A 230,686-nucleotide genomic window follows, 5' to 3' on the forward strand; every position below is an offset into this window, starting at 1 on the left:
ATGGACGAGACCGCTCGCCGCCGTCAAATTCAGATGGCTTATAATGAAGAACATGGTATTGTACCGCAAACAATCCAGAAAGAAATTCGTGACCTAATCAGTGTAACCAAATCTGTCCTGCCAGACAAAGAAGAAATTGTCGAAATCGAAAGCCTCAACAAGCAAGAGCGCAAGGATATGATCAAGAAACTAGAAGGTCAGATGCAAGAAGCTGCAGGACTTCTCGACTTCGAACTGGCGGCACAAATCCGCGATATGATTTTGGAGATTAAGGCAGTGGATTAGAAAGACAAACAAAGCAAGAAGGGAAGAAGAATGCGTTATATTCTCTTACTTCGCGGCATCAATGTCGGCGGAAAAAAACAAGGTTATCATGTCTGATTTGAAGGCCGATTTGGTGGAGCTGGGCTTTGAGAACCCTATCTCCTACATCAACAGTGGCAATCTCTTTTTTGACAGTCAGGAGCACGAGGAAAAGATTAGGCCGATTTTGACGGCTTATTTCAGTCAATCCTATGACTTTCCAATCCCTTTTGTCCTTCAGCTCTGCTATTCTCTAAGAAGAAGTGGCAAAACTGTCTACTTGGTGGCAGGATGAGGCAGCCTATCGGCGCGATGTCCTCTTTTACCTGCTGGAAGCCAGTCGCGAGCAGATAGAGGAGGCGGGGAGCTGGGAAAATGACAGGGAGTTGCTGCATTTCGGTCAGATAGCCTTCTTTTACAGAAATAGCGATCAGGCTGACTATCTCAAGTCCAACTACCACAAGAAGCTACTCAAATCTAGCTTTTACAAGTCTTTGACTATTCGCAATGGGAAAACCTTTCAGAAAATTTTGGAGTTGGCAGATACTAGTTAAAGAGGCATTATTTTGTTTTTTTGGAAAACTAATGATAAATTGTTAATGAATATATATGTTTGAATAAAGAAAAAGAGTTTTTACTTTTATTTTCATCATGCTGAAAACATTCAGTAGATAGGAGAATTTATGATTGAATTTAAGGATGTTACAAAAGTGTACGATGACAAGATAGCGTTGAATCATCTGAATTTAACGCTTCAGAGTGGAGAAATTGTAGGTTTAATTGGACACAATGGTGCGGGAAAATCAACAACGATTAAATCATTGGTTAGTGTAATTAATCCAACGCATGGTCAGATTTTTGTGGATGGCAAGGAGTTAGCAGCTAATCGGTTGGAAATCAAGAAGAAAATCGGTTATGTGGCGGATTCGCCGGATTTATTCTTACGCCTGACAGCAAATGAATTCTGGGAATTGGTTGGAACTTCTTATGATATGAGTCCTTCAGATTATGAGAAACGTTTAACGGAGCTACTAGAATTATTTGATTTTACAGCTCATCGCTATGAAGTCATTGAATCGTTTTCGCATGGAATGCGGCAAAAAGTATTTGTCATTGGTGCTCTTTTGTCTGATCCAGATATCTGGGTGTTGGATGAGCCTTTAACTGGTTTGGATCCTCAGGCGGCTTTTGACCTTAAACAAATGATGCGAGAGCATGCAGATAAAGGAAATACTGTTTTGTTCTCAACCCATGTTTTAGAAGTGGCAGAGCAATTGTGTGACCGTATTGCCATTCTCAAAAAGGGAGAATTGTTGTTTTATGGTACGATTGAAGAATTGAAAGGTCAACATCCTGAAAAATCCTTAGAAAGTATTTACCTCAGTTTGGCAGGTCGTAGAGAAGAGGTGAGTCCTGATGCGTCTTAAAGCGATTCGCTCCCTCATTCATGCAAATATCATTTATACGACACAATCAACTAGGCTTTCTAGTTATCGTAAAAAACAGCAAAAAAATCCAAATAAAAAAGGAAATGTTGCTAGAAATCTAGTGATGAACTATCTCTATGCTGGAATTTTGTATGCTTGTATATTTGGTGTACAAGGGGCTTTTTTACCACTTGCTCAGAATCCAGGGCTGTTTTCGAATTTTGTCAGCGTCTTTTATTTATTCATCTTTGCACAGGGATTTCTTTCCTTTTACAATGTTTTTTATGAAAGTAAAGACTTGCAAGCTTACCGACCTTATGCCTTTAGTGAGAGCGAAATTATGGTTGGGAAAGGATTTTCTGTTCTTTTAACTACTTTAATGGGAGTGTTTCCGATTGTTATTTACTTTATTAGTTTGCAAATGCAATCAGGTCAACCAATCTGGCTTGCAATCCCTATTCTGCTTATTTCGTTAGGAGTACTGTTTTCGACACTTATTTTCCTTCTTTTGGTTGGTGTTCATTTTATTACGAAAACAACTATTTTTAGGAAATATAAAAAGCTTGCCTCTAATATTTTACTGGCTCTTGCTACAATAATGGCTTTTGGTGCGATTTTATTGGTGAATTTGCAAAATAACTCTAACGTTAAAAACGCAATATTGCAAGATCAACCTGCTTATTTTCCGCCAATGACTATTTTTCATGCTTTCAGTATGCAACCTTTTGCTTTGAATTCGTTGCTTGGAATGGGAACATGGATAGTCGTAGCTGTTATATTATTTATAATTGTTAAGCGAAAGGTTTTACCAGAATTTTATGAAGCTGCAATGACCACAACAGCAACGGTCAATAGACAAAAACGAACGAAAATTTTCAAGATGAATGGACTTAGGAACTTTCCGCAGTTTGTGTTGCGCTATCAATTAAACCTAATCAGTGATGGCTCCGTCTTATTACAAACTCTTTTGATGCCTAGTGTGTTACCTTATTTTATTTTAATTCCGTTAATGGCTAGTTTTATGCAGTATCGTGAAATGATTTCTCCTTATTTGACAACAAGATTTGCTTTTCCATTGATGTTAATAGCAACATTTGTAGCAAGTTTAAATACAGGTGGAGCAAATTTAACAGGAATTGGCATTTCACTTGAACGTGAAAATTATGATTATTTGAAAGTATTACCTTTTGATATGGCACGTTATCTTAAACTTAAGTTTTGGAATTTATTTGTCATTCAATCCATTTTACCATTCATTTTATTGACAATTTTTTCCTTTGTTGTCGGCGTGCAACCAGTTGCTATTGTCTTGATGATTGTAGCTTGGACATTGACCTGTTTAGCATGGAGTGCATGGGGATATCATCGTGATAAACGCCTACAAGTGACCAATTGGTCAAATGTGACGGAATTATTTAATCGTGAAAATAATTCACTAAAGATGATTTTAGGAATTGTTGCTATGATTATTTACATAATCATTATTGCAATAAGCGCTTATTTCATTCTTGTATCACCAGATTTAGTGGGCTATTTGTTAGCAGGTACTTTTCTGATTGCTCTTGCAATGATGGCATTTTTACTGACAAATTATTATTTGAAAAAAGTTCAAACTGAAGTAGAAAATTAAGCTGAAAATTTTTGAATATTTACTATGTTTTTATTGCTTAGCAAGAATATATTGATAAGAGATCTATGTATTTTAGTGTGTGCTTTGAAACATCTATATACTAAATTTATGCTATAATAAATGCTATGTATACCAAACCAACTTCTGCCTATGTACACATTCCGTTTTGTACTCAAATTTGTTATTATTGTGATTTTTCTAAGGTCTTTATCAAAAATCAGCCAGTTGACGCCTACTTAGAGCACTTGCTTCAAGAATATACTTCTTATGATATAAAGCATTTACAGACGCTTTATATCGGTGGTGGGACACCGACGGCTCTTTCAGCGAAGCAGCTGGAGTTTTTATTGGCAGAGCTGACGAAAAAGCTGGATTTGTCATTGTTAGAGGAACTGACTATTGAAGCCAATCCAGGAGATTTGGATCCGGATAAGATTGCTGTTTTAAAGGTTTCGCCTGTGAACAGGATATCTTTAGGTGTTCAGACTTTTGACGATCGCATGCTCAAGCAAATTGGCCGAAGTCATTTAGAAAAAGATATTTATGAAAACATCGCCAATCTGAAGTTGGCTGGTTTTGACAATATCTCGATTGATTTGATCTATGCACTACCCAAGCAGACCATGGACAACGTGCGGGAAAATGTGGCCAAGGCCATTGCACTAGACATCCCTCACATGAGTCTTTATAGCTTAATTCTAGAAAATCACACGGTTTTTATGAACCGGATGCGGCGTGGAAAGCTGCCTTTACCGAAGGAGGACTTGGAAGCAGAGATGTTTGAGTATATCATTGAGGAGTTGGAAAAAGCTGGGTTTGAACACTATGAGATTTCTAACTTTTCTAAGCCAGGTTTTGAGAGTCAACACAATCTCATGTACTGGGACAATGCGGAATATTTTGGTATTGGAGCCGGAGCATCTGGCTATGTCAATGGGGTTCGCTACAAAAATCATGGTCCCATCCGTCATTACTTAGAGGCGGTCGAAAAAGGTAATGCCCGTGTGAGTGAGGAACACCTTAGCAAGCAAGAGATGATGGAAGAAGAAATGTTTCTGGGCTTGCGCAAAAAGTCAGGTGTTTCTAAAAAGCGTTTTGAAGAAAAATTTGGTGTTTCTTTTGATCGGCAGTATGGTCAAGTTGTAACAGAATTGACTGAGCAAGGACTCTTAGTACCTGACAAAGAAATCGTTCGTATGACTAAAAAGGGTCTATTTTTGGGTGATACGGTCGCAGAGAAATTTATATTGGAGTAAATTATGGGTTTAACTTATCAAATGAAAATGAAAATTCCGTTTGACATGGCGGATATGAATGGTCATATCAAGTTGCCTGATGTCATTTTGCTGTCCTTACAGGTATCAGGTTTGCAGTCCATTGATTTGGGGATTAGTGACAAGGATATGCTGGAGAAATACAATCTGGTCTGGATTATTACTGACTATGATATCGATGTGGTACGGCTGCCTAAATTTGGTGAAGAAATGACGATTGAAACAGAAGCACTTTCCTATAATCGTCTCTTTTGTTATCGTCGTTTTACCGTTTTTGATGAAAATGATGTTGCTGTGATTGAAATGATGGCTACCTTTGTCCTTATGGACAGAGACAGTAGAAAAGTGCACGCTGTAGAGCCAAAGATTGTTGCGCCTTACGAGGCAGAATTTTCTAAAAAGTTGATTCGTGGACCAAAATATCCAGAACTGAAAGATTCGACCAGTAAAGATTATCATGTTCGGTTTTATGATTTAGACATGAATGGTCATGTCAACAACAGCAAGTATCTGGACTGGATTTTTGAAGTTATGGGTGCTGATTTTCTCATGAAACACGTTCCCAAAAAAGTTCACCTCAAGTATGTCAAGGAAGTGCGACCTGGTGGGCAGATTACCTCTAGCTATGATTTGAATGGATTAGAGAGCAATCATCAGATTTCCAGCGATGGTGATACCAATGCACAAGCTATGGTAACTTGGCAAGAAATCTCATAAGAGAAACAATAGAAAGAGAAGTATGACCTACAAAGGATATTTAATTGATTTAGACGGAACGATTTATAAAGGAAAAGACCGAATCCCAGCGGGAGAAGCTTTTGTCCATGAATTACAGCGTCGCAACCTTCCATATTTATTTGTGACAAATAATACGACACGTACTCCTGAGACTGTTCAAGCTATGTTGGCTGAACAATTTAATGTTGAAACGCCGATTGAAACGATTTATACAGCAACCTTAGCAACAGTTGACTACTTAAATGATAAAAATTTAGGCAAGAAAGTCTACGTTATCGGTGATGTAGGACTTAAGCAAGCCATTGCAGAAGCTGGTTATGTTGAAGATACGGATAATCCAGATTATGTAGTCGTGGGATTGGATTGGGAAGTGGACTATGAAAAATTGTCAATTGCTACGTTAGCTATTCAAAAGGGAGCTCATTTCGTAGGAACCAATCCAGATCTTAATATTCCAACGGAGCGCGGTCTCATGCCTGGAGCAGGATCGATTATTACTCTCATTGAAGTAGCAACTCGTGTGAAACCTGTTTATATCGGGAAGCCAAATGCAATTATCATGGAAAAGGCGGTTGAGCATCTAGGACTACCGCGGCAAGAAGTGATAATGGTTGGGGATAATTACCTGACGGACATTCGGGCTGGGATTGACAATGGTATCCCTACGCTTCTGGTGACAACTGGCTTTACGAAACCAGAAGAAGTGCCAGGCTTGCCAATCCAACCAGATTATGTACTTTCTAGCCTAGCGGAGTGGGATTTCGATGCGCATTAAACTGACCTTTTGGCTGAGTATGCTCTGCTTTTTAGCAGTAGCTATTTTGTTGACCATTTATCTGACTTGGCTGTTTTATCCTTTGGAAATTTCTTGGTTGCATTTAGAAAATCAAGTTTACCTCAAATCTGCAACCATTCAGCACAATTTCAATATTTTGATGAATTACCTAACCAATCCATTTCAGCAAAAGCTCTCCATGCCTGATTTTCGCTCATCAGCAGCAGGTCTGCACCATTTTCAAGTCGTGAAATATCTTTTTCATCTGGCGCAAGTCGCTTTTCTAGCAACCTTACCAGCGGTTTGTTTGTTTGCAAAAAACATTATAAAAAAAAGATACCTATCTGTCTTTTCCAAAGCGATTTTAGCTATTATTTGGTTGCCTATTGTAATTGCTGGTGTGGCGCTGGGGATTGGCTTTGATGCGTTTTTCACTCTCTTTCATCAGATTTTATTTGCTGGGGATAATACTTGGTTATTTGACCCTGCTAAAGATCCTGTTATTTGGATATTGCCAGAAGAATTTTTCCTCCACGCCTTTCTTTTGTTTTTTGTTCTTTATGAAGGTTTTGCTGTGGGGCTATACCTGTGGAGTCGAAAAAGCTATTTGAAGAAGGAGGGAAACTGATGCTAGTCAATCAGCAAGTACGAAAAGATGTTAGTTTATTTTCTGCTTTGTGTCTGCTTTATGTCTTCGTCATGACAATGATTAGCTTGATTTATCAAACGATTGTAACCTTGTTTCAAGCGATTCGTTATCCCGGAAACCTTGAGAAAATCCAAAAAGCAACGGAAAACTTTATGTCACGCGATGGTAGTTATTATCTAATTGCTGTCTGTGCAGGAGTTTTTATCTTTTGGTTGTATCGGGATGGTAAATTATTTAAGTCTGATTTACGAACGCAGAAAAGAGTCATGACTCCAAAAACGTTTGGAATAGTTTTATCTTTTTACTTCTGGGTCAATTAGGTTTTGTACTCTTCAATCAAATATTTGAAGTAGTGTTGAATATCTTTGGATTTAGCTTATTTAAAGCTATTGAATCAGCTTCGGCAGGTTCAGATAGTGTTTCTATGTTTTTGTATGCAAGCTTTTTTGGTCCTGTTTCAGAAGAGTTGATTTTTCGCGGGGCGGGCTTACGAACATTTGAAAAATATGGAAAAGTCTTTGCAATTCTGATGTCTTCCCTCATATTTGGTTTATTTCATGGGAATATCCCGCAGTTCTTTTTTGCAGCTTTTGTTGGAATTGTCTTCTCTTATGTGACCTTGGAGTATTCAATTCTCTGGGCAATGGTTTTCCACGTTTTTAATAACTTGGTCATCGGAGATGGTTTAACTTATTTGTATTCGTTTTTGCCGGACGATATAGGTGGTCTCTTACACTTATTTATCCTGCTAGTCGGTGCAAGTGTCGCAGTAATTTTCCTGATTAAAAACAAAGCAGACATAAAAATGTATGTACAAGAAAATCGTTCATTTCCAGGGGCCTATAGGCAAGCTTTTCGTTCTGTTTGGTTCTGGATTTTTACAATCTTCATGTTTTTAACATCTTTGACCTTGATAAGTCATTTGTGAAAGAAGATTTTTGAAAGGACTTTCAACTTTCTTTCATTTATGATAAAATAAAGGTAACAAAAGAGGAGCGTGTCAATCATGGAACAAACATTTTTTATTATAAAACCAGACGGCGTAAAACGTGGCTTGGTTGGAGAAGTACTGAAGCGCGTAGAACAACGTGGTTATAAAATCGAACGTTTGGAAATGAGAACCAATATTTCAAATGAGTTAATTGATCAGCATTATGAAGCCCTATTAACGAAAGATTTTTATCCTTCAATCCGTGATTATATGACAAGCGGACCTGTGATTATCGGTGTTTTATCGGGAAGCCAAGTGATTTCAGGTTGGCGTCACATGATGGGCGCTACTCGTCCGGAAGAAGCTCTACCGGGAACTATTCGCGGAGATTTTGCACAAGCAGCTGAAGCTGGTGAAACGATTCGAAATGTTGTTCATGGTTCAGATTCTGAAGAGTCTGCCAAACGGGAAATTGCGCTTTGGTTTGGTAATCATTAAAACATAGTAGTATAAATTCGAGAGAGTACAGATAGTGATTGCTTTTGTTCTCTCTTTTTTACTATCCGAATTGTACTGGGTGTGTTATAATAAAAAGGAATTGGAAATGTTTTAATATGCTGGAAATTGATTGTTTTATCAAGGAGGAAATATGTCAGACAAACAAATTCATTTGGTTATCGTGACGGGAATGAGTGGAGCGGGAAAGACCGTGGCCATCCAGTCTTTTGAAGATTTGGGCTATTTTACGATTGATAATATGCCCCCCACGCTGGTTCCTAAATTTTTGCAGTTAATCGAAACAACGCAAGACAACGACAAGATTGCTATGGTTGTAGATATGCGTAGTCGTTCCTTCTTTTCTGAGATTCAGAAAGTTCTAGATGAGATTGAAAGTAACGCTGGACTTGATTTTAAGATTTTGTTTTTAGATGCGGCAGATACAGAATTAGTTGCACGTTACAAGGAAACGCGGCGTAGCCACCCCTTAGCAGCAGACGGTCGTATTTTAGACGGGATTAAGTTGGAGCGGGAATTACTTGCGCCGCTGAAAAATATGAGTCAAAATGTAGTAGACACGACCGAATTAACACCGCGCGGGTTGCGTAAAACCATTTCTGAACATTTTTCAGATCCAACGAAACTCCAATCGTTTCGCATTGAAGTGGTGAGTTTTGGCTTTAAATATGGTATTCCGCTAGATGCCGACCTTGTTTTTGATGTACGTTTTTTACCAAATCCATATTACCAACCAGAACTTCGCAATCAAACAGGACTTGATAAACCAGTTTATGATTATGTGATGAATCATACGGAGTCAGAAGAATTTTATCAGCACTTAGTGGCTCTTATCAAACCGATTTTACCCGGCTATAAAAAAGAGGGGAAATCTGTTTTAACAATTGCGGTTGGTTGTACAGGCGGTCAACACAGAAGTGTGGCTTTTGCACAACGTCTAGCAGATGATTTGGCAAGCGAATGGACCGTTCATTCATCACATCGAGACAAAGACCGCAGAAAGGAAACGGTGAATCGTTCATGAGGAGACCGAAGATTGCTGTTATTGGTGGTGGAACCGGAATTTCGGTCATTTTGGACAGTTTACGTAAGAAAGATGTAGACATTGCTGCTATTGTGACGGTCGCTGATGACGGAGGAAGTTCGGGGGAATTGCGAAAAAACATTCAACAATTAACACCACCTGGTGATTTGCGAAATGTTTTGGTAGCTTTATCGGACATGCCGCGCTTTTATGAAAAAGTTTTTCAATATCGCTTTGCAGAAGAAGATGGTGCTTTAGCTGGACATCCACTTGGGAACTTGATTATTGCAGGTATTTCAGAAATGCAAGGGTCGACTTACAATGCTATGCAGCTACTGACTAAGTTTTTCCACACGACTGGCAAAATTTATCCGTCTTGTGATACACCTTTAACGCTTCATGCTGTTTTTGCAGACGGAAGTGAGGTCGCTGGAGAAAGTCATCTTGCAGAACACCAAGGTATGATTGAGCGGGTTTATGTGACCAATACCTATAATGACCAAAAACCAACTGCTAGTCGCAAAGTGGTAGAGACGATTTTAGAAAGTGATATGGTTGTTTTGGGACCAGGGTCATTGTTTACCTCTATCTTACCCAATATGATGATTGAAGAAATTGGACAAGCTCTTTTAGAAACCAAGGCGGAGATTGCCTATGTCTGCAATATTATGACCCAGCGTGGTGAAACTGAGCATTTCACAGATAGTGACCACGTGGCTGTTTTGCATCGACATTTAGGAAAACGATTTATTGATACTGTTTTGGTGAATATTGAGGAAGTTCCTCAAAAGTATATGAATTCTAATAAATTTGATGAGTATTTGGTGCAGGTTGAGCATGATTTTAAAGGTTTGAAAAAACAAGTTCCTCGTGTCATTTCGTCTAATTTTCTTCGCTTGGAAAATGGCGGAGCCTTTCATGATGGTGAATCAGTCGTAGATGAACTTATGCAGATTATACAGGTGCGCAAATGAGTTTTACCATTAAAGTGAAAGAAGAACTGCTTGGCCTAGGCAAAAAAGATAAAACGGAATTATCGGCTATCATTAAGATGTCAGGCAGTTTAGGAATTTCTAGTCAAGGCTTAACATTATCTGTTACGACAGAAAATGCAAAAATCGCTCGTCACATTTATGAATTGTTGGCAGCTTTTTATCAAGTCAAATCGGATATTCGTCATCATCAAAAAGCGAATCTTCGGAAAAATCGTGTTTATACTGTTTTTTTAGACGAAGGTGTGGAACAAATTTTAGCTGATTTACACTTGGCAGGCTCCTTTTTTGGGATTGAAGCAGGCATTGACCAAGCTATTTTATCAGATGATGAAGCGAGCCGATCGTATTTACGAGGAGCATTTTTATCAACGGGCAGTATGCGTGATCCAGATTCTGGGAAATATCAGCTGGAAATCTTGTCGGTCTATTCTGACCATGCGGAAGATTTAGCAGCCTTGATGCGAAAATTTTTATTGGATGCCAAGACAATTGAGCGCAAAAAAGGCTCAGTGACCTATCTGCAGCGAGCTGAGGACATTATGGACTTTTTGATTGTGATTGGGGCTATGGAAGCGATGACCGAGTTTGAGTCGGTCAAGCTTTTGCGGGAGGCTAGAAATGATCTGAATCGGACAAACAATGCAGAAACGGCTAATATCGCTCGAACAGTGACGGCTAGTATGAGGACCATTCACAATATTGGCAAGATTATTGATACAGTTGGTTTAGAAAGTTTGCCTGTTGATTTACAAGAAGTTGCTTATCTGCGCGTTAATCATCCTGATTATTCTATTCAGCAGTTGGCAGAAAGTCTTAGTAAGCCTTTGACGAAAAGCGGTGTCAATCATCGCTTGAGGAAAATCAATAAAATCGCAAATGAGTTGTAGAAAATGCAAAGAAATGGGGCTTATATATTATAGGCGGGATCAATTTGAAAATTTCCATTAAAACTTTACGGTTTTCTCTTGAAGATTTTCAAAAAGTGTGATATAGTAATAAAAATTAAATAATCCTTTAAATCTGTCCCGTGAGGCAGACAAGGAGTCAAAGTATAAGATGGTATAGTACAGTGAGGCTGTTAGCAGTTTCTCTATGCTTACCTAGATTTTCTGAAGTCTCCTTGTGAAGGAGACTTTTTCTTTTAACTTTTTATACAGGAGGTTTTCCATGAAAACAAAAGAAGTTGTTGATGGTTTGACAATGAAACGTGCCATTACACGGATCACTTATGAAATCATTGAGCGCAACAAAGAGCTGGACAAGATTGTCTTGATTGGTATAAAAACACGGGGTGTTTACATTGCACAGCGGATTCAAGAACGATTAGCGCAACTTGAAAAGATTGATGTACCTATCGGTGAGTTGGATACCAAACCATTCCGCGATGATTTTAAAGTGGAAGAAGATACAACACATGTTCCTGTTGATATTACAGACCGCGAAGTCATCTTGGTAGATGATGTCCTCTATACAGGACGCACCATTCGTGCTGCTATTGATAATCTAGTTAGCTTGGGACGTCCATCACGCGTGAGCTTGGCTGTTTTAGTAGACCGTGGGCATCGTGAGTTGCCGATTCGAGCAGATTATGTGGGCAAAAACATTCCAACTAGTCGAACAGAAGAGATTATTGTAGAAATGGTAGAACAGGATGGTCAAGACCGTGTCTTGATTGCGGAGGAGTTATAAGAAAATGAGTCAAGATGTGAAATATGATGTACACGATATGCCAAAACCTGGTTTGCTTGTAGGATTGTCCTTTCAGCATTTGTTTGCCATGTTTGGAGCAACGGTTCTTGTTCCAATTCTGGTTGGAATCGACCCAGCAGTTGCCTTGTTTTCAAGCGGTCTAGGAACCTTGGCACACTTAACAGTTACCAAGTACAAAGTGCCAGCTTATATGGGGTCTAGTTTCGCTTATATTGCAGCTATGCAAATGTTGATGAAAACAGACGGTATCGCAGCAGTCGCTCAAGGTGCCATTACAGGTGGTTTGGTTTACTTCATTGTAGCTCTTATTGTGAAGTTCGCTGGGAATGCTTGGATTGATAAGATTTTGCCGCCAGTTGTGGTAGGACCAATCATTATGGTCATCGGACTAAGCCTAGCAAGCACAGCTGTAAATGATGTCATGCTAAAAGACGGTAAATACAATTTAACTTATTTCATCATTGGAATTGTCACTCTCTTTGCAGTCATCCTCTTTAATATCTATGGTAAAAAGATTGTTGGAATTATTCCAGTGCTGTTAGGCTTGATTGTCGGATATGTCTTCGCGCTCATTCTTGGAGCGGTAACAGGAGAAGAAATTATTTCCTTTGCAAAAGTCTCTCAAGCTTCATGGTTCCATGTCCCACCTATGCATCTTCCTTTCTTAGACTATAATGTAAAATTTTATCCAAGCGCGATTTTAACAATGGCTCCAATTGCTTTTGTGACGATGACAGAGCACTTTGGCCATGTTATGGTATTGAATAGCTTGACCGAAAAAGATTTCTTTAAAGACCCAGGATTGGATAAAACTCTTGCCGGAGATGGTCTTGCACAAGTTATCGCTGGGATTTTCGGTGCGCCACCAGTAACGAGTTACGGTGAAAATATCGGTGTGATGGCTCTGAACAAAATCTATAGCGTCTATGTGATTGCAGGAGCAGCAGTGCTTGCGATTGTGATGAGTTTTGTTGGGAAAGTTTCTGCCCTCTTGCAATCCATTCCAAGTCCCGTTCTTGGAGGAATTTCCATTGCACTCTTTGGAGTGATTGCTTCTAGTGGATTGAAAATTTTGATTGAAAAACAAACAGACTTTGATAATAAGAAAAATCTGTTGATTGCTAGTGTGATCTTAGTCGCTGGGATTGGCGGCTTAACGCTTCAACTTTCAGGTCTGCAAATTTCAGGGGTTGCCTTGTCAACGGTTCTTGGAATTGTGCTCTATCTTATCTTGCCAGAACCTAAAAATTAGTTTGAATTCTTAACTTTATTGAAAGAAACGCCGTATCTAATAAAAGGAGAAATACACCATGTCATCTAATCAAATCGCTCTTAAAAATGTTGTCTCTATGGAAACTCTTACCAATGAGGAAGTCTTAAGTTTAATCAAACGTGGCATTGAATTTAAAAATGGGGCGAAAGCTCATTATGATGAACAACATATTATCGCTAATCTCTTCTTTGAGCCCTCTACGCGAACACATAAAGCCTTTGAAGTAGCGGAATTAAAACTAGGTTGTGACCTATTGGATTTTGATTCAAAGACTAGCTCCATCAACAAAGGAGAGACCTTATATGATACGATTTTAACCATGTCAGCGCTCGGAGTGGATGTCTGTGTCATTCGTCATCCAGAAGTGGACTATTACAAGGAATTAGTTGAAAGTCCAACGATTACAACTTCAATTGTGAATGGTGGTGATGGCTCTGGACAACATCCGAGTCAAAGTTTGCTAGATTTGATGACCATTTATCAAGAGTTTGGGCATTTTGATGGCTTGAAGATTGCGATTGCAGGCGACTTAGATCATTCACGAGTGGCGAAGTCAAATATGCAAATCTTGAAGCGTCTGGGTGCAGAACTTTATTTTGCAGGTCCAGAGGTATGGAGAAGTGAAGAATTTGCAGATTATGGGCAATTTGTCACACTTGATGAAGTCGTTGACCAAGTGGATGTCTTAATGCTTTTGCGCGTGCAGCACGAGCGTCATGATGACGATTCACTCTTTTCAAAAGAAAATTATCATAGATTGCACGGCTTAACTCAGGAACGATATGACAGACTGAAAGATACAGCCATCATCATGCATCCAGCTCCAGTCAATCGTGATGTTGAAATTGCAGATCATCTGGTAGAAGCTCCAAAATCGCGAATTGTAGAGCAAATGACAAATGGTGTATTTGTCCGTATGGCAATTATTGAGTCTGTTTTAAATGGACGAAAAGAGCAATAGACGCTAAGGTATTGCTGTAAGAACAAACGGAGGGGAAAATGGAAAAACGCTTGTTAATTCTGGAAGATGGTACAGTATTTGAAGGAGAGGCATTCGGGGCTGATATAGATGTGACTGGAGAAATCGTCTTTAATACAGGTATGACTGGCTACCAAGAATCCATTACGGATCAGTCTTACAATGGGCAAATCTTGACTTTCACTTATCCGTTAATCGGAAATTATGGAATCAACCGCGACGACTATGAATCGATCACTCCCACTTGCAAGGGAGTGGTCGTTTATGAGTGGGCACGCCGAGCGAGCAATTGGCGCAATCAGATGACCCTAGACGAGTTTTTAAAGGTCAAGAAAATTCCAGGAATTGCTGGTATAGATACACGGGCATTGACGAAAATCATTCGGCAGCATGGAACGATGAAAGCAACGATAGCCAATGTAGGCGACCAAATGGTGCATCTGCAAGATCAGTTGAAAGCAACTGTTTTGCCGACTGATAATATCAAACAAGTCTCAACGAAAACGCCATATCCAGCACCGGGTTCAGGTCCTAGTATTGTGTTAGTTGATTTTGGATTGAAACATTCGATTCTTCGTGAATTGGCGGCACGCAATTGTAATGTGACGGTTGTGCCTTATGACACAAGTGCAGCAGATATTCTCCACCTTCACCCTGACGGTGTCATGTTATCCAACGGTCCAGGTAATCCAGATGATGTACCGCAAGTGCTAGACATGATTCGAGGGATTCAAGGTAAAATTCCTCTTTTTGGTATCTGCATGGGACATCAACTTTTTAGTAAGGCAAATGGAGCGCAGACCTATAAAATGAAATTCGGTCACCGTGGTTTCAATCATGCTGTCAGAGAGATTGCGACAGGGCGAATTGATTTTACCAGCCAAAATCATGGTTATGCTGTTAGTCGGGAAAATTTTCCGAGCGAGTTGTTGATTACACATGAGGAAATCAACGATAAATCTATTGAAGGTGTGCGACATCGGTTTTTCCCTGCTTTTTCAGTGCAGTTTCATCCTGATGCTGCACCAGGACCACATGATGCCAGTTATCTCTTTGATGAGTTTATGGAAATGATTGATGCTTTTAAACAACAGCATAGTTCATTGTAATCAATGGATTAGGAATAGGAGAAAAACATGCCAAAACGTACAGATATTCAGAAAATTATGGTGATTGGCTCTGGTCCCATTGTCATTGGACAGGCTGCTGAGTTTGATTATGCAGGAACGCAGGCTTGCTTGTCTTTGAAAGAAGAAGGCTACACAGTCGTTTTAGTTAATTCCAATCCTGCAACGATTATGACAGACAAGGAAATTGCTGACAAGGTTTATATTGAACCAATCACGCTGGAATTTGTCACTAGAATCTTACGGAAAGAGCGACCAGATGCACTTCTGCCGACATTGGGTGGGCAAACAGGACTCAATATGGCAATGGAATTATCCAAAAAAGGTATCTTGGATGAGCTAGGTGTCGAACTTTTAGGAACTAAGCTGTCGGCTATTGATCAAGCTGAGGATCGTGATTTGTTTAAGCAGCTCATGGAAGAGTTGGAACAGCCTATTCCAGAATCCGAAATTGTAAATACAGTCGAAGAAGCGGTAGACTTTGCAGCAAAAATAGGCTACCCAGTCATTGTTCGCCCAGCCTTTACCTTAGGGGGAACTGGCGGCGGAATGTGTGCCAATGAGGAAGAATTGCGAGAGATTGCTGAAAATGGTCTGAAATTATCTCCGGTGACTCAGTGTTTGATTGAGCGCTCTATTGCTGGTTTCAAAGAAATTGAGTACGAAGTTATGCGCGATGCAGCTGACAATGCTTTGGTGGTCTGCAATATGGAAAACTTTGATCCAGTCGGTGTACACACAGGTGATTCCATTGTCTTTGCGCCAACGCAAACTATTTCGGATTATGAAAATCAAATGTTGCGGGATGCTAGCTTGAAAATTATCCGTGCTCTAAAAATCGAAGGAGGCTGTAATGTGCAGTTGGCATTGGATCCACATAGCTTTAATTACTATGTCATTGAAGTCAATCCGCGCGTGTCTCGTTCATCTGCCTTAGCTTCTAAAGCAACGGGTTATCCTATTGCTAAATTGGCTGCAAAAATCGCCATTGGCTTGACACTAGATGAAGTTATTAATCCGGTCACAGGCACAACTTATGCCATGTTTGAACCGGCTCTGGATTATGTTGTAGCTAAAATTCCACGTTTTCCTTTTGATAAATTTGAACATGGAGAACGTCATCTGGGAACGCAGATGAAAGCTACCGGTGAGGCCATGGCTATTGGGCGTAATATCGAAGAAAGCTTGCTCAAAGCCTGTCGTTCTCTGGAAATTGGTGTTGATCATAATGAAATGCCAGAACTAAATCAAGTGGCAGATGATGATTTACTAGAAAAAGTCGTCAAAGCGCAAGATGATCGTCTTTTCTATATATCTGAAGCCATTCGCCGTGGCTATGATATCGAAGAAATTGCAAAACTAACCAAGATTGATTTGTTCTTTCTGGATAAATTGCTTCACATTTATGAATTAGAGCAGGAGTTAATCACTCATGTCGGAGATGCAAATCTGCTTAGACAGGCTAAGCAAAACGGCTTTGCAGATACTAAGTTAGCTCGGCTTTGGGAAATGACGGCAGAAGAAGTACGTCAATTTCGTAAAGAAGAGCGGATTCTTCCAGTTTATAAAATGGTTGATACCTGTGCAGCCGAGTTTGAATCAAGCACGCCATATTTTTATTCTACTTATGCTTTTGAAAATGAATCAGTCAAGTCAGAAAAAGAGTCTGTTCTAGTGTTGGGCTCTGGACCTATTCGAATTGGTCAAGGAGTAGAATTTGACTATGCTACTGTGCATTCTGTCAAGGCCATTCAAGCAGCTGGCTATGAAGCAATCATTATGAATAGTAATCCTGAAACGGTCTCAACAGATTTTTCGGTTTCTGACAAGCTTTACTTTGAACCCTTGACTTTTGAAGATGTCATGAATGTCATTGAACTGGAGCAGCCAAAGGGAGTCATCGTCCAATTTGGTGGACAAACCGCTATCAATCTAGCTGAGCCATTGTCAAAAGCTGGCGTGAAAATTTTAGGTACTCAGGTAGCTGACCTTGACCGTGCAGAAGACCGTGATTTGTTTGAACAGGCTCTTAAGGATTTGAATATTCCGCAGCCACCAGGTCAGACAGCGACGAATGAAGAAGAAGCGGTGGCAGCAGCCAGCAAGATTGGCTTCCCAGTCTTGGTGCGTCCTTCTTATGTTCTGGGCGGTCGGGCTATGGAGATTGTCGAGAATGAAGCAGATCTTCGTTCTTATATGCGAACTGCTGTCAAGGCTAGCCCTGATCATCCGGTGTTGGTGGACTCTTACATTGTCGGTAAGGAATGTGAGGTAGATGCTATTTCAGACGGTCGTCAGGTCTTGATTCCAGGGATTATGGAGCATATTGAACGGGCTGGAGTTCACTCAGGTGATTCTATGGCTGTTTATCCTCCGCAAACCTTATCTGCTCAAGTGCAGCAGACTATCGCCGATTATACTAAGAAATTGGCTATCGGACTTCACTGTATCGGTATGATGAACATTCAGTTTGTCATCAAAGATGAGAAGGTTTATGTCATTGAGGTCAATCCTCGTGCTAGCCGGACGGTGCCATTCTTGTCTAAAGTGACGGATATCCCTATGGCACAGGTGGCAACTAGGCTAATTTTAGGTCAAACTTTAGCGGAGCTAGGGTATGAAGATGGTCTTTATCCAGAAAGTCAAAATGTACATGTTAAAGCACCGGTCTTTTCCTTCACCAAGTTGGCCAAGGTAGATAGCCTTCTTGGTCCTGAAATGAAATCGACAGGTGAGGTTATGGGAACAGATGCAACTCTTGAAAAAGCTTTATACAAGGCTTTTGAAGCCTCTGATCTACATCTTCCAAACTTTGGCAATGTTGTCTTTACGATTGCGGATGAAAATAAGGAAGAAGCCCTCGCATTAGCGAAGCGTTTTGCAGCGATTGGATATAGTATTTTAGCAACACAGGGCACAGCGAAATTCTTTAAAGAAAATGGTGTTTCGACACAATTGGTTGAAAAAATTGGTACAGCCGATAACAATGACATTCCTGCCTTTGTTCGCAAAGGCAAGGTTCAGGCGATTATCAATACAGTCGGAACGAAGCGAACGGCTGATAAGCACGGTCAGGCTATCCGTCAATCAGCCATTGAGCATGGAGTTCCGCTATTTACAGCACTTGATACAGCTGATGCCATACTAAAGGTCTTAGAAAGTCGTAGCTTTATGACAGAAGCAATTTAGAGCAGTATTCTTTTTGTCATGATATTAAGTTCTTTTTTTAAAATCTCTTGACAAATCTATTTATCTATCTTATACTTAATACAATTAAATACAACTTTAATCATGTCCCGTGAGGCATAAAAGTAATCGTTAAAATGGATTAGTGCGCTAATCTACTATTTTACTGTAAACTTTTGGCTCAGGACTTCCTGAGCTTTTTGATTTTTAGGCTGTATTCAATTAATAAATGTAGTCTGTGAGCTACGATTAAGGAGAATGTGCATGTCTTTAGACAAAAATAATAAGCGAGCATTAGTTGCTGCAATTGTTGCATCAGGAACAGACGACTTAAATGTCATGTTCTTAGCTTTTTCAATGTCGTCTATCATTTCAGAATTGGGCGTTACAGGAGCCCAAGGGGGCTGGATTGCGACGATTACCAATTTAGGAATGTTGGTTGGAGGTTTGCTTTTTGGCATACTGGCTGATCGCTATCACAAGTTCAAAGTCTTTAAATGGACGATTGTTATTTTTTCATTAGCGACAGGGTTGATTTACTTTACACAAAATATTTATTATCTCTATCTCATGCGTTTCATTGCTGGGATAGGTGTTGGTGGAGAGTATGGAGTTGCCATTGCGATCATGGCAGGGATTGTCCCTGTTGGAAAAATGGGGCGCATTTCATCTCTGAATGGAATTGCAGGGCAAATCGGTTCTATTACTTCAGCACTTTTAGCAGGTTGGTTAGCGCCGGCACTTGGCTGGAAAGGGCTTTTCCTCTTTGGACTTGCGCCTATTGCCTTGGTTTTGTGGATGATGTTAGCGATTGACGATGACCATATTCGAGATAATGGCAATGTGAAATCAACAGCAAAAGAACGCCAGTCCGTTAAAATGAGTGAATTGTTTAAAACACCAGCTCTAACGGCTCAGACGGTAGCACTGATGGTTATGACGACGGTACAAATTGCTGGGTATTTTGGGATGATGAACTGGCTTCCAACCATTATCCAAACAAGCCTGCATATTTCTGTAAAAGATTCCTCACTTTGGATGGTTTCAACGATTTTGGGAATGTGTCTGGGAATGCTCACCTTCGGTCAAATCCTCGATAAATGGGGACCAAGATTTGTTTATTCAATCTTTCTTTTAGCTTCTTCTATGTGTGTTTACCTCTTCCAATTTGCCAATTCAATGCCAGCCATGATTATCGGCGGTGCGATTGTCGGTTTCTTTGTAAATGGTATGTTTGCGGGTTATGGCGCGATGATTACGAGATTGTATCCAGCTCACATTCGCTCCACAGCTAATAATGTCATCTTAAATGTCGGGCGAGCAATTGGAGGCTTTTCATCTGTGATTATTGGGAAAATTTTAGATGTTTCAAGTGTCTCAATGGTCATGATTTTCCTAGCAAGCCTTTATTTGATTAGCTTTGCTGCCTTGTGGACGATTAGGAACTTAAAAGCAGAACGTTACTCACAATTAGGAGAAGAATTAGTCGCAAAAGAAGCGTAGTGTATTAAGTTTTAATGAAAGTCTGTTCATTTGAATGACAGGCTTTTTGTATTTCATGATATAATGAAATCAGGCAAGTATAGGAGGAAATGGGATGAATTTTAAACAGCTGTCGTATTTTCAGGATATTGTTCGTACAGGGAGTTTTACAGAAGCAGCAGAAGAAAATTTTATTTCGCAATCGGCCATGTCCCAACAGATGAAGTCGCTGGAAGAGGAGCTTGGTGTGACCCTTTTTGAACGAAAAAATCGCGGATTTCATTTAACGAGAGCTGGGAAATTTTTTTATCAAAAAAGTCAACGGTTGCTAGAAGATTATAACGGTTTGGTAGCTGATACACAAGTTTTGACAGGGACACAACCAGTTTCCATGCGGATAGGTCTATTGTGGGGGATGACAGAGAGCGTACTGCCCCAGATTTTAGCTGAATTCGAAGAGCGTTTTCCAAGTGTTCAGTTGGAAATCACGGTAGGAAGTCACGAAGAAATTGGCACAGCACTGCGCCAGCAAAAGTTGGATATGACCATTAGCGACCAGCGAAAAGCATTTTCTGGCAATTATGCGAATATTTGCTTAACTTCTTTCCCGCTTTATATCAGAATTGGACATACTCATCCTTTATCCCAATCAAAATCTATTCAGATGAAAGACATGCAGGCTTATCCCGCTTTGTTATTAGCCGTGAAAGGACAGTAAAAGATAGAATCTGATTATTATCGAGACAATCTTGGTTTTCAGTCGGAATTTAATTTTGCTTATTCTCCAGAAGAAGTAGCATTGCAACTCATGGTTTCTACTGCTTATTTTCCATTTGAAAAAATGACTACTAAAGCAACTTCAAACCTTTATCACGAATTTCCTCTTTTGCAGAATCAACAACCAATAGAGCGAGACTATTTTCTTTTTTATCATTTGGAGCATGCTCATCCTTACACAGAAGATTTTTTAGAAATTGCTAAACGTTATTTCAGATAAGTTTTTCTTATCTGATTTTTCTTGCAATTCAAATTGATTTGTCAAAAGCAAAGCGGTACAATACTAAATATAAAGAAGAAAGTGAGGAAATATCATGGATATTGATAATAAAGTCTCTTTTCCGGATTTGCTAGGCTTATCTGAAACGGATCCAGAATTTGTTGCACTCTTTAAACAATTCGCTTTTCAGGAAGTGCCGAAAGACCTCCCCTTCTCATTAGATGAAAGAAGATATTACCTAGCCACTTTAGCTGTTTTAGTTGGCAGTCAAGGGCTTGAAGCTTATAAAGAGATTCTTCCCGTTGCTTTGGATAATGGAGTAAAAGCCATGGAAGTCAAAGAATTGCTGTATCAAGCAGTTGCTTATTTAGGACTTAGTCGTGTTTATGCCTTTTTCGCACCGACGAATACGATTTTTACCAATCAAGGAATTTCTCTTCCTTTGGCTAGTCAAAAAAATACGACAAATCAAACTCGTTTAGAAGCTGGTGAGGAAGCTCAGAATGCAATTTTTGGCGACCAGATGAAGGGTTTTGCGACAAAGGGAGAGCCGGATGTACGCCATATTAACAAATGGTTGGTAGATAATTGTTTTGGTGATTATTATACTCGCTCTAGCCTTGATTATGCTGAGCGTGAATTGCTGACATTTTGCTATCTTTATTCTCAAGGGGGCTGTGAACCGCAGCTAAAAGGGCACATTGCAGCCAATCTTCGCTTAGGAAATGATAAAACGTTGTTAATTGCAGTCATCTCTGCTTGTATCCCTTATATCGGTTATCCGCGTACTCTAAATGCACTTAGTTGTATCAACGAAGTTGTAAATGCACAATAGTAAATTTATCATAAAGGAAGTAGAAAAATGAAATATCAAACAAAAGAAGCCTTTGATAAGGCAAATCATTTCGGACTTGGTGCATCAAATGATGCTTATGCTCAATACTTTATCGGTCAATCGTATCTAAATGCTCTCAGTGCAACAAAGGATGGTGTGATTGCCCTTCATAATGTTACTTTTGAGCCTGGCTGTCGAAATAATTGGCATATTCACCACGCTAGCAAGGGCGGTGGACAAATTTTGATTTGTACAGCTGGTGAAGGTTGGTATCAAGAAGAAGGTAAAGAAGCAGTCAGCTTATCTGAAGGTTCTGTAGTGATTATCCCTGCGAATGTAAAGCACTGGCACGGTGCGAAAAAAGATTCTTGGTTCAGCCATATAGCGTTTGGTGTTCCTGGGGAAGATTTGTCAAACGAATGGTGTGAAGCTGTTTCAGACGAGGAATATAATCAATTAAAAGATTAGAAGAAACAATCATCTCAAGAGCAAGTATTGCGGATTTGATTGTTTGTATCATAAAAGAACCGTCTTTATACAACTATGCTAGTCTAGGTATTTCAAAGTCAGGAACAGACGGCGACAGACCTATGTATTAAAGAAAACAGCACAAACCTATCGTAAGAAAGTTTATGCTGTTTTTAATTGCATAATTTTATTCTATTTTAAATGATAGGATAACAGTTTCTCGCTACACATAAAAATGAAAATGCTAGAAAAAACTCCCAACGCGATACAATAAAGGTATTCAAGCCTATTGTAAAGCGATGGGAGAAAATATAGCATAAAAATTTCGTTGTTTATCACACATAAGATGATTATGGTTTACTTATCAAATTGAACTTCTTCTAACAAGTATTCAATGAATTTATCACCCATTTTAGACAAGCTAGCTTTTTCATGTTTAATATAAACCAGCTCAATAGGGTCATCAATATCTAGCGGAATGGAAACAATATTGTCACCGTTGAGGTTGCTGTTGAGAATACCAGTTGCGATAGTGTAACCGTCAAGACCAATCAAAAGATTGAAAAGGGTTGCTCGGTCACTGACAACGATGGATTTTTTATGGTGTTCTTGGGATAGGATTTCTTCTGAAAAGTAGAAAGAGTTGTGAGTTCCTTGGTCATAGCTCAGATAAGGAAAATCTTCTAGATCAGCTAGTTGAACCAGTTTTTTCTTTGCTAGAGGATTGCTCTTGCTGACAAAGATATGGGGCTGTGCGGTAAAGAGATGAGTGGCAAGCAAGTGATTGTCATCTAGCATTTTGGAGAGGACATCGCGGTTATAGCTGTTGAGAAACAGAACACCAATTTCACTACGGAAATTTTTGACGTCATCAATGATTTCCCAAGTTCGGGTTTCCCGCAGGAAGAGCTCGTACTTTTCCATGTCACTCTTTTTGAGCAGAGATACGAAAGCATTGACTACAAAGGCGTAGTGTTGGGAGGAAACGCTGAAAAGTTCTCGGTTAGCAACGGGATTTTTATAACGTTCTTCCAGCAGCTGGGTTTGCTCCACCACCTGACGAGCATAGGAGAGGAATTCCATCCCGTCCTTGGTCAGGGTAATGCCCTTGGGGTTGCGGATGAAAATCTCGATGCCCATCTCATTTTCCAGGTCACGGACGGCATTGGACAGGCTGGGCTGGGTGATAAACAACTGTTTGGCAGCTTCGTTCATACTGCCAGTTTCGACGATTTTGATAATATAATGTAATTGCTGAATTCTCATGAATCTATTTTATCACATTAGCATTGACAAAACACTTGTTAAGTTGTAAAATATATTAAATTTAACCTTTAAGAAAGTCCAGCGAGGCTTCCAAGGTTTTAGGTGAAAGAAGAGTGAGAAAATCTGCTCTCCATTTTCGTGAAGCCTTGCGTGTATATGCAGGGTCTTTTTTAATAAAGAAATGAGGTAGAAATGGTAAATAGCTCGTGTAAGGCAAGATTTGGAAAAATCATGTTGGAGAAGATGAGCATTGTGCATCAAGAGGAAATTGCTCCGCGAATTTTTTCTATGGATTTACAAGGGCAAATGGTTAGCCAGATGAAGGCTGGTCAGTTTCTACATATTCGAGTCCCAGATGATACGAAGCTTCTACGGCGACCTATTTCAATTTCAGAGATTGACAGAGAACAGAAAATCTGTCGGATTATTTACAGGATAGAAGGAGCGGGCACGGAGATTTTCTCTCAGCTGCAAAAAGGTTTTCAGTTGGATGTCATGGGTCCTCAAGGAAATGGGTTTGATTTATCTGGTTTGGGCATTGAAGATACAGCCTTAATCATAGGAGGCGGTATTGGTGTTCCGCCCTTGCTGCAAGTAGCAAAAGAATTACATATCAAAGGGGTCAAGGTCACTTCAGTTCTTGGATTTGCAACAAAAGCCACCGTTATTTTGGAAGAAGAGATGAAAAAATACGGTCGTGTCATCGTAACAACAGATGACGGTTCTTATGGTCGCAAAGGCTACGTTTCTTCTGTTGTGAATGAATTGCCAGAAAGTTTTACAGCGGTTTATGCTTGCGGAGCTCCCGGCATGCTCAAATATGTTGATGAAACATTTCGTAGTCATCCGCGAGCTTACATTTCTATGGAGTCACGAATGGCTTGTGGAATGGGGGCTTGCTATGCTTGCGTACTTCATGTGATTGGTGAGGATCAATCAGTCAATAAGCGTGTCTGTGAAGACGGTCCAGTTTTTGAGACTGGTACAGTTTTGGTGTAGGAGGTGAACATGTCGAAAAATCGTTTAGCAGTTTCTCTTCCGGGATTGGAACTGAAAAATCCAATTATTCCAGCTTCGGGTTGTTTTGGTTTTGGTCAGGAATATGCCAAATATTATGATCTGGATGTGCTTGGCTCAATCATGATTAAAGCAAGCACGCAGAATCCTCGTTTTGGCAATCCGACACCGCGTGTGGCGGAAACACCAGCTGGTATGCTCAATGCTATTGGTTTGCAAAATCCTGGTGTAGATGTGGTGTTAGCAGAAAAGCTTCCTTGGCTGAATCAACATTATCCTAATCTGCCGATTATTGCTAATGTTGCTGGATTTTCCAATGAAGAATATGCTTTTGTCGCAGGAAAAATTTCTCAAGCACCAAACGTTAAAGCAATTGAACTCAATATTTCCTGTCCTAATGTGGATCATGGCAATGGAGGATTATTGATTGGGCAGGTGCCAGATTTGGCTTACAATGCCACGAAAGCAGCAGTTGAAGCTTCTAGTGTGCCGGTATATGTCAAATTAACGCCAAGTGTAGCAGACATTACCGAAATTTCTAAAGCTGTAGAAGCTGCAGGAGCAACAGGATTTACCATGATTAACACCTTAGTTGGTATGCGATTTGATTTGAAAAGTAGAAAATCGATTCTCGCAAATGGAACGGGCGGTATGTCAGGTCCTGCTGTTTTTCCCGTTGCCTTGAAGTTAATTCGTCAGGTAGCCCAATCCAGCAGTTTGCCAATCATTGGTATGGGTGGAGTAGATTCAGCAGAAGCAGCCATTGAAATGTTTATTGCGGGAGCATCAGCTATTGGTGTTGGTACGGCAAATTTCACAGACCCTCATGCTTGTCCTATTATCATTGAGAACCTACCTAAAGTTATGGATAAGTATGGCATTGAAAGTTTGGAAAGTCTGCGAGCAGAAGTCAAGGAAAATTTACTTGCTTAATTGATATTTTACTTGACAAGAGATAAAGTAAATTATAAAATAATTGAAATAAAACCTTTAAAGAAGTCCAGAGAGGCTCCAAGGTACATACGGTTTAAAATGGCAATAAAATGCTGATTTTCGTGTAACCTTGCTCTCAGGCAAGGTTTTTCTTTATGATTATTACCAGTAAAAATAAGGAGATTATCCCCCATGCGTGAAGAACGTCCTATTATTGCCCTTGATTTTCCGTCATTTGATGATGTCAAGGAGTTTTTGGAGCATTTTCCAGAAGACGAAAAGCTCTATGTCAAAATCGGTATGGAATTTTTCTATGCCATTGGTCCGGAAATTGTGCATTATCTAAAAGGTTTGGGACACAGCATTTTCCTAGATTTGAAATTGCACGACATTCCAAATACAGTGCGCTCTGCCATGTCAGTTTTGAGAACCTTTGGGATTGATATGGTGACGGTTCATGCGGCAGGTGGCGTGGAAATGATGCGAGAAGCCAAGAAGGTTTTAGGTGATCAGGCAAAGCTCGTAGCAGTGACCCAGCTGACTTCTACCAGTGAGGAAGATATGCGGGATTGCCAAAATATCCAAACAACTGTTTCAGAATCTGTTGTCAACTATGCCTGCAAAGCTAAGGAAGCTGGACTGGACGGAGTTGTTTGTTCGGCTCAGGAGGTTAAGCTGATTAAAGCCGCAACATCAGAAGATTTTCTGTGCGTCACTCCAGGTATTCGACCAGCTGGTTCTGAAATCGGGGATCAAAAACGGGTTATGACGCCGCAAGAAGCACATCAAATTGGTAGTGATTACATTGTGGTTGGACGTCCCATCACACGAGCAACTGATCCAGTAGCTGCTTACCGAGCTATAAAGGCGGAATGGGTGAATGGCTAGAAAAATTTATCGAGCAATCATTGATAGACCCATCGGTTATCAAGATAGTTTTGGAAATCGTTATCCTATCAACTATGGTTATATTCCGGATTTATTTGCTGGAGACGGCGAAGAACAAGATGTTTATATCATTTCGGAAAAAATACGAGAACCTTTGGAATCTTTTGAAGGAGAATTGATTGCTGTTATTCACCGACAAGATGATGTGGAGGATAAGTGGGTACTGACCTCTACAAATGAGAATATTACCATAGAAGATATTAAAGAAAAGACATATTTTTTGGAACAATATTTTGTTTCCACTATTGAATTATTGTAAAGGAGAAATCATGACTTTAGCAAAAGATATTGCCCGTGACTTACTGAAAATTGAGGCCGTTTACTTGAAACCGGAAGAGCCTTTCACTTGGGCGAGCGGTATTAAGTCTCCAATCTACACAGACAATCGTGTGACCTTAGCCTATCCGGAAACGCGAACCTTGATTGAAAATGGTTTTGTAGAGAAAATCAAGACTGAATTTCCAGAAGTAGAAGTCATTGCTGGAACAGCGACAGCAGGTATTCCTCACGGTGCAATTATTGCAGATAAGATGAACTTACCGTTTGCCTATATCCGTAGCAAACCAAAAGACCACGGTGCTGGAAATCAGATTGAAGGTCGGGTAAAATCAGGTCAAAAAATGGTTGTGGTTGAGGATTTAATTTCAACTGGTGGTTCCGTTTTGGATGCCGTTGCAGCAGCGAAGCGAGAAGGTGCAGACGTCATTGGAGTAGTGGCTATTTTCACTTACGAATTGCCTCGGGCAGAAAAGAATTTTTCAGATGCAGGTGTGAAACTAGTGACCTTATCTAACTATACTGAATTGATCAATCTGGCGGAACAAGAAGGCTATGTTTCAGCAGAAGGATTGGCACTACTTGAGAAATTTAAGCATGATCAAGAAAATTGGCAGGGATAAGAAAGATGAATCTAATAGAACTAAGTAGGAAGTATCCTCAGGCAGAAGTTTGGGCACATCCAGATAAATTTAATGAAGAAAACGGACGTAGCAAGTAATTAGACGTTAAGCAGCAATCTGACGATTGTTGTTTTTTTAAATAGCGAAACACTTTAGATTTTGTTATAATATCCCTATGCTAAAAATGTATTCTTTTTTCTTTTCGGCTTTGCAAAAAATTATGTTACTGATTGGCTTGCACTGGTTTTTTACTGCGATTATTCATCTAGGGACAATTTCTAGTCTGGCTTTGATTGGAGTGACGATACTAGCGTTTCTGGCTTATCGTTATCTAGAAAATTTTAAAAAATGTTACCACTACCTGATGAAGCACAAAGTTGCTATTATGATAGCGGTGATTATATTTCAGTTAGCAATGCTTTTGTCTGCTCAATTGTTGATTCGGCGAGATGCAGCAGTTGTTTTTAACGGCGCTTTTAAGTACTTAAAAGAATCTTCTATTTCCAGCTATTTGACACGCAATCCGAATAATCTGTTTCTCTTTTTGTATGAGCGCTTTTTTTATAATATCTTTGGAAGTTCAGCTTTATGGATTTTGCAAGGGTTAAATATATTTTATGCCGATATAACGGCTCTCATTTTGTACAAGGGAATGAAAAAATATGTGAGCAAGCCCGCTGCTGATGTGACATTTAGTTTGTATGTCTTGCTAGTTGGTTTTTCACCTTATTTTTATTCGATGTACACGGATATATGGCCTCTTCCGCTCATCGCTTTACAAATATTCTTACTTTTTGATTTATTTGGGCTTCAATGGCAGGATAAAAGGGTACTCTTCATAAAGACAATCGGATTAGGCTTGACAAGTGGTCTTGCAGTTCTGATTCGACCAACTGCGTTGATTGTCATTATGGCAGGATTTATGTTGCTGTTTTTCAAAAAGGAATGGAAGAAATTTATCCTAATCTTTTTCACCTTTCTTTTATCATTTAGTATGGTTTCCCTTGGTGGAAGCTATCTCAAAGCGCATCAAACAGAAGTGACATTGATACAAGGGAAAGGATTGGCAAAAAGTCCTCTGCTCTTTATCGACTTAGGGTTGACTTTTATTGGACACGATCAAGAAGACGTGAAAGAGGGCTTGCTTCAATATATTGATGTTGATGAGCGAGATCGGTACAATAATGGAATGTTCAAGCAAGAAAATGTCAAAAAAGAAATCAAGCGGCGTTTAAAAGAATATTCGTTTTTAGGATTTCTCAGTCATCTTTACTATAAGCATTCATTAACTATTTCAGAAGGAACTCTGGGTTGGTTATATCGAGATGTGGAATATGAGAAAACGCCCTATATTTCCCCTCTTTATCCTTATACAAAACAGAATCCTGTGGCGCAGTTTATCAGAACCTATTTTCTGAGTGTGGATAAGAGTGAGTATCGGTATTATGAGATTGTGAAGCAAGTTGTTTGGAGTGTGGTGAGTCTGGGGCTTGTTTTTGCCTTGTGGAAATATCGTGCAGATGATAAACTCAATATGCTCAGTCTTGCAGTCTTTGGTGGTTTGTTGTTTTTGCTCATTTTTGAAGGTGGAAAGACGCGGTATTTGATTCAATTTTTACCCCAAATCATCATATTGTCTGCATTAGGGTTGACTAAATATTTACCGGATTGGTTAAAAAGTAAGAAAGGAGAAAAGATAGAATGAGAAAATCGTTTTACACTTGGTTGATGACGGAGCGAAATCCTAAAAGCAAAGCGCCTAAGGCGATACTCGCCGATTTAGTTTTTCATGAACCGACTTTTCCTAAGCATACGGATGATTTTGATGAAGTTAGCCGCTATTTAGAAGAGCATGCTGACTTTTCCTTTAATCTTAGCGATTTTGATGCGATTTGGGAAGAATATCAGGATCATTAGTTCAGAGAAGTGATAGAATTTTCCGAGTTACTTTGCTATAATAATAGTAAATAATATGAAGAAAGAGGTTCTTTATTTGCAAGAACATTCAGTAGAAATTACCTTACAGCATCCGGATGATGCTTTTCATCTTTTTGGTTCCAATGAACGTCACTTGCGTTTAATGGAACAGGAGTTACAGGTAACCATTCATGCAAGGACGGAGGTTGTCCAGATTATTGGTAGCGAAGCAGCTTGTGAGGAGACTCGCCAGGTGCTTCAAGCTCTGCTAGTTTTGGTGAATCGCGGGATGACGATTGGGACGCCAGATGTAGTGACGGCTATTACCATGGTTAAAAATGGTGAAATTGATAAGTTTGTGGCTCTGTATGAGGAAGAAATTATCAAAGATTCTTATGGCAAGCCCATTCGTGTCAAGACCCTAGGGCAGAAAGTGTATGTCGATAGCATTAAGAATCATGATGTTGTCTTTGGGATTGGACCAGCAGGGACAGGGAAGACCTTTCTTGCGGTGACCTTGGCGGTGACAGCTCTCAAACGCGGTCAGGTCAAGCGGATTATTTTGACTCGTCCGGCGGTTGAAGCAGGGGAAAGTCTTGGTTTCTTGCCAGGAGATCTAAAAGAAAAAGTAGATCCTTATCTGAGACCCGTTTACGATGCACTCTTCCAAATTCTTGGGAAAGAACAGACTACGCGCCTTATGGAGCGAGAAATTATAGAGATAGCCCCCTTGGCATACATGCGTGGACGAACATTAGATGACGCTTTTGTCATCTTAGATGAAGCGCAAAATACGACCATTATGCAGATGAAGATGTTTTTGACCCGACTTGGTTTTAATTCTAAGATGATTGTCAATGGGGATATTAGTCAGATTGACTTGCCGAAGAACAGTAAATCAGGTCTCATTGATGCGACAGAGAAATTGAAAAATATCAAGCAAATTGATTTCGTTTACTTATCAGCCAAGGACGTTGTGCGTCATCCTGTGGTTGCAGAGATTATCCAAGCTTATGAACATTCTACTGAAATGGCGCATCATCATTTTTCTAAAGAAGAAAATTCAAGTTTAGCTAGCCACGAAATCGTCGGCGAGCCAGTCAAGGAGTCGGAAGATGATGAAGGGCTATCTCTTGACTAATCTGAACAAGTTGTACACGACTGATTTTGAGGAAGTACGCTTGCAAAAGAATCTGCTATGTGGCTGATGACTATCAATGCATCTTCCTATGTCATAATCACAGGGCACAAGAAAGTAGGAATTTGAAAAGATGATTGACCAACTATCTAAGCATTACAGCTGTAGAATACTAACTGAAAAGGATATTCCAAGTATTTTATCTTTATATGAAAGCAATCCTCTATATTTTCAGTATTGTCCACCAAAGCCAAATTTGGCAAGTGTAAAAGAGGACATGCTTCGTCTACCTGAAGGTAAAGCTAAGGCTGATAAGTTTTATGTTGGCTTTTGGGATAGCTCTAACCTTGTAGCTGTTATGGATTTTGTCTATGCCTATCCTGATGAGGAGACAGTTTTTATTGGTCTATTTATGGTTAATCAGACCTATCAAGGGAAAGGTATTGGCAGCCAGATTGTGACAGAAGCGCTAACCTATTTTGCTAAAAACTTTCGAAAAGCACGTTTGGCTTATATCAAGGGGAATCCACAATCTCAGCATTTTTGGAAAAAGCAGGGCTTCAAACCAATTGGAAGTGAGGTCAAGCAAGAACTCTATACGGGTGTTATCGTTGAACAGAGCTTAAGAGGTTAGAAATGGCATCAAGTAAAAACTATTTGGAATTTGTTTTGGAGCAATTATCGGGATTAGATGATGTGGCTTACCGTTCTATGATGGGAGAGTATATTCTTTACTTCCGTGGTAAGATTATTGGTGGTATTTATGATAATCGCTTTTTAGTTAAACCTGTGCAAGCAGTCTTAGATAAGATTGACCAACCTTCGTTTGAGTTTCCATACGAAGGTGCCAAAGAAATGATTTTAGTGGAAGACCTTGAAAATCAGGTGTTTCTAGAAGATTTAATTTTAGCCATGTATGATCAATTGCCGCTACCTAAACCTAAAAAGAAAAAGCAAATGTGAACAAAGCGACAAAGAAGCCTGCTAAGGGCTTTTTTGTTATGGCTAAAAAGGCAGTCAATTTACCAGATATAGCTCCGAATTTAAATGATAGGTGGTGGAAGATTACCCCAGTGGATAAAACGTGGAAATGCATTTTTTATCTTATCAAAGTTTCAAAAGCTAAAAACATTTCGCTTGATGACTTTGAAGAGGTTGTTGCTAGTCTCTAGCTTAGCGTTGGGGTATGGGAGTTCAAGAACGATGTTAGTATTGTTTTGGCCTTTCAGAAAGTTCATAATCTCCAGTGGACTTACTCGTTGTATGAATTTTATAGCACTTTTATTGTTGTGTTTCGTGAAATAGTCTTAATTACTTTATTCTTATCATAATAAAAATAAATCAAAGGGTGACAATCTGTCAAGAAAACTTCCTTAAAAGATATGTTTTTTTTAACTGATTTGAAGTATAATAGTAATTGTAGTACAATATTGATATTATGCTATTAACTTATAAAAAATTAGAAAAAGGAGAAATTTATTATGAAGACAAAGAAGTGGATAATTTTCTTTTTATCTTTATTCACGGTCTTTACTGTTATAGGTTTCTGGAACGTCCAGCGGGTTTCTGCTGCCGACGTTACCGATAAGGCTAAAATCGAGGACTTGAAGATTACTATCGCATCTACAGGAAGCGAGACTGAAGGAATTCATGGTTCAAATGATACTTCGATGAAATTGAAATATTCAGGTAAATTCTCATTTCCCAATGTGGCAGCTAATGAAATCAAGAATGGTGATTACTTTATCGTAAAGGCTCCAGATAACTTGAGTTTGACAGATAGTAGTCTGGATCTCATCGATAAAAATTCAAATACAAAGATGGGAACTGTGAAGGTAGAAAGTGCCAACCATCGGCTAGTATTTACCTTCAATGACAAGGTGAAGGACAAGCAAAATATCCGTGGGGACTTTGTTGCAGAAGCAACTGAAACGCTCAAAAAAGAGGGGAAAACGGTTACCTATGTTTTACCAGATGGTAAAAAACAGACCATCACGTATAAAGTGAATAAATATCAACAGACTGAAGTGATTGGAGAAACTATTACAAAGTACGGTTATAACGATAACAATAAGGCGAGGGCACATTTTCAAATGAAAATTAATCGCGCTAAGAAAGATATGACTGGACATGTGGTAAAAATTACGGATGATGTTTCAAAGGGAGCCTTCGCTAACTATGTGGAAGATACTTTCTATATGTATGAAGCAGAATTTGAGACGACGAATACGAATTCATCTGCTCTTAAACATATAGGTGATAAATACGAAATCACAACCGATCCGGAGGCATACAAGGCTGACTCAGATAAAAAGGCTTTGTTGACCTTTGTCAATGGGAAACGAGGATTTGAGTTGCTCATGCCGACCAATATGGGAACAAAGAGCTTTTTCTTAACGTATGATACGTCCTCACCAGCAGATACTTCAACGATAAGTAACTCAGCGCAGTACTTGATTGATAACCAACCACAACTTATTTGGGAAAAATACGGAGGTAGTACTGGAACCAAAACAGAAGCAACGTTTAATTTAAAGACGGTTAAATCTGTAGGTGCAACTGTTACTGCTGATATTGCTGGAAAGATCAAAATTACTAAATTCGATGAAGCTGATGCAGATGTTAAGTTGAAAGATGTTAAATTTGACATTATTGATAAAGCGACTAATAAAGTAGTTGATACAGTGGTAACGGATGAAAACGGTATTGCTCTTTCAAAGGCTCTCAATGATGGGAAGTATATTGTCAAAGAAAAGAAAACGAAGTCGGGTTACATTGTTAATAGTCAAGAGTTTGAAGTAGAATTGAAAGAAGGAAAAGGTGTTCCGCTCAACATCTCTAATAAACGTGTGACAGTTGATTTTAAAGCAACCAAGACTTGGGTAGGCGGAAAGAAAACTGACTACAAAGAAGTCAAACTTGGCTTGTATGTCCACAAGAAAGGACAAACTGTTGCAGATTCAAAACCTGTCTCAGGGAACTATACTCCTGAGGTAACTGAGTCCAATGGTGTTTATACTTACGAGTGGAAAAATCAACTACCTAAGTATGATGTAGATGGAACCACAGAGTTAGTCTACTCTGTTCGCGAACTTCAAGATGAGACAGCTTTGCCTTTGGAAGGAAATGAAAAAGTCGAAATAGGTAGCCACAACTACGTTGTCTCTTACAATGACGAGATGACCAAAATCACCAATACTTATCTTCCTCCACAGACAAATGTGACTGCTAAGAAAGTATGGTCTGGTGGTAAGGCTGATGCCCGTCCAAAATTCTATTTCAAACTGTATCGTACATTAGAAGGTGGAACTGAGGAAGCTGTAGCTGATGCTGAGAAGAAAGAAGTTCCAAAGACAGATGGAACTGTTGAATGGACCAATCTTCCTGCGACAGATGCAAATGCTACGAAGTACACTTATAGTGTTAAAGAAGTAGATGCTCAGGAAAAACCAGTCACTACCGTAGGCGGCTACACAGCCAATCAAACAGATGCTACGACTGTCACAAATACATATAAATTATTACCAACTAAAACTGATATCTTCGTTGATAAAGAATTGACTGGTAATCGTCCGACTCCTCTTCAAGCAGATGAATTTGAATTCATCTTGAAAGATGAGAAAGGAACCGAAGTTCAACGCGCTAAAAATGATGCCAATGGTCATGTTGTCTTCAAGGATATTCCTTTCGACAAGGAAGGACAGTACAAATTCACTATTGTTGAAGCTCATGCTGGTCAAACGATTAACGGTGTGACTCACGATTCAAGAAGTGTTCACGTCACCGTTTCTGTGTATGATCCTGGACAAGGTAAACTTGTTGCAACACCTCTTTATAACCAGATTTCTGCTTTAATGGCTCCTTTTGCGAATTTCGCAAGTTCTGACTCATTGCTTCCTCCTGGAGCCATTTCTGTCATTGATAATGGTGGAATTCAGAAATTCGTAAATACTTATAAAGCAACTAAAGTGAAAGTTCCTGTTGCTGCAACGAAAACGTTGATCAATAAGAACACAAATGAACCGATTCAGCTTCAAGGTGATGAGTTTGAATTCACTTTGACTGACTCAAACGGTGTGGTTCAAGATACTAAGAAGAATGACAAGGACGGAAAAGTTAAGTTTAAAGAGTTGACCTTCAATGAAGCAGGCACTTATACTTATAAGATTGCTGAGAAAGCGGGTAATGCTACAGGTATCAAGTACGATACTAAAACCATCACAGCCACAGTGACTGTAGTGGACAATGGTAAAGGTGTCCTTAAAGCAACTGTTGCTTACGACGATGAAAAAGCATTCGAGAATACCTACACTCCAGCAGGTACTACATCAGTTACTCTTGGAGCGAAGAAAGTTCTAAAAGATAAAGCGCTAGAAGCAGGTAAGTATAGTTTTGTTCTAAAAGAAGGTGACAAAGTCCTTCAAACAGTCACTAATGAAGCAAATGGCGATATCTCATTTGCCCCATTGACTTACGACGAAAATCAAGTTGGTACACATAAGTACACCGTTTCAGAAGTTTCTGGAAATGAAGCGGGAGTAACTTATGATTCAACGGTTTACGAAGTAGAAGTCAAGGTTGAAAAAGTCAGTGCTACTGAATTAAAAGCAACCGTTTCTAAACAAGCCAGTAACCTTGTCTTCACGAACAAATACACGCCAGCTAAAACACAAATTCCAGTGAAAAAAGTCTGGAATGATGCCGACAACCAAGATGGCAAACGCCCAGCTTCTATCACAGTAAAACTCCTCGCAGATGGCACGGATACTGGAAAAACACTTGAATTGTCAGAAGCTAATGGCTGGGCAGGTAGCTTCACAGATTTAGATGCAGATAAAGGCGGAACTTCGATTGATTATAAAGTAGTTGAAGTTAGCTCAGTAGCTGGTTATACAAGTGAAATCAGCGGAGATGCAGCAACTGGCTTTACAATCACGAACAAATATACTCCAGAAACGATTGACATTAAAGCCACAAAGAACTGGGATGATGCCAATAACCAAGATGGCAAACGTCCGAAATCGATTACGGTCAACCTCTTGGCTGACGGTGAAAAAGTAGCTTCCAAAGAAGTGAAAGCGGCAGCTGACGGCGCTTGGTCTACAGTCTTTACAAAACTTCCTAAATTCAAAGCAGGCAAGGTGATTAAATATAGCCTGACCGAAGAAGTCGTTTCTGAATATACTAGCGAAATCAATGATTTCAATATTACCAACAAATACACACCAAAAATGATTGATTATCAAGTGACGAAGACTTGGAATGATAATAATAACCAAGATGGCAAACGTCCAGATCATATCACGGTTCACTTGATGAAGACAGTTGGCGGTGTAACTACCGAAGTTGAGAAATATGATATCAAAGTCGCTGAAGCAGACCCAGCAAATGGCAATGTTTGGAAACATACCTTTACTAATCTTCCAAAATACGAAGCAGGTCAAGAAATTGTCTATTCTGTCAAGGAAGATGCTGTAGCAGGATATGAAACATCTATCAAGGGTCAAGAAATCACAAACACCCATGAACCAGAAACAATCGTCATTTCTGGTAAGAAAGTCTGGGAAGATGGAAACAACCAAGACGGCAAGCGAACCAAAACAGTCAAGGTTCAAATTCTGAAAGGCGGCACAATCGTTGATGAAGTTGAAACTTCAGAAGAAAAAGGTTGGGCATTTGAATCCAAACCATTACCGAAGTATGAAAACGGTAAAGAAATTGTCTATAAGGTTCAAGAAGTTGCCGTAGAATCTTACAAATCAGAAGTTGAACCATCTGGAAACAATCAATACACAATTACCAATAAGCATACTCCAGAAAAGGTAAACTTGACAGGTCAAAAGACTTGGAATGACAGTAATAACCAAGACAGAAAACGTCCTACTGAAATCAAAGTTCGTTTATTGGCAGATGGCAAAGACACAGGTAAAGTAGCGACAGCGAGCGAAGCAACTGATTGGAAATACAGCTTTGAAGGTTTGGATCGTTACAAGGATGGGAAAGAAATTGTTTACTCTGTTAAGGAAGCAGATGTACCAAAAGGCTATACCTCTAAAGCAAATGGCATGAATCTTGTCAACAGCTACATTCCAGCTACTACTTCAGTTAGCGGTCAAAAGACTTGGGAAGATGACAATGACAAAGACGGTCTTCGTCCAAAAGAGATTCAAGTAAGATTGCTTGCAAATGGCAAAGATACAGGCAAAGTAGCAACAGCAAGCGCAGCAACTGGATGGAAATATAATTTTGAACAACTTGCCAAATATGAAGCAGGTAAGGAAATCACTTATACGGTGGAAGAAGTTGCGGTACCGAAAGGTTACACACCGAAGGTAGATGGTATGAATATCACGAATCGTCATACACCAGAGAAGCCACAAATTCCACAAACCCCACCAAGTACACCAGAGAAGTCGAAGAAGAAAATTCTCCCTTCAACAGGTAGTCAAAATTCATTCTTTGCATTACTTGCAGGTCTGTTCACCTTAAGTGGAGCTGCTTACTTGTTAAAGAAGAAGGCGTAATTCTATCATCAGATAGAACAATGAAAGTCCATTAGAGAAATCTAGTGGGCTTTTTCAGGCTCATTGTCAACTGTAGTGGGTGACTAGACCTAAGATCGAGAGAGGGACGAAGTTCTCTCTTTTTGCTTGTTTTCACTCTGAAGCGACAGGGAGGCTACCAAGAGGGGCAGAAGGGAGCCAATAAAAGAAAGAATAGCGATTAGCAGTCCAAAGCTTCTTCGTTCATGATACTCTAAAGAGGTAAGAACAAGGAAGGAGAAGGAAATGGAGTTCAAGGAGTTGTATGGGAAGGTAAGGGGGATTGTTATAATAATGCTTTGTGTGAAAATTTCCTCTCACACTTCAAAAGTGAGTCCTTGTGGTTACATCCACCGTTAGACAGAGAGGAACTTCTCACCCAAATTAAAAGTTAGACTGGTATAATAATGATAGACCATAAGAAAGATTAAAAGATATGACTCCTAGGGAATATCAGGAGTCATATCTTTTAACAGTTACTTTTTTTACCTGTCCATTTTAGATGGGGATTGACACCAAGAGTTTTTTATTATACAGACTCAATTTTTATATAAAAAGAGTCTAAGACACTATTTTTCTCAGACTCAAATTGTTCTTATAATAAAAGCAATAATAGGTGATTATACAAAGCATTACTTTGAGGTGGTGGGTAGGACTTGGCGAAGCCATCCTTTTCGAAATTTATACTAATAAATCATTGATATCGGTGTAGTCACGATTAAGCCCTTCTGCGACAGGTCGGTTAGTAATATATCCTTTATAAGTAGTAACTCCTTGTTGTAGACTCAAATCATCTGCAATAGCTTGTTCAAACCCTTTGTCCGCCAAAGCTTCAATGTAAGGAAGTGTTACATTTGTTAAAGCAAGAGTTGATGTGCGAGCAACAGCACCAGGTATGTTGGCAACTGCATAATGAAGCACGCCATGTTTTTCATAGACAGGTTCATCGTGAGTGGTTACACGATCAGCAGTTGCAACAACTCCACCTTGGTCAACGGCTACATCCACAATAACAGATCCAGGTCGCATTTTACTGACCATTTCATCAGTAACGAGCTTGGGAGCTTTGGCACCAGGGATTAATACTGCTCCAATCACTACATCAGCGTCTTTGACACTTTCGGCAATATTGAAAGAATTAGACATAAGGGTCTGGATTTGGTGGCCAAAAAGGTCTTCGAGTTCGGACAGGCGTTTAGCGCTGATATCAAGAATAGTGACCTGCGCTCCCAGTCCTAAAGCGATGCGAGCTGCGTGTGTTCCAACAACGCCCCCTCCAATGATAGTGACTTTTCCTTTAGGAACACCTGGAACACCGCCCAGTAGTACACCAGAACCACCTTCTTGTTTGGTTAGAAAGTGAGCTCCAATCTGTACAGCCATACGTCCTGCCACTTCACTCATGGGCACAAGCAAGGGGAGATGCCCCTCTTGGTCACGAACGGTTTCGTAAGCAATTCCTATTGTCTTGCTAATCGTCATAGCATCAGCTAATTCAGGTGCAGCAGCCATGTGCAGATAAGTGAAAAGCAAGAGATCGTCACGTAAGAAAACATATTCAGCAGCTAAGGGTTCTTTTACTTTGACAACTAGATTAGCCGCCCAAGCTTCGGCTGCAGTTTCAACAATTGTTGCTCCCTGTGCTTTATAGTCAGCATCTGTAAATCCAGAACCAAGACCAGCTTTGGTTTCAACCAAAACCTGATGACCTTTTTGGACGAGACTGTGAACGCCAGCTGGTGTTAAAGCAACACGATTCTCATTGTTTTTAATTTCTTTTGGAATACCGATTAACATAGATTTACTCCTTTTTTTGAGATGTTTTTATTGTATATGAAAACGTTTTAAAAATCAAGATAAAATTAGAAACATTGATTTCAGTGAGTATTTATGTTATGCTATGAGGCAACATAGGAGGTTCGTGCAAAATGGAAAGTATTTATCTAAAGCTAGCTGAAAACCGAACTTTGGAAACAGAGCGCCTGCTCCTACGACCTGTGACCTTAGATGACGCTGAGGCTATGTTTGAATATTCTTCTGATGAAGAAAATACTCGCTATACTTTTTTACCTAATAAAGATTTGGAAGAAACTAAAAATATTATTGCTCGTTTGTTTATGGGTCGACCACTTGGAAATTGGGGGATTGAGCTGAAGGAAAGTGGTAAACTAATTGGCAGCATTGACCTACACAAGCTGGATCCGATCCTCAAAAAGGCAGCTATCGGCTATGTGATTCATAAGAATTACTGGAATCAGGGCTTGGCAACGGAAGCATTGAAAGAAATAATTCGACTGGCTTTTGAACGTTTGGATATGAATATGTTGTTGGCTCTCCATGATGTTGAAAATCCAGCTTCAGGACGAGTTATGGAAAAGGCAGGTATGAACTTTTCTCACATAGATCCGTATGCAGCCTTGGATTTACATAAAGAAGGTCGAATTTCTCAGAGAGCATATTATCGTTTGACAAAGGAAGATTATTTTGAAAAACACTGATGTGAACGTGATATTTATAGGAAATTTTAATGGTGATTAGGTTCTTTTTGGAACGTTTTAGCAAAAAGTTCTTTCTCTTATGATGAAAACATTTTTCAAATCTATTGACAAGAATCTGTCTGCATGATATAGTAGATAGGTACTGCTGATTTAGCTCAGTTGGCAGAGCGCATCCATGGTAAGGATGAGGTCGCCGGTTCGATCCCGGCAATTAGCATGATGAACAGGAAAAAGCCCAATTTTAATGGGCTTTTTTGCATTAATATTATCTAATTTCTTTTGTATTTCTGTAGGTCACTCCTTGATTAGCTATTTCGTAATTTTTGTAACTAGTTGTGGAAATATACCTGTAACATATCTAAATTAGATTTTCACACTGACCATACCAACTATCTCCCCTCTTTTTGAGAGATATGATTGATGGACTGCTTGCGCAAATTAGTAACGGAAAAGATCGTCAGGTTCAATTTCTGCAATTAGCTAGATTTTACATACTTGCTGTATTCTTGGGAGACGTCTTGATTTACTTAGAGGATCGACTTTTAACACATTGCAGCAACAAAATAGCAGAACATTTGAAAAATGAAGCATATTAAGTTGTACAAAAAAGATTGAGTCACATTTGAACATGTGAGCTTTGCGTATGAGAAAGGCAAGACTATTCTGCATGATATTAGCTTTAAGGCAAAGCAAGGGGAGACGATTGCTTTGGTGGGACATACCGGCTCTGGAAAATCTTCTATCATGAACCTACTTTGTCGTTTCTACGATCCTCAAAAAGGGAAAATATATATTGATCAACAAGACATCCAACAATATTCTCGGGAAAGTCTTCGTAGTCACATGGGAATTGTCTTGCAAGATCCTTATCTATTCACGGGAACGCTAGCAAGCAATGTAGCGATGACTCATTCAGGCATCAATCGTGAAAAAGTCCTGGAAGCTTTAGAAAAGGTCGGTGCAGGGGACTTGCTGGCTCGTTGTAAAAAAGGAATTGATGAACCTGTAAGGGATAAAGGGGCAGCATTTTCGAGCGGTGAACGGCAATTGATTTCATTTGCTCGAACTCTCTACGCTAATCCCAAAATTTTAATATTGGACGAAGCAACTTCTCATATTGATACAGAAACCGAAGAAATGATTCAAAAAGCAATGGCTGTGGTAAAGGAGGGGAGGACAACTTTTATCATTGCTCACCGTTTGTCCACCATTCAAGATGCAGACCAAATTTTGGTTATTTCTGAAGGAAAGATTGTGGAGCGAGGGCAACATGATACATTGGTAAAACAAAATGGCATTTATGCTCAAATGAGCCGTCTCCAGCAACAAGTATAAGTTTTGAAAGAAAAAAATGTGAAGTAAAGAGCAGAACGAAATAGTAAATGATTAATAAATCAGGCACCCCTATCTGAAATATGGTATAATGAAGTGATACTAATAAAGTAGGTGTAATATGTATATAGAAATGGTCGACGAGACAGGGCAAGTTTCAGAAGAAATCATCAAGCAAACACATGATATACTGGAATTTGCTGCTAAAAAGATTGGCAAAGAAGAAAAAGAAATGGCAGTGACATTTGTTACCAACGAGCGCAGCCATGAGCTGAATTTGGAATATCGAAATACAGATTGTCCGACAGATGTTATCAGTTTGGAGTATAAGCCTGAGCTGGACATTGCCATTGACGAGGAGGATTTACTAGAAAATCCTGAGCTGGCGGAAATGTTAGAGGATTTTAATGCCTATATCGGAGAACTCTTTATTTCCATAGATAAGGCGCGTGAACAAGCAGAAGAATATGGTCACAGCTTTGAGCGGGAAATGGGCTTTCTTGCAGTACATGGTTTTCTGCATATCAATGGATACGATCACTATACGCCAGAAGAAGAGGCGGAAATGTTTGGCTTACAGGAAGAAATTTTGACTGCTTATGGACTTACAAGACAATAATACAAACAAACGCAAATGGAAAAATCGAGATGTGATTTCGAGTTTAGAATTTGCTCTGACAGGGATTTTTACGGCAATCAAAGAAGAACGTAATATGCGCAATCATGCTGTTTCAGCAGTTGTAGTGGTCCTTGCAGGGTTGATTTTTCAGGTATCTGCGATAGAGTGGCTCTTTCTCTTTTTGAGTATTTTTCTAGTCATTTCTTTTGAGATTATGAATTCAGCTATTGAAAATGTGGTGGATTTAGCTAGTGATTATCACTTTTCCATGCGAGCTAAAAATGCCAAGGATATGGCAGCTGGAGCTGTTTTGGTTGTTTCCGGTTTTGCGGTTATAACAGGAGTGATTATTTTCGTTCCGAAAATTTGGAATTTGCTTTTTTAACATGAAAATCGGAGAATCCTTTCCGATTTTCTTATATTAGACTAATAAGGAATAAACGAGGTGAAAAATGACCTTTAAATCAGGATTTGTTGCTATTTTAGGACGTCCAAATGTTGGAAAGTCTACTTTCTTAAATCACGTTATGGGGCAAAAGATTGCTATTATGAGTGATAAGGCTCAGACGACTCGTAACAAGATTATGGGGATTTACACGACAGATCAGGAGCAGATTGTCTTTATTGATACACCGGGAATTCATAAGCCTAAGACTGCCTTGGGCGACTTTATGGTGGAATCCGCTTACAGTACGTTGCGTGAAGTGGATACAGTTCTTTTTATGGTTTCTGCCGATGAAAAACGCGGTAAGGGTGATGATATGATTATGGAGCGTTTAAAAGTGGCTAAAGTTCCTGTTATTTTGGTCATCAATAAAATTGATAAAGTACACCCGGATCAGCTGCTGAGTCAGATTGATGATTACCGCAAGCAGATGGACTTTAAGGAAGTTGTGCCAATTTCTGCTCTTCAAGGCAATAATGTTTCGCATCTAGTTGATATTTTAAGTGAAAACTTAGAGGAAGGTTTCCAATATTTTCCAGCTGACCAGATTACCGACCACCCTGAGCGTTTTTTGGTTTCTGAGATGATTCGGGAAAAGGTTTTATTGCTGACACGTGAAGAAATTCCGCATTCGGTGGCGGTAGTCATTGACAGTATGAAGCGGGATGAGGAGACTGATAAAGTGCATATCCGTGCTACCATTATGGTGGAAAGAGACAGTCAAAAGGGCATTATCATCGGCAAAGGCGGCTCTATGCTTAAGAAAATCGGCTCTTTGGCACGCCGCGACATTGAACTCATGCTGGGTGATAAAGTCTTTCTTGAAACTTGGGTTAAAGTCAAGAAAAACTGGCGGGACAAAAAGCTAGACTTGGCAGATTTTGGGTATAATGAGAAGGAGTATTGAGGACGATTTTTAGGGACAGAGAATCTAACGTAGGAGAGGGAGAAGAAAATGGTTTATTCAATTTGTTTTACTACTTTAGATAAGGAAATAAAGAACAGCTTGCTTTGTAATCGTTATAAAGAGGATGAAGTAAGGTCTATCTACCATCAGTACTTAGAATTGAAAGAGCAACGGTACAAGGGATTCAAGACAGCTGGCGTGACATTAGTAGTTGTTCTTGTCTTAATGCCGTTGCTGGCGATATTTAGTGGTAGAGCAAATTTAATTTTCCTCATAGTACAATTATTTTTGTTGCCAATATTCGCTTTATTATGTCTTGGTCTGGCTTATTATTTTATGTTTGGGATGTTTAGCCAGCAATTAAGGAAAGCTATGAAAGTCCATTATGCTCATATTATAGAAGAAATGGATAATAAGAAATAGACAAAGCAATCAGAAATTGAAGTTGGTTATCTCTTTATGATTAAAAGTTCCTATATGAAGTTATTGGGAGAATTAGGAAAGTAAGAATATGCAGGAAAATAAAAGAAATACTTTTTTAGGTTTGGTGGGTCTGCTACTAATTTTAGGCGGGCTGTATTTTGCTTTCAATTGGTTTTTGAAGTTATTCTCTATTCTAAAAACATATGATGCAGTTATAGTTGTTGCGATTATTACAGGATTTGTCACCATTGCTACGACTACATTTAAAGTAATTTTTGATATCAAGCAGACTCGGTTACAATATTTAACGCAAAAACGTGAAACCGCCTATTATCATTTTGTTGAAATGATATATAAAATAAATCAATCTGATAAAGAAAATTCGCCCTATCCATCTGAGGAACAAATTGTAGATTTGATAAAATTTAGTAAAGAAATAACATTATGGGGTTCTAGAAAAGTTGTCGAAAAATGGATGGAGTTCCGAAAAGTTGCTACTTCTGATTCGGATGGTAAAAAATTACTCAAAATCTCGGAACAACTAATGAATGAAATGAGAAATGACTTAGGTGTATCAAGGGTTAAAGAAAAGGCCTTGCTATCATTTTTTATTAATGATATTGAAAATTTAGATTAGAAAGTATTAAACATGATTCAAGATTACATTTCCTATATCCGATCAAAGGTTGGGCATGACAAGGTTATTCTGACCTTTTCTGGCGGTATTTTAGCAGATGACGAGGGACGCGTGCTGTTACAACTACGCGGTGATAAGAAAACATGGGCTATTCCAGGCGGAGCAATGGAACTTGGTGAGTCCACTCTTGATACTGCTAAGCGTGAGTTTTTTGAAGAAACAGGCATTGAGGTAGAAGCTACTCGTTTTCTAAATGTTTACAGTAATTTCGAGGAAGTTTATCCGAATGGTGATGCGGTGCAGACGGTTGTTTTTATCTATGAGCTGACGGCTGTTTCGCCAGTGAATATTGCAGATTTTCACAATGAAGAAACTCTACGCCTGCGTTTCTTTTCTAAGGAAGAAATTGAGAAATTAGAATCTGTGAGTAGTAAGCATCGCCTGATGTTAGCTGAGTATTTTGATGACAACTTTGCGATGGGACATTGAGTTGAGATTGACATAATCAGTGCTTGATTTATTTTTTAAGGAGGTAGAGCAATGGAATTTGTAAATCTTTTAGTAGAAAACGTGGAACGAGTCGAGGAGCGTTTTTTATCGGTGCTGGATAATTTATCTGTGGAAGAAGTAAATGCTTTTCCGGTTGCAAATACAGTTCCGTCCATTAAGTCTGTGACTTGGTTGACTTGGCATACGGCGCGGGAGCTGGATTTTCAGATTGCTGATTTAGCTAAGACCGAGCCAGTCTGGTTCTCTAAAGGTTGGAAGAAAAAGTTTGCCTTGGATTTGCCAGATGATACGGAAGATTGGCACCATACTCCTCAAGAAGCGCATAAAGTTGTGGTGACAGATATTGAGTTGCTCAAAGGCTATCTGTCTGATGCGGTTGCGGCAACAATTGCTTATTTATCAGAGGTGAATGAAGACAGTTTGGACGATGTTGTTGATGAGAATTGGACTCCAGCAGTTAAGCGTGGGAATCGCTTAGTATCGATCATCGACGATGCTGCTATGCATTCAGGTCAGGCAATCTATGCTCGCCGCTTGTTAGAAAGAGAAGATTGAAAAAGGTAATGGTAGGGGAAATTCGAGCGGTCGAAAAATCTCATCTAGCTGATTGGGCTTACTTTGCTCATTTAGTTTGGAAAACAGAGAAAAAGAAATTACTAGCAGCATTTTCTGAAGGAAAATTTCCTAATGAATTTTTGTACTACATAGAAGGAGAAGCCGTTGCTTGGGTCAGCTTATCTATGCGTTCGGAGTATGTGGAAGGAGCAGAGCAACTTCCTATCGCATATATTGAAGGCATAGCGGTAGCACCTGTTTTTCAAAGACATGGTATAGCTACTCAGCTTCTTGACTTTGCTCAGTCGTGGGCGACAGAAAAAGGAGCATCTCAGCTAGCTTCAGATTGTGATATAGACAATGCAGTCAGTCAAGCTTTTCACAAGAGTGCGGGATTTGAAGAAATAAGTCGAACGGTGCATTACATGTTACATTTGGATAAGAAAGGATAAAGATTTCATGCCCGAACTACCAGAAGTAGAAACGGTACGCCGTGGTTTAGAGCGGCTGGTTAAAGGAAAAGAGATTGAAAAGGTAGATGTTCGTTATGCCAAGATGATTGGAACAGGGGCAGATGCTTTTGTCTTGGATTTACCGGGACAAAGCATCGATGCTGTTGGGCGTCGGGGCAAGTATCTGATTTTTTATTTGACGAATTGGGTGCTGATTTCGCATTTGCGCATGGAAGGAAAGTATCTTTTCTATCCTGAAGAGGTCCAGTTGACGAAGCATTCTCATGTAATTTTTCATTTTACAGATGGCAGCAACCTCGTTTATCAGGATGTTCGGAAATTTGGCACGATGGAGTTGTTGAGAAAAGAACAAATAACATCCTATTTTACTGAGCGAAAGCTAGGACCAGAACCGACTGAATCAGATTTTCATTTACTGCCATTTGAAACCGCTCTGAAAAAATCTAAGAAATTGATTAAACCTTACCTGTTGGATCAAACTTTAGTCGCGGGTCTTGGCAATATCTATGTAGATGAAGTATTATGGCGGGCGCAGATTCATCCGGCAAGAGCAGCTCAAAGTTTGACTGCTGAAGAAGCAGAGGAATTACACAAGCAGATTATTGCAGTCTTGCAGTTAGGTATTGAAAAAGGCGGTTCAACCATTCGCACCTACCGCAATGCTTTGGGAGAAGACGGAACCATGCAGGATTTCCTGCAAGTCTATGGAAAAACAGGCCAACCTTGTACTAGATGCGGTCACGAAATTGAAAAAATCAAACTAGCTGGTCGTGGAACTCACCTTTGTCCACATTGTCAAAAAATGAGGTAGGACATGGCAAAAATAATCGGAATTACAGGCGGTATTGCTTCTGGCAAATCGACAGTCACAAATTATCTTAGGCAAAAGGGCTATCAGGTCATTGATGCGGATCAGGTGGTCCATGAATTGCAGAAACCGGGAGGTCGACTTTATCAAGTTCTGTTGTCAGAATTTGGAACAGAAATTTTATTGGCAGACGGTCAATTGGATCGAAAAAAGCTAGGAGCTCTTCTCTTTAGTCGTCCCAATTTACTAGAGAAGTCCAGTCGCTTACAAAATAATATTATTCGAGAAGAATTAGCTTTAAAACGTGAGCAATTGGCAGCAACAGAAGAGCTTTTCTTTATGGATATTCCACTCTTATTTGAACAGGAGTATGAAGATTGGTTTGACCAAGTTTGGCTAGTAGATGTGAGTAAAGATACTCAATTAGAACGTTTAATGACTCGAAATAATCTTAGTCAAGAAGAGGCTCAACGACGCATAGCAGCCCAACTTTCTTTGGCAGAAAAAAGACAAAGAGCTGAAATTGTGATTGACAATAATGGTGCGCTTTCGGCTACTTTAAAGCAGGTGCAGGCATTTTTAGACAAAGAAAGAAGATGATTTTATTAAGAATCAAGTGAATTGGAAACGGAATTTATGGATTGCTTGGCTGGGGAACTTTTTTATAGGTGCTAGCCTGTCACTAGTTGTTCCCTTTATGTCTTTGTATGTGGAAGAATTAGGTGCTAGAGGCTCCATGGTTGAATTTTATTCAGGTTTGGCGGTTTCGAGCACAGCTTTGACAGCCGCTCTTTTATCTCCTGTATGGGGAAGTTTAGCTGATAAATATGGCCGCAAGCCCATGATGATTCGAGCTGCTTTTGCAATGACTTTTACCATGGGAGGCTTGGCGTTTGTGCCAAATGTATTTTGGCTCATTGTATTGAGACTGTTAAATGGGGTGTTTTCTGGTTATGTACCAAATAGCACGGCATTGATTGCTAGTCAAGCGCCTAAAAAGCACTCTGGATATGCTTTGGGAACATTGTCAACAGGTGTCGTAACGGGGACGCTGATGGGACCTCTTTTAGGAGGAATGATTGCTCAGAGTTTGGGAATGAGAAATGTCTTCCTTTTGGTTGGATTTTTCTTGTTTGTTGTTACTTTGTGGACCATTTTTGGGATAAAAGAAGATTTTCATCCTGTTTCTAAGGAAAAAGAAGTTTCGACCAAGCAACTATTTCAACGAATTCCTCAAAAATCAATCCTTTTTGGTTTGTTCATTACTAGCATGGTGATTCAGATGATTGGGCAGTCCATTTCCCCTATTTTGACACTTTATATTCGCTCTTTAGGGCAAAAAGAAAATCTGCTGCTAGTATCTGGTGCAATCGTTTCAGCTATGGGAGTTTCAAGTATATTTTCTTCTAGTTGGCTGGGAAAACTAGGAGATAAAATGGGAAATCACCGTTTGCTCTTGCTGGCTCTCTTATATAGTTTTGTAATTTATATTTTCTGTGCGAGGGCTGGTACGCCGCTTGAATTGGGAATTTATCGTTTCCTGTTTGGTCTGGGAACGGGGGCGCTTTTGCCTGGAGTTAGCTCTCTGCTAAATAAAATCACTCCCAAAGAAGGTATTTCCAGAATTTTTAGTTACAATCAAACCTTCTTTTATATTGGTGGCGTTATTGGACCGTTAATGGGGTCAGCTATTTCTGTCCATTTTGGCTATCATTGGGTTTTCTATAGTACAGCAGGCTTAGCATTATTGAATTTTTTCTTTTTATTATTTAGTTTTAGAAAGTATTTAGGAGTGAGAGAAATCAGTGCGGGTAAAGATTAATTTAAAATGTTCAAGTTGTGGCAGTCAGAATTATTTAACAAGCAAAAATATGAAGACTCATCCAGAGAAAGTTGAAGTCTTAAAGTATTGCCCTAAAGAGAGAAAAGTGACCCTACATCTTGAATCAAAATAAATTTTATGATAAAATAGATGAGATTTTAAGGAGTTTGATATGTATAATTTATTATTAACCATTTTATTGATTTTATCAGTATTTATTTTAATCGCAATTTTTATGCAACCTACAAAAAATCAATCAAGTAATGTATTTGACGCAAGTGCAGGAGATTTGTTTGAACGACCAAAAGCAAGAGGCTTTGAAGCAGTTATGCAGCGTTTGACGGGAGTGATGGTTTTCTTTTGGTTGTTGATTGCACTAATGCTGACAATCTTATCTAGTAAATAAAATGGGCTCTGACTTTGTCTTTGCCTATTTTTTCTGTAGTAGATGAGAAAAGGCAACTTAAAGTTTAGAAAACATAAGAGAAAAGGAAAGAATGAAAGAAGAAATTTTAAGCTATTTAAGAGAGAAAAAAGAAGCTAGCATAGATGAACTGGCGCAGGGATTAGGGAAAGAAAAGGCAAAAGACTTTAGAAACCTAGTTAAAACGATTTCTGAAATGGAGCGAAAACGTCAGTTGAGCTTTAGCAATGCAGGCAAAATCCAGCTTCACAAAGAAAAGCAAATGCTTACTTTGAAAGGGACCTTTCACGCCCATAAAAATGGCTTTGGTTTTGTTACCTTAAATGAAGAAGAGGATGATCTTTTTATTGGTCGCAATGATGTCAACTATGCGATTGATGGTGATACGGTAGAAGTTGCAATCACTAAGGTTGCAGATCGCAGCAAGGGAACATCTGCTGAAGCGAAGGTTATTGATGTTTTGGAACACAGCTTGAAAACAGCAGTGGGTCAGCTTATCTTAGACGAAGAGAAGCCTAAGTATGCTGGCTATATTCGATCAAAAAATCAGAAAATCAGTCAACCTATTTATATCAAGAAGCCTGCTTTGGTTTTGGATGGAACAGAGATTTTAAAAGTAGAGATTGATAAATATCCAACTAGAAAGCATGACTATTTTGTAGCTACTGTTTTAGATGTGGTCGGTCATAAGGATGATCCAGGGATTGATGTTCTGGAAGTTTTGGAGTCCATGGACATTGTGTCTGAGTTTCCAGAGAGAGTGTTGAAGGAAGCATCAACGATTCCAGAGGCGTTGTCTGAAAAGGACTTTGAAGGACGTTTAGATCTACGTAATGAAATTACCTTTACCATTGACGGGGCGGATGCGAAAGATTTGGACGATGCAGTTCATATCAAGAAGCTATCAAATGGACATTTTAAACTGGGAGTTCATATTGCAGATGTTTCTTACTATGTTCAAGAAGGTTCTGAATTAGATAAGGAAGCGCTCAATCGAGCAACATCTGTTTATGTGACGGATCGAGTAGTACCTATGCTGCCTGAACGCCTATCAAATGGCATCTGCTCGCTCAATCCTAATGTAGATCGACTGACGCAATCGGCTATCATGGAGATTGACCAAAAAGGTCGAGTTATCAAGCATACTATTACTCAAACAATCATTAAAACTACTTTTCGTATGACCTATAGCGATGTGAATGACATGATTGCAGGAGATAAGAAAAAACGAGCAGCTTTTAAAGCAATTTTACCGAGTGTTGAAGCAATGGCGGAACTTCATGCAATTCTTGAGCGGATGCGATACAAGCGCGGAGCTCTTAATTTTGATACGAAAGAAGCTAAAATTTTGGTCAATAAGACTGGGCGTCCAGTAGATATTGTTTTGCGGCAGCGTGGACTTTCGGAGCGTATGATTGAGTCCTTTATGCTAGTCGCCAATGAAACAGTGGCGGAGCATTTTGCTACGTTAAACCTGCCCTTTATTTATCGGATCCACGAAGAACCTAAGGCTGAAAAAGTACAAAAGTTTATTGACTATGCTTCTACTTTTGGCGTTCGGGTTTACGGAACTGCTAATTCTATGAGCCAATCTGCCCTTCAGGATATTATGAAAGCAGTCCACGGTCAGCCTTATGAGGAAGTGCTGTCTATGATGCTTTTGCGCTCCATGCAGCAGGCTCGTTACTCAGAGCACAACCACGGTCATTATGGTTTGGCAGCCGAGTTTTATACTCACTTTACTAGTCCGATTCGCCGTTATCCAGACCTTTTGGTTCACCGTATGGTGCGCGATTACGGGCGTTCTAAGAAAATAGCAGAGCATTTTGAGCAAGTCATTCCAGACATTGCCAGTCAGTCTTCCAGCAGGGAACGGCGAGCTATTGAAGCAGAGCGAGAAGTAGAAGCTATGAAAAAGGCTGAGTTTATGGAAGAATTTGTGGGAGAAGAATTTGATGGTATTGTGTCAAGCGTTGTTAAATTCGGTCTTTTTGTTGAACTTCCAAACACAGTTGAAGGTTTGATTCATGTAACCAAGCTGCCAGAATTTTTCCACTACAATGAACGCAATCTAACTTTACAGGGTGAAAAGTCAGGTGTTGTTTTCCGTGTCGGTCAACAGATTCACATTAAGCTAGTTCGGGCTGATAAGGCTACGGGAGAGATTGACTTTGAATACCTACCTAGTGAATATGACGTGATTGAAAAGAGAAAGCAATCCAATCGTGATAGGCGTCAACAGTCGCATCAAGATAACAGAGGACGAAGAGACAAATCTCCGAAAGGAAAAGTTCCTAGGGATAAGAAATTAAAGAAAAACAAGGGCAAGAAACCCTTTTATAAAGAAGTGGTAAAGAAAGGAAGCAAGAATGGCAAAGGGAGAAGGAAAGGTCGTAGCGCAAAATAAAAAAGCACGACACGACTATACGATTGTTGATACGATTGAAACGGGTATGGTTCTGACCGGAACTGAAATCAAAAGTGTACGGGCTGCACGAATTAACCTGAAAGACGGCTTTGCTCAAGTCAAAAACGGTGAGGTCTGGCTCAGTAATGTTCACATCGCTCCCTATGAGGAGGGCAATATCTGGAATCAAGATCCTGAACGTAGGAGAAAATTGCTATTGCATAAAAAGCAAATCCAGAAATTAGAGCAGGAAACCAAAGGAACTGGAATGACTTTGGTTCCCCTCAAAGTTTATCTTAAGGACGGTTATGCCAAGTTACTTTTAGGATTGGCTAAAGGGAAACACGACTATGACAAGCGTGAATCCATTAAACTTCGTGAGCAAAATAGAGACATTGCTCGGACGATGAAGGCTTATAATGTGAGATAATATACAAGATGTAAAAATCGGAAGTTGTTTCCGATTTTTTAGTAGTTCGAGGTAGTTGATTGGTCAATCTTTATCAAAAACCCTTTTCTAACATGGCAAAAGCTGAGAAATTTTTTCAGCTTTTTATTTGTTTTACGAATAAATAGATAAAGCAAATTTTCATTCAACTTAGGAGGAAAGATGTTAGAGACAATCATTGAAAAGATGAAAGAGTATAAAATTTTGATTGGTTTAAGTTTGATTGGTTTGATAATAGCAGGATTTTTTATGATAAATGGTCAATCTAGTAGACAATCAAATGTAGCAGAGCTCGCACAGGAAACAGTTACGAGTTCGGAGGCAGAATCAAAAGAAATTTCAACTAGAACGAAGAAAAACTCACAGAAAGAAAAAGCAGAGACTCAAACGAGTTCAAGTGAAGAATCAGAATTTTTAACCGTAGATGTCAAGGGTGCAGTCAAAAATCCAGGTATTTATCAACTGAAAAAGACTAGCCGTATCAATGATGCGATTCAAAAAGCAGGTGGTTTAACGACAGACGCTGACAGCAAGTCTATCAATTTGGCGCAGAAACTAACGGATGAAGCTGTTGTTTATGTGGCAACTATGGGTGAGAATGCGGCGAGTGTTTCAAGCAATACAGGACAATCTTCAACATCAGGAACTAGTGAAGTCGCATCGCAAAAAGGGAATAAGGTCAATCTAAATACAGCTGATTTATCTGAGTTGCAGACCATTTCTGGTATTGGTCAAAAACGCGCGCAAGATATTTTAGATTATCGGGAGGCAAACGGGAAATTTAATTCCGTTGATGACCTGAAAAATGTATCAGGAGTAGGTGCTAAAACACTAGAGAAATTGAAAGAATATGTCACAGTGGATTAAAAGATTTCCGATTAAGCCGATTTACATTGCTTTTTTGCTCGTCTGGTTGTATTTTGCAATCTATCAAAGTAGCTGGTTAGGCTGGTTGGGTTTTATCTTTCTGGTGATTTGTCTTTTTCGCTTTTATTCACCGAAAGAATGTTTCATGACCTTCATGATTCTAATTTGTTTTGCTGGTTTTTTCTTTATTCGCAGGGAAATGGTAGAGCAGAAGACGAAAGTAGAACCTTCTCCCATAAGACAAGTGGCAGTTCTACCTGACACGATTAAGGTAAATGGTGATTCGCTTTCTTTTCGTGGTAAAGCTAATGGGCAGACTTATCAAGTTTACTACAAATTGAAATCAAAGGAAGAACAGTTGGCTTTTCAAAATCTCTCTAGTCTGGTTACATTGACTGTTGAAGGGGAATTTGAAATCCCTGAGAAGAAGCGTAATTTTGCTGGTTTTGATTACCAATCCTATTTAAAAACGCAAGGGATTTATCGAATTTTAAAAGTGGATACCATTTTATCGAGCCAAGATAGAATCAGCTTGCACCCTTTTGAGTGGCTTTCTAGCTGGCGAAGAAAAGCACTGGTATTTATCAAGAACCATTTTCCAAATCCGATGAGTAATTACATGACAGGACTCTTATTTGGTGCCTTGGATACAGACTTCGATGAAATGAACAATCTTTACTCTAGCTTGGGGATTATTCATTTATTTGCGCTGTCTGGCATGCAAGTTGGTTTATTTATGGAGGGTTTTCGTAAGTTGCTGTTAAGGCTGGGGCTTACACAGGAAATGGTCCATAAATGCCAATATCCATTTTCTTTCTTCTATGCGGGAATGACTGGATTTTCAGTATCCGTTGTACGGAGCTTAGTTCAGAAATTACTGTCGCAACATGGTATCACTAAGTTAGATAATTTTGCTTTAACGATGATGATATTGTCCTTGATTATGCCTTCCTTTCTTTTAACGGCCGGAGGAGTTCTCTCTTGCGCCTATGCTTTTGTTATTAGTGTGATAGATTTTGAAAGTCTGACTTCTTGGCGAAAGATTGTTGTAGAGAGCAGTGTCATTTCGCTTGGTGTTTTACCGATTCTAATCTTTTATTTTGGTGAATTTCAACCTTGGTCTATTTTGTTGACATTTGTTTTTTCACTGATTTTCGATACAATGATGCTGCCAGGCTTGACGTTGATTTTTCTTTCTTCGCCTTTGATAAAGCTAACTCAGGTCAATTTTCTATTTGAAGGGTTAGAAAATAGCATTCGTTGGATAGCAAGTGTCTTTGGCAGACCAATCGTTTTTGGGCAACCCAGTCCGCTTTTGCTGATTGTTATGCTACTTGTACTGGCTATTTTGTATGATATTAGAAAAAATAAAAAATGGGTAATATTTCTTAGTCTGCTTCTTTCATTACTCTTTTTCATAAATAAATTTCCCTTGCAAAATGAGATCACAATGGTTGATGTTGGGCAGGGAGATAGTATTTTTCTGAGAGACTGGAAAGGACGAAATGTATTGATTGATGTTGGGGGACGTGAGGAAATTAGAACAAAAGAAGCTTGGCAAAAACGAGCGACTAGCTCAAATGCAGAGAAAACTTTGATTCCTTACTTAAAAAGTCGTGGCATAGATACGATTGATGCTTTAGTCTTAACAAATCCTAATCCAGATTATGCAGGAGATGTATTAGAAGTTGCTAAAAAATTTGCAATAAAGAAAATTTATATTTCCAGAAGTAGTCTAAGCAATGCAGATTTTCTAGAGAAATTAAGGAAAATAAACACATTCATTCATGTTGTAAAACAAGGCGACAAACTTCCTATTTTTGATTATCATTTGCAAGTTCTTTCGGGTGCTAGCAAGAACGACCATTCGATCGTTTTATATGGTCAGTTTTTCCGTACAAGATTTTTATTTGCGAGCGACTTGAAAGAAGAGGGCGAAGCAAAGTTAATGCAGCATTATCCAAAGTTGAAAACAGATGTTTTGAAAGTCGGACAGCATGGAGCCAAGGACTCATCAAGTTCAAAATTTTTACAACAAATAGAACCAACGGTCGCTCTCATTTCTGTTGGGAAAAATAATCAATCTAAGCAACCAAGTCAAGATATAATAGAGCGATTTGCACAATTGCCTGCTAAGGTCTATCGGACAGATGAACAAGGGGCAGTTAAATTTTCAGGGTGGACAAACTGGCGATTAGAGATGGTCAAGTAATTGTTCTCTAAAAATTAATTTCCGTTGATTTATTAGGAAAAGTATGGTATTCTATTAAAAATTTAAAAATTAGGAGATTTATGATGTTTACCGCTTATAAAAAATTTTGGACTCACTATGCTGATTTTGAAGGAAAATCAACTAGATCTGACTATTGGTGGTCTGTTTTATGCAATGCTTTAATTACCCTTCCATTTGTGATAATAGCTTTTGGAGCGATTATGACAGCGATTTTCAGTGCTATTCAACAAGCAGCTTACTATGAAGGAGGGAGTGGTTTTGATCCAAGCGTCTTTATAGCTGGATTAGGTTCTACACTTTTCGTCTTTGTTTTATTGAGTTTATTTGGGATAGCAACTTTAATCCCAAATTTGGCGATTATTGTGCGTCGTTTGCGGGATGCTGGCTATCATTGGGCATTTATCTTTTTATATGCAGGTCCTATACTTTTGATGTGGGTTCCAATTTTAAATATTTTGGCTGCCGTTGCTATGTTACCATGTTCTATCGCTCTAATTGTCCTACTTTGTATGCCAACTAAAGTACAACCTATGGTTTACCAAGGACAATTTACAACGCAACAAGTACAACCTCAGCAACAACCTGTTCAAGCACAACAATTTACTCAACCACAAGAACAAGCAGTTGAACCTGAAATAACACCAACTCAACCTCAACAAGAATCTGCGATTACCACTGAAACTCCAGAACAAGTTGTTCAATCAGATGAGAAAGAGTTGGATTCAGCTTTCTCTGAAGATAACTAAACTAGAAATGCTCCAATAAATGTATTGGGGTGTTTTTTAGAAATGACGATTTTTTTAATAACATTTTTAGGATTTACTCCTGAATAAGCCAATCTTATATCTCATTTATCCCATTAGAAAAATGACCTATTCAAGCCAATTTTTAGTCTTTATTTGGATCGTTGTGATAATCAATGATAAGGCAAATGATAGCAATCGCAAAAATAAATAATCCAAATCCGATAATAGTTTTTATTATGATATTTGAAAAGTAAAATAAAGCAATAATCAAAAGTAAAAATACAATAAACCAAGACCACATAATAAACTTCCTTTCTGCCTTCATTATAACACAGGTGAATCTTTTTATATTATTTGAGATAATGTATATCGTCTGTAGAGAGTTATGTTAGATTTCTTTTGAATGTAGGTTTAAACGTTGAAAAGAAGTACTACTTTTCTTTCACTAAAGCAATTGATTTCTACACAAAAAGTCAGCTAAATGAAGGAAAATTTGGTATGATAAAGATAATTATGTAGCTAGGAGAATGACCATGGAAAATAAGGTACGCTATAATTGGGCAACTTTAGGTACAGGTGTGATTGCTAATGAATTGGCACAGGCTTTGCAGCAGCTAGGTGGAAAGCTCTATTCTGTTGCTAACCGAACACATCAGAAAGGCTTGGACTTTGCACAAAAATACGGTATTGAAAAAGTTTATGATCAGATTGATGACGTATTTAAGGACGAAAATGTGGATATTATTTACATTTCCACGCCACATAATACGCATATTGATTTTTTACGAAAAGCATTAAAAAACGGAAAACATGTTCTATGCGAGAAGTCCATTACGCTCAATTCAGAAGAATTGGAAGAAGCGGTTTTATTAGCCGAACAAGAACATGTCGTTTTGGCAGAAGCGATGACGATTTACCACATGCCAATCTATCGACAATTGAACAACATCATTTCCAGTGGTCAATTAGGTGATTTAAAAATGATTCAAATGAACTTTGGTAGCTACAAAGAATATGATATGACAAATCGTTTCTTTAATCGTCAGCTTGCTGGCGGTGCACTGTTAGATATTGGCGTGTATGCCTTGTCATTTGTTCGGTGGTTTATGACATCTAGCCCTAACCAAGTCCTTTCGCAAGTGAAATTTGCACCAACGGGTGTCGATGAGCAAGCAGGGATTCTTCTAATGAATGCCGAAGGAGAAATGGCGACTTTGACCTTGAGCCTCCATGCTAAACAGCCCAAGCGTGGAACAATTGCTTATGATAAGGGCTACATTGAAATGTATGAATATCCTAGAGGGCAAAAGGCGGTCATTACTTATATTGAAGATGGGCATCAAGAAATCATTGAAACGGGAAAGACGAGCGAAGCTTTAATGTATGAAGTTCTTGATATGGAAGCAGCAGTAGTTGGTGACAAAAATGAGATGTATTTGGATTATAGTCGTGATGTCATGAAAATCATGACGGATTTGCGAAAAGAGTGGGGCATGACTTATCCAGAGGAAGAAAAATAACGATATAGAACAGGAGAAACAATGGAACATTCAGCTTGGCATAGTTTGATTAAGCAGCAATTGCCTGAAGGGTATTTTGGTAAAATCAATTACTTTTTAAATCAAGTTTATTCATCAGGCACAATCTATCCACCGCGTGAAAAAGTTTTTAATGCGATTCAAACGACGGATTTAGCAGATGTAAAAGTAGTGATTTTGGGGCAAGATCCCTATCATGGTCCGCGTCAAGCGCAAGGGCTGAGCTTTTCAGTACCAGATGATATTCCGGCACCGCCTTCTCTTCAAAATATTTTGAAAGAATTGGCAGATGACGTTGGAATGAAAGAATCTCATGATTTGACACCATGGGCACGGCAAGGAGTCTTGCTGCTGAATGCCAGTTTGACTGTTCCTGCTGGGCAAGCAAACGGGCATGCTGGTCAAATCTGGGAACCGTTTACGGATGCTGTGATTAAGGTTGTCAATGAAAAAGATACACCCGTTGTTTTTATTCTCTGGGGCTCTTATGCACGCAAGAAAAAAGCCTTGATCACTAATCCTAGACATCTCATTTTAGAATCTCCTCATCCGAGTCCTCTCTCAGCTCATCGTGGATTTTTTGGTAGCAAACCTTTTTCTAAAACAAATGCCTTTCTAACGTCTCAAGGGATAGAACCGATAAATTGGTTATTGTAAGTAGTTTTATATAGTGGTATTTTTGAAAGGAGAAAAATGGTTAAATTAGCAACGATTTGCTACATTGACAACGGCAAAGAATTTTTATTGCTACATCGAAATAAAAAGCCTAATGATGTCCATGCTGGTAAGTGGATTGGTGTTGGGGGTAAGTTAGAGAAAGGTGAAACGCCGCAGGAGTGCGCTGTAAGAGAAATCTTAGAAGAAACAGGCTTGCGAGTCAATAAACCAGTATTAAAAGGTATTATCACGTTTCCAGATTTTACACCTGATAATGATTGGTACACGTACGTATTTAAAGCGACAGAATTTGAGGGAGAACTGATTGACTGCGATGAAGGTACTTTGGAATGGGTACCTTATGAAGAAATCTTATCCAAGTCAACTTGGGAAGGAGATTATACGTTTCTATCTTGGATTTTAGAAGATAAACCATTCTTCTCGGCTAAATTTTCCTATAAAGGGGATAAATTAGTGGAGAGTCATGTTGATTTTTATGGAGAATAAGGAGAAAAGTACATGTTGTTAATTAAAAATGGTCGTGTCATGGACCCTAAGTCTGGTTTAGATCAGATTTGCGATGTTTTGGTTAAGGATAAAAAAATTCTTAAAATTGGTCAGGATTTGAAGGCAGAAAACGCTCAGGTGATTGATGCGACTGGATTGGTGGTGGCGCCAGGGCTGATTGATATTCATGTTCATTTTCGTGAACCTGGTCAGACGCATAAAGAAGACATTCATACGGGTGCTTTAGCTGCGGCAGCGGGTGGATTTACAACGGTTGTCATGATGGCAAATACCACTCCAACGATTTCAACAGTAGAGACGTTGAAAGAAGTATTAGAATCTGCCAATCATGAAAACATTCATATTAAGTCTGTTGCAACCATTACAAAGAATTTTGATGGACAGCATTTGACAGATTTCAAAGCGCTTTTGGAAGCGGGAGCTATTGGTTTTTCAGATGACGGAATTCCATTAAAAAGTACAAAAATAGTACGCGAAGCTTTGGAAGAAGCTGACCAAAATGGTACATTTATCTGCCTTCACGAAGAAGACCCAGAACTCAATGGTATCCTTGGGTTTAATGAGCAGATTGCCAAAGAACATTTTGGATTTTGCGGTGCCACAGGTGTTGCTGAATATAGTATGATTGCGCGTGACGTGATGATTGCTCATGCAACCAATACTCATATTCATATTCAGCATTTATCAAAAGCAGAAAGTGTGAAAGTCGTGGAATTCGCTCAGCGATTGGGCACTCACGTAACAGCAGAAGCAGCGCCCCAGCATTTTTCTAAGACAGAAGAGCTATTGTTGTTAAAAGGTAGCAATGCCAAGATGAACCCACCACTTCGTTTGGAATCTGATCGTTTAGCTGTCATTGAAGGACTTAAGTCTGGAGTTATTTCAGTCATTGCGACAGACCATGCACCTCATCACTCTGATGAAAAGAATGCAAAAGACATCACCAAAGCACCGTCTGGTATGACAGGTCTAGAAACGTCACTTTCGCTTGGCTTGACGTATTTGGTGGAAGCAGGTCATTTGACACTCATGCAGTTGCTGGAAAAAATGACAATTAACCCAGCGCAACTCTATGATTTTGAAGCGGGCTACCTTGCTGAGAATGGACCAGCAGATCTTACGATTTTCGATACAAATGCTGAACGCATGATAACAGAAGATTTTGCCTCAAAAGCAGCTAATTCACCATTTATCGGTGAAAAATTAAAAGGTGTTGTTCACTATACGATTTGTGATGGGCAAATTGTCTATGGAAGCAAATCATCATAACAAGCATAAGGTTGGAAGTGTTTTTCAACCTTATTGTATTTTAAATTTCTTATAATTTTTAGAAAATTTTCTGTTTATTAGGATAAAAAATGATACAATAGAGAAGTTAAAATAGTCCCGAAAAGGTAGTCAAAGGTTAAATATTAACCATAGAGACTAGTGCTTTGTAACTTTTTAACGTAAGTCTGTTTACAGATTTTCAAGTAACTTCCTAGCAATAATAGAATTTTTAGGAGGGAATATTTCATTAAAAGGGGGACATGAATATGTCAGAACGTAAACTTTTCACGTCTGAATCTGTATCTGAAGGACATCCAGATAAGATTGCAGACCAAATTTCAGATGCTATTTTAGATGCTATCTTGGAGCAGGATCCAGAAGCTCATGTGGCTGCTGAGACGGCTGTCTACACAGGCTCTGTCCATGTTTTTGGGGAAATATCCACAAATGCTTATGTGGATATTAACCGCATAGTTCGCGATACAATTGCAGAGATTGGTTATACAAAAGCTGAATATGGTTTTTCAGCAGAAACGGTGGGGGTGCATCCGTCGCTTGTTGAGCAATCACCAGATATCGCTCAAGGGGTGAATGAAGCCCTTGAAATTCGTGGAAATGCTGAACAAGATCCGCTTGATTTGATTGGTGCCGGTGATCAGGGGCTGATGTTTGGTTTTGCTGTAGATGAAACACCTGAACTAATGCCGTTGCCTATTTCTCTCAGTCACAAATTAGTCCGTCGTTTAGCAGAGGTTCGCAAATTTGGAGAAATTTCCTATCTTCGTCCGGATGCAAAATCTCAAGTAACGGTTGAATACGATGAAAACGACAAACCTATACGTGTGGATACTGTTGTTATTTCCACTCAACATGACCCAGAAGTAAGCAATGAGCAGATTCATCAGGATATGATTGAAAAGGTCATTAAAGAAGTGGTTCCAGCAGAGTATTTAGATGAAAAAAGTAAGTTTTTCATCAATCCAACTGGTCGCTTTGTTATTGGTGGTCCTCAAGGAGATTCCGGTTTAACTGGACGTAAGATTATCGTTGATACTTATGGCGGGTATGCACGCCACGGAGGAGGAGCTTTCTCTGGTAAAGACGCTACAAAGGTCGATCGTTCCGCTTCCTATGCTGCTCGTTACATTGCCAAAAATATTGTCGCTGCTGGCTTGGCCAAGAAAGCTGAAGTCCAGCTAGCCTATGCTATTGGGGTTGCACATCCAGTATCAGTCCGCATTGATACTTTTGGTACAGGTGTAGTTTCAGAAAGCAATCTTCAAGAAGCGGTTCGACAAATCTTTGACCTTCGTCCAGCTGGTATTATTCAAATGCTTGATTTGAAACGCCCAATTTACCGTCAGACTGCTGCCTATGGGCACATGGGACGTACGGATATTGACTTGCCGTGGGAAAAACTTGATAAAGTAGATGCTTTAAAAGCAGTTGTTGCAAAATAAAGAAGAAGTTAGGATACAAGTCTCTTGTTTATAAATTTTTTATGTGGCGTTTTACAATCAGCCGCAGTTGCAATCTGACTTAAAACGTATTTATTTGTGCCGATTATATTAGTGTTATCTGCAAACTCCAGCAGTTCCCTAGATTGTCGGATCTAGTTATCATTTTGTGGAGCGGGACAAAATTGATTTTTGTCCCGCTCTTTTTAGAATGCCACCAAAATAAAAGAGTTTTGTAATCGTTATATAACAAGAATGACAAGTTAAAAGAGATTTCTTTAAAAGGATAGGATTTTCACAGAAACTGTGTTATAATAAAGTGCAGTATATTTGATTATAAATTCCTTGAAAGAGCTAAAAATGAAAAAAATTGTAATTAATGGTGGTCGCCCCTTAAAGGGAGAGGTGACCATTAGCGGTGCTAAAAATAGCGTGGTTGCTTTAATTCCAGCGATAATTTTATCTGATGAAATTGTAACATTGGATTGTGTGCCAGATATTTCCGATGTTGTGAGTTTGATTGACATCATGGAAGCTATGGGAGCAAGCGTTGAGCGTCAAGACGATACGCTGAAAATTGATCCTCGTGGGATAAAAAATATGCCTATGCCTTATGGTAAAATCAATAGCTTGCGTGCTTCTTATTACTTTTATGGTAGTTTGCTTGGACGCTATGGCGAAGCAACAGTTGGCTTGCCTGGTGGCTGTGATTTGGGGCCTCGACCGATTGATTTGCATATCAAAGCTTTTGAAGCTATGGGGGCTACTATGACCTATGAGGGAAATTCCATGAACCTTTCGACAGGTGGCGAGCGGCTTCATGGAGCTAGTATTTACATGGATACAGTAAGTGTCGGAGCGACTATTAATACCATGCTTGCAGCGGTAAAGGCAAAAGGGCGTACTGTTATTGAAAATGCGGCTCGTGAGCCTGAAATCATTGATGTAGCGACACTTTTAAATAATATGGGAGCCCACATCCGAGGGGCCGGTACTGACATTATTATCATTGAAGGTGTTGATAAGCTCCATGGAACTCGTCACCAAGTTATTCCGGATCGAATTGAAGCAGGAACTTATATCTCAATGGCAGCGGCAATTGGTGAAGGAGTGCAAATCAATAATGTCCTTTATGAACACTTAGAGAGTTTTATTGCGAAATTAGAAGAAATGGGAGTCCGCATGACCGTTTCTGAAGATAGCGTGTATGTCGAAAAGCAGCATAATTTGAAAGCAATCAACATTAAGACTGCTCCTTATCCAGGCTTTGCTACAGACTTGCAACAGCCTATTACGCCGCTTTTATTAACGGCTAAGGGACGTGGTTTGATTATTGATACGATTTATGAAAAGCGAGTAAATCATGTCGCTGAATTAGCAAAAATGACCGGTAAGATTTCAACAAGTGCCAATCATATTGCTTATGAAGGACCTAATCAATTGCAAGGGGCAGTCGTCAAAGCAACTGATTTGCGAGCAGGAGCAGCTCTTGTAATCGCAGGATTGCTAGCTCACGGAAAAACTGAGATTACAAATGTAGAATTTATTTTGCGTGGCTATTCAAATATTATTGAAAAGTTGACTAATTTAGGAGCAGATATTCAGCTGGTTGAAGAATAACTTTGAATAGTGTTGGCATGATGAAGTGGGATAGCTCAGTTGGTACGCCAGCTGAGCTTTATCTTCGAGGTAAGGTATGAATTTGTGGACAAAATTGGCAGAATTTGCCTTTATAGAAACAGAACATTTAGTATTGCGCCCCTTTTCCTTTATGGATAGTGAAGATTTTTATAAAATTGCCTCCAATCCTGAAAATCTACATTTCATTTTTCCTGCACAGGCTAATTTGCAAGAAAGTCAACATGTATTGGCTAATTATTTCATGAAATATCCTCTTGGAATTTGGGCGATCTGTGATAAAGATTCTGGGCAAATGATTGGTTCTGTTAAATTTGAAAAGATAGACGAAATCAAGGGTGAAGCAGAGCTTGGTTATTTTCTTCGGCATGATTATTGGGGACATGGTCTGATGACTGAGTGCGTCAAAAATATTGTTTATTTGGCATTTACACAGTTTAATTTGAAGCGACTTTATATTGTAACTCATCTGGAAAACAAAGCTAGCCAAAGGGTTGCCGAGAAGACAGGCTTTTCTTGTAGGCGGCAGTTCAAGGGGAGCGACCGTTATACACGTAAAATGCGGGATTATTTAGAGTTTTGCTATGAAAAAGGAGACTTTCATGAGTAAACATCAAGAAATTATCGCTTATTTGGAAGAATTACCAGTAGGAAAGCGTGTTAGTGTACGCAGTATTTCCAATTATTTAGGAGTAAGCGAGGGGACTGCTTATCGTGCGATTAAAGAAGCCGAAAATCGTGGATTGGTAGAAACACGTCCTCGTAGCGGCACGATTCGCGTGAAATCTCCCAAAGTAGAGCTGGAGCACTTAACATTTAAAGAAATTGCTGAAATTACGAGATCAGAAGTATTAGCTGGTCAAGACGGACTTGAAAAGGAATTCAGTAAATTCTCAATCGGGGCAATGACCGAGAAGAATCTCTTACGTTACTTAACAGAAGGAGGTCTCTTGATTATTGGAGACCGCACCCATATTCAGTTATTGGCTTTGAAGCATGAAAATGCTGTTTTAGTGACAGGTGGTTTGGACGTGAATCATGATGTCTTAAAATTGGCGAACCGCTTAAGCATTCCTGTTCTAAGATCCCAACATGATACCTTTACAGTTGCAACGATTATCAATCGTGCTCTATCCAACATGCAGATCAAAACAGATATTTTAACCGTGGAACAGGTTTATCGTGGTAGTCATGAGTATGGTTTCTTAAAAGATACAGATACCGTTCGTGATTTTATGGATTTGGTTCGGAAAAACCGTAGCAGTCGTTTTCCTGTTGTTAATCAGCATAATATGGTCGTTGGCGTGGTGACTATGCGTGATACTGGTGACAAGTCTCCTCACACTATTTTGGACAAAGTTATGACAAAAAATATCTATGCCGTTACTTTAAATACCAGCATTGCCAATGTTAGCCAGCGCATGATTACAGAAGACTTTGAAATGGTGCCAGTCATTCGGAGCAATCAAACTCTTCTTGGAGTCATTACGCGTCGCGATGTCATGGAAAAAATGAGTCGGGAACAAATCTCCAGCCTACCGACTTTTAGTGACCAAGTCTCTCAAAAACTTCGTCATATCAACAATGAATTTTCTTTTGTTGTGGAACCTTTTATGTTAGAAAGTAACGGTGTTTTATCTAACGGGATTCTAACAGAGATTTTAACGACAGCAACACATCAATACATGACATCTGGCAAGAAAAATATTATTATTGAGCAGATGATGATTTATTTCTTGCAAGCTGTTCAGATTGATGAAACTTTGACGCTTCGACCAAGAATTGTCCGACAAACACGGCATTCTGCTATTTTGGATTACGATATTTACCTAAAACTTCAATTGGTTGCAAAAGCAACAATTACAGTAAAAATAAATTAATACCTCAGATATTAAGGAGAAAGAATGATAACTTTAAAATCACAACGTGAAATTGATTTAATGGAAAAAAGCGGTGCATTTCTCGCCAGTATTCATATCGGTTTAAGGGATTTGATTAAGCCAGGTATTGACATGTGGGAAATTGAAGAGTACGTCCGCAGACGATGTAAGGAAGATAATGCTCTTCCGCTTCAAATTGGTGTAGAAGGGAGCATCATGGACTATCCTTATGCCACTTGCTGCTCATTGAATGACGAAGTGGCACATGCTTTTCCACGCCACCAAAAATTAGTTGAAGGTGACTTAATCAAAGTAGATATGGTCGTTGGCTTAGTTGATAAAGCTGAGTTAGATGTTTCTAAACTCGATTTCAACAACGTAGAACAAATGAAACACTATACAGAAAATTTCCGTGGAGGTGTTGCAGATTCTTGTTGGGCTTATACAGTTGGTCAAGCGAGTGAAGAAGTGCACCAACTGATGGACGTGACAAAAGAATGCCTTTATCGTGGAATTGAGGCTGCTCAAGTTGGCAATCGGATTGGTGACATTGGTGCAGCGATTCAAGAATATGCGGAAAGTCATGGCTATGGTGTCGTTCGTGACTTGGTAGGACACGGTGTTGGACCAACCATGCACGAAGAGCCAATGGTGCCTCATTACGGACGCGCTGGACGCGGATTGCGTCTTCGTGAAGGCATGGTTTTGACAATTGAGCCGATGATTTCAACAGGTACTTGGGAGATTGACACAGATTTTGAAACGGGTTGGGCTCACAAAACGCTGGACGGTGGACTTTCTTGTCAATACGAACATCAATTTGTGATTACCAAAGATGGTCCTGTTATCTTAACCAGCCAAGGAGAAGAAGGAACTTATTAAAAATAAGAATGGAAAGGGGCTTTTTGCTCTGTATTCTAGTAGGAGACGAGATGAAAAAGTTTGTTTCTAAGATTGGACAGAACCCGTTTTTACAATCCTTTTTTAAATTTTATCAAGCATCAGAGATTGATTTGACAAGCATTGCGGTGGCATATTATTTGCTGATTTCGATTTTTCCGTTGCTATTGATTGTTGTGAATATATTGCCTTATTTTCAAATTCCGATAGCAGAATTTTTGGAAGCAATGGAAGATGTTCTGCCTGAATCGCTGTATGAAGTCGTTGCAAAGGTTACCCGAAATTTGCTAACTCAGCCTTCTTCTGGCTTGTTGAGTTTTTCCATCCTTTCGGCTCTATGGGCATTTTCACAATCAATGTCATTTTTACAAAAAGCATTTAATAAAGCTTATGGTGTTGCAAAAGATAGAGGTCTGATATCACATAGATTATTTAGTTTAGTCATTAGCTTGGGGTTGCAATTTCTCTTTGCCTTGTCTCTTTTACTGACAATGTTTGGGAGAATGTCGCTTCGCTTGCTTCATAGCTTTTGGGAGTTTGATGATCAACTATATGCCAGTTTGCAAAGAATGACCCAGCCGACGATTTACACCTTGCTGTTTCTTTCTTTACTGATGCTTTATTACTTTTTACCCAATGTAAAAATCAGGAAAATCCGCTATGTTCTGCCAGGAACGATTTTTGTAGTTTTTACGATTGGGGTATTGTTAAATTTATTTTCCGTTTATTTGGACACTTATGTAAATCACTTAATGGATGTTCGATTTTTTAGTTCCATTTTTGTTGTCGTCGTCATGATTTGGTTTACCTTCATTGCCCAAATTATGATTATTGGGGCAATCTTAAATGCAAGTTACCAAGGATGTCACGAAAAAGAATTTGAAACGAGACACAAACAGCTGACAACGAGACTTATAAAAAATAAAGAGAAGTTCAAATGAAACTTCTTTTTTTGTGGTTATTTTATTGCATTTGCAATAAAATGTGATATAATATTGCTTAAGGAGGCAATATGACGATTTTGCGAGAGATTGGTATCATCGCCCGAGCGTTGGATTCAATGGCGAATATTGAATTTCGCCATGTTGATTTGGCCAAAGGGCAGTATCTTTATTTGGTTCGTATCGTAGAAAATCCCGGTATTATTCAAGAAGAACTTTCGGATTTGCTGAAAGTTGATCGGTCAACCGTTGCTCGCTCTGTCAAAAAATTAGAGAGTAAAGGTTTGATTGAAAGAAGAAGTGCAGCTGGAAATTTAAAAAATAAAGAGCTTTTTGCGACGGATACAGGAAAAAAACTTTACCCGTTTATCTTAGCAGAGCACACTTATTCTGAGCAGCAGGCTTTGACAGGATTTTCAAAAGAAGACGCCCAAATGTTAGAAGATATGTTAGCAAAGGTGCGACAGAATATTACTGATGATTGGGAATTGGTTAAAAAAGGACAAAAAAGAAATTATTGAGAGGTGTAAAATGAAAGTCACAGTTGAAAATGAATTTTGGGAATTATTTCCTCAAGCGCAAATTAGCATTATGGTTGTTAAAGGTTTGGATAATAGCGTTGACGAAAGCAAAAAACCTTATTTTAAATCTTTGTTAGACAAGGGAAGCAAGCGTGCAGAAGATTTTATCGTAGATGAAACCTTTACGCAAAATGACGTGATTCAAGAATGGCGTGGTGCTTTTAGTAAGTTTAAAACTAAAAAAGGTGCGCGTTCTTCCATTGAAGCTCTTTTAAAAAGGGTAAGTCAAGGTCGTGAGTTCAATCCAATCAATCCATTGGTGGATATTTATAATAGTGTATCACTTTCCTATGCCGTTCCTTGTGGTGGTGAAGATATTGCTAAGATTCAAGGAGGGTTGCATCTTGGAAAAGCGCAAGGAGGCGAAGCTTTCTTTCCACTTGGTGCAGAGACGGATGCACCAGCTCTTCCAGAAGAGATTATCTATTATGATAATGAAGGAGCGGTTTGTCGCTGCTTTAACTGGCGGGAAGCGCAACGGACAATGCTGACTGAAGGCACAACGGACGCAGTACTAGTCATCGAGGCTATCAATGAAGACCAAGCCAAACGCGCGCAAGCAGCTATGCAGGAATTGCAACATTTGGTAGAAGATTATTTTGGAGTCAAAGGAGAAATTACTCATCTGACAATTGACAATCCAAGTGTAGAAATTTAAGAAAAAAGAGCCTTAAGGCTCCTTTGGATTTAAGACAAACCACCATTGAGGTAGGTTTGTCTTTTTAATTAGTTGATTTATTTTTAAATACAAAGATTTTGCTAAAAACATAATTAAGCACAATAATAACGATTTGAGCAAACAATGTTTCAATAGTGTTGACCGTTTTAATGTCATTGTGGACAAATTGACCGATAATGTTAGGAAATGTTGTGACAAAAATGAATGTGAGTCCCATGTCCAGCAGAAAAGTAGAAAGTCGCGCAAGAGCAAATTTGACAAAACGAGCGCCCCAGCCCCTTCTTTCTTGCTTAAAAACAATCGTGTCATTTGTCGCAAAAGCAAAAAGGATTCCAGCGATATTGCCTATCGCTGTAGAAAGTAATTCATTACTCGTGAAAGCATAACAAAGCATACGTGTAAGAACTGCAACAGCAGTTGTAGCAACACCAAAAAACAAATAGGATAAGATTTCGTTATCGAAAAAGCGTTTTATATAATTTTTCATAGATTTAGTCTATCATATTTGAAAAAAATATGCTATACTTGAAAGGCTGTATTCGTTTTGTCAATGCAGCCCTTGGTGCTTAGTTCCCTTTCGCCAAGCATATTACACGCGGTTTGGCCGCTAAAGGAGAAAACATGGAAAAAATTACTGTTCGTGATATGGCTCAGATTGCTCTTGTTGCTGCGATTTATGTCGCACTAACAATGACACCGCCCTTGAATGCTATTAGCTATGGTGCCTACCAATTTCGGATTTCTGAAATGATGAACTTTATGGCTTTTTATAAACCTAAGTACATCATCGGAGTCACCCTGGGTTGTATGATTACAAATTTATTTAGCTTTGGAATCATCGATGTCTTTGTCGGTGGTGGCTCAACTTTGGTCTTTTTGAGCTTAGGTGTGTATTTCTTTAGAAAATACATGAATGAATACTTGTTTAATGGACTGATCAATAAAGCTTTCTTTTATTTTGCGATTTTCTTTTCACTTTCTATGGTGACCATTGCAGCTGAATTGTATCTTGTCGCTAAAGCACCGTTTTTCTTGACTTGGTTTACGACAGCGGTAGGAGAGTTTGCTTCACTCATTATTGGTGGAATCTTAATGGATAAGCTAAATAAACGGATTGATTTAGGAAGATAACATATCAACAAAACATGCCAAGGAATTTCTCAGCATGTTTTTTTATATTTCATGAATGACAGAAATGAGTCATTTCCAATGAGCAAGAAGCATAATCAATAGTAAAATCTATTGCAAGTTTGATGTTATTTGGCACCAAGTAATTGTTCTTTACAGTGAACGAGTTCGGTTATAAGGGCACAGTATGGCGTGTCTACACCATATTGTTGTCCCTTTCGTGCAATAGCTCCGTTGATATAATCAATTTCTGTCAAACGATTGTGCTCGTTCAAATCTTGATACATGGAAGGGTAATGCAAGCCAATTGTATCGCGATTATAGCAGTTCTTTTCAATGTAGTTCACGGTTTCTGTGACATTCAAGTCTACATTTTCGTGTTTTGCAACTGCTGCAAACTCACTCACAATCTTTTCAACGATAGCATGTGCAGGAGTAGTGTCTCCAAAGTCTGCCATATTAGCAAGCAAAAGGGTACACAAACTATTCATCGTTCCGTTGACACAGGCTTTTTTATAAATGGCATATAAGATATTTTCTGTATATTGCGCATTTAATCCAGCAGAATTCAAGGTTTCAATGACTTTATAAGCTACTTGTGCAGCTTTTGGATCTGCGACTAAATTCTTCAAAGCGATTGAGCCGTTTCCGAATAATTTTGCACGTCCAGGTTCTTCCATACCAGCAGTCCACATAGTGTTTCCAATCATAATTTGATTTCTTGGGACATATTTTTCAATGACTTCTTCGTGACCAATCCCATTTAATAGGCAGAGAACAGCTGTATCATCATGTATCAAAGGTTGAATATCTGCTAACATCGCTTCTAGCTGCATAGCTTTCGTAAATAGAATAATTAAGTCATTAGATAAACTTGGATCTACTTGACTTTGCAAATAGATGGGCAACTTGGCAACAACTTCTTCGCCGTTTAAGTTCGCTTGTAAACCATCTTTTTGAATAGCTGTGACATGTTCTTCCCAGCCATCTACTAAAGTCACTTTATGTCCTGCTCGATGCAACATCAGAGCAAAGCGGCTACCCATGGCACCGACACCTGCAATTGTAATATTCATACTAACAATTCTCCTAGCTTTTTTATTTATAGTATATTTTACTTCTTTTATGTATTTTAATCAATTAAATTTTTGAAATTTATCATATTTGATGTGATGAAGATTATTTTTCTGCTATTTTACATTTTTGTCTAATTTTTTGTAAAGAATATAGGTAAGAATGCTGTAGAAACGCATGAATTATGATAAAATAGAAATATGAAAGACAGAATGTTAGAACTGGTGAAGCTGCTCAATCAGTATGCTCATGAATATTATACCACCGATAATCCAAGCGTATCGGATAGTGAATATGATAAGTTGTATCATGAATTATTAGATTTAGAAAAGCAGTATCCAGAGTTCGTTCAGCCTGATAGCCCAACTCATCGTGTGGGAGGTAAGGTTTTAGAAGGTTTTGAAAAATACCAACACCAGTATCCGCTCTATAGTTTGCAGGATGCTTTTTCACGTGAAGAGTTAGATGCATTTGATACACGGATTCGGAAAGATTTTCCAGATGTTAGCTATCTATGTGAACTAAAAATTGACGGCCTCTCTATTTCTCTCATGTATGAAAAGGGGATTTTAGTTGCAGGAGCGACTCGCGGAGACGGTTCTGTCGGGGAAAATATCACAGAAAATTTGAAAAGAGTGAAAGATATTCCTTTAAAGTTGCCAAGCGAAGTTGATATGACTGTTCGTGGTGAATGTTATATGCCACGCAGTTCTTTTGATGCGGTGAATCAGCTACGTCAGGAAAACGGAGAACCAGAATTTGCTAATCCGAGAAATGCAGCGGCAGGAACATTGCGTCAGTTAGATACTGCAATTGTAGCCAAACGTAATCTTGCAACCTTTCTCTATCAAGAAGCCAGTCCGACAAGTGCGACGAGCCAAGAAGCTGTTTTAAATCAGTTATCTAAAAATGGCTTCAGTGTGAATGAGCGGCATATTTTGGCACATTCGATGGATGAAGTGTGGCAGTTTATTGGACAAATCGCTCAAGAACGCGACCAGTTACCGTATGATATTGACGGTGTTGTAATCAAGGTAAATGATTTGGTTGTGCAGGAAGAGCTGGGCTTTACTGTAAAAGCACCAAAATGGGCGATTGCTTACAAATTTCCAGCTGAAGAAAAAGAAGCGCAGCTTTTATCAGTTGACTGGACAGTTGGACGGACTGGAGTTGTTACGCCAACCGCCAACTTGACGCCTGTGCAATTAGCGGGGACAACGGTCAGCCGAGCCACTTTACACAATGTGGATTACATTGCTGAAAAGGACATTCGCAAAGGCGATACGGTCATCGTTTACAAAGCAGGTGACATCATTCCAGCTGTTTTGCAAGTGGTTGAAAGTAAGCGCCAATCAGAAGAGAAATTGGAGATTCCAAAGAATTGTCCAAGTTGCAACAGCGAGTTGATTCACTTTGAAGATGAGGTTGCTTTACGCTGTATCAATCCACGTTGTCCTGCACAAATCAAAGAAGGCTTGATTCATTTTGCTAGTCGCGATGCCATGAATATCACAGGTCTTGGTCCTGCTGTTGTAGAAAAGTTATTTGATCAGCAGTTGGTAAATGATGTGGCTGGCATTTATCGCTTGACTGTTGAAGATTTGCTGCAATTGGAAAATTTTAAGGAAAAATCAGCTAATAAGTTGTATACTGCTATTCAGACTTCTAAGGAAAATTCTGCCGAGAAATTATTATTTGGCTTGGGCATTCGCCATGTTGGAAGTAAAGCTAGTCAGATTTTGCTAGAGCATTTTCATGATTTGGAGCAATTAGCAAAAGCAGAAAAAGAAGGAATTGCTGCGCTGGATAGTCTAGGAATGGTGATTGCTGAGAGTCTTTCTAGCTATTTCGCACAAGAAGGAACTCATATTTTATTGTCGGAATTAAAAGAAGCGGGGTTAAATTTCACTTACCTTGGCGAAAAAGTGGCAGCAGATGCAGCACTTTCTGGATTGACCGTTGTTTTAACAGGAAAATTGGAGCGTCTCAATCGTTCAGAGGCGAAAAAGAAATTAGAAAGTTTAGGTGCAAAGGTGACGAGCTCGGTCTCTAAGAAAACAAGTCTAGTCGTTGCCGGAGCAGATGCAGGAAGTAAATTAACAAAAGCTCAAGAGTTGGGCATAACCATTCGTGATGAAGCTTGGCTTGAGAGTTTATAGAGGTTTGTATGGAAACAGCTAGAAAAAGAGCACGATTGATTTATAATCCGACCTCTGGTCAGGAAATTATTAAAAAAAATATCGCAGAAGTTTTAGACGTTTTAGAAGATGTAGGCTATGAAACAAGTGCCTATCAGACAACGCCCGCTCCTTTATCAGCTCAAAACGAAGCAGAGAGAGCGGCTAAAGCAGGATTTGATTTAATTGTGGCAGCTGGTGGCGATGGAACAATTAACGAAGTGGTTAATGGCGTGGCACCTTTGGAAAACCGTCCTAAGTTGGCGTTTATTCCTACTGGTACAACCAATGACTATGCGCGTGCTCTCAAAATTCCAATGGGAGATCCAGTAGCAGCTGCTCGGATTATTGAAAAAGATCAAACCATAAAAATGGATATTGGTCAGGCTTATGAGAAAAAATATTTTATTAATATTGCTGCAGCGGGAACTTTGACAGAATTAACATATAGTGTTCCAAGTGAAGTAAAATCGCGCCTTGGTTATCTTGCTTATGTAGCCAAGGGAGCGGAAATGCTGCCAAAATCTAAATTACGTAAAGTACATATTGAGCACGACCACGGTGTGTTTGAAGGCAAGGTCTCTTTAATCTTTGTTGCCTTAACCAATTCAATTGGCGGTTTTGAAAAATTAGCGCCAGATACAGTGCTAGATGATGGTAATTTTACCTTGATTTTGGTAAAAACTGCTCGGTTGTTTGATATGTTGGCGTTGATGATTCAAGCAATCAATGGTGGTCAACATGTGACAGATGTGAATGTAGAATATTTAAAAACAAGTAAGTTAAAGTTAGAAGTTTTAGACAAAAAAGCCCCATTCATGTTAAATCTGGATGGCGAATATGGTGGAGATACTCCTGTTGAATTAGAAGTTCTTCATAACCATTTAGAATTTTTTGCAAATATTGATGAGATTAGCGATAGTGCTTTGTCATTGGAGAATAAAGAATAATCAGGAGAATGTGATGTTAGACTATCGTGTCTTAATCCATTACCATAATCAATTAGGAAATTATGCAGCCTATAATATGTGGAAATGGCAAATGAATAAATGGGGAGAAGAGAGTGCTTTTTTCCAGTATGATGATTTTGGGATTCAAGGAACCTTGTCCTATACAAGCGAACAAGCTTTGAGTAATGTCCATGTCATTGTAAAAACAATCGATTGGTCTCACCAGTCGGTTGATTATTCCATTCAGTTGTTACCGCCTCATTTAGTGACTGAGGTTTGGATTATCGAAAGAGACAGTCAAGTTTATTATTCTAGGCAGGCTGCTATGACTAGTCCGTATTACGCAAAGTGTGATCCTCGTGCCTTTGATATGGCATTGGACAGCAAACATTTTGACCAGCATTGGGGGTACCAAGGTTGGTTGGGATGCCGGTATAATGGTGAGCAAGCAGAATTCAAACTCTGGGCACCGACTGCAAAAAAAGTTCAGTTAGTAGTCTATAAGAATAGCACTAACAAAGCGAAAATCTGGAAGGTCTACGACTTACAAAGAGGAAAAGATTTTTCCAAAGATCATGCTAAAAATACAATCGGAGTCTGGTCTCGGGTGATTTCGGATGACTTGGCAAATAAAGCCTATCAGTATCAGCTAGAGTTTGAACATCACAAAACAGTAACACGCGATCCGTATGCGGAAGCCGTAACGGAAGACGGAAAGCGTTCTGTCATTTTATCGCCTGCGGAGCGAAATCCAAAACATTTCCAAGTGAAACAAGGGCAACAAGCAATTTGGCGTCTAGAGAATCCTTGTCAAGCTGTTATTTATGAGATGCATGTACGAGATTTGACGAAGTCTAACAGTTCTGGCGTGTCTAAAAAACACCGAGGAACCTTTTTAGGGGCTTGTCAAAAAGGAACAAAAAATAGAACAGGTCAAGCGACAGGATTTGATTATATTCAATCATTAGGTGTCAATGTCGTACAATTGCAGCCCATCTCTGATCGACACAAAGAGTATGACCAAGATGGAAATGTAATGTATAATTGGGGCTATGACCCTCAAAATTACAATGCTCCTGAAACGAGTTTTTCAACAGATCCAGCAAACCCGTCTCAAGGAATGCGGGATTTAAAAACGATGATTCAAGCCTATCATGATGCGGGCATTTCCGTAGTGATAGATGTTGTATACAACCATATTTATTCGACTCATGATTCACCGTTTCAACAAGCAGTGCCTGATTATTACTATCGGATGAATCCAGACGGCTCTTTCCAAAATGGAACAGGTGTGGGGAGCGAGACAGCCAGCGAGCATGAAATGTTTCGTAAATATATGATTGATTCTATCCTTTATTGGGTAAAAGAGTATAATATTGATGGTTTTCGTTTTGATTTAATGGGCATTCATGATATTGAAACGATGCGTCAAATTCGGGAAGCGTTAGATGAAATTGACTCGAGAATTCTCACATACGGTGAAGGTTGGGATATGGGGACAGGATTGCTTCCGCTTGACAAAGCAAAAAAAGACAATGCCTTTGAATTGCCAAATATCGGATTTTTCAACGATACTGAACGTGATGCTATCAAAGGAGCAGAAGTCTACGGCGGCTTAAAAGCCGGCTTTGTAAGTGGACAAGCAACAGAATCAATTGTTGCCAAGGCAATTCTAGGAAGCAGTGAGTTAGGAACCTATCTAGAGCCAAAACAAGTCGTTAATTATGTAGAAGCACACGATAATTACAATTTGCACGATTTGTTAGCCGAACTTCATCCAAATGATGATGAATTGACTCGTACTAAGCGGATTGAATTAGCGACTGCGATGAATCTCCTCTTGCAAGGTATGAGTTTTATGGAGCTGGGACAGGAATTTTTACGTAGCAAACTAGTTGCAACTGGAGCAAATGGGAATGCCATTCAGGCAGATCATAAGCGTGCTATGAACAGTTATAACGCTCCCGACGCTGTCAATCAAGTAGACTGGGATTTATTAGCTCATCATCAAGAAAGTATCAACTATATCAAACAGATGATTCATTTAAAAACGACAACAAAAGAATTTTCTTACCAGCATTATGATGACATTTACCAGCATGCCTTTGTACATTCAGCGCATTCCGGAAGTGGAATTGTCATTTTTGAAGTGAAAGATGATAATTATTACCTCGTAATTTTTAATGCAAGTGGTGATAGATACAATATTGAAGATATTGGAAATTTGAAACTTGTAGCTGGAAATAGTCGTCAAGTTAGCGATTCTTTTGTTGAAGATCTGACAGCTACAGTCTTTGAAGTCGTAGAATGGTAATATCAAAAGATGTCAAGATTTTTTCTTGACACCTTTTCTTTCTTGTGATAAGATAGAGTGTGTTGGGAATAGTTCTGCTATTCCTAAAAATAAAAAAGAGAAAAGAGAAATTTTTAAAATGGCAGTTAAAATCCGTTTAACTCGTATGGGTTCTAAGAAAAAACCTTTCTATCGTATCAATGTAGCAGACTCACGTTCACCACGTGACGGACGTTTTATCGAAACAGTTGGAACTTACAATCCACTTGTTGCTGAAAACCAAGTAACTTTAAAAGAAGATCGTATTCTTGACTGGTTGTCAAAAGGTGCTCAACCTTCTGATACTGTTCGTAACATTCTTTCAAAAGCTGGTGTGATGAAGAAATTCCACGATTCTAAATACTCTAAATAATAGAAGTGCAGGTTGACTATGGATACGATTGAAAATCTTATTATTGCGATAGTGAAACCTTTGATTTCACAACCAGATGCTTTAACTATCAAGATTGAAGATACACCAGAATTTTTGGAATATCATTTAGATCTTGACCCTAGTGATGTTGGACGTGTAATCGGTCGTAAAGGTCGCACGATCTCTGCGATAAGAACGATTGTTTATTCTGTCCCAACCGAAGATAAAAAAGTCAGAATTGTTATTGATGAAAAATAAAAATGGAGCCATTCAGGCTCTATTTTTTTGAAATCTATATAGAAAGCATGTTTGAATTTTATATTAAAAATCCCAATTCTTCTAATGCTTTTTCGACATAGTCTAAATCTTGTTGCGAATCAGCTTCTACTAGATGATAATGGACACCGTCTGTCAATTCAGATAAACCGCGAAAATTGGTCTCGTGAATTTGTTGGATGAAATGCTGAACATCTCTGCGACAAGTTAATTTCAGATAGGTTTGAATTTCCCCATAAACGGGATGCTCTACCATAATATTTTGAACTCGTCCACCGTTATCTACAATTGCCAGTAATTCCACTTCAATATCTTCAATCGTATGCTTAACTTTAAAAAGCTGGTGATAATATTTAGCAGTATCATTCGTTTTGTAAATATAGCCTCGATTTGTACTAATAATAGGGGCGCCATCTGCTCGTAAAACGGCAATGTCTTGTACAATGATTTGTCGAGTAACATGGAATTTTTCTGCTAAAATTTGTCCATTTAAGGGAGTTTCCGCAGTTTTTAAAAGCTGTAATAAATCTGTTCTTCTTTGTTTTATCATAAATTCATTGTAGAATAAATCTGTTAAATATTCAAGATTTAGCGGATTTTTTGTAGAGCTTTATAGATAAATTGTGCAATGATAAAATCAACGATACTATGAATAATAGTTCCAACTCCTACGAGGATGAAAAGCAGATAAAACATATTTGCTGGAAAAGAAGTTGAGGCGTAAAAGATGAGGCAAGCAAGGACTTCAGCAATTGCATGAATAAAGGCAAGGACAATATTAAGAATCCAAGTCTGGATTGGTTTATCTAAAGCTTTAGGATATTTTTTTAGATAAAGAGCGCCTACCAAGCCGAAGAATATGTGCGACAGGGCGCGAAGAACGATAACAATGGGATAACCAGCTACTAAAAAACCAAAAGTAGATCCTAGAATAACGATCAAAGCCATTAACGGCGAGATAAACATGGCTAAAAAGATGGGAACATGGCTTGCCAAAGTGTAGGATGCAGGTGGAATAATAATTTTTGCAGGCATAACCATCGGAATAACAATAGCTAGTGCAGTCAGAAGAGCCGTAAGAGTTAGAAATTGATTTTTTGTTTTAGGTTTCATAATTTTCTCCTTTTTACTGTATATACACAAGTATAGTATACTGTTTTTTCAGATAATGTCAAGAGAAAATTTTGATAGAATAGGACAGAATTTCTAAACAATCTGTGTAATTTCTGTTAGAATGTCAGTAGTAGGAGAATATTATGATAGATGTAAAGAAACAACCGGAGTATATTTTCATTGATTCTTCCTTACGTTTGCGAAAGTATGATGGACAAGCTCATCTCGCCTTTCCTTGGTATCAAGACCCTGAGGTAATCAGTTTGATAGATGGTAGTCGAGAGCTTTACACGCTTCAACGAATTAAGAAAATGTATGATTATCTTACTCAGCGTGGAGAAGTGTATTTTATTGAAGTTTTGACAAATGCAGGTTGGCAGCCGATTGGTGATGTGAGTTTTTGGCAAGAGGACATGCCGATTGTTATTGGCAATTCAGCTTATCGTGGTCAGGGAATCGGGAGGACAGTTGTTCAGGTATTGGTTGAACGCGGACGCAAGTTGGGCTATAAGCGCTTGTATGTTCAAGAAATCTATGATTATAATGAAGCTTCTAAGAAGATGTTTGAGTCAGTAGGATTTTATCCTTTGGAAAAGACTGAAAATGGGCATCGCTATGCTTTGGATTTGATGCTTCCTTTGTCAGCTATTCAACCAAGTCAATTTTATCTTTCTGAGAAGAAATTAGAGCAGGTACAGATATGGTTCGATACAAAGGACATAAACGCTTTAAAGCCTTTACCAATTAAGCGATTGAAAGATAAAATCTTTTTCACTGATGGACATAGCAGAGCATTTATAGCTTATCAAGCCGGTTTTGAAGAGATTCCAGTTTGTGCAGAAGAGGACGATTTGAATTGGGATTTTTATTACTATTGCCTTCAAACTTGTGAAAAAATGGGAATTTTTACGATAAAAGATTTAGAAAATCGTATCTTGCCTGAGTCGGATTATAGGAAAAAATGGTTGGATTGGTGCCAGCGAGTCGCGAAAGATTTTGAAGAATAACTAGTGATTATGTTATAATAAACAAGAAAACACTTTCACATAGAAGAGGTCAAAAATGATTTATGAATTTTGTGCAGAAAATGTGACTAATTTGGAAAAAGCCATGCAGGCTGGTGCTCGACGAATTGAACTTTGCGATAATCTAGCAGTTGGCGGAACAACGCCTAGTTACGGTGTCATAAAAGCGGCTGTTGAGCTAGCAAAACCTTACAATGTGACCGTTATGACGATGATTCGTCCACGCGAGGGAGACTTTGTATACAATGACTTGGAAATGGAAATCATGCTAGAAGACATTCAAATGGCGCGCAGCGCTGGGACACACGGACTTGTTTTTGGTGTTTTGACAAGTGCTAATAAAATTGATTATCCAAAAATGGAAAAATTATTAAAAGCCTCGCAAGGGCTGGAAGTCGTCTTTCACATGGCTTTTGACGCCATTCCAAGAGAACATCAATTTAGTGAAATGAACTGGCTAATGGAACATAGCGTGAAACGGATTCTAACTCACGGTGGACTGGCAGAAGAGCCGATTCAAGAGCATTTTTCTTGGTTATATGAATTGATAAATCATGCAGCTGGTCGGATTGATATTTTACCAGGAGGCGGTATTACGGTTGATAATCGTGATGAAATTGTTGCAAAGCTCGGCGTCAATCAACTTCATGGTACCAAAATTGTATTTTAGAAAGTGAAGATCATGTTAGACTTATTTGAGAAATATCAAGCAAATCCAGAAAAATTACAGGTATTTGGTTTTGAAAAAAGAGGAGAAGAGTTTGTTTATTCTCAGGAAATAATGAATGGTGATTTTCTGTTACAGCTAAAACTGCAGGGTGAGAAGCTGGACTATCAAGTGTTTGACCAAGAGACTTGTGATGAATACGTACAAGTCAAAATGGAGACTATGACGGGTGAATTTGTCGGTCAAGTCCGTGAAGCCTGTCAGGAGATTTTTTTGACGATTCGAGCTAATTGTTTTGAGGAAGTTGGCTTTCTTTATGAACAGAGTAGCCGCTTGCAGGAGTACGTAGCGAAGACCTATGGCGGACGACTGGAATATCTCTGGGAGAATTCTTCAAAACATAGCAATCTTCATGCTGGTGTTTTTCGACATCGGGATACTAAAAAATGGTATGGTATTTTTATGACGATAGACTGGTCAAAGTTTGAAAATGGCAAAACAGGTCCAATAGAAGTGCTGAATGTCAAAAACAATCAAGTGGCTGTTTTACTTAAAAAAGCAGGGATTTACCCAGCATTTCACATGAATAAAAAATATTGGCTGAGCCTACCCTTGGATGATACTTTGACGGATACAGAACTTTTTTCCCTTTTGAATAAAAGCTTTGAATTGACCCAAAAGAAATGAGGAACACAGTTAGGTTGCGCTAGCTGCGTTTTATTTTTACAGATAATGCAACAAAATAGTGTATAATGGTAACCAGTAATAGCAGAGGAGAGAGTATGAATCTTATTAGAAAATTGGGCTGGTTTTTCAAACTGGAGAAAAAACGTTATATTATCGGAATTCTAGCCTTGTCTTTGGTTAGTGTTTTTAATTTAATTCCTCCTAGAGTAATTGGTGTGGTGATTGACCGTATTGCTAACCGAAATCTAACGTCAGACCAGTTGCTTTTAAATCTTTTACTTTTGGTTGCTTCGGCCTTTATTATGTATGGTCTGCGTTATCTTTGGCGGCTGTACATTTTTGGAACGGCAAATCATTTGGGACGACTTTTGCGTTCTCAACTCTTTGAGCACTTTACCCAAATGGCACCGTCTTTTTACCAAAAATATCGAACAGGAGATTTGATGGCGCATGCAACGAATGACATTAATGCAGTTGTAAGTGTGGCAGGTGGGGGTGTCATGTCGGCGGTAGATGCCTCTATCACAGCACTGGTAACGCTGCTGACCATGTTTTTTGTTTTAGACTGGCGCTTGACTTTGATTGCTATTCTGCCATTGCCATTTCTTTCCTGGGGAACCAGTTTAATTGGACGAAAAAATCATGAGAGCTTTAAAGCGGCTCAGGAAGCCTTTTCTGACTTGAATAACAAGGTACAGGAAAGCGTTTCGGGGATTAAAGTGACGAAGTCTTTTGGCTATCAAAAAGCAGAAAGTTACTCTTTTGCTAGAACAAATCAGGATGTCTATGAGAAGAATATTTTAGCCGCTAAATACAATTCTCTCTTTGACCCTATGGTTCTGATTTTCATTGGCTTATCTTATGCGTTAACTTTGATTTTTGGGGGAATATTCATCTCTAGAGGGCAATTTACAGTCGGGGAATTAGTGACGTTTATTACTTATCTAGATATGCTGGTATGGCCTTTGCAGGCGATGGGCTATCTCTTCAACATCAGCCAAAGAGGAATGGTTTCTTATGAACGGATTGAGCGACTATTAGCAGAAAAATCGGATGTCGAAGAGACCAAAAATCCCGTTTTCCCTATAAAAAATGGCCGTTTGGTCTATGATATTCAGCGTTTTTCTTATGAAGAAACAACCACTTTATCCAATATTCATTTTGCATTAGAAAAGGGGCAGACGCTAGGAATTGTTGGACAAACAGGTTCTGGCAAAACAACACTATTACGCCTGCTCATGCGAGAACAGGATATTCAAGAAGGTGCTATTTATCTGAATGATCATGATATTCGAGATTATAGCTTAAATGATTTGCGGAGTTTGATTGGTTACGTGCCACAAGAGCAGATTCTTTTTGCGATGTCAATTGCGGACAATATTCGTTTTGCAAATCCAGACTTGTCAGATGACGAAGTGATTCAAGCTAGTAAACTTTGTGGCCTTTATGAGGATATTATTGCCATGCCGGAAGGCTTTCATACGATTGTTGGTGAACGTGGAGTGTCACTTTCAGGGGGCCAAAAGCAACGTTTAGCGATGAGTCGTGCGCTCGTTCTGAAACCAGATATTTTAATCTTGGATGATTCTTTGTCTGCTGTTGATGCTAAAACAGAGCATTTGATTTTAGAAAACCTTAAGGGAGAAAGAGATGGTAAAACAACTATTATTACTGCTCACCGATTGTCAGCAGTTGTTCATGCAGATTTGATCTTAGTTATGGAAAATGGACGCATTAAAGAGCGAGGCACACACCAAGAATTGCTGGCTCAAAACGGTTGGTATGCGCACACTTATCATAATCAACAATTGGCAGAGAGTCTGAAGGAGGAGTGATTATGAAAAAACAAGCAACTTTTCATCGCCTTCTGACTTATATGTGGCGTTATAAATGGGTGAGCATTTTGGCACTTGCTTTTATCTTTGCGACAACTTTGGTAACGACAGCTTTGCCACTTTTGGCTCGGTATTTCATTGACCATTTTATCAGTCGTCATCAGATTATGGCGGGATTTTATATTTTGATTCTCTATTATGCTCTCTTTTTTTTGAGGGTGCTATTTACTTTCTTAGGACAGTATTCTTTTGCCCGTGTGGCATATAGCATTGTTCGCGATCTGCGTCAGGAGAGTTTTGAAAATATTGAACGGTTACGTATGGCTTATTTTGATCAAACGGCTGCAGGAGCGATTGTTTCCCGTTTGACGAATGATACACAAGCGGTAGCAGATATGTTCAGTAGCATCTTCTCAAGCTTTATAAGTTCCATTTTTATTCTTGTTGTAACAGTAGTGACGATGTGCACCTTGAATTGGCGCTTGACAGGACTTATTGTACTCTTTTTACCAGTCATGCTAGGCTCCATTTTACTTTATCAACGCTTATCTAATCGTCTGCTAAAACTCGTCCGAAGCAAACTGAGCGATTTGAATGTCAAACTTTCTGAAAGTATTGAGGGGATGCGAATTATTCAGGCGTTTGGTCAGGAAAAACGCCTAATAAATGAATTTGAAACGATTAACGGCGAGCATTTGGAGTATACAGTTCGCTATCTCAATATCAATAGCCTTTTTCTGCGTCCAGCTATGTCTTTGCTGAAAATTTTAGCTTATGCGGTTATTTTAGCCTACTTTGGCTTTACTTGGCAGGTTGCAGGAGTGACAGCAGGGGTCATGTATGCTTTTATCCAATATGTCAATCAACTTTTCAATCCTCTGATTGATTTGATGCAAAATTACTCTGTTTTGCAGACATCTATGGTGGCTGCAGACCGTGTTTTTACAATCATAGACCGTAGAGACTATGAGCCCAATCAAGCTAATCTTCCATTGGAAATTACAGCTGGGAATATTGAATTTCGTCATGTTTCCTTTTCATACGACGGCAAGCGTGATGTTCTGAAAAATATTTCATTTTCAGTCAAGCAGGAGGAAACAATCGCCTTTGTCGGTTCGACTGGCTCAGGCAAGTCTTCAATCATCAATCTTTTTCTGCGATTTTATGAATTTGAAATAGGAGAAATTTTAATTGATGATAAAAATATTAAGAATTACAGCCAAGCTGAACTGCGCCGGAATATTGGTTTAGTTCTTCAAGATCCTTTCCTCTATCACGGTACCATTGCTTCTAATATCCAAATGTATCAGGAAAATATGAGTCGAGAGGATATTGTAGAAGCTGCGAAGTTTGTGGATGCTCACGATTTTATTAGTCAGCTTCCTACAGGATATGACAGTCCAGTAACCGAGCGAGGAGCGACTTTTTCAAGTGGACAAAGGCAATTGCTAGCTTTTGCTCGAACAATCGCTACCAAGCCTAAAATCTTGATTTTGGACGAAGCAACTGCTAATATCGACTCAGAGACCGAAGAACTTATCCAAACTTCGCTGAAAAAAATGCGCCAAGGACGAACAACGATTGCCATTGCTCACCGGCTGTCCACCATTCAGGACGCTAACTGCATTTATGTCATGGAGCAGGGGCGTATCATTGAATCTGGCACACACGAAGAGCTTCTAGCGCTTAAGGGTACTTATTATAAAATGTATCAGTTGCAGGCTGGAATGATGGAAAAAGCGTAAAGTCTTAAAAAAGGAGTTTCGACTCCTTTTTATAAATATTCATTTAAGTGTTCTAAGGTTTTTTCTAGATCCCCGTATTTAATTTTTGCATATTGATAAGGACAATCCTGTATATAGCTTGCTTCAAAAAAATCCAATGGCAGATTGCTATGTTTGAGGGAACTGATAGATTTAAGTCCACGTAGATCTAGTAAGATACCATCTCTATTGAGAAAGTAGGAAAGTTTGAGCTGATTTTGGCTTAAAAGTTTTCTAGCTCTCGTCAATTCTTTTTCTTGTTGATTGAGCAGAGAAAGACGATTTTTTTCAAACATGAGATTGTCAATATAAAGGGATAGAGCTTTCTGCATGATGAGATTGCTGTCGTAATCTACTGCTTTTTTGTAGGTAATAAAAGTAGACTGAATAGCTGGAGGAAATAGCAGAGCTGTTATCCGAAGGGCGGGGAAGAGACTAGTAGAAAATGACTTGATATAGATGACATGCTGGCTGTCGTCCAAGTAATGAAAGGTCAGTTCGCATTTGCTGTCAAAGTCAGCCAAATAATCATCTTCTATGATATAAACATCATAAAGCCGAGCGAGACGAATGATTTCTTCCTTCTCCTTTCGACTGTAAGAATGCCCCAAGGGATAATGAAAACGCGGGATAGTATAGAAGAATTTGATACGACCAGATTGAAAAATCCGCTCCAATTCTTCTAAATCAATCCCTTCTGGAGTTCGCTCAATTGTTTGATAAGGAAGTTGTTGCGCAGTTAGCAAATCGTTTATCCGATGGTAGGTCGGCTGTTCAACTAGAATTTCATATTTTTTATTTGGAAAGGTAATTTGCGAAAGAATATAAAGAGCTTGCTGGGTACCAGACGTCAGAACGAGCCTGTCAGCAGAGGTGTAGATAGCTGAATCCAGAAGCAGCTGCTGGACAGATTGTCGCAAGTCTTCCAGCCCTTCTTGCTGAGAATAGTAGTTAAAAAGATAATTCTCACGTCCAATCAACGTTTCATTGAGACAAAGTCGAAAGTCTTCATAAATTTGGTAGTGGTCATCTCTGACGGTTAAGTCTATGTCCTGCTGGTCTTCCAGACTATTTTCCAGCACATAGTAGCCACTTTTAGGAACCGCATAGATATACTTTTGATATTTCAACTCTATCAGTGCCTTCTGGGCTGTGTCTTTGCTACAGCGATAGTCGTCTGCCAGCTGACGGACAGAAGGAATCTTTTGTCCCTTGGACAAGTTCCCACTTTTAATATCTTGGCTAATCTGATCTACGATACATTGATACTTAGGTTTTATCATCTTAACTGTCCCCATACAGAAGAATTTTTTCTCTATTGTAACGTATTTTGAAATCTTTTACAATCAGGAAATGATGTATGGTATTTGTTATTGATGGTAGCGATTGAAATATTTTTAAATATTAAAACATTTTACTTATTATTATGTTATAATGTGTATGATAGCGCTTTAAATGTGATTTGTAGCAAAATTTTTATAAAAGGAGAGCATCATGAACGGTTTGGTTTTAGGATTGGATATCGGTATTGCATCTGTCGGAGTGGGAATTTTAAATAAAGAAACAGGTGAAATTATTCACGCTAATTCGAGAATTTTTCCAGCTGCAACTGCAGACAGAAATGTAGAACGTCGTGGATTTAGACAAGGCAGAAGACTTGGTCGAAGGAAGAAACATCGCAGCGTTCGCTTAAACGACCTTTTTGAAGAATTCGGTTTTGTAACAGATTTTTCTGATGTCCCTTTAAACTTAAATCCTTATATTCTGCGTGTGAAAGGTTTGAGTGAAGAATTAACAATTGAAGAGTTGTTTATTGCGCTTAAAAACATTATTAAACGGCGTGGTATCAGCTATCTGGATGATGCAAGTGAAGATGGAGAATCAGCTTCCAATGAGTACGGAAAAGCTGTTGAAGAAAATAGAAAATTACTTACCGATAAGACTCCTGGACAAATTCAATTAGAACGCTTTGAAAAATATGGGCGGGTTCGTGGTGATTTCACTGTAGTTGAGAATGGCGAAAATCATCGTCTTATTAATGTTTTTTCAACCTCTTCTTATAAAAAAGAAGCTGAAAGGATTTTGAAAAAACAACAGGAATATAATCAAGATATTTCAGATGAATTTATTCAAGACTATTTAACAATTTTGACCGGTAAACGCAAGTATTATCATGGTCCTGGAAATGAAAAGTCAAGAACGGACTACGGACGCTTTAGAAAAGATGGAACAACTCTGGAAAATATTTTCGGTATTTTAATTGGGAAATGTACTTTTTATCCTGATGAATATCGAGCAGCAAAGGTGTCATATACCGCGCAGGAATTTAATTTGCTCAACGACCTCAATAATTTAACAGTTCCAACTGAAACGAAAAAATTAAGACCAGAACAAAAGCGGCAGATTGTCGAGTATGCTCGAACTGCAAAAACTTTAGGAACTCCAACTTTACTGAAATATATTGCTAAGTTAGTAGATGGTTCTATTGATGACATAAAAGGATATCGGATTGATAAATCTGATAAACCGGAGATGCATACTTTTGACGCCTATCGTAAAATGAGAACACTAGAACTGGTGGATGTAGATATATTATCAAGAGAAACCTTGGATGATTTAGCGCACATTCTAACCTTGAACACAGAAAGTGAAGGTATTTTAGAAGCTCTTAACAGTAAAATACCTGGTACATTTACCAAAGAGCAGATTGATGAGTTAATTCAGTTTAGGAAGAAAAACAGTGCGGTATTTGGAAAAGGTTGGCATAATTTTTCTCTTAAGTTAATGAATGAATTGATTCCGGAGCTTTATGAGACTTCAGAGGAGCAAATGACTATTTTGACTCGTCTAGGTAAACAAAGAAGTAGAGAAATTTCAAAACGAACTAAATACATAGATGAAAAAGAATTAACAGATGAAATTTATAACCCTGTTGTTGCCAAATCTGTCCGTCAGGCTATTAAAATCATCAACTTAGCGACCAAAAAATATGGCATTTTTGATAATATTGTCATTGAAATGGCGCGTGAAAGCAATGAAGATGATGAGAAAAAAGCAATTCAAAACGCCCAAAAAGCCAATGAAGATGAAAAGAAAGCAGCAATGGAAAAAGCTGCTGATCTATACAATGGTAAAAAAGAGTTACCAGACAGTATTTTTCATGGACACAAAGAGTTAGCAACCAAAATTCGCCTTTGGCATCAACAGGGAGAACGCTGCCTTTATACAGGAAAGAACATCTCTATTCATGATTTAATTCATAATCCACATCAGTATGAAATTGATCATATTCTGCCGCTTTCACTTTCTTTTGATGATGGCTTAGCCAATAAGGTTCTGGTGCTAGCAACAGCTAATCAGGAAAAGGGACAGAGAACACCATTCCAGGCTTTAGATAGTATGGATGATGCGTGGTCTTACATAGAGTTCAAACAATATGTCAGGAATTCTAAAAGCTTAAGTAATAAGAAAAAAGACTATCTGCTGACCGAAGAAGATATCAGCAAGATTGAAGTAAAACAAAAATTCATTGAGCGCAATCTCGTGGACACACGTTACTCATCACGGGTAGTCCTAAATACTTTGCAGGAATTTTACAAAACAAATGATTTCGATACAAAAATTTCGGTTGTTCGTGGTCAATTTACATCACAACTGAGAAGAAAGTGGAAAATTGAAAAAAGTCGTGATACCTATCACCACCACGCAGTAGATGCTCTCATCATCGCGGCCTCCAATCAGTTGAGACTCTGGAAAAAGCAGAATAATCCTTTGATTTCTTATAAAGAAGGGCAGCTTGTAGATCCTGAAACGGGAGAGATTCTTTCACTGACAGATGACGAATATAAGGAACTTGTTTTCAGACCTCCATATGATTATTTTGTAGATACATTGAAGAGCAAATCGTTTGAAGACAGTATCTTGTTTTCTTATCAAGTGGATTCTAAATATAACCGAAAAATATCAGATGCTACAATCTATGGAACTAGAAAAGCTCAGTTGGGGAAAGATAAGCAGGAGGAAACTTATGTACTTGGAAAAATTAAGGATATCTATTCTCAAAAGGGCTATGAAGATTTTATCAAGAGATATAAGAAAGATAAAACTCAATTCTTGATGTATCACAAAGATCCACAGACCTTTGAAAAAGTTATTGAAGAAATTCTTAAAACCTATCCTGACAAAGAGTTAAACGAAAAGGGTAAAGAAATTCCCTGCAATCCTTTTGAAAAGTACAGACAAGAAAATGGTCCTATTCGAAAATACAGCAAAAAGGGCAAAGGCCCAGAGATTAAAAGCCTTAAGTATTATGATAATAAACTTGGCAATCACATTGATATTACTCCTGTAAACAGTCAGAACCAGGTTGTTTTACAGTCTTTGAAGCCTTGGCGTACAGATGTCTATTTTAATCTTAAAACTGGTAAATATGAATTAATGGGATTGAAGTATTCGGATTTACGATTTGAAAAAGGAAGTGGGAATTATGGTATTTCAATCAAAAAATATAATGAAATTAAAAAGAAAGAAGGGGTGAATAAGGATTCGGAATTTAAATTTACCCTATACAAGAATGATTTAATTTTGATTAAAGATACTGAAAGTGTAGAACAGGAGCTGTTTAGGTTTTTGTCAAGAACTATGCCAAATCAAAAACACTATGTTGAACTAAAGCCTTATGATAAAGGAAACTATGAAGGTAAAGAAGCCATTAAAATTTTTGGAACAACTTCTAATGGACGCTGCTTAAAAAGTCTGAGAAGAATAGACGTCTCCATCTATAAAGTTAAAACAGATGTTCTTGGTAATAAATATTTTATTAAAAAAGAGGGTGATCAACCACAGCTCAATTTCAAGAAAAAAATTTAAAAAAAGAGTTGCAAACGCTTTTGCAATGTATTATAATAGTGACTGTAAGGGACGCCTTACACAGTTACTTAAATCTTGCAGAAGCTACAAAGATAAGGCTTCATGCCGAAATCAACACCCTGTCTATGACGGGGTGTTTTCGTGTTGTAAAGGAGTTTTTATGACGTGGAGAATTGTACATATCTGTCAAAGTGAAAAGATGAGACTAAAATTAGACAATTTGTTAATAAAGAAAATGGGGGAAGAGTATACAATCCCTTTAAGCGATATTTCAATCATAGTAGCTGAAGGTGGTGATACTGTCGTTACTCTTCGGTTGTTGAGTGCTTTAAGTAAGTATAATATCGCCTTAATTGTATGTGACAATGAACACTTACCAACGGGAATTTATCATTCTCAAAATGGGCATTTTCGGGCCTATAAACGACTGCAAGAACAGTTGCTCTGGTCTCAGGAACAAAAAGATAAGCTCTGGCAACTTGTTACCTATTTTAAAATCAATAATCAGCAGGATGTTTTGGCAATGTTTGAAAAGAATCTTGATTGTATCCAATTGTTAGCGGATTATAAGGATCATATTGAACTAGGAGATAAGACAAATCGAGAAGGACATGCCGCTAAGGTCTATTTCAATGAATTATTTGGCAAGAAGTTTATCCGTGTAACTCAGCGAGAATCAGATGTCATTAATGCGGGGTTGAATTACGGATACGCCATTATGCGAGCACAGATGGCAAGAATCGTTGCTGGATATGGACTAAATGCTTTAATTGGAATTTTTCATAAAAATGAATACAACCAGTTCAATCTGGTGGATGATTTAATGGAACCTTTCCGCCAAATTATTGATGTTTGGGTTTATGAACATTTGAGAGATGAAGAATATTTAAAATATGAATTCCGCTTGGCTTTAACAAATCTACTGAACGCAAAAATTAAATATGGCAAAGAAACCTGCTCGGTCACAGTTGCAATGGACAAATATGTAAAAGGTTTTATCAAATGTATTGCTGATAAGGATACAACAAAGTTTTACTGTCCAATAGTTTCTAGTTTGGAATGGAGTATGTAATGAGGTATGAAGCGATGAGATTATTATGTTTCTTTGACTTGCCAATGGAAACCAATCAGGAAAAACGAACCTATCGTAATTTTCGCAAAGAATTGATTGCCAATGGGTTTGAAATGCTGCAGTTTTCTGTATATTATCGAACTTGCTCAAACAGAAGTTTTGCCAGTAAATTTTATAAAAAGCTGAAACAAAGCAATTTACCAAGTGGCAATGTCCGTTTACTAGCTGTTACAGAAAAGCAATTTTCAGAAATGGTCTTGATTATCGGAGGGAAGACCAAGCAAGAAGAAGTAATAAGTGATAATAAGCTGGTGATTATATGAAAATGAATTTTACACATCCTTATAGAGAGAATTTATCTATTAATTTTGGCCCGTTTACTCAAATAGTGGGAGATAATCAGCAATTAAAATACTATATATGGCAGCTCTTAATTTGGTATTTCAACGGTAAAAAGTATAATGTAGAAGACTTGAACCTTTTTGGACAAATGGAACCAGAAATTACCGAAGAGAATACGATTTTTAAAAGAACAGATTACAAGATTATTTCTATTTCAGATATCCAAGATTTAATCGAGCAAATGGCTTATAAAAAAGGGACTGTAGCGTTTGATTTTTTGAAGTCAAAACTAGATAATCTTGAAATAATGGAACAGATAGATTATATCAATGATAAGCTGGATCAAATTTCAATGATTGTAAATAAACGTTTGAATTTTCAAATTGAAGATATACATTACCATACAGAAAGTCAGTATTTTACAACTGAGCAGCTGATTCTTAAGAATTTTTTACCTTATTTTGGGTTCAAAGATAAGAATATATCGTTTGAATTTGTCGAAAATGAAACGAAATTTATTATTTTTATGCAAATGCTAGAACAGTTGATTCAAGGCCAGACCAATCGTATTTTGCTCGTCCTTAGAAATATGGACGATTACTTAAGTTATTCCTCATTTGTAAAATGTTGTGAGCAATTACAGAGAATGGCCAACAATTACAGTAATTTTAGTGTCATTATTTTCCCGTCAAATGAAGGCTATCTTTATTTGAATCGCGAGAATATGGAATACGTCAATATTGTTTCTGATTTGGTTGAACATTTTTATGAATTTTCTTTTATGTATGAAAGGTTTAGTGGTCAATATCCTACTAACGACGTACCTACAGAAGATGATTTCATCGTCTCTTTGCAAAAGATTTCACCATATTTATTTAGTAAAGACGTGACACATATGAGTTTATCTATTCAAGATATAGTAACCTTGAAAATTATGAACAGTTTATACCATTATAACAAGAAAATTCATTTTGCTTATAATCCACCTACTCAATTATTAATTAATTTTTTAAAAAATTAAGATTGACAAGCTCATCAAAGGACTTTATAATCAATGTAAGGGTACAAAAATCAAAAAATTTTTTAATTTGAGGTTTTTGTACTCTCAAGATTTAAGTAACTGTACAACTTGCTAAGTCGCTTGATAGCTGGTTGATGAGTTTTTGTACTCTCAAGATTTAAGTAACTGTACAACTTTCTATTTGTTTCATGGCTTCACTAGCCCGTTTTTGTACTCTCAAGATTTAAGTAACTGTACAACGCCTCAATCCACGGATAGAGGTTGAAATGGGTTTTTGTACTCTCAAGATTTAAGTAACTGTACAACAAACTTTTTGGGTGAATTTCGGGTGATAAAGTTTTTGTACTCTCAAGATTTAAGTAACTGTACAACCTTTTGACCAAGACTTATCGATCTCTTTCTGTTTTTGTACTCTCAAGATTTAAGTAACTGTACAACCTATTTTAATTAACAACGGTGACTTATCTCGTTTTTGTACTCTCAAGATTTAAGTAACTGTACAACCGCGTCCAGGACGCTCAATCAAACCCTGCTGTTTTTGTACTCTCAAGATTTAAGTAACTGTACAACTAATTTTCTTAGGATTTATGCCATATTCTGTTTTTGTACTCTCAAGATTTAAGTAACTGTAAAACTACATTAGGAATTGTTTGATGTAAAAGAATTGTAATCTAATAGTTATCTGAGTAATACATTAGCGGAATTGTAATTTAGGCTGAAATGGTTTATAATGAAAAGTAGCAAGTATATTAGGAGGCCGTCTAATGGAGAGAAAAATTAAAAAATCGGTAGTTGCGACCGGTTTAGCTGCAACCACTATTATTTCAGGCAGTTTATCACATCAAGTAAATGCCGAAGAAGTAAAAACACAATCTACTGAGCCAAAGACATCTGAAAAAATCACCAAACCAGTTACAGAAACAGATGTTCAATCAGCAAAGATGCAAGCCGATGCTGCAAAGGTTCAGACAGATGCTCAGCAAAAAGTTGTAGAGCAAGTTAAAGGGGATGTAAATACTTCAAAGGACGCGGTAGCAGATAGCGAAAAAGCTGTTGCAAATGCTGAGGCAGAAAAGAAAGAAGCAACTCCAGAAGTTATTGAAACCGCAAAAGAAGAAGTGGCGACATCAGAGAAGGCGGTTACAACAGAGGAAAATAAGGTTCAAGAAGCAGAACAGTCTGAAACAAAGGCAAAAGAAGCTGTTAAAAATCAAGAAAATGTTGTTGCAGGGCAACAATCACTTGTTGATGTAGCACAACGTGAATTAGATACAGCAAAAGCTCCGGTCGCAAATGAGCAGCAAGAGCTCAACCAAGCACAAGATTCAGAAAAACAAGCAGAAAAAGATTTAGCAGAAAAGCAAAATAATCTTGCTAAAGTGAAGGAAGAAGTTGCTAATCTTCCTAAAGAAATCAAATCAGCAACTGAACAAGTCAAGCAAAGTGAGCAAAAAGTTGCAGAAAATCAAGCGGCTATTGATCAAAAAGCCGGTGAAGTAGCCCGCGCTGAACAATCAGCTGCTAATAGAAGAAATGTTGATTTGAGTAAAGCAACCTATGGTGAATTTTTGCAACATGCTAAAACAAATGGAGCCAACCAAGCGATTCGTAATGCAGCTGCTGAAGCTCTAACAACTTATGAAAGAGCTAAACGTGAAGACGGCATTACAGTTGGTTCTGACGCAACAAGCCCAGCAACTTTAGAAAATAATTTAAAAGCAATTGAGTTAGTTAGAGCGATCAATGCTTATCGTAGACAAGCTGGATTAAAAGAATTATTGATTGATCCTTACAAAAATCCAGCCAGCCAAGTCCAAACTCTTTATTTTGAAAGAGAAAATTGGCATATGGGTAAATATTTGAGAAATGAAAATGTGGCGATTAGTTTTACTCCAAAAGGAGCCGTTGACTTCTGGCATAAGGAAAAATCTATCTATATGGCTGAGGCAGCTAAGTATGGCTTAACAACCAATGAGCGAGACATTGATTCTAATCAAATTTATACCACCTTACGTAATCGTGGTCAACTTGCTTTCTTCTATAGAGTTGGTCACTATCTTCAAATGATGGATAAAAACTTTAATACCATTTCAGCTGCATATGATCAAGTTCCAAATCAATACAGCAATGTATATGGAACATCTGAAGTTGGATTTTATAACGATCATAACTTTAATGCGCGTGTTAATAATGGCACTCTTCTTAGCGCAGACGCGTATGAGCAAGCAATCCGTAATTTTGCTGGTGCTGCACAAGCTGCAAATGCACAAGCAACGGCAGCGAGAAAACAATTAGGCGTGTTGCGAGCTCAAAGAATGGGTTATGTATCTACTTTAAATATTCAAAAAGCAAAATTAGCAGAGCTTCAAAAGTTGGCTGCGAATCGTTCAGGAGCCCTTGCTACTGCGAATGCTGGAGTGATTACAGCTGAAGCAGCTTTGAAAAAAACAAAGCAAAATGTCGTGGTAAAACAAGCAGCTTTGGAGCGCGCTACTGCAGCTATTGCGTCCAAGTTAGCACCAAAACAAGTAGCTTTAGAAAAAGCTCAAAAAGTGCTAGATAGTGCTAAAAATAAATTAGCAGAACTAAAGAAAGCTTTAATTACAGCGGAGTTAAATGTTGCCAAGGCAAAAGATGCTTTGCAAACTAGTAAAGCCCAGCTAAAAGAAGCACAAGATAACTTGGAAAAATTACAAAACGCACCACAAGCACTTGAAGCAGCTCAAAAGGCTCTTCAAGCTGCACAAGCTGACTATACCTCTAAGGTTAAAACGTTAAAAGATGAAGAAGCAAAACTAGAGATTTCTCGTTCAATTTATACCAAGTTACAAGAAAACTATGAGCAATTGAGAAGTCAACTTCCTCAGAAGGCTCAAAAAGAAACAGATGGAGAAGTACAAAAGTTACACTTATCCAGAACTTACCAACCAAAACCATTGTTAGTTAGACAACAAAATACTGGCCAAAAAGCTTTGCCTGCTACAGGTACTAAAGCAGATCAGGTTGCTGCATTAGGATTGCTACTTGGTTTAGGAACTCTAGCTAGTGCTCGCCGTCGTAAAAGAAATAACGAAGATTAAATAATTGAAGATTTTAGAAAAAATCTAATCTTTCTTCCCAAAGGCAAACAACTCTGTTTTCGAGTGTTTGTCTTTTTGATTGAGATAATTAAAATCAACAGTGAAGAAATGATAATAAAATAGAATTTAAATAGAATGTAACTTCTGCCTGATAGATATTTAAAGTATCTATCATTTTGAAAATCAGCACAAAAATAGTATAATAAACTGTATTCTCTTAACGAAACGAATAAAACTAAAGGAGTTTTCTATGCAAGTCATCAAACGTAATGGAGAAATTACTGATTTTAATCCAGATAAAATTTATCAAGCTATTTTGAAAGCAGCACAAACGGTTTATGTCTTGACAGACGATCTACGTCAAAATTTAGCGCTTGTAACTAAAAAAGTAGTGTTAGATCTAGAGGAAGCTGGTGTTGATCGAGCTACTATCAGTATGATCCAATCTATGGTAGAAAATCGCCTGTTAGGTGCTGGTTATATCACCATTGCCGAGCATTATATTTCCTACCGCTTGCAACGAGATTTGGAGCGCAATGGTTATGGCGATCATATTGCAGTCCATTTACATTTTGAACAAATTCGATAAATTTGCAGTCTAGATTACAGGATGAAGTATAGCTGTCAGATTTTTTGAAAAATTTGCTAAAAATCAACTTCCTTTTAAGTTAATAATAATGCTTGTTCTAGAAAAGTTTACACATTCCCTTAATTTCTGGGACTTGACAAGTGTATTTTAATATGATAAAATTTAAAAGATTTTAAGCTTGAAGGGAGTGAAAAAAATGTCAAAAACAGTAGTACGTAAAAATGAATCCCTTGACGATGCTCTTCGTCGTTTCAAACGTGCGGTTACTAAAGCTGGTACTCTTCAAGAAACACGCAAACGTGAATTCTATGAAAAACCTTCTGTAAAACGGAAACGTAAATCAGAAGCAGCTCGTAAACGTAAAAAATTCTAATTGAGCAAAATGACAGACTTCGGTCTGTTTTTTGTTTCTATTTAGATAAAATTGAACTTGTACTCAATAAAAATCATTAGTTTTAGCAGGTTTACCGTATGGACGTTATCTGCCATCTCAAAACTCCACCGCAAGTTTAATAGAAGTAGCAGCTAGAGGGGCAGGTTAAGGCAAACAGATTATCAAGAAACCGTGAGAGTAAACAAAAACACTGATTTTCATCAGTGAATTTTTTTCATAATTATTTGCTTTCGAGCAATGCTTTGATTTCTTGAAGAACTTCTAATTCAGTTGGTCCTGCAGCTTCTTCAGCAGTGTCTTCTTCTTTTTTAGTAAGACTTTGCGCTTTTTCAACAGACTTGACGATGAAGAAGAGAACTGTTCCGATGACGAGGAAATTGATAACAGCGCTTAAGAAACTACCGTATGCAATCCCATTCCATTTTAAACCAGCAATTTGTTCTACACCAGCAGCTTTTAAAGCTGGATTGAGAAAGAGTGGAGTAATAACATCTCCAATAAGCGAAGTCACAATAGCTCCAAAAGCATTGGCAATGATAACACCGACTGCTAAATCAATTACATTGCCGCGAAGCAAAAACTCTTTAAGCTCCTTTAACATTTTCTTTTTCCTTTTAAAATACTAAAACATATTATATCTTAAAAAAGGGAAAAGTTCAATAAAATATCTAAAAAGCATAGTGAATATTTTACTTTTTGACAAATTTGTTATAAAATGTAAGTTGTTATTCTATGATAAATTGGGGGTATTGTCTATTGATTGATAAAGAAATCATTTCTGATATTAAAAATAGCGTCAATATCGTCGAAATCATAGGAGAAGTCGTTGCTCTAACGAAAGCTGGAAGGAATTACCTAGGGCTTTGTCCTTTTCATGGTGAAAAAACTCCGTCATTCAACGTGGTAGAAGAAAAGCAATTTTATCACTGTTTTGGCTGTGGGAAGTCAGGCGATGTCTTTAAATTTATTGAAGATTATCGCGGTGTTTCTTTTATGGACGCTGTACAAATTATTGCCGATCGTGCAGGGTTTCCATTAGAAATAGAGCATAGTAGAAAAGAGCAGTCAACACATACACATCCTCATCAAGCACTTTATGACATTCATGCGGAAGCTGCAAGGTTTTACCATGCAGTATTGATGACAACAAAGATAGGAGAAGAAGCACGTTCTTATCTTTATGAACGTGGCTTAACAGATGAGGTTATCAAGCATTTTCAAATTGGTTTAGCGCCCAATGAAAATAACTATCTTTATAAAAGTGTTAGTGGAAAGTTTGATGAGCAAGTCATTATGAATTCTGGTTTGTTCAACTTAGCTGATAACAATTTGGTTTATGACGCCTTTCAAAATCGGATTATGTTTCCATTGACAAATGATAAAGGACAAGTCATTGCTTTTTCAGGTCGTATTTGGCAACCAAGCGATATAGAGCAGAAAGTCGCGAAGTATAAAAATAGTCGCAGTACACCGATTTTCAATAAAAGCTATGAGTTGTATCATCTGGACAAGGCCAAAGCGACTATCAAGAAAAGTCACGAAATTTACTTAATGGAAGGCTTTATGGATGTTATAGCCACTTATCGTGCTGGAATTGAAAATGCTGTAGCATCTATGGGGACAGCATTGACGCATGAGCATGTGGAGCATCTTCGTAAGTTCGCAAAGAAAATTATTTTAACGTACGATGGTGACAAAGCAGGACAAGCAGCGACAGCAAAAGCTCTGAATGAATTGCATAATTTATCAGTTGAAATTGTCAGGATTCCTGATAATATGGATCCGGATGAATTTATCAAAAAAAATTCTGCTGATGATTTACAAAATTTACTGACTAAAACACGAATTAGTGATATAGAGTTTCTTTTGAACTATCTGAAGCCAGATAATATCGAAAACTTGCAAGCTCAAATTGAATTTGTTGAACAAATGTCTCCGCTGATTGCACAGGTTCAATCAATCACTGCACAAAATTCCTATATTTATATGTTAGCTGAATTGTTACCTGATTTTGACTACCAGCAGGTGGAGCAAACTGTTAATAATCATCGTTTGGTAAATAGAAGAGAGCAACAACAGCAATCGCATCAACAAGTGTCAAGACTTGACATTCCGGTAACACGGCAAGTATCACGGCTAATTAAGGCAGAGAGTCATCTTCTGCAGCGGATGATTGATAATCCTGTAATTTTAAATGATTATCGTTTGAGGAAAGATTTTCATTTCGCAACAGTAGAATTGCAGACTTTGTACGATATTTTAAAAACAAATGGCGAGGTAACGCCACAAGATTTGTCTGAGCAAAATGATTCGGTACAGCAAGCTTGGTATCGGGTCTTAGAAGAAAATCTACCAGAGGAAGTTTCTGAGCAGGAACTGATTGAAGTGGAGCAAACGCGAGATAAGGAATTGCTTCGCAAAGAAAATCAATTGATTGGTAAAAAAGTCCGTGAAGCATCTCATAGTGGGGATGCAGATACGGCATTAGAAGAGCTAGAGCGATTTATTGCTCAAAAAAGGAGAATGGAGTAGGAATGGCTACAAAACAAAAAGAAGTAACAACTTTTGATGTTCAAGTTGCAGAATTTATTCGCAACCATAAAAAAACTGGTACAGCAACCGATGATGAAATCAATGATCAGCTAGTCATTCCATTTACTTTGGAAGCTGATGGCATTGAAGATCTTCTTCAACGGATTCAGGACGCAGGGATTGCTATTACGGATAAAGAGGGCAACCCAAGTGAACGGGTTTTAAATACAGAGGAAGAAGAAGCTGAATTAACAGATGAGGAGTTGCTTGGTAGCAATTCTGCTAAAGTGAACGATCCTGTCCGTATGTACTTAAAGGAAATTGGTGTTGTTCCGCTGTTGACTAATGAAGAAGAGCAAGAATTAGCTGTTCTTGTGGAGCAAGGCGACTTAGAAGCGAAACAACGTTTGGCAGAAGCTAATTTGCGGTTGGTTGTCTCTATTGCTAAGCGCTATGTTGGACGCGGCATGCAGTTTCTTGACTTGATTCAAGAAGGCAATATGGGATTGATGAAAGCCGTTGACAAGTTTGACTATACCAAAGGTTTCAAATTTTCGACCTATGCCACTTGGTGGATTCGTCAAGCGATTACTCGTGCGATTGCTGACCAAGCGCGTACGATTCGGATTCCGGTTCACATGGTTGAGACAATCAATAAATTAGTGCGGGAGCAACGAAATCTTTTGCAAGAATTGGGACAAGATCCAACGCCAGAACAAATTGCTGAGCGCATGGATATGACACCAGATAAAGTTCGTGAAATTTTGAAGATTGCCCAGGAGCCGGTCTCTCTTGAAACTCCAATTGGAGAAGAAGATGATAGTCATCTTGGCGATTTCATTGAGGATGAAGTGATTGAAAATCCAGTTGATTACACAACACGTATTGTCCTACGTGAGCAATTAGACGAGGTTCTTGATACATTAACAGACCGTGAAGAAAATGTACTACGTTTGCGTTTCGGTCTAGATGATGGTAAAATGCGTACGCTGGAAGATGTTGGAAAAGTCTTTAACGTGACTCGTGAACGGATTCGACAAATTGAGGCCAAAGCCCTACGCAAATTGCGTCATCCAAGTCGTAGCAAGCCACTTCGTGACTTTATTGAAGATTAGTAGACAAAAGGAGGCACCATGGCATACACAAACGAACAAATTGATGATATTAAAAATCGTATCTTGGAAAGTTTGGAACAAGTTATTGACCCTGAATTAGGAATTGATATTGTAAATCTTGGTTTGATTTATGAAATTCGGTTCAATGGTGAAAATGGTGAGACGCAGATTGATATGACCTTAACAACAATGGGATGCCCGCTGGCTGACTTATTAACTGATCAGATTCATGATGCGATGTCAGATGTACCTGAAGTGAGCAAAGTAGAAGTGAGACTGGTGTGGTATCCAGCATGGACTGTGGATAAAATGAGTCGCTACGCACGCATCGCCCTAGGGATTAAATAAGAATATAGCAGCATGACTTGATTATGCTGCCTTTGTTTTGCTCAAACATTCAGAATTTGTGAAATATTTTAACTTTATGCTTTATATTACTTGAAGTATTGTAAGAATCTGTTATAATGGTTGAACATACTGAATTTTAGAAAAGGGAGAGAAGATGATTAAAAAAGGAGCACTGACGGGATTACTCTTGTTTGGAATATTTTTCGGCGCAGGGAATTTAATCTTTCCGCCAACTTTAGGAGCTTTGTCTGGCGAACACTTCTGGTCAGCGATTGCAGGATTTGTGCTTTCAGGAGTTGGAATTGCTATTTTAACATTGATTATCGGTACTTTAAATCCCAAAGGCTATGTTTATGAAATTTCTAAAAAGATTTCTCCTTGGTTTGCGACCAGTTACTTGGTGGTTCTGTATCTAGCGATTGGTCCATTTTTTGCCATTCCTCGGACGGCAACGACTTCTTATGAAGTTGGGATTGCACCATTGCTTTCGAGTAATATGACTGGATTAGGACTTATTATTTTTACAATCTTGTATTTTGTGGCTGCTTACTTGATTTCATTAAATCCTTCCAAAATTTTGGATTGGATTGGTCGGATTTTGACTCCTGTGTTTGCCATTTTGATTGTCATTCTAGTCATTTTAGGGGCGATAAAATATGGAGCAGCTGCACCGCAAGATGCTAGCACGGAATACGCAAAAGCAGCTTTTGGAACTGGCTTTCTTGAAGGGTATAATACGCTTGATGCACTTGCCTCTGTTGCTTTTAGCGTTATCGCTGTGCAAACATTGAACCAACTCGGCTTTGCTAATAAAAAAGAATATATCTCAACGATTTGGATTGTTGGAACTGTTGTTGCATTGGGATTTAGTGCGCTTTATATTGGATTAGGATTTCTTGGAAATCATTTCCCAATTCCGGCTGATGTAATGGCGTCTGATGCCAATAAAGGAGTTTATGTCTTATCTCAAGCTACACAAGCTATTTTTGGTCCGACAGCACAGATTTTCCTTGCAGCCATGGTAACAGTGACCTGCTTCACAACTACGGTTGGTTTGATTGTCTCAACATCAGAATTTTTCAATAAAATCTTTCCTAAAATCAGCTACAAAACTTATGCAACTGTCTTTACATTGATTGGATTTGCAATTGCAAATCTTGGTTTAGGAGCAATCATTCAGTATTCAGTTCCTGTCTTGCAAATTTTGTATCCGATTACCATTGCGATTGTAATGATTGTGATTGTCAATAAGTTTGTTGCCTTATCTAAGATTGGAATGCAGCTAACGGTCGCAGTTGTAACAATTATTGCCTTTGCGAATATTATTGGCTCGCAATTTAAATTGACTAGTGTGAGTAATTTAATCAATGCTTTGCCATTTGCGCAAGCTTCAATTCCTTGGCTGGTACCGACGATTGTCGGGATTGTGTTATCTTTGTTTTTGCCAAATAAACAAAAAAGTGACACATTTGAAATGGAATAATTAAAAATATCTATCACGAAAAGTGATAGTTTTTTTATGACCATATCAAATTCAAGTTTTTACAAATCGTATCCTCTATTTTTAGATAGTGAACCAGTGTATACTTTTCTTAGAAAGAAAATGAGGAGGAAAAGATAATGATATCTATTGTGTTTTTGATTTCTGTATTTCTAGCGGGAATTTTATCATTTTTCTCGCCTTGTATATTGCCATTGCTTCCTGTATATGTTGGTATTTTATTGGATACAGATGAACCAAGAACAATCACTATTTTTGGAAAGAAGATTGCTTGGTACGGAATTATAAAAACACTATTTTTCATTGCAGGATTGTCCGTAGTCTTTTTAATTCTTGGATATGGCGCTGGCTTTTTGGGAAAAGTTCTCTATACAGAGTGGTTCCGCTATGTATTAGGAGCAATTGTTATTTTGCTCGGTGTTCATCAAATGGAACTGATCAATTTTAAGCTACTACAACGACAGAAAAGTGTTCAATTAAAAAAAGATAAAAATAGAAATGATTTTTACAATGCTTTCTTGCTAGGTGTGACCTTTAGCTTTGGTTGGACACCTTGTGTAGGTCCTGTTTTGAGTTCTGTTCTCGCAATTGCAGCTTCTGGTGGTAATGGAGCAGTACAAGGTGGCTTCCTCATGTTAGTTTATACCCTTGGTCTTGCTATCCCATTTCTCATTTTGGCGCTTGCCTCTTCTATTGTTTTACGCCATTTTGGGAAAATAAAACCTTATATGGGACTACTAAAGAAAATTGGCGGGTTACTTATCATCTTGATGGGAATTTTACTTATGCTGGGAAATCTTAATGTTCTAGCTTCAATATTTGGTGGATAAAAGGAGGAATCTCATGAAAAAAACAATGTTAGTCATCACAGGTCTTGTTTGTGTTGCTCTGTTGGGTGCCTGTGGAAATCAAAAATCAGCTAGTGGAACTAAGTCTGGACACGGACAATTTACAAATAAAACGACAGCTACAAAGTTGAATCAAGACGAAGCAGCTCCTGATTTTGAACTAAAAGGAGTTGACGGGAAAACTTATAAATTGTCAGATTTCAAAGGAAAGAAAGTTTATCTCAAATTTTGGGCATCTTGGTGTTCTATCTGCTTATCTACATTAAAGGATACTGATGAGTTAGCTAAAAATGCTGGGAAAGACTATGTAGTTTTGACGGTTGTTTCACCGGGGCATGTTGGTGAAAAATCTGAAGCAGATTTTAAAAACTGGTATGAGAAATTAAATTATAAACATTTACCTGTTTTACTAGATCCTAGTGGTAAACTATTGGAACAATATGGTGTTCGTTCCTATCCGACAGCTGCATTTATTGGAAGCGATGGAAAATTGGTAAAAACTCGTCCTGGACTTATTAAAAAAGCAGAAATTGAATCAACTCTTAAAAGCATTAAATAGGAGGGGAGGATGATGGATCATAAAATGAAATGGTTATTATTTGGTGGAGCAGTCCTGCTGGTTTTAGGTTTATTTGTGCTGGGAAGTCGCATGATGCCAACCCTTAAAAATCAATCTGCTATTAATCAGATTAAAGAAGCAGCTGTTAGCCAGGCTGAACCGGTCAAGCAAAAGAAAGCGGACTTGAAAAATGCAAATTTAAAGCATATCTATTTGGCAGGAGGTTGCTTCTGGGGGGTAGAAGAATATTTTTCGCGTGTAGATGGTGTGGTTGACGCAGTCTCTGGTTATGCTAATGGCACTAGCGAAACCACGAAATACGAACTAATCTCGCAGACAAAACATGCAGAAACGGTTCATGTAACCTATGATGCCAATAAAATCTCTTTAAGAGAAATCTTGCTACATTACTTTAGAATTATCGATCCAACCAGCAAAAATAAGCAAGGCAATGATCGTGGAGTGCAATATCGTACAGGCGTGTATTATAAAGATCAGGCTGATGTAGAAACGATTAACAAAGTCTTTGACGAGCAGAAAGAAAAATTTAAAGAGCCATTGGCGGTCGAAAAACAACCATTAAAACATTTTATTAAGGCTGAAGAGTACCACCAAGATTATTTAAAGAAAAATCCAAATGGGTATTGCCATATCAATGTTAAGCAGGCTTCTTATCCAGTTATTGATGCTTCCAAATATAAAAAGCCTAGTGATGCAGAGATTAAAAAGAAACTATCCGATGAGGAATATGCTGTAACACAAAAAAATGATACTGAGCGTGCTTTTTCAAATCGTTATTGGGATAAATTTGATGCAGGAATCTATGTCGATGTTGTAACAGGTGAGCCATTATTCTCATCAAAAGATAAATTTGAATCAGGTTGTGGTTGGCCTAGCTTCACGCGTCCGATTAGCCCGGATGTCGCAAACTATAAAGAAGACCATAGCTTTAATATGACACGGACGGAAGTTAGAAGCCGTATTGGAAATTCACATCTTGGTCATGTCTTTACGGACGGACCAAAAGATAAGGGCGGACTTCGCTACTGTATTAACAGTTTAGCCATTCGTTTCATTCCGAAAGACCAAATGGAAAGTAAAGGTTATGGATATTTATTAGACTATGTGTAACAGCAATTTTCACAGAAATTTGCTATAATGAGTTTAATAAATAATAGGGGTGCGCTAGTGTATTCAATTATGATTGTAGAAGATGAATACCTTGTTCGGCAAGGTATTTCGTCTTTAGTAGATTTTGAAACATTTGATATGGAAGTCATGGATGAGGCTGAAAATGGCTTGGATGCTTGGGAAAAGATACAGCTTGCACAGCCCGATATTGTCTTGACAGATATCAATATGCCACATATAAGCGGGATTAAACTAGCTCAATTGGTCAAAGAACAATATCCTTCTGTTCATATTATCTTTTTAACGGGTTATGACGACTTTGACTACGCTTTGTCAGCAGTAAAATTAGGTGCTGATGATTATTTACTAAAGCCGTTTTCGCGGGAAGATGTGGAAACGATGTTGTTGAAAGTCAAAGAGAAATTGGACAAGGAGCGAAAGCAGCAGCAAGTTCATGAACTGGTTGAGCAAGCAGAATTTTCTGATTTAGAACAAGCAATTCATGATCGTTTGACCGATACAGAATTGTCTCTTAAATCACTTGCTTTTCAGTTAGGGTTTAGTCCGTCTTATTTGAGTGTTCTCATCAAAAAAGAGCTGGGCTTGCCATTTCAGGATTACTTAATTCAAGAACGGATGAAGAAAGCAAAATTACTGCTTTTGACAACTGACTTGAAGGTTTATGAAATTGCAGAGCAGGTCGGCTTTGAAGATATGAACTATTTTTCTCAACGCTTCAAACAAGTCGTTGGAGTGACACCGCGGCAATTTAAACGAGGAGAAGGGAAATGAAACGTTATTCGCTTCTGATTCAGTTAGTGATTTATGTTTTTATCATGATATTAGCTCTTTTGGGAATTGTCGGTGGGATTTATTATCAGACTAGTTCGGTTGCTATTCGCCAGACAACTGAGCAAAATACACGCAAGACCATTCAGCAAAGTGGTCAGTTTATCACTTCTTATTTACAAAAAGTTAAACAGACAACGAGTAGTTTGGCTGAAAATGAGAAAATAAAGACATACGCACAAACACCAAGCCAAGAAAACGCTGAACAACTTCGGCAATTATTCGCAACGATTTTAAAAACAGATTTGGATTTGGTATCTGCTATTTTGGTAACAAAAGACGGTAATCTCATATCAACAGATCCTGAATTAACCATGAAGACATCCACTGATATGATGAAAGAAAAATGGTATCAGGATGCTATCCATAAAGGTGCTATGCCGATTTTGACACCAGCACGAAGAACCGTCAGCCATACAATTGGTGAAAAATGGGTGATTTCAATCATGCAGGAAGTTGTAGATAAAGACGGTAAAAATTTGGGGGTTGTTCGCTTAGATATTGGATACAAGACGTTGGAAGCTTACTTAGATCAACTGCAGTTAGGAAAAGAAGGATTTACCTTTATCGTCAATGCCAATCATGACTTTGTCTATCATCCTAAAAAAGCAGTTTATTCTTCTAACGCTGAAATGAAAGCGATGGCGCCCTATCTTTCTGTCAAAAATGGCTATGTCAAATCAAAACAAGCTTATGTATCTCAATATCAAATTCCAAATAGTGGTTGGACATTGATTGGGGTTTCTTCAATGGAACAATTGCATGCAGTTCAAACGCAGATTTTGTGGTCTTTTATTGGAACAGGTCTGTTTGCTTTGGGTGTTTGTCTAATAGGGATCTGGTTTGTGCTTCGGCTTTGGATTAAGCCTTTGCGAGATTTGCAAGCAACCATTTTAAAGGTTGGAAGTGGGCATTCAGATTTGAGGGCTAATGAAACCGGCTCTCCTGATTTAGTTGATTTGGCAAGACAATTTAATATTATGTTAGACCGGATTGATCAATTGATGATTGCAGTCAAAGAAGAGGAACAGAATGTCAGAAAATATGAATTGCAGGCGCTTTCCAGCCAAATCAACCCGCATTTTTTGTACAATACGTTGGATACAATTGTATGGATGGCAGAATTTAATGACAGCAAGCGTGTGGTAGAAGTAACAAAATCACTCGCTAAGTATTTCCGTTTAGCTTTGAACCAAGGACATGAACAAATTTCTCTTAAAGATGAAATTGACCATGTGCGTCAGTATCTCTTTATTCAAAAACAGCGCTATGGTGAGAAATCACAATATGAGATTAAAGAGTTGAAGCAATATGATGACTACAAAATTCCGAAGTTGATTTTGCAGCCTTTGGTTGAGAACGCCATTTACCATGGTATCAAAGAAATGAATCGTCAAGGGATGATTCGAGTTAGCGTTTCTGAAAATGACACGCAGCTCATCGTTTCAATTTATGACAATGGTCGTGGCTTTGTCGCCAGCGAAACTACAAATGCTACACTCGTTCGCTTGGGTGGTGTCGGTTTGAAGAATGTTAATCAGCGTTTGCAATTACAATTTGGTAAATCCTATCACATGGAAATTAAATCTGAAGAAAATACTTATACGGAGATTCGTCTCTATTTTCCAAAGGCAAATAAAACCAACTGATGAAAGATTTCAGTTGGTTTTTAATATTTAATTCCCAACACTGGAGAATTTTTTCATGCCGTATTTGAATAAAGCGTAGTTGATAGTAAAAATAACAAGTAGGACTAAAGGAAGTAGCAAACCAATCCAGCTTAGATTTAAAAAATAAAGAGCTGGAAAAAAAGAAGTAAAAGCATAAGGAAATACAAAAATTAGTATCAATTGGATAAAGGTTGGGTAAATTTTGATAGGGTATTGTGCCATTTGATTGAGGGAGAAAATCCCCATTGTGATAGGGAAAGATTCGACAATCCAAAAAGCAAGAGCAGTAGGTCCTAATTGAATAGCGGCATAGAGTAAACCAATACAAATACAGATAAAGACAAAGAGAAGTAGATGAAAAATGTTCCAATGCAGTCCGAGTAAATGATAGGATTGATAAGTTGCAATAGCTCCCATCAGTGTTGTGCCAAAGCCTTGTAGCTGCACGCGTTCACAAATTAGCTGAAAAAGAGGATTGATGGGCATGATAAGCAGGCGTTCAAACTCACCTTTGCGAATATAGCGGCTTCCAAACATCCAAAGATTGTCAAAGAAAATCAGGTGAACTGAACGTCCGATAGTTGCCATTCCATAAATAAATAGCATTTGTCCATAGTTGAATCCGGCAATTTCCTTGATATTTGCAAATAATACATTTAAAAAGATTAAATAAACAATCTGTTCAATCAAGGAAGAGACAAGTCCGATGAAGAAGTCCATTCGGTAAGACATGCTAGCAATCAAGTAAGCTTTGAGGTTATAAAAATAAATGTTGATGTATTTCATCTTCAACCTCCTAAAATGACTAAACGACGTTTAGCTTGATACCAAAGAAAAGCAATGAAAGCTGAAAGTATCGGAATCCAAGCCAATTGAATCCAGAAGAGCTCAAAATTAACCTGTCTTTTCAAAAGGATATTGACCGGAAAATTAACAGCAAAGCTATAAGGTAATAGTTTCAAAATATTTGCAATATTTTCTGGATAAAAACTTAGTGGCAAAAGCGCTCCTGAAGCGAGTGAAAAAAGCCCGTTTCTGAGAATCAAAATTCCCCAAGTATTTGCCGTGAAGAAGGCTGTTAAGCTAAATCCTAAATCTAACAGGAGGATGATAAACATTCCTAATAAACTAGAAAATAGGAAAAGCAATCCTGTCTGCCAATTTGGAAGATAAAACTGTCCTTGAAGCAAAGGGATAACTAATAAAATTGGAATGAATTTAACAATTTCAACAATTTTGACAGCAAAGTCTTGGAAAAAGAGCGAAGTAATGAGGGAATAAGGATAGAGTAGCTCACCAGTAATATTCCCATCTACAATCATCAGAGATAGATCCCGTCCAATACTAAAACTATTTAGATTTCCTAGTAGATTTGCGAAGATAATATAGGTAGTGAACGTTTCTAAAGTATAACCATTAACGTGAGATTGAGTGAAAAAAATAGTTTTCCAAACAAAAATAGAGACAAGAACTTGTATGAAAGTACGAATCAAGGTTGCAACAAAGAAAGATTTATATTGAAGTTGCGTAATAAGAGCTAATCGTGTGATATGGATATATTTACTCATCAAGCCCCTCCTCATAAATTTGTTTGACGATATTTTCAATTGTCAATTCTTTGATAGCTAGGTCTTCGATTGAATAATGATCAAAAATCTGATTAATAACTTGGGCATTAGTATAAATATCCGTCTGATAATGAATATTGAAATGATAAGAGTCAATTTTCTCAAAACGAAAACCATTGATTTGGAACAGCTCTTCTATTGGCGTTTGCGTTTTGAAAGAAATGGTTTTAATTGTTGAAAACTTTTCTCTTAATTGCGTCAGACTTCCGTCATAAACCTTTTTGCCCTTATCAATAATGAAAATTCGTTTGCAGAGCGACTCAATATCCTGCATATCATGAGACGTAATGAGGAAAGTTGTCTGATACTCTTTATTCATAAAGCGAATGAAAGAGCGGATGGTTTCTTTTACACTGGCATCAAGACCGATTGTAGGTTCATCCAAGAAAACAACGGCAGGTTGATGAATGAATATAGCAGCAAATTCGCAGCGAACTCGTTGCCCGAGCGAAAGATTACGAACAGGCTGGTGAATAAAATCTCCTAGCTGCAACAGGTCAATTAATTGCTCCAAGCGTTCCTCAAAAACTTTATCAGGAACGTCATAGATTTTCGCATGCAAAATAAAAGATTCCAGCACAGGAATATCCCAACGTAAATGTGATTTTTGTCCGAACAAAACGCCAATTTGCTTATTGACTGCTGTGCGATGTTTCTGTGGGGTAAGTCCATTAATTTTAACATTGCCTCGATCTGGATAAAGAACACCCGTCAGCATTTTTATAGTCGTGGATTTTCCGCTTCCATTCGAACCAATATAACCAATAATTTCACCTTTTTGGACCGTTAATGAAATATTCTGTACAGCATGAATTTGTTTTTTCTTAGGGCGAAAAAAGGCTTTGATAGAACCTTTAAGACCTAATTCTTTCTCGACAATACTATATGTCTTATATAATTGATTTGCTTCAATCATCATTATCTCCTTGTGGCAGAAAACGTTTGCGTATATTCATTATAACAAGTTCACGAGATCTGCGCAAGTGAATCTTATGGAATGATCTTTTGCACAGAAAAAGGATGAGACAAGATTTCTCAACCTTTTCTTTAGATCAATGACTGGAAGCAGCAGAAGTAGCATCTGCCTCACCCCTACTCTCGCTGTGACTACCTGTATCCGAAGCACCGGAAGTAGCATCAGCTTTAGCCTGTCCTCCTGCAGGAGTGAATGGACCGCTTCCGCCAACTAGCTGCTGACCAGTTGTTTCCAAGTACCATTCCAGCCATGGTCTGAAATTAAAGACAATTTCATTGATACCAGCGTAAGAGCCGTCTGGATAGTACATGGCCTGATAATTGTGTGTATTTAAAACTGGTGAATGCGGATTTGGAATCAGGGTGCGGACGTATTCTTGATTGCCGTTACGCAAGGTTCCGACCACCCACTCTACATTTTTCATTCTGCCAGTCGGAAGTGAATTGTGAACCGTTGATAGGCGGTTTCCTGACTGAGATGGTATACGTTTTGCCAGCATGGTATCAGGGTCTTGATGTGCATTGTTGTAGTAGAGGAATTGATTGTTGTCATCGGCGTAAGTCAGTTCAAAAGGCATGGATTTCAAGAACATATTGATCTGATCCACCGTTAAAATACCGTGGTCTAGTTTTACATAGGTATCTCCTGAGACAGCGCCCACCATGGCAGCGGCTTTTTCAACCCATTCAGGATCATCTGGGTCAATGCCTTGAATCGTTGTTGCGATAGGTTTGGTAACATCTAAATCTTCTGGTTCAATTGGTTTTGGTTTTTTCAATTTTGAAACGACCTCTACATATTTCATAAAATTATCCAAGCAGGTTTCAAGGAATTTGACGGTTCCTTCGTTGGTAATATTTCCCTCATCGTCAAAGGCTTCTTTGGCTTTTCCAAGCAGAAATTCATTTCCGGGAAGAGTATAAGCATTGACACCTGGTGCGTCGAGAATTTTGCGTAAATGGACCTGTGCGCGTGAAGTTCCTTGATCGTAGTAAGAAGCGCCCACAATCATGACAGGCTTGTTTTCAAATGGATGAACTTCAAATGACAGCCACTCAAGCACGCTTTTCAGAGCGGCGGTAATGGTATGGTTGTGCTCAGGTGTTGCGATAATGACTCCGTCTGCACGGGTAATTTTGTTGTATAGGAGGCGAAGCTGGAAAGATTCGTCCCATTTTTCGTCTTGATTAAACATCGGAACTTCATCAATTTCCAAGACTTCCAATTCAAATTTTAGTTTAAAATGTCTTCTGATAAATTCCAGTAATTTACGATTATACGATTGCTCTGCATTTGAGCCTACAATTCCTACAAATTTCATTGCGTCATTCTCCTTTGCTTACAAGTTTTCCCAGTCGAAGTTTTCAGCTTCTTTGTGCAATAATTCCTGCGCACTAGATAGCTTCTCGGTAATTTTCACAAAAAGGCGGAAATCATCAAAGAGTGCATCCAATTTCTGAATGGTTTCAAGGTCAATGAGATTGCCATTTTTATCAAATGCTTGCAGAGAGTGCGACAGCAAAAATTCAGAGCCAGGCATGACGGAAGATTTCAACTCAGGGGCATCCAAAATCTGGCGAAGCTGTAACTGTGCACGAGACGAACCCAAGGTTCCAAAGGAAGCACCTGTAATCATGACCGGTTTATTGAGCAGTGGATAAATGCCGTAAGATAGCCAAGCTAGAGCACTCATGAGCGAAGCTGGGATAGAGTGGTCGTATTCAGGCGTTCCGATAATGACCCCGTCAGCCGCTTCGATCTTTTCAGCAATTTCCGTTACAATAGCTGGAAGTTTTTTGTCTGCGGGTTTATTGAAAATGGGAATGTCTTTGATTTCCACCAGTTCAATTTCTGCTTTATCCGCAAAATGTTTTTGCATATATTGTAATAGTTGGCGATTGGTGGAACGTTTTGAATTTGTACCAACTAAACCGATGAGTTTTAACATAATTATTTCCTTTCCGATATTAAAATAGCAGTTCTGGCTTTAAACCAGAAGAATAGAATAATTGACCATCTTTTGTAATCCCTAACGCTTCAATCTGTTCTTCTTTTTCAACTTGTTCTAGAATAGACGATGGGCTTTCACCAAATAATCGTGTTGTCCAAATTTCACCATCTACAGAGCGATTAGACACAATCGTTAAACTAGCGACATTTGTCTCCACAGGATAGCCTGTCTTACCATCAAGAATATGGTGATAGGTTTGCCCTTGTTTTTCAAGGGTTCGCTCATAAATTCCTGAAGTCACAACGGATTGATTCACGATAGGAAGAATGGCGAGGTTATTTCCGCGTGTTAATTTTGGATGCTGAATCCCAATCCACCAAGGACGCTTGGAAACTTGGTTGATTCCTAGGGTTAATACATTCCCGCCTAGATTGATGAGAGCAGAAGTCACGCCTTTATTTTTTAAGAACTCCATCACTTTATCAGCAATATAGCCTTTTGCAAGTGCTCCAAGGTCAATTTTCATTCCTTCTTTTGCCAAAAAAACACTAGAAGAAGCAGAATCGAGTTTAATAAAAGTAGGTTCTATTAAAGAAAGGCAATATTTGATTTCTTCCGGCTGAGGCACTTTAGCGTTTGAAAAACCAATTCGCCATGTTTGTACAAGTGGTCCGATAGTAATATTTAAGTGACTATTTTGAGCTAAACTATGCTGTTTTCCTAGCTCAATTAGCTCAAACAAATCAGGATGCACCTGAACCCATTGCTTTCCAGCTTGATGATTGATTTTCATCAATTCCGAAGCATCATCATTTGCACTAAAGCGTTTCTCATACAGAAAAAGTAGCTGAATAACTTCGTCAAGTAGCAAACCTGCTTGCGGATGCAGAATTGAAATCGTAATCGTCGTTCCCATTAAGTGAATGGAACGAGAGCTGAAGTCCACTATATCACATCCTTTCTACAAATAAAAAATACATACCTATTATAACAGATAGATAACGTTTTCACAAACTTTTTTATAATTTTCTGACAATTTCAACAAAGCTGTCTGTCTACAAAATGAGATAAAAACTACATTGAGATTAGAAATGAAAGCATTCATGAAAAGTTCTCTTAAATTGATAGAAAATGTAATATTTTTCAGTTTTATGAGCAAATATATTGTAAACGCTAACACGTAATGTTATAATGTTTTAGTAAATTAAAAATTAAGGTAGGAATTGCTCTATGAGTAAAATTGTTGTTATTGGTGCCAACCATGCTGGTACAGCTTGTATCAATACGATGTTAGACAACTTCGGAAATGAAAACGAAGTTGTGGTGTTTGACCAAAATTCAAACATTTCTTTTTTAGGATGCGGAATGGCGCTTTGGATTGGTAAGCAAATTGACGGTCCAGAAGGATTGTTCTATTCAGATAAGGAAAAACTTGAAGCAAAAGGTGCTAAAGTTTACATGGAAAGCCCTGTTTTATCAGTTGATTATGATAAAAAAGAAGTGACCGCACTTGTAAACGGTCAAGAACATCTTGAATCTTATGACAAATTGATTTTTGCGACTGGTTCACAACCAATCATTCCGCCGATTAAAGGTGTTGAAATTGTAGAAGGGAATCGCGAATTTAAAGCGACTCTGGAAAACGTTCAATTTGTAAAATTATATCAAAACTCAGCTGAAGTGATTGAAAAACTGAAAAACAATAAAGGAATCAATCGAGTTGCTGTTGTTGGAGCCGGCTACATTGGTGTTGAACTCGCAGAAGCTTTTGAACGCCTTGGAAAAGAAGTAATCTTGATTGACGTTGCAGATACTTGTCTTGCTGGTTACTACGATCGTGAATTGTCTGATTTGATGAGTAAAAACTTAGCAGATCATGGTATTAAACTTGCCTACGGTCAAACTGTGCAAGCAGTTGAAGGCGAAGGCAAAGTTGAACGTATTGTAACAGATAAAGAAACGTTTGACGTAGATATGGTCATTATGGCTGTTGGCTTCCGACCAAACACTGCCCTTGGCGCTGGCAAGATTGAACTTTTCCGTAATGGTGCATTCCTTGTTGATAAGAAACAAGAAACAAGCATCCCAGGAGTTTATGCGGTTGGTGACTGTGCAACGATTTATGACAACGCCCTTGATGAAATGAGTTATATTGCACTTGCTTCAAATGCGGTTCGTTCAGGTATTGTTGGTGCTTACAACGCAACTGGTCATGTATTAGAAAGCATTGGTGTGCAAGGCTCAAACGGTATCAACATCTACGACCTTAAAATGGTTTCAACTGGCTTGACATTGGAAAAAGCAAAATCTGCTGGCTACAATGCCGTTGAAACTGGCTTTAACGACCTTCAAAAGCCAGAATTTATCAAACACGATAACCATGAAGTAGCCATTCGTATCGTTTTTGATAAAGATACACGTGTCATCCTTGGAGCACAAATGGCTTCACATGAAGATATTTCAATGGGTATTCATCTCTTCTCACTTGCAATCCAAGAAAAAGTGACCATTGATAAACTAGCTTTGACAGATATTTTCTTCCTGCCACACTTTAACAAACCTTATAACTACATCACAATGGCAGCATTGACAGCTGAAAAATAAGGATAGGCTATTAAGTTTACAAACCAGTTTCGTATGAGGCTGGTTTGATTTTTTATTTAGAATTTCATTCTCTAAAACAAATTCTGCAAGCAATAATAAAAATTGTAAAATTATGCTAAAATAGAGAGAGAACATATTTGGGAGGCAACGATGTCTGTTCATACAGAAAAAGGAATATCAAATACCAAGAAAGAATTTGCATTTACATCTAGTTCGATTATTCTGCAAGTTTCAAGAGGAATTTTAGTCGGGATTATCGTGGGTGCAATTGTTGGTTCTTTTCGTTTTTTGATTGAAAAGGGATTTCATATCATTCAACATTTCTATCAGCAAGGTCATGATAGTATGATTTGGTTTGCTTTTATTTTGTTATTTTATGCTTGCGTGATTTGGATAAGTGCAAAGTTAACGCTCTCGGAAAAAGATATTAAAGGTTCTGGAATTCCGCAAGTAGAAGCAGAGCTGAAAGGGCTGATGACCTTATCTTGGTGGAGTGTCCTTTGGAAAAAGTATATTCTAGGTGTTTTAGCCATTGCAAGTGGCTTGATGCTAGGACGTGAGGGACCCAGTATTCAACTTGGAGCAATGGGTGGAAAGGGAATTGCCAAACATCTTCATTTAAGCCCTGTGGAAGAGCGTTCTTTGATTGCTAGTGGAGCGGCAGCAGGGCTGGCAGCAGCTTTTAATGCTCCGATTGCGGGTTTACTGTTTGTTATTGAGGAAGTCTATCATCATTTTTCACGTTTCTTTTGGGTCTCGTCTTTGGCGGCAAGTTTAACGGCGAATTTTGTTTCGCTTATAATTTTTGGAATGACACCCGTATTAAATATGCCAGATAATATTCCTCTGATGGGACTAGGGCAATACTGGCTTTATTTGTTGTTAGGAATTTTTCTTGGTTTTTCAGGATTTTTATATGAAAAAGTTGTTCTAGCCATGCCTCGTATTTATGATATGATTGGTGAAATTTTGCATCTTTCTCCGCAATATTATCCTATTATAGCCTTTATTTTCATTTTACCAGTAGGATATTTTCTTCCACAGCTTTTAGGCGGTGGCAATCAACTGGTTCTCTCTTTAACCAGTCAACACTATCTGCTATTAACATTAGTGATGTTTTTTGTTATTCGCTTTATCTGGAGTATGATTAGTTATGGTAGTGGGCTTCCTGGTGGTATTTTTCTACCCATTTTAGCTCTCGGCTCTCTTTTAGGGGCAATTGCTGGTGTCGTTTGTGTGCGATTAGGCTTTGCAACTCAAGAGCAATTTCCCATTTTTATTATTTTAGGTATGAGTGGCTACTTTGGTGCCATTTCAAAGGCTCCGCTAACTGGCATCATTTTGGTGACTGAGATGGTTGGTGATATACGAAACCTCATGCCTCTTGGTCTAGTGACTTTAGTGGCATACGTTGTAATGGATTTACTGGGTGGAGCACCTGTGTATGAGGCTATGCTAGAGCGATTGCTTCCAGATAGCATGGCAGATGATAGTGAGACAACGCTTATCGAAATTCCTGTTTCTGAGAAAATAGCCGGCAAGCAAGTGCACGAATTAGAACTACCAAAAGATATTCTAATTACCATGCAACATCACAACGGAAGAAATCAAACAGTGAATGGTAGCACGCGCCTGTATCTAGGAGATATGATTTATGTAGTCTTGAAAAAATCAGATATTGGACGCATTAAAGATTTGCTATTGTAAAAGAGGGAAACCTCTTTTTTAGAACCTAAAAGAATAACCCATAATTTCCGAACGATAAAAAATATTATACGTCATTATATTGTAATTTCTGTACCTTATGTTATAATACTAAAGGAAACGTCAGGAAAGACGTAGCGATGTGAAAGCATAGGTAGGTCATTTTTGCATACAATTTACTATTTAAGGAGAGTGACATGCTGAACGAATTTCCTATTTTTGATTATGAAGACATTCAATTGATTCCTAATAAATGTATCCTCAAAAGTCGGTCAGAAGCTGATACGACAGTTACTTTTGGAAATCACACCTTCAAACTTCCTGTTGTTCCAGCTAATATGCAAACAATTCTGGATGAAGATGTAGCAGAAAAATTGGCGAAAAGTGGCTATTTCTACATCATGCACCGTTTTGACGAAGCTGGCCGTATTCCTTTCATCAAGCGCATGCATGAGCAAGGACTGATTGCTTCCATTTCGGTTGGTGTGAAAGATTATGAATATAATTTCGTTAGCCAGTTGAAAGAAGATGCACCAGAATATATCACGATTGATATTGCGCATGGACATTCAGATAGTGTGATTGATATGATTCATCACATCAAAAGAGAACTCCCTGATACTTTCGTGATTGCAGGAAATGTCGGGACACCAGAAGCTGTTCGTGAGCTGGAAAACGCTGGAGCAGATGCAACAAAAGTTGGCATTGGACCAGGAAAAGTTTGTATCACAAAAGTAAAAACTGGCTTTGGTACAGGAGGTTGGCAATTAGCTGCTCTTCGTTGGTGTGCAAAAGCTGCACGCAAACCGATTATTGCGGACGGTGGCATTCGTACGCACGGCGACATTGCCAAATCCATTCGCTTTGGTGCTACTATGGTGATGATTGGTTCCCTATTTGCAGGTCATATCGAAAGCCCAGGTCAAACGGTCGAAGTGGATGGTGAACAATTTAAAGAGTATTATGGTTCAGCTTCAGAGTACCAAAAGGGTGCTTATAAGAATGTGGAAGGAAAGAAAATTCTTTTACCAGTTAAAGGACATTTAGCTGACACTTTAGTTGAAATGGAGCAGGACTTGCAAAGTGCTATTTCCTATGCTGGCGGAAGAGATTTAGCTGGTCTTAAGCACGTAGATTACGTCATTGTGAAAAATTCCATTTGGAATGGTGACGCTCATTAACAATAAAATAATTACTTATTTATATTACGAATTTGGCGTAATGTTTCTACAAGGCACCTAATGTCTAACAATAAGTAAGTCTTCAACTTTCCTGCTATGTTTTTTAGCAAGGAATTTTGTATTCAGTTGGTTAACCAATTGTTTTAGGCTTGCTTTTGGCAAGTCTTTTGTTTTTTCTAAAAGGAGATTTTATGAAATTATTAGAAGAACGCATCCTAAAAGACGGAAATGTTTTAGGAGAAAATATTTTAAAAGTGGATTCATTTCTGACTCACCAAGTCGATTTCAACTTGATGAAAGAAATTGGTAAAGTGTTTGCAACCTATTTTCGCTCGGCTGGTATTACAAAAGTTGTGACAATTGAGGCATCTGGAATAGCACCTGCTATCTATACAGCAGAAGCATTGGGCGTTCCGATGATTTTTGCGAAAAAATCAAAAAACATCACTATGACAGAAGGTATTTTGACGACCGAGGTCTATTCTTTTACCAAGCAAGTGACAAGTACGGTCTCAATTGCAGGGAAATTTTTAAATCATCATGATAAAGTGCTTATTGTCGATGATTTTCTAGCAAATGGGCAAGCAGCTAAAGGGCTGGTTAATATCATTGAACAATCAGGTGCCCATGTGGAAGCGATTGGCATTGTGATTGAAAAATCATTTCAAGAAGGAAGAAAGTTGCTAGAAGAAGATAGGCGAAAAGTCGTTTCTTTGGCTCGTATTCAAAAATTTGAAAATGGAAAAGTTGTATTTATGGAGGCTGATGCATAATGGAACTGAAAGAAGAAAAACACTCACAGGCGGCTGTCTTAGGTTTGCAGCACTTATTGGCAATGTACTCTGGGTCAATCCTTGTACCCATTATGATTGCTGGTGCGCTAGGTTATTCGAGCCAACAGCTGACCTATCTCATCTCCACAGATATTTTTATGTGTGGTGTGGCAACATTTTTGCAATTGCAACTCAATAAATATTTCGGAATTGGCTTGCCAGTCGTACTTGGCGTTGCTTTTCAATCGGTTGCACCTCTGATTATGATTGGTCAAAAACATGGAAGTGGAGCTATGTTTGGAGCGCTCATCGTTTCCGGTATCTACGTTCTTTTGATTGCAGGAATTTTTTCTAAAATTGCTAATTTCTTCCCACCGATTGTGACGGGCTCAGTCATTACAACCATTGGTTTGACACTTATTCCTGTTGCGATTGGCAATATGGGAAATAATAGTGAAAAGCCCACTGCACAAAGTTTGCTGTTAGCTGCTGTTACGATTTTAATTATACTGTTAGTAAATATCTTTGCGAAAGGCTTTCTTAAATCCATTTCCATTCTGATTGGCTTAATTATTGGAACGATTATTGCTAGCTTTATGGGCTTAGTAGATTTTGCGCCAGTAGCTCAAGCTCCTCTTGTGCATGTTCCGACACCGTTTTATTTTGGAATACCTAAGTTTGAACTTTCATCCATCATCATGATGTGTATTATTGCAACAGTTTCTTTGGTAGAGTCAACAGGTGTTTATTTTGCACTTTCAGATATTACAAACGAAAAGTTAGATAGCATTCGTCTGCGAAATGGTTATCGTGCAGAAGGACTTGCAGTACTTCTTGGCGGTATTTTTAACACTTTCCCTTATACAGGATTTTCACAAAATGTTGGTTTAGTCAAACTTTCTGGAATTAAAACACGTCTACCAATCTATTATGCAGCAGGATTCTTAGTCTTGTTAGGATTATTACCAAAATTCGGAGCTTTGGCACAAATTATTCCAAGTCCTGTACTCGGTGGTGCCATGCTTGTCATGTTTGGTTTTGTTTCTGTTCAGGGAATGCAAATGCTAGCACGAGTTGATTTTGAACACAATGAACATCATTTCTTGATTGCCGCTGTGTCTATTTCTGCAGGAGTCGGCTTAAATGGAAGCAATCTTTTTAACAGTTTGCCAACCGGCTTGCAAATGTTTTTCTCAAATGGAATTGTTATGGCGAGCGTCATTGCGATTGTATTGAACCTTATTTTAAATCGTGAGAAGAGATAAAGCTCGACAAGAGGCTGGGAGGATTTTCTCCTAGCTTTTTTGACTATTTTGAGCGCTTATAGTATAGTTAAGAGAGAAAGCATTGTTTGAGGAGATTGTATGTACCAAGCTCGCAATTTAAAAGAAAGAATGACCTTATTTATCTCGATTTTTTTGCCAATTTTGATTTATCAACTGGCCAATTTTTCAGCCTCGTTTGTGGATACAACCATGACAGGGCAATACCATACGTTGCATTTGGCGGGAGTTTCAATGGCGACTAGCTTATGGAGTCCGTTTTTTACTTTTTTGACTGGTATTGTCTCAGCCTTGGTTCCGATTATTGGACATCATCTAGGACAAAAACAGGAAGAAAAAATCGCTTCTGATTTTTATCAGTTTATTTATTTATCTCTCGGCTTGTCTCTTCTCTTGTTTGGGCTCGTTTTTCTAGGCGCACCGCTTGTTTTGTCCAATATTGGATTAGAACCATTAGTAGCAGAAGTCTCTATACACTACCTCTGGTATTTGGCATTTGGTATTATCCCTTTGCTTTTATTTAGTGTTGTACGCTCTTTATTAGACGCATTAGGATTGACAAGATTATCCATGTATCTTATGTTGCTCTTGCTACCGTTGAATGCCAGTTTTAACTACATTTTAATTTATGGGGCATTTGGTTTCCCAGAAATGGGCGGAGCAGGAGCGGGGCTGGGGACTTCGTTGGCTTACTGGGTGCTGTTAATCCTTTCGGTAGTAGTTGCCAAAAGACATCCTAGAATTAAAAAATATCAATTATGGAAAATTCGACCTTTGGACAAAGAAGGATTGCAGGAAGGGATTCGTCTCGGTTTTCCTATTGGCGGAACTGTCTTTGCAGAAGTTGTGATATTTTCAGTCGTAGGTTTGCTCATGGCTAAGTTTTCTTCGTTAATCATTGCCAGTCACCAATCGGCTATCAGCTTTTCCAATCTTATGTATGCTTTTCCTATGAGCATTTCTAATGCTATGGCGATTATCGTTTCTTACGAAATTGGCGCAAAGCGCCTAGACTATGTCAGAAAATATTGTGTTTTGGGAAGATTGACTGCACTTGGGTTCGCTGTTTTCACGCTGACATTTTTATATCTTTTCCGTTATCAAGTCGCTTCACTGTATGGAACCAACAAAGAATTTATACGTTTGACGTCTATTTTCTTAACTTACAGTTTATTTTTTCAATTAGCAGATACTTTTGCAGCACCACTTCAAGGGATTTTACGCGGATACAAGGATACAAAAGTTCCATTTTATTTGGGCTTGATTGGCTATTGGGGTGTGTCGTTACCAGTTGGATTACTATTGGATTACATGACAAATTTAGGTCCCTTTGCTTATTGGATTGGTTTAATTTCTAGTCTGGTTGTTAGTGGCATTTTATACCAACTTCGTCTTAATCATATTCAAAAAAAGAAATTAGCTTAAATGTTGCATCTACATCATTTATCATTCTGAATTAAAAAAAGAATCTCAGATTTTTATCCAAGATTCTTTTTTGTTATTTTGTACGCATTTCACCTTGTGGGAAATAAGTCCCTTCTGGCATGTCGTTTATGATGACATGAACAGCAGATTGTGGCGCACCAGTATTTTTTACGACAGCGGCAGTAACTTCTTTTGCAAGAGCTTTCTTTTGTTCTAACGTGCGTCCTTCAAATAAATCAATTCTGACAAATGGCATAGTGTTTCTCCTTTTTATCTTTGATATTTTTATTTTATCATAAATTAGGTTTTAAAGCGTGTCAGAATATGGTAAAATAAGAAGTATTAAAAATTGGAGAATTTGAAACGAATTAAAGAAAATGGCTCAGTTGTATTATAAATATGGCACGATGAATTCGGGCAAAACAATCGAAATTTTAAAAGTAGCACACAACTACGAAGAACAAGGCAAAGGTGTTGTCATTATGACGAGCGCACTTGATACACGTGACGGTTTCGGCGTTGTTTCTAGTCGTATTGGCATGAAGCGAAAAGCAGTTGCAATAGCAGAAGATACTGATATTTTCCGCTTTATTCAAGAAATGCCTGAAAAGCCTTATTGCGTATTGATTGATGAAGCGCAGTTTCTTTCTCGTCATCATGTCTATGACTTAGCGAGGGTAGTTGACGAATTAAACGTACCAGTTATGGCTTTTGGTTTGAAAAATGATTTTCGCAATGAGTTATTTGAAGGCTCGAAATATCTCCTGCTTCTAGCAGATAAAATTGATGAGATTAAAACGATTTGTCAGTTTTGCTCCAAAAAAGCAACCATGGTATTAAGAACAACGAATGGTAAGCCGGTCTATGAAGGGGAGCAGATTCAAATCGGTGGGAATGAAACATATATTCCTGTCTGTCGGAAGCATTATTTTAAGCCAGAAATTGACGAAATGAAGAGTTAAGGAGAAGTGTAGCAAACGATGAATATTTATGAACAACTACAAGCCGTTGAAGATCGTTACGAAGAGCTGGGGGAACTTCTGAGTGACCCAGATGTTGTCAGTGACACCAAGCGTTTTATGGAATTGTCCAAAGAAGAAGCAAGTACACGCGATACGGTAGCAACTTATCGTGAATATAAAAGGGTGCTCCAAAACATCACAGATGCCGAGGAAATGATTAAAGACGCTTCTGGCGATGCTGATTTGGAAGAAATGGCAAAGCAAGAGCTCAAAGATGCAAAAGCTGAAAAAGAAGAATACGAGGAAAAATTGAAAATTCTTCTCTTACCAAAAGATCCAAATGATGATAAAAACATCATCTTAGAAATCCGTGGTGCAGCAGGAGGTGATGAAGCCTCGCTCTTTGCCGGTGATCTTCTGACAATGTATCAAAAATACGCTGAATCGCAAGGATGGAAATTTGAGGTTATGGAAGCCTCCATGAATGGAGTCGGTGGCTTCAAAGAAGTAGTAGCGATGGTTTCTGGTCAATCCGTGTATTCCAAATTAAAATACGAATCAGGTGCTCATCGCGTACAACGTGTCCCAGTAACAGAAAGTCAAGGACGAGTTCACACTTCGACAGCCACAGTCTTAGTCATGCCTGAAGTTGAAGAAGTGGAATACGATATTGATCCAAAAGATCTTCGGATTGACATTTATCACGCTTCTGGTGCTGGCGGTCAGAATGTCAACAAAGTTGCAACAGCCGTTCGGATTGTTCACTTGCCGACAAATATCAAGGTTGAAATGCAGGAAGAACGAACGCAGCAAAAGAATCGTGACAAAGCTATGAAGATCATCCGTGCGCGTGTAGCGGATTATTTTGCGCAAATTGCGCAAGACGAGCAAGATGCCGAGCGGAAATCAACTATTGGTACTGGAGACCGATCGGAGCGGATTCGTACCTATAATTTTCCACAAAATCGTGTGACAGATCACCGTATCGGTTTAACGCTGCAAAAGCTAGATACGATTTTAGCTGGGAAATTAGATGAAATCGTGGACGCCTTGGTATTGTATGACCAAACACAAAAACTAGAAGAATTGAATAAATAATGAAATTAGCTCAAATTCTTTCTGAAATGGAAAAACAGCTTGAAGCAGTCGGTGAAGAAGCTGAAAGCCTCTCCTTTACTTTTCAAGTTTTGAGAAACTTATCTTTTACCCAATTTGTGTTGAAAATGCAGGCAGAAGCAACAGAAGATGATATAGAATTACTGAAAAAGATTCAATCTCAATTATTAGTTCATAGACCTGCCCAATACATTATTGGAAATGCAGAATTTCATGGACATTCGTTCAAAGTAGATGAACGAGTGCTAATTCCTCGACCAGAAACCGAGGAATTGGTCAACCTTATCTTGTCTGAAAATCAAAATAGCAGTCTGAAAGTTTTGGATATTGGCACTGGAAGTGGAGCAATTGCTCTCTCTTTGGCTACCGAGCGTGCGAATTGGCAGGTCACGGCTTCCGACGTTTCCCAAGATGCTCTGGATTTGGCGCAAGAAAATGCAGAAGAAATTGATGTAGCGATTGATTTTGTTCAGTCTGATTGTTTTCAGGCAATTACAGGAAAGTATGATATTATTGTATCCAATCCGCCCTATATTTCAGAGACGGACAGAGAAGAAGTAGGACTAAATGTCCTTGCTTCAGAACCTCATCTTGCTCTTTTTGCTGAAGAAGATGGGTATGCTGTTTATCGAAAAATTGCTGAGAACGCCAAAAAACATTTGACAGAAAAAGGTAAAATCTATCTCGAAATTGGCTACAAACAAGGGGAACATGTAAAAGAACTATTTCAGTCTGCATTTCCAAAAATGAGAATTCGCGTTTTGCAAGATCAATTCGGAAAAGATAGAATGGTAGTGGTAGATAATGGATAAAATTGAAGAAATGCTGAGCAGCGGAGGAGCAGTCGTGCTGCCAACGGAGACTGTATATGGTTTATTTTGTAAGGCACTGGATGAACAGGCTGTCAGTCATGTCTATGACTTAAAAGGCAGACCTCGCGAAAAGGCCTTGAATTTAAATGTTTCAAGCTTAGAAGAAATTTATCAATTTTCCAAACATCAGCCTCAGTATTTAAAAAAGCTCTATCAAGCCTTTCTACCCGGTCCTTTGACCATTATTTTACAAGCTAATGAACAAGTTCCCATTTGGGTAAATTCAGGTATGAAAACAATTGGTTTTCGTGTCCCTAGTCATCCTAAAACATTGGACTTGATTAGAAAATTTGGACCTCTCATTGGTCCGTCCGCAAATTTATCTGGAAAGAGTAGCGGAGTAAACTTCCAGCAAATTATGACCGATTTCAATCACGAAGTTCTTGGTATAGAAGATGATGCTTTTCTAACAGGACAGGATTCAACTATTTTGGATTTATCTGGTGAAACAGCACATATTCTACGCCAAGGTGCTGTCACTTGCGAAGAAATTCTCGCTAAAATTCCAGAAATTCACTTCTAAACCTTGACTAAATAGGTTTTAGCCCCGCTTTAAGAGAAGGGAGACTCTTATGATTTTTGACCATAAAGACTATAAAGAATATGACGCTGAGCTTTGGGAAGCCATTGCTGCAGAAGAAAAACGTCAGCAAAACAATATTGAATTGATTGCTTCAGAAAATGTTGTTTCAAAAGCTGTTATGGCAGCACAAGGTTCTATTTTAACCAATAAATATGCCGAAGGTTATCCAGGCCGTCGCTATTATGGTGGTACGGACGTTGTGGATGTGATTGAAACTTTAGCGATTGAACGTGCTAAAGAAATCTTTGGAGCAAAATTTGCTAATGTTCAACCCCACTCAGGCAGTCAGGCGAATTGTGCGGCTTATATGGCCTTAATTGAGCCAGGCGACACAGTAATGGGAATGGATCTTGCAGCAGGCGGACATTTGACACATGGCGCAGCTGTTAGCTTCTCTGGAAAAACCTATAACTTTGTGCCTTATAATGTCGATCCTGAAACGGAACTTTTAGATTTTGATGCTATTTTGGCGCAGGCTAAAGAAGTCAAACCTAAATTGATTGTTGCAGGTGCTTCTGCCTATTCTCATATTATTGATTTTGCTAAATTCCGTGAAATTGCAGATACTGTCGGAGCCAAACTCATGGTAGACATGGCTCATATTGCAGGTTTAGTTGCCGCTGGTTTGCATCCAAGTCCAGTACCGTATGCACATATTACGACAACTACTACTCATAAAACCCTTCGAGGACCTCGTGGTGGCTTAATTTTGACCAATGATGAAGAGTTAGCGAAAAAGATCAATTCCGCAATCTTCCCAGGAATTCAAGGAGGACCACTAGAGCATGTCGTAGCAGCTAAAGCAGCTGCTTTCAAAGAAGTATTGGATTCAGATTTCAAAGTTTATGCTCAGCAGATTTTAGATAATGCTAAGGCAATGGTTCAAGTATTCCAACAACATGGTAATTTTCGTGTCATTTCAGGCGGTACGGAGAATCATCTTTTCCTTGTGGATGTGACCAAAGTCGTTGAAAATGGAAAAGTCGCTCAGAACCTTTTGGATGATGTCCATATCACTCTCAACAAAAACTCTATCCCTTATGAAACCTTATCTCCATTTAAAACAAGTGGCATTCGTATTGGAACTGCAGCTATTGCAGCTCGTGGTTTTGGGGTAGCTGAAAGTACTAAAGTAGCAGAATTGATTATTAAAACTTTAGAAAATGCAGAGAATGAAGCTGTTTTACAGCAAGTCCGTGCAGAAGTTAAAGAATTGACCGATGCCTTTCCACTATATGAGGACTGAAATGGACATTTACGTAAAAAAAGCTATTATTCATCAATTTAGTCCGTCAGACACCGACCTTCTTTTAGCAGATAAATATCTCAATATTACTCCTAAGATCGAAGAATATCTTCGCGAGAAGATTGAACGTGTCTATTCAGATGAGGCCAAAACAGGTATTTTTACCGAAGATAATGTCTTTTTATCACATATGACAAAAGACCTTTTAGAAACCTCTGTCAGTATTGCCAATCTCTGGAAAGAGGAGTTTTCGGTGAGCGAAAATCAGAAAACCAATGATTTGATTTTTGTTCAATTTGATAAGGAAGGCGTGGAGCATTTTGCTTTTTTGCGGATTGCTCTGCGAGAAACACTCACTCACTTGGGTGGAGAAGTAGACAATCCTATCAAGATTACCCAGAACAATTTGCCGGGATTTGGTACAGGTGCCGATGAAGCATTGGTTATCGATCTTCAATCACGTAAATACCATTTGATTGAAAAACGAATTAAATACAATGGTGCTTTTCTCAATTATTTTTCTGATAATCTGTTACAAGTCAGTCCTAAAATTTCTCCTAAAAAATCTATCAAAGCCTTAGAAAAAACGGCTCAAAAAGTTGCAGAGAGCTTTCATCAGGATGATTTTCAATTTCAATCCAAGGTTAAATCGTCTATTTTCAAAAATTTAGAAGAAAATGATGAATTATCACCGGAAAAATTAGCAGATGACTTGTTTGATAACAATCTGACAGCTCGTTTGACTTTTATTGATCAGGTTAAGGAAACAATTCCGGAAACAGTTAAATTTGATGAAATTGATAGTAGTCGTCAGAAGAAAAAATTTGAAAACCAAAAGTTCTCTCTTTCAAATGGAATTGAGCTTATTGTCCCCAATAACATCTATCAAGATGCGGAATCCGTAGAATTCATACAAAACGAGAATGGAACCTATTCCATTCTCATCAAAAACATAGAAGATATCCAAAGTAAATAATGTTTAAAATTCTTAGAAAATTGATCCTTCTCATTCTTTTAATTTTTGTTGCTTACAAGTTGGTTCAAGTTCATCATGATGTCAAACAGGTGATGACCTACCGTAGCTTAGTGAGAGAAGTGCTAGACGAGCGAGATACTGCAGCCAATGAGGAACTAGTCCTTGCTATGATTTATACTGAAACAAAGGGAAAAGTTTCTGATGTCATGCAATCTAGTGAAAGTGCAACGGGTCAGAAAAACTCTATTTTAGATAATAAAGAAAGTATTCGACAAGGAGTTCAGACTTTATCCACCAATTTAAATCTAGCGCAAAAAAAGAAAGTAGATGTTTGGACCGCTGTACAAGCCTATAACTTTGGTCGCTCCTATATTGACTACATTGCAAAACACGGTGGCGAAAATACTCTTGATTTGGCAAAAAAATACTCCAAAAATGTTGTCGCACCAAGTTTAGGAAATGTGACCGGCAAAACCTATTCTTATTACCACCCCATCGCCCTCCTACATGGCTCTAAACTCTATATCAATGGTGGAAATTATTATTACTCCCGACAAGTCCAGATGAATATGCACATCATGAAAGTGATGAATTGGTTTTAATAAATCAGAAGGTTAGAGAGCTTTGTTTTCTAACCTTTTTAGATTAGTATTAGTAATAGAAAAAGCAAAAAGATTGTTTTTTCTAAATATTTAAAATATTTCATATTTCTACTTTTATTTTTAAAACGAGAGTGCTATAATAATCACGTAGAATTCTATAATAATTAAAAAGGAAGGTTTTGAGAATATGAATTTTTCAGGTAAAACAGCAATTGTTACCGGTGGTGCAAACGGAATTGGCAAAGAAGTAGTTCGCGGTATTGTTGAAGGTGGTGGTAATGTTATTATTGCCGACATCAATCAAGAAGCGGCTGAACGAGTAATTGCCGAATTTGGAGCAGAACACACGAGCTTTACTTATATGGATTTAGGAAATCACGAATCTATTGTAGAAGCAATGAACAAAATAATCGCAACAGCTGGTAAAATTGATATCTTAGTCAATTGTGCTGGTGTTATTAGCGCGAAACCATTTGAACAATTAACTTACGACGAATGGGAACGCACCATTCGTATTAACCTCTCTGGTTGTTTTTCAACTATTAGTACCATTTTCCCACATTTTATTGAACAAAAAGGGGGAAGAATTGTTAATGTTTCCTCAGTAGCTGCAAAATTAGGCGGTGGTTTGCTTGGAACAGCTGCTTATGCGTCTTCTAAAGCTGGTTTGAACGGTCTTACAAAAGCAGTGGCAAAAGAAGGAGGTAAATATGGCATTGCATGTAATGCGGTTTGTCCTTCTTTTACACGAACGGACATGACTACTGTATTGTCAGAAGACCCTGAAAAGAGTCAGCGTGTCATCAACATGATTCCACTTGGACGTCGTGCAGAACCTGTTGAAATTGCTCAAATGATTCTTTTCTTTGCTAGTGACTTAGCCAGCTTCGTGTCTGGAGAAATCGGTGATTGTGATGGCGGTATTACGCTGGATGGTTAATTTTTTATCGAAAAGATGTATGGCATTCAAGCCTTGTTAAATAAAAACAAGGCTTGAATATATAGAGGAGATATGATTATGAAAATTTTTAATAAGAAAATTAAGATTCCTGGTGATACAATTATTGTTCCCATGTTTATCGGCTGTGTGATAAATACATTTTTCCCTCAAGTGTTGAAAATTGGAGGTTTTACAACCGCTATAGTTCAGGGAGCCGGTCCACTCGTTGGAGCTTTTCTATTCTTTATAGGAGGAACAATCTCGTTAAAGAACACTCCAAAAGCTGTTGGACGTGGAGCGGCTATTATCACATCTAAGATTATTGTTTCAGTTGTTTTAGGTTTGTTGGTAGCAAAAGTCTTCAATGACAATTTTTTAGGTTTAAGTGCTTTGGCGATTATTGGAGCTATGTCTGTCGCTAATAACGCTATGTATGCTGGAATTGTAGAAGTTTACGGAAATGAAATTGATGCAGGCGCTGTTGGTATTACTACTTTAAGTGTTGGACCGATGGTGACAATGGCAGCTCTCAGTAGTGCTGGTCTTGCTAACATTTCTATTTGGAGTTTAGTAGGAACTATTTTACCACTTGTTTTAGGGATTGCATTAGGAAATGCTTTTCCATATATGAAAAAAGTTCTATCAAATGGTGTGACAGCAATTATTATCATTGTTGGATTCTGTTTAGGAGCCAATATGAGCTTTATGCAAATTATTCAAGGTGGTTTACCAGGTATCATACTTGGAGTCATTACAACCTTAGTTGGAGGCTTCTTTGCTATTTTTGCAGATAAAGCCACAGGTGGATCAGGAATTGCTGGTGCAGCTATTTCAAGTACAGCAGCTAGTGCCATAGCTACACCAGCAGCTTTATCGGCTGTAGATGCTTCCTTTAAAGCTGTTGAAGCTACAGCTACCACCCAAATAACAGCATCTGTTATTGTAACAGCTATTTTAACACCAATCTTGACAGCTTGGGTAGCTAAACGCGTGGATACTTCAGAACAAGCGAAAACAATGAATTGATTTTAAAAGTTTACTTGTTGTTTGATGATAACATTTAATGGTTTATTAAAGGGGAGTTTTTGGGACTTTCCTTTTTTACTATTCAACAAATTGCCTTAAATCCAAAACGTCATTTCAAACAAATCAATTGTCATTTAGATTGTTGCATGTTATACTTAAAAATATATCTCGTAGAAAGAAATGCTAAACATGATGAAGAAAATAGCCCTAATTATAGGAATTTTAACAATTTTGATTGCTATTTCTACTTTTTTATTTTACCGTGTCAATGCTGAAGGGAAATTAGACAGACAGAAGTATGTGCAATCAACTACTCCAACCCTATTCTTTCATGGTTATGGGAGTAGTGCCAATGCTGAGCGGCACATGACGGATGCAGCAAAAAAAGCAGGAGTAACGAAAACAGTTATTCGAGCAAATGTTGATAGAAATGGTGCAGTTACGTTGGGGGGAGACATTCCCAAAGGCGCTATCAATCCAATCGTAGAAGTGAACTATGAGGATAACCGCAATCCAAATAAGGTCAGCCAATATGCAAAAGCAGTGGTTACTAAACTGCAGCAAACCTATGGCTTTAAGAAAATGAATATGGTAGGTCATTCTTTAGGGAATATGTCGATTTTGTATTATCTTCTAGATCATGGGCAAGATGAGAAATTACCACAATTACAAAAGCAAGTCAATATTGCTAATTTTGCCGCCGGTTTAGAAGCTATGGGCTTACCAGCTGATGTAAAAGTAGATAAAACGACAGGGAAACCAAATCAAGTCACACAAACTTTCCAAAGATTATTGCCATTACGTGAAGTTTTTCCACAAAATCAAATTGACGTTTTGAATATCTACGGTGATTACAAAAATGGCTCAGATGGTTCCGTTTTAAATGCTTCATCTCGCAGCTTGAAATACTTGGTTGCCGATAATGCAAAATCTTATCAAGAAAAGAAAATCATAGGTAAATTAGCACAACATAGCCAATTACATGAAAATCCAGAAGTAGATAAAATACTAATTCAATTTTTGTGGGGAAAATAAGCTGATAAATTTAAAAGCCAAACTTCTTATTTCTTGAGGTTTGGCTTTTTTGTTTTTATTCCCACTCAACCGTTGCTGGTGGTTTGCTGGTGATATCGTAGACAATGCGGTTGACATGGTCTACTTCATTGACGATACGAACAGAGATTTTTTGTAGTACTTCCCAAGGGACTTTAGCAAAATCTGCTGTCATTCCATCAATAGAAGTAATAGCACGAATAGCAATGGTATAATCATAAGTTCGACCATCACCCATAACACCTACTGAACGAACACCAGTATTCACAGTGAAGTATTGCCAGATATCACGATCGAGTCCAGCTTTCACGATTTCTTCACGGAGAATGGCGTCGGATTCACGTACAGTTGTGAGTTTTTCTTCTGTAATTTCACCCATAATGCGAATAGCAAGTCCTGGACCTGGGAATGGCTGACGCCAAACGATTTCATCCGGCATACCAAGTTCTGTACCAAGTGCACGAACTTCGTCTTTATAAAGTGTATTGAGTGGTTCAATCAGTTTGAACTGCATGTCTTCGGGAAGTCCACCGACGTTATGGTGCGATTTGATTGTTTGGGCAGTATCAGTACCAGACTCAATCACATCAGTATAAAGTGTTCCTTGTGCGAGGAATTTTACATCTTTCAGTTTGCTGGCTTCATCATCAAAGACATAGACAAATTCATTGCCGATGATTTTACGCTTTTGCTCTGGATCAGAAACACCAGCTAATTTATCAAGGAAACGTTTAGCAGCGTCTGCTTTGATGATATTAAGACCGAATTTCCCGCCAAGAGAATCCATGACTTGATCTGCTTCGCCCTTACGGAGCAATCCATGATCTACAAAGATACAGATAAGCTGGTCTCCGATAGCTTTTTGAAGGAGAACGCCAACAACTGATGAATCAACGCCGCCCGAGAGCCCAAGAAGAACACGTTTATCGCCAACCGTTTCTCGAATTCGCTTGATTTGCATTTCAATAAAGTTATCCATTGACCAGTCGCCTTTGGCACCACAAATATTCAAAGCAAAATTGCGTAGAATGTCATACCCATAAACAGAATGACGTACTTCAGGGTGGAATTGGATACCATAGATTTTCTTAGCTGGATTTTCAATAGCTGCAAATGGACAGTCAGCAGAAGTTCCAGTTCGTACGAATCCTTGAGGAATTTCGGTAACAGCATCTCCGTGACTCATAAGAACGATTTGTTTTTCAGGAGTGCTTGCAAAAAGCTGTGAATCAGTATGAATAAGCTCTGATTGCCCATACTCACGGTTTCCGGCATTTCCAGCAGGTACAACTTTCCCACCTAATTTGTGAGTCAAAAGCTGCATTCCATAACAAATCCCTAGAATTGGAATACCCAATTCTAAAATTTCAGGGTCAAGATCAAATGAGCCTTCTTCATAGACAGAATTTGGTCCACCAGACAGGATAATTCCGACCGGATTTATCTCACGAACTTCAGCGGCTGTGATTTTATTGCTTTTTAGCTCAGAAAAAACACCAATCTCCCGAATACGGCGTGAGATGAGCTGATTATATTGGCTGCCATAATCCAATACAATGATTCTTTCAATATCTTGCAATTCAGTTGTAGTTGCCATTTCTTTCCTTTCTCAAATGAAACTTCTTTGTTTATTCTAACACAAAATAGAGACTTTTTCCAATAACATTAAGTAGCGATTGACTTTTATTTCAATTGATAATACAATGAAGAGAGGAAACCATTCTTGAAAGGGGTTACTATGCTTCCAGCCTATATTAAAATTCACGATCAAATAAAAAAAGAAATTGACGAGGAAATTTGGAAAATCGGGCAACGTCTGCCAAGTGAGCGCGATTTAGCTGAACAATTTGAGGTTAGCCGCATGACACTTCGTCAGGCAATCACTCTTTTAGTCGAAGAAGGAGTGCTAGAGCGCCGTATGGGTAGCGGTACATTTGTAGCCAGTACGCGAGTTCAGGAAAAGATGCGCGGCACAACCAGCTTTACAGAAATCATCAAATCCCAGGGCAAGACACCTTCAAGTCAATTGATTTCTTACCGTCGAACACTGCCAAGTAAAGAAGAGGTCGAAAAATTAGGAATTGAAAAGACGGAAAATGTTGTCCGAATGGAGCGGGTACGGTATGCAGATAATATTCCCGTAGTTTACGAAGTCGCTTCCATTCCAGAAAAATTCATCAAAAACTTTAATAAAGAAGAAATTACGAAGCATTTTTTTCAAACCTTACAAGAACATGGCTATAAAATCGGAAAATCTCAACAGACCATTTATGCTCGTCTTGCCAAAGAAAAGATTGCACATTATCTAGAAATCCCTAGAGGACATGCTATTCTTGGTTTAACACAGATTTCTTATTTTGACAACGGCACCGCTTTTGAATATGTTAAAAGTCAATATGTCGGCGAACGATTTGAATTTTATTTGGAAAACAATTGATTCACTTTTCATAATTTTATATATGTAAACACTCTTGCTAATTTAAGAGTGTTTTTTAGTGAGTAAAACTCTTCGCTAGTAGAGTTTATCTGTATTTTTTGATATAATATTTCTTATGGAAATTGAAAAAACCAATCGAATGAATGCTCTTTTTGAGTTTTATGCAGCGCTTTTAACAGATAAACAAATGAATTATATCGAGCTTTACTATGCGGATGATTATAGTCTAGCTGAGATTGCTGAAGAATTTCAAGTTAGTCGTCAGGCTGTTTATGACAATATCAAACGAACAGAAAAGATTCTCGAAGACTACGAAATGAAACTGCACATGTATTCAGATTATATCGTCAGAAGTCAGATTTTTGATCAAATAATGGAAAAGTATGCAGATGACACCTATTTACAAGAGCAAATTTCGATTTTATCCAGTATTGACAATCGAGAATAGTGAATTGTCGACTCAAAAATACCAAAAATCAATAACCAATACATAGAAATTAACTAGGAGAAATAAAATTTATGGCATTTGAAAGTTTAACTGAACGTTTACAGAATGTTTTTAAAAATCTGCGTCGCAAGGGCAAAATTTCAGAGAGTGATGTTCAAGAAGCGACCAAAGAGATTCGTTTGGCACTCTTGGAAGCCGATGTAGCTTTGCCAGTTGTTAAAGACTTTATCAAGAAAGTTCGTGAGCGTGCTGTCGGACATGAAGTTATTGATACGTTAAATCCTGCTCAACAAATCATCAAGATTGTTGATGAAGAATTGACCGCTGTATTAGGCTCTGATACGGCAGAAATTATCAAATCTCCAAAAATCCCGACTATTATCATGATGGTCGGTCTTCAAGGTGCTGGTAAGACTACGTTTGCCGGAAAGTTGGCTAATAAACTCAAGAAGGAAGAAGGCGCTCGTCCTTTAATGATAGCTGCTGATATTTATCGTCCGGCGGCCATTGACCAGCTTACAACTCTCGGTCAGCAAATCGATGTACCAGTCTTTTCACTAGGCACAGAAGTACCAGCAGTAGAGATTGTTCGTCAAGGTCTGGAGCAAGCCAAGGCTAATCACAATGACTATGTGCTGATTGATACAGCTGGTCGCCTGCAGATCGATGAAAAGCTCATGAATGAGCTGCGCGATGTCAAAGCACTGGCTCAACCAAATGAAATCCTCTTGGTTGTAGATGCTATGATTGGTCAAGAAGCCGCCAATGTAGCTCGCGAATTCAACGCTCAGTTGGAAGTGACTGGGGTTATTCTGACTAAGATTGATGGCGATACACGTGGCGGTGCAGCTTTATCTGTCCGTCAAATTACTGGTAAACCAATCAAGTTCACTGGTACTGGTGAAAAGATTACCGATATTGAAACTTTCCACCCAGATCGGATGTCTAGCCGTATTTTGGGCATGGGAGATATGTTGACCTTGATTGAAAAAGCTTCTCAGGAGTATGATGAGCAAAAATCGCTTGAGATGGCTGAAAAAATGCGAGAAAACACCTTTGATTTCAACGATTTCATTGACCAGCTGGATCAAGTACAAAATATGGGACCAATGGAAGATTTGTTAAAGATGATTCCTGGCATGGCTAACAATCCTGCTATGAAGAATTTTAAGGTAGATGAAAACGAAATCGCCCGCAAACGTGCCATTGTTTCATCTATGACACCTACCGAACGGGAAAATCCTGACCTCCTTAATCCAAGTCGTCGCCGTCGGATTGCTGCAGGTTCTGGTAATAGCTTTGTCGAAGTCAACAAATTTATCAAAGACTTTAACCAAGCGAAACAAGTCATGCAAGGTGTCATGTCTGGCGATATGAATAAGATGATGAAGCAAATGGGTCTCAATCCTAACAATTTACCGAAAAATATGCCAAATATGAACGGTATGGATATGTCAGCCCTTCAAAATATGGACATGTCCGCTTTAGGAGGAGCTGGGAATCCTGATATGAGCCAGATGTTTGGTGGCGGCCTTAAAGGAAAAATCGGCGAATTTGCAACCAAACAAGCCATGAAACGTATGGCAAATAAAATGAAAAAAGCTAAGAAAAAACGGAAATAAACAAACGCAAAAAACAAGTCGCTTAATTTAAAGGAACGGCTTGTTTTTTTGTATATTTGTATAATTTTGTAATCACTGAATAGAGATATTGTATAAAACTTCCTCTAACATCTTTCCGAAAAACTGTAATTTTCTTGAAAAAAATATAGGAGTGTGCTATACTTCTATTATAGAAAATGATGGAGAATATCTTAGTGAAACGCGAAATACTATTAGAAAGAATTGAAAAACTAAAGGCCATCATGCCTTGGTACGTTTTGGAATACTATCAATCTAAATTGACTGTTCCATACAGTTTTACAACCTTATATGAATACCTCAAAGAATATGATCGTTTTTTTCATTGGATTTTAGACTCTGGAATTGCTGATGTGTCACAGATTGCAGAAATTCCTCTGCCAGTATTGGAAAATATGACTAAAAAAGACATGGAAGCGTTTATTCTTTACTTACGGGAGCGTCCATTGCTTAATGCTAATACTACGAAAAACGGAGTATCGCAAACCACCATTAATCGCACCCTTTCTGCTCTCTCTAGCCTTTATAAATATTTAACTGAAGAGGTGGAAAACGAGAATGGGGAACCTTATTTCTATCGTAATGTCATGAAAAAAGTGTCTACTAAGAAAAAGAGAGAGACTTTGGCTGCGCGCGCTGAAAACATCAAACAAAAACTATTTTTGGGTGAAGAAACTGAACAATTTTTGAATTATATTGATGAAGAATATCCTAAAAAGTTATCAAATCGTGCTCTCTCCTCTTTTGACAAAAATAAAGAGAGAGATTTAGCCATCATAGCACTGCTTCTTGCGTCTGGCATTCGTCTATCCGAGGCAGTAAATCTTGATTTGAAAGATCTGAACCTCAAAATGATGGTCATCGAAGTTACTCGTAAGGGCGGAAAAAGAGATTCTGTCAATGTTGCAGCTTTTGCCAAAGCTTATTTGGAAAGGTACCTGGAGGTTCGCTCTAAACGTTATAAAGCTGAAAAATCAGACACTGCCCTCTTTTTGACAGAATATAGAGGTGTTCCTAATCGGATTGATGCTTCTAGTGTAGAAAAGATGGTTGCTAAGTATTCTGAAGATTTTAAAGTTCGAGTGACACCTCATAAACTCCGCCATACGCTGGCTACTCGACTTTATGATGCTACCAAATCTCAAGTTTTGGTCAGTCATCAGCTAGGACATGCCAGTACTCAAGTTACAGACCTCTACACCCATATTGTTAATGACGAACAAAAAAATGCATTGGATAATTTATAAAATAAAAAGTTTGCATAATTTAAGGTATGCAAACTTTTTATTTGAATTGAGCTAAATGCTGCTAGTTTGTGCCCATGCTCATAGTTTCTGGTAGGGTACTACCGCCGTCAATGACAATTTGAGATCCTGTAAGATAGGAGGATTCGTCACTACCTAAAAAGGCAAAGAGTTCCCCTACTTCTTGCGGTTTAGCTAATCTTTTCATTGGGACAGCGGTCGCAATATCTTGAATAGGAACTTCTGGATGTTCTGGGTTGGATTCCAAGGCCATTTTTTCGACCATCGGTGTCCGAGCATAGCCTAGCTGGCTGCAGTTAACCCGGATATTGCGATCGGCATATTCTACTGCCAAGGCCTTGGTTAAGCCGACCAGAGCTGCCTTGGTCATCGCGTAAGCTGCTTCTCCAGCATCAGCAACCAAATCGCCTGTTACAGATGATGCGATGACGATAGCGCCTGCTCTCTGTTTCAACATGGGCTTGATGGTTGCCTGACAAGTGTTCCAAACGCCCTTGATATTGACATTAATATGTTGATCCCGTATCTGGTCTGCCATTTCTTCAAAGGGCGCCAGCTTGCAGATACCAGCATTACAGCAGGCAATATCAAGATGCCCAAAGGCTTGGATAGTCTGAGAGACAGCCGCTTCCAAATCTTCTAGACGACTGACATCACCGATATAGCTGATAATATCTATTTGGTAGCTGTCACGAAGTTCTTGAGCAGTTGCTTCTACTTGAGGGTCTCGATCGAAAAGGCAGAGCTTGGCGCCATATTTGGCATAGACTGAGGCAATGCCCTGACCCAGACCGACAGCAGCTCCAGTAATCAAAGCAACTTTTCCATCTAATTTAGCCATAGTAACCATCCTTTCTAAAACGAAGACGTTTAACAGATTTTTGTGACATTTTATGATGTATTTCTAACTTTAGTCTAGTACTTTTCTAGTTGCTTGTCAATATAATAATGAAGGAAAACCTCGCATTTGCTATGATGTTTCGTCCTCTTTATAAAAATTCTATCCAATAATTTCTGTAGGGTTCGATAATAAGGAACTTGCTCCAAAGCGGATATTCTCCAAGCGATTATTGGCTGTGGTGTATCCCAGAAGCATCTGAACATCCTGATAACCAGCTTCTTCAAACAATTGAAAAAACATCCTTAGTTAAATAAACGTAAGGATGTTTTTATTTTGTTATAGTCTTGTGATTTAGCCGACCACTGCTTCTGCGATTTCTTCTTGGCTAATTCCAGCGAAATAGCGAAAAATATCCAGGTTTTCAAGAGCATTTAAAACATCTTCTCTTTCATATTTAACACCCTTGAGGACTTCTTCTACTGCTGCTACATCTTCGATTCCAAAGAAATCTCCGTAAATTTTGATGTTTTCGATTTTTGACTGAACAACATTGGCAAAGATTTCCACTTTACCGCTAGTAAATTTGGTACTACGATGAACATTGTACTCTGGCGATTTGCCATAATTCCAATCCCAAGTAGCAAATTTAGTTGCCTTGATATGGTTGATTTCATCTAGTTCGTCATCGGAGAAGACATATTCTGTCATTTCTGGATATTCTTTCTTCATATAGTCTAGCAGGAGGTCGCGAAATTGCTCGACAGTAATCTTTTCAGGCAATTCATCAACGATATTGGTTACACGAGCGCGAACAGATTTGACTCCTTTGGACTCAAACTTATCTTTGGAAACTTTTAAGGCATTCGCCAAGACAGATAACTCTACGTCAAACAGCAAGCAACCGTGATGCATGATTCGACCATTAATATAAGCCTGAGCATTGCCACAGAATTTTTTTCCGTCAATTTCCAAATCGTTGCGCCCTGTAAATTCTGCTTTTACACCTAATTCTTCCAAAGTCTTGATGACCGGAATAGAGAAGCTCTTAAAATCAAAGGCTTTGTTCTCAGTTTCTTTGGAAATGATGGTGTAGTTGAGATTGTTATAGTCATGATAGACAGCTCCGCCTCCACTGATACGACGAACAACCTCAATGCCATGCTCTCGGACATAGTCACGATTGATTTCTTCAATGGTATTCTGATGACGTCCGACAATGATAGACGGTTTATTGATCCAAAGTAAGAAAATCATATCTTCATCAAGGAGATGCTTGAAAGCATACTCCTCAAGAGCAATGTTGAAAGCTGTATCGTTACTATTATTGATAATGTATTTCATAGTGCCTCTTATCTTTTCTTAGGAGCATGAATTGCCATGCCGAGTACGTCTGCAAATGCTTCGTACATAACTTCTGAAAATGTCGGATGACCGTGAATGGTTTTGAGCATTTCTTCTACCGTGATTTCCATTTCAATGATAGTAGAAGCTTCATTGATTAACTCAGCTGCTGCAGGGCCGATAATGTGAACACCGAGAACTTCTCCGTATTTCTTATCAGCAATCACTTTGACAAATCCTTGAGCAGCATCAGATGCAATTGCTCGTCCGTTTGCTGCGAAGTTGAATTTGCCGATAGCTACATCGTATTTTTCGCGAGCTTGTTCTTCTGTCAGACCGACTGCCGCAACTTCTGGCAAAGTGTAAATAGCTGCTGGAGTTAGATTTAATTTAGCAACTACGTGATTGCCTTTGAGAGCATTCTCTGCAGCTACTTCCCCCATACGAAAAGCTGCATGCGCCAACATCTTGGTACCGTTAATGTCTCCGGGAGCGTAAATTCCTGAAACAGAAGTTTCCATATATTCATTGACCTTGATACGACCGCGGTCTAGTTCAAAGTCAACCTCGCCAATGCCTTCCAAATCAGGCACGCGTCCGATAGAAAGCAAAGCTTTATCAGCTATGATATCTTCCTTTCCTGCAACTTTGATGCAGAGCTTGCCATTTTCTTCGACAATTTCTTCCAGCTTGGTCTCTGTCAAAATGGTCATGCCCTTGCGCTCAAGAATGAGCCGAAGGTTTTTAGAGACTTCTGCATCCATAGCTGGAACAATCCGATTCATCATCTCAATGACCGTTACTTTGGAGCCAAAGGTCATGAAAGCCTGTCCTAGCTCAATACCAACAACGCCACCACCAATGATTACTAAACTTTCTGGAACTTCCTTCATATCCAGGATATCATCGCTAGTCATAACAAGTGGTGATTCCATACCTGGAACGTTAATCTTGCTGACTTTTGATCCACCAGCTAAGATAATCTTCTTGGTCTCAAGAAGTTCAGCACCATTCACCAAGACATTCTTATCTTTGGTAATGGTACCAATTCCTTTGTGAACATCAACACCGTAGCTACGAAGCAGACCTGCAACGCCTCCGACAAGTGTATTGACAACCTTGTTTTTGGTTTCCAAAACTTTATCCATATTGACGGTAAAGTTTGGATTTTCAATGATAATACCGCGGTTTGCTGCATGGTACAGGCTTTCAATAATTTCCGCATTGTGAAGATAGGTCTTGGTTGGAATACAGCCACGATTGAGGCAAGTTCCACCTAGTTCAGATTTTTCAACAAGAGCAATCTTGCCTCCTAATTGAGCTGCTTTAATCGCTGCTACATAGCCAGCTGGTCCGCCACCAATAACAACAATATCATAAGCGTCATCACTCTTATTATCGTCGTTAGAAGTTGTGGCTGCAGTTGGTGTTGAACTAGCATCTGAAGCAGCCACAGCAGTCGGAATATTTTCTCCTTCTTCGCCCAGATAACCGATAACTTCCGTTACAGGAACAGTCTCACCGTCCCCTTTTAAGATAGCAATCAGATAACCGTCTTCTTCTGCTTCTAATTCCATGCTGACTTTATCTGTCATGATTTCCAGAAGGATTTCTCCTTCTTTTACAAATTCGCCAACTTTTTTATTCCATTGAACAATCTGTCCTTCTGTCATATCAACGCCGGCTTTTGGCATAATTACTTCTAAGGCCATGTTTTTATTTTCCTCTCATTTAAACTTTCTCTTATACCAACATTGAAATTGGGTCTTCAATCAGTTCTTTTAGGTCTTTCATGAATTTAGCACCTGCCATACCGTCCACGACTCGGTGGTCAATGGTTAATCCAAGACTCATGATTGGTCGAATCACAATTTCTCCGTTTACTACGACTGGTTTTTCAACGGTTGAGCTAACTCCCAAAATCGCAGAATTGGGCTGATTGATAATTGGTCCGAAGGATTGAACGCCAAACATTCCTAGATTGCTAATCGTAAAAGTTGAGTTTTGCAGCTCACTTGGGGCTAATTTTCCATTTAAAGTCCGACCAATCACATCCTTAAAGGCAACGACTAACTCAGACAGACTCATTTTTTCGGCATTGTAAACCACCGGTGTCATAAGCCCGTTGTCCATACCAACAGCCATAGCCAGATTGACATAATTGTGCATGATAACAGTCTGCCCGTCTTCTGTCAGAGACGAATTGAGATAAGGGTGCTTCATCAAAGTTTTGACAACAGCCATAGAAAGTAAATCCGTGACCGTGATTTTCTTTCCTGTCGCTTCCATGATTGGCTCTAAAACCTTTTTGCGTAGTGCCAACAATTCTGTCATATCTACATCATAGTTGAGAGTAAAAGTTGGCGCTGTCAGATAAGAATCCACCATTCGTTTTGCAATGACCTTCCGCATTGGCGTCATTGGAAGGCGTTCAATTTCTCCATAAGGAGTGATGTTGTCAGGTATTTCTTCCACTTTCTCAATCTGAGCAGGTGACTTGATGCTGTCTGAGTCAACATTTTCAGGAAGCAAAGTCAGAACGTCCTTCTTCATAATCTTGCCGCGAACACCTGTCCCTTGGATTTCCTGCCAAGCGATATTATTTTCTTCTGCAATACGTTTTGCAAGGGGCGTAATTTTCACAATATTGAATTCTCGATAACTTTCGATATCTTCTTTATGAACTCGCCCCTTTGCGCCAGTACCAGATACGTCATAGAGATTGATACCCAAGTCATTTGCTAATTTTCTAGCAGCAGGGGTCGCTCTTAACTTATCATCAGTCATAGCTTCTCCTATTTCTTTTTTTATTGATTGTTCTTTAATCTTGAGCTATTTTTGTTTTTGCATAATTTTAGTTATGTGAAATATTGTAATCAATATCAATTTCAGTTTTATTCTTTATTGTAAGTCTTACGAATAGCATCTTTGATACTTTCAACTGTCGGAATCATGGCGTTTTCAAGATTCTGGGCGTAAGGCATGGGTACATCTTCACCAGCACAGCGGCGAATTGGTGCATCCAAATAGTCAAATGCTTCTGATTCGGAAATGATAGCAGAAATTTCACCGATATAACCACTAGTTTTGTGGGCATCATTAACCAGAACGACTTTTCCTGTTTTCTTGACTGAGTTGATAATGATATCCTTGTCCAGAGGCACCAAAGTACGTGGATCCACCACTTCTACCGAAATGCCTTCTTCTGTCAATTCTTCAGCTGCTTGCATAACCCTGCGGAGCATTTTTCCATAGGTCACAACTGTCACATCCGTCCCCTCTTTTTTGATGTCACCAACACCGAGAGGGATTGTATAATCAGGATCAAGCGGAACTTCGCCTTTTTGGTTGAATTCTGACTTGTACTCAAGAATAATAACAGGATTGTTGTCGCGGATTGAGGATTTCAACAAGCCTTTCATATCTGCAGGAGTTCCAGGTGCAACAACCTTTAAACCCGGAATGTGTGTGAACCAAGATTCCAAAGATTGTGAGTGTTGAGCAGCTGATCCGACACCATTTCCAGCTGCGCAGCGAATTGTCATCGGAACTTGACCTTTGCCACCAAACATATAACGAGTCTTAGCGGCTTGGTTGACAATTGCATCCATGGCAATGACAGAAAAATCCATAAAAGTCATATCTACAATTGGGCGTAGCCCAGTCATGGCCGCTCCTGCTGCAGCTCCTGAAATAGCTGCTTCAGAAATTGGACAATCACGTACTCGTTCTGGACCGAATTCTTCTAACATTCCGACGGATGTTCCGAAATCTCCTCCGAAAATACCGACATCTTCTCCCATTAACAACACATTTTCATCAAGACGCATTTCCTCAGACATGGCAAGGATAATGGTGTCACGGAAGGACATTGTTTTTGTTTCCATTATTGTTCAATCTCCTCTCTTAGTCCGCGTAAATATCTTCAAAAGCTGATTCAAGCGGTGGAAATGGACTTTCCTCTGCAAATTTTACAGATGCTTCCACTGCTTCTTTAACCTCTGCTTGGATAGCTTCTAACTCTTCATCGCTTGCAATCTGATTTGCGAGTAAATATTTACGAAGATTTTCAATTGGGTCTTTTTTCTTCCATTCTTCTACCTCTTCGCGCGTCCGATATTTACCAGGGTCAGATGAAGAATGCCCCAACCAGCGATAAGTAACACTTTCAATTAAAACAGGTCCTTTACCACTTCGAACATATTTAATAGCTTTTTGAAAGCCCTCATAGACCTCAATGACGTTATTCCCGTCTGGGATAAACATGCCAGGAATACCATAAGCGGCACTCCGCTCGTGAATGTGCTCTATATTGGTCATTTTCTTAATATCCGCAGAAATACCATAGCCATTATTGATACAATAAAAAATCACTGGTAACTTCCAAATAGAAGCCATATTAACCGCTTCATGAAAAACACCTTCGTTCGTTGCTCCGTCACCAAAGAAACAGACAACAATCTTTCCCGTATGATGCATTTGCTGAGTAAGGGCGGCACCTACCGCAATCCCCATGCCTCCGCCAACGATACCATTTGCTCCTAAGTTTCCAGCATCCAAATCAGCAATGTGCATGGAGCCACCTTTTCCTTTGCAGGTGCCGTTGTATTTGCCCATGATTTCTGCCATCATGCCGTTCAGGTCAATTCCTTTGGCAATCGCCTGACCATGACCACGGTGGTTAGAAGTAATCAAATCATCAGGATTGAGGGCCAGCATAGCTCCAACGCTAGCTGCTTCTTCTCCAACAGAAAAGTGAGTCATGCCTGGCACTTTCCCCTTTTTTACGAGTTGAGCAATTTTTAAGTCCATCCGACGGATCTCTTCCATCTTACGAAACATCTCTAGTAAAAGATTTTTATCTAAAGTTGACATAGTCAAGCCTTTCTATGAGTGTAATTCTATAATTTCATTCTATCCAAACTAAAAAATACTGTCAAAATTTATGCTTGAACAATTTCACAAAGAAAAATCAGCTAACCTTGCTGGCAAGCTGATTTGAATTGACTAAATAAAAATTTCACAAATGGGTATTTCTACTTTTTCCCAAAATCCTCTATCATTTGATCGATTTCCGAACGACTTGATGTTGTCAAAATATAATGAACATCTCCTTGTAAGTCTGCAAATGCCTTTGGCATGATTTTGACTGCTTTTAATTTATCGCCGTACTTTGCACGCAATTCTTCTTCTGAATACACATAATTTGATGTTGAACGGCGTGAAGTAACCAAGCCATATTGTGCTTCGACTTGAGGTTGTGGGAAGGGGTCCCCATTCACAATATCTGCATATCCACGATAAAGGTCAATGGAGTGAGCAAAGTTATACAAATCAATCGTAAAAGCACCTGCTGGACGATTATTGTATTCTATGGCAATATAATCATCTCCGTCACGGAAAAATTCAATATGGAAGAAACGTTCTTTCATGCCAAACGCTTTAATAATAGCTTCCCCATATTGACGTAATTTTGGATCCATATCTTTTATAATATAATATGAGTTTTCATAATGATTCAAAACTAAGTCTAAAGGAGTATAAGCATAGTCAAAAGTCGTTGAAAACACAATATGTCCTTTTGAATCGAGTAATCCGTCAAACGTACAAATTTGTCCAGAATCAACGAATTTTTCAAAGAAATAAACGGTTTGCTTATCCCACTCTTGTTTAAATTGTTCAACATCTTCAGTGGTTTCCAATTTATAAGTTCCGGCTGCTCCAACTCCATTGTCTGGCTTCGCAATCATCGGAAGTCCAATTTTACTGACAGCCATGTCAACTGCCTGCAAGGTTTTTACAATTTGACCAGGAACGACAGGAACACCAGCTTTTTTAAAGAGCTTCTTCATTTCGGACTTAAATTTTGTCTTTTTCAAGTCTTTTGGTTTTGGTCCTACAACATTAAATTGTTCACGCAATTTTGCGTCTTGATCCAACCAATATTCATTGTGTGACTCAATGCGGTCAATTGGTCCGTGCTTGTAAAAAAGGAAAGCTACAGCACGTTTAACTTCATCGAGATTTTCTAGATTTTCCACACGAAAATATTCTGTTAAAGCATTTTTCAAAGGTTGATCTAATTGATCATAAGGCTCTTGCCCAATCCCTAAAACAGTAATTCCTTTGTTAGCAAGTTCAACGGTAAATTGTTGAAAATTTTGTGGATAATAAGGTGAAATAACGATATAATTCATAATATTGTTTCCTTTCTAATCATAGATTTAATTGACTTAGAAAATACGGCATTTGCTTGCGCCACCAAATCCAGTCATGCGAAACATCATATCCCCATTCAGCAAACCATGCAGGAATGTTCTTATGCTCGAAGGCTTCTTTTAAGGTGTAGAAAGAAGGTAGTCCATCCTGCTCCCATGCACCAAGTCCTGTACAGACAATGATATCAGCATTGCGATAGTGGTCAATAAACCAGCCATCGTTTTGATTCCAAATATAATCTGCTGGTGAATTTTGATAAATTGCTTCATCATCCAAACAATCACCAACAAAGAAGCGAGCATCGTAAACCCCGCTCAGTGCAATGACTTTATTGAAGACATCGGGGTGCTGGAGAAAGAAATTAACAGCGTGATAGGCTCCCATAGAGCAACCTGTTGTCATCATCGGATCAAACCAACCTGTTTTATGCTTGATAAAAGGAATAGCTTCCTCAATGACATAGTGCTCATAAGCTCGGTGCATTTCTGCGCGGTCGTGAGGAGCTTTCCAATCAGCCAACCAGCTTTCACTATCTACACTACTCAAAGTGAAAAATTGAATTTTTCCTGTTTCGATAAACCATGAACAAGCCTCAATCATACCAAAATCTGCATATTCATTGTGACTGCCACCAGACGAAGCAAAAACGACTACAGGCATTCCAGCGTGCCCATAACGATTCACATACATTTCACGGTTTAAATGACCGCTCCAATGACTTAAAAACTCAACATGCATATAAATTCTCTCCTCATATTCTTAATTAATTTATTTACCATTTTTCGCTAAAGAAGCGAAGACAATCAGGTAAATGCTCAGCCCAGACTACTTCATTGTGCTCTGCTCCAGCTTGGATATGAAACAACAGATTTTCCAAATCTAAACCGCCCGCAATTAACTGACGGAAGTAGGTTAATGACGAATCAATATAAGCTTGCTTGATATTGCCAGCCATTAAGGTTTTATCGGTGTCATCTGCTTCTTCTGTTCCAACATAAATATAAATCCGCTGCTCTGCTAATAAGTTATGGCGTTCTATATAACGATTGAATGCTTCCTGGTGCAGCCAGTTTGCAGATGAGAAAACACCCAAACAACCAATTTGCTCTTGATATTCAATTCCCATAAACTGCGTAATGTTTCCGCCTAAAGAAGAACCAACCATAGTCGTGTGCGCTCGGTCTGATTTGGTACGATAATGCTCGTCAACAAAGGGTTTAACAACTTCCATGACAAACTCCGCATACTCTGTCCCCTTGCCGCCAAATTGCATACCTGGAATAGTTGATTCTTGATATTTCCATGCAGAATACTCATTCATTCGATTAAAACCGTCATTGTCAATCGCCACCACAATCATTTTTTCAATGTCGGGATTTCTCTTAATCGTTGGAATGATTTTCCAAGAATGACCACTAAAAGACTCTTTGCTATAAAGGACATTTTGACCGTCATGAAAATAAACTACAGGATAGGATTTCTGAGTATCTTGCTCATAATTTCTAGGGAGTAGCACTCGAACACGGCGCTTTTGTTTGCTATAAGGCACTTCTAATGCATGTTCTCTTACTTCAAGGTAAAAATAGGATTGATTCATTATCAGAAAACTTTCTATTTTCAAAATTTTTATCTATTATATCATAAAATATTCAAAAAAGTTAGGGAATTCCTAACTTTTTTAATACTTTTGTAACAAATCATCATTATTTCTAACTTTTCCAAAAGAAAACTAGAGATTTTGATAATTTTTGATAGCTTGCAGCGCTCGTTTTGCTATTTTTTCATATCGTTCTTTTTTGTCTCGAATGCGTGGACCGTCCAATTCCTTGATAATTCCAAAATTGACGTTCATTGGCTGGAAATGCTTGCTATCAGCATGCGTGATATAATGAGGTAAGCTTCCAATAGCAGTTGTTTCTGGAAAGACCAGGGCTTCTTCTCCATTAAAAAGTCTGGCTGCATTGATACCGGCTACCAGCCCGGACGCGGCAGATTCTACATACCCTTCTACACCGGTCATCTGACCTGCAAAAAAGATATTCTCTTGTTTTTTAGACTGGAACGTCTGTGTCAGGAGATTTGGTGAATCCATGTAAGAATTGCGGTGCATAACTCCATAGCGGACAAATTCTGCATTTTCCAATCCCGGAATCATCCGAAAAACGCGCTTCTGTTCACCCCATTTTAGGTGTGTTTGGAAACCAACAATATTATAAAGGCTTCCAGCTGCATTGTCTTGACGAAGCTGAACGACTGCATAGGGTGTCTTAAATTCACCGTCACGAGGTCCTTTATAGTCATCTGGGTATTCCAAACCAACTGGCTTCATAGGACCGTAGAGCATGGTTTTTATTCCTCTTTTTGCCATCACCTCAATCGGCATACAGCCTTCAAAGTATTTTTCTTTTTCAAAGCTATTTAACGGTGCTTCCTCGGCATTTACCAAAGCGTCATGAAAAGCCATAAACTCACTCTTAGTCATAGGAGCATTGAGATAAGCAGCTTCTCCCTTGTCATAGCGAGATTTGAGGTAAACTTTCTCCATGTCAATTGTATTGACATCTACAATCGGTGCTGCTGCATCATAAAAGTAAAATCCAGCTCCACCATTTAGCTCGTGAATCTTTTCAGCGAGTGTATCACTTGTCAAAGGCCCCGTCGCAATAACAGTAATCGTATCATCAGGAATTTTGGTGATTTCCTCACGAATAACTTCGATTAAAGGGTGGTTTGTCACCTCATCAGTCACCATTTGTGAAAAACCGTCACGGTCAACTGCTAACGCTCCTCCGGCCGGTACACGCGTAGCTTCTGCTGCTCGCATAATGATTGAATCCAAACGGCGCATTTCTTCTTTTAACAAACCAACCGCATTCGTTAGCGAATCCCCCCGTAGAGAATTCGAGCAGACTAGCTCTGCAAAATCACTAGTCTTATGTTGCGGAGTAGATTTCACTCCTCGCATTTCATACAGCTTAACAGGAATACCGCGTTTAGCAATTTGATAAGCTGCCTCGCTACCTGCAAGACCAGCTCCAATAACATTAATATAAGATTGAGACAATAGACCAATACCTCTTCGGGAGTAAACTCCCACAAATCTTTCTAATTATTCTTTACCATTATAACAGAAAAAGCCCCTACTGACGAGCGAGACTTTCTACAATGATTATGCTAGTCACTAGATAAAAACAGTTTTATCAACTGACAGTTCTTAATCAAAGAACACTTCTTCTATCTATTGATTTAAAAGGTTTTCTAAATAGGCAATTTTAGCAAAATCTTTATCATTATTTTGTTCATTTCGATAAGAATCTTGCGAAGAAGCCTGATAAATCTTGAGATACTGCTCTGCATTTGGCAAAAAATAAATTGCTCCTGCCGTTTGATGTTTCTCTAATTCATCTAAAGGAATCCCAGCAAAGTCTTCCAAAGTATTCATCCCACCGAATTCGACTGATAAATCATCCTTTTGAAATTCATGCTCGTGCAGATCTACTAAGTGATAACCCAATCGGTTCATAATCATTTCAATCTTTTCAAAATCATAAATTCGCTCCTCATCAGGAGCCCCCCAACCTCTTAGGTCTCCCGGCACATGAATATCAATATCTCGCGCTTGCCAATCTCGACCAGTTACCTGTTCAAGTCCTAATGAGCCCATAAGAAGAGGAGTGATTTCGATTTTGTTCAACTCTCTTGTAATTTTTAAAAATTCATCAAATTTCTCTTTCATACAGTTTCCTTTGCTATATGTAAAGAAAGTTTACATAAAATAAATTATGCAAACACCTTTAATTTATTTTACTTTTTCTTCTTCATAGTCGCCATTACTGCAGACAACTTGTTTGCCACCACCGCGAACCTTCTTTTCTACAAGATACTGACCACATTTCGGACAAGAGCGACCGACTGGTTTATCCCAAGAAGTAAAGTCACAATCTGGGTAGCGATTACAGCCATAGAAAAGGCGATTGCGTTTGGTTTTGCGTTCAATGATTTGCCCTTTGTGACACTTAGGACACTCTACACCGATTTCTTTGACAATCGCTTGAGTATGACGACAGTCAGGAAAATTGCTACATGCATAGAATTTACCATAGCGGCCCAATTTGATAACCATAGGACTTCCACAGACTTCACAGTCAAATCCAGCAGGTTCATCTTTGATTTGAATTTTTTCCATTTCAGTTTCTGCTTTTGCAACTTCTTTTTCAAACGGCTTATAAAATTCATCAATGACCTTTTGCCATTGCTCTTTTCCTACTTCGACATCATCTAGCTTAGCTTCCATATCAGCGGTAAATTTCACATTGACAATATCTGGGAAAAATTCAACAATCAGAGAGTTCACGATTTCTCCCAGTTCAGTTGGCTCAAAGCGCTTAGAAACTAATTTGACATAGTAGCGTTTTTGAATAGTTTCGATTGTTGGTGCATAAGTTGATGGACGTCCGACACCATTTTCTTCCAATGTCTTAATCAAGGTCGCTTCAGAATAACGAGCAGGTGGTTGTGTGAAATGCTGTTCAGGATTGGTGTTGACCCGTTTCACTGTATCACCCTTTTCCATATCAGGCAACATTTTATTTTTATCAGAATCGTTGTAAATAGCTAGATAACCGTCAAATTTAACTTGACTACCATTTGCAGCAAATTGAACACCGTTTTGCTCCAATTTCACACTCATAGTGTCAAATACTGCTGCAGTCATTTGACTAGCTACAAAACGATTCCAAATCAGCGTGTATAGCTTTAATTGATCTTTATCTAGATATTTCGCGATATTTTCAGGTGTGTTGAACACACTTGACGGACGAATCGCTTCATGGGCGTCTTGTGCGCCAGAAGCATTTCGGACTCTACTGCCGTGTTTAGAATATTTCTCACCAAAACGATCTGTAATGAAGGTTGCAGCTTCGTTTTGAGCTACTGGACTAATACGAGTGGAGTCTGTACGCATATAGGTAATCAAACCTTGCACACCAGATCCGATATTAATTCCTTCATAAAGTTGCTGAGCGACCATCATCGTCTTACGAGTTCGGAAATTAATTTTATTGGCAGCGTCCTGCTGCATAGATGATGTGGTATAAGGTAGCGGAGCATTGCGCTTGCGTTCCTTTTTCTCAACGCTTTCGACAGTAAATTCATCACCTTCGATATGAGAAAGAACGTTTTTTACATCATCGTTGGTAGCAAGCTTCATTTTCTTGCCATTCATGCCGTAAAAGCTTGCTTGAAATTGACGAGGTCCTTTTTTGAAAGTTCCGTCAATCGTCCAATACTCTTCTGGTTTAAAAGCATTGATTTCATTTTCACGGTCAATGATGAGCTTCAAGGCAACAGATTGCACACGTCCAGCTGACAATCCCTTTTTGACTTTTTTCCAGAGAATTGGAGAGATAGAGTACCCCACAATACGGTCAAGGACACGACGCGCTTGTTGAGCATCTACCAAATCCATGTCAATCTGGCGCGGTTCTTTAAAAGCATTTTTAACTGCATCTTTCGTGATTTCGTTGAAAACAACACGGTTTTTATCTGTCTCGTCCAAATTTAGAATATGTGCCAAATGCCAAGAAATGGCTTCTCCTTCACGGTCCGGGTCACTTGCAAGATAGACTTGTTTCGCTTTTTTAGCTTCTTTTTTCAAATCATTGATAAGAGGCCCTTTCCCGCGAATATTGATATATTCTGGCTCATAGTTGTTTTCAAAATCGATGGACATGGTAGACTTTTTCAAGTCGCGAATATGTCCGACACTGGCTAAAACCTTGTAGTTCCGCCCTAAATATTTTTCAATTGTTTTTGCTTTAGCTGGCGACTCTACAATCACCAGATTTTTTTTCATTGCTGTTTTTTTCTTTGTTTTTGTTACCAATGTAAACACCTTCTAAAAGTAATAAACCTCATAGAGTTTAAACTATTTTTTTTAAGATGTCAACTAGTAACATTCTCTTATAGGAGAACTTGTTTTAAAATTGGAATTCAGAAAGTACGTCAGCGCCTGATGTGACGCACTTTGCACCCTCTTGAATCAAATGATGACAGCCATCACTTCTGCCGTCTAAAATTGACCCTGGAATAGCAAACACATCTCGCCCTTCTTCCATTGCGCGCTCACAAGTAATTAGACTTCCTGAGCGCATTTTGGCTTCAGCTACAATAACGCCTCTACACAAACCTGCAATAATGCGATTCCGCTCTGGAAAATGAAATTTCAATGGCTCTGATTCGGGACCGTATTCACTAAGCACAAGGTGATGTTCTCCCAAATAAGATTGAAGTTTTTTATTTGCTCTTGGATAAAAAACATCTAAACCGGTTCCAATAACGGCAATCGTTCGACCACCATTTTGCAACGCTGCCATGTGAGCTGATGTATCAATTCCGCGCGCTAAGCCGCTTACGATAACTAGCTCATTGTTTAGCTCTTTAACAATTTTTTGAACAGATTGACTGCCTGTTCGGCTACTATTGCGACTTCCCACAACAGCTACTTTCGGTAATTTTAACAAATCCAAGTTTCCTTTGTAGAAAAGGAGAACGGGTGGATTGTAAATTTCACTCAAATCCCAAGGATACACATCATCCAAGATAGAAAAAGACGGAAATTTTTCAAATTCTTGACATAATAAATCATCATCTAGCTGCAGATATTTTTCAATGAAAAGAGCTGGATTACGGCATTCCGACACAACTGCCATATCTTTTACTGATAATTCTTTTTCTTGTATCTCAGCATACGAAAGAACATTGATGACCTGTTGGTTGGTCAAGCCGGCTTCTTTTAATTTATAAATATCAAAATTATCCATTTTATCATTCCTTTTACTTTCATTAATATCTTTCAAAGATACTATTCGTAAAAGAAATGAAAAAACGAGAAATTCTCGTTTTTTACATTTTATCTAATTCTTTAATAATCCGAGCTGGGTTTCCTGCTAAAACAACATTATCATCATAAGATTTAGTAACAACTGATCCCGCACCAACGACAACATTGTTACCTAATGTTACTCCTGGTAAAATCGTTACACCACCACCTGCCCAGAAATTATCGCCAATGGTAATTGGTGCACCGTATTCTATACCTGATATGCGTTCTTGTGCATCTAAAGGGTGGAGAGGGGTCAGAAGTTGACAATTTGGTCCAAACAATGCATTTTTTCCAATAGTAATTGGACAAACATCAAGCATAGTCAAATTCCAATTAGAATAGAAATTTTCTCCTAAGTGAATGTTGATACCATAATCGCAGACAAAGTTTGGTTTCATCGAAATGTTCTCACCAGTTGAACCGAACCATTCTTTTACGAGTTTACTTCTTTTTTTACCGTCCTGTTCTGCATTAAATGCGTATTGAAATTGACGAGAACGTGTTACCAATTTTCGTAATTCGGAATCTTGCGGATTGTATAATTCTCCCGCAATCATTTTTTCATATTCAGTTTTCATTGACTTTCCTTTTCATTCTTGATAAGTGAATGGTTAGATACATTTGTTCGTCATCAGACGTCTGATAATTGCGCGTTTGCTTAAGATATTAGGTAATCTTTGTTGTCGTTTCATAAGCTGACGGATACTTAATTTTCAGTAAATCAAACATATCGTTGTCGTCTAACTCCTGATGTCCGGTGTCCGTTAAAACACGTTCGCAAAAAAATTTCAGATGCGTAATAAAGCGCTGAACATAAATATCCTCGTCATCTAATGAAATCTCTAAGCTGTATTTGACGATTGTCATGATTTCTTCCATTAGCTGTGTCAAATCTTGAGCGGCTACATTGCCATTATCTAATTCAGCATTGACAATGGTCAAAGCCATAAAGCCTGCTTCATCCAAAGGTAAATCTTGCCCTAAATAGTCACCCAACAATTGACTGGCATACTTGCCAACTTCAAATTCGTCAGGGAAAAATCGCTTAATATCCCACATGAGGAAATTTTTCATAAAGAAATGATCTTGGACACGTAAAACCACACCATACAGGTGGTCAGCCATCGCTAAAAAGGCACCATCTTGCAATTTTTTATTTATTTTTGAATGTGCGTAAGTGATAATTTTATCAGCCATTTCTATGATGTCAGCAGGTAATTCCAACAATAATTCACGCTTGTTTTCTGACAAGACATACTTTTTCTCAATCAGATTATCCCGAACATCCTCTCCTGCTTTACATCCAAAAGCCAGTCCGCATCCCATCAACACTACTTCTTGGTGATTTTCTTCAGAAATGACCACATTATTATTTAAAACTTTAGAAATAATCACCCCTTGTCCTCGACTTCTTCAAGCATGGATTTAATTGGTTCAAAAGTTTTGCGATGAATAGGAGTGATTCCTTTTCGTTTCAATCCATCTAAATGATGCTGGGTTCCATAACCAACATTGTGTGTAAAGTCATAACCTGGATAAGTTAGCTCATAATCAGTCATCATGCGATCTCTCGTCACCTTGGCTACGATCGAAGCGGCCGCAATAGACAGTGAATTAGCATCTCCTTTGATGATAGACGTTTGCGAAACTTGAACATCTAACTGCATGGCATCAATCAAGAGATGTTGCGGAGAGATTTCAAGATTTCCCACAGCCTCTAACATGGCTAATTTCGTCGCTTCATAGATATTCACCTTATCAATCACTTGATTATCCTTGACACCAATACCAACTGCAACGGCTTGTTTTAGCACTTCTTGATAGATTTCTTCGTGCTTTTTCTTGGGAATTTTCTTGCTATCGTTGAGACCTTTGATTTTACAGTTTTTAGGTAAAATAACTGCTGCTGCCACAACAGGACCTGCTAAGGGACCACGACCAACCTCATCAATCCCAGCGATATATTGGCAACCAGTAGCATAAAGCTCCTTTTCATATCGTAGCATTTGCTCCAAACGACAGTCTTCGTCCAATTCAGCTTGGATTTGTTTTTTACGCTTCATAATGAGCTTGTGGACACCAGCCCGACTATCATCTCGAAATTGCTCAAAAGCAGGACTCTCTATGTCTGTTATTTCAGATAAGATTTCTTGAATCTCTTTAATTGTCGCCATGTATCTCACCTAAAGTATCCAAAGTATAACGTCCTAACTTGCCATCGCGAATATCTTTTATGAAAAGACGATAAAAGCGGTCATAGTCATCTCGAAATCCTAATTTTTGTGTCATATCCATAATGATTTCAGGTGCTTCTTCTTCCAAGTTCATTTGCTTGAACCGTTCTTGAAGCTCCTTTGGATAATGTTCTTTGAAATAATTGATTCCAAAAATAGTAACCTCATCCATTGGAAGCAAATCGTCTTTAATCGCTCCTGTTAAAGCGAGTTTCAAAGCAACTTTTTCATCTTCAAACTTAGGCCAGAGAATCCCTGGAGTATCTAAAATTTCCAAGTCCTTATTCGACTTGAGCCACTGCTGCCCTTTGGTAACACCTGGTTTATTTCCAGTCACAGCAATTTTTTTTCCGGCTAAACGATTCATCAGTGTGGATTTTCCGGCATTAGGAATCCCGATAATCATGGTTCGCAATGTTTCAATTTGGATTCCGCGCTCTTTTTGCCGAGCGATTTTCTCTTTCATCAAAGACTGAGCTGCTTCCGTGACTTTTTTTACAGTTGATTGCTCCTTAGAATTGATTGGCAAAGCCTTGACGCCTTGCTTTTCAAAATAATTTCTCCACTCCTTCGTCAAAGTCGGGTCAGCCAAATCTGCTTTATTCAAAATGAGGAGCTTAGGCTTCTCTCCCACGATTTTAGTCAGCATGGGATTTTGACTGGACAATGGTAAACGCGCGTCTACTAAAATTGTCACAAAATCCACAAATTTGATATTTTCTTGTACTTGTCTCCGAGCCTTGGACATGTGTCCCGGAAACCATTGAATAGTAGCCATGAAAACCTCTTTCTTACACTAGTTTAACATCTTCATTATACCAGAATTTTAGCTAATCCGCATTGATAAATCATGCAACAAAAAATCACCTTTCAAAAACAAAAGGCAATTTTTGAATCTTAATGATACAAAACAGGCTTTCTATCCTGCTTATCGGTAAACGGAAGTCTTGGTTCGCGAATCCGTTTCACATAATCAACAATTTCTTTTCCTTCATGGTCAAATTCCACAACAGCAAAAAATTGATCGTGGTAAAAGAAAAATTTATAATGATTTTCAAATGCTTCCTTGAGCCATTTTTCTTTTGCAATAATGGAACGCATGGGGTAATCATCTACAGCAGCGACCCATACAGGCTTGCGATGCGCGTGAGTTAAGAGCAAGTCTGCCATATGAATCATGGTTTCATTTCCTTGTTTCAGCAAAATGATACTATGACCATTGCTATGACCACCAGTATGAACCATTTGAATTTCTGGTATGACATTCAAGTATTCCGTAAATGTCTCAACTTGATGTTGAATAGGTTCCCAATTTTCTCTGAGATAAGTCCCTTTAGTCCGATTATTTGGGTTCATCATCTCGTACCATTCAATATCATTTACAAAAATCTTAGCATTGGGAAAAGTTGAAACCAACTGATGATTTTCATTTAATTTTGTCAATCCACCAGAGTGATCGTGATGCATGTGAGTCATTAACACATAAGAAATATCTTCAGGAGTCAAACCTAAAAGTTCCAAGCTCTCTTCAATTCTGCTTTCAGATAAAATCCCTAAATTTCGTCTTTGTTTATCAGATAGTTTCGCAGTGTTAAAACTTGCATCAATTAAATAATTTTTATTTTTGTATTGAATCAATATTGGATCGGTTAATTCAACCATCATGTTTTCTTCAGTTGTTGGATAATAGCGTGACCAAACAACTTTTGGTACAGGACCAAATAAAGTGCCTGCATCTGTCATTTTATCAACTCCACGTAACCAAGTTAATTTCATGTCTCTAAATTGATACTCTTGTAGAGTGAGTTCTGTCATTTCTTACTCCTTTAGCCACCTTTCGGCAATTTCTCTTCTGATAGAATTTCCAGATCTTCCATAGTTTTCAATAGTTTCTGCATCCTTTAAATAACGTTTGATATTAACATTGTCGAATTTTTGTAAAGGACCAATTAGTCGAAGGATTTCATCGGATATCTCAATGGCAACTTTCGTCGTGTACAGTTTTATTCGAGAAACAAATTTTGCATCTTCTTCAATTTGACTAGGATAAGATGCAAAATAAGCTTCTGCAGAGCATAATTTATTATATAAATCAGCAAATTTATTTTGATGAATTTCCACATCAATCAAACGCTTTCCAAATCCTCTCCTCACTTTTGCAAATTCAATACCTTTATTGAAAGCCCCCTCAGCAACACCTAACGCAATAGCACTTAAGCCAAGTTGCATATTTTTAATGATGTTAGCAAATTGGACATCCCCAGCTAATTCGTCTCCCAATAAGGCGTTTTCCGGGAGCAAGACATTTTTCAGCGTGACTGAACTCAAAGGAAGACCTATCAAGCCCGGTTTTTCAATCTGTTCACCAATTAGCACATCCGAATCTTTTGGATCAACAATAAAGAGTCCGTACTTCTCCACCTTACCTTGTTCTTTTACTTTTGCCAAAACCAGTAGTATATCTGCAACGCTGCTATTGGAAATCATCGCCTTTTCCCCTGAGAGACACCATCCCTGCTCAGTCTTTGTTGCATACGTTTCAAGATCTTCTAGCCCCTTTAGATGTTTATACTCGCAAAATCCTAATCCTCCTATGTACTGACCTTTTAGTAACTTTTCAAGATATAATTCCTTTTGCTCTGCTGTCCCAAAATTCAAAATAGAATAAATTCCATAGCAACCTTGTGTTAATAAAATAGCCGAAAGAGCAGCAAATTCATTAGCAATTTTTCGGATAAATGTGATGAAATCAGAACTTAAGGTGTGATTCTCTTCAGATAAAATGGGCAAAAATATATCCATTTCGTTCGTCAATTCATCCCACATTTCCTTTGGAAAATAAGTTGATTCATCATGTGATTTTACATAGTTTTTGACTGCTGTATTCGTATATGAATCAATCATAGCTGCTGTAGTGCTAATTTTTGACATCAATTTGCTCCTTTATTAGGTATCAAGGCTCGAAATAGGCTGATAGTAACCTTTCAAAAGTTCTTCATAAACGTATGCTTCAACTTCATTATAATTTGCTTTATATGGTCTGCAGAACCAGATATTAAATGGAACCGGATCTTTAAAACGAACAGCTTTAAACTTATTTTTATCCACAAAATATTCTACTGGACGAGGTAAAATAGCAATCATATCATTCTTATACGTAGACTCTGTTAAAAAATCCCATGCTGATGATAAATATGTAAAATTTGTCTCTATCTTCTTATTTTTTAATTTTTCAGCTACTAATTCATAAGTGGTAAATGATTTATTAAATGTTGCTAAATCATAAGCGGCGATGTCTTTCCATTCAAGAAGTTCTTTATCTGCTAAAGGATGATTTTTATCCATATAAGCTGCATATTCATCGGCTTGTATAATATATTGCTCGTACTTTTTAGCATCTAAATTAGTCGGCTCAATCAATAAAACAAAATTTAAATCACCTTCAAGAAATTTTTGACGTAAATCCTTGCTTCCTCCCTCCACAACTTGAATATTAATGTGCGGATTATCCTTTAAAAATTTAGGAAGAGCACTGGCAAAATAAACACGCAAAATCAGAGAAGGAATGCCTAAATTAATGGTTCCTTTTTGTTTTTGCGCTTCCATATGAATCATGGATTGCATTTCTTCATGGCGATTGACAATTTCCGTAGCAAAACGATAAATTTTCCCACCAGCTTCTGTCAGACTTTCTAATCTTCCATTTCTACGATTAAAAAGCTGCAGTCCTTCAGTCGCTTCAAAATTTGTGACAAATTGACTCAAAGCAGATTGACTAATATGAATTTTTTTAGCAGCAATCGAAAGATTACATCCGCATTCGACGATATTGATAAAGTAAGTCATTTGAATAATATCCATGTTCATCGTCTCCTATCTTTCAATATTTGTAATATAATTTGTCAGGAATAAAATAGCAACTGATCTTTTTAATATAGATGATCAGTTGCTAATAGGTTGATTAAAAACTTATCATCGATAAAGTTCGTTATAAGCATATAGTAACACACTTTATGGCAAACAGTAGCTATATTTGCTTGATAATTTAACTAGATAGACATTGTTTTTAAGTCATCTGACACGATTACTTCTCCCTCTGTCTTTTCAAGAACTTCTTCCAAAGAGACACCGGGAGCTAATTCTTTCAAAAGGAAGTTCCCATCTTGAAAGCCAAATACCGCTAGCTCTGTGATGACCAAATCCAAAACTCCTTTAGCTGACAATGGCAATGTGCATTCTTTCAGCAATTTTGATTTTCCATCAACAGTAGTATGTTGGATAGCAGCGATAACCCTTTTGGCACCAACCAGAAGGTCCATAGCGCCTCCCATCCCTGGAGCAAACTTGTCTGGGATAATCCAATTCGCAATACTGCCATCTTGACTAACTTCTAACGCTCCTAAAACCGTAGCATCAACGTGGCCTCCACGAATAATGGCAAACGAAGTTTGTAGGTCAAACAACGATGCTCCTGGTAAAAGAGTAATGGGTGCTCCTCCAGAATTTGCCAGATTTGCATCATAATTTTCTTTTGTTGGTGTCTCACCAAAACGAAGAGCACCATTTTCTGCTTGAAGGATCACATTTACGCCTTCAGGAATATAATCAGCAGAGGCATTCGGAATACCAAATCCAAGGTTGATGACATCTCCATCTTTAAATTCAAGAGCCACACGTCTTGCAATAATTTCTTTTGATTTCATATTAATTTACCCCTGCCAATTTTTTAGTCTCTATCCAGAGGTCGCCCATCATTTTATGATGTTCTTTAGAAGTCAAGCTTTCAACAACATAGTCTACAAGAATTCCGGGAATATATACATCGTTAGGATCAATTTCACCAACTTCAACAATTTCATTGGCTTCAACAATCACTGTATCAGCTGCAAGAGCCAGCTGCAAGGAAATATTTTTAGTTGTCCCATCAATGTATAAATTGCCATATTTATCTGACTTGGTAGCCTTAATCAAAGCAACATCAATTTTCAAAGGGTCATAAACAAGATATTCTCTGCCGTTGCGAGCTACTTTTTCATAATCTTTTTCCAAAATAGTCCCAATGCCAGTCGGGGTCAAAACAGCTCCCAAACCAGCACCCGCAGCATGAAGTCGTTCAACCACGGTTCCCATTGGTGTGAATTCAACTTCCATATCACCGCTAAAATATTCATGTTGTACGGCAGCGGAAGTACCCACGTGAGCTGCAATATATTTTTTAACTTGGTGATTTTCACACAAGCGACCAACGCCAATCTCTTTACCCGGTTGTGAGGTAACAACAGATACTATTGTTAAGTTCTGTTGATTTTGTCGAACCAATTCTTCAATGAGTTCAAATGGCTCACCCACTCCAAGAAAACCTGAGATACCTACAATATCTTCAGATTTAATGTTAGAAATTGCTTCTGATAATGTTACAATTTGCATGCCAATATCTCCACTTATTACTTACGATTAAAAACCGCCTTGCGTTTTTCTACAAAAGCACGCATCCCTTCTACTTTGTCCTCTGTAGAGAACAACAATGCTTCAGCTTCCGTTTCAAGTCTGATAGCATTTTTTAGTGGGAGTTCCGAACCAACTTGAATGACATGCTTAGCTTTTTCCACAGCTAATGGTGCATTCTTTATCATGGCTGCAGCCAATTCTTCAGCTGAGCTTAATAGTTCTTCGACGGAAACCAGCTTGTTAAGAATGCCTAGTTCATAGGCTTCTTGACCTTTCACCGTACGAGCAGTGAAAATCAATTCTTTCGTACGGCTTGTTCCAATTAAACGAGACATGCGTTGAGTACCAGCGAATCCTGGGATAATGCCCAAGCCGACTTCTGGAAAGCCTACAACTGTTTTTTCATATCCAATACGAATATCCGTTGAAAGTGCCAGTTCCATTCCACCTCCGAGTGCATAGCCATTGAGTACCGCAATCGTTGGCTGACGTAAATCTGAAAGGCGAGTAAAGGTATTGTTTGCAAATGTCATGTATTCAAAAGCTTGAATCGGTGACATTAAGTCCATTTCCTTAATATCAGCCCCAGCTACAAATGCTTTTTCTCCTGATCCTGTCACAATGACAACACGAATGTCTTCACTGTTTTCAACTTGATCAAGAACTTCATTCAAATCAGCCAAAACCTGAGAACTCAAAGCATTTAAAGCTTCAGGACGGTTGATCGTGATGTAGCCGATTCTGTTTTTAACTTCTAATAAAACAGTTTTACTCATTTTACTGCTCCTACTTATAAAATTTGAGTTATAAAGTATATAGTGTCAACAAATACTTGAACCAAAAATGTAAGAGCTTACAATGCTATGATATCTCATTTTTCCACTCTCGTCTACTTAATCCTAATTTATAACTCTATAAGTTTAACTTATAGAGTTATAAAAAATACTAAGACTTTTTGATTTTCAAAATAAAAAACAAATTCTACTAAGAATCATTTAAGATAAACGTCTTAGATAGAATTTGTTTTACAGAGTAAAAAAATCAAATGGTAAATTAAATTTAGTAGGTAATTATTTTTAACGTTCTACAATGACTGCTGTACCCATTCCGCCTCCGATACAAAGAGTTGCAAGACCACGCTTCACATCACGTTTTTCCATTTCATGCAATAAAGTAACCAGAATACGGCAGCCTGATGCTCCGATTGGATGACCAAGTGCAATGGCTCCGCCATTGACGTTTACTTTTTCTGGGTCAAAATTTAACTCTTTTCCAACAGCACACGCTTGAGCTGCAAAGGCTTCATTGGATTCAATCAAATCAAGATCTTCAACTGTAAAACCACCTTTTTCAAGTGCTTTACGAGAGGCATAAATTGGTCCGCAACCCATGATTTTGGGATCTAAGCCCGCACTAGCGTATGATTTAATAGTTGCTAAAATGGGGATGCCTAATTCTTTTGCTTTTTCTGAACTCATGACAACAACTGCTGCTGCTCCGTCATTGATACCAGAAGCATTACCAGCCGTGACAGTTCCACCTTCTTTAAAGACAGGACGCAATTTAGCCAAACCTTCTAAGGAGGCATCTTTTCTTGGAAATTCATCTGTGTCAAAAATAATTGGCTCACCTTTTCTTTGTGGAATAACCACTGGAACAATTTCTTCTTTGAAACGTCCAGCTTCAATAGCTGCCACAGCACGTTGTTGAGATTGCACAGCAAAAGCATCTTGAACTTCACGAGAAATATCATACTGTGCAGCAACATTTTCAGCTGTGATTCCCATGTGGAAATCATTAAAGGCGTCAGTCAGACCATCACGAAGCATGGTATCAATCACTTTTGTATCTCCCATACGAGAGCCCCAACGTTGATTTTGCAGCACATATGATGCTTGGCTCATATTCTCAGCACCACCCGCTACAATGATATCAGCATCTCCACAAAGGATAGCTTGTGCAGCCAACTGAACAGTTTTAAGCCCTGAACCACATACTTTATTGACTGTGAATGCTGGAGAAGATACAGGGATACCTGCATTGACACTCATTTGACGTGCCACATTCTGACCAAGTCCTGCCCCTAAAACATTTCCCATAATCACTTCATCAACTTGTTCAGCCTTCAAATTTGCTCGTTCCAGCGCGCTTTTGATAACCAAACTTCCCAAATCAACAGCTGAAATATTTTTCAAACTTCCACCAAAAGAACCTAATGGTGTACGAACTGCTGATACAATAACTGCTTCTTTCATTTCTTGCTCCTTATCTTAGTATTTAAAGAAACCTTCCTTGGTCTTACGACCAAGTTTATTAGCTTCAACCATTTTTTTCAACAATGGAGCAGGACGATATTTTGGATCACCAAACCCATTATTCAATACGCCCATAATAGCCAAGCAAACATCCAAACCAATTAAATCCGCTAAAGCCAAAGGACCAATTGGATGATTAGCTCCTAGCTTCATCGCTTCATCAATTTCTTCAGCTGATGCTACTCCTTCTCCAAGAATGAAAATTGCTTCATTAATCATCGGAATCAACACTCGATTTACAACAAAACCATAAGAATCTCTAACATCGACTGCTGTTTTACCGATTTTGTCAGTCAATTCACGAACAGTTTTGACTACTTCTTCTGATGTTTGAAGTGCTTTGATCACTTCGACCAATTTCATAACAGGAGCAGGATTAAAGAAATGCATACCAATAACTCGTTCTTGATGCACTGTTGCTGCTGCAATGTCAGTAATTGACAAAGATGATGTATTGGACGCTAAAATTGTTTCTGGTGTTGTTAATTCATCTAATTGTTTAAAAATACTCAACTTAATGTCTCGGTTTTCAGTAGCTGCTTCAATAACTAACTGAACATTTTTTGCATCTTCGTATGAGGTTGAGGGAATCAACTTACTCAAAATACTATTTTTATCAGTTTCTGACAGACGACCTTTCTCTACAGAACGTGTCAATTGCTTGGTGATATTTCCAATCCCTCTTTCGACAAATTCGTCTTTAATGTCATTCAAATACACCGTAAAGCCCGATTGGGCAAAGACTTGTGCAATACCGCTTCCCATCTGACCTGACCCAATGATCATCACTTTTGAAATATTCAATTTTCTCTCCTATCTAATATTAACATTATAAAGTTTTAAATGAAAGAATAGGAACGATTGAATGATGAATACTCTTCAACCGTTCCTGCTTTGTCATTATACAAATGCACCTAAGCCAGTAATTTCACGACCAACAATCAAAGCGTTGACTTCATGAGAACCTTCATAAGTATAAACAGCCTCAGCGTCTGCAAAGAAACGGGCAACATCTGTTTCAAGAGTGATTCCATCCCCTCCGCCTACTTCACGAGCAAGGGCAACAGTTTCGCGCATAACGAGTGAATTATGCATTTTAGCAAGGGCAGAATTTAACATTAATTCATTGCCAGCTTCTTGCATTTCAGCAAGACGAACTGAGTAAGCAATAGCTGCCACAGCATTCGCTTGCATTCTAGCCAATTTTTCTTGAATGATTTGGAATTTAGCAACTGGACGTTTAAATTGTTGACGGTTTGTAGTATATTTTAATGCTGCAACAAATGAACCACAAGTTATTCCCATAGCAATATGAGCAACATCAGCACGAGTAAATGTAAGAATACGAGCTACATCTTCAAAACCATTGATGTTTACCAAACGGTCTGAGTCTGGAACTTCAACATTTGTCATTGTGATATGACCATTTCGAACACAACGAAGTGCAATTTTATGTTGAATAACTTCTACATCGTAACCAGGAGCTCCTTTGCGAACGATAAAGCATTTAATTTTGCCATCTGCAACGTCACGAGCAAATACTGGAATAACATCAGCTGTATCTGAACCACCAATCCAACGTTTTTCACCGTTAATAATCCACTTGTCTCCTACACGTTCAGCAGTTGTTGCAAGCCCACCTGCGATGTCTGAACCAGAAAGTGGTTCTGTCAAAGCAAAACATCCTTGCCAATCAAACGCTGCTAATTTAGGAAGAAATTCTTTTTGTTGGCGTTCGTCTCCACCGAGTAAAATTGTGTTATAGCAAAGTCCACCATGCACAGTATAGAATGTAGCCATTGATGTATCAAAGCGAGCCAATTCCAAATAAAGGAACGCAATATAAAGTTCTGACGGTTTATAACTGCCTTCACGTCCTTCGAACAATTTAGGATTGTTCATAATTTGAGCGCCTTTGGCAACTGCGTAAAATTGTTCAAATGGAAAATCAGGTTTTTCCCAATGTTCATTGATCACAGGACGAAGATGTTTTTCAATCAAACGACGAGTTTCTTGCAAAACTTCTGCTTCTCCCAGTGTCAGACCGTCTGCATAGTGAAAGAGATCTTCAGGATATAATTCACGTAAAATTTCTTCTTTGGTTGCCATAATATGGACTCCTTTATAATAATGTTATAAGAGCGCTTTCATTTCAAGGCTCAGTATTTGTTGACGCTTACATTTTATATCAGATATGGTCTTATGTATACTTAAGAAAAATTAATCGTCCCATAAGTTTCTATTATACATATTGATTTTACTGACGTTTCAAAGGATAAAGGCAAGATTTTACAAATAAAATTTTTCCAAAAGTTAAAAATTTATTTGTAAAAATAATTGAATTTCTAAAAATATTTTCTCTAATTTCAAAGAAATTCTTTTCCTCAATCATTTACCAATCCTCCAGGGCAAAATGCGAGCATTTGCAAAATGAATATGTTACAATGCTTATAAAAACGGAGGAAAAATCATGTTAACATACGATTTAATTGTTATTGGTTTTGGTAAAGCTGGTAAAACATTAGCAGCAAAAATGGCAACCCAAGGAAAAAAGGTTGCTTTAATTGAACGAAGCAAAGCTATGTACGGTGGTACTTGTATCAATATCGCTTGTATTCCAACCAAAACCTTATTAGTCGCCGCAGAAAAAGGACTATCATTTGAAGAAGTAATGGCTGAGAAAAACGCGGTTATTAGCCGACTTAATGGGAAAAATTACGCAGCCATTAGTAGTGCTGGAGTAGATATTATTGATGCAGAAGCTCATTTTCTGTCTAACAAAATAATTGAAATTGTAGCAGGCGACGAAAAGCAAGAGCTAACAGCCGAAAATATCGTCATCAATACGGGCGCTATCTCAAATGTTTTACCAATTCCAGGACTTACTACAACAAAAAATGTTTATGATTCAACAGGCATTCAAAATCTTTCTACATTACCTAAACGTCTTGGCATCCTTGGTGGTGGAAATATCGGTCTTGAATTTGCAGGACTTTTCAATAAGCTAGGAAGCAAGGTTACTGTCCTTGATGCTGCTGATACTTTTTTACCACGTGTAGAGCCTTCAATTGCCACTTTGGCTAAACAATATATGACGGAAGATAGCATTGAAATTCTTCAAAATATTTACACTCAAGAAGTGAAAAATGACGGTGAAGAGGTGCTTGTCATTGCTAAAAACGAAATATTTCGCTTTGACGCTTTGCTTTATGCTACCGGTCGTAAACCAAATATCGAACCATTAAAACTTGAAAATACAGACATCCAAGTTACAGACCGCGGTGCTATCCAAGTGGATAAGCATTGCCAAACAACTGTTCCTGGTGTCTTTGCTGTTGGTGATGTCAACGGTGGACTACAATTTACTTATGTTTCGCTAGATGATTTTCGTGTCGTTTTCCATTACTTAGCCGGTGATGGCTCCTACACACTTGAAAATCGCAAATATGTACCGACTACCATGTTTATCACTCCCCCACTTGCACAAATTGGTTTGACAGAAGCCCAAGCTAAAGAACAAGGCCTGCCCTATGCTACCAAAGAAATTCCAGTTGCAGCCATGCCACGTGGACATGTCAATGCAGATCTTAGGGGAGCGTTTAAAGCTGTTGTTAATACAGAAACTAAGGAAATTTTAGGGGCTACTATCTTCTCGCAAGGTGCTCAAGAAATCATTAACATTCTAACTGTAGCTATGGACAATAAGATTCCTTATACTTATTTCACAAAACAAATCTTTACTCATCCAACTTTGGCTGAAAATCTTAATGATTTGTTTGCGATTTAGTCACGACTTCTGCACTTCGACAAACATGTTGTCATAAACCACTTTGATTTCATTCGACAAAAAAGCAAAAGTGGGATAAGGCTGAGAACTAAAAATTTTTAGTCCGTTCTCTCACTCTTACAAAGCTTGCTCAAGTATCGCGTGACTATTTATTTCCATCATAAAAACGAGGCTGAGATATTATCGTCCCAACCTCGTTTTTATTATAGCTGCATTTGATTATACGTTTTACTAAATGCATTTAAAATTTCTTTTGGCGCGTCTTTATAAGAAGTTTCTCCTTCTAGCGTTCCTTTAACAATCGTTCGTGACGTAGCTGCAGCATCTTCACAAGTCACCAAAGTCACTTCATTGACACCTTCGCGGTCATTAATCACATCTACTCTATCAGGTGCCACATTCTCAACTGAAGTAATGGAATAAGTATAAATTTTTTCCTTATCTGTCAGATAAATTTTCATTCCGGCTTTAGCACGATCTAAAGGAGAAAAGAGCATATTGCTTGCACCTGTAATCCCAAATACATGGTGACTAGCCAATGCATAATTCCCTTTCCCCATTTGCTGTGTTTCTTTCATCGTACCTGCGCCATAATAAAGACCCACATTGTCCAAGCCTTTAAAAATTGGCAAATTCATCGAAAGTTCAGGAATAGCAATTCCACCAATAACTGGTAATTGCTGGGCCTGCCATTGAGCGTTAATCACATCTTCGGTAGACAGCGATTTAACTTTATCGAAATTAAAGCTGGTTTTAGCTTTTTTATTTTGAGTGATTTTATCTTTTGAAACTTTGCTCACTTGATACCGATTGGTATGCCAAACCATTATCATATTCCGAATAGAAGAGTTGAAAATAAGTGCAAGTGCAACAATGATTAACAATGTCGCAATAATATTAATTAGAATATTTTTTCTTTTATTATGTTTTTTTCTTGTTGATGACATAACATTTCCTTTTATTTAGTTTATTCTTCATCCACTTCTTTTTCATTCTCTGCTGCAACGCTTGTAAAAGTAACAATCTGCGCTCCCTTATCTAGTCGCATTACTTTAACACCCAAAGTTGCACGTCCTGTTTGAGAAATATTAGCAACATTTGTCCGAATAATAACCCCCGTATTTGTGATAACCATTAAATCTTCATCACCATTCACAGCCATAAGCCCCGCTAATGGACCATTTTTCTCAGTAATATTAGCCGTTTTCATTCCTTTTCCACCACGACCTTTCGTAGCGTATTCACTGGCTAACGTGCGCTTGCCATATCCCTTTTCAGTGATGACTAATACTTCTTGATTATCCGAAATAACGCTGGCGCCCACAACATAATCATTTGTACGCAAATTCACTCCGCGCACACCGGTCGCAGCCCGTCCCATGTTTCGGACTTGGTTTTCGTTAAATCGTACAGCATATCCCATTTTGGTTCCGATAATGATATCTGCGTGACCATTTGTCAAAAAGACATTGATGAGTTCATCCTCATCTTTTAAATTCAAAGCTTTCAGACCATTTTGACGAATATTAGCAAACTCTGTTACGCTTGTCCGCTTCACAACACCATAGCGCGTTGTGAAGAAAAGGTAGGAATGATCATCATGCTCGGCTTGAACATTGATAATCGTCTGAATTGTTTCACCTTCGTCTAATTTCAACAAATTAACAATCGGCAAACCTTTCGCTGTACGGCCGTATTCAGGAATTTCATAACCTTTCAAGCGATAAACGCGACCTTTATTGGTAAAGAAGAGTAAGCGATCATGTGTGCTGGTAGAAACTAATTCACGGACAAAATCGTCATCCTTTACACCTGTTCCTTGAATACCACGACCACCACGTCTTTGCGCAGTGAATTCATCTTGGTTCAACCGTTTGATATAGCCTTTATTGGAAAGTGTAATCAAAACATCTGCTTCTTCGATGAGATCTTCATCTTCCAAAGACAGTACTTCACCAACCATTAGTTCTGTACGACGTTCGTCAGAAAACTTACGTTTAATCTCTTCTAATTCTTCCTTGATAATCGCAACAACTCGTTCTGGTTTAGCTAAAATATCTGCTAAATCTGCTATCAATTTCATCAAGTCGTCATATTCAGATTGAATCTTATCCCGTTCCAATCCCGTTAAACGGCGAAGACGCATATCCAGAATCGCCTGACTTTGACGTTCGGATAATTCATAGCGTGCCATCAACTCTGCTTGCGCTTCTGCATCTGTCTCACTGTTTCGGATGATGCGAATCACTTCATCAATGTGATCAAGTGCAATCAGCAAACCAGCTAAAATATGTGCACGAGCTTCCGCCTTTTCCTTATCAAAAACCGTCCGACGTGTCACCACTTCTTTTTGGTGTTCAATATAAGCAAGCAAAATCTCGCGTAAAGACAGAATCTTTGGCACTCCATTTTGGATCGCCAGCATATTGAAACTAAAATTCGTCTGCATTTGCGTTAATTTAAATAAATTGTTCAAAATGACATGCGCACTTGCATCCCGCTTCACATCAATGATAAAACGAACCCCTTCACGGTTAGATTCGTCACGAACCGCTGTAATTCCGTCAATACGTTTTTCTTGAACTAGTCGCACAATATGCTCATGAACTTTGGTTTTATTGACCATATACGGAAATTCAGTGACGACAATTCGTTCACGACCAGATTTAGTTTCTTCGATTTCTGTCCGAGCACGTAAAACAATGGAACCCTTCCCAGTTTCATAAGCGCGATGAATGCCTGATTTCCCCATAACCAAAGCGCCTGTCGGGAAGTCTGGACCAGGCAACACTTCCATAAGGTCACGTGTGGTCACATCTGGATTATCCATGACTAATTTTACAGCATCAATGGTCTCACCAAGATTGTGAGGAGGAATGTTTGTTGCCATTCCCACAGCAATACCTGTCGCCCCATTGACCAGCAAATTAGGAAAACGTGACGGTAAAACTAATGGCTCACGCTCACTGCTATCATAGTTATCTGCAAAATCAACTGTATTTTTGTTAATATCACGTAACATTTCAAGCGATATTTTGCTCATCCGAGCTTCTGTATACCGTTGTGCCGCAGGACCGTCTCCGTCCATAGAACCAAAGTTTCCGTGACCATCTACTAACATGTGACGGTAAGACCACCATTGCGCCATCCGCACCATAGCTTCATAGATAGAGGAATCTCCGTGCGGGTGATATTTACCCATAACATCACCCGTGATACGAGCAGATTTCTTATGTGGTTTGTCAGGAGTCACCCCCAGCTCATTCATTCCATACAATATTCTTCGGTGAACAGGCTTTAAGCCATCACGAACATCAGGAAGCGCTCGAGCAACAATGACACTCATGGCGTAATCAATGAAACTCGTCTTCATTTCGCTCGTTAAATTCACATTTACTAAATTATTATCCTGCATTAAAAAATGCCTCTCTTCATTTATATGACCATATCATTATAACATAAATTGGGATTTTTTTCAGTAAACATCCCTTATTATAAAAACGTTTACATAAGATGATATGTATTATATTCGTGACAAAATGTTACAAAAGTGATAGAATAGATGTGTAAAGGGAAAACGTTCCCCAATAAAATAAAGGAGATGTTTAGCAAAATGACTCTTACTAAACAACATAAAAAAGTCATCCTTGTTGGTGACGGTGCTGTAGGTTCTTCTTACGCATTTGCTCTTGTCAACCAAGGAATCGCCCAAGAACTTGGTATTGTTGATATTTTCAAAGAAAAAACAGAAGGGGATGCTGAAGACCTCAGCCATGCCTTGGCTTTCACTTCACCTAAGAAAATTTATTCAGCAGAATATGCTGATGCACACGATGCAGATCTTGTCGTTTTGACTGCTGGTGCACCACAAAAACCAGGTGAAACTCGTCTTCAATTGGTTGAAAAAAACCTTCGTATCAACAAAGATGTTGTTACTAAAATTGTTGCTTCAGGATTCAACGGTATCTTCCTCGTAGCTGCTAACCCTGTTGACATTTTGACTTACTCAACTTGGAAATTCTCTGGATTCCCTAAAGAACGTGTCATTGGTTCAGGTACTTCTCTTGACTCAGCACGTTTCCGTCAAGCACTTGCTGAAAAATTAGATGTAGATGCTCGCTCTGTCCATGCTTACATCATGGGAGAACATGGTGATTCAGAATTCGCTGTTTGGTCACATGCGAATGTTGCAGGTGTTAATCTTGAAAATTATCTCCAAGATGTAGAAAACTTTAATGCAGCTGAATTAGTTGACTTGTTTGAAGGTGTTCGTGATGCTGCATACTCAATCATCAACAAGAAAGGTGCGACTTTCTATGGTATCGCAGTTGCCTTAGCTCGTATCACAAAAGCTATCCTTGATGACGAAAATTCAGTTCTTCCACTTTCAGTATTCCAAGAAGGCCAATATCCTGGCGTTACAGACTGCTACATTGGACAACCAGCTATTGTCGGCGCACATGGTATCGTACGTCCAGTAAATATCCCGTTGAATGATGCTGAAAAACAAAAAATGCAAGCTTCTGCTAAACAATTAAAAGACATCATCAATGATGCCTTCTCCAAAGAAGAATTTGCTTCAGCAGCTAAAAACTAAAGAATTTCCTTTCTTACTCCTTGTTTTATCAAGGAGTTTTTTCATATCTAAAATGGATACGATAAAGTTGATTTGCACGGCATCATGACTTTATCGTATCCATTTATTTTATATAATCTCACCTTATCAATTTATTTCAATATATCTTTTAAATAAGGAACAGTCTTCTCACCTTTCATATCTGACAGCACCCGAATCCAGCGAAATGCTGTATGCTCTTCTGGATCAAGTTTAATATCTCTATATTCCAGCAAGTTTGCCTTATACACTAGACGCGTAAAAACGATGCCCTTTGTATCATCATAACAGCTATCCTCATGAAGAATCGAACTTAATTGTACTTTTTGGTTGACTTCTTCCATCGCTTCTCGTACAGCACCTTCTCGCGGCAATTCGTCTTCTTCCACACTACCTCCTGGAATATCCCAATATTCGGGATACATGTTTGGAGAACCACGTTTTATTTTACTTCGTTTAATAAGCAAATATTTTCCATCTTTTTCAATTAAAGCATGAGCAATCAATTTCACAGGCATTCGCAATCTCCTTTGTAAAAATAAAAAATCTTGCATAAAACAAGACTTTCAAGTAATAAACACAATCCACCCTGAGAGAATCGAACTCCCATCTCAAGAACCGGAATCTTACGTGATATCCATTACACTAAGGGTGGCAACTATTTTATTATATAAAAATTTTATAAAAATAACAAGTAAAAAAGGACTGAAATGATAAATTCCAATCCTTTTATTTGATTATAATTCAATATCACCAAACAAGTCAGCCATTGAAAATCCAGTTTGAGTTTCTGGAAGTTCAAAGTCACGTTTTTCTTGACGTTTTTGACGACGAGGACGTGATTGACGTTTTTCTTTTTGGTCATCTTCTTGTGCTGGACGTTCTTCAAGAGCCTTGATAGAAAGTGATACACGTTCTGCATCAGCATTTACATCAAGAACTTTCACAGTTACTTCTTGACCAACTTTAAGCACATCTTTTGGATTTTCAACACGCTTGTGTGAAATTTGTGAAATATGGACAAGTCCGTCAATACCTGGCAATACTTCAACAAAAGCACCGAAATCTGTCAAACGTTTAACTGTGCCTTCAATCACATCACCAGCAGCTAATTTTTGTTCAACACCGTCCCATGGTCCAGGTGTTGTAGCTTTAAGAGAAAGTGATACGCGTCCTTCTTCTTCGTTCAAATCAAGAACTTTTACTTCAATTTCATCGCCAACTGATACAACAGATTTTGGTGAAACGTTGCGTTCGTGTGACAATTCAGTTAAGTGAACAAGTCCGTCAACACCACCAAGGTCAATAAAGGCACCAAAGCTTGTGATACGTGCAACTTTACCAGTCACGATGTCACCAACAGCTAATTTACTAAATACTTCAGCACGTGCTGCTGCAGCTTTTTCTTCTACTACTTCACGGCGTGAAAGAATGAAACGATTTTCTTTTGGATCCACTTCTTTAATTTTTGCTTCAAATTCTTGACCTACAAAACGTTCAGTATTACGAACGAAACGAGTATCTAGCATTGAAGCAGGAATAAATCCACGAAGTCCTTCAAATTCTACTGAAAGGCCACCTTTAACTGCACGAGTACCTTTTACAGTAACAACTTCTTCTTCACGTCCAACCAACTTGTCCCATGCCTTGCGAGCTTCTAAACGTTTTTTAGATACAAGGTAAGTAACTGTATCAGTATCTTTACCAACTACTTGACGAAGAACAAGCAATTCAAGTGTTTCACCTGGTTTTACAAGGTCGTTAATGTCAGCTTCACGATCGTTTGTCAATTCACGAAGGGTCAACACACCTTCTACACCAGTTCCAGCGATTGCAACATTAGCTTGGTTCGCATCAACAGTCAATACTTCAGCAGTAACGACATCGCCTGGCTCAACTTGGCTAACACTATTTAGCAAATCTTCAAATTCATTCATCTAAAAAAATCCTCCAACAATCAAGCATTTCTTGCTTGACATACTTATAATATTTTTCCTAAGCACCGCAATGACATGAACTATCTTTAACGTTTCCCACCCTATAAAGAAATAAAATACCCTAAGATATTTTACCATTTATCTGATATATTACCTAAGAACTGGGGTAGCTGGATTCGAACCAACGCATGAGGGAGTCAAAGTCCCTTGCCTTACCGCTTGGCTATACCCCAAAATGAACGCGGACAAAATCCTTTAAACGCTAAGTACGCTCATGGAGAGGGAGGGATTCGAACCCCCGAACCCGAAGGAGCGGATTTACAGTCCGCCGCGTTTAGCCTCTTCGCTACCTCTCCTGTATAATCAACAGTATTCATTATACCATTGATGAAAAGAAAACACAAGCATTTATTTACCCAAATTATAGGTTTCAATCAATTTTTCCACGGCATTTTCAAGTTTTTTATAAAAACTATCAACATTTTCATTTTTTATGATAGCAAATTGTCCATCAAACTCAGCAATTTGACCAATGACTTTTTTACCAATAGATAAAACATAACCTTCGTATTGATCAGACCCTACCTTTACTTGGCTATCTGCTAATTGGATTTCAATCTTTTTGTCTTTTTTACTCATCATATACCTCTTTCAAGTCTCTATTTTACAAAAAAATAGAAAAACTAGCAAGCAATATGCGAAATTTAAAGCTACCTCAACGGTGAGATAGCTTTAAAAAATTTCTAAACTTTGACAATCCAACCTTCTGGTGCTTCAACATCACCAAATTGAATACCGGTTAATTCATTATAGAGTTTTCGAGTCACAGGTCCAACTTCTGTTTCACTGTAAAAGACATGGAAATCTTCACCATGCTGAATACCACCGATTGGAGAGATGACAGCTGCTGTACCGCAAGCCCCTGCTTCAGCAAAACGATCCAAATCATCAATTGGCACATCTCCTTCGATAGCTTTCAAGCCCAAACGATGTTCTGCTAGGTATAGAAGAGAATATTTTGTGATAGAAGGAAGGATAGATGGGCTGTACGGCGTTACAAATTCGTTGTCTTTGGTAATTCCAAAGAAGTTTGCAGATCCCACTTCTTCAATCTTCGTGTGAGTAGCTGGGTCTAGATAAATGACATCAGAGAATTTCTTTTCATGCGCCATTTGTCCTGGAAGCAAGCTTGCTGCGTAGTTACCGCCGACTTTAGCAGCACCTGTTCCATAAGGAGCAGCACGGTCATACTTGTCAGAAACGATAAAGTTTGTTGGAGTCAAGCCCCCTTTAAAGTAATTTCCAACAGGCATAGCAAACACGGTAAAAATGTATTCATCTGCTGGTTTAACACCGATGATGTCACCAACACCTAGCAACAGCGGACGAATATAAAGAGTACCTCCTGTTCCATACGGTGGAACGTAATCTTCATTTGCACGAACCACTTGCTTTACAGCATCAACAAACATATCAGTCGGAATTTGTGGCATCAAGAGACGGTCTGAGGTACGTTGTAGACGTTTCGCGTTTTGATCTGGACGAAATAGTTGTACACTTCCGTCTTTCGTGCGATAGGCTTTCATTCCCTCAAAAGCTTGTTGCCCATAATGAAGACAAGGAGAAGATTCAGACATGTGCAGAGTTGCATCTTCAGTCAATCCTCCTTTTTCCCACTGACCATTTTTATAATAAGCAAGATAGCGATAAGGCAATTTCATATAGGAAAAACCAAGATTTTCCCAATCAAGATTTACTGACATAACATTCTCCTTTTTAATTTTATGATTTTTATTTTACACTATTTTTAGATATTTTCAATAGTTTTTTGCAAAATTCTGAAAATTTTTTAATTTCAGTTTATACCTGAACAAAAAATCAGCCGCTTGGACTGATTTTCAATTATTTAATATTCGCAGAGAACACTTCTTCATCAGAAATAGTATCAGAGATAAAGCTACCGTTGCTGGTTCTTTCAGACAGACCGAGGTCAGCAAGATTCACTTGGTAAGTCGTTCCTTTGTTAGAAACAATAGAAAGAATCTGCTCTTCTTCTGCTGTTGGATGATCTGAACTAAAGAGGTCTAGTTCTGCAGGTTGCTCTCCAAAGACAGGACCTGCTTGGAAAATACGATGTGGCTTGGACTTCAGCTCGCGCAACACTTGCAAACCACGATTTGCTCGGCTCGTCACAGGAATATCTGCAACTGCCATTCGCTTGAGCGCTCCGCGCTGGGTCAAGATATAAAATGAATCAGTATTGGCAATAAAAGCTGCTGCTAAGACATCATCTTTTTTGAGATTGATAGCTTTGACACCTGCTGCCTTAGCGCCCACAACTGGTACTTCTTCGATATTGAACCGCAAGGCATAGCCGTTCTTGGTCACTAGCATAACATCATCTAGCTTGATTGGAGAAAGTGTGATAATTTGGTCGTCTTCATTTTTTAATTTAGCAAATTTAACAGACTTGGACTTATAGGTGCGCCAAGGACTGAATTCTTTTCGCTCTACTTGCTTGATTTGTCCTAGTTTTGTTACCGCAAAATAAGTTCCTTCGTCAAAATTATCAACTAATTCTGTATAAAGTACTTCTTCATTCGTCTCAAAATTGGTAATAGTCTGACTGAGGTGTTCCCCGATTTCTTTCCAGCGAATGTCTGCCAATTCATGGACCGGTCGGTAGATGACATTGCCAAGATTGGTAAAAATCAAAAGGTGCTGAGTGGTTTTCGCCGAGCTGACAAAAATCAGACGGTCGTCATCTCGCTTGCCGACCTCGTCAACCGTTGATGAATTGAAAGAACGTGGACTGGTGCGTTTGAGGTAGCCGCCACGAGTGACGCTGACAAAGGTTTCTTCTTCCACAATCAGACTAGCCGTATCAATCTCAATGGCATTCGCCGTATCTTGCAATTCACTAAGACGAGGATTGCCAAATTTCTTTTTGACCTCACGCAGTTCACGCTTCATCAAATTGTACATGGTCCGCTCATCGCCGATAATGGCAGAAAGCATGGCAATTTTTTCGCGTAATTCCGCCTGCTCTTCCTCCAGAATTACCACGTCTGTATTGGTCAAACGATAAAGTTGGAGAGTGACGATAGCCTCTGCCTGCTCCTCGGTGAAATCATAGCTGACTTTGAGGTTTTCCTTAGCATCCGATTTATTTTCCGACGCACGAATGAGCGCAATCACTTCATCCAAAATCGAAATCACTCGAATCAAGCCTTCTACGATATGCAGGCGCTTCTCTGCTTTTGCCTTGTCAAATCGGCTGCGCGCCAGAATAATCTCTTTTCGGTGGGCAATGTAACTAGTCAGAATCGGCACAATCCCTACTAAACGTGGCGTGAAGTTGTCGATAGCCACCATGTTAAAATTGTAATTGACCTGCAAATCCGTATATTTAAAGAGATAATTCAAAATCAGCTCGGTATTGGCATCCTTTTTCAGCTCAATAGCAATACGAAGCCCGTCACGGTCAGACTCATCCCGTACTTCCGCAATACCAGCTACCTTATTATTGACCCGAACGTCATCAATCTTCTTAACCAAAACAGCCTTGTTAATCTCATAAGGAATTTCAGTGACAACAATCTGCTCTTTGCCGCCTTTGAGCTTTTCAATCTCCGTCCGAGAACGCACGACAACGCGACCTTTCCCAGTCTCATAGGCTTTCTTAATCTCATCTCGCCCTTGCACAATGGCCCCCGTTGGGAAGTCAGGCCCCGGCAGAAACTCCATGAGTTTGTCAACTTTGGCTTTGGGGTGGTCAATCATATACACCACCGCATCGATGACTTCCGCCAGATTGTGAGGCGGAATGTCCGTCGCATACCCAGCAGAAATCCCCGTTGCCCCATTCACCAAAAGATTTGGAAAGGCAGCAGGCAATACAGTCGGTTCTTTTTCCGTATCATCAAAGTTCCAAGCAAAAGGCACGGTGTCCTTTTCGATGTCTTGGAGCAAGTAGCCCGCAATCTCAGACAAACGAGCTTCGGTATACCGCATAGCGGCTGGCGGATCGCCGTCCATAGAACCATTATTTCCGTGCATTTCCACTAAAATCTCACGGTTCTTCCAGTCCTGAGACATACGCACCATGGCGTCGTAAATGGAGCTGTCACCATGCGGGTGGAAATTCCCCATGATATTTCCGACAGACTTTGCCGACTTGCGGTAGCCCTTGTCAAAGGTATTGCCGTCCTTGTTCATCGAATAAAGAATCCGACGCTGCACGGGCTTCAGTCCGTCACGAATATCGGGTAAAGCCCGCTCTTGAATGATGTATTTGGAGTAGCGCCCAAAACGCTCTCCCATGATGTCCTCCAAGGACATGTTTTGAATGTTACTCATAGGATACTAAGCCCGTAAAATGCAAATTCACACAGCATTTAGGGCAAGTTCAACTCCTTTCGAAAATTGTAGAGTAGGTCTGAAACAGAAAGCAGTCTGCAAAATCAAATCCAACATTTCACTTTCAGTTCTTGTGTTAATACTTGCTGATATCCTCTAAGGACATGATTTAAATACTAAGATAATAACTTGCTCAGTTCTCCATCGATCTTTTTTAACCGAGGATAAATATAATCAAAATATTCATCATAATAATTACAATCGTATCTTCTAGAATTGATTTTCCGTAAGGAATCTTGTAACTTCAAGATATCTTCAAACAGATTCGGAGGAATTGTTTCATCCTTTAAAAAGTCAAATTGATTAATATCAAAAAAATCAATTGATTTGTTAAGATTCTCAAATCTGTCATACTCTTCATGTGTCATATCATCAAAATTTGGAGAAAATTGTTGATAGAGTTTATAAAATTCATCAATTTTAATTAAAGATTTTTTGAAATTTTTATATGCTTCAAAAAATTCTTTATAATGAACTTGCATCATCAACTGATTTGACTTTCTTGATTGCTGAGCTAACTCTGTAAGTTCTCTTAGATTTTCTTCAACTTTTTCTTGAGTTTCTGACAATTTAGCCTGTTGTTCTGTTAGTTTTAAAATATTTTCAGCAATTAACTCTTGCTTGTCTTCTAACTTTATTTGTCGATTATCTAACACCTCGTTCTTTTTTTTAGAAATCCACATCCCATAACAAATAGGCAATGCTGCCGTAAAAACCTGAATGATATATCCCTTTATATCTGGCTCACTCAGTATTTTTATCAATCTTTCAAACATTTCTGGTGTCATAGTTACTCCTATTGTTTATTTCCCCCACAAACCCCCGTTTATACTTGATATGATTGGCAATGTTACTGTCCACGTCTTTTTTATCCCATAGTTGGAGTTCCCAAGGGTAGTAAAAATTGCTTTTGTTTTTAAAATAGACATGAATCCCAACATAACCATCTTTGTCACGCAAGTACCAGTTTTTCAGACCGTACTGTTCTTGCCAAGCGTCAAGTCGTTCCATGACTTGAGTAATTTCCTCAGATGTTAAAATCATGCGGGCGCCGAAAATATCATTGAGAACTGAATTGACAGGATACCCCTCCTGCCGCTCAGAAAAGCGAGTAATCTTGTCTAGGATAGATTCGGAAGTTTTAACCCGATAGACATAGGAAATATCCTGAAGGTCAGCTTTCATCAGATAGTCATTGATGGACTCATGGAGGTTGAGGCGGTAGGCAAGAATCGCCTCGGTTGGCACCTTAGCGAAGGTATGTTTCAGATTGATTTTCTCTACCTTTCCGGTTTCAAAATAATCTTTAGAGTATTCTAAGTGAATGCGATTGATTTCTGTAATGAGGCGTTCTACTTTTTCTAGCATGAGAATCACTCCTGTCATTTATCTGCTAAGGCTTGAACCTTATCCTGCACTTTCTGCTTTCGCTACTTTCTTAACCGCTTTGCGTTTTTTGTAACGGCTACGAATAGCATTGAGTTGGTCGCGAAGATTTGCATAGTGGCTTCTTTCTGGGTAGGCATAGGTCATAATAGCAGTGAAATCCAGCAGGAAATCGTAAATTTCTTGCAGCTGAATGCGGAGTTGCTTGCTTTGGCTAGGCACTTTGCCTTTTAACTCGGTCAAGCGCTCCTTATAGGCTTCTTCAAACCGCTTTTGCGCAGTCATCAAACTTTCCACATGAGCTTCCAAGTGCAGTTTTGCCAGCGCCGTTTGATAAGTCGATTTCTTCAGCTCTTGGAGCAGGTGGTTGATGCCCTCTGTCTCTTTTTCATAGTTGGCAGCCGCAATCCCTGCGTAATTTTTCAGCAAGCCTGCCAAGGTGTCGTAGGCTTCTTTGGTCGCCGTCTCCTTGACCCGTGAAAATGCCCGCACCAAAGCAGTCAGCGTCCCCAAAGCATCGTCTCGCTCGCGGTCGGCTTGGTCCAAACTGGTCACCAAGCGACTAGCTTTCGTCTGATGAAGCCCCTCCTGAAACTTAGCCAAATGCTGGCTCATCTCTTCCAGCTTGCTCGTATAAATACTTTCAACCTTGTGCGCCTTGTTAAAAGCAGCAATCGCCTCTTTCGACTCGGTCATGAGCCGGGAAAATTCGTTGTTCTCCAAATTGCGTACCGTTAAACTAATGACTCCGTATTCTTTTGTCATAAACTCCTCTTTCTTCGTGTGTTTTTTAGTTTTTTACTTCAAAATCGCTCAGAACGCATGTAAATGTTCGTCTTTTGCTTTAAAAATTCAAATCACACATGTGTGATTTGGTTTTTTACTGCTAGACAAGAAATTCTTCATGTGAAATTTCTTGTTTTAGGGGTGGGGAAGGTGATTTCTGGTGGGGGATGATATGTTTAGTAACTGATTTTTTGTATAAATCTATCTTCTGTTTAAAGTCCTTCTCCATCTTCTTTTCCTTTTATAGTTTATCTGATAAAACTCTTTTTTTATAATTAATCGTAAAAATTTTTCTATGCTCAATAACTTCTCTTTATACTTCTCACCACCGTAATAATAACATTCTACTAGTCTATTGTAATCAATATCTTCTTCATTTTTAAGTAGCTGCTCTTGGAAAATTTCTTGGGCTTTCTCATGCATTTTTGAAAGAAGTTGTGAATGACAAAACTCAAAAAATGCTGTTTGAATGACCAATATTAAAAGAGCGATACCTATCGGTCTAACTTTATCAATATCAACGCCAATTATGAATGTCACTATCGAAAGAATTCCAAGTATTAAACGATTTTCAGAACCCATATTTTCTAATTCAAAAATATTTTGAAATTGTAAAACGACATAAAGAGAAAGACACAAAGCAGCTGACACCACAATAAATATCAACCAAAATATATAAACCTCACCATTCAATTTGCAGTTCAAGTCATACTCAATAAATGGATCTTTTATAAAACTCGCAATCATTTTTAAGCTATTATCATTTTGAATTATATTGATACTCACAGATCCTATAATAAATGCAGTCACATTCATTAATACTAAAAGTTTTATCCGACATTTTTTAACAAATGATAGGAATTTAACCAATCGTCGCATCTTCAATCTTTTCTTAAACAAATTATGATACAAATCTTTGAACAGATAGGAAATAAATAATATCAAAAAATTGTAAGCAAGCAATACTAAAACTGTTATTACAAAAAGTAAAAGTACGAACATAGAGATATCTCTAAACTTAGATGAAATATATTTATCAATATTAGGAAAAATAATTATTAATATCCCTACAATAAATACATAAAACAAATACTCAATCCACTTAATTCTAAGTATTTTAGTAAGATAATCTTTATTATCCAGTACCTTCAAATTCTCTAAACTATCTATCTTTCTCTTTGCTTCTTTGTAGCTAAAGTTAGGAAATGATGTTTTGACCAGCCATTCAATAGCATTATCTCTCCAACTAGATAATGTACTTATTATTTTTCTAAAAAAACTTATAATCCTCATCAAAACACTCCACTCTCCTCCAGCGTAAACTTGACATTATCTTCAATCCATTTACGGCGGGGTGGGACTTTGTCGCCCATGAGGACATTGACGCGGCGCTCGGCACGAGCCAAATCGTCAATGGTGACGCGAATGAGGGTGCGGTTTTCAGGATTCATGGTGGTTTCCCAGAGCTGGTCGGCATTCATTTCCCCAAGCCCTTTGTAGCGCTGTAGCATAGCACCTTTGCCAAATTTCTTGCGCAGGTCTTCTAGCTCGCCGTCCGTCCAAGCATACTCGACAACCTCGTTCTTGCCTTTGCCTTTGGACATTTTATAAAGAGGAGGCAGGGCGATATAGACATGCCCCGCTTCTACGAGTGGGCGCATGTAGCGGTAAAAGAAGGTCAGCAAGAGCGTCTGGATATGGGCGCCGTCCGTATCGGCATCGGTCATGATGATAATCTTGTCGTAGTTGGCGTCTTCGAGGGAGAAGTCCGATCCGACACCTGCACCAATGGTGTAAATCATGGTGTTGATTTCTTCATTTTTGAGAATGTCTGCCATTTTAGCTTTAGCGGTATTGATGACCTTACCGCGCAGGGGCAGAATTGCTTGAAACTTCCGGTCGCGTCCTTGCTTGGCAGAGCCACCCGCTGAATCTCCTTCGACCAGATAGAGTTCATTTTTAGCTGGGTTTTTGGATTGGGCTGGCGTTAGTTTTCCAGATAACAACCCCTTGTCTTTCTTGTTCTTCTTTCCACTTCGGCTTTCATCTCTCGCCTTGCGGGCTGCCTCGCGCGCATCTCTCGCCTTAATCGCCTTGCGGATGAGATTAGACGCCAATTCCCCATTTTCCAAGAGGAAGAAAGTCAACTTGTCTGACACAATCGAATCCACCGCAGGACGAGCAAGCGGGCTGCCCAGCTTGTCCTTGGTCTGCCCTTCAAATTGCAAATGCTCTTCTGGCACTAAGATAGACAACACAGCCGCTAAGCCCTCACGGTAGTCAGAACCTTCCAGATTTTTATCCTTTTCTTTCAGCAAACCAGTCTTTCTCGCATAATCATTCATGACCTTGGTAATGGCTGATTTAAGCCCTGTTTCGTGCGTTCCGCCATCCTTGGTGCGGACGTTATTGACAAAAGAAAGGATATTGTCTGAATAACCATCGTTGTACTGGAGAGCCACTTCCACTTGAAAACCGCCCTCTTCTCCTTCAAAATAAAGGACCGGTGTCAAAGTTTCCTTGTCTTCGTTCAAGTAGCTGACAAAGTCCTGCACCCCATTTTCATAGTGAAAATCAACAGACTCGCCCGTTCGCTCATCTGTCAGAGAAAGGTGAACATTTTTCAAGAGAAAGGCTGATTCATTGAGCCGCTCCGAAATAGTATTATATTTGAAATCTGTCGTTGAGAAAATCGTGTCGTCAGGTATAAAGGTCACTTTTGTGCCCGTTTTTGATTTGGGAGCTTTGCCAATCTTTTCCAGACTGGTAACAGGTTTCCCACCCTGCTCAAATCGTTGCCGATAAACCGTTCCGTCACGTGTGATTTCAACTTCCAGCCAACTAGACAGCGCATTGACCACAGAAGAACCAACACCGTGGAGACCCCCAGAGGTCTTGTAACCGCCCTGACCGAACTTACCTCCAGCGTGAAGCACCGTAAAGATGACTTCCACTGTCGGGATTCCCATAGCGTGCATACCGACAGGCATTCCCCGACCGTGGTCTGCTACAGTCAAACTCCCGTCTTTATGAATGGTCACGTCAATCTTATCACCAAAGCCAGACAGAGCCTCGTCAACTGCATTGTCCACAATTTCCCAGACCAAATGGTGAAGCCCAGTTGCATCTGTTGATCCAATATACATACCAGGACGTTTACGAACCGCGTCCAATCCTTCTAATACTTGAATGGCATCATCATTGTAATTATTAATATTGATTTCCTTTTTTGCCACAAGGAGCCTCCTGAATCATTCATCCTTTCTATCTTACAAGTTTTTAGCAAATTTTGCAAAGATTTTTAGAAAATAGTGTATTCTTTCTGCTTCTTACCACCATTTTTTCAGCCTAGACAAATTTTGTAAAATATTTCTGGTCGTTCAACTATCAAAATCAAAATTCATGGTATAATAAAAACATGATAAAGATAGTTTTTACATTGATAGTAGCTTATTTGATTGGTTCAATCCCTGCCGGGCTTTGGATTGGACAAGTATTTTACAAGAAAAATCTCCGCGAATACGGCAGCGGAAATACAGGGACGACCAATACCTTTCGTGTCCTTGGGAAAAAAGCAGGCATCATCACCTTTATTTTCGACTTTTTTAAAGGAACGTTTGCGACACTATTGCCTTTTTTTCTTCATATCAACGGTATTTCTCCTCTTGTTTTTGGACTTTTAGCCGTGCTTGGGCATACCTTCCCCATTTTCGCAGAATTTAAGGGCGGTAAAGCCGTGGCAACCAGTGCAGGTGTCATTCTGGGCTTTTCACCGACTTTCTTCACTTATTTAGCTGTCATCTTTTTCAGCTGCTTGTATTTGACTAGTATGATTTCTTTTTCAAGTGTGACAGCTGCTGCCTCTGCTATTCTGGGAGTCTTAATTTTCCCGTTATTTAGTTTTCTTTTGCCACGTTACGATGTGCTTTTTACCGTGATTGTGCTGGCATTAGCGCTCATCATTATCGTTCGACACAAAGATAATATTCAGCGGATTCGGACGAAGCAAGAAAATCTCATTCCCTTCGGATTGAATATCACAAAACAACAACCTAAACAGAAATAAAAGAAGCTAGGATCAAAAATCTTAGCTTCCTTTTATTTTATTCTTTGTGAGCTTTTTTAAATCTAGATAATCCTAAAAGTCCAACGACAAAGCCAAGTAAACTGATAAAGGTAGTATCTGTTGTACCTGTTTCTGGCAAGCTCTTTTGGCCTGAAGGCACAAATTGTTTGTGTACATTGACTGGAATCGTTGCCGTTCTTTGATGTGTATTTGTTTGAACCGCTGGCACAAGTTCTTTTTGTCCAGTTTCATTTGGCTTCACTTGATTAGCAGCTTGATTTTGAAGTTTCTTGTATTGTGCAGTCGAGATTGAAATAGTCCGTGAATTAGGATTGACAACCGCATAAGCTGTTAAGTCTGTTTTTGCCAAATAGTCTGCAAAAGCAACGTCCATTGAAGGACCTTCTTCGCGAGCTCCGCCCAACATACTATAACCGTCACCACCTGCAGCCAAGAAATCATTAGTTGTCAGATAGTAGATTTTCTTAAGGTTTAATTTTTCATATTTTCCTGTTTCAGGATTTTTAATTTCAATGCCAAGAATACGTTTATCGGCTGGTAAGGTAGTGTCATAATAAACTTTTGCTCCAGAAACTTGTAGGAAACCGCCGCTTGGTTCAAGTAACGGTTGGCCATTTTCATCTAGGACTGGTTTGCCGTCTTTTTCTTGTAAAATAGAACCTAAAGACTTAGCAAACATGTCTGCGATGTTTTGCCCAGTTACTTTTATTTGAGTAATGGTATTACCAAATGGTAAAACAGCAATAATATCTCCTTTGGTGATTGGTTTTCCTTTCGCAATTGTTTCACGAAGTCCGCCGCCGTTAGTTACAGCAAGGTCTGTCTTATGACTGAATCCTGTTTGCCCGTACTCATAGAGCGCATCTGCTACGACATTTCCAAGATTGTTTTCCCGCACACGGACATTTTCTCGATTACCATTTAACTCAACTGGGCTATTAGCAACGACCACTTTTGCGTTTTCTTGGTCATATTTCTCTTTGATTTTGTTTACTAATTGCTGAATAGCTGGATCTGGAGTAACGCCTTTTACTGAATCAGCTGAGATTTGTTGAGGATTTCCTAGAAGTTGACCAGATTTGTATGTTACTTTTCCAATATTATGCAAGTAACTACCTGTTTGATTATAAGTAACATTGTCGCCGTAGGTTACTGATTCTACAGTATGTGAATGCCCGTCAATCACTGTCACACGTTTTCCTTTTAGCAAAGGATTTTTTGATAATGCTTCTGCCAAGGTAGAACCACGCCATTCAACTGGTGTCGTTGTATCTACACCCAAATGTGCCAAAACAACATAATGTTTGTAAGTTTTACCTTCTGCTTTCGCACGAGATTCTACTTCTTCAATGACTTTATTGACTTCTGAAATTGGATCTGTAAACGTAACCCCCTGAACATTGCGTGGGTGTGTTTTTGTTGCAGTTTCTGGCGTTGTCACCCCAATAACCACAAATTCATCTCCCACAACATTCTTGTCTTTATCAACAATCGTAGAAGCTTCAAAAAGTCGTGCTCCATTGACATAAGTATTGGCACTAAGAAGAGGGAATTTCAAAATTTGTTTGTATTTTTTCACCTCATCCAAACCAAAGTCAAATTCATAATTTCCGACCGCCATTGCGTCATAGCCAATCTTATTTAAAATATTCGCGCGCTCTTCTCCTTTTGAGCTATTGGAAATCGGAAGCCCTTGAAAAGCATCGCCTGCATCCACAACGAGTGTTGTTTGATTAGTCTTTGCACGTTCTTGCTCATGACAGCTGCTAATTTAGCATCGCCAATGACACCTTTTTCTTCTACAATACGACCGTGTACATCATTTGTATGAAGAATAACCGTATCTTTTTCAGATTAAGTTGTAGGTGCAGCAACAGCTTGAGCGGCTGGAGTTATAGACTCTGCTGGAGTTACAGAAGTTTCAACTTGTTTGTTCTCGCTCTTTTCTGTTACTTTCTCTGTGGAAGCTTCAGTAGCAGGCGAAGCTGCTGAAGCTCCTTGAGCGGTCGTAGGTGCGACCGACTGATTTTCTTTAGGAGCTTCTACTTGCTCTACAGGTGCTGTTGAAGTAGCTGGATCTACAGCATCAGCAGAAACCTGATGTGCTAAAATTGCTGGAGCAATTAGCAATGTTGACAAAATGGGGATAATGAATTTTTTCTTCTTCATAATCAATCCTCTTTTATTCTTTTTTTATTCTATTATACAAGATTGTCTGGCAAAATAAAACCTTATTGAACAAGCTTTATCTCATCGTTCGCTAAAATTGTTCTAAAAAGAAAAATATTCTAACTTTTACATTAGAATATCTTATTTCACAAACATTATTTACAAACTTCTACCTTGTGAGTTTATCTGTGCCATTAAGTTCTTCAGCCCTGCCACTCCCACGGTATCACCCGCTTTTTCAAAACACACCAGTGCTTTTTGAGCATCAGATTTAGCCATTTTTATATCTCCCTTAGCTAATCTTACCTCAGCCAAGCCACGATAAGCACAAGCATGATTGACTAAATCATCTGTCTGCAACGCTAAATTTAATGTTTCTTGCAAAAGTTCTTCTGCAAGGTGAATATTTCCTAGTTTGAATTGTAAATACCCCTGTTCGTACAAATTGACTGATTTCTTTAGGACATCATTGGGGAAATGCTTTGCAATAATTGCAGCTTCTGTCATTATCAAGTCATAAGCTTTTTGAAAATGTTCTTCTTCTCGTTCGACCATAGCTAATTGATGCAAGCCTATATGTTGTTCTTCTAGATTCTTTTCAGACATAGCCTGAGCATAGTAGTCTTTTAAAAACTGACGAGCCAACTGAAAATCCTTTTCTTCTAAAGCAATATAAGCTTTTAAATTCAGCGTACTATAACTATCTTGGTCTATTTGATAAACAAATTGCTTGGCAAGCTGATATTGCCCGTCAAACAATGCTTGCCAGGCTTTTTGAAGTTGTTCTTCTATCATAATTTCTTTCCTTTTATTCATAGAAAACAAAAGTCACACTTTAAAAGTTATATTAAATCAGTCTCCGAGATTGCCTCTTTCACTTTTTCGATTGGCAGATGTACTAACTCAACTTTCTTTTCGCTATATAAATAACGCGCATAATCATCTATACGATATTGATTGATATAAACCACTCGCTTGCAACCAACTTGTAAAAGCTGTTTCGTACAATTGAGACAAGGAAAATGCGTGACATAAACAGTAAATCCTTTCGGGATCCCGCGCTCTGCACCTTGCAAAATTGCATTTACTTCTGCATGCAAAGTCCTCACACAATGCCCGTCAACTATCAGGCATTCATGATCGATGCAGTGCTCCGTTCCTGAAACAGATCCATTATATCCTGTTGAAATAACTTTATTATCCTTTACAATAACTGCACCAACGCTTGCTCGTTTGCAGGTTGAGCGATTTGCAATCAAGAGCGCTTGTGCTGCAAAATATTCGTCCCAAGCCAATCTTTTTGTCGCCATATTGTCACCTTCTTTTCTTACTTATCACTCAGTTTATCATTTTTTCGATGTGGAAAAAGCGGAAGTCCGAGCGATGCAATCTTTTCTGCTGGAACTTTCATGCCGTCATTTGTCCATTTGATTAAAACAGAAACCACCGCTGAACTCCAAAATGAATTCATGTAAGTTGAAGCTTCTTTTCTGGAACTATTTTGTTTTTCCAAGAAATCAAACACAGCACTTGTCAATAGTTTTTCTAAATTATAATCCACTGCTAAGCTAAGGATTCGTGCTTCTTTTTTGACTTCTTTAAACAAGAACAGCCACACTTGATAAAGCTCGGTTCTCATATTGAATTGTTCCAATTTATCGGTAATCTTTTGTACTGTTCGTTGGAAAATCTCTTGTAAAATTTCTTCTTTTGAATCATAATTTCGATAAAAAGCTGCGCGCGAGACACCAGCTCTCTCTACTAATTCAGAAATGGTAATTTTTGCCAACTCCTTCTTTTCCAACAATTGCAACAAAGAAATTTCCAATGATTCTTTTGTAATTCGGTTAGATTCCTGATTTGATATTTTTAGATTTTCTAAAGATTTTTTCGATATTTTACGTTCCGACATAACATTTTCTTTCTACATGTAACAACCGACTGTAAAGGCTTTCTAAAGCAGAAGTTTCATGATATAATTGTAAAAAAAGGCAAACCTTTTGTCAATGTCTAATTAAGGGATCATCCCACTAAAGGAGAAATTGAATGACTTGGAAAATTGTAGCTGATTCAGGCTGTGATTATAGAACTATCGAAAACCTTGCTGTTGACACCTTATTTGAAAGTGTTCCTTTGACCATTCAAGTAGGTGATGAAATCTTTATAGATAATGCTCAGCTCAATATTGATGATATGATGGAAAAAATGTATGCCACTTCTTCGGCTTCAAAGTCTGCCTGTCCTAGTCCAGATGATTATATGAAAGCTTTTGATGGAGCTTCAAATATTTTTGTGGTCACTATTACAGGAACCTTATCAGGAAGCCATAATAGCGCACAAGTGGCTAAAAAACTCTATCTTGAAGAACATCCTAACGTGAATATCCATATTATTGATACTCTTTCTGCTGGCGGTGAAAATGATTTGATTATCAAAAAGCTTAATCTTCTCATCGGTCAAGGGCTAAGTTATGAAGAGGTTGTAACAGAAATTACAGCCTATCAAGCAAAGACGAAGTTACTTTTCGTTCTTGCAAAAGTTGACAATCTAGTCAAAAATGGACGACTGAGCAAGTTGCTTGGAGCCGTTGTAGGATTACTGAATATTCGTATGGTAGGCGAAGCCAGTCAAGACGGCAAGTTGGAGTTGCTTCAAAAGGCGCGTGGTGCTAAAAAATCACTAATCGCAGCTTTTGATGAACTCATCAAGGCAGGCTATGCCGGTGGACAAATCATTATTGCTCATCGAAATAATCCCAAGTTTTGCCAGCAATTTTCCGAAATGGTTCGTGAAAAATTCCCACAAGCTGTTATTGAAGTCATCCCGACTTCTGGGCTTTGTAGCTTTTATGCTGAAGAAAATGGTCTCCTCATGGGCTATGAAATTCAATAATATAACGAAACTGTAGTCAATCACTAAACTACAGTTTTTTTATTACAAATATAGCAAACCAAAAACAACTAGCACACTAATCATGCTAAAAAGTGAGCCTATAAGATAGTATTCTGCAAAGGACTGACTTTCTGAAATCTTATTATATCGTGCGATTGACTTAGCAGTAAAGACTAAGCCAACGGAAGCAAACTGCCCAAATATAAGAGACAAAGCCATAATAAAACGCTCTAAAATCCCAATCATCGCCCCTGCACCTGCTATAGTGTCTTGGTTATCTCCCTTTGACTGATACCTACTGAAGAAAAGCTTAAATAAAATATTAACAGGCTTGCCAACGATTGCTAAGAAAAGAAGGGTTTGAGCAACTGACGCTCCATTTTTCAGCCATTGTGGATTGATTTTATTGGCCAATAAAGCATAAAATAGAAAAATACAAATCAAATGAAGGACTTGGTCAATGATGAAAACTTGCTTTGTGAGTCTCTTTATTTCTATAAACGTGTTGAGCCTGTATTTCAAGAAATCAATAACTACATGACTAATCCAAACAGCAGCAAAGTAAATAATATTTTTTGGGAAAAAGATACTCAAAATCAGCAACGGCAGAAAAACAATGGCTAAATGCAACAATAAATAAGGCAACTTTCGACATTTTAAATCTGCCATTTTTTGACTTTGCCATTGGAAATCAGCTAAAACATGCGCCAATAAGACTAACAACAAGATTGGATGTTGGACAAAATAGTCCGAAAATCCCCACAAATTAGACATGTTTCGCCTCCTTCGCTATCGCATTTAACATCAAGTTCATCGCAACTCGTTTATTTCTGAGATAAATTTTTAACCCACTCGCCTTGATACGTTTGTTGAAAGCACTCGGAGTGATACCAAGTAGTTTTGCCATTTCTTTATGCGAAAATGTTTCATCGTATATATTTTCAGCTAGTAATTGTTTGAGGACTTCATATTGGATATCTGTCCACTTGGACTGAATAAAAGAGCACGCAGCTAAAATAGCATTGATTGTCTGGGTGGCTTTCTCATCTGCCAAAGAAACTGAAATGTGATTGATGCCATAGTCATTTTTGTCATGAACATAGTTAATCGCTTCTCTTGCCAGCCAATACGCCGGACCGTCAGAACCAATGCTTTGTTCTTTGTTAATTTCTGTAATCATATCTCCAGCACCAATCCCAAATCGAATTTCATAAGGAGCAAATAACATAGAAAGTTGCTCCATGATTTGAAACATATCCGAATTTGGTAAAAACAAAGCTTGAAATTCATCGCCAGCTGTGACCGTAAAGGGAGAAACTAAATATTTCTGATATTGCTGATTCAACTCTTTCATCAATTGCAACAATTGCTGTTGTGCCTGCGCTCGATCTTGTATTTTTTTTGATTCAATAATGTCTCCAATAAGAGCAATGTACATCATCTTCTCACCTCTTTTTGTCTATTATAATGGAAATTTTTAAAAATTTCCATTATAAAGGACATTTTCCAAAATTTCCGTCACGAAGGACATTTTCTAATCTACCATCTCTAAAAAATACAACTAAGCACATGATTGAAACCATCATTTGATCTGATAATGACTATCCTTTTACTTTCCATACCTTACCCAACACTTCTCCAATCTTGCCCTTGATGACCAAGTCAGCTTGACTATCTTGTAGTACATTATTTTTATTGATAACAACTAAGTGCCGTCCTTGAAAATAATGAACCAAATTAGCAGCTGGATAAACAACTAGCGATGTTCCGCCAATGATAAGTAGGTCAGCTTGACTGATAGCCTGAATAGCTTGAGAAAAAACTTCCATATTTAACGCTTCCTCATAAAGAGTCACATCTGGCTTAACTACACAACCACAAGTCTCGCAATAAGGAATGATTCCAGGCAATTTCAAAAAATCCTCTAAGTCATAAAAACGATGACAATTGGTACAAAAATTTCGGTCCACACTACCATGAATTTTTAATACGTTCTTGCTTCCTGCCATCTCGTGTAAACTATCAATATTCTGTGTAACAATTGCTTTTAATTTCCCTAGCTTTTCTAGATAAACTAAATATTTATGGGCTACATTTGGCTTAGCATTAGGATAAATAAGATATTTCTTGTAAAAGTCAAAAAACTGTTCTGGATAACGTTCAAACATCGTATGTGAAACTAATTGCTCTGCTGTAAAATGCTGGTTTAACTCAATATTGTAAATCCCATTAGAACTTCGAAAATCCGGAATACCAGATTCAGTTGAAACACCCGCACCACCAAAAAATACAATATTTTGGCTACTTTGAATGATCTGAACCAGTTCTTCAATCTTGTCCATATTGCCCTCCTAAAAGTTACCAATATTATTAAAGAAAAAATCGGCTAGCAGAACTAGCCGATTCATATTATAACTGAATTATTTTGACAAGTTATAGAAAGATTTCAAACCATGGTATTCAGCAACTTCACCAAGTTGGTCTTCGATACGAAGTAATTGGTTGTATTTAGCAATACGGTCAGTACGTGACAATGAACCAGTCTTAATTTGTCCAGCGTTAGTTGCAACTGCGATGTCAGCAATTGTTGAATCTTCAGTTTCACCTGAACGGTGTGATACAACGGCAGTGTAACCAGCTTCTTTTGCCATTTCGATAGCATCAAATGTTTCAGTAAGAGTACCGATTTGGTTAACTTTAATAAGGATTGAGTTAGCACATCCTTCGTTAATACCTCTTTCAAGATAAGAAGTGTTTGTTACGAAGAAGTCATCACCAACAAGTTGTACTTTCTTACCAAGGCGTTCAGTAAGTTTCTTCCAACCTTCCCAGTCATTTTCATCCATACCATCTTCGATAGTGATGATTGGGTATTTATCAACTAATTGTTCAAGGTATTCGATTTGTTCGTCAGCTGTACGAACTGCAGCTCCTTCACCTTCGAATTTAGTGTAATCATAAACTTTACGTTCTTTGTCGTAGAATTCTGATGATGCACAGTCAAATCCAAGGAATACATCTTTACCAGGAACATAACCAGCAGCTTCGATAGCAGCAAGGATAGTTTCTACACCATCTTCAGTTCCGTCAAAACGAGGAGCAAATCCACCTTCGTCACCAACAGCTGTTTCAAGACCACGAGATTTAAGGATTTTCTTAAGAGCATGGAAAATTTCAGCGCCCCAACGAAGAGCTTCTTTGAATGTAGGTGCACCAGCAGGAACAATCATAAATTCTTGGAAAGCGATTGGAGCATCTGAGTGAGAACCACCGTTGACGATGTTCATCATTGGAGTTGGAAGAACTTTAGTATTGAATCCACCAAGGTAGCTGTAAAGTGGGATTTCAAGGTAATCAGCAGCAGCACGTGCTACAGCAATAGATACACCAAGAATTGCGTTTGCACCCAATTTACCTTTATTTGGAGTACCGTCAAGTGCAATCATTGCACGGTCAATAGCTTGTTGATCGCGAACGTCATAACCAATAACTGCTTCAGCAATAATATTGTTTACGTTGTCAACAGCTTTTTGTGTACCAAGACCGCCGTAACGAGATTTGTCACCATCACGAAGTTCAACTGCTTCGTGTTCACCAGTAGAAGCTCCAGATGGAACCATACCACGTCCGAAAGCACCTGATTCAGTATAAACTTCTACTTCAAGTGTTGGGTTACCGCGTGAGTCTAGGACTTCGCGAGCGTAAACATCAGTAATAATTGACATTTTTTACTCTCCTTTGAGTTATTTTATTTACATTCCTATCATACCTTAAAAATCGGTTTTTTTCAAGGAAAAATCGTGTCTTTCTATGAAATTTACGATAATTTTCTGTGTAAGCGTTTTATATTTCCGAATGTTTCTTGGATAAATTTCAAAAAAGTATGTTATACTAACTTTATGACAGATATAAACAAAGCAATAATCGAAAAATCTCAAGGGGGATTAAAATTAAATCCTGATGAGCAAAGAAAATTTTTAGAAACATTTGAAGAGCGGGTCATTACAGAATGTAGTATTGATGAAGCTAACAGCGCTCCTATACACGACCACTTTAAAGAGATTTTACAAAAAATTAGCTCGGACTATCAGCCTGTAACTGTGAAAATATCACCTGAGGTTAATAGTCAATATCAAATTTTTTACTTAAAAATAGCAAAAGATCTGGGTTGCAAAGCAACAATCGTGTCTAGTAACTGCAAGAATTCTCCATTTGGTTTAGTCATCCATAGTGATCATCCAGTAGAAATAGACGAAAAAGAAATTGCTAACCAATTTTCTGAATTTTTCCAAGCAGATTCATCTCAAAAAGTAGAAAAGAGGCCTTCTTTTTGGGAAAAGTTGTTTCATTAAAGGAACGATTGATGCCAAATTTAGAAAAACTAACCTTATTCTTTCAAGCAAAAAATCAAAGAGACTGGGAAACGTACCAAAGTTTTTTACATTCTGAAATCATCTGGGAATTGCATGAGCAAAAGGTTTCTGTTATTCGTGGAATAGAAGATTACCTTTCTAAAATTCAGCAAGCCTATCATCAGAGCAACGTTCAATTTTCCTGCTTGCATACTTTTTCAACTAATGAAAATCGGATTGTTACTATTCTCAAAAACGATTTTGGTCAACTATCCTGTGATATTTTTGAGTTTGAAAATGGTTTAATTATCAGAGAATATAAATATTTGCTATAATCATTTTTGAGAAACAAACGTATAAGGCTAGGGAATAATATCCTAGCCTTATTTTTTATAACAACTCTGCTTCGCCTATACCAAATGCCGTTAGGATTTGCTTGATTTGGTCGAAATTCAATCGAAAATGTTCTAACGTATGGGCATCAGACCCAACAGAGTATTTCGTCCCACCTAGTTCTTTCACCAAAGACAGTGCATAAATATGAATATCTTCATGGTCATAGAGATACATTGACTTGCAATTCAGTTCAAAAGCTAAGCTGTAATCTATCATTTTTTGAAAGAGGGCACGAAGTTGAGGTTCAAAGTTTTTTAGTTCTTCAACTGTCACATTAAACTTGCGAAAACCATAGTCAAAATGAGCCAAAACATGAGCCGGAATACTTTCAATAGCTTCTTCTAATTCTTTTAAATAATCTGGAATCCATTGCATTTTTTCCAATTGCAAAACAGGAGCTTCTAAGTAATCGAATTTCCCATTGTGATGAACAGATAAAAGTTTCAAATCATAATCTTTATTCTCCAAAAAAGCTAAAATATCTTTCTTTCGTGGTCTGTAATAGCCAATCTCAATTCCTTTTTTGATTCAATTTCCATATTTCCGATTGAGAGCAGCTATTTTTCTAGAATAAGACTCATAATCAGGAATATCATCGTGAGGAGATCCTGCATCATACGGATAGGGATTAGATAAATCCAAATGTTCAGTCGTCACGATTTCACCATCGTAATGTTCCAAATAATCTCTGAAATCAGCATCTGAATCGTAAGAAAAGTAAGTATGAAGATGATTATCACGCATAATATTTTTCCTCCTATCATCCTATAACACTAAGGAATTATATAGCAGTTTATACTAACTATAATATATTGTATTCTTAAACAAGATTTTCCTAAATTTGATAATTATATTTTGTAGTTGTGTAAAAAATAAGTATATAATTTTCCTTATATTTGCTGTTTTTATCATAAGCAGCAACAACTGATTGTATTCATTAAAAATTAGATATAAATCACTTCTGTAGATATTAAATAATGGACTAATTTTTGATTGATTTCAATTGTTTACGAATCATTTGAAAAACAATCACTAAAAGCGGCGTTAGCAAGATAAGAACTAGCCCTAATCCAATAAAAGTCTGATCAAAGCCAAAACTGTCAATCAGCCAACCAACAATCGGAAAAATGATAATCATGCTTAAACTGAACATCATTGAAGCAACACTTAACATGGTCGCTCTGGCTGAACTTGGTAAATACTGTTGCAAATCATTATAAAAAATCGGTTGATACATGGCATACAGAGCATTTGTCGTCAAATAAACAAGTATATACATAAATGGAGTTTCCAAAAACGACAGAATATAAGCCCCCCCTGTTAAACTGACAACTACTGGAAAAATCCGAAAAGAATGCCAGGTTTTCCCAATCTTACTGGCAAGAGAAACTGCCAAAATATTTAAGACGCTACCAATCAACATAACTGTTGAAATCTGCCATCCTGCCAAGTCTGGTAATTGTTTTTGATAGTAAAAGTAAAACATGCACATTATTGTTCCAACAAATTGAAAAATCATCATCCATGTAAAAAGACTGGGATTATTTTTCATCTCTTCTCTCACAATCAAGATAATTTTTTTCATCGTCAACACTTCGTCATTTTTCTTTTTCATTGTCGGCTCTTTTATCAACCAAATCAGAATTAAAACAATAATAGAAACCGCAATCATGATATAATAGGGAATATACAAATATCCATGTACAAATAACCCTGCTAGTACCGTTCCTAAAGAGATTGCTGCCTCAGAAACCCCTGACATCAAACTTGATATTTTCAAATAACGGTCTTTTAAACCAGCTTCTACAGCAGAGTCATATAACAGTGCAGAGCTCGTTCCTGAATCAAAGTTATAAGATAAAGCATTGATTATCATTGCCATTGCATATATCCAAAAATTCCCTTGCCCTGTCAACATTAAAATAGATGATAAAATGCTAGTCAAGCGGCTTACGTACAGATTGGTCTTATAAGAAAATCGATCTGCCAACATGCCTGACGGAATTTCAAAAACAATGCCTGTTGCATGAAAAATACTCTCTAATAGCCCAATTTGCAGTAAAGACATACCATTTTGACTGAGGAATAAAATCCAAAAACTCGTAATACCTAAAAATCCTAAGAATTCCACTCCTGCCATAAGAGGAATATTTCTTTTGTAACTTCTCCTAAACATACTTTTTCCTTTACTAAGAAGAAACCGAACTTCCCGTTCAGTTTTCTAACTTATTCATTTTTCATAATATTTCAATTTTAAAGAGGTTGGGACATAAGCTCCCAACCTCATGCATTTTATAGTTTGGCTTGCAAAACGCAGTGGTTGGTTGGATATCCTTATCCCTTGTTATACCGGTGATAACGGCTATCCTAACCAACTTATACAGAGGTGGAAGTAAAACAGTCCAGTGGACTGTTTTAGGTCAGCAACTAGAAACTAGGACTTGCTGAAAAATCAAATTCTTCGAATGATTGATTTCTATCCCACTCTCACATTTCCTAAGGTTCAATTCTGTGGAGCATACGTGGGAATGGAATGGCTTCACGGATGTGTTTCGTTCCTGCAACAAATGTCACCATACGTTCCAAACCAAGTCCAAATCCAGCATGAGGAACTGAACCATATTTACGAAGATCTAGATAGAAAGCATAGTCATCAGAGTTCAGACCATTTTCTTCAATCTTCGCTAATAATTTTTCATAGCTTTCTTCACGAGCTGATCCACCAATGATTTCTCCATAACCTTCTGGTGCTAAAAGGTCTGCGCAAAGCACACGTTCTTCGTTACCAGGAACAGGTTTCATGTAGAAAGCCTTGAAACTGGCAGGGTAGTTCACGACGAAAGTTGGTAGACCAAAATAGTTTGAAATCCAAGTTTCGTGAGGTGAGCCGAAATCATCACCTCGTTCGATATGCTCATACTCAGCTTCTTCATCATTTTCGTGTTCTTGTAAGAGGTCAATTACTTCATCGTAAGAAATACGTTTGAAGGGTTCTGCCACGTATTTTTTAAGAAGATCAGTATCACGTTCCAACACTTCAAGCGCATGTGGTGCACGATCCAAAACTCCTTGAATCAAAGCCTTCACATAAGCCTCTTGAAGATTAAGCGACTCATCATGAGTAACAAATGGATATTCTGCATCCATCATCCAAAATTCTGTCAAATGACGACGTGTTTTAGATTTTTCGGCACGGAAAACAGGACCAAAGTCAAATACACGACCAAGTGCCATAGCACCTGCTTCTAAGTAAAGTTGCCCAGATTGACTTAGAAAGGCAGGAGTTCCAAAATAATCTGTTTCAAAAAGCTCTGTGGAATCTTCTGCTGCATTTCCTGATAAAATCGGACTATCAAATTTGATAAAGCCATTGCGGTCAAAAAATTCATAGGAAGCATAGATAATCGCGTTGCGAATCTGCATAATTGCCATTTGCTTGCGTGAACGCAACCATAAGTGACGATGATCCATCAAAAAGTCTGTTCCGTGCTCTTTTGGTGTGATAGGATAATCATTGGACTCTCCAACGATTTCAATATCCGTCACGTCTAATTCATATCCAAATTTTGAGCGCTCATCTTCTTTGACGATTCCTTTTACCAAAACAGCTGTTTCTTGGTTCAAGTGTTTGATGATATTAAATTTATTCAAACCCTCTTCTTCACCAAATTTTTCAAGGAAATTTGGCTTGAAAGCCACAGCTTGAAAAAAAGCTGTACCGTCACGCAATTGCAGAAAAGCAATTTTTCCTTTTCCTGATTTATTGGCAACCCAAGCACCAATCGTCACTTCTTCTCCGACATGATTTTTAACATCCATAATTGAAGTATATTTTGTTGACACGTTTTTTCTCTTTTCTATTTTATTTTTTATGATAAACAGCCTCAATGTTGTTCCCGTCTGGGTCTATCACAAAGGCCGCATAGTATTTTTACGTTCGCCAGGTGCACCATTATCCTTTCCTCCAGTAGCCAAAGCTGCTTGATAGAAAGCATCTACTTCTTGACAAGTTTGAGCACTAAAAGCAAAATGCATCGGCTCTTGTTGACCAACATTTAGCCAAAAATCACCACCTGGATCCACATCTCGCGGTTCTGTGAAACTAACGACCTGCCCCGTATCAAATTGAAGGTGATAATTTAAAGGAGTTAAAGTGGCTTGATAGAAAGCTTTAGAAACTTCTAAATTCTTTACCTTAAGGCTAAAATGATCGATCGTTTTTTAACTCTCCATAAACGCCTTGATACGATGAACGGCCTCTTTCAAGGTATCCATATCCGTCGCATAACTAAGACGAACATTTTCTGGCGCACCAAAGCCAGCACCTGTTACAAGAGCGACACCTACTTCTTCTAGAATAGCTGTTGTAAACTCTGTCACATCTGAATAGCCTTTCAGCTCCATTGCTTTTTTAACATTTGGAAAGAGGTAAAACGCTCCTTGTGGTTTCACCACTTCAAAGCCGGGAACTTCTGCAAGCAAAGGATAAATGGTATTGAGACGTTCTTCAAAAGCCTGACGCATGATTTCAACAGTGTCTTGAGGGCCCTTTAGAGCTTCAATCGCCGCATATTGGGAAGCAGCGGTTGGATTAGAAGTCGTTTGTCCAGCCACTTTACTCATCGCTGCAATGATTTTTGGTTCTCCAACAGCATAACCCAGCCTCCAACCAGTCATCGAATACGACTTAGATACACCATTGATAACAATTGTCTGCTTGCGAATAGCTTCAGATAAGCTTGAAATCGGTGTAAATTCATTTCCATTGTAAACCAAGCGGCCATAAATATCATCTGCCAAAATGAGAATATCATGCTCTACAGCCCAATTACCTATCGCTAATAACTCTTCAGCAGTATAAATCATTCCCGTTGGATTAGAAGGAGAATTGAGCACCAAAACTTTCGTTTTCTCTGTCCGAGTAGCCTCTAATTGCTCAACAGTCACTTTGAAATGATTGGTTTCCGTTGCTTGAACAAAAACTGGTATCCCTTCTGCCATCTTAATCTGGTCGCCATAACTAACCCAACACGGCGCCGGAATAATCGCTTCATCACCTGGATTGATGACACTCATAAAAAAGGTATAAAGGGAGAACTTTGCACCCGTTGCAACAGTCACTTGACTTGGTTTAATCGTATAACCATAGTATTTTGCAAAATATGCTACAATTGCTTCCTTTAATTCAGGTAGACCACTGGTAACCGTATAAAAGCTAGCTCTACCGTCTTTTATTGCAGAGATAGCAGCATCTTGAATATTCTTCGGAGTTGGAAAATCTGGCTCTCCCAAAGTCAGCGAAAGGATATCACGACCTTGTGCTTTTAAAGCTTTTGCGCGCGCTGCTGCTGCTAAAGTTACACTTTCTTCCATATTTAAAACACGATTTGATAATCTCATAGTCCCTCCTTGCTGAGCAATGTTCCTGTTTCAAATCCAACATTATAATAAGTTGTTCCAGACTTGACTTCCCAGATTGGTTGCTCTTTTACATAGCCAAATGTCACTTTATCAATTTGTTTGGCACCACTCTCTTTAGCGATTTGTTTTGCTTTTTCTTGACTAATCCCTTTGGACAACTCATAAGTATAGATTTTATCACTATCTGCTTCTATCAAAACAGCAAGCTGCGTCTTTTTACGATTTTTCCCCAAAAGACTGTAATAACTTTTTTCACCGTTATAAATAGCAAAGCGATCCACTTTATCCAAATCTGCATATTGACGAGCAATTCTACTAGCCGTTACCTTAGCTGATTGGTAAGGATCCATAGATAGATTTAAAATGTAAAGGAAAGAAAAAGTGAGAACGGCCAAAACTATCACACTTCCGATAATATATTGCCAAATAATGAAATTTCTATCATTTTTTCTTCTATTTTTCACTCGTCCATTATACTATAAATAAGGACTTTTTTCTATCTTTTTCTAAAATTTGATTTTATTACTACTTATTGATAAAATACAGATATGGACAAACTAACAAAACTTTTTCAAGAAAATCGTCTTGATTTAAAAACAATGATTGTTTTAAATAAAGCTATTCGCACGATTCGACCTTTTGAAAATCAAGCGGCAAAGCAACACAAATTGACTCCAACTCAATTTTCAGTCTTAGAAACCCTTTATAGCAAAGGGAACTTACGCATTCAAGACTTAATTGATAAAATGCTTGCGACATCTGGAAATATGACCGTTGTCATCAAAAATATGATACGGGACGGTTGGATTTTTCGTACCTGTGACCCATCTGATCGACGTTCTTTTTTAGTCGGATTGACACCAGAAGGACGTAGTAAAATTGAAGCGGTTCTTCCAGAGCATATTCAAAATATCCAGCAAGGATTAAGGATTTTAACAGAGCAAGATAAAGAAGATTTGATTCGAATTTTAAAGAAATTTAAAAATTTGAGCTAATTTCTTGCTAACTAGTGATATTTGTTGTAACATAAAAAGGTACAAAAGAAAAGGAGAGTGACTTATATGTCTAAAAAAGTACTATTTATCGTCGGGTCTCTTCGCCAAGGCTCATTCAACCATCAGTTAGCTTCTCAGGCTGAAAACATTCTTGCTGACAAAGCTGAAGTTTCTTATCTTGATTTCAAAGATGTTCCATTTTTCAACCAGGATATTGAAAGCCCAGCTCCTGCGGCTGTTGCCAAAGCTCGTGAAGAAATTCTCGCTGCTGATGCTATCTGGCTCTTCTCACCAACCTATAACTGGGCAATTCCAGGAGTTGTTAAAAATCTCTTAGATTGGCTATCACGTGCACTTGACCTTTCAAACCTATCAGGGCCTTCTGCTCTTAATGAAAAACTTGTAACAGTTTCCTCAGTAGCCAATGGAACTTCTCCAGATGAAGTTTTCAAACATTATCGCAGCCTTCTTCCATTTATTCGCATGAAAGTTGTTGAACCATTTACTGGTGTTGCTGTAAACCCAGAAGCCTGGGGAACTGGTCAACTGACAGTTTCCGAAGAAAAACAAGCTGGACTCGCAGCTCAAGCTGAAGCATTATTAGCTGCTATTGACTAAAATAAGCAAAAAATGGAATGACACTTTTACATCATTCCATTTTTATTTTACTCCTTAACAAAGACATAGGTATTTATCGTAGACAAATCCTCTCGGAAAGCAAAGCCTGCAAATTGCAATTGTTTGATTTCTTCTTTGCTTCTTACTTGGCTTTCAATTAAAGCTGTTAAAAATTGCCCTCGCGCCTTCTTAGAAATAGTTGAGTGAACTTTCAAACTTCCTTCTCTATCTTCTAAAAATTTAAACCGAAGCATCTTATCACGCACAGATTTGGAAAACACCGTCTCAAACTCATTTGATAACAGAGACAAAATCATTTCCTCACCTGAAATAGCTGCATCATAATCGTTGCGCCAATAATTTTTTAGGCTTTTGCCAGAAATAGTACATTTCGCTGAAAAATCCAATCGATGAGGTGAAATCAACGCCATAGCTGGCATAACACCATATAGACCAGAAGTGATGAACAAATGATTGTCTACATACCTCGACTTTTTCTCCGTTAAATCACTTCTTTTGATGTTTCGATACATAAGACCATCAAATAAATGTAGTGCTGGGTAAGTCAAGGCTTGCCCATTTTTTAATTGTTGAAAATGAACATACTCCTCTTCTGCACGTTCCAGACTAATATGATAGAAATCTGCTAATTCTTCAATAGAATACTGTGACAGACTAGCTACAATTGTTTTTGTTTGCTCTGAAAGAAAACACTTGCCATGAGGTTTAAGGCTAAGATTCATTTCCTTTGCAGTTGGAATTAAAATTTTCATAATCTTATTGTATCAAAAGTTATTTTGCAGAACAAATGATTTTTCTCTTGACATTAGACATTTGTTATCATATAATCTAGTTATTAAGACTAGATAAGAAAGAGGTGGATATTTTGGAAATCACAAAATTCCCAACTTGGGAAGAACTACCAGAGTTAGATCTTTATCTTGACCAGGTTCTCCTCTATGTGAATGGTGTCAACGAACAAGCATTTCATAGCACAGATAAGCCTTTAACGGCTGCTATGGTCAATAATTATGTGAAACACGCCCACATTCCAAAGCCAATTAAGAAAAAATACAATCGTGTACAGATTGCTCGTCTGATTGTACTGACGACGTTAAAACCTGTCTTTCCAATACCAGATATTATCAAGACGATTCAACTTCTGGTAGACGGAAAAGATTCGGCCACTCTTTATAATGAATTTGTTAATTGCATGCAAGAAGAAAAAGCTGACACAGTCGCACCTGCTATTGAAGCAGCTTGCCAAACGGTGAAATTATTTCATCAAACAAAAAAATTAGCTCTAGCCTTAGAAAGAGGTAAAACAAATGAATCAAACGCTTAAACTCAGCAAACAACTCAGCTTCGGGGAAGAAATTGCCAATGCTGTCACTCACGCTGTTGGGGCTGTGGTTATGTTAGTACTACTTCCTATCTCAGCTATTTACAGCTATGAAGAACATGGTATGCTTGCCGCTGTCGGAGTTTCAATTTTTGTCATCAGTTTATTTCTGATGTTTCTTTCTTCAACGATTTACCATTCAATGAGCTATGGTTCTACGCATAAGTATATTCTACGGATCATCGATCATTCAATGATTTACATTGCTATTGCGGGAAGTTATACGCCAGTCGTACTATCTCTTATGAACAATTGGTTGGGTTATCTTATTATCACAATTCAATGGGGAACGACCATTTTTGGTATTTTGTATAAAATATTTGCTAAAAAAGTTAATGAAAAATTTAGCTTGGCACTTTATCTTATTATGGGCTGGTTAGTGATTCTGATCATTCCGCAAATCATTGGTCAAACGGGACCTATTTTCTGGGGATTGATGTTAGCTGGAGGACTCTGTTATACTGTTGGTGCAGGATTTTATGCTAAGAAAAAACCATATTTCCACATGATTTGGCACCTCTTTATCCTAGCTGCTTCTGCACTTCAATATCTTGCTATTGTCTATTTTATGTAAAACATTTTAAAAACAATCATTATCTAAGTCGCTCTTCTTAGCAGAATGATTGTTTTTTTATCAAAAAAGCCAGGCTACTTTGAAAAGTAACTTGGCTTTTTGCAATAGTTTATTTTGATTTAATATAATTGACACCGTCTGCTTTTGGTGCAACAGCTTTTCCGAAGAATGCTGCCAACACAACAATAGTCAATACATAAGGTGCAATTTGTAGGTACACAGCTGGTACATGTGATAGGAATGGTAATTGACTTCCGATAACGGCCAAACTTTGAGATAGTCCAAAGAATAGACTTGAAAGCATAGCGCCAATTGGATTCCATTTACCAAAAATCATAGCAGCCAGTGAGATGAATCCTGGTCCGATAATCGTTGTAGCAGCGAAATTTACGGAAATAGATTGTGCATAAATCGCTCCACCAACACCGCCAAGAAAACCTGAAATCATCACACCGTAATAACGCATGAGATAAACATTGATACCGAGGGTGTCTGCCGCTTGTGGGTGTTCCCCTACGGAGCGCAAACGAAGCCCAAATTTCGTCTTAAACATAATGAACCATGCTAGGAAAGCAAACGCAACTGCAATATACCCCATTAAGCTGGTATGTTTAAAGAAGATATCTCCAATGACTGGAATATCTGATAATAGTGGAAAATTAAATTTACCAAATGATACTTGAATATTATCTGTTTGCCCTTTATTATAGAAAGCTTTTACCAAGAAAATCGCTAACGCAGGCGCCATCAAATTGAGCACTGTACCACTGACAACGTGGTCCGCACGGAAATTGATAGTCGCTACAGCATGAATGAGTGAGAAAATTAGTCCCACAATACCACCGACTAAAAGTGCTAACCAAGGAGTTAAACTTCCAAAGGTATTCACAAAAGTAAGGTTAAAGACAACTCCTGAGAAAGCTCCCATAACCATAATACCTTCAAGTCCGACATTGACAATCCCAGCATGCTCTGAGAAGGCACCACCGATACTAGTAAAGATTAAAGGTGCCGCATAAATCAGCATAGAGGAAACTAACAGACTTAACATTGTTACAAAATTCATCTTATTTTCCTCCCTTTACTTTTGCTTGTTTTCTTGGTTTGATAAAGTGTTCAATGATGTAATGAATACTTACAAAGAAAATAATTGATGCTGTTACAATATTGACCAATTCCGCTGGAATCGTTGCGGTGTTCATACCTGGAGCTCCGACTTGAAGCACGGCAAATAAGAATGCTGCAAAGAGAATACCAATTGGTGAATTATTTGCCAGCAAGCTAACGGCCATACCATTAAAACCGACAGCTAGGGAACTTCCTTGTACATAGACATTTTGGAAAGTTCCAAGTCCTTCAACAACACCTCCGACACCGGCAAGAGCACCTGAGATAATCATTGAAAGGATAATTGTTCTTTTAGCAGACATCCCTGCATATTCACTCGCATTTGGATTTAGCCCGACAGAACGGATTTCAAATCCAAGCGTTGTTTTTTTCAGCATAAACCAGATAAGGACAACTGCAATGACCGCAAAGAAGATTCCGATATTCATCCGTGAATTGTTTGTCAACGCTCGTAGCCATTCTGTTTGATAGGTTGCATTAGCTCCAACCTTAACACTTGAGTCAATACTTTGCATAACACTTTTTGGGAAACTATGAATCATTGCATTTCCAACATAGAGAACGATGTAGTTCATCATAATCGTAACGATAACTTCACTCGTTCCCAAATAAGCACGAAGAATACCAGGAATGGCACCGATAATCCCACCAGCTACTGCTGCAATGACAACTGTAGCAAGAATCATAATTGGACGAGGAAGATTAGGAAATGAAAGTGCAAACCAGCCACTCAAAATCCAACCAGCTAAAGCTTGCCCTGGCAAGCCGACATTAAAGAATCCAGCCCGACTTGCTACTGCAAACCCAAGAGCAATTAAAATAAGTGGACCCATTGCACGGAAAATTTCACCAATACTACGGATAGTACCAAAAGCAGCTTTGAACAGCTCTTCATAACCCCAGATAGCATCATAGCCAAAAATCCACATGATAATGGCACCGAGTAAAATTCCAAGAACAACGGAAATCAAAGGCACCGCAATTTGCTGTGTTTTCTTAGTCATTTGAATCTCCCTTCTTAATTTCACCACCAGCCATCAAGATACCCAACTCTTGTTTATTTGTTTCTGCTGGGGTAACAATACCTTGAATCTTACCATCATGGATAACAGCGATACGGTCTGAAACATTCAGGATTTCATCTAATTCAAAGCTGACAACAAGTACTGCTTTACCCTTATCACGTTCTTCAATCAAACGTTTATGAATGTATTCAATCGCTCCGACGTCTAATCCACGAGTTGGCTGACTAACGATTAAAAGGTCAGGATTGCGGTCTATTTCACGAGCAATAATGGCTTTTTGTTGATTTCCTCCTGAAAGAGCAGATGCTGGAACACTTTCACTTGCAGCCCGAACATCAAATTCATCCATTAACTTTCGTGCATAAGAAGTGATATTATTGTAATTCAAAATTCCATTTTTGCTTAATGGCTCCTTGTAATAAGTTTGCAGAGCCATATTCTCAGACAACATCATATCTAAAACCAAGCCATCACGATGACGATCTTCCGGCACATGACTAACTTGCATTTCGGTAATTTTCCGCGGAGATAAGCCAACGACTTCTTTCCCCTTAATGGTAATGCTACCTGATTTCACCTTCCGAAGACCTGTGATTGCTTGAACTAGCTCACTTTGTCCATTGCCATCAATCCCGGCAATCCCAACAATTTCACCAGCTCGTACATCCAAAGATAAATTTTTAACAGCAGGCACACCACGATTCTCATTCACAACCAAATCCTTAATAGATAGAACAACTTCTTTTGGATTTGAAGCTTCTTTTTCCGTTGTAAAGGATACCGAACGTCCCACCATCATTTCAGCAAGATCTTTATTCGTTGCGCCACCAATCTCAACGGTTTGAATACTCTTACCGCGACGGATGACAGTGACACGATCAGAAACAGCACGGATTTCATCCAATTTGTGCGTAATCAAAATGATGGATTTTCCTTCCTTAACTAGATTTTTCATGATATGTTCTAGTTCTTCAATTTCTGAAGGAGTTAATACTGCTGTTGGTTCGTCAAAAATTAAGATATCTGCGCCACGATACAATGTTTTCAAGATTTCAACACGTTGTTGCGCACCGACTGAAATATCTTCAACTTTTGCAGTCGGATCCACAGCTAAACCATATTTTTCGGATAGTTCCTTGATGTCTTTGATTGCCTTTCGAATATCTAAAACACCATTTTTGGTCGTTTCACTACCCAAAATGATATTTTCAGCAACCGTAAAAGCCTCTACCAGCATGAAATGCTGGTGAACCATTCCAATTCCTAAAGATGCTGATTTCGATGGAGAATCAATTGTCACTGATTTTCCATTCACAGTAATCTCACCACTTGTTGGCTCAAGCAAGCCAGCTAACATATTCATCAGAGTGGACTTGCCCGCTCCGTTTTCTCCTAAAAGTGCATGAATTTCACCGCGTCTTAGATTTAAGTTGATTTTATCATTTGCGACAAATTCACCAAAAATCTTGGTTATTTCATGCATTTCAATGACATTCTCATGTGCCATATGATTGATTCCTTTCAGAAATTATTTTATTTCAGTAAAACTCACTAAAAGATTAGCCAGCTTTACTGAGACAAAAGCTGTCTCAATCTCAAAAAAGCGACCCACGAAGGTCGCTTCTTGAGTGTCAGGTTATTCTTTATTCTGTAGGAACTTTAATACTTCCGTCAAGGATTTTTGCTTTTGCATCTTCAACAGCTTTTTTAGCATCATCTGATAAGTTCTTAGTTGTCAAATCTACTCCACCGTCTTTCAGACCGTAAGTTGTAGTTTTTCCTCCTGGGAATTTATCTTTTGCTGTTTTGTTAGCAATATCTTTTACAGTACCACCAACTTTTTTCAAGCTAGATGCCAAAACAAAGTTAGATTCTTTGCCGTCTTTAGATTTGTATTTACCTTCATCGTTTTGGTCGCGGTCAACACCGATAACCCAAACTTTGTCAGATTCATTTCTAGTTTCGTTGATAGATTTTGCTTCGTTGAATACACCAGCACCAGTACCACCGGCTACTTGATAAACAACGTCTGCACCAGCTGCATATTGAGCTGCTGCAATTGTCTTCCCTTTAGAAGCATCTCCAAAGCTTTCAGCGTATTTCACATCAATCTTAATAGAAGGATCAACAGATTTCACACCTGCTTCAAAACCTTTTTCAAAACGAGTTAATACAGCACCTTTGATACCACCAACAAAACCAATCATTTTTGTTTTAGTTGTTTTGGCTGCAGCCACACCAGCAAGGTAAGCAGCTTCGTTATCTGCAAAGAGTGCAGAAGCTACATTCTTTTGACCTTTAATTTCATCATCAATAATAACATAGTTAATATCAGAGTGATCCTTTGCAGCAGATTCTACTGCATTACGAAGAGCAAATCCAATACCAAATACTAATTTGTAATTGCTAGAAGCAGCTTGCTCAAGGTTTGTAGCGTATTCAGATTCGTTTGTAGATTGGAAATAAGTAAAGCCATGGTCTTTTGTCAATCCATTTTCTTTACCCCAAGCTTGCAAACCTTCCCAAGCAGATTGGTTAAATGATTTATCATCTACACCACCTGTATCTGTAACAATTGCAGCTTTCAAATCCGTCTTTGCATCTTTATTATCTGATTTAGATGCACGGTTACCACATGCAGCAAGTCCAATTGCTGCGACAGCTACTAGACCAAGGCCTAGCCATTGTTTCTTGTTCATCTCTGAACCTCCTAAATAAGATGTGCAACAAACGTTGCAAGATTAACTATGGTCAAATGACCTTTTTACCAACTAGTCTAAGTTAGTAAAAGAATATGGAAGTAATTCCTTGACCGTCATCACGACCGTCGATTTATCTTTGGCAACAAGCGTTACCTTTAAATCCTTAGAAAAAAATTCTGCCATTACTTGTCGACAAGCTCCGCATGGAGAAACAGGCTGTTCGGTTTCACCGTAGACGATTAACTCCTCAAAGTCTGTGACACCTTCAGAAACCGCTTTAAAAATAGCTGTGCGTTCCCCGCAATTTGTCAAACCAAAACTAGCATTTTCAATGTTCACACCTGTAAAAATCTGACCATTTTTTGCTACTAGTACAGCACCGATTGGAAAATGAGAATAAGGAACGTAGGCCTTTTTACTTGTCTCAATAGCTAGATCAATCAACTCAGTAGTCGCCACTAGCTTTTTCTCCTTTCATAATGGCTACACCAGAAGAAGCTCCAATACGCGTTGCGCCTGCTTCAATAAATGCGACTGCATCTTCGTATGAGCGAGCGCCTCCTGAAGCTTTGACCCCCATATCCGGACCAACTGCTTTTCTCATCAACGCCACATCATGAACAGTAGCGCCTCCAGTTGAAAATCCAGTTGAGGTTTTCACAAAGTCTGCACCAGCTGCTTTAGCCAATTGACACGCTACAACTTTTTCTTCATCTGTCAATAAGCACGCTTCAATAATTACTTTTACAAGTGTATCACCACTTGCTTCTACTACTGCTGCAATATCTTCTTCTACTAAAACCAGATTTTGGGATTTCAAAGCACCAATGTTGATCACCATATCCACTTCGTCTGCACCATTCTTGATAGCATCTCTTGCTTCAAATGCTTTCACAGCAGGCGTATTTGCTCCCAGTGGGAATCCAATAACGGTACAAACTTTAACATCTGTATCTCGTAATCCTTCTGCGGCAAAGCTGACCCAAGTTGGGTTGACACAGACACTTGCAAAATCATATTCTCTTGCTTCTTCAATCAATTTTTCAATTTGCTCTTGTTGAGCATCTGGTTTCAAAAGCGTATGATCGATGTATTTATTTAACTTCATTTTCGGTTCTCCTGTAAGTTAAGCGATTACTTCAATAATCTCTTGAACTTTTTTCGGCTCATTACTTATTTTAACATTTTTTTTGAATTCTGTAACTAGTTCTTGTGAAATTTTTTCATTTGCATAAACTTTTGCGACAATTTCACCAATTTTGATTGATTCTCCGACTTTCTTTTCAAAAACAATTCCTGTTTCAAAGTCTAAGGCATCCGTTTTCACCGCTCGGCCTGCACCTAGCCGCATGGCAAATAAACCAAATTCCATAGCTGGCAATTCAGAAATATAACCCGCTTCATCTGCAGTCACTTCTACAACGTATTTTGCTGATGAAGGGCGGTACAAATCTTCTAAATCGCCACCTTGTGCAACAACCATAGCTTCAAATTTTTGCAGTGCCGATCCATCAAATAGATGTTCCCGCAATTCTTTTACAGTTTTTTCAATATTTGCTAAGCCAAGCATGATTTGGCCTAATTCACAAATAAATTCTGTTACATCTTCTCGTCCTTTTCCTTGCAGGATATCCAAAGCTTCAAGGATTTCCAAACGATTACCAATGCTGGTTCCTAAAGGTTGGCTCATGTCGGTGATAACAGCTATTGTTCTACGCCCAACTGCCTTTCCTAAATCAACCATAGTGCGAGCTAGAGCACGCGCATCATCCAAGTTCTTCATAAATGCACCTTCACCAACCGTCACATCTAGCAAAATACTATCTGCACCAGCTGCGATTTTCTTGCTCATAACAGAACTTGCAATTAAAGGAATAGTATCAACGGTCGCCGTCACATCACGCAAAGCATACAGCAATTTATCCGCTTTCACCAACTGATCAGACTGACCAATGACGGATAGTCCAATATCCTGTACTTGCTTAATAAATTCTTCTTGGCTACGCTCAATTTGAAATCCTTTAATGGATTCTAATTTATCAAGCGTTCCCCCTGTGTGACCGAGTCCACGACCACTCATTTTAGCAACGGGGATTCCAAAACTAGCTACCAAAGGCACCAGTACAAGCGTTACCTTGTCTCCTACGCCTCCGGTTGAATGCTTATCAACCTTAACTCCAGATATAGCTGACAAATCAATTTGCTGACCTGTCTCTACCATGGTCATGGTTAAATCAGATATTTCACGAGTGGTCATACCTTTAAAATATACTGCCATTGCAAAAGCTGACATTTGATAATCTGGCACAGTTCCGGCAACATAACCTTCAATTAACCACTTGATTTCATCACTAGTTAATTCTAAGCCATCCCGCTTTTTCTGAATCACATCAACTGCTCTCATATTTCCTTCCTACTTCTAAGGATATAATATCCCTTATCTTTTTTTAGAATTTCGCAGTTTCCGAATACATCTTCCATCTTGGCTTTGGCACTTGGGGCACCTTGTTTTTTTTGAATAACAATGGTTAAATCCCCACCGTCTAGTAAGTGCGTATAACTTCCTGTAATCACCTCATGAACGACCTGTTTCCCTGCTCGAATCGGTGGATTACTGATAATATGATGAAATCTCCCTTCTACATTTTGATAAAGATTAGACTGAAAAATCGTAGCTAGAACTTGATTGCGCTCAGCATTTTGACGCGCCAAATCAAGAGCGCGCTGATTTATATCAACAAGCGTCGCTTCGACTTCTTTAGCTTTGACCAAAGTCAGTCCCAATGTTCCATAGCCACAACCAACATCTAATACGCTTTCTTGCTTATGAAAATCAAGACACTTTAAAAGAGCTTGACTGCCATAATCAATCATTTTCTTACTAAAGACTCCTGCATCAGTCAAGAAAGTCATCTTTTGACCCAGAAGCTGAACCTTCAATTCGTGAATATCATGCTCTGCATCTGGATTTTCTGCGAAATACATTTTAGTCATAAAACTATTTTAACATAAAGACCTTTTATTTGTAAACCGTTTACAATTTGTTTAAAATTATGATATACTAATGGTCATATTAATAGGAGTCCTCTATGAATAACGAATTTATCCATTTTGAAAAAATTAGTCGAAAAACTTGGCAAAACTTACATCGCAAAACAACTCCACCTTTAACGCAAAAAGAGCTAAATTCCATCAAAAGTTTCAATGATAAGATTAGCCTTCAAGATGTAACAGACGTTTATCTCCCCTTAACCAATCTTATTCAGATTTACAAGCGTTCAAAAGAGGATTTGGCATTCTCAAAAGGGATTTTTTTACAGAAAGCAAGCAAGCGGCAACCGTTCATCATTGGTGTTTCTGGAAGTGTCGCTGTTGGAAAATCTACTACTAGTCGGCTGTTGCAAATACTTTTATCTCGGACATTTTCAAATGCAACTGTTGAATTGGTAACAACAGATGGATTTCTTTATCCTAATACTCATTTGGAAGAGCAAAATCTCCTCAAGCGCAAAGGATTTCCAGAAAGTTATAACATGGAGTTGCTACTTGATTTCCTTGACAACATCAAAAATGGACAAGACTATCAGATTCCCGTTTATTCACATGAAATTTATGATATTGTTCCTGATAAAAAACAGTCTGTTACAGCTGCAGATTTTGTCATTGTTGAGGGTATCAACGTTTTCCAAAATCCACAAAATGAACGCCTCTATATGACGGATTTCTTTGATTTTTCGATTTACGTGGATGCAGAAGTTGAAAATATCGAAACTTGGTATCTGGACCGCTTTAAAAAATTGCTCACTTTAGCAAAAGAAGATCCAAATAACTATTATCATCCTTTCACTTCTCAGCCAGAAAGCAAAGTTATGGAATTCGCTCAAAATGTCTGGAAGTCGATTAACCTTGTGAATTTGCAAGATTATATCGAACCCACACGCAATCGAGCTGAAATTATTCTTCATAAAACAGAAAATCATGAGATTGATGAAATTTACTTAAAAAAATAAAAAAGCTTGTCAAATCTCAACTTTTCATATATAATTAGATAGTTAGTATATCATTGGAGGTGAAAACATTGGCAAATATTAAATCAGCTATCAAACGCGCTGAATTAAACGTTAAACAAAACGAAAAAAACTCAGCTCAAAAATCAGCTATGCGTTCTGCAATTAAAGCATTTGAAGCAAACCCTTCTGAAGAACTTTTCCGCGCTGCAAGCTCAGCTATCGATAAAGCAGAAACTAAAGGTTTGATTCACAAAAACAAAGCGAGCCGCGACAAAGCACGCCTTGCTAGCAAACTTGCAAAATAATCTGCATAACGTAAAAAGAGCTCAAAGGAGCTTTTTTTGTTGCATCGGTAAGAAAGGCTCTATATGAAAATCGCAATTATCGGCTACTCCGGCTCTGGAAAGTCTACACTTGCTAAATATTTAGCAAAACATTATGACATCTCACTGCTTCATTTGGACACGCTACAATTTTTACCCAATTGGGAAATGAGCAACCGCAGCTGGATGCAAGAGCAAGTTAAGGATTTTTTAGAAGTCAGAAAAAGCTGGGTAATAGACGGAAACTACAGCTCCTGCTGCTATGAAGAGAGAATGGAGCAAGCAGACCAAATTATTTTTTTAAATTTCTCGCCTTGGGATTGTCTTTTACGTGCTGTAAAGCGTTATTCCAAGAACAGAGGTGAGGTCAGAGACAGCATGGCACAAGGCTGTCCTGAAAAGTTTGACTGGGAATTTATCCGCTGGATCTTACATGACGGACGAACTGCTAACATTCGGAAACGATATAAGAAACTTCAAAAAATGTATCCCTACAAATTTATAGTTCTTCATAACCAAAAAGAACTAGATAACTTTTTAGAGCAATTTTCATAAAAAACAAGAGCTATATTCAATTCAGTTAAGAAGATAGCTCTTGTCTTTTATTTTTTAATGCTGTCAATATGTTCTAGCAAATATAACAGAAATTGAGGAATCGTCTCCAACATATCCTTTTCATAGACGCGTTCCGTCAACTGATGTAAATCTTTTCCCCAGGGTCCTAGATTGATGCCAGGAACATTGATGTCCTGAATTTTCTCAAAATCAATCGAATATAAATGTTCAGGAACAGCCATACTCTCGATAATTTTCTGATACTCTTTAACAGATTTTTCTAAAGCACAGTAACTAATGTCACAGATTCCCATAAAGAATTCTTCGACTTTTAAACGACTAGCTCCTTGTTCAACCAAGTAATCCCTATAAAATGCAATGAGTTTTTCAATATCAACCACGCTATTTTTCAGATGCCGACAATTCATGGAAGGATAATAAGGTGGTGCGATAGCCAGCACAACAAATGCTTCCTTTTTATCATAGAAATCTAACACCTTTTGAACAGTTGCAATGGTTATTTCTTGATAGCTTGAACCCGCTTGAAATGCTTTATAAGCAAATTGGTTTACCTTGTGCATGAATTCGTCAAATCCAGCCTTCTTTTGACATAACTGGATTAACTCTTCATAAGTCAATACACGAGGTTTTGTGACTTTTTTATCCTCTTTATAAATCACCTGCAAAGCCTGATAACGCTCATAAAATTCATCAACAGCTTCTTGACAAAGATGTTGAATCGTCGCCATCAGCTCTTTCGGACTTTTATCTAAATAAAGAACACTAAAATAACCTGCTGCTCTGAGAACAGTTGACACATCATAATTTTCCTTCAAATCACGCATGTAAGACCACGAAGGCAAAGGGGATTGCTCTCCATAAATCGAATCCGACAAAAGGGGATTGAGATCAATTCTTTCCACTACTTTTGCGAGGAGTGAAACAGCATTGATACCCTTGAGAGGTTCTTTCATGTGGGAAAGAATACCCTGCGTAACCACGACAGGCATCATTTTCCCAACTGTTCCAACATGCAATACTTTTTCTTGAGCTGAAGGACTTTCAAATGGTTCTGAATCAATCGCCAAGATATAATTCAGATGAAATTTCTTTTTCAGATTAGCAAGTAAACCTACAGCAGCACGCATTCCCTGAGAATAAGATTCCTCATCTCCAACTGATAAATAAAGAAGATTCACTTTCCCTTCTGCTTTGCTCGCATATTCTGCTACTACTCCCAATTGCAAAGCCAATGCAGCTTTCATGTCACATGACCCACGACCAAACTGCCATTCGTTAGAACCGATATCTTCTAGTACATCTTGACCTAGTGAAGCACTCGCTAAAGCCTTTTTCAAAGCAGCATTGTCAAAAGCAATTTCTTTTAAATTGCCAAAGTCCTCGATATCAACTGTATCATGGTGGTGAAACAAAATCACTGTATCTGTATGATGACGTTTTACCAAAGCCCAATTAACATTACGTCGATAAATATCATCCGGAATCTGATAGGTGCCAAAGTAATCTGAATGCTCTTGAAAATACGGCAAACTGCCAATATATTGATTGAGAAAATTTTCAATATTTCTTTCTGAACTCGTATGCGTGAAACTCTCAATCGCCATGCTCTTGTCAAAAATATCTTGAATCCTATTTTTCATCAATGGCTCCTTCAACTTTTTATAAAAATAGCTCACTAGCCTTATTATATACCTCAACAATCATCGTTTCAATCTTTTTTTCATCCTTTGACTCTATAAAATTTACGCAAACGTTTGCGTTGTAAAGATTATTTTGCTAAAATAATAGCCAACAAGACAAGAAAGAGGTATCTCGTATGAAAAATCAAACATTAATGCAATATTTTGAATGGTATCTACCAAATGACGGGCAACATTGGAATCGTTTGGCTACAGACGCTCCACATCTAGCTTCTAAAGGCATTCGCAAGGTTTGGATGCCACCTGCTTTCAAAGCAACTAGTTCTAATGATGTCGGCTACGGCATTTATGACTTATTTGACTTGGGCGAATTTGACCAAAAAGGAACCGTTCGGACAAAGTATGGCTTTAAGAAAGACTATTTGAAGGCTATCTCAGCACTCAAAGAAAATGGGATTGAGCCCATTGCAGATATCGTTTTAAATCACAAGGCGGCAGCAGATTACAAAGAGAGATTTACTGTTATTGAAGTTGACCCAAATGATCGTACAGTCGCCCTCTCTGAACCTTTTGAAATAAAAGGCTGGACCAAGTTCACATTCCCTGGTCGCCATAAAAAATACAATGATTTTGAATGGCATTGGTACCACTTTACAGGAACGGATTATGACGCTAAGCGAAATAAATCAGGGATTTACCTCATTCAAGGGGACAACAAAGGTTGGGCTGATGATGACTTAGTAGACAATGAAAATGGAAATTTCGACTATCTTATGTACGCTGACCTTGATTTTAAGCACCCAGAAGTCATTCAAAACCTTTATGATTGGGCAGATTGGTTTATCGAAACGACCGGCATTCATGGCTTTAGATTGGACGCTATTAAGCATATTGACTCTTTCTTTATGGGAAATTTTATCCGCGACATTATGGCGAAGTATGGAGAAGATTTCTATGTCTTTGGAGAGTTTTGGAATGGTGATGAAACTGCAAATAACGATTATTTAGGAAGTATTGACTATCGTTTTGATCTCGTAGATGTCAAACTGCACCACAACTTATTTGATGCTAGCCGCGCTGGGGCGGACTATGATTTGCGAAATATTTTTGAACAAACGCTTGTCAAAAACCACCCTAAATCGGCTGTTACTTTTGTCGATAATCACGACACACAACGTGGACAAGCGCTAGAATCAACTGTTGAAGAATGGTTTAAACCTGCTGCTTATGCGCTTATTTTGCTTCGTGAAGCTGGGCTTCCTTGTGTGTTCTACGGAGATTACTATGGTATCAACGGCGAGTTCGCTCAACAAAGTTTCCAAGAAGTCCTAGATAAACTGTTAGACATTCGGCTCAACTTAGCCTATGGTGAACAGACTGATTATTTTGATGACGAGCATTGTATCGCTTGGACTCGTTCAGGAAAAGACAACGAACAACCAATCGCTGTCATCATAAGTAACAACCAAGCAAATTCAAAACGCATGTATGTTGGTGAAAATTGGGCTAGTAAGGAGTTCAAAGATTACTTAGGAAACAGCTCTTCAATCGTGACAATCAAAAAAGACGGCTGGGCAGATTTCCCAGTTGCAGAAAAGTCAGTTAGTGTCTGGTCTGTGCAATAAAATAAAGAACACAGCAAGATTGAAACCAAAATTCGTTCTCTCTGTCGATTAGGGCGACAAAGCAAACCGAAAGTTGGGAGTCTTGTCCGCCGCTCAGCTGACGGTATAAACTAAAACTTAGGCAGTCCGTCCGCCCGGCTGACAGCATAAACTAAAACTCAGGCAGTCAGTCAACCCGGCTGACGAAAGCAACGTTGGCATCCCAGCCTCAACCATTCAACTCTGCTTTTAAACAAGATAAAAACACGAACAGATCAAGATAGCCAACTACTAATCCTGACTTTGTTCGTGTTTTTCTCATCTTCCGAAACAACTTTCCCCCTATGGATACAAGTTATTCCTGACTTATTTTTTCTTTCTATTGTCCGTTCTAATGGCAATCTTCACCTCAAAAATGGTTCCTTTCGGCTTATTATCTTTCACCGTAATAGTCCCTTTAAGGGCTTCTGTGATTTGCTTTGCAAGCGACAAGCCTAGACCAAAACCGCCTGTCTGCCGAGTCCGTGCTTTATCAACACGATAAAAACGATCAAAAATCTTTTTCTTATCTGCCGTACTAATCCCCGGACCATTATCTGCAACTTTCAAAAAAAGGGTCCGGTCATTCGCTGAAATCGTCAACTCAATTACACCGTCTTCATCTGTATATTTCAAGGCATTATCAAACAGAATTGTCATCAATTGCTTCAGCAAGGTCTTGTCTGTTTTAATCATGCGGTGAATCCTATTGTCAAATCGGAAAGTTTTCCCATTTTCTGCGGCAACCATCTCATAGTTGGTAAAGGTCGTATTAAAGAAATTTGGCTCGACATCGCCAATTTCTGGTTTAATCCCGTCATCGCGTCGTGCTAGATTGAGTAGATTTGTCGTCAACATTTTCATGTTCCGGACTTCGTCCAAACTAGAAGCAATGCTTTCGCTTGATTCCATAATGGTGGCTTCTGGTTTTCTAAACAAGGTTTCCAAGCGATTTTGCAAAACTGCTAGAGGTGTGCGCAACTCGTGGCTAGCATTTTCAACAAAGCTCTTTTGCTTTTGAATACTCTCCAACAAAGGTTTAACACTAACCCGAGCCAGATAGACACTGGCAATCAAAGAAATTCCCCAGAAACTAATCATCACAACTACAATCAGCTGCTCATGATTTTGACTGGTTTGTTCCAATTGGCTGATATTGATAAAGACAGCTGCGTATTTAACGTTCGTTTCCAAATTAGGCAATTTCACCTTAAATAAAATCGTCCGATAGGTTTCTTCACGCCCATAATTGCTTTTTACTTGAACTTGCCGAATGCGATCCAATTGCTTGCTATTAAAGGAAAGTTTGTTAAGTCCCAGAAAATTATTGCTAGTAATAATCGGCTTGTAATCCTTATCAAATAAGATAACTTCCGTATTGGCACTGACATTTGGTTTATCAGTAAGCTCTTTGTCACCCGTATCGGCTTTAGGCTCTCCGTTGTCTGACTTCTGTTCCAGCCCCACTCTACGAGCGAGCGCCAAATTGATGACAGAAGCGGAATCCTGACTGAGACTTTTCAAGTTATTATCGACCGTTGTATAAAGGCTTGAGCGCATCACCTGAATGATAATCAAAGTCATGGCTGAGAAAATGAGAGTAAAAATACCAAAATTGCGAATGAAATAAGAAAAATCATCCGCATACCATGTTTTTTTTAGTTTATTCAGCATCTTTTAAAATATATCCGACGCTGCGAAGCGTTTGAAGATTGTTCGCAAAGGTCGTCCCTTTCAATTTTTTCCGGATTTTTGAAACATAGACTTCTACGACTGAAATCGTTGTATCACTATCAAATCCCCACAAGCGATCGAAAATCTGTGTCTTAGGCAAAATGACATTTTGATTCTGCAAGAAATACACCAGCAAGTCAAATTCTTTTCCGAGCAATTCTACTTCATTTCCGTCTACAAGTGTTGTGTTAGTTGATAAATTAACAGTGACATCGCCATAAGAAAGGGTGTTTTCATTAAACTTACCAGAACGCTTCAACAGAGCTTGAATCCGCATTTTTAACTCTTCTAGATAAAATGGCTTGGTCAAATAATCATCAGCACCCAGTTCAAAACCATGTCCTTTATCATTCAAACTTTCTTTGGCTGTCATAATCAAAACAGGTGTTGTCACGCCTTTTTCACGCAATTCTTTCAACACTTGGAAGCCGTCTTTTTCTGGCAACATCAAGTCAAGCAAGATAAGGTCGTACACGCCACTCTCAGCCTCATACAATCCTTCCTCACCATCAAAAACTTGCATGACATCTGCAAAATCATCCAAAAAGTCAAATACTGAATTAGATAAACCGAGGTCGTCTTCCACTAATAGAATCTTAATCATACGCTTTTCCTTCTAAAATACAAGTCTGGAACAAAAGTTCCTAGTTTCAAAATTCGTTATGCACTAAACTAACGATGCAGTAGCAGATTGCTCAAAACAGCACTTTAAGGCTTGAGGGGATAAGATCACGAACTAAACATTTTGAATCTTTAGTTCTGCCCACTCCTTTAATCGTGAACCAAGTACAAGTAAAGACTTCTTCTCACTTCACCTTTTTGAAAATCAATCTACTAACGTTTTGATTCTATTATATCATGACTTCCTCTGAAATATTAAGAATTTGTTGTATTTGAATCATTATTTTCTGTCGTGCTACTATTCTTATCTGATTTGGTTGAACCGTCAGCATTTGATGGAGCTTTTTTCTTTGAGTTATTACTGTTTCCTGAGCCATTTTGGCTATTACTATTGTCACTTTGGTTGCCATTTTGTTGGGGTGGCATTCCGTTTGGACCGCCTTGGTTATTTCCGTTTTGTCCTCCTGGAGGCATTCCCGGACCACCTTGATTTTGGTTCCCCTGTTGCTGGTTATTCTGTGCCTGAGTTGTTGTGCTTGTCTGTACTTTTGCCTGCTGATTGAGTGCATTTGTTGCTAAAGAGCCAATGCCTAACCCACCGAGAAGACCAACAGCGAGTGATCCGCTCGCTACAACAGTCATCCACCATTTGGTACTTTTTTCAACCATGATCATCTTCTCTTTCTTACTTGTGTTCTCTTGTTTCATTTTTGTCAAATTCCTTCTTTCTATTTTTAAGCGATCAGAGATTGCATTCCAAAGAGTATTGCCACAATAACTCCTTTGATGCCAAGATTTATCAGACAAACAAATTTAACTTTGAGTTTTTCATCTCATCACGTCCTTTCTTTTGAATGGAACTATCATATCTACTTTTTCTTAAAAGTGACTGAATTTTTTCTTAAAAGAAACTAAAAATAAAGAGAGAAAATAGTAAAATGATACACAAAATATAAAAAACTAAATCAGAATATTCCAATTTAGTTTAGAAGATTATCTCATAAAATTGTCCTAGAAAAGGCAAAGAGCATAGTCTCTTTTCTCAAAAGAGTGACCTAATTTCCATTTTATCTTCAAGTAATGCTGCTATTTCTTTCGGTTTTTCCATATACAATGAATGACTACAGCTAGTCATTTCTATGAGGTTTAGAAAGTTCGGGATGGTCTGTATAGCCCTCTTTTTCTAAATTGGTGTTTCCTGGTTTATTTCTGGAATGAACAAACTTGCATTTTTATTTTTCAAAAAGGACAAATTTCTAAAAGCTTGCCGTCTTATTGTCAATAAATGAGTCATTAACTTTTTAGATAAGCTTAAATGCCAATGTTTTTGAACTTTATCAAAAACAAAACTTTCTTTTGCCGCCCTCTCCAAATTTTCTGACCATACAGCAGAGCTTTGTTTTTCAGTTATAACAGCTTTCTTTAGGCTTTCATAAACACTCGTTTGAAGATAATTCAGAGAATCTTCAATTTCTACATTCAAAGGGCAAATTTTATCCATATTAATGTATCCACCATCTAATAAGACGAGATGCGTAATTTTATCATAGACACTTGTTAGATAAACTGCTAAATCTGCTCCCAAAGAATGGGCTATTAACAAGAATATCGTCATCCATATCAACTTGTGCCATAAACCAATCTTTCAACGCCTGTAATAAAATCAGTTGCTCTTCCAACCTAGAATCATAAATATCTAGATAAGTAGCTGGAAAAGACAGTGCATTAAAAAAGTCCTGGGGATAATAGCAATTGAAACCCAGTCCTCCAATAAAATAAGTCTTCATATCTTATCCTTTCAGTCAGATGTTCCCAAAACAAACTTTACTTTTATATTTTATTGAGAATAACAAGCAAATATTGAACTCAACAAACACAAAAGTCCTTCAACAATAAGGACTTTTGAGGACACATTATGTCCCCTGCTGGAATCGAACCAGCAACTACTCCTTAGGAGGGAGTTGTTATATCCATTGAACTAAGGGGACTAGAGAAAAACTCTGCCAAGTGACAGAGTTAATTCTACATTAACGGCGAATTTCTTTGATACGCGCTGCTTTACCTTGCAATGCACGAAGGTAATACAATTTCGCACGACGTACTTTACCGTAACGAACAACTTCAATCTTTTCAACACGTGGTGTGTGAAGTGGGAAGATACGTTCAACACCTACACCGTTAGAAATTTTACGAACAGTATAGTTTTCTGAGATACCAGCACCTTTACGAGCGATAACCACACCTTCAAAGATTTGGATACGTTCGCGATTTCCTTCGACAACTTTCGCATGAACACGAACAGTATCACCTGGACGGAATGCAGGAATATCAGTACGAAGTTGACCTTCAGTCAAACTTTGGATTAATGGATTCATTTTTCTTCTCCTATCTTACTAATCTTACAGTTCAAGACCACAGCGGATTAGTCGTTTTCTAGTGCTTCCATTACGCACTAACTAATATTGTAACAAATTTTGTAATAATTGTAAATGCCTTATTCAGATTATTTTTCCATTTTAGCGAATTATTGAAGAACCAATGAAGCTGCTCCAATGACGCCTGCATCATTTCCAAGCGTTGCAAGTGCAAGTTTTGTTGACATACGCACTTGAGGGAAAGAATTTTCTTCATAGACCTTACGAACACCGTCTAGTAAAAATTCGCCTGCTGCAGAGACGCCACCACCGATGACAATCGTTGACGGATTTAAGATAGATCCAATGTTGGCACAAGCAATACCAAGATAACGTGCAAAATTGCGATAAACAATGAGAGCTAATTCATCACCAGCTTTAGCCAAATCAAAGACAATTTTTGCATTAACGTCTTCACCGTTATCAATCAATTTTTTCAGCTCTGCATCACCAGCATATTCATCAGCGTAGCGGCGCGTTAAATTGACAATTCCCGTTGCAGAAGCTACGGTTTCTAGGCAACCTTTTTTACCACAAGTACAGAGAATCGGCTGATCAAAATCAACTGTGATATGCCCCAATTCTCCGGCTGCTCCAGCTACCCCATGCAGTAATTTCCCTTCCGCAACAATACCACCACCGACACCTGTTCCAAGAGTCATAAACACAACATCAGGCTGATTTTCACCAGCACCTTTCCAACGTTCGCCAAGAGCAGCTACATTTGCGTCATTATCAATAAAGAAAGAAATACCAGTTGCTTTCTCAATCTTTTCTTTTACAGGTTGTAAAGTTTTCCAATTGAGATTATAAGCCCCAATAACCGTTCCTTTTTCACGATCCACAACACCAGGTGAACCCATGCCAATTCCAATGAAATCTTCTGCCCCAAGTCCCAATAGTCGCAAGCGATGATTGATAGATTCAATCATATCATCAACAATATGACTACCTTCATCTAAAATGTTTGTCTTAATAGACCATTTTTCTTGAACTTCTCCCTCTTGGGTCAGAATCGCAAACTTCACAGATGTACCACCTAAATCAATCCCAATAATTTTTTTAGACATGCTACTCTCCTCTAATAACTTTTTTTCATTCTTATTATATCAGATTTTTTACGAATTGAAAAGGTTTGCATAGAACTTGAATAGTTTTGAATGACTTGTGCTACTCTCTGCTTTCATTTTACAAGACAAATAAAAAATTGCACAATAACGATAGATAATATTAGTATTCATTTTACCTATAGTTAAAACTGTCCAATTCATTGATCAAAAAGGAGACATCATGCTGAATTTACAACACTTGGAGCAACTCATTATTTTCTCACAGGAGGGAACCTTGTCTAAAGCAGCCGAAGTCCTACTCATCTCTCAGCCGTCCTTAACTCGAAATATGCAAATGCTGGAAGATGAATTGGGAGTTACTCTTTTTGAGCGAAGAAAAAATAAATTAAGTTTCACGGAAACCGGTCATCAAACAGTTAAACTAGCCAAAAAATTTCTGAAACAAAAACAAAAATTTCTCAATGATGTACAACATTTTGCATTAAAAGAAAGTACTATTTTTGGTGGTGTTAATGCGCCGGGAGCCATCTTTGAACTGGAAAGTCGTATAAAAGAAAAAGGCTTGGAGCAACACATTCAAATTGAGCAAAAGACGAATGACGAATTGGAAAAAGCTCTGGATGACGAAAACGTTCACTTCATTGTAACAGACTATCCTATCAAAAAGAGCATATTCTTTCCATGGAGCTTTTCATGGAGCAACTTTACTTATCCGTTCCTTTGACTCACCCGTATGCCACACGAAAAGAGATAAAACTTGCAGAATTGCTAATTTGACTATGCTGCTGCGCTCGAATCTAGGCATTTGGCAGCCATTAGTCAATCAACTGACGCAAACAAAGTTTATTGTTCAAAAAGATCGGGCAGCCTTTGTTGATTTAGTAAATGCTTCTGCATTACCAACTTTTTCTACCAATATTACTCAACAAAACACTGAAGAATCCACTGTGAATAGCCAACGTATCCAGATTCCTATCTCGGACAAAGAAGCTACCAAGACTTTCTACATTTCCGTTTTGAAGAAGAACAAAGCTATTTTACAGGAGTTGGTGAAAACTAAATGATCTATGTTTATGAAAAAACATGATATATTCACTATAAAATAAGATTATTAAACAACTAAATACTGTTCTAGTATTAAAACTGAATAAGATGAAAAAGCCCAACTCAATCAAAATAAAAAGTTAGGCTTTTTTCTTGGTGCTATTGTATTGTAAAATAAGATGATTAGTTAAAATACTTGCCCTTTATATACAGACCTATCACCAAAATATTTTCTAATAGAAATATCACAAATACGATTAATTTAACATATTTGTTTGGAAATAACAATGCAATAATTGGTAAGATAAAATAGCTAGCAAGAACAAATAGACTAAATTTTGGAGTTAACATTAGATAACCTTTCAAAAATTATAATAAAGCATTCTTTACATTAGATTACTTACATATATAATAATCTTTTTCAAACGAAAATCAACTAATTATACCCAATTGTTATTAAAATATTATCTGAATGAAAACTAACATAGTTATTTTCTGAAATCAAACGAAAATCCTGTTTTCATTTTCTCCCCAGAAATCCTAAAAAGAGATCTATTGTGCTGGCTTCTTGATGATTAAAGAAAAGGCTGGTTTGGGTGTCCATGCTTGCAATCTTTACCATATTCTCTGCACTGAGTTCAAAGTCAAAAACATCAATATTTTCCTTCATTCGCTCAAAACGTGAAGACTTAGTCAAGCAAACAATTCCCCGTTGAACTTGCCAGCGAACCATGACTTGTGCAGTGGATTTACCATGTTTATCAGCAATATTTTTGAGAATTGGATTGTTGAAAATGTCACCACGACCTTCTGCAAAAGTAGCCCAAGATTCAATTTGCACCTTATTTTTTATCATATTTTCTTGTGCGAATATCTGTTGATTCAGTGGGTGAGTTTCCACTTGATTGACTTGTGGTGTAATCTCATTGAAAGCTACAATGTCGCTGAGACGATCTGGATAGAAATTAGACACACCAATCGCTCGAAGTTTTCCTTCTTTGTAAAGTTTTTCCAAAGCACGGTAGGCACCATAATAGTCACCAAAAGGTTGGTGGAGCAACATAAGATCCAGATAATCTAACTTCATTTTGTCAAGAGATTCTAAAACCGAGGCATAAGCCTTGTCGTAGCCATAGTTGGATAGCCAGACTTTACTAGTGATGAAAAACTCTTTGCGGTCAATCCCAGACTCTCGAATCGCCTCGCCTACTTCCTGTTCATTGGCATAGGCTTGAGCAGTATCAAAATGACGATAACCTGCCTTGATAGCATTTAGTACAGCTCTTTTGGTATCTTTGGGAGCAATTTGGTACACTCCAAAACCTAAAATTGGAATTTCGACGCCGTTGTTTAAGGTTATATTTTGCACGTGATTCCCTCTTTTCGCAATTTTTATCATAAGTATAACGCTCTTTTCAGAAAAAGTACAATAGCAAAATTGCAGAGTAGTATGCAAAAAATGAATAGCAATTATCGTCCGATTCATAATTTATAACAACAAAAAAGAGGAGATTAGGATAGATGACCATGATTGTGTGAGCAGCCATAGTCGTCTGTCCTACTCCTTCTCAATTTCTTTGATTTCGCTGGTTTTGTCTATCTACAAGGCGCTCTTGAACTAAGGAGACAACCTCATCATTGGTTGGCAAGTCCGAGTGCTGGGCATCCGCACCTGTGACTGTGGTTTCAGTATAGTGCGCCGCTTGTCCTTGATAAATATATTTCCCTGCACTCACGCTCGCATCTGGTACCAATTCGTCTGAATCATAAGTAATGGTTCCTGCAACAGAATACATAGCTAAAGTAGTCGGAATATTTTCGCGATTTTTAATGAAATCAGCTAACATCTCAGTTTTGTTGTTGATATTGGTTTCAGTAAAGTTATAAGGCGTTCCGATTGTCATCAACTTCTTCAATTCCACATCATAGCTGCCGAGGTAATTTTCAATAAAAGCTGTGTAAATTAAACCACCATTCGAGTGACCCAAGCCTTTAAAATTATTGAAATTGTATTTTCCTTGGAGATTTTCAAAGGCAGCGTCAACCATTTTGGCCTGTTTTTTGATGTTACTATAGCCATCTTTATTATTTTCAAAACCAATTACAATGATTGGCTCGTTATCATTCGCTGCGATAGAGCCATTATATGTAATTCGTCCGTCATTCCAGACCTTAACTTTGAGCAAGCTATGCTTCACGCCACGACGTCTTTGATTGAGCTTTTGAACCAAGCCGTCAAAGCGGCTCTCCGTAGCAGAACTACCTGGTATCATAATGATTGGCGACATCCGAGCATTATAAAATTTAGCAATTTGATCAATGTTTTTTCTTGTCCAGCTATAAGAGGGAATTGCTAGTCCTATCAAAAAAATTAGAACAATTAGTAGCACTATTTTTACCTTTTTAGTCATGTTCGCCTCCTTTCTGATCCATTTGTCTGAGTTCCCCATGAATCCGGTCATTAAATCTCACAAAGGGGATATAAATGAGAACATCGATAATAAAAATGAAAATTCCTACTGCTAATGCTCGCAAACTTCCGCCTGTCCCAATAAAAGCATAGAGTACACTTGGCGCTCCGCTAGGAACTGGATAGACAGCCGGAGGCATTATTCTAAAATATAGAAAAATACTAGCTACAAAGACATTCAGCATTGGTACGAGGATAAAAGGGATTAAAAATAGAAAATTGAAAAATATAGGAATCCCGACCATAAAGGCTACGCCGCGGTTAAATAAGGAAGGAAAGATACTCTTCAAACTGACATCGCGATCCTTGTCACTGCGTGATTTCCATAAAATGGCTACGAGAAGAGCTAAAACTCCGCCCAGACCTGAAAACGTTCCATAAGCATCATACAGATTGGTCGTTGAAAAGAGATAAGGTACCCCTGTTGTAGTATGATGTTTCAAAGCATAATTAAGATTATCTAATGCAAACGAATCATTTATAAAAGGAATATTGTTGAAGAGATTGCTATTTCCAATCCAAGCGCTAAAAGTCCGTAAGGCAGTATTCATTTCAATGACAAAGATATTGTTTCGATTGACAATTAAGTCTGACAAAAAATTTGCAATTGTTGAGAAAATATTGTATCGATTGCCCAGATTAATGAGAAAACTAACCAAGACAGCCAGAGCAAACGAGCAGAAGATAGGGCGCAACGTTTTAGGGTAATAAATAAAATACTCATCTACAATGTGATCATCATTCGGACTTGAAAATCGAAAAATTTGTCCCACCACATAACCAATCAATATTGCAACAATTAGATTGATATTGACAGGAAGATTGATTCTCGTCAAAGCGCCGTCATTTAAAACCACCGAAAATAATTCGCGTGAATTGACTAATAAGCTAAAAATAAAGGCTGTAATCCCAGCTGTCCCCGTACTACGACCATAATAACCAGCTGTGTACTTTGCACTAAAATAAGTTGCTAATGGTCCTGCCAATCCTCCTATTAGATAGGTGAAATTTGTCGTAACTAAGCTAATAGTTGAAAAATGAGGAAACCAATGCCGAATCGCAAAAAGATTGTTGATATAGCCATTTATACCAAAAATGGATTCAGAAAAAACCATTGTTATCGTCGTCAGCAAGAAAAACGGAAAGAGCGATACCAATGTTTCTTGTGTAATTTTAATGAAACTCATTTGCCGAAAGGCAATCATTTTTTTTATTAAATATTGATCTATGCGACTTTTTCTGGTTAATTTATTGAATATCATAGCTTGATTGTAGCATAGTTGAGATGACGATTCAATTAGCTTCTTTAAAATTAAATGCTAAATGTTTTGAATAGTTATTCTTTAATGTTTTTGATCAGATCTAAAAAGGCTCAGATAAAAATCTAAACCTTTGAATTCTTTTACCCTAATTTTCTTGTAACATATTTTTGTGACTGTGCAGACAAAACGCTAATAATCGTTCCCACAGCACCGGCACCTGTGAATAATAATAGCAAACCAAGATTTGTCCAATAAGAGATATGCACTTCATTGCCATTAAAAATATACTCTGTTAGATAAGTAAAGGCTGTAAAAACATCCACTCCTTCTGCTTTTGCAAGCTGAATAGCATAGTCAAACTGATGTGCAACCAACATCATCACCAGCATGAAAAGCACACTAATTGCAATTCCAACTTTGGATAACTTTTTGCCTAACAGTTCGTATCCTTTAATCGTACAAACCCCCATGACAATCCCTGCAACAACAGCTACATATCCAAGTTGAGCAATCACCAAGGTAACAATTCCCCCTATCAAGCTCCCTAGAAAGGCTCCTACCGTCCCTGCTAAGATACTTTCCTTTTGGTGGTCATAAACTTGGTTTTCAATTGACAAGTTTGAGCTTAATTCTTGAAATGCTTCTGGTGAAAGCAGTAAAAGGTTCCCTCCGACTTGATAAAGATCTACTTGCCCTGCTTTTCCGGTCTGCTCACAAACATTCATAAGATTTTTTTCTTTCAAGAACACGATAATGTCTTGTAATCCTTGACGAATATGTTCACGTGTTTTTCCTTTAGTCATACCAGTTTTAATATAAAAAGTTGCTTTATATAAATTAACCTGATAAGTTTTCAAAGCCTTAGAAGATTTCGTCAACTCTTTAAATTCTTCCAAAGACGGTAATGCTTCACCATTTTTTACCGAACAACAAATACAGTATTGATTTTTTTGATTCGTTTGTTCAATATAGAAAGTATAACCATCTTTTTGACCAAAAATAACAGATGAAGTCTCATCAAACTGCAACCCTAACTCATCCGCAAGCGCCTGCAAATCAAGTTTATTCATAACCGTACTCCTTTATATATTCTTTATTTATTATAGCATACATTTGAATAAATAGACAAGAGGGAATTTTTTGTAAGAATATTAAAAGAGGTTAGGACAAAAATTCCCAACCTAAAAAGCACACTATGTAATAAATTAATGACGCAGCGACTGATTGTTCAAAGTACTGCCTTAAGGTGGCAGATAGAGCTTTCCAAGCGGGTTCACCTTTCAAGCTCGGAAGAGCCACTTTTGGCGAAAACTTCGTTTTCCTTATCTGCCACCTCAATAGTTGCTTAGACTATTGAGCAACCTTGTAAGGGTAAGATTACGAACTAAATTTTTGTTTCATTTAGTTCTGTTCTCCTCCTCTTCACTCTTCTCATTTTTCTACTCGGACGCCTTGGCCATCAACCTGAAGTTCAAAAACTTGTCCTTTAAATTGTTGCTTTTCTATTTTATCTTTTAGCATATTCGACTGTTCTTTTGGTGCTAGAACCATCACAGTAGGTCCTGCTCCTGATAGATAAGTCGCATACGCACCATTTTTCTTTGCCAACATCTTGATTTTTGGAAATTCCTTAATCAAACCTTGGCGAAAACGCTCATGAAAACGGTCGGACTCAATAGCACGCCCCGCTGTTACCATATCGCCCTTCATTAAAGCGGCAATAGCCACATTCGCTACAGAGCTTGCAGTGACAGCTTCACGATAAGATAAACCTTTTGGAAGAACGCTACGGCTGTCTTTAGTACGCAATTCATAATTTGGAACATAGGCAATAAAGCTTACTTCTGGAAATTCCGTCACTACAGTTGAAACGTTCTCGTTTAAATAACTAGAAATCGTCAAATTACCATAAATAGCAGGTGCTACATTATCTGGATGTCCCTCAATTTTCGTCGCAAAATTCAATTTTTCAGCATTTGACAACTGCAAATTTGCCAATTGATTTGCAAGTTCAATCCCTGCAACAATAACGGAACTAGAAGAACCCAGACCACGCGCTAAAGGGATATCACTTGTCATTTTTAAATGATGAGGTTGAATAGCTGGAGCAATTCTGCGCGCCACTTTAATCAATAAATTCCGTTCGTTAGAAGGAATACGCCGCTCCAAATCATGCTCAATCAGCCAATGGTCGCTTTCTCCCAAAACTTCAATGGTTAGATATTTACTGACAGCTACACCAACCGAGTCAAATCCCGGACCAATATTCGCACTCGTTGCAGGTACAATAATTTTCATTTTATTCTCCTAATACTTTGAAGGTGTTCAATAATTTAAAATCAGAAGTTGCCTGCAATTTTCGAGTGACATTTTCTAGCTGCGTTTTGTTGACAGCATGAGTAATAATCACAACACGTGCGGTATTTCCGTCTGTTCCTTGTTGCAGAATTTGTTTAAAGGAGATATTTTCAGCATTAAAAATTTCTGCTAAGCGTAAAACTTGTCCTTTCGCATCAGGTGCTAATATCGAAAAGTAGTACAGACTCTTACGATCTTCTGGCTTAGCCAGAACTAATTCACGCTGAAACTCATTAAAGGCTTTTCCAACGGTTCCTTCGTTTATCCGTCGAACAATCCGAATAATATCTGCAACAACACTTGTTGCAGTGGGTTTTTGTCCAGCACCTGGACCGTAATACATCGACTCACCAATACCGATAGATTCCACAAAGACTGCATTCATCACGCCATTCACACTAGCAAGAGGATGAGATTTTGGTAAAAAGGTCGGTGTGACTTCTGCAGCAAGACCTGATTCCGTTTCTTCAATGGAACCAACTAATTTGACAACATAGCCTAATTGCTGCGCAACTGCTACATCTTCTGGTGTAATATTGCGAATGCCTTGGTGGGCGACATCTTCAAATTTAACCGTCATTCCAAAGGCAAATTGACTTAAAATAACCATTTTATATGCAGCATCAATTCCGTCCACATCATTGGTTGGATCACTTTCTGCAAATCCAAGTCGTTGTGCTTCAGCAAGTGCCGCCTCATAAGACCAGCCCTCTTCTACCATTTTGGTCATCATGAAGTTGGATGTCCCATTGACCACACCGAGAATACGTGTAATTTTATCAGAAGCTAGGGAATTAACAAGCGTGCGTAAAATCGGAATTCCTCCCGCTACTGCCGCTTCATAGTAAAGAGCTACCTTGTGTTTTGCAGCAATCTCGAGCAACTCAGCGCCATGAACTGCCAGCAAGTCTTTATTTGCAGTGACAACATGCTTACCTGCCTCTAGCGCTTGAGTGATGAAAGTTTTTGCAGGTTCAATACGCCCCATCAATTCAACAACAATCGTTACTTCATTATCATTTACAATTTCATCAATCGTCGTGACAAAATTAAAATGATTTCCCGCTGCTAGCAAACGCTCTTTTTCAGCATCATCTTTTACCAATACTTTCGCAATTTCAATTTCTGAATGAGCTGCTTGCACAATCTTCTCACTATTTTCTTTCAATAAAAATGGAACACCGCTAGCAACTGTCCCAAAACCAAGTAAAGCAATTTTAATAGACATGACTACTCCTTGAGATTTTTATGCTTTTTATTATAGCAAATAAACTTGTTTTTTTCTAGTAAGCAGACTTCAGGATTTTTATAAAAATAATAGAAATCTATTTTAAAAAATTGTGAACGGTTAGTCAGAAATATGGTAAAATAAACATAGTGATTTAAAAGTAAAAGGAGTTCCACATAATGGGAAAACATTCTGGTAATCGTTCTGTACGAAATCGTATTCATAAGAGGAGACAACGGCGTGCTATTATAAGCTTCATCTTATTGGTTGTTCTGGTGATTGCAGGGACATTCATGTGGAGACGTTCTGGAACAAATCTGGCTAATAACCATACAAGAACTGCCATTTCAACAGTAAAGAAATCTTCTACTTCTCAAGCAACTTCTAAAGAAACATCTGGATCTAGTGAAAAAGTAAGCAAAGTGAAATGGATAAAGCAAGATCAACCAGTTAAATTCCCTATTTTGATGTACCATGCGATTCATAATATGGATCCTTCTGAAGCAGCCAATGCTGGTTTGATTGTTTCGCCAGAAACGTTTGAAAGTCATTTGAAAGCTCTGAAAGACGCTGGATATTATACTCTCACACCAGAAGAAGCCTATAAAGTCTTAACCGAAAATGTTCTTCCAGAAAATAAAAAAGTCGTATGGTTGACCTTTGATGATAGCTTGAGAGATTTCTACACCAATGCTTTCCCGCTTCTTCAAAAATACCAAATGCGGGCAACTAATAATGTCATTACTGGCTTTGTCGAAAATGGGCGCGAGGATATGCTGACACTTGAGCAAATCAAGGAAATGAAGCAAAAGGGAATGTCTTTTGAAGATCATACCGTTAATCATCCAGATTTATCCCTTGCCAGTACTGAAACACAAACGACAGAATTGCAAGCTTCTAAGCAATATCTAGACAGCAACCTATCACAAAATACAACGACGGTTGCCTATCCTTCGGGACGCTATAATACAACGACGACACAGATTGCTGAAAGCCTCGGCTATAAAATGGGATTGACAACCAACAACGGACTAGCTTCTCTTAATGACGGACTTTTAACCCTCAATCGTATCCGTGTCAACCCAACAACAACTGCACAAGATTTATTAAACGAAATTGCTACAAACTGAAAAATAGGACTTAGCTCAAAAACGAGCAAGTCCTATTCTTTTTTCTTTTGTGCTAATTTCTCACGTTCCAAGCGAAGCTTTCGGTTGGGATTGAGTTTGTTAAAAAGTTTTTCAAGCTTTTTTTCATTCCAAACGTCAGCTGCAGAAACGAAATTGCCATTTTCATCGCGAAAGGATATTGGTTTATCACCCATGATATCACTCCTTTTTAGTCTACAAATTCAAATTCAAACTTGCCGATGCGAACTAAGTCACCATCCTTAGCACCACGCGCCCGCAAGGCTTCGTCAACCCCCATACCACGTAGTTGCCGTGCAAATTTCATGACAGCTTCTTCACGGTCAAAGTTCGTCATGGTAAAGAGTTTTTCCAACTTATCACCAGATAAAACCCAGGCCGCGTCATCATCGCGTGAGATTTCAAATACTGGAGCATCTTCATCAAAGCCATAGTAGGCTTCTTCTTCCATTTCGGACTCATCATAAAGCAGAAATTCGGGCGTTTTATCTAGCAATTCTGCAGTTGCATCCAAAAGCGTTGACAAGCCTTGTTTTGTCAGACTTGAAATTGGAAAAATCTGTGGCAGTTCATCAAATTCATCATAATTTGCTGCTAATTTTTCTTTAAAGACTTTTAGATTCTCTGCACTTTCAGGCATGTCCATTTTATTAGCAACAATAATCTGTGGACGTTCCATTAAGCGAAGATTGTAGGATTCCAATTCCTTATTGATAGCAAGATAATCTTCGTAAGGATCACGTCCTTCACTAGCTGACATATCAATGACATGCAAGATGACACGAGTTCGCTCAATATGGCGAAGGAATTGTGTTCCAAGTCCTACACCTTGGCTAGCTCCTTCAATCAAGCCAGGTAGGTCTGCCACAGCAAAGGATTCACCGGACTGCGTCCGAACCATTCCAAGATTAGGCACAATGGTCGTGAAATGATAAGCGCCAATTTTCGGCTTAGCAGAAGTGATAACACTTAAAAGAGTGGATTTTCCAACAGACGGAAATCCGACCAAACCAACATCTGCCAAAATTTTCAGCTCCAACTGGAGTTCACGTTCTTGTCCCGGTTCACCATTTTCAGAAATTTCTGGAGCTGGATTTTTAGGCGTTGCAAAGCGGATATTGCCGCGACCGCCGCGACCGCCGTGAGCTACGACGAACTTTTGCCCATTTTCAATCAAGTCTGTCAGGATTTTCCCTGTTTCAGCATCACGAACAGTTGTTCCTTGTGGTACATGAACTATGAGGTCTTCTGCTCCACGACCGTGCATTCCCTTAGTCATTCCCTTCTCACCAGATTGAGCCTTAAAATGACGATTGTAACGAAAATCCATCAGGGTACGAAGTCCTTCATCTACGACAAAAACAACATTGCCACCACGACCACCATCACCGCCCCAAGGTCCGCCATTGGGGACATACTTTTCACGGCGGAAAGCTACCATGCCATCACCGCCATTACCAGCCTTGACTTTAATCTTGGCTGTATCTAAAAACATACTCATATTTTTCTCTTCTCTCGTTTTTCACTCTAAAAAAACGCTCTTTCAAGCGTTTGAGGATTAGAAATTACTCAAAGCACCAAGTGCACTTGCAAAGATTGCTCCGACTGTTACCAATAACATGATAACAACGACAATCAAAGTCAATTTTTCAAATCCTGTTTTTTTACGTTGTCCATTATCACCAAAAGCCACGATATTACCTCTATGTATTTAATTTGTTCTCTTAATTGTAACATGAAGGTGAGAGTTTTTCAAATGATAGCTGAAATAAAAAGATTACAACTGAAAATTACTAAAAAGTAAAAATCCAACAGGCTTCCTGCTGGATTTCAATGTCAATCAGCGTAACCGTTTGGATGTGTCGAATGCCATTTCCAAGCTGTTTCGATAATCATCTCAATATTGTCAAATTTCGGTTGCCAACCCAAGACCTGACGTGCCTTGTCAGACGATGCGACAAGTGTATCCGGATTTCCTGGACGACGATCTGCGATTTCAAGTGGAATGGGGTTCCTTGTCACCTTTCGTCCGGCTTCAACCAATCGATCAACCATGTGGGAGCCGATATAACCAGCTCCTCCTAATACTAAAATTGCCATAACCATTCCTTCCTATTTTTTAGATTATATCATAAAAAGGGCGCTATTTCTTAAGACCAACTGATTCAACGAAACGCATAAAGGCGATTTGACCTTCTTTTGTACGCTTGTAAACACCTGCATCTTCCAAGACACGTTTGAAAATCTGACCAACCGAAGCACGCACGATTGTCTGGACTGATTCTGCTGTTATATCTGAATGGCTATCTTTTAACTGCTCAGCCCACGCTTGATGATAAGGAGCCACTTCTTTTATTTGCCCCAAAAGAAATTCTTCAACTTCTTTTAACTCATTTTTCAAACGAGGTGGGAGAATCGCTAAGCCCATGACCTCAATCAAACCAATGTTTTCTTTCTTGATATGCTGAACATCTTTATGAGGATGATAAATACCATCTGGATGCTCTTTTGACGTTTGATTGTCCCGAAGAACCAAATCTAACTCAAACTTGCCATTTTTTTGGCGTGCGATTGGAGTAATGGTATGGTGCGATTCACCATTTGACTCAGCTACAATCTGAACAGTCGAATCGGAGTAGCTGCGCCATTTCTGTAAAATTTTATCCGCCAAATCTATCAATGTGGATTTATCAGTTGATTGCAACCTTAAAACCGACATAGGCCAATTGACAATACCGGCTTCTACATTTTCAAAACCTGCAAAGATGAAAGTTTTGTCAAGCTCTGCCTTTTCCATAGGAAAAGTATGTCGTCCACCTTGATAATGGTCGTGAGTGAGAATGGAGCCTCCTACGATAGGAAGATCCGCATTGGAGCCTGCAAAATAACCCGGAAAAGTCTCTACAATGTCCAAAAGACGTTCAAAAGTAGCACGACTGATAGCCATAGCAGTATGCTTGCTATCTAAAAAGATACAATGCTCATTAAAATAAGCATAGGGAGAATACTGAAAGCCCCATTCTCGTCCGGCTAAATCAAAGCGGATAATTCGATGATTCGCTCGCGCTGGATGATCTAGACGCCCTTGATACCCTTCATTTTCAAAACAAAGCTGGCAAGCTGGATAGTAGCTCGTCTTGGCTTTCTTAGCTGCTGCAATTTCCTTGGGATCTTTTTCTGGCTTAGAAAGATTGATTGTAATCTCCAAATCACCATATTCAGTCGGTGTTTGATAGGCAATGTTTTTAGAAATGGCTTTGACCTTGATATAATCATTACGCTTACTAAGCTCATAAAAATCAGCAATAGCCCGCTTGGGATCTTGTTCATAAGTCTGCCAAAATTGTTGATTGAGCTGACCGGGTACTGGCGTGACTAAATTCATCAACTCTGCCCCAAGAATATCCTGTTCTGCGAGAGTTGAGCCGATTTTTCCAACTGCTAAAGCAACTTCTAGTAAATCATCTTTGAGATCAATTAAGCTGGTTGCTGCTGTCTCTTGCTTTGCAGCTTCTTCTCCAACCAGACTCATGACGCGATTTGCTAGATAAATCCGGTCGATTTCTGTAAAAGAGCTATTTGCTATGACCTCCGTTACAAAGGCATTCAGTAAATTTCGTGCCATTGATTTTCCTTTCTTTTATAGAAAGGGCTGAAATCCTCGTCAGCCCTTATTACTATTATGTAAAACGCTCGCTTAATCCAATACGCGACTTCCACCAGCAATTTCAGCAATATAGAAGCTCGGTGCATAACCTACGACTTCTTCATATTTTTGACCAACATTTTTTTGAAAAGCTTCCACTGCGTCTTTGCGAACCAAAGCAATGGCACAACCGCCAAATCCTGCTCCTGTCATGCGAGCGCCCAGCACTCCTTCTTGCTCCCATGCAGTATGAGCCAAGGTATCCAACTCTAATCCTGTGACTTCATAATCATGTTCAAGTGAGACATGAGATGC

General features: G+C 38.4%; 221 protein-coding genes, 5 tRNA genes, 8 pseudogenes, 1 CRISPR repeat array and 2 riboswitches (2 of these 237 only partly in view). Of the genes and pseudogenes, 132 read left to right on the forward strand and 102 right to left on the reverse strand.

The genetic code is table 11. The features are described 5' to 3' along the window. The 23 genes and pseudogenes from uvrB to EL087_RS03915 form a co-directional block, all read left to right on the forward strand. Nucleotides 1-285, forward strand: the end of a protein-coding gene (gene uvrB / locus EL087_RS03805) for an excinuclease ABC subunit UvrB (RefSeq protein ID WP_057489630.1). 1,704 nt of this gene lie to the left of the window's left edge; 285 of the gene's 1,989 nt are visible here — the last part of the coding sequence; the start codon falls outside the window, past its left edge; its stop codon occupies nucleotides 283-285. 30 nt (nucleotides 286-315) lie between these two features. Further along, nucleotides 316-857 (forward strand): annotated as a pseudogene (locus EL087_RS09330) (DUF1697 domain-containing protein). Nucleotides 858-986: 129 nt separating this feature from the next. Next, on the forward strand, nucleotides 987-1,730 hold the full coding sequence (locus EL087_RS03820) for an ABC transporter ATP-binding protein (protein WP_022525912.1): 744 nt from the start codon (nucleotides 987-989) through the stop codon (nucleotides 1,728-1,730). Beyond that, nucleotides 1,720-3,360: a hypothetical protein gene (locus EL087_RS03825; protein ID WP_057489631.1), complete on the forward strand. Its 1,641-nt coding sequence runs from the start codon at nucleotides 1,720-1,722 to the stop codon at nucleotides 3,358-3,360. The genes EL087_RS03820 and EL087_RS03825 overlap by 11 nt, the downstream gene beginning before the upstream one ends. Before the next feature lie 125 nt (nucleotides 3,361-3,485). Next, a complete protein-coding gene (gene hemW / locus EL087_RS03830; RefSeq protein ID WP_057489632.1) occupies nucleotides 3,486-4,616 on the forward strand; it encodes a radical SAM family heme chaperone HemW in 1,131 nt (376 codons plus the stop codon). Nucleotides 4,617-4,619: 3 nt separating this feature from the next. Further along, nucleotides 4,620-5,351 (forward strand): acyl-[acyl-carrier-protein] thioesterase, encoded by a 732-nt coding sequence (locus EL087_RS03835; RefSeq protein WP_003027992.1) that lies wholly within the window; start codon nucleotides 4,620-4,622, stop codon nucleotides 5,349-5,351. Between the two features lie 22 nt (nucleotides 5,352-5,373). Continuing rightward, a complete protein-coding gene (locus EL087_RS03840; RefSeq protein WP_126406938.1) occupies nucleotides 5,374-6,147 on the forward strand; it encodes a TIGR01457 family HAD-type hydrolase in 774 nt (257 codons plus the stop codon). Further along, entirely contained in the window at nucleotides 6,137-6,775 is a 639-nt protein-coding gene (locus EL087_RS03845; RefSeq protein ID WP_126406940.1) for a TIGR01906 family membrane protein, read from the forward strand. Before EL087_RS03840 ends, EL087_RS03845 begins: the two co-directional genes overlap by 11 nt. After that, nucleotides 6,775-7,724, forward strand: a pseudogene (locus tag EL087_RS09505) (CPBP family intramembrane glutamic endopeptidase). Before EL087_RS03845 ends, EL087_RS09505 begins: the two are co-directional and overlap by 1 nt. A 78-nt stretch (nucleotides 7,725-7,802) precedes the next feature. Next, nucleotides 7,803-8,225, forward strand: coding sequence for a nucleoside-diphosphate kinase (gene ndk, locus EL087_RS03855; protein WP_003035659.1), 423 nt, complete (start codon nucleotides 7,803-7,805; stop codon nucleotides 8,223-8,225). 151 nt (nucleotides 8,226-8,376) lie between these two features. Then, complete coding sequence (gene rapZ / locus EL087_RS03860) at nucleotides 8,377-9,267, forward strand: RNase adapter RapZ (protein WP_003024854.1); 891 nt, start codon at nucleotides 8,377-8,379, stop codon at nucleotides 9,265-9,267. After that, nucleotides 9,264-10,241 carry a YvcK family protein gene (locus tag EL087_RS03865; protein WP_126406942.1) on the forward strand — a complete coding sequence of 326 codons (978 nt, stop codon included), beginning with the start codon at nucleotides 9,264-9,266 and terminating at the stop codon, nucleotides 10,239-10,241. The genes rapZ and EL087_RS03865 overlap by 4 nt, the downstream gene beginning before the upstream one ends. Further along, nucleotides 10,238-11,149, forward strand: coding sequence for a DNA-binding protein WhiA (gene whiA, locus EL087_RS03870; RefSeq protein WP_126406944.1), 912 nt, complete (start codon nucleotides 10,238-10,240; stop codon nucleotides 11,147-11,149). The genes EL087_RS03865 and whiA overlap by 4 nt, the downstream gene beginning before the upstream one ends. 280 nt (nucleotides 11,150-11,429) lie before the next feature. Then, nucleotides 11,430-11,951: a bifunctional pyr operon transcriptional regulator/uracil phosphoribosyltransferase PyrR gene (gene pyrR / locus EL087_RS03875; RefSeq protein WP_126406946.1), complete on the forward strand. Its 522-nt coding sequence runs from the start codon at nucleotides 11,430-11,432 to the stop codon at nucleotides 11,949-11,951. Between the two features lie 4 nt (nucleotides 11,952-11,955). Next, nucleotides 11,956-13,224, forward strand: a complete 1,269-nt coding sequence (locus EL087_RS03880; protein WP_126406948.1) for a uracil-xanthine permease family protein — start codon at nucleotides 11,956-11,958, stop codon at nucleotides 13,222-13,224. A gap of 58 nt (nucleotides 13,225-13,282) precedes the next feature. Next, the gene (locus EL087_RS03885) at nucleotides 13,283-14,206 is read left to right on the forward strand and encodes an aspartate carbamoyltransferase catalytic subunit (RefSeq protein ID WP_003028000.1); all 924 of its coding nucleotides are present in this window, start codon (nucleotides 13,283-13,285) and stop codon (nucleotides 14,204-14,206) included. 38 nt (nucleotides 14,207-14,244) lie between these two features. After that, on the forward strand, nucleotides 14,245-15,333 hold the full coding sequence (locus EL087_RS03890; protein WP_049533895.1) for a carbamoyl phosphate synthase small subunit: 1,089 nt from the start codon (nucleotides 14,245-14,247) through the stop codon (nucleotides 15,331-15,333). Nucleotides 15,334-15,360: 27 nt separating this feature from the next. Continuing rightward, nucleotides 15,361-18,540, forward strand: a complete 3,180-nt coding sequence (carB, locus tag EL087_RS03895) for a carbamoyl-phosphate synthase large subunit (protein ID WP_126406950.1) — start codon at nucleotides 15,361-15,363, stop codon at nucleotides 18,538-18,540. Between the two features lie 261 nt (nucleotides 18,541-18,801). After that, nucleotides 18,802-20,040: an MFS transporter gene (locus EL087_RS03900; RefSeq protein WP_126406952.1), complete on the forward strand. Its 1,239-nt coding sequence runs from the start codon at nucleotides 18,802-18,804 to the stop codon at nucleotides 20,038-20,040. Between the two features lie 94 nt (nucleotides 20,041-20,134). Then, on the forward strand, nucleotides 20,135-20,737 hold the full coding sequence (locus EL087_RS03905) for a LysR family transcriptional regulator (protein ID WP_232008263.1): 603 nt from the start codon (nucleotides 20,135-20,137) through the stop codon (nucleotides 20,735-20,737). Between the two features lie 81 nt (nucleotides 20,738-20,818). Next, nucleotides 20,819-21,016: a hypothetical protein gene (locus EL087_RS09345; RefSeq protein WP_232008264.1), complete on the forward strand. Its 198-nt coding sequence runs from the start codon at nucleotides 20,819-20,821 to the stop codon at nucleotides 21,014-21,016. Nucleotides 21,017-21,110: 94 nt separating this feature from the next. Further along, a complete protein-coding gene (locus tag EL087_RS03910) occupies nucleotides 21,111-21,851 on the forward strand; it encodes a carboxymuconolactone decarboxylase family protein (protein WP_126406954.1) in 741 nt (246 codons plus the stop codon). Between the two features lie 27 nt (nucleotides 21,852-21,878). Beyond that, complete coding sequence (locus EL087_RS03915) at nucleotides 21,879-22,319, forward strand: cupin domain-containing protein (protein WP_126406956.1); 441 nt, start codon at nucleotides 21,879-21,881, stop codon at nucleotides 22,317-22,319. A 357-nt stretch (nucleotides 22,320-22,676) separates the two neighbouring features. On the opposite strand, the gene EL087_RS03920 is transcribed toward EL087_RS03915, so the two are convergent. Then, nucleotides 22,677-23,585: a LysR family transcriptional regulator gene (locus tag EL087_RS03920; protein WP_003028007.1), complete on the reverse strand. Its 909-nt coding sequence runs from the start codon at nucleotides 23,583-23,585 to the stop codon at nucleotides 22,677-22,679. Nucleotides 23,586-23,777: 192 nt separating this feature from the next. On the opposite strand from EL087_RS03920, the gene EL087_RS03925 reads away from it, so the two are divergent. The 12 genes from EL087_RS03925 to EL087_RS03980 all read left to right on the forward strand — a co-directional run bounded on the left by EL087_RS03925 (nucleotide 23,778) and on the right by EL087_RS03980 (nucleotide 36,961). Beyond that, the gene (locus EL087_RS03925) at nucleotides 23,778-24,584 is read left to right on the forward strand and encodes a dihydroorotate dehydrogenase electron transfer subunit (protein ID WP_003028008.1); all 807 of its coding nucleotides are present in this window, start codon (nucleotides 23,778-23,780) and stop codon (nucleotides 24,582-24,584) included. A 9-nt stretch (nucleotides 24,585-24,593) separates the two neighbouring features. After that, entirely contained in the window at nucleotides 24,594-25,535 is a 942-nt protein-coding gene (locus tag EL087_RS03930; RefSeq protein WP_003028011.1) for a dihydroorotate dehydrogenase, read from the forward strand. Nucleotides 25,536-25,727: 192 nt separating this feature from the next. Next, nucleotides 25,728-26,423: an orotidine-5'-phosphate decarboxylase gene (pyrF, locus tag EL087_RS03935; protein WP_003035645.1), complete on the forward strand. Its 696-nt coding sequence runs from the start codon at nucleotides 25,728-25,730 to the stop codon at nucleotides 26,421-26,423. Then, nucleotides 26,416-26,742 (forward strand): inorganic diphosphatase, encoded by a 327-nt coding sequence (locus EL087_RS03940; RefSeq protein ID WP_059220661.1) that lies wholly within the window; start codon nucleotides 26,416-26,418, stop codon nucleotides 26,740-26,742. The genes pyrF and EL087_RS03940 overlap by 8 nt, the downstream gene beginning before the upstream one ends. A gap of 10 nt (nucleotides 26,743-26,752) precedes the next feature. Beyond that, nucleotides 26,753-27,382, forward strand: coding sequence for an orotate phosphoribosyltransferase (pyrE, locus tag EL087_RS03945; RefSeq protein ID WP_126406958.1), 630 nt, complete (start codon nucleotides 26,753-26,755; stop codon nucleotides 27,380-27,382). Nucleotides 27,383-27,557: 175 nt separating this feature from the next. Then, nucleotides 27,558-29,087 carry a glycosyltransferase family 39 protein gene (locus EL087_RS03955; protein ID WP_164558128.1) on the forward strand — a complete coding sequence of 510 codons (1,530 nt, stop codon included), beginning with the start codon at nucleotides 27,558-27,560 and terminating at the stop codon, nucleotides 29,085-29,087. Next, complete coding sequence (locus EL087_RS03960) at nucleotides 29,084-29,299, forward strand: YozE family protein (RefSeq protein ID WP_106083644.1); 216 nt, start codon at nucleotides 29,084-29,086, stop codon at nucleotides 29,297-29,299. The genes EL087_RS03955 and EL087_RS03960 overlap by 4 nt, the downstream gene beginning before the upstream one ends. A 76-nt stretch (nucleotides 29,300-29,375) precedes the next feature. After that, nucleotides 29,376-30,440 carry a PhoH family protein gene (locus EL087_RS03965; RefSeq protein WP_126408141.1) on the forward strand — a complete coding sequence of 355 codons (1,065 nt, stop codon included), beginning with the start codon at nucleotides 29,376-29,378 and terminating at the stop codon, nucleotides 30,438-30,440. A 130-nt stretch (nucleotides 30,441-30,570) separates the two neighbouring features. Beyond that, nucleotides 30,571-31,071, forward strand: a complete 501-nt coding sequence (locus EL087_RS03970; protein ID WP_037607742.1) for a GNAT family N-acetyltransferase — start codon at nucleotides 30,571-30,573, stop codon at nucleotides 31,069-31,071. 2 nt (nucleotides 31,072-31,073) lie between these two features. Further along, nucleotides 31,074-31,400, forward strand: a complete 327-nt coding sequence (locus tag EL087_RS03975) for a TfoX/Sxy family protein (protein WP_126406960.1) — start codon at nucleotides 31,074-31,076, stop codon at nucleotides 31,398-31,400. Then, nucleotides 31,397-31,609: a hypothetical protein gene (locus EL087_RS09235; protein WP_164558120.1), complete on the forward strand. Its 213-nt coding sequence runs from the start codon at nucleotides 31,397-31,399 to the stop codon at nucleotides 31,607-31,609. Before EL087_RS03975 ends, EL087_RS09235 begins: the two co-directional genes overlap by 4 nt. A gap of 309 nt (nucleotides 31,610-31,918) precedes the next feature. Beyond that, the gene (locus EL087_RS03980; RefSeq protein WP_126406962.1) at nucleotides 31,919-36,961 is read left to right on the forward strand and encodes a Cna B-type domain-containing protein; all 5,043 of its coding nucleotides are present in this window, start codon (nucleotides 31,919-31,921) and stop codon (nucleotides 36,959-36,961) included. A gap of 699 nt (nucleotides 36,962-37,660) precedes the next feature. On the opposite strand, the gene ald is transcribed toward EL087_RS03980, so the two are convergent. Continuing rightward, on the reverse strand, nucleotides 37,661-38,776 hold the full coding sequence (gene ald, locus EL087_RS03985) for an alanine dehydrogenase (protein ID WP_126406964.1): 1,116 nt from the start codon (nucleotides 38,774-38,776) through the stop codon (nucleotides 37,661-37,663). 131 nt (nucleotides 38,777-38,907) lie between these two features. On the opposite strand from ald, the gene EL087_RS03990 reads away from it, so the two are divergent. From EL087_RS03990 to EL087_RS04150, 33 genes and pseudogenes are all read left to right on the forward strand, one after another. After that, a complete protein-coding gene (locus tag EL087_RS03990; protein WP_003042227.1) occupies nucleotides 38,908-39,477 on the forward strand; it encodes a GNAT family N-acetyltransferase in 570 nt (189 codons plus the stop codon). 144 nt (nucleotides 39,478-39,621) lie between these two features. Continuing rightward, nucleotides 39,622-39,694: transfer RNA gene (locus EL087_RS03995), tRNA-Thr, on the forward strand. A 398-nt stretch (nucleotides 39,695-40,092) separates the two neighbouring features. Continuing rightward, nucleotides 40,093-40,812, forward strand: a pseudogene (locus EL087_RS04000) (ABC transporter ATP-binding protein); the annotation flags it as partial. A 118-nt stretch (nucleotides 40,813-40,930) separates the two neighbouring features. Beyond that, nucleotides 40,931-41,428, forward strand: coding sequence for an rRNA maturation RNase YbeY (gene ybeY, locus EL087_RS04005; RefSeq protein ID WP_126406966.1), 498 nt, complete (start codon nucleotides 40,931-40,933; stop codon nucleotides 41,426-41,428). Then, nucleotides 41,409-41,813 (forward strand): diacylglycerol kinase family protein, encoded by a 405-nt coding sequence (locus tag EL087_RS04010; protein ID WP_003042629.1) that lies wholly within the window; start codon nucleotides 41,409-41,411, stop codon nucleotides 41,811-41,813. The genes ybeY and EL087_RS04010 overlap by 20 nt, the downstream gene beginning before the upstream one ends. A 67-nt stretch (nucleotides 41,814-41,880) precedes the next feature. Beyond that, nucleotides 41,881-42,780 carry a GTPase Era gene (era, locus tag EL087_RS04015; RefSeq protein ID WP_126406968.1) on the forward strand — a complete coding sequence of 300 codons (900 nt, stop codon included), beginning with the start codon at nucleotides 41,881-41,883 and terminating at the stop codon, nucleotides 42,778-42,780. A gap of 48 nt (nucleotides 42,781-42,828) precedes the next feature. Next, nucleotides 42,829-43,203, forward strand: coding sequence for a ComEC/Rec2 family competence protein (locus EL087_RS04020; RefSeq protein ID WP_126406970.1), 375 nt, complete (start codon nucleotides 42,829-42,831; stop codon nucleotides 43,201-43,203). An 88-nt stretch (nucleotides 43,204-43,291) separates the two neighbouring features. Further along, nucleotides 43,292-43,840, forward strand: coding sequence for a hypothetical protein (locus tag EL087_RS04025; protein WP_126406972.1), 549 nt, complete (start codon nucleotides 43,292-43,294; stop codon nucleotides 43,838-43,840). Between the two features lie 12 nt (nucleotides 43,841-43,852). Then, nucleotides 43,853-44,329, forward strand: a complete 477-nt coding sequence (locus tag EL087_RS04030) for an NUDIX hydrolase (RefSeq protein WP_126406974.1) — start codon at nucleotides 43,853-43,855, stop codon at nucleotides 44,327-44,329. A 51-nt stretch (nucleotides 44,330-44,380) separates the two neighbouring features. Then, a complete protein-coding gene (locus EL087_RS04035; RefSeq protein WP_126406976.1) occupies nucleotides 44,381-44,905 on the forward strand; it encodes a DUF664 domain-containing protein in 525 nt (174 codons plus the stop codon). An 8-nt stretch (nucleotides 44,906-44,913) separates the two neighbouring features. Then, the gene (locus EL087_RS04040) at nucleotides 44,914-45,357 is read left to right on the forward strand and encodes a GNAT family N-acetyltransferase (protein ID WP_126408143.1); all 444 of its coding nucleotides are present in this window, start codon (nucleotides 44,914-44,916) and stop codon (nucleotides 45,355-45,357) included. 7 nt (nucleotides 45,358-45,364) lie between these two features. Continuing rightward, complete coding sequence (mutM, locus tag EL087_RS04045) at nucleotides 45,365-46,189, forward strand: DNA-formamidopyrimidine glycosylase (RefSeq protein ID WP_126406978.1); 825 nt, start codon at nucleotides 45,365-45,367, stop codon at nucleotides 46,187-46,189. Between the two features lie 3 nt (nucleotides 46,190-46,192). Beyond that, the gene (gene coaE, locus EL087_RS04050) at nucleotides 46,193-46,786 is read left to right on the forward strand and encodes a dephospho-CoA kinase (RefSeq protein ID WP_049533939.1); all 594 of its coding nucleotides are present in this window, start codon (nucleotides 46,193-46,195) and stop codon (nucleotides 46,784-46,786) included. A gap of 16 nt (nucleotides 46,787-46,802) precedes the next feature. Beyond that, the gene (locus tag EL087_RS04055; protein ID WP_185952264.1) at nucleotides 46,803-48,008 is read left to right on the forward strand and encodes a multidrug efflux MFS transporter; all 1,206 of its coding nucleotides are present in this window, start codon (nucleotides 46,803-46,805) and stop codon (nucleotides 48,006-48,008) included. Continuing rightward, complete coding sequence (gene rpmG / locus EL087_RS04060) at nucleotides 47,992-48,141, forward strand: 50S ribosomal protein L33 (protein WP_003024746.1); 150 nt, start codon at nucleotides 47,992-47,994, stop codon at nucleotides 48,139-48,141. The genes EL087_RS04055 and rpmG overlap by 17 nt, the downstream gene beginning before the upstream one ends. 39 nt (nucleotides 48,142-48,180) lie before the next feature. Further along, the gene (gene secG, locus EL087_RS04065) at nucleotides 48,181-48,414 is read left to right on the forward strand and encodes a preprotein translocase subunit SecG (protein WP_003024744.1); all 234 of its coding nucleotides are present in this window, start codon (nucleotides 48,181-48,183) and stop codon (nucleotides 48,412-48,414) included. A 91-nt stretch (nucleotides 48,415-48,505) separates the two neighbouring features. Continuing rightward, nucleotides 48,506-50,839, forward strand: coding sequence for a ribonuclease R (gene rnr, locus EL087_RS04070; protein WP_126406980.1), 2,334 nt, complete (start codon nucleotides 48,506-48,508; stop codon nucleotides 50,837-50,839). After that, nucleotides 50,802-51,269 carry an SsrA-binding protein SmpB gene (smpB, locus tag EL087_RS04075; protein ID WP_022526922.1) on the forward strand — a complete coding sequence of 156 codons (468 nt, stop codon included), beginning with the start codon at nucleotides 50,802-50,804 and terminating at the stop codon, nucleotides 51,267-51,269. Before rnr ends, smpB begins: the two co-directional genes overlap by 38 nt. 180 nt (nucleotides 51,270-51,449) lie before the next feature. Beyond that, a complete protein-coding gene (locus EL087_RS04080; protein WP_126406982.1) occupies nucleotides 51,450-52,154 on the forward strand; it encodes a helix-hairpin-helix domain-containing protein in 705 nt (234 codons plus the stop codon). Beyond that, nucleotides 52,138-54,366, forward strand: coding sequence for a DNA internalization-related competence protein ComEC/Rec2 (locus EL087_RS04085; RefSeq protein WP_126406984.1), 2,229 nt, complete (start codon nucleotides 52,138-52,140; stop codon nucleotides 54,364-54,366). Before EL087_RS04080 ends, EL087_RS04085 begins: the two co-directional genes overlap by 17 nt. 80 nt (nucleotides 54,367-54,446) lie before the next feature. Next, a complete protein-coding gene (locus tag EL087_RS04090) occupies nucleotides 54,447-55,133 on the forward strand; it encodes a DUF805 domain-containing protein (protein ID WP_232008265.1) in 687 nt (228 codons plus the stop codon). Nucleotides 55,134-55,666: 533 nt separating this feature from the next. Next, a complete protein-coding gene (locus tag EL087_RS04095) occupies nucleotides 55,667-56,653 on the forward strand; it encodes a Gfo/Idh/MocA family protein (RefSeq protein WP_126406988.1) in 987 nt (328 codons plus the stop codon). A 21-nt stretch (nucleotides 56,654-56,674) separates the two neighbouring features. Then, nucleotides 56,675-57,328 carry a uracil-DNA glycosylase gene (locus EL087_RS04100; RefSeq protein ID WP_126406990.1) on the forward strand — a complete coding sequence of 218 codons (654 nt, stop codon included), beginning with the start codon at nucleotides 56,675-56,677 and terminating at the stop codon, nucleotides 57,326-57,328. 36 nt (nucleotides 57,329-57,364) lie between these two features. Continuing rightward, a complete protein-coding gene (locus tag EL087_RS04105; protein WP_003029850.1) occupies nucleotides 57,365-57,835 on the forward strand; it encodes an NUDIX hydrolase in 471 nt (156 codons plus the stop codon). Between the two features lie 12 nt (nucleotides 57,836-57,847). Further along, nucleotides 57,848-59,125: a dihydroorotase gene (locus tag EL087_RS04110; protein ID WP_126406992.1), complete on the forward strand. Its 1,278-nt coding sequence runs from the start codon at nucleotides 57,848-57,850 to the stop codon at nucleotides 59,123-59,125. A gap of 266 nt (nucleotides 59,126-59,391) precedes the next feature. After that, entirely contained in the window at nucleotides 59,392-60,585 is a 1,194-nt protein-coding gene (gene metK, locus EL087_RS04115) for a methionine adenosyltransferase (protein ID WP_003042006.1), read from the forward strand. A 357-nt stretch (nucleotides 60,586-60,942) separates the two neighbouring features. Beyond that, on the forward strand, nucleotides 60,943-62,202 hold the full coding sequence (locus tag EL087_RS04120) for a UDP-N-acetylglucosamine 1-carboxyvinyltransferase (RefSeq protein WP_003042302.1): 1,260 nt from the start codon (nucleotides 60,943-60,945) through the stop codon (nucleotides 62,200-62,202). 76 nt (nucleotides 62,203-62,278) lie between these two features. Then, the gene (locus tag EL087_RS04125; RefSeq protein ID WP_126406994.1) at nucleotides 62,279-62,830 is read left to right on the forward strand and encodes a GNAT family N-acetyltransferase; all 552 of its coding nucleotides are present in this window, start codon (nucleotides 62,279-62,281) and stop codon (nucleotides 62,828-62,830) included. Further along, complete coding sequence (gene spxR, locus EL087_RS04130; RefSeq protein ID WP_164558130.1) at nucleotides 62,823-64,100, forward strand: CBS-HotDog domain-containing transcription factor SpxR; 1,278 nt, start codon at nucleotides 62,823-62,825, stop codon at nucleotides 64,098-64,100. Before EL087_RS04125 ends, spxR begins: the two co-directional genes overlap by 8 nt. A gap of 24 nt (nucleotides 64,101-64,124) precedes the next feature. Next, nucleotides 64,125-64,982, forward strand: coding sequence for a methionyl aminopeptidase (locus EL087_RS04135; protein WP_003042110.1), 858 nt, complete (start codon nucleotides 64,125-64,127; stop codon nucleotides 64,980-64,982). Nucleotides 64,983-65,032: 50 nt separating this feature from the next. Then, nucleotides 65,033-65,941, forward strand: coding sequence for a YihY/virulence factor BrkB family protein (locus tag EL087_RS04140; RefSeq protein ID WP_003042389.1), 909 nt, complete (start codon nucleotides 65,033-65,035; stop codon nucleotides 65,939-65,941). Between the two features lie 71 nt (nucleotides 65,942-66,012). Further along, the gene (locus EL087_RS04145) at nucleotides 66,013-66,462 is read left to right on the forward strand and encodes a MarR family winged helix-turn-helix transcriptional regulator (protein ID WP_003029833.1); all 450 of its coding nucleotides are present in this window, start codon (nucleotides 66,013-66,015) and stop codon (nucleotides 66,460-66,462) included. 10 nt (nucleotides 66,463-66,472) lie between these two features. Next, entirely contained in the window at nucleotides 66,473-67,180 is a 708-nt protein-coding gene (locus EL087_RS04150; protein WP_126406998.1) for a B3/4 domain-containing protein, read from the forward strand. Nucleotides 67,181-67,244: 64 nt separating this feature from the next. On the opposite strand, the gene EL087_RS04155 is transcribed toward EL087_RS04150, so the two are convergent. Then, nucleotides 67,245-67,688 carry a GtrA family protein gene (locus EL087_RS04155; RefSeq protein ID WP_003029828.1) on the reverse strand — a complete coding sequence of 148 codons (444 nt, stop codon included), beginning with the start codon at nucleotides 67,686-67,688 and terminating at the stop codon, nucleotides 67,245-67,247. Nucleotides 67,689-67,716: 28 nt separating this feature from the next. Next, a riboswitch (PreQ1 riboswitch) is annotated at nucleotides 67,717-67,825 on the forward strand. Here EL087_RS04155 and EL087_RS04160 point away from each other — a divergent pair. Continuing rightward, on the forward strand, nucleotides 67,823-68,332 hold the full coding sequence (locus tag EL087_RS04160; protein ID WP_126407001.1) for a QueT transporter family protein: 510 nt from the start codon (nucleotides 67,823-67,825) through the stop codon (nucleotides 68,330-68,332). Its footprint overlaps the riboswitch before it by 3 nt. A 125-nt stretch (nucleotides 68,333-68,457) precedes the next feature. Here EL087_RS04160 and EL087_RS04165 read toward each other — a convergent pair whose 3' ends face one another. Next, nucleotides 68,458-69,405 carry a 2-dehydropantoate 2-reductase gene (locus EL087_RS04165; RefSeq protein WP_126407003.1) on the reverse strand — a complete coding sequence of 316 codons (948 nt, stop codon included), beginning with the start codon at nucleotides 69,403-69,405 and terminating at the stop codon, nucleotides 68,458-68,460. A gap of 198 nt (nucleotides 69,406-69,603) precedes the next feature. Between EL087_RS04165 and ligA the strand changes: the two genes are divergently transcribed. The 5 genes from ligA (at nucleotide 69,604) to kphA (ending at nucleotide 75,493) form a co-directional block, all read left to right on the forward strand. Beyond that, nucleotides 69,604-71,562, forward strand: coding sequence for an NAD-dependent DNA ligase LigA (ligA, locus tag EL087_RS04170; protein ID WP_126407005.1), 1,959 nt, complete (start codon nucleotides 69,604-69,606; stop codon nucleotides 71,560-71,562). Nucleotides 71,563-71,570: 8 nt separating this feature from the next. Beyond that, nucleotides 71,571-72,530, forward strand: a complete 960-nt coding sequence (locus EL087_RS04175) for a diacylglycerol kinase family lipid kinase (RefSeq protein ID WP_126407007.1) — start codon at nucleotides 71,571-71,573, stop codon at nucleotides 72,528-72,530. Between the two features lie 13 nt (nucleotides 72,531-72,543). Then, nucleotides 72,544-74,844 carry a type I pullulanase gene (pulA, locus tag EL087_RS04180; protein WP_126407009.1) on the forward strand — a complete coding sequence of 767 codons (2,301 nt, stop codon included), beginning with the start codon at nucleotides 72,544-72,546 and terminating at the stop codon, nucleotides 74,842-74,844. 118 nt (nucleotides 74,845-74,962) lie between these two features. Further along, the gene (rpsP, locus tag EL087_RS04185; RefSeq protein ID WP_003024685.1) at nucleotides 74,963-75,235 is read left to right on the forward strand and encodes a 30S ribosomal protein S16; all 273 of its coding nucleotides are present in this window, start codon (nucleotides 74,963-74,965) and stop codon (nucleotides 75,233-75,235) included. A gap of 18 nt (nucleotides 75,236-75,253) precedes the next feature. Then, entirely contained in the window at nucleotides 75,254-75,493 is a 240-nt protein-coding gene (gene kphA, locus EL087_RS04190) for an RNA-binding protein KphA (RefSeq protein ID WP_003001620.1), read from the forward strand. A 58-nt stretch (nucleotides 75,494-75,551) separates the two neighbouring features. Here the strand turns inward: kphA and EL087_RS04195 are convergent, their stop codons facing one another. Both EL087_RS04195 and EL087_RS04200 read right to left on the reverse strand, forming a co-directional pair. After that, nucleotides 75,552-76,061: a transcription repressor NadR gene (locus tag EL087_RS04195; RefSeq protein ID WP_003033213.1), complete on the reverse strand. Its 510-nt coding sequence runs from the start codon at nucleotides 76,059-76,061 to the stop codon at nucleotides 75,552-75,554. Nucleotides 76,062-76,099: 38 nt separating this feature from the next. Continuing rightward, nucleotides 76,100-76,624, reverse strand: a complete 525-nt coding sequence (locus tag EL087_RS04200) for an ECF transporter S component (RefSeq protein WP_126407011.1) — start codon at nucleotides 76,622-76,624, stop codon at nucleotides 76,100-76,102. A gap of 143 nt (nucleotides 76,625-76,767) precedes the next feature. On the opposite strand from EL087_RS04200, the gene EL087_RS04205 reads away from it, so the two are divergent. From EL087_RS04205 to EL087_RS04225, 5 genes are all read left to right on the forward strand, one after another. Further along, the gene (locus EL087_RS04205) at nucleotides 76,768-77,631 is read left to right on the forward strand and encodes a GNAT family N-acetyltransferase (RefSeq protein WP_126407013.1); all 864 of its coding nucleotides are present in this window, start codon (nucleotides 76,768-76,770) and stop codon (nucleotides 77,629-77,631) included. A 55-nt stretch (nucleotides 77,632-77,686) separates the two neighbouring features. Next, on the forward strand, nucleotides 77,687-78,319 hold the full coding sequence (locus EL087_RS04210) for a copper homeostasis protein CutC (protein ID WP_126407015.1): 633 nt from the start codon (nucleotides 77,687-77,689) through the stop codon (nucleotides 78,317-78,319). A gap of 12 nt (nucleotides 78,320-78,331) precedes the next feature. After that, a complete protein-coding gene (locus EL087_RS04215; RefSeq protein ID WP_126407017.1) occupies nucleotides 78,332-79,003 on the forward strand; it encodes an MmcQ/YjbR family DNA-binding protein in 672 nt (223 codons plus the stop codon). A 95-nt stretch (nucleotides 79,004-79,098) separates the two neighbouring features. Beyond that, nucleotides 79,099-80,838: an ABC transporter ATP-binding protein gene (locus EL087_RS04220; protein ID WP_126407019.1), complete on the forward strand. Its 1,740-nt coding sequence runs from the start codon at nucleotides 79,099-79,101 to the stop codon at nucleotides 80,836-80,838. Nucleotides 80,839-80,840: 2 nt separating this feature from the next. Then, complete coding sequence (locus tag EL087_RS04225; protein ID WP_126407021.1) at nucleotides 80,841-82,583, forward strand: ABC transporter ATP-binding protein; 1,743 nt, start codon at nucleotides 80,841-80,843, stop codon at nucleotides 82,581-82,583. A 29-nt stretch (nucleotides 82,584-82,612) separates the two neighbouring features. Here EL087_RS04225 and EL087_RS04230 read toward each other — a convergent pair whose 3' ends face one another. Further along, entirely contained in the window at nucleotides 82,613-83,899 is a 1,287-nt protein-coding gene (locus EL087_RS04230) for a PLP-dependent aminotransferase family protein (protein WP_126407023.1), read from the reverse strand. 196 nt (nucleotides 83,900-84,095) lie between these two features. Here EL087_RS04230 and cas9 point away from each other — a divergent pair, with 196 nt between their 5' ends. The 7 genes from cas9 to rpsU all read left to right on the forward strand — a co-directional run bounded on the left by cas9 (nucleotide 84,096) and on the right by rpsU (nucleotide 93,947). Continuing rightward, nucleotides 84,096-87,470: a type II CRISPR RNA-guided endonuclease Cas9 gene (gene cas9, locus EL087_RS04235; RefSeq protein ID WP_126407025.1), complete on the forward strand. Its 3,375-nt coding sequence runs from the start codon at nucleotides 84,096-84,098 to the stop codon at nucleotides 87,468-87,470. A 160-nt stretch (nucleotides 87,471-87,630) separates the two neighbouring features. Beyond that, the gene (gene cas1, locus EL087_RS04240; protein WP_037619531.1) at nucleotides 87,631-88,542 is read left to right on the forward strand and encodes a type II CRISPR-associated endonuclease Cas1; all 912 of its coding nucleotides are present in this window, start codon (nucleotides 87,631-87,633) and stop codon (nucleotides 88,540-88,542) included. Beyond that, nucleotides 88,542-88,865, forward strand: coding sequence for a CRISPR-associated endonuclease Cas2 (cas2, locus tag EL087_RS04245; protein WP_126407027.1), 324 nt, complete (start codon nucleotides 88,542-88,544; stop codon nucleotides 88,863-88,865). Before cas1 ends, cas2 begins: the two co-directional genes overlap by 1 nt. Further along, nucleotides 88,862-89,905: a CRISPR-associated protein Csn2-St gene (gene csn2-St, locus EL087_RS04250; protein ID WP_126407029.1), complete on the forward strand. Its 1,044-nt coding sequence runs from the start codon at nucleotides 88,862-88,864 to the stop codon at nucleotides 89,903-89,905. The genes cas2 and csn2-St overlap by 4 nt, the downstream gene beginning before the upstream one ends. 72 nt (nucleotides 89,906-89,977) lie before the next feature. Next, a CRISPR array of direct repeats spans nucleotides 89,978-90,540; the repeat unit is 36 nt; unit sequence GTTTTTGTACTCTCAAGATTTAAGTAACTGTACAAC. A 129-nt stretch (nucleotides 90,541-90,669) separates the two neighbouring features. Beyond that, a complete protein-coding gene (locus tag EL087_RS04255) occupies nucleotides 90,670-92,985 on the forward strand; it encodes a CAP domain-containing protein (RefSeq protein ID WP_126407031.1) in 2,316 nt (771 codons plus the stop codon). Nucleotides 92,986-93,235: 250 nt separating this feature from the next. Then, entirely contained in the window at nucleotides 93,236-93,574 is a 339-nt protein-coding gene (locus EL087_RS04260) for an ATP cone domain-containing protein (protein ID WP_126407033.1), read from the forward strand. A 196-nt stretch (nucleotides 93,575-93,770) separates the two neighbouring features. Beyond that, nucleotides 93,771-93,947 carry a 30S ribosomal protein S21 gene (gene rpsU, locus EL087_RS04265; protein ID WP_000048054.1) on the forward strand — a complete coding sequence of 59 codons (177 nt, stop codon included), beginning with the start codon at nucleotides 93,771-93,773 and terminating at the stop codon, nucleotides 93,945-93,947. Nucleotides 93,948-94,188: 241 nt separating this feature from the next. Here rpsU and mscL read toward each other — a convergent pair whose 3' ends face one another. Beyond that, nucleotides 94,189-94,569, reverse strand: a complete 381-nt coding sequence (mscL, locus tag EL087_RS04270; protein ID WP_003042243.1) for a large conductance mechanosensitive channel protein MscL — start codon at nucleotides 94,567-94,569, stop codon at nucleotides 94,189-94,191. 155 nt (nucleotides 94,570-94,724) lie between these two features. Here mscL and dnaG point away from each other — a divergent pair, with 155 nt between their 5' ends. The 9 genes and pseudogenes from dnaG (at nucleotide 94,725) to EL087_RS04315 (ending at nucleotide 104,500) form a co-directional block, all read left to right on the forward strand. Continuing rightward, nucleotides 94,725-96,500 carry a DNA primase gene (gene dnaG / locus EL087_RS04275; protein WP_313769826.1) on the forward strand — a complete coding sequence of 592 codons (1,776 nt, stop codon included), beginning with the start codon at nucleotides 94,725-94,727 and terminating at the stop codon, nucleotides 96,498-96,500. A gap of 2 nt (nucleotides 96,501-96,502) precedes the next feature. Beyond that, nucleotides 96,503-97,615 (forward strand): RNA polymerase sigma factor RpoD, encoded by a 1,113-nt coding sequence (rpoD, locus tag EL087_RS04280; protein ID WP_003042522.1) that lies wholly within the window; start codon nucleotides 96,503-96,505, stop codon nucleotides 97,613-97,615. Nucleotides 97,616-97,633: 18 nt separating this feature from the next. Then, nucleotides 97,634-97,963 carry a metal-sulfur cluster assembly factor gene (locus EL087_RS04285; protein WP_003024629.1) on the forward strand — a complete coding sequence of 110 codons (330 nt, stop codon included), beginning with the start codon at nucleotides 97,634-97,636 and terminating at the stop codon, nucleotides 97,961-97,963. A gap of 154 nt (nucleotides 97,964-98,117) precedes the next feature. Continuing rightward, nucleotides 98,118-99,446, forward strand: a complete 1,329-nt coding sequence (gene brnQ, locus EL087_RS04290; RefSeq protein WP_126407037.1) for a branched-chain amino acid transport system II carrier protein — start codon at nucleotides 98,118-98,120, stop codon at nucleotides 99,444-99,446. Between the two features lie 137 nt (nucleotides 99,447-99,583). Continuing rightward, nucleotides 99,584-100,294 carry a thiol-disulfide oxidoreductase-associated membrane protein CcdA2 gene (ccdA2, locus tag EL087_RS04295; RefSeq protein ID WP_003024626.1) on the forward strand — a complete coding sequence of 237 codons (711 nt, stop codon included), beginning with the start codon at nucleotides 99,584-99,586 and terminating at the stop codon, nucleotides 100,292-100,294. 166 nt (nucleotides 100,295-100,460) lie between these two features. Next, a pseudogene (locus EL087_RS04300) lies at nucleotides 100,461-100,871 on the forward strand (redoxin domain-containing protein); the annotation flags it as partial. Between the two features lie 12 nt (nucleotides 100,872-100,883). Continuing rightward, a complete protein-coding gene (gene msrB, locus EL087_RS04305; RefSeq protein ID WP_126408147.1) occupies nucleotides 100,884-102,002 on the forward strand; it encodes a peptide-methionine (R)-S-oxide reductase MsrB in 1,119 nt (372 codons plus the stop codon). 57 nt (nucleotides 102,003-102,059) lie between these two features. Then, nucleotides 102,060-102,794, forward strand: coding sequence for a response regulator transcription factor (locus EL087_RS04310; RefSeq protein WP_022525119.1), 735 nt, complete (start codon nucleotides 102,060-102,062; stop codon nucleotides 102,792-102,794). Further along, on the forward strand, nucleotides 102,791-104,500 hold the full coding sequence (locus EL087_RS04315; protein WP_126407039.1) for a cache domain-containing sensor histidine kinase: 1,710 nt from the start codon (nucleotides 102,791-102,793) through the stop codon (nucleotides 104,498-104,500). Before EL087_RS04310 ends, EL087_RS04315 begins: the two co-directional genes overlap by 4 nt. Nucleotides 104,501-104,527: 27 nt before the next feature. Here EL087_RS04315 and EL087_RS04320 read toward each other — a convergent pair whose 3' ends face one another. From EL087_RS04320 to EL087_RS04345, 6 genes are all read right to left on the reverse strand, one after another. Further along, complete coding sequence (locus tag EL087_RS04320) at nucleotides 104,528-105,307, reverse strand: ABC transporter permease (protein ID WP_059220725.1); 780 nt, start codon at nucleotides 105,305-105,307, stop codon at nucleotides 104,528-104,530. A 2-nt stretch (nucleotides 105,308-105,309) separates the two neighbouring features. After that, nucleotides 105,310-106,089, reverse strand: a complete 780-nt coding sequence (locus tag EL087_RS04325; protein ID WP_126407041.1) for an ABC transporter permease — start codon at nucleotides 106,087-106,089, stop codon at nucleotides 105,310-105,312. Continuing rightward, nucleotides 106,082-107,065 (reverse strand): ABC transporter ATP-binding protein, encoded by a 984-nt coding sequence (locus EL087_RS04330; RefSeq protein WP_126407043.1) that lies wholly within the window; start codon nucleotides 107,063-107,065, stop codon nucleotides 106,082-106,084. Before EL087_RS04330 ends, EL087_RS04325 begins: the two co-directional genes overlap by 8 nt. A 136-nt stretch (nucleotides 107,066-107,201) precedes the next feature. After that, complete coding sequence (locus tag EL087_RS04335) at nucleotides 107,202-108,446, reverse strand: NAD(P)H-dependent oxidoreductase (RefSeq protein ID WP_126407045.1); 1,245 nt, start codon at nucleotides 108,444-108,446, stop codon at nucleotides 107,202-107,204. An 18-nt stretch (nucleotides 108,447-108,464) separates the two neighbouring features. Continuing rightward, nucleotides 108,465-109,073: an NADPH-dependent FMN reductase gene (locus tag EL087_RS04340; RefSeq protein ID WP_126407047.1), complete on the reverse strand. Its 609-nt coding sequence runs from the start codon at nucleotides 109,071-109,073 to the stop codon at nucleotides 108,465-108,467. Between the two features lie 19 nt (nucleotides 109,074-109,092). Further along, entirely contained in the window at nucleotides 109,093-110,022 is a 930-nt protein-coding gene (locus tag EL087_RS04345; protein WP_126407049.1) for an FAD:protein FMN transferase, read from the reverse strand. 284 nt (nucleotides 110,023-110,306) lie between these two features. On the opposite strand from EL087_RS04345, the gene nox reads away from it, so the two are divergent. The 6 genes from nox (at nucleotide 110,307) to EL087_RS04375 (ending at nucleotide 118,046) form a co-directional block, all read left to right on the forward strand. Next, entirely contained in the window at nucleotides 110,307-111,680 is a 1,374-nt protein-coding gene (gene nox / locus EL087_RS04350; RefSeq protein WP_126407051.1) for a H2O-forming NADH oxidase, read from the forward strand. A gap of 150 nt (nucleotides 111,681-111,830) precedes the next feature. Continuing rightward, a complete protein-coding gene (locus tag EL087_RS04355; protein WP_126407053.1) occupies nucleotides 111,831-113,387 on the forward strand; it encodes a ClC family H(+)/Cl(-) exchange transporter in 1,557 nt (518 codons plus the stop codon). Nucleotides 113,388-113,581: 194 nt separating this feature from the next. Then, nucleotides 113,582-114,565: a GMP reductase gene (guaC, locus tag EL087_RS04360; protein WP_126407055.1), complete on the forward strand. Its 984-nt coding sequence runs from the start codon at nucleotides 113,582-113,584 to the stop codon at nucleotides 114,563-114,565. Further along, nucleotides 114,561-114,656: riboswitch (purine riboswitch) on the forward strand. (Overlaps the previous gene by 5 nt.) Nucleotides 114,657-114,756: 100 nt before the next feature. Continuing rightward, the gene (locus EL087_RS04365) at nucleotides 114,757-115,338 is read left to right on the forward strand and encodes a xanthine phosphoribosyltransferase (RefSeq protein ID WP_003031369.1); all 582 of its coding nucleotides are present in this window, start codon (nucleotides 114,757-114,759) and stop codon (nucleotides 115,336-115,338) included. Further along, nucleotides 115,338-116,603: a nucleobase:cation symporter-2 family protein gene (locus EL087_RS04370; protein WP_126407057.1), complete on the forward strand. Its 1,266-nt coding sequence runs from the start codon at nucleotides 115,338-115,340 to the stop codon at nucleotides 116,601-116,603. The genes EL087_RS04365 and EL087_RS04370 overlap by 1 nt, the downstream gene beginning before the upstream one ends. Before the next feature lie 99 nt (nucleotides 116,604-116,702). Beyond that, nucleotides 116,703-118,046: an MATE family efflux transporter gene (locus EL087_RS04375; RefSeq protein WP_126407059.1), complete on the forward strand. Its 1,344-nt coding sequence runs from the start codon at nucleotides 116,703-116,705 to the stop codon at nucleotides 118,044-118,046. 73 nt (nucleotides 118,047-118,119) lie between these two features. Here EL087_RS04375 and EL087_RS04380 read toward each other — a convergent pair whose 3' ends face one another. Continuing rightward, nucleotides 118,120-118,320 (reverse strand): 4-oxalocrotonate tautomerase, encoded by a 201-nt coding sequence (locus EL087_RS04380; RefSeq protein WP_224785091.1) that lies wholly within the window; start codon nucleotides 118,318-118,320, stop codon nucleotides 118,120-118,122. Nucleotides 118,321-118,423: 103 nt separating this feature from the next. Between EL087_RS04380 and EL087_RS04385 the strand changes: the two genes are divergently transcribed. From EL087_RS04385 to EL087_RS04430, 10 genes are all read left to right on the forward strand, one after another. Further along, nucleotides 118,424-119,008 (forward strand): thymidine kinase, encoded by a 585-nt coding sequence (locus EL087_RS04385; RefSeq protein ID WP_126407061.1) that lies wholly within the window; start codon nucleotides 118,424-118,426, stop codon nucleotides 119,006-119,008. Between the two features lie 18 nt (nucleotides 119,009-119,026). Next, nucleotides 119,027-120,106 (forward strand): peptide chain release factor 1, encoded by a 1,080-nt coding sequence (prfA, locus tag EL087_RS04390; protein ID WP_126407063.1) that lies wholly within the window; start codon nucleotides 119,027-119,029, stop codon nucleotides 120,104-120,106. After that, nucleotides 120,106-120,936: a peptide chain release factor N(5)-glutamine methyltransferase gene (gene prmC / locus EL087_RS04395; RefSeq protein WP_126407065.1), complete on the forward strand. Its 831-nt coding sequence runs from the start codon at nucleotides 120,106-120,108 to the stop codon at nucleotides 120,934-120,936. The genes prfA and prmC overlap by 1 nt, the downstream gene beginning before the upstream one ends. Continuing rightward, entirely contained in the window at nucleotides 120,929-121,519 is a 591-nt protein-coding gene (locus EL087_RS04400; RefSeq protein WP_126407068.1) for an L-threonylcarbamoyladenylate synthase, read from the forward strand. Before prmC ends, EL087_RS04400 begins: the two co-directional genes overlap by 8 nt. Before the next feature lie 49 nt (nucleotides 121,520-121,568). After that, complete coding sequence (gene glyA / locus EL087_RS04405) at nucleotides 121,569-122,825, forward strand: serine hydroxymethyltransferase (protein ID WP_126407070.1); 1,257 nt, start codon at nucleotides 121,569-121,571, stop codon at nucleotides 122,823-122,825. Nucleotide 122,826: 1 nt separating this feature from the next. Then, nucleotides 122,827-123,801 carry a nucleoid-associated protein gene (locus EL087_RS04410; protein ID WP_126407072.1) on the forward strand — a complete coding sequence of 325 codons (975 nt, stop codon included), beginning with the start codon at nucleotides 122,827-122,829 and terminating at the stop codon, nucleotides 123,799-123,801. Continuing rightward, the gene (locus EL087_RS04415) at nucleotides 123,801-124,403 is read left to right on the forward strand and encodes a lysozyme family protein (protein ID WP_126407074.1); all 603 of its coding nucleotides are present in this window, start codon (nucleotides 123,801-123,803) and stop codon (nucleotides 124,401-124,403) included. The genes EL087_RS04410 and EL087_RS04415 overlap by 1 nt, the downstream gene beginning before the upstream one ends. Before the next feature lie 187 nt (nucleotides 124,404-124,590). Next, complete coding sequence (locus EL087_RS04420) at nucleotides 124,591-125,343, forward strand: SDR family NAD(P)-dependent oxidoreductase (protein ID WP_003042925.1); 753 nt, start codon at nucleotides 124,591-124,593, stop codon at nucleotides 125,341-125,343. A 78-nt stretch (nucleotides 125,344-125,421) separates the two neighbouring features. Next, nucleotides 125,422-126,369 (forward strand): 2-keto-3-deoxygluconate permease, encoded by a 948-nt coding sequence (locus EL087_RS04425; RefSeq protein WP_126407076.1) that lies wholly within the window; start codon nucleotides 125,422-125,424, stop codon nucleotides 126,367-126,369. 189 nt (nucleotides 126,370-126,558) lie between these two features. Further along, nucleotides 126,559-127,404 (forward strand): alpha/beta hydrolase, encoded by an 846-nt coding sequence (locus EL087_RS04430; RefSeq protein ID WP_126407078.1) that lies wholly within the window; start codon nucleotides 126,559-126,561, stop codon nucleotides 127,402-127,404. Between the two features lie 55 nt (nucleotides 127,405-127,459). On the opposite strand, the gene guaA is transcribed toward EL087_RS04430, so the two are convergent. Then, nucleotides 127,460-129,019: a glutamine-hydrolyzing GMP synthase gene (guaA, locus tag EL087_RS04435; RefSeq protein WP_126407080.1), complete on the reverse strand. Its 1,560-nt coding sequence runs from the start codon at nucleotides 129,017-129,019 to the stop codon at nucleotides 127,460-127,462. Between the two features lie 141 nt (nucleotides 129,020-129,160). Between guaA and EL087_RS04440 the strand changes: the two genes are divergently transcribed. The 4 genes from EL087_RS04440 (at nucleotide 129,161) to xerS (ending at nucleotide 133,194) form a co-directional block, all read left to right on the forward strand. Next, nucleotides 129,161-129,859: a GntR family transcriptional regulator gene (locus tag EL087_RS04440; protein WP_022525842.1), complete on the forward strand. Its 699-nt coding sequence runs from the start codon at nucleotides 129,161-129,163 to the stop codon at nucleotides 129,857-129,859. Between the two features lie 115 nt (nucleotides 129,860-129,974). Continuing rightward, nucleotides 129,975-130,307, forward strand: a complete 333-nt coding sequence (locus EL087_RS04445; protein WP_003024506.1) for a putative DNA-binding protein — start codon at nucleotides 129,975-129,977, stop codon at nucleotides 130,305-130,307. A gap of 71 nt (nucleotides 130,308-130,378) precedes the next feature. Continuing rightward, nucleotides 130,379-131,929, forward strand: coding sequence for a signal recognition particle protein (gene ffh, locus EL087_RS04450; RefSeq protein WP_022525125.1), 1,551 nt, complete (start codon nucleotides 130,379-130,381; stop codon nucleotides 131,927-131,929). 194 nt (nucleotides 131,930-132,123) lie between these two features. Beyond that, entirely contained in the window at nucleotides 132,124-133,194 is a 1,071-nt protein-coding gene (gene xerS, locus EL087_RS04455; protein ID WP_126407082.1) for a tyrosine recombinase XerS, read from the forward strand. 61 nt (nucleotides 133,195-133,255) lie between these two features. On the opposite strand, the gene ucpA is transcribed toward xerS, so the two are convergent. The 28 genes and pseudogenes from ucpA to EL087_RS09470 all read right to left on the reverse strand — a co-directional run bounded on the left by ucpA (nucleotide 133,256) and on the right by EL087_RS09470 (nucleotide 160,885). Then, nucleotides 133,256-134,053: an SDR family oxidoreductase UcpA gene (gene ucpA / locus EL087_RS04460; RefSeq protein ID WP_126407084.1), complete on the reverse strand. Its 798-nt coding sequence runs from the start codon at nucleotides 134,051-134,053 to the stop codon at nucleotides 133,256-133,258. A gap of 159 nt (nucleotides 134,054-134,212) precedes the next feature. Next, on the reverse strand, nucleotides 134,213-134,353 hold the full coding sequence (locus tag EL087_RS09240; protein ID WP_164558121.1) for a hypothetical protein: 141 nt from the start codon (nucleotides 134,351-134,353) through the stop codon (nucleotides 134,213-134,215). A 51-nt stretch (nucleotides 134,354-134,404) separates the two neighbouring features. Then, a complete protein-coding gene (locus tag EL087_RS04465; RefSeq protein ID WP_126407086.1) occupies nucleotides 134,405-135,394 on the reverse strand; it encodes a lipoate--protein ligase in 990 nt (329 codons plus the stop codon). A gap of 8 nt (nucleotides 135,395-135,402) precedes the next feature. Further along, a complete protein-coding gene (lpdA, locus tag EL087_RS04470) occupies nucleotides 135,403-137,106 on the reverse strand; it encodes a dihydrolipoyl dehydrogenase (protein ID WP_126407089.1) in 1,704 nt (567 codons plus the stop codon). Nucleotides 137,107-137,137: 31 nt separating this feature from the next. Further along, the gene (locus EL087_RS04475; RefSeq protein WP_126407091.1) at nucleotides 137,138-138,181 is read right to left on the reverse strand and encodes a dihydrolipoamide acetyltransferase; all 1,044 of its coding nucleotides are present in this window, start codon (nucleotides 138,179-138,181) and stop codon (nucleotides 137,138-137,140) included. 107 nt (nucleotides 138,182-138,288) lie between these two features. Next, nucleotides 138,289-139,281 (reverse strand): alpha-ketoacid dehydrogenase subunit beta, encoded by a 993-nt coding sequence (locus EL087_RS04480; RefSeq protein ID WP_003029690.1) that lies wholly within the window; start codon nucleotides 139,279-139,281, stop codon nucleotides 138,289-138,291. A 19-nt stretch (nucleotides 139,282-139,300) separates the two neighbouring features. Continuing rightward, the gene (locus tag EL087_RS04485; RefSeq protein WP_049534051.1) at nucleotides 139,301-140,269 is read right to left on the reverse strand and encodes a thiamine pyrophosphate-dependent dehydrogenase E1 component subunit alpha; all 969 of its coding nucleotides are present in this window, start codon (nucleotides 140,267-140,269) and stop codon (nucleotides 139,301-139,303) included. 161 nt (nucleotides 140,270-140,430) lie between these two features. Continuing rightward, entirely contained in the window at nucleotides 140,431-141,591 is a 1,161-nt protein-coding gene (locus EL087_RS04490) for an ATP-grasp domain-containing protein (protein ID WP_126407093.1), read from the reverse strand. 19 nt (nucleotides 141,592-141,610) lie between these two features. Next, on the reverse strand, nucleotides 141,611-142,351 hold the full coding sequence (locus tag EL087_RS04495; RefSeq protein ID WP_003029686.1) for an esterase family protein: 741 nt from the start codon (nucleotides 142,349-142,351) through the stop codon (nucleotides 141,611-141,613). A 34-nt stretch (nucleotides 142,352-142,385) separates the two neighbouring features. Further along, nucleotides 142,386-143,210, reverse strand: coding sequence for an alpha/beta hydrolase (locus EL087_RS04500; protein ID WP_126407095.1), 825 nt, complete (start codon nucleotides 143,208-143,210; stop codon nucleotides 142,386-142,388). 132 nt (nucleotides 143,211-143,342) lie between these two features. After that, entirely contained in the window at nucleotides 143,343-144,677 is a 1,335-nt protein-coding gene (trmFO, locus tag EL087_RS04505) for a methylenetetrahydrofolate--tRNA-(uracil(54)-C(5))-methyltransferase (FADH(2)-oxidizing) TrmFO (RefSeq protein WP_126407097.1), read from the reverse strand. A gap of 174 nt (nucleotides 144,678-144,851) precedes the next feature. Next, nucleotides 144,852-145,349 carry a phosphoribosylanthranilate isomerase gene (locus EL087_RS04510; RefSeq protein WP_126407099.1) on the reverse strand — a complete coding sequence of 166 codons (498 nt, stop codon included), beginning with the start codon at nucleotides 145,347-145,349 and terminating at the stop codon, nucleotides 144,852-144,854. Between the two features lie 63 nt (nucleotides 145,350-145,412). Next, nucleotides 145,413-147,506 (reverse strand): type I DNA topoisomerase, encoded by a 2,094-nt coding sequence (topA, locus tag EL087_RS04515; RefSeq protein WP_106083555.1) that lies wholly within the window; start codon nucleotides 147,504-147,506, stop codon nucleotides 145,413-145,415. A gap of 85 nt (nucleotides 147,507-147,591) precedes the next feature. Then, entirely contained in the window at nucleotides 147,592-148,434 is an 843-nt protein-coding gene (gene dprA, locus EL087_RS04520) for a DNA-processing protein DprA (protein ID WP_126407101.1), read from the reverse strand. A gap of 82 nt (nucleotides 148,435-148,516) precedes the next feature. Continuing rightward, nucleotides 148,517-149,074 carry a sugar O-acetyltransferase gene (locus EL087_RS04525; RefSeq protein WP_126407103.1) on the reverse strand — a complete coding sequence of 186 codons (558 nt, stop codon included), beginning with the start codon at nucleotides 149,072-149,074 and terminating at the stop codon, nucleotides 148,517-148,519. Next, nucleotides 149,064-149,891: pseudogene (locus EL087_RS04530) on the reverse strand (PRD domain-containing protein). Before EL087_RS04530 ends, EL087_RS04525 begins: the two are co-directional and overlap by 11 nt. After that, the gene (locus tag EL087_RS04535; RefSeq protein ID WP_003029676.1) at nucleotides 149,888-150,670 is read right to left on the reverse strand and encodes a ribonuclease HII; all 783 of its coding nucleotides are present in this window, start codon (nucleotides 150,668-150,670) and stop codon (nucleotides 149,888-149,890) included. Before EL087_RS04535 ends, EL087_RS04530 begins: the two are co-directional and overlap by 4 nt. After that, on the reverse strand, nucleotides 150,657-151,508 hold the full coding sequence (ylqF, locus tag EL087_RS04540) for a ribosome biogenesis GTPase YlqF (RefSeq protein WP_003029675.1): 852 nt from the start codon (nucleotides 151,506-151,508) through the stop codon (nucleotides 150,657-150,659). The genes EL087_RS04535 and ylqF overlap by 14 nt, the downstream gene beginning before the upstream one ends. A 119-nt stretch (nucleotides 151,509-151,627) precedes the next feature. After that, complete coding sequence (locus EL087_RS04545; RefSeq protein ID WP_003029674.1) at nucleotides 151,628-152,545, reverse strand: MBL fold metallo-hydrolase; 918 nt, start codon at nucleotides 152,543-152,545, stop codon at nucleotides 151,628-151,630. Nucleotides 152,546-152,548: 3 nt separating this feature from the next. Beyond that, nucleotides 152,549-153,661, reverse strand: a complete 1,113-nt coding sequence (locus EL087_RS04550) for an acyl-CoA dehydrogenase family protein (RefSeq protein WP_126407105.1) — start codon at nucleotides 153,659-153,661, stop codon at nucleotides 152,549-152,551. A gap of 15 nt (nucleotides 153,662-153,676) precedes the next feature. Continuing rightward, on the reverse strand, nucleotides 153,677-154,591 hold the full coding sequence (locus EL087_RS04555) for a LysR family transcriptional regulator (RefSeq protein ID WP_106083548.1): 915 nt from the start codon (nucleotides 154,589-154,591) through the stop codon (nucleotides 153,677-153,679). Between the two features lie 188 nt (nucleotides 154,592-154,779). After that, nucleotides 154,780-155,433 (reverse strand): 3-oxoacid CoA-transferase subunit B, encoded by a 654-nt coding sequence (locus tag EL087_RS04560; RefSeq protein WP_126407107.1) that lies wholly within the window; start codon nucleotides 155,431-155,433, stop codon nucleotides 154,780-154,782. Nucleotide 155,434: 1 nt separating this feature from the next. Further along, on the reverse strand, nucleotides 155,435-156,157 hold the full coding sequence (locus EL087_RS04565) for a CoA transferase subunit A (RefSeq protein WP_126407109.1): 723 nt from the start codon (nucleotides 156,155-156,157) through the stop codon (nucleotides 155,435-155,437). 17 nt (nucleotides 156,158-156,174) lie between these two features. Continuing rightward, nucleotides 156,175-156,954: an enoyl-CoA hydratase/isomerase family protein gene (locus EL087_RS04570; RefSeq protein WP_003042664.1), complete on the reverse strand. Its 780-nt coding sequence runs from the start codon at nucleotides 156,952-156,954 to the stop codon at nucleotides 156,175-156,177. 300 nt (nucleotides 156,955-157,254) lie between these two features. Beyond that, entirely contained in the window at nucleotides 157,255-158,433 is a 1,179-nt protein-coding gene (locus EL087_RS04575) for an acetyl-CoA C-acetyltransferase (protein ID WP_126407111.1), read from the reverse strand. Nucleotides 158,434-158,448: 15 nt separating this feature from the next. After that, a complete protein-coding gene (locus tag EL087_RS04580) occupies nucleotides 158,449-159,297 on the reverse strand; it encodes a 3-hydroxybutyryl-CoA dehydrogenase (protein WP_106083544.1) in 849 nt (282 codons plus the stop codon). Between the two features lie 96 nt (nucleotides 159,298-159,393). Beyond that, a complete protein-coding gene (locus EL087_RS04585) occupies nucleotides 159,394-160,602 on the reverse strand; it encodes an acyl-CoA dehydrogenase family protein (RefSeq protein WP_003029666.1) in 1,209 nt (402 codons plus the stop codon). 148 nt (nucleotides 160,603-160,750) lie between these two features. Next, nucleotides 160,751-160,885: a hypothetical protein gene (locus tag EL087_RS09470; RefSeq protein WP_260664222.1), complete on the reverse strand. Its 135-nt coding sequence runs from the start codon at nucleotides 160,883-160,885 to the stop codon at nucleotides 160,751-160,753. A 78-nt stretch (nucleotides 160,886-160,963) separates the two neighbouring features. Between EL087_RS09470 and EL087_RS04590 the strand changes: the two genes are divergently transcribed. Next, nucleotides 160,964-162,280 (forward strand): FAD-containing oxidoreductase, encoded by a 1,317-nt coding sequence (locus tag EL087_RS04590; RefSeq protein ID WP_126407113.1) that lies wholly within the window; start codon nucleotides 160,964-160,966, stop codon nucleotides 162,278-162,280. Between the two features lie 203 nt (nucleotides 162,281-162,483). Here the strand turns inward: EL087_RS04590 and EL087_RS04595 are convergent, their stop codons facing one another. Next, on the reverse strand, nucleotides 162,484-163,227 hold the full coding sequence (locus EL087_RS04595) for a class A sortase (RefSeq protein ID WP_126407115.1): 744 nt from the start codon (nucleotides 163,225-163,227) through the stop codon (nucleotides 162,484-162,486). Nucleotides 163,228-163,247: 20 nt separating this feature from the next. Further along, complete coding sequence (gene gyrA, locus EL087_RS04600; protein WP_126407117.1) at nucleotides 163,248-165,695, reverse strand: DNA gyrase subunit A; 2,448 nt, start codon at nucleotides 165,693-165,695, stop codon at nucleotides 163,248-163,250. 198 nt (nucleotides 165,696-165,893) lie between these two features. Between gyrA and EL087_RS04605 the strand changes: the two genes are divergently transcribed. Then, nucleotides 165,894-166,877 carry an L-lactate dehydrogenase gene (locus EL087_RS04605; RefSeq protein WP_003024429.1) on the forward strand — a complete coding sequence of 328 codons (984 nt, stop codon included), beginning with the start codon at nucleotides 165,894-165,896 and terminating at the stop codon, nucleotides 166,875-166,877. Between the two features lie 131 nt (nucleotides 166,878-167,008). On the opposite strand, the gene EL087_RS04610 is transcribed toward EL087_RS04605, so the two are convergent. The 13 genes from EL087_RS04610 to parE all read right to left on the reverse strand — a co-directional run bounded on the left by EL087_RS04610 (nucleotide 167,009) and on the right by parE (nucleotide 178,659). After that, the gene (locus EL087_RS04610; RefSeq protein ID WP_126407119.1) at nucleotides 167,009-167,413 is read right to left on the reverse strand and encodes an NUDIX hydrolase; all 405 of its coding nucleotides are present in this window, start codon (nucleotides 167,411-167,413) and stop codon (nucleotides 167,009-167,011) included. Between the two features lie 65 nt (nucleotides 167,414-167,478). After that, nucleotides 167,479-167,550: transfer RNA gene (locus EL087_RS04615), tRNA-Arg, on the reverse strand. Between the two features lie 82 nt (nucleotides 167,551-167,632). After that, nucleotides 167,633-168,832, reverse strand: coding sequence for a 30S ribosomal protein S1 (gene rpsA / locus EL087_RS04620; RefSeq protein WP_049517398.1), 1,200 nt, complete (start codon nucleotides 168,830-168,832; stop codon nucleotides 167,633-167,635). Between the two features lie 161 nt (nucleotides 168,833-168,993). Further along, nucleotides 168,994-169,065 (reverse strand) — tRNA-Gln (locus EL087_RS04625). A gap of 42 nt (nucleotides 169,066-169,107) precedes the next feature. Continuing rightward, nucleotides 169,108-169,188: transfer RNA gene (locus EL087_RS04630), tRNA-Tyr, on the reverse strand. A 52-nt stretch (nucleotides 169,189-169,240) separates the two neighbouring features. Next, the gene (locus tag EL087_RS04635; RefSeq protein ID WP_022525132.1) at nucleotides 169,241-169,471 is read right to left on the reverse strand and encodes a DUF2969 domain-containing protein; all 231 of its coding nucleotides are present in this window, start codon (nucleotides 169,469-169,471) and stop codon (nucleotides 169,241-169,243) included. A 104-nt stretch (nucleotides 169,472-169,575) separates the two neighbouring features. Beyond that, nucleotides 169,576-170,613, reverse strand: coding sequence for a branched-chain amino acid aminotransferase (locus tag EL087_RS04640; protein ID WP_260664237.1), 1,038 nt, complete (start codon nucleotides 170,611-170,613; stop codon nucleotides 169,576-169,578). Nucleotides 170,614-170,734: 121 nt separating this feature from the next. Next, a complete protein-coding gene (parC, locus tag EL087_RS04645) occupies nucleotides 170,735-173,191 on the reverse strand; it encodes a DNA topoisomerase IV subunit A (RefSeq protein WP_126407124.1) in 2,457 nt (818 codons plus the stop codon). A 176-nt stretch (nucleotides 173,192-173,367) separates the two neighbouring features. Beyond that, entirely contained in the window at nucleotides 173,368-174,039 is a 672-nt protein-coding gene (locus EL087_RS04650) for a hypothetical protein (protein WP_126407126.1), read from the reverse strand. After that, complete coding sequence (locus tag EL087_RS04655; RefSeq protein ID WP_126407128.1) at nucleotides 174,020-174,619, reverse strand: GTP pyrophosphokinase; 600 nt, start codon at nucleotides 174,617-174,619, stop codon at nucleotides 174,020-174,022. Before EL087_RS04655 ends, EL087_RS04650 begins: the two co-directional genes overlap by 20 nt. Before the next feature lie 39 nt (nucleotides 174,620-174,658). Then, nucleotides 174,659-175,402, reverse strand: a complete 744-nt coding sequence (locus EL087_RS04660) for a DUF6261 family protein (protein WP_126407130.1) — start codon at nucleotides 175,400-175,402, stop codon at nucleotides 174,659-174,661. Between the two features lie 222 nt (nucleotides 175,403-175,624). Further along, on the reverse strand, nucleotides 175,625-176,716 hold the full coding sequence (locus EL087_RS04665) for a beta-carotene 15,15'-monooxygenase (RefSeq protein ID WP_126407132.1): 1,092 nt from the start codon (nucleotides 176,714-176,716) through the stop codon (nucleotides 175,625-175,627). Beyond that, nucleotides 176,716-178,659: a DNA topoisomerase IV subunit B gene (gene parE / locus EL087_RS04670; RefSeq protein ID WP_126407134.1), complete on the reverse strand. Its 1,944-nt coding sequence runs from the start codon at nucleotides 178,657-178,659 to the stop codon at nucleotides 176,716-176,718. Before parE ends, EL087_RS04665 begins: the two co-directional genes overlap by 1 nt. Nucleotides 178,660-178,841: 182 nt before the next feature. Here parE and plsY point away from each other — a divergent pair, with 182 nt between their 5' ends. Beyond that, nucleotides 178,842-179,489 (forward strand): glycerol-3-phosphate 1-O-acyltransferase PlsY, encoded by a 648-nt coding sequence (gene plsY / locus EL087_RS04675; protein WP_126407136.1) that lies wholly within the window; start codon nucleotides 178,842-178,844, stop codon nucleotides 179,487-179,489. A 37-nt stretch (nucleotides 179,490-179,526) separates the two neighbouring features. Here plsY and nt5e read toward each other — a convergent pair. From nt5e to EL087_RS04695, 4 genes and pseudogenes are all read right to left on the reverse strand, one after another. Further along, nucleotides 179,527-181,679: pseudogene (gene nt5e / locus EL087_RS04680) on the reverse strand (cell surface ecto-5'-nucleotidase Nt5e). A 159-nt stretch (nucleotides 181,680-181,838) separates the two neighbouring features. Next, a complete protein-coding gene (locus EL087_RS04685; RefSeq protein ID WP_126407138.1) occupies nucleotides 181,839-182,474 on the reverse strand; it encodes a tetratricopeptide repeat protein in 636 nt (211 codons plus the stop codon). A gap of 47 nt (nucleotides 182,475-182,521) precedes the next feature. Next, the gene (locus tag EL087_RS04690; RefSeq protein WP_126407140.1) at nucleotides 182,522-182,989 is read right to left on the reverse strand and encodes a deoxycytidylate deaminase; all 468 of its coding nucleotides are present in this window, start codon (nucleotides 182,987-182,989) and stop codon (nucleotides 182,522-182,524) included. A gap of 17 nt (nucleotides 182,990-183,006) precedes the next feature. Beyond that, entirely contained in the window at nucleotides 183,007-183,591 is a 585-nt protein-coding gene (locus tag EL087_RS04695) for a TetR/AcrR family transcriptional regulator (RefSeq protein WP_126407142.1), read from the reverse strand. 134 nt (nucleotides 183,592-183,725) lie between these two features. Between EL087_RS04695 and EL087_RS04700 the strand changes: the two genes are divergently transcribed. After that, entirely contained in the window at nucleotides 183,726-184,571 is an 846-nt protein-coding gene (locus tag EL087_RS04700) for a DegV family protein (RefSeq protein ID WP_003029640.1), read from the forward strand. 42 nt (nucleotides 184,572-184,613) lie between these two features. Here EL087_RS04700 and EL087_RS04705 read toward each other — a convergent pair whose 3' ends face one another. From EL087_RS04705 to eno, 4 genes are all read right to left on the reverse strand, one after another. After that, nucleotides 184,614-185,345, reverse strand: coding sequence for a DUF3307 domain-containing protein (locus EL087_RS04705; protein WP_003029639.1), 732 nt, complete (start codon nucleotides 185,343-185,345; stop codon nucleotides 184,614-184,616). Beyond that, nucleotides 185,338-186,012, reverse strand: a complete 675-nt coding sequence (locus tag EL087_RS04710; protein WP_003029638.1) for a SatD family protein — start codon at nucleotides 186,010-186,012, stop codon at nucleotides 185,338-185,340. The genes EL087_RS04705 and EL087_RS04710 overlap by 8 nt, the downstream gene beginning before the upstream one ends. 160 nt (nucleotides 186,013-186,172) lie before the next feature. Continuing rightward, complete coding sequence (locus tag EL087_RS04715) at nucleotides 186,173-186,913, reverse strand: NAD-dependent protein deacylase (RefSeq protein ID WP_126407145.1); 741 nt, start codon at nucleotides 186,911-186,913, stop codon at nucleotides 186,173-186,175. Nucleotides 186,914-186,991: 78 nt separating this feature from the next. After that, entirely contained in the window at nucleotides 186,992-188,296 is a 1,305-nt protein-coding gene (gene eno / locus EL087_RS04720) for a surface-displayed alpha-enolase (RefSeq protein ID WP_126407146.1), read from the reverse strand. A gap of 174 nt (nucleotides 188,297-188,470) precedes the next feature. Between eno and EL087_RS04725 the strand changes: the two genes are divergently transcribed. Both EL087_RS04725 and EL087_RS04730 read left to right on the forward strand, forming a co-directional pair. After that, nucleotides 188,471-188,923 carry a DUF1694 domain-containing protein gene (locus tag EL087_RS04725; RefSeq protein ID WP_126407148.1) on the forward strand — a complete coding sequence of 151 codons (453 nt, stop codon included), beginning with the start codon at nucleotides 188,471-188,473 and terminating at the stop codon, nucleotides 188,921-188,923. A gap of 11 nt (nucleotides 188,924-188,934) precedes the next feature. Further along, nucleotides 188,935-189,258, forward strand: coding sequence for a nuclear transport factor 2 family protein (locus EL087_RS04730; RefSeq protein ID WP_126407150.1), 324 nt, complete (start codon nucleotides 188,935-188,937; stop codon nucleotides 189,256-189,258). 55 nt (nucleotides 189,259-189,313) lie between these two features. On the opposite strand, the pseudogene EL087_RS04735 reads toward EL087_RS04730, so the two are convergent. The 6 genes and pseudogenes from EL087_RS04735 to EL087_RS04760 all read right to left on the reverse strand — a co-directional run bounded on the left by EL087_RS04735 (nucleotide 189,314) and on the right by EL087_RS04760 (nucleotide 195,204). Further along, nucleotides 189,314-190,063, reverse strand: a pseudogene (locus EL087_RS04735) (hypothetical protein). 238 nt (nucleotides 190,064-190,301) lie between these two features. Next, nucleotides 190,302-191,495 (reverse strand): MFS transporter, encoded by a 1,194-nt coding sequence (locus EL087_RS04740; protein ID WP_126407152.1) that lies wholly within the window; start codon nucleotides 191,493-191,495, stop codon nucleotides 190,302-190,304. A gap of 320 nt (nucleotides 191,496-191,815) precedes the next feature. Further along, nucleotides 191,816-193,162 carry an asparagine--tRNA ligase gene (gene asnS / locus EL087_RS04745; protein ID WP_126407154.1) on the reverse strand — a complete coding sequence of 449 codons (1,347 nt, stop codon included), beginning with the start codon at nucleotides 193,160-193,162 and terminating at the stop codon, nucleotides 191,816-191,818. Between the two features lie 19 nt (nucleotides 193,163-193,181). After that, nucleotides 193,182-193,534 (reverse strand): annotated as a pseudogene (locus tag EL087_RS04750) (VOC family protein). Between the two features lie 6 nt (nucleotides 193,535-193,540). Continuing rightward, nucleotides 193,541-194,719: a pyridoxal phosphate-dependent aminotransferase gene (locus EL087_RS04755; protein WP_126407156.1), complete on the reverse strand. Its 1,179-nt coding sequence runs from the start codon at nucleotides 194,717-194,719 to the stop codon at nucleotides 193,541-193,543. Further along, nucleotides 194,716-195,204 (reverse strand): DUF5590 domain-containing protein, encoded by a 489-nt coding sequence (locus EL087_RS04760; protein WP_003032174.1) that lies wholly within the window; start codon nucleotides 195,202-195,204, stop codon nucleotides 194,716-194,718. Before EL087_RS04760 ends, EL087_RS04755 begins: the two co-directional genes overlap by 4 nt. A gap of 84 nt (nucleotides 195,205-195,288) precedes the next feature. Here EL087_RS04760 and EL087_RS04765 point away from each other — a divergent pair, with 84 nt between their 5' ends. Beyond that, on the forward strand, nucleotides 195,289-195,735 hold the full coding sequence (locus EL087_RS04765; protein ID WP_003029623.1) for a MarR family winged helix-turn-helix transcriptional regulator: 447 nt from the start codon (nucleotides 195,289-195,291) through the stop codon (nucleotides 195,733-195,735). Between the two features lie 66 nt (nucleotides 195,736-195,801). Beyond that, the gene (locus tag EL087_RS04770) at nucleotides 195,802-196,353 is read left to right on the forward strand and encodes an NADPH-dependent FMN reductase (protein ID WP_126407158.1); all 552 of its coding nucleotides are present in this window, start codon (nucleotides 195,802-195,804) and stop codon (nucleotides 196,351-196,353) included. A 47-nt stretch (nucleotides 196,354-196,400) separates the two neighbouring features. On the opposite strand, the gene yaaA is transcribed toward EL087_RS04770, so the two are convergent. After that, complete coding sequence (gene yaaA / locus EL087_RS04775; protein ID WP_126407160.1) at nucleotides 196,401-197,126, reverse strand: peroxide stress protein YaaA; 726 nt, start codon at nucleotides 197,124-197,126, stop codon at nucleotides 196,401-196,403. 113 nt (nucleotides 197,127-197,239) lie between these two features. Between yaaA and EL087_RS04780 the strand changes: the two genes are divergently transcribed. Next, the gene (locus tag EL087_RS04780; RefSeq protein WP_022525140.1) at nucleotides 197,240-197,698 is read left to right on the forward strand and encodes a DUF1836 domain-containing protein; all 459 of its coding nucleotides are present in this window, start codon (nucleotides 197,240-197,242) and stop codon (nucleotides 197,696-197,698) included. Further along, entirely contained in the window at nucleotides 197,682-198,329 is a 648-nt protein-coding gene (trhA, locus tag EL087_RS04785) for a PAQR family membrane homeostasis protein TrhA (RefSeq protein ID WP_003024373.1), read from the forward strand. Before EL087_RS04780 ends, trhA begins: the two co-directional genes overlap by 17 nt. A 109-nt stretch (nucleotides 198,330-198,438) precedes the next feature. Here trhA and EL087_RS04790 read toward each other — a convergent pair whose 3' ends face one another. The 8 genes from EL087_RS04790 to EL087_RS04825 form a co-directional block, all read right to left on the reverse strand. Then, entirely contained in the window at nucleotides 198,439-199,395 is a 957-nt protein-coding gene (locus EL087_RS04790) for an ABC transporter permease (protein ID WP_003024372.1), read from the reverse strand. Nucleotide 199,396: 1 nt separating this feature from the next. Further along, nucleotides 199,397-200,461: an ABC transporter permease gene (locus EL087_RS04795; RefSeq protein ID WP_003036657.1), complete on the reverse strand. Its 1,065-nt coding sequence runs from the start codon at nucleotides 200,459-200,461 to the stop codon at nucleotides 199,397-199,399. Further along, the gene (locus EL087_RS04800) at nucleotides 200,454-201,989 is read right to left on the reverse strand and encodes an ABC transporter ATP-binding protein (protein ID WP_003024370.1); all 1,536 of its coding nucleotides are present in this window, start codon (nucleotides 201,987-201,989) and stop codon (nucleotides 200,454-200,456) included. Before EL087_RS04800 ends, EL087_RS04795 begins: the two co-directional genes overlap by 8 nt. Nucleotides 201,990-202,125: 136 nt before the next feature. Further along, entirely contained in the window at nucleotides 202,126-203,181 is a 1,056-nt protein-coding gene (locus EL087_RS04805; RefSeq protein ID WP_003024369.1) for a BMP family lipoprotein, read from the reverse strand. A 72-nt stretch (nucleotides 203,182-203,253) separates the two neighbouring features. Beyond that, a complete protein-coding gene (locus tag EL087_RS04810) occupies nucleotides 203,254-203,643 on the reverse strand; it encodes a cytidine deaminase (RefSeq protein WP_003042577.1) in 390 nt (129 codons plus the stop codon). After that, nucleotides 203,630-204,292, reverse strand: a complete 663-nt coding sequence (gene deoC, locus EL087_RS04815; RefSeq protein ID WP_022525891.1) for a deoxyribose-phosphate aldolase — start codon at nucleotides 204,290-204,292, stop codon at nucleotides 203,630-203,632. The genes EL087_RS04810 and deoC overlap by 14 nt, the downstream gene beginning before the upstream one ends. 18 nt (nucleotides 204,293-204,310) lie before the next feature. Further along, nucleotides 204,311-205,588 carry a pyrimidine-nucleoside phosphorylase gene (locus tag EL087_RS04820; RefSeq protein ID WP_126407162.1) on the reverse strand — a complete coding sequence of 426 codons (1,278 nt, stop codon included), beginning with the start codon at nucleotides 205,586-205,588 and terminating at the stop codon, nucleotides 204,311-204,313. After that, a complete protein-coding gene (locus tag EL087_RS04825) occupies nucleotides 205,585-206,178 on the reverse strand; it encodes a class I SAM-dependent methyltransferase (RefSeq protein ID WP_126407163.1) in 594 nt (197 codons plus the stop codon). Before EL087_RS04825 ends, EL087_RS04820 begins: the two co-directional genes overlap by 4 nt. A gap of 95 nt (nucleotides 206,179-206,273) precedes the next feature. Between EL087_RS04825 and coaA the strand changes: the two genes are divergently transcribed. The 3 genes from coaA (at nucleotide 206,274) to EL087_RS04840 (ending at nucleotide 208,072) form a co-directional block, all read left to right on the forward strand. After that, nucleotides 206,274-207,194, forward strand: coding sequence for a type I pantothenate kinase (gene coaA, locus EL087_RS04830; RefSeq protein ID WP_003042465.1), 921 nt, complete (start codon nucleotides 206,274-206,276; stop codon nucleotides 207,192-207,194). Between the two features lie 53 nt (nucleotides 207,195-207,247). Next, complete coding sequence (gene rpsT / locus EL087_RS04835; protein ID WP_020999623.1) at nucleotides 207,248-207,499, forward strand: 30S ribosomal protein S20; 252 nt, start codon at nucleotides 207,248-207,250, stop codon at nucleotides 207,497-207,499. A 63-nt stretch (nucleotides 207,500-207,562) separates the two neighbouring features. Then, complete coding sequence (locus EL087_RS04840; RefSeq protein WP_003042186.1) at nucleotides 207,563-208,072, forward strand: DNA topology modulation protein; 510 nt, start codon at nucleotides 207,563-207,565, stop codon at nucleotides 208,070-208,072. Between the two features lie 47 nt (nucleotides 208,073-208,119). On the opposite strand, the gene EL087_RS04845 is transcribed toward EL087_RS04840, so the two are convergent. Next, nucleotides 208,120-209,733: a M20/M25/M40 family metallo-hydrolase gene (locus tag EL087_RS04845; protein WP_126407165.1), complete on the reverse strand. Its 1,614-nt coding sequence runs from the start codon at nucleotides 209,731-209,733 to the stop codon at nucleotides 208,120-208,122. A gap of 176 nt (nucleotides 209,734-209,909) precedes the next feature. Here EL087_RS04845 and EL087_RS04850 point away from each other — a divergent pair, with 176 nt between their 5' ends. Continuing rightward, the gene (locus tag EL087_RS04850) at nucleotides 209,910-211,358 is read left to right on the forward strand and encodes an alpha-amylase (protein WP_126407167.1); all 1,449 of its coding nucleotides are present in this window, start codon (nucleotides 209,910-209,912) and stop codon (nucleotides 211,356-211,358) included. A 345-nt stretch (nucleotides 211,359-211,703) separates the two neighbouring features. On the opposite strand, the gene EL087_RS04855 is transcribed toward EL087_RS04850, so the two are convergent. The 7 genes from EL087_RS04855 to EL087_RS04885 all read right to left on the reverse strand — a co-directional run bounded on the left by EL087_RS04855 (nucleotide 211,704) and on the right by EL087_RS04885 (nucleotide 217,215). After that, a complete protein-coding gene (locus tag EL087_RS04855) occupies nucleotides 211,704-213,050 on the reverse strand; it encodes a sensor histidine kinase (protein ID WP_106083386.1) in 1,347 nt (448 codons plus the stop codon). Continuing rightward, nucleotides 213,040-213,714, reverse strand: a complete 675-nt coding sequence (locus tag EL087_RS04860) for a response regulator transcription factor (protein ID WP_003024352.1) — start codon at nucleotides 213,712-213,714, stop codon at nucleotides 213,040-213,042. Before EL087_RS04860 ends, EL087_RS04855 begins: the two co-directional genes overlap by 11 nt. Before the next feature lie 272 nt (nucleotides 213,715-213,986). Next, on the reverse strand, nucleotides 213,987-214,439 hold the full coding sequence (locus EL087_RS04865) for a hypothetical protein (protein ID WP_126407169.1): 453 nt from the start codon (nucleotides 214,437-214,439) through the stop codon (nucleotides 213,987-213,989). Nucleotides 214,440-214,914: 475 nt separating this feature from the next. Continuing rightward, nucleotides 214,915-215,316 carry a hypothetical protein gene (locus EL087_RS09350; RefSeq protein WP_232008231.1) on the reverse strand — a complete coding sequence of 134 codons (402 nt, stop codon included), beginning with the start codon at nucleotides 215,314-215,316 and terminating at the stop codon, nucleotides 214,915-214,917. A 331-nt stretch (nucleotides 215,317-215,647) separates the two neighbouring features. Then, a tRNA-Arg gene (locus EL087_RS04875) sits at nucleotides 215,648-215,719 on the reverse strand. Between the two features lie 39 nt (nucleotides 215,720-215,758). After that, a complete protein-coding gene (rplS, locus tag EL087_RS04880) occupies nucleotides 215,759-216,106 on the reverse strand; it encodes a 50S ribosomal protein L19 (RefSeq protein WP_003024326.1) in 348 nt (115 codons plus the stop codon). 149 nt (nucleotides 216,107-216,255) lie between these two features. Beyond that, nucleotides 216,256-217,215: an ROK family glucokinase gene (locus EL087_RS04885; RefSeq protein WP_126407171.1), complete on the reverse strand. Its 960-nt coding sequence runs from the start codon at nucleotides 217,213-217,215 to the stop codon at nucleotides 216,256-216,258. Between the two features lie 220 nt (nucleotides 217,216-217,435). Between EL087_RS04885 and EL087_RS09355 the strand changes: the two genes are divergently transcribed. Continuing rightward, nucleotides 217,436-217,939 (forward strand): LysR family transcriptional regulator, encoded by a 504-nt coding sequence (locus EL087_RS09355; RefSeq protein ID WP_232008232.1) that lies wholly within the window; start codon nucleotides 217,436-217,438, stop codon nucleotides 217,937-217,939. A 55-nt stretch (nucleotides 217,940-217,994) separates the two neighbouring features. Then, nucleotides 217,995-218,279 carry a hypothetical protein gene (locus tag EL087_RS09360; protein WP_232008233.1) on the forward strand — a complete coding sequence of 95 codons (285 nt, stop codon included), beginning with the start codon at nucleotides 217,995-217,997 and terminating at the stop codon, nucleotides 218,277-218,279. 500 nt (nucleotides 218,280-218,779) lie between these two features. Here EL087_RS09360 and EL087_RS04895 read toward each other — a convergent pair whose 3' ends face one another. From EL087_RS04895 to EL087_RS04920, 6 genes are all read right to left on the reverse strand, one after another. Further along, nucleotides 218,780-219,628 carry an aldo/keto reductase gene (locus EL087_RS04895; protein WP_126407173.1) on the reverse strand — a complete coding sequence of 283 codons (849 nt, stop codon included), beginning with the start codon at nucleotides 219,626-219,628 and terminating at the stop codon, nucleotides 218,780-218,782. 199 nt (nucleotides 219,629-219,827) lie between these two features. After that, nucleotides 219,828-220,670, reverse strand: coding sequence for an alpha/beta hydrolase (locus EL087_RS04900; protein ID WP_126407175.1), 843 nt, complete (start codon nucleotides 220,668-220,670; stop codon nucleotides 219,828-219,830). Then, nucleotides 220,663-221,991 carry a PTS sugar transporter subunit IIC gene (locus EL087_RS04905; protein WP_126407177.1) on the reverse strand — a complete coding sequence of 443 codons (1,329 nt, stop codon included), beginning with the start codon at nucleotides 221,989-221,991 and terminating at the stop codon, nucleotides 220,663-220,665. The genes EL087_RS04900 and EL087_RS04905 overlap by 8 nt, the downstream gene beginning before the upstream one ends. Nucleotides 221,992-222,131: 140 nt before the next feature. Beyond that, the gene (locus EL087_RS04910; protein ID WP_003042161.1) at nucleotides 222,132-223,061 is read right to left on the reverse strand and encodes a hypothetical protein; all 930 of its coding nucleotides are present in this window, start codon (nucleotides 223,059-223,061) and stop codon (nucleotides 222,132-222,134) included. A gap of 361 nt (nucleotides 223,062-223,422) precedes the next feature. Continuing rightward, nucleotides 223,423-224,289 (reverse strand): homoserine kinase, encoded by an 867-nt coding sequence (thrB, locus tag EL087_RS04915; RefSeq protein ID WP_126407179.1) that lies wholly within the window; start codon nucleotides 224,287-224,289, stop codon nucleotides 223,423-223,425. A gap of 1 nt (nucleotide 224,290) precedes the next feature. After that, the gene (locus tag EL087_RS04920; protein ID WP_126407181.1) at nucleotides 224,291-225,577 is read right to left on the reverse strand and encodes a homoserine dehydrogenase; all 1,287 of its coding nucleotides are present in this window, start codon (nucleotides 225,575-225,577) and stop codon (nucleotides 224,291-224,293) included. Between the two features lie 179 nt (nucleotides 225,578-225,756). Between EL087_RS04920 and EL087_RS04925 the strand changes: the two genes are divergently transcribed. Further along, entirely contained in the window at nucleotides 225,757-226,707 is a 951-nt protein-coding gene (locus EL087_RS04925) for a polysaccharide deacetylase family protein (RefSeq protein ID WP_126407183.1), read from the forward strand. 32 nt (nucleotides 226,708-226,739) lie between these two features. Here the strand turns inward: EL087_RS04925 and EL087_RS04930 are convergent, their stop codons facing one another. The 6 genes from EL087_RS04930 to EL087_RS04955 form a co-directional block, all read right to left on the reverse strand. Then, nucleotides 226,740-226,901, reverse strand: a complete 162-nt coding sequence (locus EL087_RS04930) for a hypothetical protein (RefSeq protein ID WP_003024275.1) — start codon at nucleotides 226,899-226,901, stop codon at nucleotides 226,740-226,742. Nucleotides 226,902-226,915: 14 nt separating this feature from the next. Continuing rightward, on the reverse strand, nucleotides 226,916-228,226 hold the full coding sequence (obgE, locus tag EL087_RS04935) for a GTPase ObgE (protein ID WP_037567284.1): 1,311 nt from the start codon (nucleotides 228,224-228,226) through the stop codon (nucleotides 226,916-226,918). Nucleotides 228,227-228,283: 57 nt separating this feature from the next. After that, a complete protein-coding gene (locus tag EL087_RS04940; RefSeq protein WP_003024272.1) occupies nucleotides 228,284-228,418 on the reverse strand; it encodes a DUF4044 domain-containing protein in 135 nt (44 codons plus the stop codon). A 143-nt stretch (nucleotides 228,419-228,561) separates the two neighbouring features. Beyond that, nucleotides 228,562-228,819, reverse strand: coding sequence for an NAD-dependent epimerase/dehydratase family protein (locus EL087_RS04945; RefSeq protein ID WP_390614115.1), 258 nt, complete (start codon nucleotides 228,817-228,819; stop codon nucleotides 228,562-228,564). A gap of 49 nt (nucleotides 228,820-228,868) precedes the next feature. Continuing rightward, the gene (gene galT / locus EL087_RS04950; protein WP_126407187.1) at nucleotides 228,869-230,350 is read right to left on the reverse strand and encodes a UDP-glucose--hexose-1-phosphate uridylyltransferase; all 1,482 of its coding nucleotides are present in this window, start codon (nucleotides 230,348-230,350) and stop codon (nucleotides 228,869-228,871) included. A gap of 72 nt (nucleotides 230,351-230,422) precedes the next feature. Further along, nucleotides 230,423-230,686 carry the 3' end of a galactokinase gene (locus tag EL087_RS04955; RefSeq protein WP_126407189.1) on the reverse strand. 915 nt of this gene lie beyond the right edge of the window, so only the last 264 of its 1,179 coding nucleotides appear in the window; its start codon lies beyond the right edge, outside the window — the gene reads right to left on this strand; the stop codon is at nucleotides 230,423-230,425.

This window comes from Streptococcus milleri, assembly GCF_900636525.1.
GTDB lineage: Bacteria > Bacillota > Bacilli > Lactobacillales > Streptococcaceae > Streptococcus > Streptococcus hominis.

Coding starts and splice junctions, on each gene's coding strand:
- EL087_RS03820 (WP_022525912.1), top strand. CDS start 987: ATGATTGAATTTAAGGATGTTACAAAAGTGTACGATGACAAGATAGCG.
- EL087_RS03825 (WP_057489631.1), top strand. CDS start 1,720: ATGCGTCTTAAAGCGATTCGCTCCCTCATTCATGCAAATATCATTTAT.
- hemW (WP_057489632.1), top strand. CDS start 3,486: ATGTATACCAAACCAACTTCTGCCTATGTACACATTCCGTTTTGTACT.
- EL087_RS03835 (WP_003027992.1), top strand. CDS start 4,620: ATGGGTTTAACTTATCAAATGAAAATGAAAATTCCGTTTGACATGGCG.
- EL087_RS03840 (WP_126406938.1), top strand. CDS start 5,374: ATGACCTACAAAGGATATTTAATTGATTTAGACGGAACGATTTATAAA.
- EL087_RS03845 (WP_126406940.1), top strand. CDS start 6,137: ATGCGCATTAAACTGACCTTTTGGCTGAGTATGCTCTGCTTTTTAGCA.
- ndk (WP_003035659.1), top strand. CDS start 7,803: ATGGAACAAACATTTTTTATTATAAAACCAGACGGCGTAAAACGTGGC.
- rapZ (WP_003024854.1), top strand. CDS start 8,377: ATGTCAGACAAACAAATTCATTTGGTTATCGTGACGGGAATGAGTGGA.
- EL087_RS03865 (WP_126406942.1), top strand. CDS start 9,264: ATGAGGAGACCGAAGATTGCTGTTATTGGTGGTGGAACCGGAATTTCG.
- whiA (WP_126406944.1), top strand. CDS start 10,238: ATGAGTTTTACCATTAAAGTGAAAGAAGAACTGCTTGGCCTAGGCAAA.
- pyrR (WP_126406946.1), top strand. CDS start 11,430: ATGAAAACAAAAGAAGTTGTTGATGGTTTGACAATGAAACGTGCCATT.
- EL087_RS03880 (WP_126406948.1), top strand. CDS start 11,956: ATGAGTCAAGATGTGAAATATGATGTACACGATATGCCAAAACCTGGT.
- EL087_RS03885 (WP_003028000.1), top strand. CDS start 13,283: ATGTCATCTAATCAAATCGCTCTTAAAAATGTTGTCTCTATGGAAACT.
- EL087_RS03890 (WP_049533895.1), top strand. CDS start 14,245: ATGGAAAAACGCTTGTTAATTCTGGAAGATGGTACAGTATTTGAAGGA.
- carB (WP_126406950.1), top strand. CDS start 15,361: ATGCCAAAACGTACAGATATTCAGAAAATTATGGTGATTGGCTCTGGT.
- EL087_RS03900 (WP_126406952.1), top strand. CDS start 18,802: ATGTCTTTAGACAAAAATAATAAGCGAGCATTAGTTGCTGCAATTGTT.
- EL087_RS03905 (WP_232008263.1), top strand. CDS start 20,135: ATGAATTTTAAACAGCTGTCGTATTTTCAGGATATTGTTCGTACAGGG.
- EL087_RS03910 (WP_126406954.1), top strand. CDS start 21,111: ATGGATATTGATAATAAAGTCTCTTTTCCGGATTTGCTAGGCTTATCT.
- EL087_RS03915 (WP_126406956.1), top strand. CDS start 21,879: ATGAAATATCAAACAAAAGAAGCCTTTGATAAGGCAAATCATTTCGGA.
- EL087_RS03920 (WP_003028007.1), bottom strand. CDS start 23,585: ATGAGAATTCAGCAATTACATTATATTATCAAAATCGTCGAAACTGGC.
- EL087_RS03925 (WP_003028008.1), top strand. CDS start 23,778: ATGGTAAATAGCTCGTGTAAGGCAAGATTTGGAAAAATCATGTTGGAG.
- EL087_RS03930 (WP_003028011.1), top strand. CDS start 24,594: ATGTCGAAAAATCGTTTAGCAGTTTCTCTTCCGGGATTGGAACTGAAA.
- pyrF (WP_003035645.1), top strand. CDS start 25,728: ATGCGTGAAGAACGTCCTATTATTGCCCTTGATTTTCCGTCATTTGAT.
- EL087_RS03940 (WP_059220661.1), top strand. CDS start 26,416: ATGGCTAGAAAAATTTATCGAGCAATCATTGATAGACCCATCGGTTAT.
- pyrE (WP_126406958.1), top strand. CDS start 26,753: ATGACTTTAGCAAAAGATATTGCCCGTGACTTACTGAAAATTGAGGCC.
- EL087_RS03955 (WP_164558128.1), top strand. CDS start 27,558: ATGCTAAAAATGTATTCTTTTTTCTTTTCGGCTTTGCAAAAAATTATG.
- EL087_RS03960 (WP_106083644.1), top strand. CDS start 29,084: ATGAGAAAATCGTTTTACACTTGGTTGATGACGGAGCGAAATCCTAAA.
- EL087_RS03970 (WP_037607742.1), top strand. CDS start 30,571: ATGATTGACCAACTATCTAAGCATTACAGCTGTAGAATACTAACTGAA.
- EL087_RS03975 (WP_126406960.1), top strand. CDS start 31,074: ATGGCATCAAGTAAAAACTATTTGGAATTTGTTTTGGAGCAATTATCG.
- EL087_RS03980 (WP_126406962.1), top strand. CDS start 31,919: ATGAAGACAAAGAAGTGGATAATTTTCTTTTTATCTTTATTCACGGTC.
- ald (WP_126406964.1), bottom strand. CDS start 38,776: ATGTTAATCGGTATTCCAAAAGAAATTAAAAACAATGAGAATCGTGTT.
- EL087_RS03990 (WP_003042227.1), top strand. CDS start 38,908: ATGGAAAGTATTTATCTAAAGCTAGCTGAAAACCGAACTTTGGAAACA.
- ybeY (WP_126406966.1), top strand. CDS start 40,931: ATGTATATAGAAATGGTCGACGAGACAGGGCAAGTTTCAGAAGAAATC.
- EL087_RS04010 (WP_003042629.1), top strand. CDS start 41,409: ATGGACTTACAAGACAATAATACAAACAAACGCAAATGGAAAAATCGA.
- era (WP_126406968.1), top strand. CDS start 41,881: ATGACCTTTAAATCAGGATTTGTTGCTATTTTAGGACGTCCAAATGTT.
- EL087_RS04020 (WP_126406970.1), top strand. CDS start 42,829: ATGGTTTATTCAATTTGTTTTACTACTTTAGATAAGGAAATAAAGAAC.
- EL087_RS04025 (WP_126406972.1), top strand. CDS start 43,292: ATGCAGGAAAATAAAAGAAATACTTTTTTAGGTTTGGTGGGTCTGCTA.
- EL087_RS04030 (WP_126406974.1), top strand. CDS start 43,853: ATGATTCAAGATTACATTTCCTATATCCGATCAAAGGTTGGGCATGAC.
- EL087_RS04035 (WP_126406976.1), top strand. CDS start 44,381: ATGGAATTTGTAAATCTTTTAGTAGAAAACGTGGAACGAGTCGAGGAG.
- EL087_RS04040 (WP_126408143.1), top strand. CDS start 44,914: ATGGTAGGGGAAATTCGAGCGGTCGAAAAATCTCATCTAGCTGATTGG.
- mutM (WP_126406978.1), top strand. CDS start 45,365: ATGCCCGAACTACCAGAAGTAGAAACGGTACGCCGTGGTTTAGAGCGG.
- coaE (WP_049533939.1), top strand. CDS start 46,193: ATGGCAAAAATAATCGGAATTACAGGCGGTATTGCTTCTGGCAAATCG.
- secG (WP_003024744.1), top strand. CDS start 48,181: ATGTATAATTTATTATTAACCATTTTATTGATTTTATCAGTATTTATT.
- rnr (WP_126406980.1), top strand. CDS start 48,506: ATGAAAGAAGAAATTTTAAGCTATTTAAGAGAGAAAAAAGAAGCTAGC.
- smpB (WP_022526922.1), top strand. CDS start 50,802: ATGGCAAAGGGAGAAGGAAAGGTCGTAGCGCAAAATAAAAAAGCACGA.
- EL087_RS04080 (WP_126406982.1), top strand. CDS start 51,450: ATGTTAGAGACAATCATTGAAAAGATGAAAGAGTATAAAATTTTGATT.
- EL087_RS04085 (WP_126406984.1), top strand. CDS start 52,138: ATGTCACAGTGGATTAAAAGATTTCCGATTAAGCCGATTTACATTGCT.
- EL087_RS04090 (WP_232008265.1), top strand. CDS start 54,447: ATGATGTTTACCGCTTATAAAAAATTTTGGACTCACTATGCTGATTTT.
- EL087_RS04095 (WP_126406988.1), top strand. CDS start 55,667: ATGGAAAATAAGGTACGCTATAATTGGGCAACTTTAGGTACAGGTGTG.
- EL087_RS04100 (WP_126406990.1), top strand. CDS start 56,675: ATGGAACATTCAGCTTGGCATAGTTTGATTAAGCAGCAATTGCCTGAA.
- EL087_RS04105 (WP_003029850.1), top strand. CDS start 57,365: ATGGTTAAATTAGCAACGATTTGCTACATTGACAACGGCAAAGAATTT.
- EL087_RS04110 (WP_126406992.1), top strand. CDS start 57,848: ATGTTGTTAATTAAAAATGGTCGTGTCATGGACCCTAAGTCTGGTTTA.
- metK (WP_003042006.1), top strand. CDS start 59,392: ATGTCAGAACGTAAACTTTTCACGTCTGAATCTGTATCTGAAGGACAT.
- EL087_RS04120 (WP_003042302.1), top strand. CDS start 60,943: ATGAAAAAAATTGTAATTAATGGTGGTCGCCCCTTAAAGGGAGAGGTG.
- EL087_RS04125 (WP_126406994.1), top strand. CDS start 62,279: ATGAATTTGTGGACAAAATTGGCAGAATTTGCCTTTATAGAAACAGAA.
- spxR (WP_164558130.1), top strand. CDS start 62,823: ATGAGTAAACATCAAGAAATTATCGCTTATTTGGAAGAATTACCAGTA.
- EL087_RS04135 (WP_003042110.1), top strand. CDS start 64,125: ATGATAACTTTAAAATCACAACGTGAAATTGATTTAATGGAAAAAAGC.
- EL087_RS04140 (WP_003042389.1), top strand. CDS start 65,033: ATGAAAAAGTTTGTTTCTAAGATTGGACAGAACCCGTTTTTACAATCC.
- EL087_RS04145 (WP_003029833.1), top strand. CDS start 66,013: ATGACGATTTTGCGAGAGATTGGTATCATCGCCCGAGCGTTGGATTCA.
- EL087_RS04150 (WP_126406998.1), top strand. CDS start 66,473: ATGAAAGTCACAGTTGAAAATGAATTTTGGGAATTATTTCCTCAAGCG.
- EL087_RS04155 (WP_003029828.1), bottom strand. CDS start 67,688: ATGAAAAATTATATAAAACGCTTTTTCGATAACGAAATCTTATCCTAT.
- EL087_RS04160 (WP_126407001.1), top strand. CDS start 67,823: ATGGAAAAAATTACTGTTCGTGATATGGCTCAGATTGCTCTTGTTGCT.
- EL087_RS04165 (WP_126407003.1), bottom strand. CDS start 69,405: ATGAATATTACAATTGCAGGTGTCGGTGCCATGGGTAGCCGCTTTGCT.
- ligA (WP_126407005.1), top strand. CDS start 69,604: ATGAAAGACAGAATGTTAGAACTGGTGAAGCTGCTCAATCAGTATGCT.
- EL087_RS04175 (WP_126407007.1), top strand. CDS start 71,571: ATGGAAACAGCTAGAAAAAGAGCACGATTGATTTATAATCCGACCTCT.
- pulA (WP_126407009.1), top strand. CDS start 72,544: ATGTTAGACTATCGTGTCTTAATCCATTACCATAATCAATTAGGAAAT.
- rpsP (WP_003024685.1), top strand. CDS start 74,963: ATGGCAGTTAAAATCCGTTTAACTCGTATGGGTTCTAAGAAAAAACCT.
- kphA (WP_003001620.1), top strand. CDS start 75,254: ATGGATACGATTGAAAATCTTATTATTGCGATAGTGAAACCTTTGATT.
- EL087_RS04195 (WP_003033213.1), bottom strand. CDS start 76,061: ATGATAAAACAAAGAAGAACAGATTTATTACAGCTTTTAAAAACTGCG.
- EL087_RS04200 (WP_126407011.1), bottom strand. CDS start 76,624: ATGAAACCTAAAACAAAAAATCAATTTCTAACTCTTACGGCTCTTCTG.
- EL087_RS04205 (WP_126407013.1), top strand. CDS start 76,768: ATGATAGATGTAAAGAAACAACCGGAGTATATTTTCATTGATTCTTCC.
- EL087_RS04210 (WP_126407015.1), top strand. CDS start 77,687: ATGATTTATGAATTTTGTGCAGAAAATGTGACTAATTTGGAAAAAGCC.
- EL087_RS04215 (WP_126407017.1), top strand. CDS start 78,332: ATGTTAGACTTATTTGAGAAATATCAAGCAAATCCAGAAAAATTACAG.
- EL087_RS04220 (WP_126407019.1), top strand. CDS start 79,099: ATGAATCTTATTAGAAAATTGGGCTGGTTTTTCAAACTGGAGAAAAAA.
- EL087_RS04225 (WP_126407021.1), top strand. CDS start 80,841: ATGAAAAAACAAGCAACTTTTCATCGCCTTCTGACTTATATGTGGCGT.
- EL087_RS04230 (WP_126407023.1), bottom strand. CDS start 83,899: ATGGGGACAGTTAAGATGATAAAACCTAAGTATCAATGTATCGTAGAT.
- cas9 (WP_126407025.1), top strand. CDS start 84,096: ATGAACGGTTTGGTTTTAGGATTGGATATCGGTATTGCATCTGTCGGA.
- cas1 (WP_037619531.1), top strand. CDS start 87,631: ATGACGTGGAGAATTGTACATATCTGTCAAAGTGAAAAGATGAGACTA.
- cas2 (WP_126407027.1), top strand. CDS start 88,542: ATGAGGTATGAAGCGATGAGATTATTATGTTTCTTTGACTTGCCAATG.
- csn2-St (WP_126407029.1), top strand. CDS start 88,862: ATGAAAATGAATTTTACACATCCTTATAGAGAGAATTTATCTATTAAT.
- EL087_RS04255 (WP_126407031.1), top strand. CDS start 90,670: ATGGAGAGAAAAATTAAAAAATCGGTAGTTGCGACCGGTTTAGCTGCA.
- EL087_RS04260 (WP_126407033.1), top strand. CDS start 93,236: ATGCAAGTCATCAAACGTAATGGAGAAATTACTGATTTTAATCCAGAT.
- rpsU (WP_000048054.1), top strand. CDS start 93,771: ATGTCAAAAACAGTAGTACGTAAAAATGAATCCCTTGACGATGCTCTT.
- mscL (WP_003042243.1), bottom strand. CDS start 94,569: ATGTTAAAGGAGCTTAAAGAGTTTTTGCTTCGCGGCAATGTAATTGAT.
- rpoD (WP_003042522.1), top strand. CDS start 96,503: ATGGCTACAAAACAAAAAGAAGTAACAACTTTTGATGTTCAAGTTGCA.
- EL087_RS04285 (WP_003024629.1), top strand. CDS start 97,634: ATGGCATACACAAACGAACAAATTGATGATATTAAAAATCGTATCTTG.
- brnQ (WP_126407037.1), top strand. CDS start 98,118: ATGATTAAAAAAGGAGCACTGACGGGATTACTCTTGTTTGGAATATTT.
- ccdA2 (WP_003024626.1), top strand. CDS start 99,584: ATGATATCTATTGTGTTTTTGATTTCTGTATTTCTAGCGGGAATTTTA.
- msrB (WP_126408147.1), top strand. CDS start 100,884: ATGGATCATAAAATGAAATGGTTATTATTTGGTGGAGCAGTCCTGCTG.
- EL087_RS04315 (WP_126407039.1), top strand. CDS start 102,791: ATGAAACGTTATTCGCTTCTGATTCAGTTAGTGATTTATGTTTTTATC.
- EL087_RS04320 (WP_059220725.1), bottom strand. CDS start 105,307: ATGAAATACATCAACATTTATTTTTATAACCTCAAAGCTTACTTGATT.
- EL087_RS04325 (WP_126407041.1), bottom strand. CDS start 106,089: ATGAGTAAATATATCCATATCACACGATTAGCTCTTATTACGCAACTT.
- EL087_RS04330 (WP_126407043.1), bottom strand. CDS start 107,065: ATGATTGAAGCAAATCAATTATATAAGACATATAGTATTGTCGAGAAA.
- EL087_RS04335 (WP_126407045.1), bottom strand. CDS start 108,446: ATGAAATTTGTAGGAATTGTAGGCTCAAATGCAGAGCAATCGTATAAT.
- EL087_RS04340 (WP_126407047.1), bottom strand. CDS start 109,073: ATGTTAAAACTCATCGGTTTAGTTGGTACAAATTCAAAACGTTCCACC.
- nox (WP_126407051.1), top strand. CDS start 110,307: ATGAGTAAAATTGTTGTTATTGGTGCCAACCATGCTGGTACAGCTTGT.
- EL087_RS04355 (WP_126407053.1), top strand. CDS start 111,831: ATGTCTGTTCATACAGAAAAAGGAATATCAAATACCAAGAAAGAATTT.
- guaC (WP_126407055.1), top strand. CDS start 113,582: ATGCTGAACGAATTTCCTATTTTTGATTATGAAGACATTCAATTGATT.
- EL087_RS04365 (WP_003031369.1), top strand. CDS start 114,757: ATGAAATTATTAGAAGAACGCATCCTAAAAGACGGAAATGTTTTAGGA.
- EL087_RS04370 (WP_126407057.1), top strand. CDS start 115,338: ATGGAACTGAAAGAAGAAAAACACTCACAGGCGGCTGTCTTAGGTTTG.
- EL087_RS04375 (WP_126407059.1), top strand. CDS start 116,703: ATGTACCAAGCTCGCAATTTAAAAGAAAGAATGACCTTATTTATCTCG.
- EL087_RS04385 (WP_126407061.1), top strand. CDS start 118,424: ATGGCTCAGTTGTATTATAAATATGGCACGATGAATTCGGGCAAAACA.
- prfA (WP_126407063.1), top strand. CDS start 119,027: ATGAATATTTATGAACAACTACAAGCCGTTGAAGATCGTTACGAAGAG.
- prmC (WP_126407065.1), top strand. CDS start 120,106: ATGAAATTAGCTCAAATTCTTTCTGAAATGGAAAAACAGCTTGAAGCA.
- EL087_RS04400 (WP_126407068.1), top strand. CDS start 120,929: ATGGATAAAATTGAAGAAATGCTGAGCAGCGGAGGAGCAGTCGTGCTG.
- glyA (WP_126407070.1), top strand. CDS start 121,569: ATGATTTTTGACCATAAAGACTATAAAGAATATGACGCTGAGCTTTGG.
- EL087_RS04410 (WP_126407072.1), top strand. CDS start 122,827: ATGGACATTTACGTAAAAAAAGCTATTATTCATCAATTTAGTCCGTCA.
- EL087_RS04415 (WP_126407074.1), top strand. CDS start 123,801: ATGTTTAAAATTCTTAGAAAATTGATCCTTCTCATTCTTTTAATTTTT.
- EL087_RS04420 (WP_003042925.1), top strand. CDS start 124,591: ATGAATTTTTCAGGTAAAACAGCAATTGTTACCGGTGGTGCAAACGGA.
- EL087_RS04425 (WP_126407076.1), top strand. CDS start 125,422: ATGAAAATTTTTAATAAGAAAATTAAGATTCCTGGTGATACAATTATT.
- EL087_RS04430 (WP_126407078.1), top strand. CDS start 126,559: ATGATGAAGAAAATAGCCCTAATTATAGGAATTTTAACAATTTTGATT.
- guaA (WP_126407080.1), bottom strand. CDS start 129,019: ATGGCAACTACAACTGAATTGCAAGATATTGAAAGAATCATTGTATTG.
- EL087_RS04440 (WP_022525842.1), top strand. CDS start 129,161: ATGCTTCCAGCCTATATTAAAATTCACGATCAAATAAAAAAAGAAATT.
- EL087_RS04445 (WP_003024506.1), top strand. CDS start 129,975: ATGGAAATTGAAAAAACCAATCGAATGAATGCTCTTTTTGAGTTTTAT.
- ffh (WP_022525125.1), top strand. CDS start 130,379: ATGGCATTTGAAAGTTTAACTGAACGTTTACAGAATGTTTTTAAAAAT.
- ucpA (WP_126407084.1), bottom strand. CDS start 134,053: ATGGCTAAATTAGATGGAAAAGTTGCTTTGATTACTGGAGCTGCTGTC.
- EL087_RS09240 (WP_164558121.1), bottom strand. CDS start 134,353: ATGTTTTTTCAATTGTTTGAAGAAGCTGGTTATCAGGATGTTCAGATG.
- EL087_RS04465 (WP_126407086.1), bottom strand. CDS start 135,394: ATGAAATACATTATCAATAATAGTAACGATACAGCTTTCAACATTGCT.
- lpdA (WP_126407089.1), bottom strand. CDS start 137,106: ATGGCCTTAGAAGTAATTATGCCAAAAGCCGGCGTTGATATGACAGAA.
- EL087_RS04475 (WP_126407091.1), bottom strand. CDS start 138,181: ATGACTGATGATAAGTTAAGAGCGACCCCTGCTGCTAGAAAATTAGCA.
- EL087_RS04480 (WP_003029690.1), bottom strand. CDS start 139,281: ATGGAAACAAAAACAATGTCCTTCCGTGACACCATTATCCTTGCCATG.
- EL087_RS04485 (WP_049534051.1), bottom strand. CDS start 140,269: ATGTCAACTTTAGATAAAAATCTTTTACTAGAGATGTTTCGTAAGATG.
- EL087_RS04490 (WP_126407093.1), bottom strand. CDS start 141,591: ATGAATTATATCGTTATTTCACCTTATTATCCACAAAATTTTCAACAA.
- EL087_RS04495 (WP_003029686.1), bottom strand. CDS start 142,351: ATGCATGTTGAGTTTTTAAGTCATTGGAGCGGTCATTTAAACCGTGAA.
- EL087_RS04500 (WP_126407095.1), bottom strand. CDS start 143,210: ATGAATCAATCCTATTTTTACCTTGAAGTAAGAGAACATGCATTAGAA.
- EL087_RS04510 (WP_126407099.1), bottom strand. CDS start 145,349: ATGAAAGAGAAATTTGATGAATTTTTAAAAATTACAAGAGAGTTGAAC.
- dprA (WP_126407101.1), bottom strand. CDS start 148,434: ATGGATAATTTTGATATTTATAAATTAAAAGAAGCCGGCTTGACCAAC.
- EL087_RS04525 (WP_126407103.1), bottom strand. CDS start 149,074: ATGAAAACTGAATATGAAAAAATGATTGCGGGAGAATTATACAATCCG.
- EL087_RS04535 (WP_003029676.1), bottom strand. CDS start 150,670: ATGGCGACAATTAAAGAGATTCAAGAAATCTTATCTGAAATAACAGAC.
- ylqF (WP_003029675.1), bottom strand. CDS start 151,508: ATGGCTACTATTCAATGGTTTCCGGGACACATGTCCAAGGCTCGGAGA.
- EL087_RS04545 (WP_003029674.1), bottom strand. CDS start 152,545: ATGACAGAACTCACTCTACAAGAGTATCAATTTAGAGACATGAAATTA.
- EL087_RS04550 (WP_126407105.1), bottom strand. CDS start 153,661: ATGTCAAAAATTAGCACTACAGCAGCTATGATTGATTCATATACGAAT.
- EL087_RS04555 (WP_106083548.1), bottom strand. CDS start 154,591: ATGGATATTATTCAAATGACTTACTTTATCAATATCGTCGAATGCGGA.
- EL087_RS04560 (WP_126407107.1), bottom strand. CDS start 155,433: ATGAAATCAAAAGAAATTATTGCAAGACGTGTGGCTCTTGAATTTAAA.
- EL087_RS04565 (WP_126407109.1), bottom strand. CDS start 156,157: ATGCAAATTGTAACATTATCAGAAGCAATTTCTAACATTAAATCTGAA.
- EL087_RS04570 (WP_003042664.1), bottom strand. CDS start 156,954: ATGAGTAAAACTGTTTTATTAGAAGTTAAAAACAGAATCGGCTACATC.
- EL087_RS04575 (WP_126407111.1), bottom strand. CDS start 158,433: ATGAAAGAAGCAGTTATTGTATCAGCAGTTCGTACACCATTAGGTTCT.
- EL087_RS04585 (WP_003029666.1), bottom strand. CDS start 160,602: ATGGCAACCAAAGAAGAAATTTTACGTGAATTATATCCTGAAGATCTC.
- EL087_RS09470 (WP_260664222.1), bottom strand. CDS start 160,885: ATGATTGAGGAAAAGAATTTCTTTGAAATTAGAGAAAATATTTTTAGA.
- EL087_RS04590 (WP_126407113.1), top strand. CDS start 160,964: ATGTTAACATACGATTTAATTGTTATTGGTTTTGGTAAAGCTGGTAAA.
- EL087_RS04595 (WP_126407115.1), bottom strand. CDS start 163,227: ATGTCATCAACAAGAAAAAAACATAATAAAAGAAAAAATATTCTAATT.
- gyrA (WP_126407117.1), bottom strand. CDS start 165,695: ATGCAGGATAATAATTTAGTAAATGTGAATTTAACGAGCGAAATGAAG.
- EL087_RS04605 (WP_003024429.1), top strand. CDS start 165,894: ATGACTCTTACTAAACAACATAAAAAAGTCATCCTTGTTGGTGACGGT.
- EL087_RS04610 (WP_126407119.1), bottom strand. CDS start 167,413: ATGCCTGTGAAATTGATTGCTCATGCTTTAATTGAAAAAGATGGAAAA.
- rpsA (WP_049517398.1), bottom strand. CDS start 168,832: ATGAATGAATTTGAAGATTTGCTAAATAGTGTTAGCCAAGTTGAGCCA.
- EL087_RS04635 (WP_022525132.1), bottom strand. CDS start 169,471: ATGAGTAAAAAAGACAAAAAGATTGAAATCCAATTAGCAGATAGCCAA.
- parC (WP_126407124.1), bottom strand. CDS start 173,191: ATGAGTAACATTCAAAACATGTCCTTGGAGGACATCATGGGAGAGCGT.
- EL087_RS04650 (WP_126407126.1), bottom strand. CDS start 174,039: ATGACACCAGAAATGTTTGAAAGATTGATAAAAATACTGAGTGAGCCA.
- EL087_RS04655 (WP_126407128.1), bottom strand. CDS start 174,619: ATGCTAGAAAAAGTAGAACGCCTCATTACAGAAATCAATCGCATTCAC.
- EL087_RS04660 (WP_126407130.1), bottom strand. CDS start 175,402: ATGACAAAAGAATACGGAGTCATTAGTTTAACGGTACGCAATTTGGAG.
- EL087_RS04665 (WP_126407132.1), bottom strand. CDS start 176,716: ATGAGGATTATAAGTTTTTTTAGAAAAATAATAAGTACATTATCTAGT.
- plsY (WP_126407136.1), top strand. CDS start 178,842: ATGATAAAGATAGTTTTTACATTGATAGTAGCTTATTTGATTGGTTCA.
- EL087_RS04685 (WP_126407138.1), bottom strand. CDS start 182,474: ATGATAGAAGAACAACTTCAAAAAGCCTGGCAAGCATTGTTTGACGGG.
- EL087_RS04690 (WP_126407140.1), bottom strand. CDS start 182,989: ATGGCGACAAAAAGATTGGCTTGGGACGAATATTTTGCAGCACAAGCG.
- EL087_RS04695 (WP_126407142.1), bottom strand. CDS start 183,591: ATGTCGGAACGTAAAATATCGAAAAAATCTTTAGAAAATCTAAAAATA.
- EL087_RS04700 (WP_003029640.1), top strand. CDS start 183,726: ATGACTTGGAAAATTGTAGCTGATTCAGGCTGTGATTATAGAACTATC.
- EL087_RS04705 (WP_003029639.1), bottom strand. CDS start 185,345: ATGTCTAATTTGTGGGGATTTTCGGACTATTTTGTCCAACATCCAATC.
- EL087_RS04710 (WP_003029638.1), bottom strand. CDS start 186,012: ATGATGTACATTGCTCTTATTGGAGACATTATTGAATCAAAAAAAATA.
- EL087_RS04715 (WP_126407145.1), bottom strand. CDS start 186,913: ATGGACAAGATTGAAGAACTGGTTCAGATCATTCAAAGTAGCCAAAAT.
- eno (WP_126407146.1), bottom strand. CDS start 188,296: ATGTCAATTATTACTGATGTTTACGCTCGCGAAGTCCTAGACTCACGC.
- EL087_RS04725 (WP_126407148.1), top strand. CDS start 188,471: ATGACAGATATAAACAAAGCAATAATCGAAAAATCTCAAGGGGGATTA.
- EL087_RS04730 (WP_126407150.1), top strand. CDS start 188,935: ATGCCAAATTTAGAAAAACTAACCTTATTCTTTCAAGCAAAAAATCAA.
- EL087_RS04740 (WP_126407152.1), bottom strand. CDS start 191,495: ATGTTTAGGAGAAGTTACAAAAGAAATATTCCTCTTATGGCAGGAGTG.
- EL087_RS04755 (WP_126407156.1), bottom strand. CDS start 194,719: ATGAGATTATCAAATCGTGTTTTAAATATGGAAGAAAGTGTAACTTTA.
- EL087_RS04765 (WP_003029623.1), top strand. CDS start 195,289: ATGGACAAACTAACAAAACTTTTTCAAGAAAATCGTCTTGATTTAAAA.
- EL087_RS04770 (WP_126407158.1), top strand. CDS start 195,802: ATGTCTAAAAAAGTACTATTTATCGTCGGGTCTCTTCGCCAAGGCTCA.
- yaaA (WP_126407160.1), bottom strand. CDS start 197,126: ATGAAAATTTTAATTCCAACTGCAAAGGAAATGAATCTTAGCCTTAAA.
- trhA (WP_003024373.1), top strand. CDS start 197,682: ATGAATCAAACGCTTAAACTCAGCAAACAACTCAGCTTCGGGGAAGAA.
- EL087_RS04790 (WP_003024372.1), bottom strand. CDS start 199,395: ATGAATTTTGTAACAATGTTAAGTCTGTTAGTTTCCTCTATGCTGATT.
- EL087_RS04795 (WP_003036657.1), bottom strand. CDS start 200,461: ATGACTAAGAAAACACAGCAAATTGCGGTGCCTTTGATTTCCGTTGTT.
- EL087_RS04800 (WP_003024370.1), bottom strand. CDS start 201,989: ATGGCACATGAGAATGTCATTGAAATGCATGAAATAACCAAGATTTTT.
- EL087_RS04805 (WP_003024369.1), bottom strand. CDS start 203,181: ATGAACAAGAAACAATGGCTAGGCCTTGGTCTAGTAGCTGTCGCAGCA.
- deoC (WP_022525891.1), bottom strand. CDS start 204,292: ATGAAGTTAAATAAATACATCGATCATACGCTTTTGAAACCAGATGCT.
- EL087_RS04820 (WP_126407162.1), bottom strand. CDS start 205,588: ATGAGAGCAGTTGATGTGATTCAGAAAAAGCGGGATGGCTTAGAATTA.
- EL087_RS04825 (WP_126407163.1), bottom strand. CDS start 206,178: ATGACTAAAATGTATTTCGCAGAAAATCCAGATGCAGAGCATGATATT.
- coaA (WP_003042465.1), top strand. CDS start 206,274: ATGAATAACGAATTTATCCATTTTGAAAAAATTAGTCGAAAAACTTGG.
- EL087_RS04840 (WP_003042186.1), top strand. CDS start 207,563: ATGAAAATCGCAATTATCGGCTACTCCGGCTCTGGAAAGTCTACACTT.
- EL087_RS04845 (WP_126407165.1), bottom strand. CDS start 209,733: ATGAAAAATAGGATTCAAGATATTTTTGACAAGAGCATGGCGATTGAG.
- EL087_RS04850 (WP_126407167.1), top strand. CDS start 209,910: ATGAAAAATCAAACATTAATGCAATATTTTGAATGGTATCTACCAAAT.
- EL087_RS04855 (WP_106083386.1), bottom strand. CDS start 213,050: ATGCTGAATAAACTAAAAAAAACATGGTATGCGGATGATTTTTCTTAT.
- EL087_RS04860 (WP_003024352.1), bottom strand. CDS start 213,714: ATGATTAAGATTCTATTAGTGGAAGACGACCTCGGTTTATCTAATTCA.
- EL087_RS04865 (WP_126407169.1), bottom strand. CDS start 214,439: ATGAAACAAGAGAACACAAGTAAGAAAGAGAAGATGATCATGGTTGAA.
- rplS (WP_003024326.1), bottom strand. CDS start 216,106: ATGAATCCATTAATCCAAAGTTTGACTGAAGGTCAACTTCGTACTGAT.
- EL087_RS04885 (WP_126407171.1), bottom strand. CDS start 217,215: ATGTCTAAAAAAATTATTGGGATTGATTTAGGTGGTACATCTGTGAAG.
- EL087_RS09355 (WP_232008232.1), top strand. CDS start 217,436: ATGCTGAATTTACAACACTTGGAGCAACTCATTATTTTCTCACAGGAG.
- EL087_RS09360 (WP_232008233.1), top strand. CDS start 217,995: ATGCTGCTGCGCTCGAATCTAGGCATTTGGCAGCCATTAGTCAATCAA.
- EL087_RS04900 (WP_126407175.1), bottom strand. CDS start 220,670: ATGACTAAAAAGGTAAAAATAGTGCTACTAATTGTTCTAATTTTTTTG.
- EL087_RS04905 (WP_126407177.1), bottom strand. CDS start 221,991: ATGATATTCAATAAATTAACCAGAAAAAGTCGCATAGATCAATATTTA.
- EL087_RS04910 (WP_003042161.1), bottom strand. CDS start 223,061: ATGAATAAACTTGATTTGCAGGCGCTTGCGGATGAGTTAGGGTTGCAG.
- thrB (WP_126407179.1), bottom strand. CDS start 224,289: ATGAAAATTATTGTACCTGCAACGAGTGCGAATATTGGTCCGGGATTT.
- EL087_RS04920 (WP_126407181.1), bottom strand. CDS start 225,577: ATGTCTATTAAAATTGCTTTACTTGGTTTTGGGACAGTTGCTAGCGGT.
- EL087_RS04925 (WP_126407183.1), top strand. CDS start 225,757: ATGGGAAAACATTCTGGTAATCGTTCTGTACGAAATCGTATTCATAAG.
- EL087_RS04930 (WP_003024275.1), bottom strand. CDS start 226,901: ATGGGTGATAAACCAATATCCTTTCGCGATGAAAATGGCAATTTCGTT.
- obgE (WP_037567284.1), bottom strand. CDS start 228,226: ATGAGTATGTTTTTAGATACAGCCAAGATTAAAGTCAAGGCTGGTAAT.
- galT (WP_126407187.1), bottom strand. CDS start 230,350: ATGGCACGAAATTTACTGAATGCCTTTGTAACGGAGGTCATAGCAAAT.